The 222,896-nt window shown below is 68.2% G+C and carries 221 protein-coding genes, 10 tRNA genes, 1 other RNA gene and 3 pseudogenes (2 of these 235 only partly in view); 100 read left to right on the top strand and 135 right to left on the bottom strand.

Annotated elements, in window-relative coordinates; all coding sequences use genetic code 11:
- The 6 genes from AC1Q5B_RS10765 to AC1Q5B_RS10740 form a co-directional block, all read right to left on the bottom strand.
- Positions 1-586, bottom strand: the 5' portion of a protein-coding gene (locus AC1Q5B_RS10765) for a murein L,D-transpeptidase catalytic domain family protein (RefSeq protein ID WP_492631656.1). It extends 149 nt beyond the left edge of the window; 586 of the gene's 735 nt are visible here — the first part of the coding sequence; the start codon lies at positions 584-586; the stop codon falls past the left edge of the window.
- Between the two features lie 56 nt (positions 587-642).
- Positions 643-1,683, bottom strand: coding sequence for a L,D-transpeptidase (locus AC1Q5B_RS10760; protein WP_492631655.1), 1,041 nt, complete (start codon positions 1,681-1,683; stop codon positions 643-645).
- Positions 1,684-1,833: 150 nt separating this feature from the next.
- Positions 1,834-3,123: a threonine synthase gene (gene thrC / locus AC1Q5B_RS10755; RefSeq protein ID WP_492631654.1), complete on the bottom strand. Its 1,290-nt coding sequence runs from the start codon at positions 3,121-3,123 to the stop codon at positions 1,834-1,836.
- A gap of 55 nt (positions 3,124-3,178) precedes the next feature.
- A complete protein-coding gene (locus AC1Q5B_RS10750; protein WP_492631653.1) occupies positions 3,179-4,114 on the bottom strand; it encodes a homoserine kinase in 936 nt (311 codons plus the stop codon).
- Between the two features lie 31 nt (positions 4,115-4,145).
- The gene (gene thrA, locus AC1Q5B_RS10745; RefSeq protein ID WP_492631652.1) at positions 4,146-6,638 is read right to left on the bottom strand and encodes a bifunctional aspartate kinase/homoserine dehydrogenase I; all 2,493 of its coding nucleotides are present in this window, start codon (positions 6,636-6,638) and stop codon (positions 4,146-4,148) included.
- 332 nt (positions 6,639-6,970) lie between these two features.
- On the bottom strand, positions 6,971-7,426 hold the full coding sequence (locus AC1Q5B_RS10740; RefSeq protein ID WP_492631651.1) for a GNAT family N-acetyltransferase: 456 nt from the start codon (positions 7,424-7,426) through the stop codon (positions 6,971-6,973).
- A 117-nt stretch (positions 7,427-7,543) separates the two neighbouring features.
- Here AC1Q5B_RS10740 and AC1Q5B_RS10735 point away from each other — a divergent pair.
- From AC1Q5B_RS10735 to AC1Q5B_RS10710, 6 genes are all read left to right on the top strand, one after another.
- Positions 7,544-7,620: transfer RNA gene (locus AC1Q5B_RS10735), tRNA-Arg, on the top strand.
- 246 nt (positions 7,621-7,866) lie between these two features.
- On the top strand, positions 7,867-9,399 hold the full coding sequence (amaB, locus tag AC1Q5B_RS10730; RefSeq protein ID WP_492631650.1) for an L-piperidine-6-carboxylate dehydrogenase: 1,533 nt from the start codon (positions 7,867-7,869) through the stop codon (positions 9,397-9,399).
- Between the two features lie 148 nt (positions 9,400-9,547).
- Positions 9,548-9,826 (top strand): DUF4190 domain-containing protein, encoded by a 279-nt coding sequence (locus AC1Q5B_RS10725; RefSeq protein ID WP_492631649.1) that lies wholly within the window; start codon positions 9,548-9,550, stop codon positions 9,824-9,826.
- Between the two features lie 14 nt (positions 9,827-9,840).
- The gene (locus AC1Q5B_RS10720; protein ID WP_492631648.1) at positions 9,841-10,896 is read left to right on the top strand and encodes a quinone-dependent dihydroorotate dehydrogenase; all 1,056 of its coding nucleotides are present in this window, start codon (positions 9,841-9,843) and stop codon (positions 10,894-10,896) included.
- On the top strand, positions 10,893-11,933 hold the full coding sequence (gene murB / locus AC1Q5B_RS10715; RefSeq protein ID WP_492631647.1) for a UDP-N-acetylmuramate dehydrogenase: 1,041 nt from the start codon (positions 10,893-10,895) through the stop codon (positions 11,931-11,933). The genes AC1Q5B_RS10720 and murB overlap by 4 nt, the downstream gene beginning before the upstream one ends.
- 231 nt (positions 11,934-12,164) lie before the next feature.
- Complete coding sequence (locus AC1Q5B_RS10710; RefSeq protein WP_492631646.1) at positions 12,165-13,073, top strand: DMT family transporter; 909 nt, start codon at positions 12,165-12,167, stop codon at positions 13,071-13,073.
- 13 nt (positions 13,074-13,086) lie between these two features.
- On the opposite strand, the gene AC1Q5B_RS10705 is transcribed toward AC1Q5B_RS10710, so the two are convergent.
- Entirely contained in the window at positions 13,087-15,828 is a 2,742-nt protein-coding gene (locus AC1Q5B_RS10705; protein ID WP_492631645.1) for a tetratricopeptide repeat protein, read from the bottom strand.
- A gap of 95 nt (positions 15,829-15,923) precedes the next feature.
- Here AC1Q5B_RS10705 and AC1Q5B_RS10700 point away from each other — a divergent pair, with 95 nt between their 5' ends.
- Positions 15,924-16,820 (top strand): diguanylate cyclase, encoded by an 897-nt coding sequence (locus AC1Q5B_RS10700; RefSeq protein WP_492631644.1) that lies wholly within the window; start codon positions 15,924-15,926, stop codon positions 16,818-16,820.
- A 15-nt stretch (positions 16,821-16,835) separates the two neighbouring features.
- On the opposite strand, the gene AC1Q5B_RS10695 is transcribed toward AC1Q5B_RS10700, so the two are convergent.
- Positions 16,836-17,777: a DedA family protein/thiosulfate sulfurtransferase GlpE gene (locus AC1Q5B_RS10695; protein ID WP_492632086.1), complete on the bottom strand. Its 942-nt coding sequence runs from the start codon at positions 17,775-17,777 to the stop codon at positions 16,836-16,838.
- A gap of 402 nt (positions 17,778-18,179) precedes the next feature.
- On the opposite strand from AC1Q5B_RS10695, the gene AC1Q5B_RS10690 reads away from it, so the two are divergent.
- Together AC1Q5B_RS10690 and AC1Q5B_RS10685 are read left to right on the top strand one after the other, a co-directional pair.
- Complete coding sequence (locus AC1Q5B_RS10690; protein ID WP_492631643.1) at positions 18,180-19,568, top strand: pectin acetylesterase-family hydrolase; 1,389 nt, start codon at positions 18,180-18,182, stop codon at positions 19,566-19,568.
- Between the two features lie 53 nt (positions 19,569-19,621).
- Positions 19,622-20,236, top strand: a complete 615-nt coding sequence (locus AC1Q5B_RS10685) for a hypothetical protein (RefSeq protein ID WP_492631642.1) — start codon at positions 19,622-19,624, stop codon at positions 20,234-20,236.
- A gap of 163 nt (positions 20,237-20,399) precedes the next feature.
- On the opposite strand, the gene AC1Q5B_RS10680 is transcribed toward AC1Q5B_RS10685, so the two are convergent.
- Positions 20,400-21,071: a phosphatase PAP2 family protein gene (locus tag AC1Q5B_RS10680; protein WP_492631641.1), complete on the bottom strand. Its 672-nt coding sequence runs from the start codon at positions 21,069-21,071 to the stop codon at positions 20,400-20,402.
- A 4-nt stretch (positions 21,072-21,075) separates the two neighbouring features.
- Positions 21,076-22,341 (bottom strand): flavodoxin-dependent (E)-4-hydroxy-3-methylbut-2-enyl-diphosphate synthase, encoded by a 1,266-nt coding sequence (gene ispG / locus AC1Q5B_RS10675; protein ID WP_492631640.1) that lies wholly within the window; start codon positions 22,339-22,341, stop codon positions 21,076-21,078.
- A 97-nt stretch (positions 22,342-22,438) separates the two neighbouring features.
- Here ispG and AC1Q5B_RS10670 point away from each other — a divergent pair, with 97 nt between their 5' ends.
- A complete protein-coding gene (locus tag AC1Q5B_RS10670) occupies positions 22,439-23,674 on the top strand; it encodes an ATP-binding protein (protein ID WP_492631639.1) in 1,236 nt (411 codons plus the stop codon).
- 13 nt (positions 23,675-23,687) lie between these two features.
- Positions 23,688-24,239: a response regulator transcription factor gene (locus AC1Q5B_RS10665; RefSeq protein ID WP_492631638.1), complete on the top strand. Its 552-nt coding sequence runs from the start codon at positions 23,688-23,690 to the stop codon at positions 24,237-24,239.
- Positions 24,240-24,242: 3 nt separating this feature from the next.
- Here the strand turns inward: AC1Q5B_RS10665 and AC1Q5B_RS10660 are convergent, their stop codons facing one another.
- From AC1Q5B_RS10660 to AC1Q5B_RS10645, 4 genes are all read right to left on the bottom strand, one after another.
- Positions 24,243-24,929, bottom strand: coding sequence for a hypothetical protein (locus AC1Q5B_RS10660; RefSeq protein WP_492631637.1), 687 nt, complete (start codon positions 24,927-24,929; stop codon positions 24,243-24,245).
- 68 nt (positions 24,930-24,997) lie between these two features.
- Positions 24,998-27,196 carry a TonB-dependent receptor gene (locus AC1Q5B_RS10655; protein ID WP_492631636.1) on the bottom strand — a complete coding sequence of 733 codons (2,199 nt, stop codon included), beginning with the start codon at positions 27,194-27,196 and terminating at the stop codon, positions 24,998-25,000.
- Positions 27,197-27,258: 62 nt separating this feature from the next.
- Complete coding sequence (locus AC1Q5B_RS10650; protein WP_492631635.1) at positions 27,259-27,660, bottom strand: DUF2946 family protein; 402 nt, start codon at positions 27,658-27,660, stop codon at positions 27,259-27,261.
- Positions 27,661-27,720: 60 nt separating this feature from the next.
- On the bottom strand, positions 27,721-28,977 hold the full coding sequence (locus tag AC1Q5B_RS10645; RefSeq protein WP_492631634.1) for a hypothetical protein: 1,257 nt from the start codon (positions 28,975-28,977) through the stop codon (positions 27,721-27,723).
- Positions 28,978-29,153: 176 nt separating this feature from the next.
- Between AC1Q5B_RS10645 and xseA the strand changes: the two genes are divergently transcribed.
- The 4 genes from xseA to AC1Q5B_RS10625 all read left to right on the top strand — a co-directional run bounded on the left by xseA (position 29,154) and on the right by AC1Q5B_RS10625 (position 33,249).
- The gene (gene xseA / locus AC1Q5B_RS10640) at positions 29,154-30,482 is read left to right on the top strand and encodes an exodeoxyribonuclease VII large subunit (RefSeq protein ID WP_492631633.1); all 1,329 of its coding nucleotides are present in this window, start codon (positions 29,154-29,156) and stop codon (positions 30,480-30,482) included.
- A gap of 84 nt (positions 30,483-30,566) precedes the next feature.
- On the top strand, positions 30,567-30,911 hold the full coding sequence (locus tag AC1Q5B_RS10635) for a ribonuclease E inhibitor RraB (RefSeq protein WP_492631632.1): 345 nt from the start codon (positions 30,567-30,569) through the stop codon (positions 30,909-30,911).
- A gap of 111 nt (positions 30,912-31,022) precedes the next feature.
- On the top strand, positions 31,023-32,798 hold the full coding sequence (locus AC1Q5B_RS10630) for a vWA domain-containing protein (protein ID WP_492631631.1): 1,776 nt from the start codon (positions 31,023-31,025) through the stop codon (positions 32,796-32,798).
- Positions 32,799-32,871: 73 nt separating this feature from the next.
- On the top strand, positions 32,872-33,249 hold the full coding sequence (locus tag AC1Q5B_RS10625; protein WP_492631630.1) for a hypothetical protein: 378 nt from the start codon (positions 32,872-32,874) through the stop codon (positions 33,247-33,249).
- A 21-nt stretch (positions 33,250-33,270) separates the two neighbouring features.
- Here the strand turns inward: AC1Q5B_RS10625 and AC1Q5B_RS10620 are convergent, their stop codons facing one another.
- The gene (locus tag AC1Q5B_RS10620) at positions 33,271-36,177 is read right to left on the bottom strand and encodes a putative bifunctional diguanylate cyclase/phosphodiesterase (protein ID WP_492631629.1); all 2,907 of its coding nucleotides are present in this window, start codon (positions 36,175-36,177) and stop codon (positions 33,271-33,273) included.
- A 262-nt stretch (positions 36,178-36,439) separates the two neighbouring features.
- On the opposite strand from AC1Q5B_RS10620, the gene AC1Q5B_RS10615 reads away from it, so the two are divergent.
- The 5 genes from AC1Q5B_RS10615 (at position 36,440) to AC1Q5B_RS10595 (ending at position 41,057) form a co-directional block, all read left to right on the top strand.
- The gene (locus AC1Q5B_RS10615; RefSeq protein ID WP_492631628.1) at positions 36,440-36,994 is read left to right on the top strand and encodes an RNA polymerase sigma factor; all 555 of its coding nucleotides are present in this window, start codon (positions 36,440-36,442) and stop codon (positions 36,992-36,994) included.
- Positions 36,995-36,996: 2 nt separating this feature from the next.
- Positions 36,997-38,118, top strand: coding sequence for a hypothetical protein (locus AC1Q5B_RS10610; protein WP_492631627.1), 1,122 nt, complete (start codon positions 36,997-36,999; stop codon positions 38,116-38,118).
- Positions 38,115-38,702 (top strand): IMPACT family protein, encoded by a 588-nt coding sequence (locus tag AC1Q5B_RS10605; protein WP_492631626.1) that lies wholly within the window; start codon positions 38,115-38,117, stop codon positions 38,700-38,702. Before AC1Q5B_RS10610 ends, AC1Q5B_RS10605 begins: the two co-directional genes overlap by 4 nt.
- Positions 38,703-38,814: 112 nt before the next feature.
- On the top strand, positions 38,815-40,593 hold the full coding sequence (locus AC1Q5B_RS10600; RefSeq protein WP_492631625.1) for an ABC transporter transmembrane domain-containing protein: 1,779 nt from the start codon (positions 38,815-38,817) through the stop codon (positions 40,591-40,593).
- 83 nt (positions 40,594-40,676) lie between these two features.
- On the top strand, positions 40,677-41,057 hold the full coding sequence (locus AC1Q5B_RS10595; RefSeq protein ID WP_492631624.1) for a hypothetical protein: 381 nt from the start codon (positions 40,677-40,679) through the stop codon (positions 41,055-41,057).
- Positions 41,058-41,061: 4 nt separating this feature from the next.
- Here AC1Q5B_RS10595 and AC1Q5B_RS10590 read toward each other — a convergent pair whose 3' ends face one another.
- The gene (locus AC1Q5B_RS10590) at positions 41,062-42,213 is read right to left on the bottom strand and encodes a fatty acid desaturase family protein (RefSeq protein WP_492631623.1); all 1,152 of its coding nucleotides are present in this window, start codon (positions 42,211-42,213) and stop codon (positions 41,062-41,064) included.
- A complete protein-coding gene (locus AC1Q5B_RS10585; protein WP_492631622.1) occupies positions 42,213-43,316 on the bottom strand; it encodes a ferredoxin reductase in 1,104 nt (367 codons plus the stop codon). The genes AC1Q5B_RS10590 and AC1Q5B_RS10585 overlap by 1 nt, the downstream gene beginning before the upstream one ends.
- A gap of 102 nt (positions 43,317-43,418) precedes the next feature.
- On the opposite strand from AC1Q5B_RS10585, the gene fabR reads away from it, so the two are divergent.
- Positions 43,419-44,072 carry an HTH-type transcriptional repressor FabR gene (gene fabR / locus AC1Q5B_RS10580; RefSeq protein WP_249720267.1) on the top strand — a complete coding sequence of 218 codons (654 nt, stop codon included), beginning with the start codon at positions 43,419-43,421 and terminating at the stop codon, positions 44,070-44,072.
- Between the two features lie 12 nt (positions 44,073-44,084).
- On the opposite strand, the gene AC1Q5B_RS10575 is transcribed toward fabR, so the two are convergent.
- From AC1Q5B_RS10575 to rlmD, 9 genes are all read right to left on the bottom strand, one after another.
- Positions 44,085-44,591, bottom strand: coding sequence for a L,D-transpeptidase family protein (locus AC1Q5B_RS10575; RefSeq protein WP_492631621.1), 507 nt, complete (start codon positions 44,589-44,591; stop codon positions 44,085-44,087).
- Positions 44,588-46,216 (bottom strand): acyl-CoA dehydrogenase family protein, encoded by a 1,629-nt coding sequence (locus tag AC1Q5B_RS10570; protein WP_492631620.1) that lies wholly within the window; start codon positions 46,214-46,216, stop codon positions 44,588-44,590. Before AC1Q5B_RS10570 ends, AC1Q5B_RS10575 begins: the two co-directional genes overlap by 4 nt.
- Before the next feature lie 132 nt (positions 46,217-46,348).
- Positions 46,349-47,626: an FAD-dependent oxidoreductase gene (locus tag AC1Q5B_RS10565; RefSeq protein ID WP_492631619.1), complete on the bottom strand. Its 1,278-nt coding sequence runs from the start codon at positions 47,624-47,626 to the stop codon at positions 46,349-46,351.
- 99 nt (positions 47,627-47,725) lie between these two features.
- Positions 47,726-47,932 carry a cold-shock protein gene (locus AC1Q5B_RS10560; RefSeq protein WP_055942196.1) on the bottom strand — a complete coding sequence of 69 codons (207 nt, stop codon included), beginning with the start codon at positions 47,930-47,932 and terminating at the stop codon, positions 47,726-47,728.
- 90 nt (positions 47,933-48,022) lie between these two features.
- On the bottom strand, positions 48,023-48,769 hold the full coding sequence (locus tag AC1Q5B_RS10555) for an S-methyl-5'-thioinosine phosphorylase (protein WP_492631618.1): 747 nt from the start codon (positions 48,767-48,769) through the stop codon (positions 48,023-48,025).
- Positions 48,770-48,771: 2 nt separating this feature from the next.
- The gene (locus AC1Q5B_RS10550; protein WP_492631617.1) at positions 48,772-49,341 is read right to left on the bottom strand and encodes a hypoxanthine-guanine phosphoribosyltransferase; all 570 of its coding nucleotides are present in this window, start codon (positions 49,339-49,341) and stop codon (positions 48,772-48,774) included.
- On the bottom strand, positions 49,341-50,348 hold the full coding sequence (nagZ, locus tag AC1Q5B_RS10545; protein ID WP_492631616.1) for a beta-N-acetylhexosaminidase: 1,008 nt from the start codon (positions 50,346-50,348) through the stop codon (positions 49,341-49,343). Before nagZ ends, AC1Q5B_RS10550 begins: the two co-directional genes overlap by 1 nt.
- A gap of 12 nt (positions 50,349-50,360) precedes the next feature.
- On the bottom strand, positions 50,361-50,879 hold the full coding sequence (locus AC1Q5B_RS10540) for a CYTH domain-containing protein (RefSeq protein WP_492631615.1): 519 nt from the start codon (positions 50,877-50,879) through the stop codon (positions 50,361-50,363).
- Positions 50,879-52,222, bottom strand: coding sequence for a 23S rRNA (uracil(1939)-C(5))-methyltransferase RlmD (gene rlmD, locus AC1Q5B_RS10535; RefSeq protein WP_492631614.1), 1,344 nt, complete (start codon positions 52,220-52,222; stop codon positions 50,879-50,881). The genes AC1Q5B_RS10540 and rlmD overlap by 1 nt, the downstream gene beginning before the upstream one ends.
- A gap of 320 nt (positions 52,223-52,542) precedes the next feature.
- Here rlmD and AC1Q5B_RS10530 point away from each other — a divergent pair, with 320 nt between their 5' ends.
- A complete protein-coding gene (locus tag AC1Q5B_RS10530) occupies positions 52,543-53,025 on the top strand; it encodes an Hpt domain-containing protein (RefSeq protein ID WP_492631613.1) in 483 nt (160 codons plus the stop codon).
- Between the two features lie 6 nt (positions 53,026-53,031).
- On the opposite strand, the gene recO is transcribed toward AC1Q5B_RS10530, so the two are convergent.
- The 9 genes from recO to rpoE form a co-directional block, all read right to left on the bottom strand.
- Positions 53,032-53,772 (bottom strand): DNA repair protein RecO, encoded by a 741-nt coding sequence (gene recO, locus AC1Q5B_RS10525; protein WP_492631612.1) that lies wholly within the window; start codon positions 53,770-53,772, stop codon positions 53,032-53,034.
- A 21-nt stretch (positions 53,773-53,793) separates the two neighbouring features.
- Positions 53,794-54,732 carry a GTPase Era gene (gene era / locus AC1Q5B_RS10520; protein ID WP_492631611.1) on the bottom strand — a complete coding sequence of 313 codons (939 nt, stop codon included), beginning with the start codon at positions 54,730-54,732 and terminating at the stop codon, positions 53,794-53,796.
- Between the two features lie 9 nt (positions 54,733-54,741).
- Positions 54,742-55,404, bottom strand: a complete 663-nt coding sequence (gene rnc, locus AC1Q5B_RS10515) for a ribonuclease III (protein ID WP_492631610.1) — start codon at positions 55,402-55,404, stop codon at positions 54,742-54,744.
- 4 nt (positions 55,405-55,408) lie between these two features.
- Positions 55,409-55,786: a DUF4845 domain-containing protein gene (locus AC1Q5B_RS10510; protein WP_492632085.1), complete on the bottom strand. Its 378-nt coding sequence runs from the start codon at positions 55,784-55,786 to the stop codon at positions 55,409-55,411.
- A gap of 36 nt (positions 55,787-55,822) precedes the next feature.
- Positions 55,823-56,623, bottom strand: a complete 801-nt coding sequence (gene lepB / locus AC1Q5B_RS10505) for a signal peptidase I (protein ID WP_492631609.1) — start codon at positions 56,621-56,623, stop codon at positions 55,823-55,825.
- Between the two features lie 147 nt (positions 56,624-56,770).
- Positions 56,771-58,564 carry a translation elongation factor 4 gene (lepA, locus tag AC1Q5B_RS10500; protein WP_492631608.1) on the bottom strand — a complete coding sequence of 598 codons (1,794 nt, stop codon included), beginning with the start codon at positions 58,562-58,564 and terminating at the stop codon, positions 56,771-56,773.
- A 160-nt stretch (positions 58,565-58,724) separates the two neighbouring features.
- Positions 58,725-60,233, bottom strand: coding sequence for a DegQ family serine endoprotease (locus AC1Q5B_RS10495; protein WP_492631607.1), 1,509 nt, complete (start codon positions 60,231-60,233; stop codon positions 58,725-58,727).
- Positions 60,234-60,307: 74 nt separating this feature from the next.
- Positions 60,308-61,204 (bottom strand): sigma-E factor negative regulatory protein, encoded by an 897-nt coding sequence (locus AC1Q5B_RS10490; protein ID WP_492631606.1) that lies wholly within the window; start codon positions 61,202-61,204, stop codon positions 60,308-60,310.
- Positions 61,201-61,821 (bottom strand): RNA polymerase sigma factor RpoE, encoded by a 621-nt coding sequence (gene rpoE, locus AC1Q5B_RS10485; protein WP_492631605.1) that lies wholly within the window; start codon positions 61,819-61,821, stop codon positions 61,201-61,203. The genes AC1Q5B_RS10490 and rpoE overlap by 4 nt, the downstream gene beginning before the upstream one ends.
- A gap of 241 nt (positions 61,822-62,062) precedes the next feature.
- On the opposite strand from rpoE, the gene AC1Q5B_RS10480 reads away from it, so the two are divergent.
- Positions 62,063-64,138 carry a 3-hydroxyacyl-CoA dehydrogenase NAD-binding domain-containing protein gene (locus AC1Q5B_RS10480; protein ID WP_492631604.1) on the top strand — a complete coding sequence of 692 codons (2,076 nt, stop codon included), beginning with the start codon at positions 62,063-62,065 and terminating at the stop codon, positions 64,136-64,138.
- Between the two features lie 63 nt (positions 64,139-64,201).
- Here AC1Q5B_RS10480 and AC1Q5B_RS10475 read toward each other — a convergent pair whose 3' ends face one another.
- From AC1Q5B_RS10475 to AC1Q5B_RS10445, 7 genes are all read right to left on the bottom strand, one after another.
- Positions 64,202-64,735: a GNAT family N-acetyltransferase gene (locus tag AC1Q5B_RS10475; RefSeq protein WP_492631603.1), complete on the bottom strand. Its 534-nt coding sequence runs from the start codon at positions 64,733-64,735 to the stop codon at positions 64,202-64,204.
- A 98-nt stretch (positions 64,736-64,833) separates the two neighbouring features.
- Entirely contained in the window at positions 64,834-65,079 is a 246-nt protein-coding gene (locus AC1Q5B_RS10470) for a hypothetical protein (RefSeq protein ID WP_492631602.1), read from the bottom strand.
- 161 nt (positions 65,080-65,240) lie between these two features.
- The gene (locus AC1Q5B_RS10465; RefSeq protein WP_492631601.1) at positions 65,241-66,092 is read right to left on the bottom strand and encodes an alpha/beta hydrolase; all 852 of its coding nucleotides are present in this window, start codon (positions 66,090-66,092) and stop codon (positions 65,241-65,243) included.
- Positions 66,093-66,116: 24 nt separating this feature from the next.
- Entirely contained in the window at positions 66,117-67,262 is a 1,146-nt protein-coding gene (locus AC1Q5B_RS10460; RefSeq protein WP_492632084.1) for a serine hydrolase domain-containing protein, read from the bottom strand.
- A 185-nt stretch (positions 67,263-67,447) separates the two neighbouring features.
- Positions 67,448-68,332 carry a pseudouridine synthase gene (locus tag AC1Q5B_RS10455; RefSeq protein ID WP_492631600.1) on the bottom strand — a complete coding sequence of 295 codons (885 nt, stop codon included), beginning with the start codon at positions 68,330-68,332 and terminating at the stop codon, positions 67,448-67,450.
- Positions 68,333-68,341: 9 nt separating this feature from the next.
- A complete protein-coding gene (locus tag AC1Q5B_RS10450) occupies positions 68,342-68,560 on the bottom strand; it encodes a polyprenyl synthetase (RefSeq protein ID WP_492631599.1) in 219 nt (72 codons plus the stop codon).
- A 330-nt stretch (positions 68,561-68,890) separates the two neighbouring features.
- The gene (locus tag AC1Q5B_RS10445) at positions 68,891-69,292 is read right to left on the bottom strand and encodes a nuclear transport factor 2 family protein (protein ID WP_492631598.1); all 402 of its coding nucleotides are present in this window, start codon (positions 69,290-69,292) and stop codon (positions 68,891-68,893) included.
- A 351-nt stretch (positions 69,293-69,643) separates the two neighbouring features.
- Between AC1Q5B_RS10445 and AC1Q5B_RS10440 the strand changes: the two genes are divergently transcribed.
- Entirely contained in the window at positions 69,644-69,934 is a 291-nt protein-coding gene (locus AC1Q5B_RS10440) for a hypothetical protein (protein WP_492631597.1), read from the top strand.
- Between the two features lie 6 nt (positions 69,935-69,940).
- Positions 69,941-70,942, top strand: a complete 1,002-nt coding sequence (locus AC1Q5B_RS10435; protein WP_492631596.1) for a DNA topoisomerase IB — start codon at positions 69,941-69,943, stop codon at positions 70,940-70,942.
- Positions 70,943-70,988: 46 nt separating this feature from the next.
- On the opposite strand, the gene AC1Q5B_RS10430 is transcribed toward AC1Q5B_RS10435, so the two are convergent.
- From AC1Q5B_RS10430 to AC1Q5B_RS10415, 4 genes are all read right to left on the bottom strand, one after another.
- On the bottom strand, positions 70,989-71,756 hold the full coding sequence (locus AC1Q5B_RS10430) for a PorV/PorQ family protein (RefSeq protein ID WP_492631595.1): 768 nt from the start codon (positions 71,754-71,756) through the stop codon (positions 70,989-70,991).
- Between the two features lie 104 nt (positions 71,757-71,860).
- Positions 71,861-72,463 carry an AprI/Inh family metalloprotease inhibitor gene (locus AC1Q5B_RS10425; RefSeq protein ID WP_492631594.1) on the bottom strand — a complete coding sequence of 201 codons (603 nt, stop codon included), beginning with the start codon at positions 72,461-72,463 and terminating at the stop codon, positions 71,861-71,863.
- Between the two features lie 15 nt (positions 72,464-72,478).
- Entirely contained in the window at positions 72,479-73,120 is a 642-nt protein-coding gene (locus AC1Q5B_RS10420) for a DUF3011 domain-containing protein (protein WP_492631593.1), read from the bottom strand.
- A 311-nt stretch (positions 73,121-73,431) separates the two neighbouring features.
- Complete coding sequence (locus AC1Q5B_RS10415; RefSeq protein WP_492631592.1) at positions 73,432-74,334, bottom strand: AraC family transcriptional regulator; 903 nt, start codon at positions 74,332-74,334, stop codon at positions 73,432-73,434.
- 95 nt (positions 74,335-74,429) lie between these two features.
- On the opposite strand from AC1Q5B_RS10415, the gene AC1Q5B_RS10410 reads away from it, so the two are divergent.
- Positions 74,430-75,173, top strand: a complete 744-nt coding sequence (locus AC1Q5B_RS10410; RefSeq protein ID WP_492631591.1) for an SDR family oxidoreductase — start codon at positions 74,430-74,432, stop codon at positions 75,171-75,173.
- A 3-nt stretch (positions 75,174-75,176) separates the two neighbouring features.
- Here AC1Q5B_RS10410 and AC1Q5B_RS10405 read toward each other — a convergent pair whose 3' ends face one another.
- From AC1Q5B_RS10405 to AC1Q5B_RS10395, 3 genes are read right to left on the bottom strand one after another with little or no spacing between them, the layout of a single operon-like run.
- On the bottom strand, positions 75,177-76,178 hold the full coding sequence (locus AC1Q5B_RS10405) for an ABC transporter ATP-binding protein (protein ID WP_492631590.1): 1,002 nt from the start codon (positions 76,176-76,178) through the stop codon (positions 75,177-75,179).
- Complete coding sequence (locus AC1Q5B_RS10400) at positions 76,175-77,827, bottom strand: ABC transporter permease (protein WP_492631589.1); 1,653 nt, start codon at positions 77,825-77,827, stop codon at positions 76,175-76,177. The genes AC1Q5B_RS10405 and AC1Q5B_RS10400 overlap by 4 nt, the downstream gene beginning before the upstream one ends.
- Positions 77,828-77,843: 16 nt before the next feature.
- Positions 77,844-78,953 (bottom strand): Fe(3+) ABC transporter substrate-binding protein, encoded by a 1,110-nt coding sequence (locus AC1Q5B_RS10395; RefSeq protein ID WP_492631588.1) that lies wholly within the window; start codon positions 78,951-78,953, stop codon positions 77,844-77,846.
- A 259-nt stretch (positions 78,954-79,212) separates the two neighbouring features.
- Here AC1Q5B_RS10395 and AC1Q5B_RS10390 point away from each other — a divergent pair, with 259 nt between their 5' ends.
- The gene (locus tag AC1Q5B_RS10390) at positions 79,213-80,748 is read left to right on the top strand and encodes a TerC family protein (RefSeq protein WP_492631587.1); all 1,536 of its coding nucleotides are present in this window, start codon (positions 79,213-79,215) and stop codon (positions 80,746-80,748) included.
- A 44-nt stretch (positions 80,749-80,792) separates the two neighbouring features.
- Here AC1Q5B_RS10390 and AC1Q5B_RS10385 read toward each other — a convergent pair whose 3' ends face one another.
- Positions 80,793-81,716, bottom strand: a complete 924-nt coding sequence (locus AC1Q5B_RS10385; protein WP_492631586.1) for a LysR family transcriptional regulator — start codon at positions 81,714-81,716, stop codon at positions 80,793-80,795.
- Positions 81,717-81,863: 147 nt separating this feature from the next.
- On the opposite strand from AC1Q5B_RS10385, the gene AC1Q5B_RS10380 reads away from it, so the two are divergent.
- Entirely contained in the window at positions 81,864-82,256 is a 393-nt protein-coding gene (locus tag AC1Q5B_RS10380; protein ID WP_492631585.1) for a RidA family protein, read from the top strand.
- A gap of 67 nt (positions 82,257-82,323) precedes the next feature.
- Here the strand turns inward: AC1Q5B_RS10380 and AC1Q5B_RS10375 are convergent, their stop codons facing one another.
- The 14 genes from AC1Q5B_RS10375 to AC1Q5B_RS10310 form a co-directional block, all read right to left on the bottom strand.
- Positions 82,324-82,695 (bottom strand): YciI family protein, encoded by a 372-nt coding sequence (locus AC1Q5B_RS10375; RefSeq protein ID WP_492631584.1) that lies wholly within the window; start codon positions 82,693-82,695, stop codon positions 82,324-82,326.
- A 92-nt stretch (positions 82,696-82,787) separates the two neighbouring features.
- Positions 82,788-83,039 carry a hypothetical protein gene (locus tag AC1Q5B_RS10370; RefSeq protein ID WP_492631583.1) on the bottom strand — a complete coding sequence of 84 codons (252 nt, stop codon included), beginning with the start codon at positions 83,037-83,039 and terminating at the stop codon, positions 82,788-82,790.
- Positions 83,040-83,100: 61 nt separating this feature from the next.
- Complete coding sequence (locus AC1Q5B_RS10365; protein WP_192271587.1) at positions 83,101-83,454, bottom strand: PilZ domain-containing protein; 354 nt, start codon at positions 83,452-83,454, stop codon at positions 83,101-83,103.
- A gap of 19 nt (positions 83,455-83,473) precedes the next feature.
- Entirely contained in the window at positions 83,474-84,448 is a 975-nt protein-coding gene (locus AC1Q5B_RS10360) for a DNA polymerase III subunit delta' (protein WP_492631582.1), read from the bottom strand.
- Positions 84,445-85,107, bottom strand: coding sequence for a dTMP kinase (tmk, locus tag AC1Q5B_RS10355; protein ID WP_492631581.1), 663 nt, complete (start codon positions 85,105-85,107; stop codon positions 84,445-84,447). Before tmk ends, AC1Q5B_RS10360 begins: the two co-directional genes overlap by 4 nt.
- The gene (mltG, locus tag AC1Q5B_RS10350) at positions 85,104-86,171 is read right to left on the bottom strand and encodes an endolytic transglycosylase MltG (RefSeq protein ID WP_492631580.1); all 1,068 of its coding nucleotides are present in this window, start codon (positions 86,169-86,171) and stop codon (positions 85,104-85,106) included. Before mltG ends, tmk begins: the two co-directional genes overlap by 4 nt.
- Positions 86,172-86,255: 84 nt before the next feature.
- Entirely contained in the window at positions 86,256-87,617 is a 1,362-nt protein-coding gene (locus AC1Q5B_RS10345) for an aminodeoxychorismate synthase component I (RefSeq protein WP_492631579.1), read from the bottom strand.
- A gap of 111 nt (positions 87,618-87,728) precedes the next feature.
- Positions 87,729-88,970, bottom strand: a complete 1,242-nt coding sequence (fabF, locus tag AC1Q5B_RS10340; RefSeq protein WP_492631578.1) for a beta-ketoacyl-ACP synthase II — start codon at positions 88,968-88,970, stop codon at positions 87,729-87,731.
- A gap of 114 nt (positions 88,971-89,084) precedes the next feature.
- On the bottom strand, positions 89,085-89,324 hold the full coding sequence (gene acpP, locus AC1Q5B_RS10335) for an acyl carrier protein (protein WP_014161144.1): 240 nt from the start codon (positions 89,322-89,324) through the stop codon (positions 89,085-89,087).
- 142 nt (positions 89,325-89,466) lie between these two features.
- A complete protein-coding gene (gene fabG / locus AC1Q5B_RS10330; RefSeq protein ID WP_492631577.1) occupies positions 89,467-90,210 on the bottom strand; it encodes a 3-oxoacyl-ACP reductase FabG in 744 nt (247 codons plus the stop codon).
- 69 nt (positions 90,211-90,279) lie between these two features.
- Positions 90,280-91,224: an ACP S-malonyltransferase gene (fabD, locus tag AC1Q5B_RS10325; RefSeq protein WP_492631576.1), complete on the bottom strand. Its 945-nt coding sequence runs from the start codon at positions 91,222-91,224 to the stop codon at positions 90,280-90,282.
- Between the two features lie 189 nt (positions 91,225-91,413).
- Positions 91,414-92,409 (bottom strand): beta-ketoacyl-ACP synthase III, encoded by a 996-nt coding sequence (locus tag AC1Q5B_RS10320; RefSeq protein WP_492631575.1) that lies wholly within the window; start codon positions 92,407-92,409, stop codon positions 91,414-91,416.
- An 88-nt stretch (positions 92,410-92,497) separates the two neighbouring features.
- A complete protein-coding gene (gene rpmF / locus AC1Q5B_RS10315) occupies positions 92,498-92,692 on the bottom strand; it encodes a 50S ribosomal protein L32 (RefSeq protein ID WP_162336389.1) in 195 nt (64 codons plus the stop codon).
- A 67-nt stretch (positions 92,693-92,759) separates the two neighbouring features.
- Positions 92,760-93,266: a YceD family protein gene (locus tag AC1Q5B_RS10310; RefSeq protein ID WP_492631574.1), complete on the bottom strand. Its 507-nt coding sequence runs from the start codon at positions 93,264-93,266 to the stop codon at positions 92,760-92,762.
- 123 nt (positions 93,267-93,389) lie between these two features.
- Between AC1Q5B_RS10310 and AC1Q5B_RS10305 the strand changes: the two genes are divergently transcribed.
- Positions 93,390-93,959 carry a Maf family protein gene (locus AC1Q5B_RS10305; RefSeq protein WP_492631573.1) on the top strand — a complete coding sequence of 190 codons (570 nt, stop codon included), beginning with the start codon at positions 93,390-93,392 and terminating at the stop codon, positions 93,957-93,959.
- Positions 93,960-93,968: 9 nt separating this feature from the next.
- Here AC1Q5B_RS10305 and AC1Q5B_RS10300 read toward each other — a convergent pair whose 3' ends face one another.
- A complete protein-coding gene (locus AC1Q5B_RS10300; protein ID WP_492631572.1) occupies positions 93,969-95,810 on the bottom strand; it encodes an ArnT family glycosyltransferase in 1,842 nt (613 codons plus the stop codon).
- Between the two features lie 44 nt (positions 95,811-95,854).
- Between AC1Q5B_RS10300 and AC1Q5B_RS10295 the strand changes: the two genes are divergently transcribed.
- From AC1Q5B_RS10295 to AC1Q5B_RS10280, 4 genes are read left to right on the top strand one after another with little or no spacing between them, the layout of a single operon-like run.
- On the top strand, positions 95,855-96,808 hold the full coding sequence (locus tag AC1Q5B_RS10295; protein ID WP_492631571.1) for an AAA family ATPase: 954 nt from the start codon (positions 95,855-95,857) through the stop codon (positions 96,806-96,808).
- Positions 96,809-96,810: 2 nt separating this feature from the next.
- Positions 96,811-97,764 (top strand): DUF58 domain-containing protein, encoded by a 954-nt coding sequence (locus tag AC1Q5B_RS10290; RefSeq protein WP_492631570.1) that lies wholly within the window; start codon positions 96,811-96,813, stop codon positions 97,762-97,764.
- Positions 97,751-99,709 (top strand): transglutaminase TgpA family protein, encoded by a 1,959-nt coding sequence (locus tag AC1Q5B_RS10285; protein ID WP_492631569.1) that lies wholly within the window; start codon positions 97,751-97,753, stop codon positions 99,707-99,709. Before AC1Q5B_RS10290 ends, AC1Q5B_RS10285 begins: the two co-directional genes overlap by 14 nt.
- Positions 99,710-99,726: 17 nt before the next feature.
- Positions 99,727-100,239 (top strand): Slp family lipoprotein, encoded by a 513-nt coding sequence (locus AC1Q5B_RS10280; RefSeq protein ID WP_492631568.1) that lies wholly within the window; start codon positions 99,727-99,729, stop codon positions 100,237-100,239.
- Between the two features lie 76 nt (positions 100,240-100,315).
- Here the strand turns inward: AC1Q5B_RS10280 and AC1Q5B_RS10275 are convergent, their stop codons facing one another.
- From AC1Q5B_RS10275 to dnaX, 4 genes are read right to left on the bottom strand one after another with little or no spacing between them, the layout of a single operon-like run.
- Positions 100,316-100,669, bottom strand: a complete 354-nt coding sequence (locus AC1Q5B_RS10275; protein WP_492631567.1) for a histidine triad nucleotide-binding protein — start codon at positions 100,667-100,669, stop codon at positions 100,316-100,318.
- A gap of 26 nt (positions 100,670-100,695) precedes the next feature.
- Positions 100,696-101,292: a recombination mediator RecR gene (recR, locus tag AC1Q5B_RS10270; RefSeq protein ID WP_492631566.1), complete on the bottom strand. Its 597-nt coding sequence runs from the start codon at positions 101,290-101,292 to the stop codon at positions 100,696-100,698.
- Between the two features lie 55 nt (positions 101,293-101,347).
- Complete coding sequence (locus tag AC1Q5B_RS10265; RefSeq protein WP_062358613.1) at positions 101,348-101,668, bottom strand: YbaB/EbfC family nucleoid-associated protein; 321 nt, start codon at positions 101,666-101,668, stop codon at positions 101,348-101,350.
- A 7-nt stretch (positions 101,669-101,675) separates the two neighbouring features.
- Positions 101,676-103,412 (bottom strand): DNA polymerase III subunit gamma/tau, encoded by a 1,737-nt coding sequence (gene dnaX / locus AC1Q5B_RS10260; RefSeq protein ID WP_492631565.1) that lies wholly within the window; start codon positions 103,410-103,412, stop codon positions 101,676-101,678.
- A 130-nt stretch (positions 103,413-103,542) separates the two neighbouring features.
- On the opposite strand from dnaX, the gene AC1Q5B_RS10255 reads away from it, so the two are divergent.
- Positions 103,543-103,635 (top strand) — tRNA-Ser (locus tag AC1Q5B_RS10255).
- Positions 103,636-103,707: 72 nt separating this feature from the next.
- Positions 103,708-103,804: signal recognition particle sRNA small type (gene ffs, locus AC1Q5B_RS10250), an RNA gene on the top strand.
- A gap of 191 nt (positions 103,805-103,995) precedes the next feature.
- On the opposite strand, the gene AC1Q5B_RS10245 is transcribed toward ffs, so the two are convergent.
- The 7 genes from AC1Q5B_RS10245 to AC1Q5B_RS10215 are packed head-to-tail and all read right to left on the bottom strand — an operon-like array spanning position 103,996 to position 108,700.
- Entirely contained in the window at positions 103,996-105,018 is a 1,023-nt protein-coding gene (locus AC1Q5B_RS10245; protein WP_492631564.1) for a YVTN family beta-propeller repeat protein, read from the bottom strand.
- Positions 105,015-105,443, bottom strand: coding sequence for a molybdenum cofactor biosynthesis protein MoaE (locus AC1Q5B_RS10240; protein WP_492631563.1), 429 nt, complete (start codon positions 105,441-105,443; stop codon positions 105,015-105,017). Before AC1Q5B_RS10240 ends, AC1Q5B_RS10245 begins: the two co-directional genes overlap by 4 nt.
- Before the next feature lie 2 nt (positions 105,444-105,445).
- Entirely contained in the window at positions 105,446-105,688 is a 243-nt protein-coding gene (locus tag AC1Q5B_RS10235; protein ID WP_492631562.1) for a MoaD/ThiS family protein, read from the bottom strand.
- The gene (gene moaC / locus AC1Q5B_RS10230; RefSeq protein WP_492631561.1) at positions 105,688-106,170 is read right to left on the bottom strand and encodes a cyclic pyranopterin monophosphate synthase MoaC; all 483 of its coding nucleotides are present in this window, start codon (positions 106,168-106,170) and stop codon (positions 105,688-105,690) included. Before moaC ends, AC1Q5B_RS10235 begins: the two co-directional genes overlap by 1 nt.
- Before the next feature lie 16 nt (positions 106,171-106,186).
- Positions 106,187-107,200 carry a GTP 3',8-cyclase MoaA gene (moaA, locus tag AC1Q5B_RS10225; protein WP_492631560.1) on the bottom strand — a complete coding sequence of 338 codons (1,014 nt, stop codon included), beginning with the start codon at positions 107,198-107,200 and terminating at the stop codon, positions 106,187-106,189.
- A complete protein-coding gene (locus AC1Q5B_RS10220; RefSeq protein ID WP_492631559.1) occupies positions 107,197-107,949 on the bottom strand; it encodes an MBL fold metallo-hydrolase in 753 nt (250 codons plus the stop codon). The genes moaA and AC1Q5B_RS10220 overlap by 4 nt, the downstream gene beginning before the upstream one ends.
- A 1-nt stretch (position 107,950) precedes the next feature.
- A complete protein-coding gene (locus AC1Q5B_RS10215; protein WP_492631558.1) occupies positions 107,951-108,700 on the bottom strand; it encodes a 3-deoxy-D-manno-octulosonic acid kinase in 750 nt (249 codons plus the stop codon).
- Positions 108,701-108,728: 28 nt separating this feature from the next.
- On the opposite strand from AC1Q5B_RS10215, the gene AC1Q5B_RS10210 reads away from it, so the two are divergent.
- Positions 108,729-109,763, top strand: a complete 1,035-nt coding sequence (locus AC1Q5B_RS10210; RefSeq protein WP_492632083.1) for a glycosyltransferase family 9 protein — start codon at positions 108,729-108,731, stop codon at positions 109,761-109,763.
- Positions 109,764-109,773: 10 nt separating this feature from the next.
- Here AC1Q5B_RS10210 and AC1Q5B_RS10205 read toward each other — a convergent pair whose 3' ends face one another.
- Both AC1Q5B_RS10205 and AC1Q5B_RS10200 read right to left on the bottom strand, forming a co-directional pair.
- Complete coding sequence (locus AC1Q5B_RS10205) at positions 109,774-110,181, bottom strand: DUF6165 family protein (protein WP_492631557.1); 408 nt, start codon at positions 110,179-110,181, stop codon at positions 109,774-109,776.
- A 108-nt stretch (positions 110,182-110,289) separates the two neighbouring features.
- Positions 110,290-110,380: transfer RNA gene (locus AC1Q5B_RS10200), tRNA-Ser, on the bottom strand.
- A gap of 218 nt (positions 110,381-110,598) precedes the next feature.
- On the opposite strand from AC1Q5B_RS10200, the gene AC1Q5B_RS10195 reads away from it, so the two are divergent.
- Positions 110,599-111,303, top strand: coding sequence for a PP2C family protein-serine/threonine phosphatase (locus AC1Q5B_RS10195; RefSeq protein ID WP_492631556.1), 705 nt, complete (start codon positions 110,599-110,601; stop codon positions 111,301-111,303).
- A 14-nt stretch (positions 111,304-111,317) separates the two neighbouring features.
- Here AC1Q5B_RS10195 and dnaQ read toward each other — a convergent pair whose 3' ends face one another.
- From dnaQ to AC1Q5B_RS10175, 4 genes are read right to left on the bottom strand one after another with little or no spacing between them, the layout of a single operon-like run.
- Complete coding sequence (gene dnaQ / locus AC1Q5B_RS10190) at positions 111,318-112,046, bottom strand: DNA polymerase III subunit epsilon (protein WP_492631555.1); 729 nt, start codon at positions 112,044-112,046, stop codon at positions 111,318-111,320.
- Complete coding sequence (locus tag AC1Q5B_RS10185) at positions 112,046-112,606, bottom strand: GNAT family N-acetyltransferase (protein ID WP_492631554.1); 561 nt, start codon at positions 112,604-112,606, stop codon at positions 112,046-112,048. Before AC1Q5B_RS10185 ends, dnaQ begins: the two co-directional genes overlap by 1 nt.
- Positions 112,603-113,052, bottom strand: a complete 450-nt coding sequence (gene rnhA, locus AC1Q5B_RS10180) for a ribonuclease HI (protein ID WP_492631553.1) — start codon at positions 113,050-113,052, stop codon at positions 112,603-112,605. The genes AC1Q5B_RS10185 and rnhA overlap by 4 nt, the downstream gene beginning before the upstream one ends.
- A 19-nt stretch (positions 113,053-113,071) precedes the next feature.
- Positions 113,072-113,725, bottom strand: a complete 654-nt coding sequence (locus AC1Q5B_RS10175; RefSeq protein ID WP_492631552.1) for a class I SAM-dependent methyltransferase — start codon at positions 113,723-113,725, stop codon at positions 113,072-113,074.
- Positions 113,726-113,786: 61 nt separating this feature from the next.
- On the opposite strand from AC1Q5B_RS10175, the gene gloB reads away from it, so the two are divergent.
- Both gloB and AC1Q5B_RS10165 read left to right on the top strand, forming a co-directional pair.
- Entirely contained in the window at positions 113,787-114,566 is a 780-nt protein-coding gene (gloB, locus tag AC1Q5B_RS10170) for a hydroxyacylglutathione hydrolase (RefSeq protein WP_492631551.1), read from the top strand.
- Positions 114,563-115,738: a lytic transglycosylase domain-containing protein gene (locus tag AC1Q5B_RS10165; RefSeq protein WP_492631550.1), complete on the top strand. Its 1,176-nt coding sequence runs from the start codon at positions 114,563-114,565 to the stop codon at positions 115,736-115,738. Before gloB ends, AC1Q5B_RS10165 begins: the two co-directional genes overlap by 4 nt.
- A 59-nt stretch (positions 115,739-115,797) precedes the next feature.
- On the opposite strand, the gene AC1Q5B_RS10160 is transcribed toward AC1Q5B_RS10165, so the two are convergent.
- The 13 genes from AC1Q5B_RS10160 to AC1Q5B_RS10100 all read right to left on the bottom strand — a co-directional run bounded on the left by AC1Q5B_RS10160 (position 115,798) and on the right by AC1Q5B_RS10100 (position 125,794).
- Positions 115,798-117,774 carry a SurA N-terminal domain-containing protein gene (locus tag AC1Q5B_RS10160; RefSeq protein WP_492631549.1) on the bottom strand — a complete coding sequence of 659 codons (1,977 nt, stop codon included), beginning with the start codon at positions 117,772-117,774 and terminating at the stop codon, positions 115,798-115,800.
- A gap of 155 nt (positions 117,775-117,929) precedes the next feature.
- Positions 117,930-118,006: transfer RNA gene (locus AC1Q5B_RS10155), tRNA-Asp, on the bottom strand.
- Between the two features lie 84 nt (positions 118,007-118,090).
- A tRNA-Val gene (locus AC1Q5B_RS10150) sits at positions 118,091-118,165 on the bottom strand.
- Positions 118,166-118,199: 34 nt separating this feature from the next.
- Positions 118,200-118,586, bottom strand: a complete 387-nt coding sequence (locus AC1Q5B_RS10145; RefSeq protein WP_492632082.1) for an HU family DNA-binding protein — start codon at positions 118,584-118,586, stop codon at positions 118,200-118,202.
- A gap of 102 nt (positions 118,587-118,688) precedes the next feature.
- Complete coding sequence (gene lon, locus AC1Q5B_RS10140) at positions 118,689-121,139, bottom strand: endopeptidase La (protein ID WP_492631548.1); 2,451 nt, start codon at positions 121,137-121,139, stop codon at positions 118,689-118,691.
- 182 nt (positions 121,140-121,321) lie between these two features.
- Positions 121,322-122,605: an ATP-dependent Clp protease ATP-binding subunit ClpX gene (gene clpX / locus AC1Q5B_RS10135; protein ID WP_492631547.1), complete on the bottom strand. Its 1,284-nt coding sequence runs from the start codon at positions 122,603-122,605 to the stop codon at positions 121,322-121,324.
- A 126-nt stretch (positions 122,606-122,731) separates the two neighbouring features.
- A complete protein-coding gene (gene clpP / locus AC1Q5B_RS10130) occupies positions 122,732-123,358 on the bottom strand; it encodes an ATP-dependent Clp endopeptidase proteolytic subunit ClpP (protein ID WP_162336364.1) in 627 nt (208 codons plus the stop codon).
- Between the two features lie 76 nt (positions 123,359-123,434).
- Positions 123,435-124,727, bottom strand: a complete 1,293-nt coding sequence (gene tig, locus AC1Q5B_RS10125) for a trigger factor (RefSeq protein WP_492631546.1) — start codon at positions 124,725-124,727, stop codon at positions 123,435-123,437.
- A gap of 305 nt (positions 124,728-125,032) precedes the next feature.
- Positions 125,033-125,118, bottom strand: a tRNA-Leu gene (locus AC1Q5B_RS10120).
- 202 nt (positions 125,119-125,320) lie between these two features.
- Positions 125,321-125,396 (bottom strand) — tRNA-Lys (locus tag AC1Q5B_RS10115).
- A 75-nt stretch (positions 125,397-125,471) separates the two neighbouring features.
- Positions 125,472-125,548 (bottom strand) — tRNA-His (locus tag AC1Q5B_RS10110).
- Positions 125,549-125,584: 36 nt separating this feature from the next.
- A tRNA-Arg gene (locus AC1Q5B_RS10105) sits at positions 125,585-125,661 on the bottom strand.
- Between the two features lie 56 nt (positions 125,662-125,717).
- Positions 125,718-125,794: transfer RNA gene (locus tag AC1Q5B_RS10100), tRNA-Pro, on the bottom strand.
- 148 nt (positions 125,795-125,942) lie between these two features.
- Here AC1Q5B_RS10100 and AC1Q5B_RS10095 point away from each other — a divergent pair.
- Positions 125,943-126,701, top strand: a complete 759-nt coding sequence (locus tag AC1Q5B_RS10095) for a Bax inhibitor-1/YccA family protein (RefSeq protein ID WP_492631545.1) — start codon at positions 125,943-125,945, stop codon at positions 126,699-126,701.
- 52 nt (positions 126,702-126,753) lie between these two features.
- On the opposite strand, the gene AC1Q5B_RS10090 is transcribed toward AC1Q5B_RS10095, so the two are convergent.
- From AC1Q5B_RS10090 to grxC, 4 genes are all read right to left on the bottom strand, one after another.
- Positions 126,754-128,079 (bottom strand): Na+/H+ antiporter NhaC family protein, encoded by a 1,326-nt coding sequence (locus tag AC1Q5B_RS10090; RefSeq protein WP_492631544.1) that lies wholly within the window; start codon positions 128,077-128,079, stop codon positions 126,754-126,756.
- Between the two features lie 130 nt (positions 128,080-128,209).
- A complete protein-coding gene (locus AC1Q5B_RS10085) occupies positions 128,210-129,217 on the bottom strand; it encodes an isocitrate dehydrogenase (RefSeq protein WP_492631543.1) in 1,008 nt (335 codons plus the stop codon).
- 148 nt (positions 129,218-129,365) lie between these two features.
- Positions 129,366-129,761 carry a carboxymuconolactone decarboxylase family protein gene (locus AC1Q5B_RS10080; protein ID WP_492631542.1) on the bottom strand — a complete coding sequence of 132 codons (396 nt, stop codon included), beginning with the start codon at positions 129,759-129,761 and terminating at the stop codon, positions 129,366-129,368.
- Entirely contained in the window at positions 129,758-130,048 is a 291-nt protein-coding gene (grxC, locus tag AC1Q5B_RS10075) for a glutaredoxin 3 (protein WP_492631541.1), read from the bottom strand. Before grxC ends, AC1Q5B_RS10080 begins: the two co-directional genes overlap by 4 nt.
- Positions 130,049-130,234: 186 nt before the next feature.
- Between grxC and AC1Q5B_RS10070 the strand changes: the two genes are divergently transcribed.
- From AC1Q5B_RS10070 to AC1Q5B_RS09990, 17 genes are all read left to right on the top strand, one after another.
- Positions 130,235-131,875, top strand: coding sequence for a M48 family metalloprotease (locus tag AC1Q5B_RS10070; protein ID WP_492631540.1), 1,641 nt, complete (start codon positions 130,235-130,237; stop codon positions 131,873-131,875).
- Positions 131,876-131,975: 100 nt separating this feature from the next.
- A complete protein-coding gene (gene phoB, locus AC1Q5B_RS10065; RefSeq protein ID WP_162336355.1) occupies positions 131,976-132,665 on the top strand; it encodes a phosphate regulon transcriptional regulator PhoB in 690 nt (229 codons plus the stop codon).
- Positions 132,666-132,729: 64 nt separating this feature from the next.
- Entirely contained in the window at positions 132,730-134,070 is a 1,341-nt protein-coding gene (gene phoR, locus AC1Q5B_RS10060; protein WP_492631539.1) for a phosphate regulon sensor histidine kinase PhoR, read from the top strand.
- Entirely contained in the window at positions 134,067-136,154 is a 2,088-nt protein-coding gene (gene ppk1, locus AC1Q5B_RS10055) for a polyphosphate kinase 1 (protein WP_492631538.1), read from the top strand. Before phoR ends, ppk1 begins: the two co-directional genes overlap by 4 nt.
- Before the next feature lie 91 nt (positions 136,155-136,245).
- Positions 136,246-137,766, top strand: coding sequence for an exopolyphosphatase (ppx, locus tag AC1Q5B_RS10050; RefSeq protein WP_492632081.1), 1,521 nt, complete (start codon positions 136,246-136,248; stop codon positions 137,764-137,766).
- Positions 137,767-138,065: 299 nt separating this feature from the next.
- The gene (locus AC1Q5B_RS10045) at positions 138,066-138,344 is read left to right on the top strand and encodes a hypothetical protein (protein ID WP_492631537.1); all 279 of its coding nucleotides are present in this window, start codon (positions 138,066-138,068) and stop codon (positions 138,342-138,344) included.
- Positions 138,311-139,321: a sensor domain-containing phosphodiesterase gene (locus AC1Q5B_RS10040; protein ID WP_492631536.1), complete on the top strand. Its 1,011-nt coding sequence runs from the start codon at positions 138,311-138,313 to the stop codon at positions 139,319-139,321. Before AC1Q5B_RS10045 ends, AC1Q5B_RS10040 begins: the two co-directional genes overlap by 34 nt.
- Positions 139,322-139,373: 52 nt before the next feature.
- Positions 139,374-140,342, top strand: coding sequence for an aldo/keto reductase (locus AC1Q5B_RS10035; protein ID WP_492631535.1), 969 nt, complete (start codon positions 139,374-139,376; stop codon positions 140,340-140,342).
- 135 nt (positions 140,343-140,477) lie between these two features.
- Positions 140,478-140,885: a DUF4259 domain-containing protein gene (locus AC1Q5B_RS10030; RefSeq protein ID WP_492631534.1), complete on the top strand. Its 408-nt coding sequence runs from the start codon at positions 140,478-140,480 to the stop codon at positions 140,883-140,885.
- Positions 140,886-140,941: 56 nt separating this feature from the next.
- Complete coding sequence (locus AC1Q5B_RS10025; protein ID WP_492631533.1) at positions 140,942-141,340, top strand: YbjQ family protein; 399 nt, start codon at positions 140,942-140,944, stop codon at positions 141,338-141,340.
- A gap of 23 nt (positions 141,341-141,363) precedes the next feature.
- Complete coding sequence (locus tag AC1Q5B_RS10020) at positions 141,364-141,627, top strand: hypothetical protein (protein WP_492631532.1); 264 nt, start codon at positions 141,364-141,366, stop codon at positions 141,625-141,627.
- 97 nt (positions 141,628-141,724) lie between these two features.
- Positions 141,725-142,147 (top strand): hypothetical protein, encoded by a 423-nt coding sequence (locus AC1Q5B_RS10015; RefSeq protein WP_492631531.1) that lies wholly within the window; start codon positions 141,725-141,727, stop codon positions 142,145-142,147.
- Positions 142,144-142,431 (top strand): hypothetical protein, encoded by a 288-nt coding sequence (locus AC1Q5B_RS10010; RefSeq protein WP_492631530.1) that lies wholly within the window; start codon positions 142,144-142,146, stop codon positions 142,429-142,431. The genes AC1Q5B_RS10015 and AC1Q5B_RS10010 overlap by 4 nt, the downstream gene beginning before the upstream one ends.
- Positions 142,432-142,819: 388 nt before the next feature.
- The gene (locus AC1Q5B_RS10005; protein WP_492631529.1) at positions 142,820-143,965 is read left to right on the top strand and encodes a glycosyltransferase family 4 protein; all 1,146 of its coding nucleotides are present in this window, start codon (positions 142,820-142,822) and stop codon (positions 143,963-143,965) included.
- The gene (locus AC1Q5B_RS10000) at positions 143,943-144,494 is read left to right on the top strand and encodes a phosphatase PAP2 family protein (protein ID WP_492631528.1); all 552 of its coding nucleotides are present in this window, start codon (positions 143,943-143,945) and stop codon (positions 144,492-144,494) included. Before AC1Q5B_RS10005 ends, AC1Q5B_RS10000 begins: the two co-directional genes overlap by 23 nt.
- 126 nt (positions 144,495-144,620) lie before the next feature.
- The gene (locus tag AC1Q5B_RS09995) at positions 144,621-145,052 is read left to right on the top strand and encodes a hypothetical protein (protein WP_492631527.1); all 432 of its coding nucleotides are present in this window, start codon (positions 144,621-144,623) and stop codon (positions 145,050-145,052) included.
- Positions 145,045-145,257 carry a helix-turn-helix transcriptional regulator gene (locus AC1Q5B_RS09990; RefSeq protein ID WP_492631526.1) on the top strand — a complete coding sequence of 71 codons (213 nt, stop codon included), beginning with the start codon at positions 145,045-145,047 and terminating at the stop codon, positions 145,255-145,257. The genes AC1Q5B_RS09995 and AC1Q5B_RS09990 overlap by 8 nt, the downstream gene beginning before the upstream one ends.
- Positions 145,258-145,270: 13 nt before the next feature.
- Here AC1Q5B_RS09990 and AC1Q5B_RS09985 read toward each other — a convergent pair whose 3' ends face one another.
- From AC1Q5B_RS09985 to creB, 7 genes are all read right to left on the bottom strand, one after another.
- Positions 145,271-146,155: a carbon-nitrogen hydrolase family protein gene (locus tag AC1Q5B_RS09985; protein WP_492631525.1), complete on the bottom strand. Its 885-nt coding sequence runs from the start codon at positions 146,153-146,155 to the stop codon at positions 145,271-145,273.
- A complete protein-coding gene (locus AC1Q5B_RS09980) occupies positions 146,152-146,757 on the bottom strand; it encodes a GNAT family N-acetyltransferase (protein ID WP_492631524.1) in 606 nt (201 codons plus the stop codon). Before AC1Q5B_RS09980 ends, AC1Q5B_RS09985 begins: the two co-directional genes overlap by 4 nt.
- A 168-nt stretch (positions 146,758-146,925) precedes the next feature.
- Positions 146,926-147,930, bottom strand: coding sequence for an MBL fold metallo-hydrolase (locus AC1Q5B_RS09975; RefSeq protein ID WP_492631523.1), 1,005 nt, complete (start codon positions 147,928-147,930; stop codon positions 146,926-146,928).
- Between the two features lie 176 nt (positions 147,931-148,106).
- Positions 148,107-148,517 carry a hypothetical protein gene (locus tag AC1Q5B_RS09970; protein ID WP_492631522.1) on the bottom strand — a complete coding sequence of 137 codons (411 nt, stop codon included), beginning with the start codon at positions 148,515-148,517 and terminating at the stop codon, positions 148,107-148,109.
- A 10-nt stretch (positions 148,518-148,527) separates the two neighbouring features.
- Positions 148,528-149,901, bottom strand: coding sequence for a cell envelope integrity protein CreD (gene creD / locus AC1Q5B_RS09965; RefSeq protein ID WP_492631521.1), 1,374 nt, complete (start codon positions 149,899-149,901; stop codon positions 148,528-148,530).
- 189 nt (positions 149,902-150,090) lie between these two features.
- Positions 150,091-151,530 (bottom strand): two-component system sensor histidine kinase CreC, encoded by a 1,440-nt coding sequence (creC, locus tag AC1Q5B_RS09960; RefSeq protein WP_492631520.1) that lies wholly within the window; start codon positions 151,528-151,530, stop codon positions 150,091-150,093.
- A 1-nt stretch (position 151,531) separates the two neighbouring features.
- A complete protein-coding gene (creB, locus tag AC1Q5B_RS09955) occupies positions 151,532-152,215 on the bottom strand; it encodes a two-component system response regulator CreB (protein WP_492631519.1) in 684 nt (227 codons plus the stop codon).
- Between the two features lie 25 nt (positions 152,216-152,240).
- Between creB and AC1Q5B_RS09950 the strand changes: the two genes are divergently transcribed.
- From AC1Q5B_RS09950 to AC1Q5B_RS09930, 5 genes are all read left to right on the top strand, one after another.
- Positions 152,241-153,098, top strand: a complete 858-nt coding sequence (locus AC1Q5B_RS09950) for a 23S rRNA (adenine(2030)-N(6))-methyltransferase RlmJ (protein WP_492632080.1) — start codon at positions 152,241-152,243, stop codon at positions 153,096-153,098.
- Between the two features lie 78 nt (positions 153,099-153,176).
- On the top strand, positions 153,177-154,127 hold the full coding sequence (locus AC1Q5B_RS09945; RefSeq protein ID WP_492631518.1) for a DUF808 domain-containing protein: 951 nt from the start codon (positions 153,177-153,179) through the stop codon (positions 154,125-154,127).
- 55 nt (positions 154,128-154,182) lie between these two features.
- Complete coding sequence (locus AC1Q5B_RS09940) at positions 154,183-154,731, top strand: GNAT family N-acetyltransferase (RefSeq protein WP_492631517.1); 549 nt, start codon at positions 154,183-154,185, stop codon at positions 154,729-154,731.
- A gap of 289 nt (positions 154,732-155,020) precedes the next feature.
- Positions 155,021-158,494, top strand: a complete 3,474-nt coding sequence (gene mfd, locus AC1Q5B_RS09935; RefSeq protein ID WP_492631516.1) for a transcription-repair coupling factor — start codon at positions 155,021-155,023, stop codon at positions 158,492-158,494.
- 50 nt (positions 158,495-158,544) lie between these two features.
- A complete protein-coding gene (locus tag AC1Q5B_RS09930; RefSeq protein ID WP_492631515.1) occupies positions 158,545-159,150 on the top strand; it encodes an HD-GYP domain-containing protein in 606 nt (201 codons plus the stop codon).
- A 1-nt stretch (position 159,151) separates the two neighbouring features.
- Here the strand turns inward: AC1Q5B_RS09930 and AC1Q5B_RS09925 are convergent, their stop codons facing one another.
- Positions 159,152-160,702, bottom strand: coding sequence for a phospholipase D family protein (locus tag AC1Q5B_RS09925; protein WP_492631514.1), 1,551 nt, complete (start codon positions 160,700-160,702; stop codon positions 159,152-159,154).
- Between the two features lie 115 nt (positions 160,703-160,817).
- Between AC1Q5B_RS09925 and AC1Q5B_RS09920 the strand changes: the two genes are divergently transcribed.
- The 5 genes from AC1Q5B_RS09920 (at position 160,818) to AC1Q5B_RS09900 (ending at position 164,551) form a co-directional block, all read left to right on the top strand.
- A complete protein-coding gene (locus AC1Q5B_RS09920) occupies positions 160,818-161,360 on the top strand; it encodes a SixA phosphatase family protein (protein ID WP_492631513.1) in 543 nt (180 codons plus the stop codon).
- Positions 161,357-162,022 (top strand): deoxyribonuclease V, encoded by a 666-nt coding sequence (gene nfi / locus AC1Q5B_RS09915; protein WP_492631512.1) that lies wholly within the window; start codon positions 161,357-161,359, stop codon positions 162,020-162,022. Before AC1Q5B_RS09920 ends, nfi begins: the two co-directional genes overlap by 4 nt.
- An 87-nt stretch (positions 162,023-162,109) precedes the next feature.
- Entirely contained in the window at positions 162,110-162,973 is an 864-nt protein-coding gene (locus AC1Q5B_RS09910) for a pirin family protein (protein ID WP_492631511.1), read from the top strand.
- Between the two features lie 153 nt (positions 162,974-163,126).
- The gene (aqpZ, locus tag AC1Q5B_RS09905) at positions 163,127-163,849 is read left to right on the top strand and encodes an aquaporin Z (RefSeq protein WP_492631510.1); all 723 of its coding nucleotides are present in this window, start codon (positions 163,127-163,129) and stop codon (positions 163,847-163,849) included.
- Positions 163,850-164,089: 240 nt separating this feature from the next.
- Complete coding sequence (locus AC1Q5B_RS09900; protein ID WP_492631509.1) at positions 164,090-164,551, top strand: hypothetical protein; 462 nt, start codon at positions 164,090-164,092, stop codon at positions 164,549-164,551.
- Between the two features lie 42 nt (positions 164,552-164,593).
- Here the strand turns inward: AC1Q5B_RS09900 and AC1Q5B_RS09895 are convergent, their stop codons facing one another.
- The 10 genes from AC1Q5B_RS09895 to AC1Q5B_RS09850 form a co-directional block, all read right to left on the bottom strand.
- Positions 164,594-165,454, bottom strand: a complete 861-nt coding sequence (locus tag AC1Q5B_RS09895; RefSeq protein ID WP_492631508.1) for a pirin family protein — start codon at positions 165,452-165,454, stop codon at positions 164,594-164,596.
- Between the two features lie 218 nt (positions 165,455-165,672).
- Entirely contained in the window at positions 165,673-167,034 is a 1,362-nt protein-coding gene (locus tag AC1Q5B_RS09890) for an NAD-dependent succinate-semialdehyde dehydrogenase (protein WP_492631507.1), read from the bottom strand.
- A 128-nt stretch (positions 167,035-167,162) separates the two neighbouring features.
- Positions 167,163-168,005, bottom strand: a complete 843-nt coding sequence (locus tag AC1Q5B_RS09885) for an ABC transporter permease subunit (protein ID WP_492631506.1) — start codon at positions 168,003-168,005, stop codon at positions 167,163-167,165.
- Positions 168,002-168,886, bottom strand: coding sequence for an ABC transporter permease subunit (locus tag AC1Q5B_RS09880; protein WP_492632079.1), 885 nt, complete (start codon positions 168,884-168,886; stop codon positions 168,002-168,004). The genes AC1Q5B_RS09885 and AC1Q5B_RS09880 overlap by 4 nt, the downstream gene beginning before the upstream one ends.
- Before the next feature lie 26 nt (positions 168,887-168,912).
- Positions 168,913-170,049 carry an ABC transporter ATP-binding protein gene (locus tag AC1Q5B_RS09875; RefSeq protein WP_492631505.1) on the bottom strand — a complete coding sequence of 379 codons (1,137 nt, stop codon included), beginning with the start codon at positions 170,047-170,049 and terminating at the stop codon, positions 168,913-168,915.
- A gap of 103 nt (positions 170,050-170,152) precedes the next feature.
- A complete protein-coding gene (locus AC1Q5B_RS09870) occupies positions 170,153-171,277 on the bottom strand; it encodes a polyamine ABC transporter substrate-binding protein (RefSeq protein ID WP_492631504.1) in 1,125 nt (374 codons plus the stop codon).
- A gap of 198 nt (positions 171,278-171,475) precedes the next feature.
- On the bottom strand, positions 171,476-172,591 hold the full coding sequence (locus AC1Q5B_RS09865; protein ID WP_492631503.1) for a polyamine ABC transporter substrate-binding protein: 1,116 nt from the start codon (positions 172,589-172,591) through the stop codon (positions 171,476-171,478).
- Positions 172,592-172,681: 90 nt separating this feature from the next.
- Positions 172,682-174,046 (bottom strand): aspartate aminotransferase family protein, encoded by a 1,365-nt coding sequence (locus AC1Q5B_RS09860; protein WP_492631502.1) that lies wholly within the window; start codon positions 174,044-174,046, stop codon positions 172,682-172,684.
- A gap of 147 nt (positions 174,047-174,193) precedes the next feature.
- The gene (locus tag AC1Q5B_RS09855; protein WP_492631501.1) at positions 174,194-175,585 is read right to left on the bottom strand and encodes a glutamine synthetase family protein; all 1,392 of its coding nucleotides are present in this window, start codon (positions 175,583-175,585) and stop codon (positions 174,194-174,196) included.
- Between the two features lie 114 nt (positions 175,586-175,699).
- A complete protein-coding gene (locus tag AC1Q5B_RS09850) occupies positions 175,700-176,461 on the bottom strand; it encodes a gamma-glutamyl-gamma-aminobutyrate hydrolase family protein (protein ID WP_492631500.1) in 762 nt (253 codons plus the stop codon).
- A 209-nt stretch (positions 176,462-176,670) separates the two neighbouring features.
- Here AC1Q5B_RS09850 and AC1Q5B_RS09845 point away from each other — a divergent pair, with 209 nt between their 5' ends.
- The 4 genes from AC1Q5B_RS09845 to AC1Q5B_RS09830 all read left to right on the top strand — a co-directional run bounded on the left by AC1Q5B_RS09845 (position 176,671) and on the right by AC1Q5B_RS09830 (position 181,553).
- On the top strand, positions 176,671-178,050 hold the full coding sequence (locus AC1Q5B_RS09845; RefSeq protein ID WP_492631499.1) for a glutamine synthetase family protein: 1,380 nt from the start codon (positions 176,671-176,673) through the stop codon (positions 178,048-178,050).
- Between the two features lie 121 nt (positions 178,051-178,171).
- Complete coding sequence (locus AC1Q5B_RS09840; RefSeq protein ID WP_492631498.1) at positions 178,172-179,461, top strand: NAD(P)/FAD-dependent oxidoreductase; 1,290 nt, start codon at positions 178,172-178,174, stop codon at positions 179,459-179,461.
- A 98-nt stretch (positions 179,462-179,559) separates the two neighbouring features.
- Complete coding sequence (locus tag AC1Q5B_RS09835; RefSeq protein WP_492631497.1) at positions 179,560-180,864, top strand: diguanylate cyclase; 1,305 nt, start codon at positions 179,560-179,562, stop codon at positions 180,862-180,864.
- A 227-nt stretch (positions 180,865-181,091) separates the two neighbouring features.
- Positions 181,092-181,553, top strand: a complete 462-nt coding sequence (locus AC1Q5B_RS09830) for a bacteriohemerythrin (protein ID WP_492631496.1) — start codon at positions 181,092-181,094, stop codon at positions 181,551-181,553.
- Here the strand turns inward: AC1Q5B_RS09830 and AC1Q5B_RS09825 are convergent.
- The 3 genes from AC1Q5B_RS09825 to AC1Q5B_RS09815 form a co-directional block, all read right to left on the bottom strand.
- Positions 181,550-182,836, bottom strand: a complete 1,287-nt coding sequence (locus tag AC1Q5B_RS09825; protein ID WP_492631495.1) for an MFS transporter — start codon at positions 182,834-182,836, stop codon at positions 181,550-181,552. The two genes, AC1Q5B_RS09830 and AC1Q5B_RS09825, sit on opposite strands and share 4 nt — an antisense overlap.
- Positions 182,837-182,971: 135 nt before the next feature.
- Complete coding sequence (locus AC1Q5B_RS09820) at positions 182,972-184,474, bottom strand: aldehyde dehydrogenase (protein WP_492631494.1); 1,503 nt, start codon at positions 184,472-184,474, stop codon at positions 182,972-182,974.
- Between the two features lie 203 nt (positions 184,475-184,677).
- Positions 184,678-185,226: a cupin domain-containing protein gene (locus AC1Q5B_RS09815; protein WP_492631493.1), complete on the bottom strand. Its 549-nt coding sequence runs from the start codon at positions 185,224-185,226 to the stop codon at positions 184,678-184,680.
- A gap of 208 nt (positions 185,227-185,434) precedes the next feature.
- On the opposite strand from AC1Q5B_RS09815, the gene aptA reads away from it, so the two are divergent.
- The 6 genes from aptA (at position 185,435) to AC1Q5B_RS09785 (ending at position 192,302) form a co-directional block, all read left to right on the top strand.
- Complete coding sequence (gene aptA, locus AC1Q5B_RS09810; protein WP_492631492.1) at positions 185,435-186,802, top strand: omega-aminotransferase AptA; 1,368 nt, start codon at positions 185,435-185,437, stop codon at positions 186,800-186,802.
- 66 nt (positions 186,803-186,868) lie between these two features.
- A complete protein-coding gene (gene ald / locus AC1Q5B_RS09805) occupies positions 186,869-187,984 on the top strand; it encodes an alanine dehydrogenase (protein ID WP_492631491.1) in 1,116 nt (371 codons plus the stop codon).
- Between the two features lie 215 nt (positions 187,985-188,199).
- A complete protein-coding gene (locus AC1Q5B_RS09800) occupies positions 188,200-189,690 on the top strand; it encodes a CoA-acylating methylmalonate-semialdehyde dehydrogenase (protein ID WP_492631490.1) in 1,491 nt (496 codons plus the stop codon).
- A 32-nt stretch (positions 189,691-189,722) separates the two neighbouring features.
- On the top strand, positions 189,723-190,943 hold the full coding sequence (locus AC1Q5B_RS09795) for a serine hydrolase domain-containing protein (RefSeq protein WP_492631489.1): 1,221 nt from the start codon (positions 189,723-189,725) through the stop codon (positions 190,941-190,943).
- A 102-nt stretch (positions 190,944-191,045) separates the two neighbouring features.
- Positions 191,046-191,414, top strand: coding sequence for a response regulator (locus AC1Q5B_RS09790; protein ID WP_492631488.1), 369 nt, complete (start codon positions 191,046-191,048; stop codon positions 191,412-191,414).
- Positions 191,415-191,456: 42 nt separating this feature from the next.
- On the top strand, positions 191,457-192,302 hold the full coding sequence (locus AC1Q5B_RS09785; RefSeq protein ID WP_492631487.1) for a cyclic di-GMP-binding domain-containing protein, MshE-related: 846 nt from the start codon (positions 191,457-191,459) through the stop codon (positions 192,300-192,302).
- Between the two features lie 6 nt (positions 192,303-192,308).
- Here the strand turns inward: AC1Q5B_RS09785 and rlmKL are convergent, their stop codons facing one another.
- The 5 genes and pseudogenes from rlmKL to AC1Q5B_RS09760 all read right to left on the bottom strand — a co-directional run bounded on the left by rlmKL (position 192,309) and on the right by AC1Q5B_RS09760 (position 197,351).
- Complete coding sequence (gene rlmKL, locus AC1Q5B_RS09780; RefSeq protein WP_492631486.1) at positions 192,309-194,444, bottom strand: bifunctional 23S rRNA (guanine(2069)-N(7))-methyltransferase RlmK/23S rRNA (guanine(2445)-N(2))-methyltransferase RlmL; 2,136 nt, start codon at positions 194,442-194,444, stop codon at positions 192,309-192,311.
- Positions 194,445-194,543: 99 nt separating this feature from the next.
- Complete coding sequence (locus AC1Q5B_RS09775) at positions 194,544-195,086, bottom strand: ATP-binding cassette domain-containing protein (protein WP_492632078.1); 543 nt, start codon at positions 195,084-195,086, stop codon at positions 194,544-194,546.
- 545 nt (positions 195,087-195,631) lie between these two features.
- Positions 195,632-196,154 (bottom strand): annotated as a pseudogene (locus tag AC1Q5B_RS09770) (ATP-binding cassette domain-containing protein); the annotation flags it as partial.
- Between the two features lie 181 nt (positions 196,155-196,335).
- A complete protein-coding gene (locus tag AC1Q5B_RS09765) occupies positions 196,336-196,863 on the bottom strand; it encodes a hypothetical protein (protein WP_492631485.1) in 528 nt (175 codons plus the stop codon).
- Complete coding sequence (locus AC1Q5B_RS09760; protein ID WP_492631484.1) at positions 196,860-197,351, bottom strand: MOSC domain-containing protein; 492 nt, start codon at positions 197,349-197,351, stop codon at positions 196,860-196,862. Before AC1Q5B_RS09760 ends, AC1Q5B_RS09765 begins: the two co-directional genes overlap by 4 nt.
- A 77-nt stretch (positions 197,352-197,428) precedes the next feature.
- On the opposite strand from AC1Q5B_RS09760, the gene AC1Q5B_RS09755 reads away from it, so the two are divergent.
- The 4 genes from AC1Q5B_RS09755 to AC1Q5B_RS09740 all read left to right on the top strand — a co-directional run bounded on the left by AC1Q5B_RS09755 (position 197,429) and on the right by AC1Q5B_RS09740 (position 200,783).
- Complete coding sequence (locus AC1Q5B_RS09755) at positions 197,429-198,001, top strand: N-acetylmuramoyl-L-alanine amidase (RefSeq protein ID WP_492631483.1); 573 nt, start codon at positions 197,429-197,431, stop codon at positions 197,999-198,001.
- A 58-nt stretch (positions 198,002-198,059) separates the two neighbouring features.
- Entirely contained in the window at positions 198,060-198,974 is a 915-nt protein-coding gene (gene tesB, locus AC1Q5B_RS09750) for an acyl-CoA thioesterase II (RefSeq protein WP_492631482.1), read from the top strand.
- Positions 198,975-198,983: 9 nt separating this feature from the next.
- Positions 198,984-199,484, top strand: coding sequence for a putative signal transducing protein (locus tag AC1Q5B_RS09745; protein WP_492631481.1), 501 nt, complete (start codon positions 198,984-198,986; stop codon positions 199,482-199,484).
- Between the two features lie 84 nt (positions 199,485-199,568).
- The gene (locus AC1Q5B_RS09740) at positions 199,569-200,783 is read left to right on the top strand and encodes an RNA polymerase sigma factor (protein ID WP_492631480.1); all 1,215 of its coding nucleotides are present in this window, start codon (positions 199,569-199,571) and stop codon (positions 200,781-200,783) included.
- Between the two features lie 54 nt (positions 200,784-200,837).
- Here AC1Q5B_RS09740 and AC1Q5B_RS09735 read toward each other — a convergent pair.
- Both AC1Q5B_RS09735 and AC1Q5B_RS09730 read right to left on the bottom strand, forming a co-directional pair.
- A pseudogene (locus AC1Q5B_RS09735) lies at positions 200,838-200,996 on the bottom strand (EF-hand domain-containing protein); the annotation flags it as partial.
- 54 nt (positions 200,997-201,050) lie between these two features.
- A pseudogene (locus AC1Q5B_RS09730) lies at positions 201,051-201,560 on the bottom strand (EF-hand domain-containing protein); the annotation flags it as partial.
- A 144-nt stretch (positions 201,561-201,704) separates the two neighbouring features.
- Here AC1Q5B_RS09730 and AC1Q5B_RS09725 point away from each other — a divergent pair.
- The 4 genes from AC1Q5B_RS09725 to AC1Q5B_RS09710 all read left to right on the top strand — a co-directional run bounded on the left by AC1Q5B_RS09725 (position 201,705) and on the right by AC1Q5B_RS09710 (position 204,797).
- A complete protein-coding gene (locus AC1Q5B_RS09725) occupies positions 201,705-202,289 on the top strand; it encodes a hypothetical protein (protein WP_492631479.1) in 585 nt (194 codons plus the stop codon).
- Position 202,290: 1 nt separating this feature from the next.
- Positions 202,291-203,013 (top strand): arginyltransferase, encoded by a 723-nt coding sequence (locus AC1Q5B_RS09720; protein WP_492631478.1) that lies wholly within the window; start codon positions 202,291-202,293, stop codon positions 203,011-203,013.
- Positions 203,014-203,142: 129 nt separating this feature from the next.
- Positions 203,143-203,502 carry a hypothetical protein gene (locus tag AC1Q5B_RS09715; protein WP_492631477.1) on the top strand — a complete coding sequence of 120 codons (360 nt, stop codon included), beginning with the start codon at positions 203,143-203,145 and terminating at the stop codon, positions 203,500-203,502.
- A 95-nt stretch (positions 203,503-203,597) separates the two neighbouring features.
- Positions 203,598-204,797 (top strand): endonuclease/exonuclease/phosphatase family protein, encoded by a 1,200-nt coding sequence (locus AC1Q5B_RS09710; protein ID WP_492631476.1) that lies wholly within the window; start codon positions 203,598-203,600, stop codon positions 204,795-204,797.
- Positions 204,798-204,872: 75 nt separating this feature from the next.
- Here AC1Q5B_RS09710 and AC1Q5B_RS09705 read toward each other — a convergent pair whose 3' ends face one another.
- Both AC1Q5B_RS09705 and purT read right to left on the bottom strand, forming a co-directional pair.
- Positions 204,873-205,172: a hypothetical protein gene (locus AC1Q5B_RS09705; protein ID WP_492631475.1), complete on the bottom strand. Its 300-nt coding sequence runs from the start codon at positions 205,170-205,172 to the stop codon at positions 204,873-204,875.
- Positions 205,173-205,199: 27 nt separating this feature from the next.
- On the bottom strand, positions 205,200-206,384 hold the full coding sequence (gene purT / locus AC1Q5B_RS09700) for a formate-dependent phosphoribosylglycinamide formyltransferase (RefSeq protein WP_492631474.1): 1,185 nt from the start codon (positions 206,382-206,384) through the stop codon (positions 205,200-205,202).
- 391 nt (positions 206,385-206,775) lie between these two features.
- Here purT and AC1Q5B_RS09695 point away from each other — a divergent pair, with 391 nt between their 5' ends.
- From AC1Q5B_RS09695 to AC1Q5B_RS09665, 7 genes are all read left to right on the top strand, one after another.
- Positions 206,776-207,519: an SPFH domain-containing protein gene (locus AC1Q5B_RS09695; RefSeq protein ID WP_492632077.1), complete on the top strand. Its 744-nt coding sequence runs from the start codon at positions 206,776-206,778 to the stop codon at positions 207,517-207,519.
- A gap of 15 nt (positions 207,520-207,534) precedes the next feature.
- On the top strand, positions 207,535-207,810 hold the full coding sequence (locus tag AC1Q5B_RS09690) for a hypothetical protein (RefSeq protein WP_492631473.1): 276 nt from the start codon (positions 207,535-207,537) through the stop codon (positions 207,808-207,810).
- Positions 207,807-208,004 carry a type II toxin-antitoxin system antitoxin gene (locus tag AC1Q5B_RS09685; protein ID WP_492631472.1) on the top strand — a complete coding sequence of 66 codons (198 nt, stop codon included), beginning with the start codon at positions 207,807-207,809 and terminating at the stop codon, positions 208,002-208,004. Before AC1Q5B_RS09690 ends, AC1Q5B_RS09685 begins: the two co-directional genes overlap by 4 nt.
- Positions 208,001-208,180 carry a DUF4177 domain-containing protein gene (locus tag AC1Q5B_RS09680; protein WP_492631471.1) on the top strand — a complete coding sequence of 60 codons (180 nt, stop codon included), beginning with the start codon at positions 208,001-208,003 and terminating at the stop codon, positions 208,178-208,180. The genes AC1Q5B_RS09685 and AC1Q5B_RS09680 overlap by 4 nt, the downstream gene beginning before the upstream one ends.
- 24 nt (positions 208,181-208,204) lie before the next feature.
- Positions 208,205-208,750 (top strand): PH domain-containing protein, encoded by a 546-nt coding sequence (locus tag AC1Q5B_RS09675; RefSeq protein ID WP_492631470.1) that lies wholly within the window; start codon positions 208,205-208,207, stop codon positions 208,748-208,750.
- 9 nt (positions 208,751-208,759) lie between these two features.
- Entirely contained in the window at positions 208,760-209,575 is an 816-nt protein-coding gene (locus tag AC1Q5B_RS09670; RefSeq protein WP_492631469.1) for a M15 family metallopeptidase, read from the top strand.
- A gap of 82 nt (positions 209,576-209,657) precedes the next feature.
- Positions 209,658-210,344, top strand: a complete 687-nt coding sequence (locus tag AC1Q5B_RS09665; RefSeq protein WP_492631468.1) for a DUF4328 domain-containing protein — start codon at positions 209,658-209,660, stop codon at positions 210,342-210,344.
- A 34-nt stretch (positions 210,345-210,378) separates the two neighbouring features.
- Here the strand turns inward: AC1Q5B_RS09665 and AC1Q5B_RS09660 are convergent, their stop codons facing one another.
- The 5 genes from AC1Q5B_RS09660 to AC1Q5B_RS09640 form a co-directional block, all read right to left on the bottom strand.
- Positions 210,379-211,053 (bottom strand): DNA-3-methyladenine glycosylase family protein, encoded by a 675-nt coding sequence (locus tag AC1Q5B_RS09660; RefSeq protein ID WP_492632076.1) that lies wholly within the window; start codon positions 211,051-211,053, stop codon positions 210,379-210,381.
- Positions 211,054-211,057: 4 nt separating this feature from the next.
- Entirely contained in the window at positions 211,058-211,426 is a 369-nt protein-coding gene (locus tag AC1Q5B_RS09655; protein ID WP_492631467.1) for a DUF423 domain-containing protein, read from the bottom strand.
- 144 nt (positions 211,427-211,570) lie between these two features.
- On the bottom strand, positions 211,571-212,731 hold the full coding sequence (locus AC1Q5B_RS09650) for a polyketide cyclase (RefSeq protein ID WP_492631466.1): 1,161 nt from the start codon (positions 212,729-212,731) through the stop codon (positions 211,571-211,573).
- Positions 212,732-212,998: 267 nt separating this feature from the next.
- The gene (locus AC1Q5B_RS09645) at positions 212,999-213,640 is read right to left on the bottom strand and encodes a response regulator (protein WP_162109974.1); all 642 of its coding nucleotides are present in this window, start codon (positions 213,638-213,640) and stop codon (positions 212,999-213,001) included.
- On the bottom strand, positions 213,637-214,878 hold the full coding sequence (locus AC1Q5B_RS09640) for a sensor histidine kinase (RefSeq protein WP_492631465.1): 1,242 nt from the start codon (positions 214,876-214,878) through the stop codon (positions 213,637-213,639). Before AC1Q5B_RS09640 ends, AC1Q5B_RS09645 begins: the two co-directional genes overlap by 4 nt.
- A 179-nt stretch (positions 214,879-215,057) precedes the next feature.
- Between AC1Q5B_RS09640 and AC1Q5B_RS09635 the strand changes: the two genes are divergently transcribed.
- The 8 genes from AC1Q5B_RS09635 to AC1Q5B_RS09600 all read left to right on the top strand — a co-directional run bounded on the left by AC1Q5B_RS09635 (position 215,058) and on the right by AC1Q5B_RS09600 (position 222,708).
- Positions 215,058-215,654, top strand: coding sequence for a GNAT family N-acetyltransferase (locus tag AC1Q5B_RS09635; RefSeq protein ID WP_492631464.1), 597 nt, complete (start codon positions 215,058-215,060; stop codon positions 215,652-215,654).
- A gap of 17 nt (positions 215,655-215,671) precedes the next feature.
- Positions 215,672-216,418: a septum site-determining protein MinC gene (gene minC / locus AC1Q5B_RS09630; protein WP_492631463.1), complete on the top strand. Its 747-nt coding sequence runs from the start codon at positions 215,672-215,674 to the stop codon at positions 216,416-216,418.
- Positions 216,419-216,462: 44 nt separating this feature from the next.
- Entirely contained in the window at positions 216,463-217,272 is an 810-nt protein-coding gene (gene minD, locus AC1Q5B_RS09625) for a septum site-determining protein MinD (RefSeq protein WP_492631462.1), read from the top strand.
- A 2-nt stretch (positions 217,273-217,274) separates the two neighbouring features.
- Complete coding sequence (gene minE, locus AC1Q5B_RS09620; protein ID WP_192200660.1) at positions 217,275-217,529, top strand: cell division topological specificity factor MinE; 255 nt, start codon at positions 217,275-217,277, stop codon at positions 217,527-217,529.
- A gap of 90 nt (positions 217,530-217,619) precedes the next feature.
- Positions 217,620-218,114 (top strand): hypothetical protein, encoded by a 495-nt coding sequence (locus tag AC1Q5B_RS09615; protein WP_492631461.1) that lies wholly within the window; start codon positions 217,620-217,622, stop codon positions 218,112-218,114.
- 219 nt (positions 218,115-218,333) lie between these two features.
- Positions 218,334-220,319 (top strand): M2 family metallopeptidase, encoded by a 1,986-nt coding sequence (locus AC1Q5B_RS09610; protein ID WP_492631460.1) that lies wholly within the window; start codon positions 218,334-218,336, stop codon positions 220,317-220,319.
- Between the two features lie 86 nt (positions 220,320-220,405).
- Positions 220,406-222,001, top strand: a complete 1,596-nt coding sequence (locus tag AC1Q5B_RS09605; protein WP_492631459.1) for a trypsin-like serine peptidase — start codon at positions 220,406-220,408, stop codon at positions 221,999-222,001.
- A gap of 122 nt (positions 222,002-222,123) precedes the next feature.
- Positions 222,124-222,708 (top strand): metal-dependent hydrolase, encoded by a 585-nt coding sequence (locus AC1Q5B_RS09600; RefSeq protein WP_492631458.1) that lies wholly within the window; start codon positions 222,124-222,126, stop codon positions 222,706-222,708.
- 32 nt (positions 222,709-222,740) lie between these two features.
- Here the strand turns inward: AC1Q5B_RS09600 and AC1Q5B_RS09595 are convergent, their stop codons facing one another.
- On the bottom strand, positions 222,741-222,896 hold the 3' end of the coding sequence (locus tag AC1Q5B_RS09595) for a hypothetical protein (protein WP_492631457.1). Its footprint extends 255 nt past the window's final position; only the last 156 of its 411 coding nucleotides appear in the window; its start codon lies off the right edge, out of view; it ends in the stop codon at positions 222,741-222,743.

Here is a 222,896-nt window from a genome sequence, read left to right as displayed (position 1 = left end):
CCACCGCCGCGCGTACCGCCGGACAGCCCAGACTGCGGCCCAGACGTCCCTGCGCACGCACCAAGGCGTCGCTGACGTAGGGCGCGCCATGGATGACGATCGCACGTTCGCGCGCCTTGTCGTTGAACCCGGGTTCCAGCCCCTGCAGGCGCAGCGAGTAGCCATTGGCGCCGCGGTAGGACTCCTGCGTGACGAACGCCCCCAGGCTGGACATGTAGCTGCCGGTGGCGTTGGAGAAACGCGTCGCGAGGTTCTCGCCAGTGTTGCGTCCGTGTGCGACGCGCTCCTCGAACAGCAGGCGCGCGCGCTCCAGATCGAACACCCACAGGCGCGGTTGCGTCGACGGCATCGAATAATCGATCACGCTGAGGCGGCGCATCGGCACGGGTTCGCCGCGCCGGATCGAACACGTCATCGCGTGCGCTGCCATCGACAGCACCTCGCGATCCAGCGACGGCGCAGCGCGATGCAGACGTTCGACCAGGCGGTCCGGCGACGACGAGGCCGACGCTGCCAACACGATGCCGGATTGCGATCCGGCCACCATGGCAATACACAGCGACAGCAAGCGGCGGGATCGGTTCATCACGGGACTCGGGTATCGGTGGGAAAGCGCCGGCGTCCCGATTCCGTCCGCAAGGCTCAGCGCATGGAGGGTGTGGGGCTGGCTTCGTCGGATTCCAAGACCGGCACGGACGGCTGGTCACCCGGCGTTGCGCGCACGCCCGGCAGGTCGGACAGCAGTACCGTGGTACCGGGTTTCAGCACGCCGTACAGGCGACGCGCGAAATCCTGCGGAATCCAGAACGAATCGCCCAGCGTGCGCAGCGGCGGCATCGGCGCGCCGGCCTCCCCGAGCACGCGGTGCGCGACCCACCGGTGTTCCTTCTGTTGCGGATCGAGCAGGCTGGGGATGTCCTCCATCTCGGTCGTCATCACCAGCAGCACGGTGCCGTTGAGCGCGAAGTCGCGGACCATCTGCAGCGGTGCGGCACCGATCAGCACGCCGTTGCGCAGCACCGACACGCGCTGGTCGTACAGGCTGACCAGGATGCTGACCGGGCCTTCGGGCGACGCCGCCTCGTTCCAGTAGACCTCGTACGCCGACAGGTCCGGATGCGCCGCCTGCCCGCCCGCCGTGACAGGCGCGAGTACCGCGGGATGCACCAGACTGGCCGGCGAGGCCTTCGCGTTCGCCACCACGACCGAATCGCCGAAGCGGGTGATGCCGAACAGCTTCTCCGCGAAGGCCTGCGGCAGCCTGACGCAGCCATGCGAGGCCGGATAGCCCGGCAGGTGGCCGCCGTGCAGCGCGATGCCATCCCAGGTCAGCCGCTGCATGTAAGGCATCGGCGCGTTGTTGTAGAGGTTGGAGCGATGGTCCTTGTTCTTCTGCAGGATGGTGAACACCCCAGTCGGCGTGTCCTTGCCGGCCTTGCCGGAACTGATCGTCGACACGCCGATGGCGATGCCGTTTCGATAGACATAGGCGCGCTGCTCGTCCAGGCTGACCACCAGCACCACCGGTCCTTCCGGCGCGACCTGCGGATACCAGAGGTATTCGCCCGGCTTCAACGCGCGGACATCGGGAGGCGAGACCACGGATTGGGCCTGCGCTGCAGGCGGGGTGATCCCGCACAGCAGCGTGGCCAGCAGGAGGGCGGGCAGGAAATGTCGCGTCATCCGTTGAGCTTAGCGCAGGAGCAACCCCATCGCCCATGCGCCCGGGGAACGCCCAGCGGGCCCGGTGCGTGGAAGCGACCCAGGTCGCGACTGGCCATGCGACAGGCGTTCGCGACTCACGTCGCTCCCACGCAGGACATTGACGTCCCGCTACGCCAGCAGGCGCTCGCGCAAGGCGTCGTAGTCGGCAGGGATCGGAGCAGCACGCGCCGGACGCGACAGCAGGTCGGCCAACGCGGGCGGCACCTCGACCGCGTGACCGACCAGCGGTTCGACCACGCTTTCGAACTTGGCCGGATGCGCCGTCGCCGCCACCGCCCAGTCGCCGCCTTCGCCCTGCGCGCGCAGGTCTTCCAGCACCTTCATGGCCGTTGCCGTGTGCGGGCAATGCAGTTCGCCGTGATCGCGATAACGCCGTGCGATCACCTCGCGGATCGTGGCGTCGTCGACGCTGGCCGCGGTGAACGCTTCGCGCAGCGCCGCGTCATCGCCCTGGTACAGCCAGCGGAGACGTTCGAAGTTGCTCGGCGCACCCACGTCCATCGCGTTGGCCAACGTCGCCACGCTGGCGGCCGGCGCGTAGTCGCCACCGGCGAAGAAGTCGGGCAGCACCCGGTTGGCATTGGTCGCCAGCACGATGCGGCCCAGCGGCACGCCGAGCGCACGCGCCAGGATCGCCGCCATCGCATTGCCCAGATTGCCGGTGGGGATGACGACGTTCAGCGCTCGCCCCGTCGCCGCGCGGTGGGTCAGTGCTGCATGCGCGTAGTAGCTCATCTGTGGCAGCAGGCGCCCGAGGCTGATGCTGTTCGCGGAACTCAACGGCGCCTGCGCCTGCAGTTCCGCGTCATTGAGCGCCCGCTTCACCAGCGCCTGGCAGTCGTCGAACGCGCCGGCCACGCGCAACGCGGTGATGTTGTCGCCGAAGCAACCCAGTTGGTGCGCCTGCCGCGGCGATACGCGGCCATCCGGGTAGAGGACCACGACGCGCAGTCCCGGCTGGCGATGGAAGGCCGCCGCCACCGCCGCGCCGGTATCGCCGGACGTGGCGACGAGGATCGTCAGCGGCGTGGCTTCATCGCGCCGCAGCCGCGCCATGCTCGCGGCGAGGAAACGCGCACCGAAGTCCTTGAACGCGGCCGTCGGTCCGTGGAAAAGCTCCAGCGCGTGATCGCGCGGCGTTCCGAGCGCGCGCAGCGGCGCGGGGAAATCGAAGGCTTCGCGGCAGATCGCGGCCAGTTCGCCCTCCAGGGCATCGCCGACGAAGAACGGGGCGAGCAGCGAGGTCGCGGTCCCTGCGATATCCGCAGCCGGAGCCAGGCCCCGGGATGGCGGCAGTGCGTCGGGGACATACAGCCCGCCATCGGGAGCGAGGCCGGCGGCGATCGCCTGGCTGAGCGTGACGGCGGGCGCGGCGTTGCGGGTCGAGATGAAGTTCATGGTCTGCCGTGGCGATGGCGCCGCGCGCGAAGCGGGCGCCCGAAGAAAGAAAGGATCAATTGGCGGAAAGCAACTCGGCGCCGGTCGCGTTGATCGGCGACACCCACGCCTGGCTGTCGAAACCGGCAGCGGCGAACGCAGCCTGCACGGCCGGTGCGGCGGCCTCCGCCTCACCGCGCGACTCGAACCACGCGAACACGCTGGGGCCGGCACCGGAGATGCTCGCGCCCATCGCACCGGCGTCGAGCGCCGCCCGTTTCGCCGCATCGAAACCGACGATCAGCGGCGCGCGACGCGGCTCGACCAGCACATCCCGAAGGCCATCGCGCACCAGCGTCGCGTCGCCGGCATGGCAGCCGGCGAGCACCAGCGCCAGGTTGGCGCTCTGCGCGACGAACTCCTTCAGCTCGTAGGCGCCCTGCAGGGCGGCACGCGCGCGGCGCGTCTCGAGGATCGCCTCCGGATGCACGAGCACGCTGTGCCAGTGCTCCGGCACCGGCACGCGCACCAGCCGGTCCGCCGTGGACAGCACCAGCCCGCCCAGCAGCATGGGACCCAGGTTGTCGCCGTGCCTGCCGCCACTGGCGACGGCTTCGCCGACCAGCGCGTGCGGATACAGCTGCTCGTGCGTCAGTGGCGCATCCAGCAGCGCATTGGCGGCGACCAGCGCGGCCACGCAGGATGCCGCCGAGCCGCCCATGCCCGAGCCGAGCGGAATGCCCTTCTCGATCTCCACCTCGAATCCGAACGGCAACGCCAGCGCCTCGCGCAACGAGATCAACGCCGCACCCGCGGTGTTGCCCGGCGCGTCCAGCGGCAGGTCGACGGTAGCGCCGCGGATGGCCGCGATGCGCACCTGGCTCGCCTCGGCCTCGATGCGGCGAACGGTGACGGTGTCGCCGACGCCTTCGATCACGTGGCCGAGGATGTCGAATCCCACGCCCACGTTGCCCACCGATGCCGGCGAGAACGCGCTTGCCTGCTGCCTCATGCCCATTCCATGTTCCTCGTCATCGGATGCCTCACAGCTTCGCGCCCTGCCCCGCCGCCACCCGCAGCACATCGGCGAACACGCCGGCCGCGGTGACTTCCGGACCCGCGCCCGGGCCCTGCACGATCAGCGGATTGTCGCAGTAACGGCGGGTGGTGAACTGCACGATGTTGTCGGTCAGGCGCAGGTTGCCGAACGCATGCGAAGCCGGCAATTCGACCAGACCGACGCTGGCGCGACCTTCCGCGTCCAGCCGGGCGACGTACCGCAGTACGTTGCCCGTAGCGCGTGCCGCGGACAGCCGTGCGTCGAAGCCGGCATCGACTTCGGTCAGGCGCGCCATGAAGTCGTCGACGCTGGCCTGGCGCAACGCTTCGGGTACCAGGCTTTCCACCTGCACGTCCTCCAGCGCGAGTTCGCGCCCTGCCTCGCGCGCCAGGATCACCAGCTTGCGGGCGACGTCGGTACCGGACAGGTCGTCGCGCGGATCCGGCTCGGTATAGCCCAAGCCGCGCGCCTCGGTGACCAGCGTCGAGAACGGCACGCTGCCGTCGAACTTGTTGAACAACCACGCGAGCGTGCCGGAAAAGATGCCTTCCACCGAAACGACCGTATCGCCCGTATCCAGCAGGTCGCGCAGCGTGGAGATCACCGGCAGGCCCGCGCCGACGGTCGCCTCGTAACGGAACCGCGCACCGCTGGCGGCCGCGGCCTCGCGGATCGCGTGGTAACGCGCCAGCGGTCCGGCACCGGCCTGCTTGTTCGGCGTGATCACGTGGATGCCGGCGGCCAGCCAGTCGGCATAGCGGTCCGCGACCACCGGACTGGCGCTGCAGTCCACGATCACCGCGTGCGGCATGTGCGCCGACACCAGATGCTGGGTGAAACGGTCCAGGTCGGCAGACTGCGTGCTGGCATCGAAGCGCGCGCGCCAGTCGGCGCCGATGCTGCGCTCATCCAGCAGCATGCGCTTGCTGGACGCGATAGCGCGCAGGCGCAGGTCGAGGTTGGCCTTGCCCAGCAGCTGCGGCTGCGCAGCCCGCAGTTGTTCGATCAACGCACCGCCGACATTGCCCGGCCCGATCACGCCGACCGCGAACGTCTGCGGCGACAGCCAGAAGCCCGCATGCGCCGCACGCAGCGCCTTGGTCGCGTCGGCGCCATCGATGGCCACGGAGATGTTGCGCTCGGACGAGCCCTGCGCGATCGCCAGGATGTTGACCTGTGCACGCGCCAATGCGCCGAACAGGCGTGCCGATACGCCCGGTGTGCCGGCCATGCCGTCGCCGACCGCGGCGAGCACGCTGACCCCATCGCGGCGCTGCACGCGCTGGATCTGCCGCGTATCCAGTTCGTGTGCGAACGCGTCGAGCAGCGCCGCCTGCCCCTTGGCCGCTTCGCTGGCCTTGACCACGCAGCAGATCGAATGCTCCGAAGAACCCTGCGAGATCATCACCACCGACACGTGCGCGTTGCGCAACGCCGCGAACACACGTTCCGCCGTGCCCGGCACGCCGATCAGGCCGGTGCCTTCGAGGTTCAGCAGTGCCAGGTCGGCGCTGAGGGTCAGGCCCTTCACCGGACCCACGGCGTCGCGCTCGGCGGTGATGCGGGTGCCCGGATGCTCCGGATGGAAGGTATTGCGGATGATGATGGGCAGGCCGCGCTCCATCGCCGGCGACATGGTCTGCGGATGCACGACCTTGGCGCCGAAGTAGGCCAGTTCGCAGGCTTCGTCGTAGCTCAGCGCGCCCAGTTGCACCGCTTCCGGGACCACCCGCGGATCGGCCGACAGCACGCCATCGACATCCGTCCAGATATGCAGCTCGGCCGCGTCGTACAGCGCAGCGAAGATCGCCCCGGAGTAGTCGCTGCCGTTGCGGCCCAGGGTGGTGAAGCGGCCCTCGCGGTCGCGGGCGACGAAGCCGGTGGCCACCACGCGGCGCTGCGGATGCGACGCCTGCCACGCGGCCAACCGTTGCGCGCTGACCTCCCAGTCGACCACCACGCCGAGGTCGCCATGGTCCACGCGCAGCACTTCACGCGCGTCCAGCACGGCGCATGCCTCGCCCTGCAGGGTCAGGTATTCGCCCAGCAGGCGCGCCGAACACACTTCGCCCAGTCCCTGCACGCGTTGCAGGACGAGTTCCGGCAGGCCGCCGATGACGATCAGTGCGTTAAGGATGTCCTCCAGCTTCTCGAAACGCTCGTCCACCCATTCGATGACCGGCCCCGCCGCTTCGCCCAGCAGCGCCACCGCAGCGCCACGGTGGCGCGCACGCAGGTCATGCCAGCTTTCATGCCATTCGGGACGATTGGCGGCCGCCAGTTCGCAGAGTTCGATCAGGGCGTCGGTGACGCCTTTCATCGCCGATACGACGGTGACCTGCACGTCCTCGTCGCGCGCGAGCAGCAGCTGCGCGACGTGGCGATAGCGGTCGGCATCGGCGACGGAGGTGCCGCCGAACTTGTGGACGACGGTACGGGGTTTGGGTTGTTCGACTTCGGCGTTGCGGGACGACATGGGTCAGGAACCTCGTTAAGGAGGCCCGGCACGCATCAGGAAGTGGGTTGGCCCTGCATCCTGATCCGGGTGCGGGGCCGTGGTCTGCGAATTACGCGAACACAACCAACCGCACCCGACGAGTCAGGGTGGTAATGGTGGTGGTAATACCCGTGCGCCCGGTGCCTGCACGCGACATCACCGGCTGCGGGGCCGGTGCGGAAAACGTCGCGTGCGGGAGAAGGGGGCGCATGGCGGAAGAAAAGCACGTCACCCCGGGGGGCTGTCAAGCGTTGCGTCGCAACAAAGCCAATGATTTCAGATGGATGCAACTGAAACCAATGGCGTGTGCGCTACAACGTGCGCGTCATGAAGACGCTGTTCGGATCCTCGGCGTAGTCGCCGAAGGGCGCGCAGGGCGTGAACCCCGCACGCGCGTAGAGCGCATGGGCCGGCGCGAAATACGCCATCGATCCGGTTTCCAGGCTCAGCCTCGCGTAGCCGCGGCGACGCGCCTCGTCGATGATGTGGTCGAGCATCTTCGCGGCCACGCCACGACGCAGATGGCTCTGCGCCGTGCGCATCGACTTCACTTCGCCATGGTCGGCATCCAGCCGGCGAAGCGCACCGCAACCGGCGAGCGCTTCACAGTCCCATGCCGTCCAGAAACTGATGTCGTTCGCGCGCAGCGCGTCGAGATCCAGCGCGTGCACGCTTTCGGGCGGCGAGGTGCGATGCATCCAGTCCAGGTGCTCCTGCAGCAGTGCGATGACGGCGGGATGGCGCAGGTCGTCGAGACGGATGTCCATGCGGCGGGACCACGGAAGGGAGGTCGTTCCACAGTGCCATGCGGAAGGCCGGCGGGATACGGTGGATCGACGGACGCGTCGTACCTGACGGCGCTTCATGCGAGAATCGCCGCCGATGGCCCCGTAGCTCAGCTGGATAGAGCGTCCCCCTCCTAAGGGGAAGGTCGCACGTTCGAATCGTGTCGGGGCCGCCATCTTCCATCGCATGCGGCGGCACACGTGGCCATCGGCGAATCGCCGAACGCGATCACGCACGGTCGGCGAAGCGAACAAACCCCGCCAGCGGATCAACGGCCGCGCGCGCAAGCGGTTGTTACACAAGAACCTCTGGAAAAACACGGGGTTACGCGAGGCCGACGTGCGTCGCTCTGGTAGAATCGTGCCCCCTGCGACACCGCCTTCCGGCGATGCCGCCCGCATTCGATCCCCTGGAGCACTTCATGCCCGCAGACCTCCTCAAGGCCCTCGGCCTTGCCAGCACCAACTCCGGCACCTACCTCGGCAGCGGCGAGTGGTCCACCACCACCGACGCCGGCCTGTTGCAGTCGATCAACCCGACCACCAACGAGGTGATCGCCGAAGTCCACGCCAGCAGCCAGGCCGATTACGAGAAGGTCGTCGCCCGCGCCCAGGCCGCGTTCAAGATCTGGCGCACCACCCCGGCCCCGCGCCGTGGCGAGGCCATCCGCCTGTGCGGCGAGGCGCTGCGCAAGCACAAGGACGCGCTGGGCTCGCTGGTCGCGCTGGAGATGGGCAAGAGCAAGCCCGAGGGCGATGGCGAAGTGCAGGAGATGATCGACATCGCCGACTTCGCCGTGGGCCAGAGCCGCATGCTGTACGGCTATACCATGCACTCCGAGCGCCCCGGCCACCGCATGTACGAGCAGTACCAGCCGCTGGGCCTGGTCGGCATCATCAGTGCGTTCAACTTCCCGGTCGCGGTGTGGGCGTGGAACTCGTTCCTGGCCGGCATCTGCGGCGACATCTGCATCTGGAAGCCGTCCAACAAGACGCCGCTGACCGCGATCGCCAGCATGAAGATCTGCAACGACGCGCTGAAGGAAGGCGGCTTCCCGGACATCTTCTTCCTGATCAACGACGCCGGCGTCGAGCTGGCCCAGCAGTTCGTCGACGACAAGCGCATCCCGCTGATCAGCTTTACCGGCTCCACCCAGGTCGGCCGCACGGTCGGCGAGCGCGTCGCGCGCCGCATGGGCCGCAGCCTGCTGGAACTGGGCGGCAACAACGCGATCATCCTGGACGAAACCGCCGACCTGAAGCTGGCCGTGCCCGGCATCGTGTTCGGCGCCGTCGGCACCGCCGGCCAGCGCTGCACCACCACGCGCCGCCTGATCGTGCACGAATCCATCTACGACACCGTGCTGGCCACGCTGATCAAGGCGTACAAGCAGGTCGAAGGCAAGATCGGCGACCCGACCGACCCGGCCAACCTGATGGGGCCGCTCAACAGCCAGGGCGCCGTGCAGCAGTTCCTCGACTCCATCGCCAAGGCCAAGGCCAGCGGCGGCACGGTCGAGACCGGAGGCACCGCGATCGACCGGCCGGGCAACTTCGTGCTGCCGGCCATCGTCACCGGCCTGAAGAACTCCGACGAGGTCGTCCAGCACGAGACCTTCGCGCCGATCCTGTACGTGATGAAGTACACGACCCTCGACGAAGCCATCGACATGCAGAACGCCGTGCCGCAGGGCCTGTCGTCGTCGATCTTCACCCAGAACCTGAAGGCGGCCGAGCAGTTCCTGTCGGCGGCCGGCAGCGACTGCGGCATCGCCAACGTCAACATCGGCACCAGCGGCGCCGAGATCGGCGGCGCGTTCGGCGGCGAGAAGGAAACCGGCGGCGGCCGCGAATCCGGTTCGGATGCGTGGAAGGTCTACATGCGCCGGCAGACCAACACCATCAACTACTCCGACTCGCTGCCGCTGGCCCAAGGCATCAAGTTCGACCTCTGACCTCGGCGGCGCCGGCACGCGCGCGTGCCGGCCGCCCTGAACGCGTCCGCATCTGGGATAATCGCGCCACCTTCACGGGTGGCGCGTTTTTTTTGCTTGTCCGATCCCGCCCCAACCCGTCTCCCTGACCCCTGCATGGAGCCCTCAGATGACCTCAGTCCGCACCACCAGCAGTCTCGCCATCGCCAGCCTCGTGTCGGGCATTCTCGGCTGGACCCTGTTGCCCTTCATCGGCACGATCGTGGCCATCATCACCGGCCACATGGCGCGCGCCGAGATCCGCCGCAGCGCAGGCACGCTGGACGGCGACGGCATGGCCATCGGCGGGTTGATCCTGGGCTGGGTGTCGGCGCTGCTGTGGATCATCGGCATCGCGGTGATCTTCCTGTTCCTGGGCGGCATGGCCTGGCTGGCGACGTTGAACTGACCCCGCGCGCGACCATGTATTCGTTCGCCCGCCCCTTCCTCTTCGGCCTGGATGCCGAGACGGCCCATGGCCTGGGCCTGAAGGCGCTCGACCTGGCCTACCGCACCGGCACCACGCCGCTGGTGGCCCGGCCGATCACGCCGATGCCGACCAAGCTCATGGGCCTGACCTTCCCCAACCCGGTCGGGCTGGCCGCGGGCCTGGACAAGAACGGCGCGCACATCGACGCGCTGTTCGCGCTGGGCTTCGGCTTCGTCGAGATCGGCACGGTCACGCCGAAGCCGCAGCCGGGCAATCCGAAGCCGCGCATGTTCCGCCTGCCGGAACACCAAGCCGTCATCAACCGCCTCGGCTTCAACAACGAAGGCGTCGATGCACTGGTCCGCAACGTCGAAGCCGCGCGTCGCGACAGGGGCCTGCTCGGCATCAACATCGGCAAGAACAAGGACACCTCCAACGAGCGTGCTGCCGCCGATTACCTGTATTGCCTGGAACGCGTCTACCCGCTGGCGGACTACATCACCGTCAACATCTCTTCGCCCAACACGGCCGGCCTGCGCGAACTGCAGGAAGAACAGGCGCTGCGCCAGCTGATCGGCACCTTGCGCGAGGCCCAGGAGGACCTGGCCGCGCAGCACGGCAAGCGCGTGCCGATGCTGGTGAAGATCGCCCCGGACCTGTCCGACAGCGATATCGATGCGGTCGCGCGCGTGCTGGGCGACATGCGGGTGGACGGCGTCATCGCCACCAACACCACCGTCTCCCGCATGAGCGTGCAGGAGCACGCACATGCGCGCGAGACCGGCGGGCTTTCCGGCGCGCCGCTGATGGGCCAGGCCACGCTGGTGCTGCGCCGGCTGCGCACCCGCCTGCCGCACAGCATTCCGCTGATCGGCGTGGGCGGGATCCTGTCCGGCGCCGACGCGGTGGCGAAGATGTCGGCCGGCGCTTCGCTGGTGCAGTGCTACACCGGCCTGGTCTACCGCGGCCCCGAGCTGGTCCGCGAATGCGTGGAAGCCATCCGCCGCCGCCGCGAAGCGCCCAGCGGCGGCCCGGTGGCGCCGGAATGACGGACGGCTACCGCGTCACCGCGAACGCTCCGCTACGCGGGCGCACCACGTTCGGCGTTCCGGCGCGGGCGCCGTGGCTGATCGAGGTCGACGATGCGGCCGCGCTCGACGACGTTCTCGCGCTGCCGCAGGTGGTCGAAAGCGATCCGCTGGTGATCGGCGGCGGCAGCAACCTGCTGTTCGCCGGCGATGCGCCGGGCGCCGTCATCGCGATGGCCACGCACGACCTGCGCATACTCTCCGACGACGGCGACCATGCCCTCGTGCGCGCCGATGCCGGCGTCGCCTGGCATCCGCTGGTGATGTGGACGCTGGAGCGGGGCCTGTGCGGCCTGGAGAACCTGGCGCTGATTCCCGGTACCGCGGGCGCGTCGCCGATCCAGAACATCGGCGCCTATGGCACCGAGGTGGGCGAGTTCATCCATATCGTCGAAGCGCTCGATCGCCGCGACGGCACGCGCGTGCGGCTGGGCCGCGACGCGTGCGCCTTCGCCTACCGCGACAGCGTGTTCAAGCGCGATCCCGCCCGCTATCTGGTGACGGCGGTCGAGTTCCTGCTGTCGCGCACGCCGGCGCTGCGCCTGGACTATGCCGGCATCCGCGAAGAACTGGCGGCGATGGGCATCACCGCACCGACCGCCCGCGACGTCGGCGAAGCCGTCATCCGCCTCCGCCAGCGCAAGCTGCCCGACCCCGCCGTGGTCGGCAACGCCGGCAGCTTTTTCAAGAATCCGATCGTCTCGCAGGCGCAGGCCGACGCCTTGCTGGTCGACTACCCCACCCTGCCCGTGTTCCGCGGCGATGCCGCGCACAACCGCAAGCTGTCGGCGGCCTGGATGATCGAGGCCTGCGGCTGGAAGGGTCGTCGCGACGGCGATGCCGGGGTGTCCGCCGCGCACGCGCTGGTGCTGGTCAATCACGGCGAAGCGACCGGCGCGCAATTGCTGGCGCTGGCGCGGAAGATCGCCGCATCGGTGCAGTCGCGCTTCGGCGTGCCGATCGAGCCGGAACCGAAGATCATCGGAGCGACCTGGTAGTCCCGCGATGATGGGTGTCCTCGCCCCGGGTACTGCTCCCTCCCCCGTTCACGGGGGAGGGCTGGGGTGGGGGCCGACCGGAGTCCGTTGCATCCCGCTTACACAACGGACTCGACCGGCACGCCTCATCCTGACGGCACCGATCAGCCGCACGTTCGACCTCCGCGACGCCGTTCGCCCCCATCCCAGCCTTCCCCCGCTCGCGGGGGAAGGGGCAGATCCAGAACGCTGATGCCAACCCTCCCGACCCACTACCGCGCCGCCGCGCTGATGCTGGGCAGCACGGTGTTCTTCGCGCTGATGGTGGTGGCGATCCGTCTGGCGTCGGCGTCGCTGCATACGTTCGAGATCGCCTTCTTCCGCAATTTCTTCGGCCTGCTCGCAGCGGCACCGCTGATCCTGCGCCATGGTCCTGGCTTCCTGAAGACGACGCAGTTCCCGCGCTACCTCTTCCGCTGCGTCATCGGCATCTGCTCGATGCTGGCCGGCTTCTGGGCCATCGGCCACCTGCCGCTCGCGCAGGCGGTGTCGCTGTCGTACTCCACGCCGCTGTTCGTCACTCTGGCCGCCGCCGCGATGCTCAACGAACGAGTGCGTGCGCGCCGTTGGACAGCGGTGGCGCTGGGCTTCGTCGGCGTGCTGATCATCGTGCGGCCGGGCACCTCGCAGTTCACGGTCGATGCGATGATCGCCGTGCTCGCCGCAGTGATGAGCGCGCTGGTCGCGATCCAGATCAAGCAGCTCTCCAACACCGAGCCGGCCGACCGCATCGTCATCTACACCACGCTGCTGTGGGTGCCGATGTCGCTGGTGCCTGCGCTGGCCGTGTGGGAGTGGCCGCAGGGCATCGCCTGGGTGTGGGTGATCGCGGCCGGCGTACTCGGCACCGGTGGCCACATGCTGTGGACGCGAGCATTGAAGCTCGGCGAAGTGTCGGCATTGACCCCGATCAGCTTCATGCAGCTGCCCGTCGTGGCGGTGTTCGGCTGGCTGCTGTTCGACGAGAGTCTCGACCGCTGGACGCTGCTCGGCGCCGGCATCATCTTCGGCGCGAATGCCTACATCGCCCATCGCGAAGCCGTGCTGTCACGACGGTCGGCGTCGGAAGCCGCGAGTTCGGCCGCCAAGCCCGGCGAATGATCCCCGCGCCGGCTCAACCCCGCTTGGTGGGCTGTTTTCCCGGTCGCTTGCCTTCGCGATAGAGCCGCACGAAGTCCGCGTCGTCGTCACCCAGCGTTTTCGGATCCGCGGCCAGCAGGGGTGCGACGTACTGCCGGTAGAGCGGTTCGGCGTCCGCCTTGCGTCCGAGTTCGGTGTACGTGTCGATCAGGTTCCAGGCCGCGACGCGGGTTTCCCGATGGGTCTCGCCGAATACGCGCCGGCGGAGTTCGAACAGCCGCCGGTATTCCACCAGCGCGTCGGAAACCCGGCCAAGCACCCGCAACGCCTCGGCACGGATGACCAGGGTGATCTGTGCCTGCGGATGTTTCTCGCCCAGCGTCTTCAGCGCCAGCGGCTGCACATCGCCCAGCAGCCGCAGCGCGGCTTCGGCCTGGCCCGCATTGAGCAGCGTGCCGGCATGGTTGACCAGGATGGACAGCGTGTCCGGATGGGCGGGACCGAGCACGCGGCTGCGCGCCGTGATGACCTGCTCCTCCAGCGGCAGCGCGGCCGCGAAGTCCTTCAGCTTCGCGTAGGCCGTGGCCAGGTTCAGGCGCGTGCGGACGGTCTGCGGATGGTCGCGGCCAAGCACGCGCTCGCGGGCGGCCAGTACGTCCCGCAACAGCGGCAGTGCCTTCTCCACCGACGCTTCATCGGCGCCGTCGATCATCATCGTGGCCAGCGTGCTGCGCGCCTGCAGCGTCACCGGATGTTCGCTGCCCAGCTTGCGTACGTAGCGGTCGGTCAGGTCGCGCTGCAGGGAGATCGCGGCCTCCTTTTCGCGGTTCATGATGCGCAGCACCGCCAGGTTGCCCATCGCCGACAGCGTCTCTTCGTGGTCGGGGCCGAGCGTGGCGGTGCGCCGCGCGACCACCGTTTCCATGTTGGCGCGCGCTTCGGGCAGTTCGCCGAGGTTGCGCTGCACGGCGGCGAGATCGTTGGTGGCTTCCAGCGTCGCCGGATCGTCCGGGCCGGCACGGGCCAGCAGGCGCGCCTGCACCGCCTCGACCACGCCCTTCGCGCGCGGCCGGTCGCCGCGGGCCGAGATCACCTGCGCCTGCGCCAGTTCCAGCTTCACCCGCACGCGGTCGTTGTCCGCCAGCGCGAACGCACGCGGCAGTGCCTTCTGCAGCGCGGCCTCGGCCTGGTCGATGTGCGCGCCTTCCAGCAGCGCCTGCACTTGGTCGTTGCGCGCACGCAGGGTCTCCTGCGCGCCTTCGCCGAGCACGCGACTGCGATAGTCGGCCACCTGTGCGAAATGCGCCGCCGCCTTGTCGTAGCGACCGATGGCGGCATACACGTGGCCGACCGACTCGCGCAGGCTGGCGGCGACGTCCGGCTGGTCGGCGAAATCGCGCGCGATGGCATCCTCGGCATTGGCCAGCAACTGCCGGTCGACCAGGTCGCGCGCGAGATCGTTGGGGCTGGTCTTGGCCAGGGTGGCGCCGAAGGCATCCACCGCCGACGGGTCGAGGCTGCCCACCTGGCGCACCAGGCCTTCCGACAGGCCCACGCCCATCGTCTCGATGTCGATGCCTTCGAGCATCGACTGCTGGAACGCGGCGACCTTCTCCAGTTCAGCGCTGCGCGCCTCGGCCACGCTGCGCTGCGTGCGCGCCTGCTGCAGGCCGTACAGCGACAGGCCCAGTCCGCCCAGCAGCGCCAGCAGCGCGAAGCCGGCGGCGACGGCGGCCGCGCGATGGCGGCGCAGGAACTTGCGCCAGACGTAGCCGCGGCCCGGTGGCGCGGCCGTCACCACGCGGCCATCGAGATACCGCTGCAGGTCGTCGGCCAGCGCGGCGACCGAGTCGTAGCGCGCGTCGCGGTCGTGCTGCATGGCCTTCAGCACGATCCAGTCGAGGTCGCTCCTCAGCCGGCCACGCATGCGCGCCAGCGACAGCCCGCGCTCCTGTGCCAGCTGCTGCGCCTGCGCCGCCGGCAGCGCCACCAGCCGCGACGACGGTGCGACGGCGGTCGGCGTCTCCGCGGACCAGGTTTCGCCGGCCGCTTCCGGACGCACGCCGGTGACCAGCTCGCACAGCACCACGCCCAGCGAATAGACGTCGCTGCGCGTGTCGACCTGGCCCGCTTCGCCGTGCGCCTGTTCGGGGCTCATGTACTCGGGCGTGCCGGCGCGCTCCAGCGCGGCGTCGCCGGCCAGCGAGGCGGCCATGGCGATGCCGAAGTCGATGATCTTCGGCGCCGGACGGCCGTCGAGCGTGTCCACCAGCAGGTTGCCGGGCTTGAGGTCGCGATGCACCACGCCCTTGTGATGCGCGTGCTGGACACCCTCGCAGACGCGGACGAACAGCGCCACGCGCGCATCCAGCGACAGCCGCTGCTCGCGGCAGTAGCGCGTGATCGGGCTGCCGTCGGTCAACTCCATCGCGAAGAACGGGTAGCCTTCCTCGGTGGTGCCGGCGTCGTAGATCTGGGCGATGGCGGGGTGCCGCATCTGTGCCAGCACCTGCCGCTCCACTTCGAACCAGGCCAGGTGGCGGGCCTGCAGCCGCTGCACGCGCATCAGCTTCAGCGCCACCTCGCGGCGCACCGGCTCAAGCTGCGCGGCGCGGTAGACCTCGCCCATGCCGCCGCGGCCCAGCAGGGCCTCGATCCGGTAGCGGCCCAGGCGCGCACCGGGCGCCAGCGTGCCGTCCGCGGCCGTGGGCGCGTCTTTCAGGCGCGTCGCCAGGCTCTCGGTCGGTGCGAGGTCGTCGTAAGGTTGCGATGTCATGCCACTGTCCCCGGTGCGCCCGGCCATGGTAGCGGAAGCGTGAGTTGACCGACCGATCCGTTACACTCGGCCCCGCACCTGCCTGTCGCGCTCGCATGTCCCGGGACTTCCTGAATCCACCGACCACGCAACGGACTATCCTGAGCGACGGCCCGCGGCCGGCGTCGCACCGGTCCGCGTGCGTGGTGGTGATCCATGGCGAAGGGCTGGGCCGGCGCGCCGACATCGACACCGCGCGCGTGCGCGTGGGCCGGTCGCAGGAAGCCGACCTGCACATCCCGCACAACAGCGTCTCGCGCCTGCACTGCGAGATCTGGCGTGACGGCGACAGCTACCGCGTGCGCGACCTGGGCGCCACCAACACCACCCGTGTCAACGACGCGCCGGTCTCCGAGACGGTACTGGCCGACGGCGACCACATCACGCTGGGCGAAAGCATCCTCAAGTTCATCAGCCACAGCAGCGTGGAAGCGCGCTACCACGAAGAGATCTACCAGCTCGCCACCCACGATGCGCTGACGGAGATGTACAACCGCCGGCACTTCATCGAGACGGTGGAGAAGGAGATCGCCCGCGCGATGCGCCACCAGCGCGACCTGACCATGTGCATCATCGACGTGGACCTGTTCAAGCCGATCAACGACCGCTACGGCCACATCTCCGGCGACCTCGTGCTGAAGCAGATCGCCGCGCTGGTGCGCCGGCACGTGCGCAACGACGATGCCGCCGCCCGCATCGGCGGCGAGGAATTCGCGGTGCTGCTGCCCGAATGCGGACCGGAGGCCGCCTACGGCTTCGCCGAACGCCTGCGTGAAGCGGTGGAAGCGGTGGTGTTCAGGCCGGGCGGCGAGGCGCAGACGATCACCGTCAGCATCGGCATCGCCGCGCTGACGCCGGAGCGCGACACGGTGAGCCGCATGATGGCGGCCGCCGACGCGGCGCTGTACCGCGCCAAGAGCGAAGGCCGCAACCGGGTCTGCATCGAGCACTGACCCGGCTGCGCGGCATCAGCCGCCGATGCGCTCCACTCCGTAGCCCGCGCCGCGCCAGGCATCGATCCCTCCCCGTAGCGGCAGTACGTCGCGGAAGCCCGCCTTTCGCAGCTTCGCCGCCATCCAGGCGGCCGACACTTCATCCGGGCACGCGCAGTAGATGACCACCTTGCCGTCGCGCGGATACGTCGCGAGGATGCCACCCAGTTCGCGTTCGTCGGCGAACACGGCACCCGGGATCACGTACGGATCCACGTCGCGGAAGCCGGGCGCGCGGATGTCGAACAGCACCGGCGGCTGTCCGGCCTGCCGCAGCGCCTCCAGGTCCACCGGCTCGATCCGCGCCGCCTCCAGCGAGGCCAGCAGCGTGCGCCGGCGCCACCAGCGCCAGCCGATATAGGCCGCCAGCATGACGCCGACCAGCACGCCCGCCCCGGTGCCCAGCTGCGACAGCGTGTCGATGACCGTTTCGACCTGGCGCGAGAACACCACGCCGAGTCCCAGCCCCAGCGCGGCCCACAACGCCGCACCCAGGCCGTCATAGCGCAGGAACAGCGGCAGGCGCGCCTGCATGGCACCGGCCAGCGGCACCGAGACCATCGACAGGCCCGGGATGAACTTCGCCACGGACAGGACGCGGATGCCGAACCGGCCGTAGAAGCGCTCGGTGCGTTTCATGCAGGTGTCGCGCGACAGCGACAGCCGGCACAGCGACTGCAGCGTGCGGTTGCCGTAGCGACGGCCCGCGTAGAACCAGACGCTGTCGCCGACCAGGCTGGCCGCCACCGACACCGCCAGTACGCCGAGCAGCGGCAGCCACATCGCCTCCGGCTGCAGCGCCAGCCCCGCGCCGACCAGAATCAGCGTCGGCATCGCCGGCACCGGCAGGCCCAGCGACAGCGCCAGCACATTGGCGAAGACCAGCAGCACGCCGTACTTGTCCACCACGTCCTGCATCGCGATCCCCGTCGCTTCAGCCGCGCAGCGCGGCGAGCCGGCATGTTCGATCCATGCCCGCGCGGCGGCAAGCCGCAGGCCCGCAACAATCCGTTGCCCGGCCGCGAAGCGCACGTCCGTACCAGAAGCTGGTGCGTGTTGCGACGCGGGATCGCTGCATTTACCTGACCGCCTGCGGCATCCGCGAAGGGGGGCATCGCGGCCAATCCGGGGGCCTGCGCAGCCAAAGCCGACGCCATCACGCCGGCTTAATCCCGACGCCAGGAGGACGCACCACCATCCGCCTTCGTACGGTGGCCGCCCCCACAGGCGCCGCACGCCAAGGCAGTCCATCCCGTTGAACGTCCGCTCTGACTCTCGCCGGAGGATCCGATCATGGTTGCACCCGTACGACCCGTCCGCTTGCCCCTCGTCCTCGCCGCCGCGACGCTGACGCTGGCGGTCGCCGCCCCGCTGAAAGCGGAGGAAGGCGACTACAGCTTCTGGCAGACCCTGGTGAATCTGGTCTCGCCGCCCAAGGCCGACAACAAGGTCACCGCCGCGCAGCGCGCCGGCCACTATCCGTTGCTGTCGAACCCGTCCGGCTTCAACGACGGCTTCCAGCCCGGCCGCTACGACGCTTGGCAGACCATCCAGCTGGCGCCGTCGACCGGCGCGGTCTGCGGCGACGGCTCGCCGTTCAAGTTCTTCGTCAACCGCGTGGCCGACACGCGCAACACCATCATCTACATGGAAGGCGGCGGCGCCTGCTGGGACTACGCCAGTTGCAGCGGCCAGAGCGGCATCCGCGGCGCGCGCAATCCGAACGGCATTCCCGACGACTACATGGGCCTGCTGAATCCCGGCGCCAGCCTGGTCAGTCCGTTCGTCACCCGCGTCAGCCCGTTCGATGCCGTGAAGACGCAGGGATGGAACATGGTCTACGTGCCGTACTGCACGGGCGACATCTACAGCGGCGACCGCGTCGCGGTGTACGACGACCCGAGCGGACAGAACGCGCCCCTGGTGTGGCACCACAACGGCGCACGCAACGTGCGCGCGGTGGTCAGCTGGCTGAAGGACAACCTGCCGCGGCCCACACAGATGCTGTCCACCGGCTGCAGCGCCGGCGGTGCCGGCAGCCTGACCAGCTACCACCCGCTGCGCCGCGACCTGGCGCCAACGCGCAGCTTCCTGATCGACGACTCCGGCCCGATCTTCCCCACCCCGAAGAACGGCAATCCGGTCGACTACCCGTCCCAGCCGCTGATGGCGCTGATCCGCAGCGCGTGGGGCCTGGACCAGCCGAACGGTCCGTTGCCCTACCTCGCCAGCGGCCTGCCGCAGTTCGACCTCAACGAACTCGGCACCCTGTATCCCGCCCTGTCCAGCAAGTACGCGAACGATCGCCTCGGCCACACGCACTTCTGGAAGGATCTCAACTACTCCTCGTACTCGTACGAGCGCTTCTATCCCGACATCGCCAACGCACCGGACCAGGCCACCAAGGAAGCCCGCATCCATGCGCGCTGGAACACCGACACCGCCCGCCTGCGCGACCGCCTGAACACCTTGAGCAACTTCGGCGGCTACTTCCCGCAGTACCGCGCGCTCAACGAAAGCCACTGCACCACCATCGTCGACTTCAAGAACGCCGACGTGCAGGCGCAGAACCTGGAACTGAAGCACTTCATCGACAGCGTGCTCGACGGCCAGGGCAAGGTGCTCGATGCCAGCGAGCAGGACGACAAGGCCGACAAGGCCAAGCCGTTCAACCTGCTGTACTGGCTGGTGGATCAACTGCTGGGTTGACGGCCGTGTCCGGGGCCGTCAGGCAAAGACGGCCCCGGCACAGGGAGTTCCGCATGAAGAAACTGCTGACGCTGCTCGTCCCGCTTCTGGTCCTTGCGGCCGCCGTGCTCTGGTGGAAGAACGACGCGTCCGACACGCCGCCAGCGAACGCCTCCGGCTCCATGGTTCCGGCCAGAGACACCCCATCGTCGACGCTGGCTTCTCTGCAAGCCACGCCGCAAGCGCAGGCGCACCGCGACCGGCAGCGCTTCGAAGCCGATGCGAAGGATTTCTTCGCGCGTGCGCCGTCGCTGCGCGCGGTCGAACGCAGCGAGCGCGCCGATGCGCTGACGCGGCAGATCGACCATTACGAAGCCGAAGGCGGCCTGTCCGCCGGCGAGGCCGTGCTGCTGCGCACGGCCCTTGTCAAGGCGACGGTCGACGATCCCGCGCAACAGGCCGAAGCGGTCGCCGCCATCGCTGACCGCTACCGCGCGCATGCCGACCAGCGCATGGCCGCATTCGCCGCCCAGCAGGCCAGCGACCCCCGGTTCCAGGCCTACAAGACACGCGAAGCAGAGGTGGTGGCCGAGGTGATGGCGATGACCTCGGTGCCCGCCGGCCTGACCCGCGACCAGTACCTGCGCCAGCGCCTGCAGGAAGAGCGCGAGCGGGCGTATGCGCCCTAGCGACAGTTCCACTGCAGGAGCGACGTAAGTCGCGACCGCACGTCATCAGCTCAAACATTGCTGTCGCCAGCCCGACGCTGACAGCGCACCATGGCGCACGCATCCTGGTCATTTCCCTCCCGCGGTCGCGACTTACGTCGCTCCTACAGAAAACGGAATGCGCTCAACCCGCCTGCCACGGCCGACCGCGCATGCGGAACAGCACCAGGTAGACACCCGACACCCAGGCGACGCCGGCGGCGAAACCGCCCAGGATGTCCGACGGGTAATGCACGCCCAGGTAGATGCGCGACGCACCCACCAGCAACGCGAAACTGCCGGCAAGCACGACCGCCAGCCAGCGCCAGCGCGTGTGCCAGCACAACAGGATGACCACCATCGCCAACGTCGCCGAACCCATCGCGTGACCGCTCGGGAAACTGAAGGTGTGCTCGGGCGCGATGGATTCCCACAGCGTCGGCCGGTCGCGCTGGAAGAACCGCTTGGTCGCCATGTTCAGCAGCGCCGAGCCCGCGAACGACACGCCGGCGAACGTGGCTTCGCGCCAGCGCCGTGCGATCAGCAGACTGATCGTCAGCGCGATGTCGACCGGCACCACGCCCCACTGGTAACCGATCGCGGAAACGAAGATGAAGAAACGGTCCAGCGCCGGACCCGCCATGGCGTGCGCGCGCCACAGCAGCGGGTCGTCGAAGTAGAACGCTTCCAGTTCGTGGACTTCGTCCGCCAGTTCGACGAAGACCCACAGCGGCGCCAGCAGGCACAGGAACAACAGGACGAGGCGTCCGCCATGCTCGCGCAGCAGGCTGGCGATGAAGCGCCGGCCCTGGGCCAACCTCTCAGCCGGCGACACGCGCGTACTTGCTCTCGACGTAGTCGTCGATCAGCGCGACGAATTCGTGCGCGATGTTCTCGCCGCGCAGGGTCACCTTCTTCTCGCCATCGACGAATACCGGCGCTGCCGGCGCCTCGCCCGTGCCCGGCAGCGAGATGCCGATGTTGGCGTGACGCGATTCGCCGGGGCCGTTGACCACGCAGCCCATCACCGCGAGCGTCATGTTCTCCGCACCGGGGTGGGTGACCTTCCATTCCGGCATCTTGCCGCGCACGTGTTCCTGCACGACCTTGGCCAGTTCCTGGAAGAACTCCGACGTGGTACGGCCGCAGCCCGGGCACGCGGTGACCATCGGCGTGAACGCGCGCAGGCCGGTGGTCTGCAGCAGCTCTTGCGCGACGATCACTTCCTGCGTGCGCGACTGGCCGGGCTCCGGCGTCAGCGAGATGCGGATGGTGTCGCCGATGCCTTCCTGCAGCAGTACCGACAACGCGGCGGCGGACGCGACGATGCCCTTGCTGCCGATGCCGGCTTCGGTCAAGCCCAGGTGCAACGCGAAATCGCTGCGGCTGGCCATGTCGCGGTAGACCGCGATCAGTTCCTGCACGCCGCTGACCTTGGCCGACAGCACGATGCGGTCGCGCGGCAGGCCCAGCTCGACGGCGCGCTCACCCGAATCCACCGCCGACCGGATCAACGCCTCGCGCAGCACGCGGCCGGCATCCCACGGCACTTCGCGGGCATGGTTCTCGTCCATCAGCTGCGCCGCCAGCGCCTGGTCCAGCGAGCCCCAGTTGGCGCCGATGCGCACCGGCTTGCCGTAGCGGATCGCGAACTCGATCAGCTGGGCGAACTGGGTGTCCTTCTTCTTGCCGAAGCCGACGTTGCCCGGGTTGATTCGGTACTTCGCCAGCGCCTCGGCGCAGGCCGGTTCGCCCGCGAGCAACTGGTGGCCGTTGTAGTGGAAATCGCCGATGAGGGGCACCGAGATGCCCATCATCTCCAGCTTTTCGCGGATGCGCGGGATGGCGGCGGCGGATTCCGGATTGTTGACCGTCAGCCGCACCATTTCCGACCCGGCGCGCCAGAGTTCGGCCACCTGCTTGACGCTGCTGGCGACATCGGCGGTGTCGGTATTGGTCATCGACTGCACCACCACCGGACGGCCTCCGCCGACGGTCGCATTGCCGATCCGGACGGCCTGGGTGATGCGGCGCGGCCAGGGCGCGGCGTCGGTGGGGGGCGTGGGGCGGGTGACGGCGTCGTGCATGCGGGCATTGTAGCGTGGGCGCCCCGCCGGTCTGGTCCAGCGCGCCTGCGACGCCATGCCGCAGGCCCGACAGGCACGCTTGCACTAGCATGTGGACATGCCGAATACCCTGCTGACCCTGTCGCCGTCGTTCCTGCGCACGCTGTGCAACCTGCGCTGGGTGGCGATCGTCGGCCAGGCGGTGACGGTGCTGGTGGCGCTGGGTCCGCTCGGCATCGACCTGCCCCGCTGGCCGCTGTGGGCGGGCATCGGGGCCTTGGCCCTGTTCAACGTCTACGCCACCTGGCGCAGCCGCCGCCCGGGCGAGGAACGGGCCGCCGAGGCCTTCGCCCACATGCTGGTCGACGTGGCGGTGCTGTCCTGGCTGGTGGCCTGGAGCGGCGGCATCGGCAATCCGTTCAGCTCGATGTTCCTGCTGCTGATCGCGGTGTCGTCGCTGGCGCTGCCGCTGCGCTGGGTGATCGCCACCGGCGTGGCCTGCCTGGTGGGTTACGTGCTGACCGCCGTGTTCGGCCGCCCATTGCCGCACCTGCATGGCGACGGCTTCAACGTGCACCTGTGGGGCATGGCGGTGAACTTCGTGCTGTCGGCCGCGGTGGTGCTGTACTTCTCCACCCGCCTGGTCGCCGCGTTGCGCCTGCGCGAACAGGAACTGGCACGCCTGCGCGAGCGCTTCGCCCGCAACGAGGGCATTGTCGCGCTGGCCACCCATGCCGCCGCGGTCGCGCACGAACTGAATACGCCGCTGGCGACGATGACACTGCTGACCGAAGACATCCGCGAGCATGCCGCCGAGCCCGATATCCGCGAGGACGCGGCCACGATGCGCCAGCTGATCGACCTGTGCCGCGACCGCGTGCGCGCGCTCGCTGCATCCGCCGACCTCGGCGTGAACCAGCGCGTGGACCTGGACGACGTGGTGCAGCGCTGGCGGTTGATCCGCCCGACCGTGGAGCTGCAGCGCAGCGGCACGCTGCCGGCGTGGCTGGCGACCGACGCCTCCACCGGCCACCTGCTGCAGGCACTGCTGAACAACGCCGCCGATGCCAGCCGCCAGGCCGGCTCACAGCGCGTGGACCTGGACCTGCGCTGCGAAGGCGATGAGCTCGTCGGCACCGTGCGCGACTACGGCAACGGCTTCCACGAAGCGCTGCCGTTCCAGTCCGAACAGCTGTTCCGCACCAGCAAGCCCGAGGGCATGGGCGTGGGCCTGGCCCTGTCGCACGCCACCATCGAGCGGCTGGGCGGGCGCATGACCATGCGCGCCGTGCCGCCGAAAGGCGTACAGGTGCAATTCCGCCTGCCGGTGGCGCACCACGACGAAACCCCATGACACGAGGCAACCGATGAAAGGCCTGCTGGTCGACGACGACGAACTGTACGCGCGCACGCTGCAGCGCAGCCTGGCGCGCAAGGGCATCCAGACCGAGATCGCACTGGACGCCGCCAGTGCGCTGGCACGGGCGCGGGAGTACCGGCCCGATTTCGCTCTGGTCGACCTGAAACTGGGCGCCGACTCCGGGCTGAGCCTGATCGAGCCGCTGCGTGCGCTGCGCGCCGACATGCAGATCCTGCTGGTCACCGGTTACGCCAGCGTGGCGACCGCGGTGGAATCGATCAAGCGTGGCGCAGACGACTACCTGCCGAAGCCGGCGACCGTCCCGACCATCCTGCGTGCGCTGGGACTGGAAGCCCCGGCCACGGGCGAAGACGCCAGCGCCACGGACGACACCATGACGCCGCTGAGCCGGCTGGAGTGGGAACACATCCAGCAGGCACTGGCCGAGACCGAAGGCAATATCTCCGCCGCCGCGCGCCTGCTCGGCATGCACCGGCGCTCGCTGCAGCGCAAGCTGGCCAAGCGCCCCGGCCCGGAGCGCCGCTGGATCGACGAATAGCCGTCAGCGCGGGGAATCGCGGTCGGGATCCATCGCCATGCCGGCCCCCATGCCGAGACCTGTGCCGGCCCCCATGCCCGCACCCATCCCCCCTGCACCGCCTCCGCGCGCGCCGTCGCCGCGGCCTTCGCCCTTGCCGCCGCCCTCGCCCTTCCCTTTTGCCGCGACCGGCCGTGCCGGACCCTGGCGGGGAATATCGAGTCCTGCGGGGATCGGCTCCAGGTCCAGCACGCTGCGGATGAAATCGCGCAGCGATACCACCAGCGCATGCGTGTGGATGGGACGCCCGGCAGCCAGGTCGGTCGCCGCCTGCGCCGCCAGTTTCACCTGGTCGTCTGTGCCCAGCAGGATGATGTCCGACAACGCGGCTTCGACCGCATCGCGGATGCGCCGCGAACGGTCGCTGCCGTCATCGCCGGTGTCGAGACCGCCCTCGCGCGCCCGTTGGCGCAGTTCGCGCAGATGGGTGGGATCGACGTCGAGATCGCCGGTGAACGAGCCGCCCAGCGTCTTGTAGGCGGCGATCAGCGTGCGCAGGCGCTCGTTGATCTGGCGGTTCTCGCGCGCCCGCCGCTCCTGCACCGTCTGCATCACCAGCAGGCGGATGCCGACGCCGATCAGCGTGATCAGCGCCAGTCCCGCCAACGTGGTCAACAGGCCCTGCCACGAACTGAAGTCGAGACCGCGCATGGCGGGAGTCCTCCGGTTGTCCGGCCGCTACCTTACCGAAATCCGCATCGCCGCCGTGCGCAACCGCATCAGAACGCCTTGCGCAGCACCACCTCCCAGCTGCGTGGATCGCCCAGATAGACCATCGTGCTGCCCAGCGCATAGATCGCGTGGGTCCGGTCGCCCAGATTGCGGCCGCGCAGCGTCAACGTCGTGGCGTCCGTCCAGCGAAGGTCGACATGCGCCCCCCAGGTGGCGTAGCCCGCCGTGGACAGCGTGTTCGCGGCGTCGGCATGGCGCGACGACACGCCGCGCAGGTCGATGCCTGCCGACCAGCGTGGACCGAAGGTGTAATCCACCCACAGATTGCCCACGCGCGACGGCGTGTTGATGGGCCGGTTGCCCGCCCGCGACACCGATACGCCACCGATGCTCTCGTAGAACTCGTCCAGCGTGGCATCGACCCAGGCAAGATTGCCCTGCACGCTCACCGCGGCGAGCGGACGCCAGCCGAAGGCGGCTTCGACACCGCGCGACGATTGCCGGCCGACCGGCAGCGTCTGGCCGGGATGGGCGGGATCGGTGATGGCGAGATGGCGGCGGACGATGCGGTAGGCCGCCAGCGTGGCGAAGCTGCGCCCGTCCTCCGACTGGACCTTCGCGCCGACCTCGCCCTGTCGACCGGTCGTGAGATCGAAATCACGCAGCGTGGCGAAGTTCGCCGTACTGAGGATGCCGGCGGGCGGATCGGCCGCGGTGCTGTACTGCGCGTAGAGACTCGCCTGCGGGGTGATGATCCAGTTCAGCGCGACGCGTCCGGTTATCGGCGTGTAGTCGCGTTCGAACCGGGCAGGATTGGTCGGCGACACCGCGCGATGGTTCACCACGTCCAGCACGATGCGGTCGCGCCGCAGGCCGGTCAGCAGCGACAGCGACGGGGTCAGTTCGGTCAGGTTCTCTACGAACAGCGCCTGCGTGTGCAGGCGGTTGGTGCGGTCCGGCGTGTGGACAAGGGCCGCGCCGGGGACATCCAGGAAACGTCCTGGTGTAATCGCGTCCAGCGGCACGGTGTCGATGGTCGCCGACAGCGACAGCGGAAAGCGTGTCTGGCGGTTGTAGCTGACGTCCAGACCAGTGTTCCATTGCGACGGAAGACCGAATACCGTGCCGGTGCGCGCCCATTCGAGGCGATTGCCGTAGACCTGCTGGTCGTGGCGCTGCAACAGTGCGCCCGAGCGGACGACGCCGTCGTTGCCCGCGGTCAGGCGGTAGCTCTCGACATTGCGGTAGTCGCGCAGCGCGTCGTAGTGGTAGATCGTGTTGCGCACGGTATCGCGCTCGCCCGGCGTCCATTCCAGCAGCGAGCGCGCCCAGCGCACGTCCTGCCCGTAGTAGCCGTCGGCAACGTTGTAGTTGCGGCCGACGGTCTGCGGCAGCACCAAGAGGCGACCGGTCGCCGGCTGCCGCACGGGCGTACCCCAGTACGGGCGATGGCTGTCTTCCTGCTGATGTTCGACGGCTACCGTGTGGCGCAGCGTGGGCGCCACCTGGACCAGCCAGGACGCTGCCAGCGTGGTCGCCTCGCGCCGCTGTCCATCGACCCAGCTGTCGGCATCGCGTGCGCTCGCATCCATGCGAACGGCCTGGCGCGCATCGCCGCCGATGCGCAGGTTGGCGCCCATGGCGAGCGTGCCGTCGCGGAACGAACCCCACGACGCCTGCACAGCGGCTTCGTCGCGTTCCAGCCGCGCGAGCCGGGTCACGTAGTTGATGGTGCCACCGACCGCGCCGGCGCCGTAGAGAAAGCTGGACGGTCCGCCGATGGCCTCAACCCGCTCGTACTGCCACGCATCCACGGGACGTGCCGCGATGCTGGCGTACTGCACATCGATGCCGTTGAACAGCTGGGTGATCTGGCTGCCGGAGAAGCCGCGGTACGTCACTGTGTTGCCGTTGCCCGGCGGCGACGCAACGGTCAGCCCCGGGATGCCGGCCAGCGCTTCCTGAGTGGTGCGCACGCCGCGTGTATCGAGGGTGACACGGTCGATGACGGTGATAGAGGCCGGCGTCTCCATCACACTGAGCGTCAGGCGCGTGCCGGTGCCCGCCGCCTGATCCAGGCCGGCCTTATGGCCTTTGACTTCGATGGTATCGAGCTGAGTGGCGCGGGAACCATCGGGCAGCACGACGGATTCGGCGGCAAGAGCAGGAACGGGGAACGAAAGGACCGCGGCGACAGCCACGGACAGGCGCGACGCAGGCAGCGTCGTCCGGAAAACAGAGAACATGGAAACTCCAAAGCACAAGGACGCGGCGCGCGGGCCGCATGGTCAGTCGGGGGTCTTGTGGTTCAGAGCAGGATCGGCGGTCCTTGTCCGCCGAGGCCACGCAGACGCAGGCGTCTTGCGAGTGGAAGCGGGACGACGCGCGCGACGACGCCACCGGCAACGCGCGGGAACAACAAGGCGATGCTGAGCAACAGCAATGGCAGCGCCGCTGCCAGCACACAGTAGGCGCAGTCCACCCCCATCGGCATGCCTGCGGGCGCCGGCGACTTCTTTTCGACAGGCGATTCGATGCGGGTATCGACCCACTTGATACCATCGTTGGTGCACAACTCGGTCCAGCCCGCCATCACCTGCGTGCCGACACTCGCGACCCAGCGCGTGACCGACGGCGCGAACGCCATCAGCAGCACCGCCAGCAAGGCGAGCTGCAGCATCGGTCGCAGGAAGGCGGACGAACGGATCACACGGCGATTCTAAGCGGTGGAGCCGGGATGATCAGGCGCGACGGAGTGTCGCACCCTACCTCATCGCGGGAACTGCACGCGCGCACCGAGGATGCGCGGCGCTTCGCCGTCCACATCCACCCACGCCAGCCAGGCGGCATCGCCTTGCCACTGCATCCGCGGAATCCCGCTGGCGCGTCCTCGCGACGACAGCGTCGCAACTTCGACGCGCTGCCCTTGTTTCCACGCCGCATCGTAGCGGCCGAGCACCAGCGTCTGGCGCTCGTCCGGTGTCTGTTCCAGCCAACTGGTCAGCAGGCGATCACCGGCCAGCGCCAGCCCCAGGCGACCGAGCACCTGCGCGCCCTTCGCCAGCGTCACCGGCGCGCCGAACGTATCGCCGGCATCATCGGAGCGTGCCGCACGCAGTTCCGGCATGCCGCCCGCTTCCGTGTACCAGGCGACCCAGACGGTGGCGCCATCGGCGACGACCATCGGACCGTTGACCGGGCAACCCGCTATCTGCCAGCCATCGGCATGCACGTCACGCGGCGTCGTCCACCGCTCGCCATCGAAGCGCACAATGCGCGTATCGCGGATCTCGCCCGCACTGCGTCCCCGGTAGACCACCACCACGCCACGATCGGTGACCGCCGACGAGGTAGAGCAGCAGTCGCAGGTGGACACATCCAGCGGCCACTCGCCCGTCTGCTTTGCCTGGGTGTCGTACGCCGCGGCGCGCAGCATCATCGCGGCACCGCCGGCGTGATCGTGCCCGCCCGCGTCATGGCCGGTGTGCCCGGCGGCGGCCTTCTGCCGGCTGTCGAGCCAGGCGATACCCAGTTGATCGCGCGCCTGCGGCCAGAAGGTCACGAAGCCGTGGTCGCCGGGCGTACCGGCGGGATGCACCAGCTGCGGCGATGTCCATGTCGTACCACCGTCATCGGAGCGCACCAGATCGATGCCGTAGTCCATCCGCGACGGCCCGGTGCTGCGCAGCCAGTGCGCCCACCACGACCCGTCCTCCAGCGCGAACACATGCGGCGTGTCCGCCCAGTTGCGGAAGAAGTCAGCGCCCTCGGCGATGGTGGCCGACGGCGTCCACGCAGCGGAGCCGGCGCCGCCCTTCCACTGGCTCATCCGGAACCGCAGTGCATCCTCACCTGCAGGCTGCAGCCAGCTCAGCAGCAACGTACCGTCCGGCGCTGCGACGAGATCCGGCTGCGCCGCACCCGGTGGCGTCGGCAGCGTCCATGCCTCGACGACCGGTGATGCGGCGGCGGGCGCCCCCTGATCCGTCCCGCGCTCCGGCGGCGTGCACGCGCCCAACGATGCCATCGCTAGCAACGCAAGAAGGATTCGGCATGCGGTGGCGCCAGCAGAGGCAACAGGCATTGCGGGATGTCCGTTTACGGGAAGGCGACATTGCACCATGGAATCCGCCCGCCTGGCTGCGACCGGCTGACGCAGGCGCCTTCGCGGCGCCGATCGTCTCCACCGTTTATCCTTGCGCCATGACCGACACCGCCCGCGACATCCTGACGCCTACCCAACTGAACACGCTGGCGCGCGACCTGCTGGAAGGCGCGTTCCCGCTGGTGTGGGTGGAGGGCGAGCTGGGCAATGTCACCCGTCCTGCCTCGGGGCACCTGTATTTCACGCTGAAGGACGCGCGCGCGCAGGTGCGCTGCGCGATGTTCAAGCCCAAGAGCCAATGGCTGAAGTTCGCGCCGCGCGAAGGCCTGCGCGTGCTAGCGCGCGGACGACTGACCCTGTACGAAGCGCGCGGCGATTACCAGTTGGTGATCGACAGCCTGGAGGAAGCTGGCGAAGGCGCACTGCGGCGCGCATTCGAGGAACTGAAGGCCCGGCTTACCGCAGAGGGTCTGTTCGACGACGCGCGCAAGCGCCCCCTGCCCGCCCACGTGCAGCGCCTCGCGGTGCTGACTTCGCCGACCGGTGCGGCAGTGCGCGACGTGCTGAGCGTCCTGCAGCGACGCTTCCCCCTGCTGGAGGTCGATGTACTGCCCGTGCAGGTGCAGGGCGAGGCGGCGGCCGCACAGATCGTCGACATGCTGCAGCGCGCGGCGCGCAGCGGTCGCTACGACGTGCTGCTGGTCGCCCGAGGTGGCGGCTCGCTGGAGGATCTCTGGGCCTTCAACGACGAGCGCCTGGCGCGCGCCATCGCCTCCTCGCCTGTTCCCGTCGTGTCCGCGATCGGCCACGAAACCGACTTCACACTCGCCGACTTCGCCGCCGACCTGCGGGCACCCACGCCCTCCGTCGCCGCCGAACTGCTGGTGCCGGATCGACGCGACCTGCTGACACGATTGCGCGTTCTTCAACGGCGCCTCGCCACCACCCAGGCGCACCGCCTGCGCAACGCCATGCAACGCGCCGACCGCGCCGCTTTGCGCCTGAACGCACTGCGCCCGCAGGCGCGACTGGAACTGTTCCGGCGCCGCCGGGAAGACGCTGCGCGACGCCTGCACGCACTGTGGCGCGACCGGCAGGCGCGCCGCCTGGCCGCACTCCGCCATGCCGACGCCGTTCTGCGCGCGCATGCGCCGCAGCGTCGGCTGGAACAGCTGCGCGCCCGCCTGCTCGCCCTTGCCCCCCGCCCCCAGGCCGCCGTCGCCCGCACCCTGCAACGCGACGCCCTGCGCCTGCGCGCCCTCGCCCGCTCGCTGGAAGCCGTCAGCCCGCTGGCGACCGTCGCCCGAGGCTACGCATTGGTGACGAAAGAAGACGGCACGCTGGTGCGCTCGGTGGCGCAGGTACGACCCGGCGAGTGTATCGATGCGCAGGTCGGCGATGGCCACCTGAAGCTGCGCGCGGAATAGCCGCGGCACATCGGCGGATCCTCGTCAGCGACATCCATTTCAATACGCGGCAGATGCGCCGCCCCCGACATCAGGAGCCCCCCCATGATCACCCGCGAACAACTGGTCGAGATGTTCGACAACATGGCCAGGGAAACGCCGTGGGACTTGAGGAAGCCCCTGGTGTGGGGATACTTCTTCACCCACCGTACGCGCGCGCCGCTGGAGGCGGTGGTCCCCTTGCTGCAGGAACAGGGCTATCGGGTGATCGCGCTGTATCTGGAAGACAAGGACAACCGCAAGGACCCGGACCTGTGGTGGCTGCATGTCGAAAAGACCGAGGTCCATACGCCGGACAGCCTCGACGAGCGCAACCGGGCGCTGTACCGCTTCGCCGATGAGCACGGCCTGGATGCCTATGACGGCATGGATGTCGGCGCCATCGACTGACACTCCCAGGCGCATCGCGGAGACCAGGCGAAAAAACAGCGACCTTCCGTCCAACCCCGTTTTCCGACCCCGCGCGTTCGACTCCCTGTCCCACACACACGGAGTCGCGCCATGTCGCACCGCCTGACCGTCACCCTGCTGACCGCCGCGCTGCTTGCGGCCTGCCAATCCAGTCCCACCGCCCAGTCGTCCCCCGACGCCGACGCGGCCACCGCGGCGGCAGATGCGTATGCCGCCAGCGAAGCCGCACCCGTCGCGCATCGCGAACAGGCGAGGCTCGATCGCGTGACCGTCACCGGCGCCCGGCTGCGCGGCGACCAGGCCAAAGCCGCGATGGCCACGGGCCATGCCTACGCGCCCGCATCGCCGCCGCCACCGCCCGCGCCGGTGATGAGGCAGGAATACCGCATCGCCAGCGTGGCCATGGTCCCGCAGGCGAGTCCGGCGAACACCGAGAAGTACGCCGACCGCGACGACAATCCGATTCGCCGCACGCTGGACGAGCCGGTCTCGACGTTTTCCGTCGACGTGGACACCGGCGGCTACAGCAACGTGCGCCGCATGCTGCGCGAAGGCCAACGGCCGCCGGCCGACGCCGTGCGCGCGGAGGAGTTCATCAACTACTTCCGTCATGGCCACGCCGGACCGGCCGATCGCAGCCGCCCATTCGCGGTGACCACCGAACTCGCGCCTGCGCCATGGAACGCGAAGCGCCAGCTGCTGATGGTCGGCATCAAGGGCTACGACGTACCGAAAGCGACACTGCCGCCGTCCAACCTGGTGTTCCTGCTCGACACCTCCGGCTCGATGGAATCGCCGGACAAGCTGCCGCTGCTGAAGCAGTCCTTCGCCCAGCTGGTTCCGCAACTGCGAGCCCAGGACCGCGTCAGCATCGTCGTCTACGCCGGCTCTGCAGGCCTGGTCCTGCCACCGACGCCCGGCAACCGGCACGACGAGATCCTCGCCGCTCTCGACCGCTTGCAGGCCGGCGGCAGCACCAACGGCGGCGACGGCATCCGCCTGGCCTACGCAATGGCGCAGCAGGCCTTCGTCAAGGACGGCGTGAACCGCGTGATCCTGGCGACCGACGGCGATTTCAATGTCGGCACGGTCAGCCCGGATGCACTGGAGACCCTGGTCGCCGACCAGCGCGCATCGGGCATCGCGCTGACCACGCTCGGCTTCGGCACCGGGAACTACAACGACGCGCTGGCCGAGAAGCTGGCCGATGTCGGTGATGGCAACCATGCCTACATCGACACGCTGCAAGAAGGCCGCAAGGTGCTGGTGGACGAGATGCAGTCCACGCTGTTGACCATCGCCCGCGACGTGAAGATCCAGGTGGAGTTCAATCCGGCCGTGGTGTCCGAATACCGCCTGATCGGCTACGAGAACCGTGTGCTGGCCAACGAGGACTTCGCCAACGACAAGGTCGACGCCGGCGATATCGGCGCAGGCCACGAAGTCACCGCGCTGTACGAGATCACGCCGGTCGGCAGCGGCGCGGATCGCCTGCCCGCGCTGCGCTACGGCGGCAAGCAGGTGGCGGCCGATGCGGCGACAACGGAAGTCGCGCGCGTGCGCCTGCGCTACAAGCTGCCGGGGCAGGACACCAGCCGCCTGATCGAGACGCCGATCGCCCGGACGTCGCTGACCACGCAACCCAGCGATGCCTTCCGTTTCGCCAGTGCGGTGGCGGCGTATGCGGACCTGCTGCGTGGGGGCAAGCGCATCGATGGCTGGACCTGGAACGACGTCGCACACACCGCGCGTGCCGCAACGGGGCGCGATCCGTACGGCCTGAAGGCGGAGTTCGTCGGCATGATCGAACAGGCGCACCGGTTGGTGGCGGTAGACGGCGACGCGCCCGCCATTGCCGGCGAGTGAAGCGGAGGCGGCGGGGTCCAGACATGGGCCCCGCCTCGCTCTCTTTCTTAGCAAGGGCCCTGACACCATGACAATGCGAAAGCTCGTCGTGCTTGTCGCGCTGCTCGTCCCCTCTTCGTCGTTCGCGATGAGCTGCGGGATCCGCATCGTAGTCGTCAATCACCGACCGCACGCCGTCACCGTGCAGCTGAAGAGTTTCGACGCGGGCCGGACGCTTCCGGCGCCACTACCGGAAGACTTCGGCAAGCCTGTCTACGATGGCGCCGCCGCACTGACTCTCTCGTCAGTGGAACAGGTCGATGTTCCCGCTGGCGAAACCATCAGCGTGAAATTCCGACGGATCTGCGGTGGCGACTTCTGGCTCAACTGGCGAACCGTTCCAGGCACCGGTGAGACCACGAGGTCGGGACAGTTGCAGGCTTATGACGGGCAGTCCATCGACATCCGCTAGCGCCACAGGCTGGGCGCACGCTCAAGCGGCGTCGACCACCACCGTTTCCATCTGCGCGGCGGGCCGCCCCAGCAGGTAGCCCTGGCCGAGGTGGCAGCCCAGTTCGATCAGCGCCTGGCGCTGCTCCTCGGTTTCGACGCCCTCGGCGATCGTCTCGATGCCCAGCGTGCTGGCCAGTGCCAGGATGGCGCGCACCAGTGCCAGGCTTTCCGGGCGCGCCTCGTTGCCCAGGCCCGAGACGAAGCTGCGGTCGATCTTCAGTGCCGAGATCGGGAACCGGTGCAGGTAGGACAACGCGGAGAAGCCCGTACCGAAGTCGTCCAGCTGCGCGAGGATGCCGTGCTGGCGCAACGTCCGGAGGATGCGCAGCGTGCGCGGCGCATCGTCGAGCAGCGCGACCTCGGTGATTTCAAGCCGCAGGCGCGACGGATCGGCGCCCTGCGCCTCGAACATCGCCAGCAGGCGATCGCCGAAATCGGGCGAGCGGAAATGCCGCGGCGAGACGTTGACCGAGATGTAGCCCTCGACGCCGCGCGCGATCTGCCGCACCACCTGTTCGTACAGCAGCCAGTCGACCTGTTCGATCAGGCCGCTGTGCTCGCCCAGCCCGATGAACTCCGCCGGCAGCAGCAAGCCACGCCGCTCGTGCTGCCACCGCAGCAGGGCTTCGTGGCCGATCACGCGACCGTCGTCCATGCGCCGGATAGGCTGGTAGAACGGCAGGAAATCGCGGTGGTTGATCGCCCGGCGCAGATCGGCTTCGAGGTCCAGGCTCTGCACGGCGGCTTCGCGCATCGCTTCGTCGAACATGGCGCAGCGGTCGCGCCCCTGCTCCTTGGCGCGGTACATCGCCGCATCGGCATCGCGCAGCAGTTCCTCGCCGTTGCGGTAGCGCGGATGCCACACCGCGATGCCGAGACTGGCGGACGGGAACAGTTCGCGCCCCGCCACCCACATCGGCAGTCCCAGCACGGCCAGCAGACGCTGCGCGAATTCGCGGACGTTCTCCACGCCTTCGGCGTACTCGACCAGCAGCGCGAATTCGTCGCCGCCCAAGCGCGAGACGACATCGTCGTCGCGCACGCTCATGGTGATGCGGCGCGCCACTTCCACCAGCAGTTCGTCGCCGGCGGCGTGGCCCATGCTGTCGTTCACCAGCTTGAACCGGTCCAGGTCGAGGAACAGCACCGCGAACGCCTGGCCGTCGCCATGCCGCGCCCGCTCGATGGCGGCGGACAGGCGATCGAGCAGATGCGGGCGATTCGGCAGACCGGTCAGCGCATCGTGCGTGGCCTGATGGGTCAGCTGCTGTTCGACGCGGAGGCGCTCGCCGATCTGCGAGCGCAACTGGTGGTTCGCCTCGGCAAGTTCACGCGTGCGCTCGTCGACGCGGCGTTCCAGTTCGGCATGCGCGCTGCGCAGGCGCTCCTGCGCCCGCTGGCGGTCCAGGCCGTTGCCGATGTGGTGGGCGACAAAGGTCAGCAGGTTCTGGTCGTGCGCGGTGAACTTCACCTCCTCGGAGTAGCTCTGCACGACCACGGCGCCGACCACGTCTTCGCCGCGGAACAGCGGCACGCCCAGCCAGCTGAAGGCCGGCGGCCCGTGCTGCAGCACCTTGCCGGCGCCTGCCAGCTGGCCGATCACCTCGCGGTCGGCGAGCAACGGACGCCCGGTATCGATGACGTATTCCGTCAGGCCGTTGGTCATTCGTCGCGTCTTCCGCATCGGATCGCGCTCGTCGATGGTGTACGGGAAGTTGAGGTCCTTGCCGTCGTCCGACACCAGCGCGATATAGAAATTGCGCGCATTGATCAGTTCGTCGACCACGGTGTGCACGTCGGCGTAGAACCGCTCCAGGCTCTCCGAGGTGATGGCCAGGTCGGTGATGCGGAACAGCGCGCGCTGCAGCTTCTCGGCGCGCTTGCGCTCCATGATCTCGGCCTGCAGCTCGCGGTTGGCGCGCTGCAGCTCGTGGGTACGCACCGCCACGCGGTGCTCGAGCTCGACATGGGCATGCTTGCGGTCGAGCGCGGTGAGGATGTGCTGCGCCACGTAGCCCAGCAGCGCACGGTCTTCGTCGGCATAGCTCGCGGGTGCGTCGTAGCTCTGCACCACGATCGCGCCGCAGACATGGTCGTCCCGGCGCATCGGCACGCCCAGCCAGTCCAGGCTGTCCGGACCGTGCGAGGGATCGCGCACCACGCCGAGCTTCTGCCGGATCACCGCCGACGGTCCGCGCAGCGGCTGCCCGTGGCGAAGCAGCGCGAAGGTCATGCTGTTGACCATCTCCTCTTCGCCGAACTCGCGCTCGGGCTCGGCGATGTAGGGGTCGCGCTGGTCCGCGAAGTAGAGGAAACGGACGCTGCGGCGCTGGTCGTCGTACAGCACGATGTAGCAGTTCTCCGCGTACATCAGCGAGTTCACGACCGCATGGATGCGGCGGAGCATCTCCGGCATCTCGAGGTCGGCGCCGGCCAGGTCGGCGATTTCGTACAGGGCCTGCTGCAGGCGCTTGGACTTCTCCAGCGACACCACGCGCGCCTGCGCCCGCGAGGCGTCCAGCGAGGTCACCAGCAGCGTGCGCGCCAGCACGACCCAGGACGCCTCCTCGGCCTCCGCCAGCGGCGCCGGCAGCGCCAGCGCCAGCGCGACCCGCGCATTGCCGTCGGCGTTGTCCCACGCATAGGCGCGCGATTCGGGACCGTCGTGTTCGACCACGGCTTCGGCAAGGGCATGCTCGGCGCGCCGCCGCAACGCGCCGGAGGCGCCCGGCGTGGCACCGCTGGCGTTGCCCAGCGCCCAGTCGCGCCAGCAGACGGCCAGTTCCGCGCCCTCGGGCAGCAGCCCACGCAGGACACCCGCGATCCGTTCCGCCGGGGAGGCGTCCGCGCTGGCCGGGTTGTCGGCGCTGATCGATGGCGTAGGCATGGCCTTGGTCCGACCGAGTCGGCGTGTGGTATCCGGAAGTCCCCCGCGGCGAGCATACCGCCTGCCGCCCCCTGAACGGAAACAGCCACGACAACCCCGACGCGGGCCCTCGGCCGTTTGCCGTGCAGTGCACACCTCCCACGCTCCCACCGTTTTCGTCGCCTTTGGCCCTGCTCCTCGCGACCCGTGCCGGATGAACACGGCGGGCCCGAGGCCCTGCACCAGCTTCACGAGCGCGCAGGGACCGCTTACGCTGGCGGCAGTGAACGACCTGGCTGAACCCGCCGACGAGACCCTGATGCTGGCCTACGCCGCGGGCGACGCGTCGGCGTTCGAACACCTCTACGCGCGCCACCGCGGGCCGCTGTACCGGTTCCTGCTGCGGCATCTGCGCGATGCCGCCTTGGCCGACGAGTTCTTCCAGGACACCTGGCAGCGCGTGATCGCCGCGCGCGAGGGCTGGAAACCGGAAGCGGCGTTCGGGACCTGGCTGTACCGGATCGCGCACAATCGCCTCAACGACCATTGGCGTGCGTCGAAACACCGGCCCGCGGCGCCGGTCGATGCCGACGAGCGCACGGCACGCGTGCCCGACCCGGATACGCCGGAGCGGCAACTGTCCGAGTTCGAGCAGCGCCGGCGGTTGCAACTGGCCATGGACGAGTTGCCGCCGGAGCAGCGCGAAGTACTGCTGCTGCGGCTGGAGCAGGAACTGACCCTGGAGGAGATCGGCGAGATCACCGGCGTGGGCCGGGAAACCGTGAAGTCGCGCCTGCGGTATGCGATGGACCGGTTGCGGACGAGATTGAACGAATGAGCATGCCCCACGAGCCCCTGACCCCCGAAGAGCGCGCCCTCGCGCAATCGCTGTCCCGGCTGGGACCGCACGGCGGTCCGTCGCCCGAGCTGGATGCGCGCATCCTGGGTGCGGCGCGCGTGGCCGTGCAGGGCACCCTCGCCACGGGCGGGCAGGCGCCTCCTTCGCGCCGCCGTTGGCCTATCGGCATGGGTGTGGCGGCGTCGGTGCTGCTCGCCGCCGGCGTTGCCTGGCAACTTCGTCCGATGCACGAGGTGCCGGTGGCCAGTGAGGCTCCGATGGCGTCCGAGCAGTCGCTCCCCGCCGTCATCGAAGCACCCGACAACGCCGCTGCGGACGCTGCCGCACCGGTCGCCGACATGCCGTCACCCGCACCGGCAATGCAGGAGGCTCCTGCTCCAATGGCAGCGAAAGTGCGGCCACCGTCGCCCGTCGAGCGTGCCACCACCGCATCCGGGCCCGCGCGCCAGAATGCGGAAGCCGCCGCCCGCCAGGAGCCCGTGCTGAAGCGCAGCCCGCTGTCGCTGATCCCGGTGCCGGTGCCGACCCCGCCCGCGCCCCCGGCCCCCGAAGCGCCGCAAGCCTTCCCTGCGGACGCGGATGCCTATTCGTATTCTGCGCCTGCCGCGGCGGCCGTCGCGGCGGACGTATCGGAAACGGCCATGCGCGAACAGGCGGTGCGACGCGACGCCCAGCAGGATCAGGAGCAGCAGGCCCGCTATCGCGCCGAAAGGCAGGAGGCGGCCAAGGCCGAGGACGAGCGTACGCTCGACGCCATCGCGGTGACCGGCAGTCGGGTGAAGTCGCAGGACCGCCGGGTCAGGACGCGCGAGGCCGTATCGGCGCCTGTGCCTGCCGCCGCGCCTCCTCCTCCCCCGCCTCCGGCCGCCAGCGCAGGCAGCATCCAGCCCAGCGCCGCGCGCAATGCCTTGCGTCGCACCGACCTGCAGGTGCCGGTGGATGCGGATATGCGGCTGCCGCCCGAGGAATGGCTGGACCGTATCCGCCTGCGCCGCGACCTCGGCGACGACGCCAACGCGCTGCGCAGCCTGCAGTTGTTCGTGCAGGAGCATCCGTTCCAGCGTGTGCCGGACGACCTGCGCCCGCTGCTCGGCAATCCGTGAGCGATACCCTTGCCGCGCGCACCTCGCATTCGCTGGAGGTGAAGCACAGCCGTTTCCTCACGCAGGCCGCGCCGGTCGCCAGCGCCGAGGACGCACTCGCCTTCCTGCGCGAGATCGGCGATCCGGCCGCGACCCACAACTGCTGGGCCTACCGGATCGGTCAGGAATACCGCTCCAGCGACGACGGTGAGCCTGCGGGTACCGCAGGCCGGCCGATCCTGGCCGCGATCGATGGCCAGGGCTTCGATCGGGTGATGGTGGTGGTGACCCGCTGGTATGGCGGCATCAAACTGGGGGCCGGCGGCCTGGTCCGCGCGTATGGCGCCGCCGCCGCGGAGTGCCTGCGACAGGCGCCACGGGAGCCGCTCGTCGCTTTGGCGATCGTCGAACTGACCTGCCCGTTCGACGATCTGGGCCATGTACACGCGGCGCTGGCGCTCCACAAGGCGGTGAAACAGGATGAGGGCTTCGACGAACACGGTGCCCGTTTGCGCGTGCAAGTGCCGGCGGATCGCGTCGATGCCTTGAAATCGCACCTGCGCGACGCCACCCGTAACCGGGTGCGCGTTTTGGAACCCACCTGAGCCCGACGGTGGACGGCAGGTGTTTGTGGAAGGGGCTTCCGGTATGGCGGAGGCATGGCGGCCTGGTCGGGGCTGAAGCCTCTTCCACAACCGCTTCGAAGACGGATCCCCGATGAGCACCCCAAGCGAGACCCCCGACGGCGCCGCCGCCAAACCGAAGGCCAAGCTGGGCACCCTGCGCGCCCTGTGGCCGTTCGTGCGCCAGCATGCCGGCCTGTTCACTGCCTGGCTGCTGGCGCTCGCACTGGCATCGGCGGCGACGCTGAGCCTGCCGGTCGCATTCCGCCAGATGATCGACAACGGGTTCACGGATGGCGCCAACATCAATCGCGCCTTCCTGTTCCTGTTCGTGGTGGCGGTCGTGCTGGCGCTGGCGAGCGCCGCGCGCTTCTACTTCGTGTCGTTGCTGGGCGAGAAGGTCGTCGCCGACCTGCGCGGCCAGCTCTACGGCCATCTGATCGGCCTGGACGCGGAATTCCACGACCGCACCCGCAGCGGCGAACTGGTGTCGCGCCTGTCCGCCGACAGCGAGCTGCTGCGCACGGTCGTCGCCACCAGCATGTCGGTCGCGTTGCGCAGCAGCGTCACCGTGATCGGCAGCCTGGCGATGCTCTTCGTCACCAGTCCGCGGCTGGCGGCATTCGCGTTGATCGGCATCCCGCTGGCCGTGCTGCCCATCGTGCTGGGTGCGCGCCGCCTGGAAAAGGCGTCACGCGCCAGCCAGGACCGCGTGGCCGACGCCAATACGCTGGCCAGCGAGACCCTCGGCGCCGTGCGCACGGTGCAGGCGCACGCACGCGAGCCCTACGAGCGTGGCCGCTTCGGTGCCGCCATCGCCACCGCCGTGGACACGGCACGCCGCCGCATCCGCGCGCAGGCGTGGGTCACGGCGGCGGCGATCACGTTGATCTTCGGCGCGATCACGCTGGTGTTGTGGTCGGGCGCGCACGACGTCATCGACGGCACGATGAGCGCGGGCACGCTGGGCCAGTTCGTGCTGTACGCCCTGATCGGCGGCGGCTCGGTCGGCGCACTCGCCGAAGTCTGGAACGAACTGCAGCGCGCAGCCGGCGGCATGGGCCGCATCGCCGAACTGCTGGGCGAAACGCCGGCGATCCGCGCTCCCGCGAACGCGCGCACGCTGCCTGTCCCGGTGCGGGGCGAGATCCGTTTCGACAAGGTCTCGTTCCACTACCCCTCGCGGCCCGACCTGCCCGCGCTCGACGATTTCGACCTGACCATCCATCCGGGCGAAACGGTCGCGCTGGTCGGCCCGTCCGGCGCCGGCAAGAGCACGGTGTTCTCGATGCTGCTGCGCTTCCACGATGCGCAGACCGGCAGCGTCCGCGTCGACGGCGTCGATCTGCGGGAACTGGATCCGGCCGACCTGCGCGAACACATCGCCCTGGTACCGCAGCAGCCGACGATCTTCGCCGCCAGCGCCGCCGAGAACATCCGCTACGGCAAACTCGACGCGACCGATGCCGAACTGCAGGCCGCCGCCGAAGCCGCCGAAGCCGATGACTTCATCCGCGAGCTGCCGGGCGGCTTCGGCAGCCCGCTGGGCGAGCGCGGCGCGCGCCTGTCCGGCGGCCAGCAGCAGCGCATCGCCATCGCACGCGCCCTGCTGAAGGACGCGCCGATCCTGCTGCTCGACGAAGCGACCAGCGCCCTCGACGCACAGAGCGAGCGCGCCGTACAGCAGGCACTGGAGCGCCTGATGGACGGGCGCACCACGCTGGTCATCGCGCATCGCCTGGCGACCGTGCTGAAGGCCGACCGCATCGTGGTCATGGACCGTGGCCGCATCGTCGCCCAGGGCACGCATGCGGAACTGCTGGCACAGGATGGCCTGTATGCGGAACTGGCGCGCCTGCAGTTCCTCGACTGAAGGTAATGACGGCAGGCCCGACGCGGTGACGGCCGCGCGCCGCGTGGTCTAGGATGCGGCCGTCTCCCGGCCGGAAGCCGCGCATGATCCCCGAGTCGTTGCCGCCGTTGCTGCGCGGGCTGGGCACCGCCCTGATTCTGGTGACCAGTGCGCTGGTGGTGGTGGTGGAACGCACGCCGGACGACGATGCCGTGTCACGGGCCGCGATGGCACAGCTGACGATCAAGGCGCAGGAAGCCCTGCATCACGGCGAGCGTGGCACGGATGCGCTCGCCACCGAGGTACGCCTGCTGCGCCTGCAACTGCAGGGCAACGACCTGGCCGACGACGTCTTCGAGAATCCGTGGTTCCAGTGGCTGGGCCTGCTCGGCACCGCCCTGATCTCGGCCTCGTTCTTCGCCGAGTGGCGTCTGAAGCGCGATGTGGCGCGCGCGGCCAAGGCCGCGGCGCCTGAGAGCCCCTGAGGACTTACGCCACCGCGTCGGCCTGCACCAGCGACGGCAGACGGCGCGGCCGGCTCGGGAACGCATGCCGCACGATCCGCCAGCACACCTGCCCGAACTGGGTCAGCAGCGTGCCCGTGTTGTAGTGCTGGCCGTAGCGCGCGCAGATGGCGCGCACTTCCTTCGCCATCTCGGCGTAGCGATTGGCCGGCACGTCGGGGAAGAAGTGGTGTTCGATCTGGTGGCTCAGGTTGCCCGACATGACGTTCATCAGGAACCCGCCGCGCAGGTTGGACGAGCCGCGCAGCTGGCGCAGGTACCAGTGGCCGCGCGATTCGTTCTTGATGCATTCCTTCGGGAACGTCTCCGCATTCGCGGTGAAGTGGCCGCAGAAGATGATCACGTAGGTCCACACGTTGCGCAGGCCGTTGGCGACCATGTTGCCCAGCAGCACCGGCAGGAAGAACGGACCGGCCAGCGCCGGATAGATCACGTAGTCCTTCGCCAGCTGCTTGCCCATCTTGCGCACGACCGGCGCGGACTTGCGGCGCAGCTGCTTGTTGGTCATCTTGCCGCTCCACCAGCGGCCCAGCTTCAGGTCCTGGATGGCGATGCCCCACTGGAACAGCAGCGCGAACACCACCGCGACGAACGGCTGCACCAGGTAGAACGGCCGCCATTTCTGCTCGGGGAAGATGCGCAGCAGACCGTAGCCGATGTCGTCGTCCAGCCCGCGCACGTTGGTGTAGGTGTGGTGGCGGAAATTGTGCGTGTGCCGCCAGTTGTCGCTGGTCGCGACGATGTCCCAGTCGTAGGTCTTGCCGTTGAGCTGCGGGTCGCCCATCCAGTCGTATTGGCCGTGGATGACGTTGTGGCCCAGCTCCATGTTGTCCAGGATCTTGCCCAGGCCCAGCGAGAACGCGCCCAGTGCCCACAGCACCCAGAACAACCAGCCCACGGCGCTGTCGGCCAGCCACAGGCCACCGGCCACGGCCGCGGCGAACAGCAACACGCGCCCGGTCAGGTTGGCGTAGCGCACCGCCTTCACCACGTTTCGGATGTAACGCGCGTCGCGGGCGCCCAGCGTCGCCACGGTGCGCGCACGCAGCGCGTCCAGTTCTTCGCCGAAACGGTCGAGTTCGGCGGCGGTGAGCTTGCGGTTGCGGGAGGAGGCCATCAGAGATCCAGCTCGAGGTCGGTGGCGGCGCTGTGGATGCACAGCTTCAGCGCCTGGGTGGGTTCGTGCGCAAGCTCACCACTGGGCAGGTGGCGGGTGCTGCCGGCGGACTTGCCGCAGGCGCAGGTATTGCAAATGCCCATCCGGCAGCCGGAGGGCGGCTTCAGGCCCTGCGCTTCCAGCGCGTCCAGCAGTGAAGTACCCCGCGCCACGCGCAGCGTGCGTCCGCTGCGTTGCAGGCGGATGTCGACCTCGCCCTCGTCCACTACCGTCACCGGCGGCGCGGTGAAGGCTTCGGCCCGGAAGGCGGCGACGCGCGAAGCCAGCAGGCCGCGCGCGGTTTCGACGAATCCGCCCGGACCGCAGGCCATCACCTGTTGCGCGGCCAGGTCGCCGGCATGCGCGGCCAGCAACGAGTCGTCGAGGCGGCCTTCGGCCTCGTCGGCGGCCGATGCGGCATCACGCGTCAACAACAGGCGCAGGCGGAAGCGGGGATGTTCGGCGGCCAGTGCGCGCAACTCGTCGAGGAAGCAGGCTTCTTCGCGGCGACGCACCCAGTACAGCAGGGTCAGGTCGGCGTGCATGCCCTGCCCGGCCAGCTCGCGCACCAGCGCCATCAGCGGAGTGATGCCGCTGCCGGCGGCCAGCAGAAGGAAGGCGTCGTTGGACAACGCAGGTAGCGTCATCTCGCCGAAGGCCTGGCCCAGCTCGACGATGTCGCCGATGCGGGCATCCTGGCACAGGTGGCGGCTTACCTTGCCGCCCTCGATCGCCTTGACCGTGATCGGCAGCAGGCCGTCCGCACGCGGCGGCTCGGTCAGGCTGTAGCTGCGGGTGATGCGGACGCCGTCGACATCCACGCCGAGGTTGACGTGCTGGCCGGCGCGGTGGCCGTGCCAGTGGCGATTGGGCTTGAACAGCAAGGTCACGGCATCGGCCGAGGCGACTTCGCGCCCGACGAGCCGTGCCAGCGGCCGTTCCCAGGTCCAGGTGCGGTGGAAACGGGTGGCCCAGAAATCGAAGATGTCCGGCTTCACCAACGGCCGGATCAGGCGTTTCAGGGGACCGGGCCGGCGGGAGGTCGGACGGATCTGGGCGTTCATGGCCTCACTATACCGTCGTGAAGACGCCTGTGTATACACTTGTATATTAATTTACAAGGCTATGATGCCCCTACCACTCCGTATGCCCGGCCCCTTCGCGTGATTCCGAACCCGCAACCGCAGCTCCAGGACGACCACGGCCCCGGCCGCAAGGCGTCCATTTCGCGCGAAGACCTGATGGCGGCCGCGCTGAAGCTGGTCGGTCCCCACCGCAGCGTCTCCACCTTGAGCCTGCGCGAGGTGGCCCGCGAGGCCGGGATCGCGCCCAACAGCTTCTACCGCCAGTTCCGCGACATGGACGAACTGGCGGTGGCGCTGATCGATCTGGCGGGCCGCTCGCTGCGCAAGATCATCGGCGAGGCGAGGCACCGCGCGACCAGCAGCGACCGCAGCGTGGTGCGCGGGTCGGTGGAGGCGTTCATGGAGCAGCTGCGCGCCGACGACAAGCTGCTGCACGTACTGCTGCGCGAGGGCAACGTCGGCTCGGACGCCTTCAAGCATGCGGTGGAGCGCGAACTGCAGTTCTTCGAGGAAGAACTCTGCATCGACCTGATCCGGCTGGCCGCGCGCGACAACGCGCCGCTGTACGAACCCGCGCTGGTCTCCAAGGCGATCACCCGCCTGGTCTTCGCGATGGGCGCCACGGCGATGGACCTGCCACCGGAGAAGGACCCGGAACTGATCGAACAGCTTTCGGAAATGGTCCGCCTGATCATCACCGGTTCGCGCGCCCTCTCGCGCGGCGGGGCCCGCTGAGCGGCGACGCCCTCAGGGCGTGATACGGATCGGTGTGCCGACCGGCGCGCGCTGCCAAATGGCCTCCATCTCCGTGTTCGTCACCGCAATGCAGCCCTCCGTCCAGTCTGCCTGCGAACCGGGTGGCGTCGCGCCATGGATCATGATGTCGCCGCCGGGATCGACGCCGCGTGCGACCGCCTGCCGGCGATCCGCCTCGTTCGGATAGGACACGCGCAGCGACAGATGGAAGCGGCTGCGCGCGTTGCGGTAGGTGATGCGGTAGTCGCCTTCGGGCGTGCGCTGGTCGCCCTGCTGCCGTTTGTGCCCGACCGGCGCGCCTCCCAGGGCGATGCGGTACGTCGCGATGACGCGTCCGTCGCGCAGCAGCTCCATCCTCCGCTGCGCCTTGTAGACGTGGATCGCGTCCGCCTGCTGCGGGGTCGGCAGCAACGGCGGCGGCCACGGGTCTCGTTCACGCGCCTGCGATGACAGGCCAAGGGCTGCGAGCAGCATGACCGGCCAGCGCCAGGCCCTCATGCCGGCAGCGCCCGGGACAACAGCGGCTCAGCATCCGCGTCGTCGGGCAACGTGCCGAACGCGAGTCCGTGCGCGCCGCCGAGCCGGCTACGCACGAACAGCGTCGCCGCCGGACTGCCGGCACGCAGCAGCACGGCCGCCTGCAGCGCCAACGCCAGTCGTTCGACGAGCATGCGGGCGCCGGCCTCGCTTGCCACTGCCAGGTCGGTCCGAAGGCGGTCGACGAACGCGTCGTAGACCGCGTCGCTGCCCGAAGCGGACGCGAGTTCCGCAGCGATCGCTTCGCGCGTGCCGGCCTCGCGCGACAACGCCCGCAGCACATCCAGGCACTGGATGTTGCCGCTGCCTTCCCAGATCGAATTCAGCGGTGCCTGCCGGTACAGGCGCGGCAGGATCGATTCCTCCACATAGCCCGCGCCACCCAGGCATTCCTGCGCTTCGTTGACGAACGCGGGCGCACGCTTGCAGATCCAGTACTTGCCCACTGCGGTAGCGACGCGTGCCAGTGCCGCCTCGTGCGGAGCCTGGGGCGCCGTATCGACCGCCCGTGCCACGCGCAGTGCGAAGGCGGTGGCGGCCTCGGATTCCAGCGCAAGGTCGACCAGCACGTTGCGCATCAACGCGTGCTCGACCAGGGGCTTTCCGAACGTGGCGCGGTGGCGTGCGTGGTGCAGCGCCTGCGCCAATGCCATCCGCATCTCGGCCGCGGCGCCCAGCATGCAGTCCAGCCGCGTCAGCATCACCATCTCGATGATGGTCGCCACGCCCCGCCCTTCCTCACCGACACGCCAGGCGCGCGCGCCGGCGAACTCGACTTCGCTGGATGCGTTCGCCCAGTCGCCCAGCTTGTCCTTCAGCCGCATCAGGCGGAACGCGTTCTTGCCACCATCGTCCAGCCGACGCGGCATCAGGAAGCAGGTCAGGCCGCCTTCGGCCTGCGCCAGCACCAGGAAACCGTCGCACATCGGCGCAGAGAAAAACCACTTGTGCCCGACCAGTGCGTACATGCCATCGCCCGCCGGTGTCGCCGTGGTCGCATTCGCGCGCACGTCGGAGCCGCCCTGCTTCTCGGTCATGCCCATGCCCAGCGTGATGCCGGCCTTGCCTGCGATGGGCACGTCGCGCGGATCGTAGTGCGGCGCGACCGCCTTGGCCGCCCACGTACGCAGTCCGGGTTCGCGCTGCAGGACCGGCACCGCGGCATGCGTCATCGTCAGCGGGCAGCTGGTGCCCGCCTCGGCCTGGTGATGCAGGTAGCTGAGCGCCGCGCGCGCGACATGCGCGCCGGGGACGGGCTCGTGCCACGACAGGCCGGCGACGCCATGCGTCTTCGCCACCTCCATCATCCGGTGATAGGCGGGATGGAACTCGACCAGGTCGATGCGCTGCCCGGTGCGGTCATGCGTCCGCAGGCGCGGACGATCACGGTTGGCGTCGAAGCCAAGGCGATAGAGCTCATCGCCGGCCAACGTGCCGTAGGCTGCAAGCCTTGCAGCAAACGCCGCTGCGCCTTCACGCACCGAGCCTTCGCGCAGGACTACGTCGTCCGCCCACAGATCGCGCGGCTCGAACGGCGGCGGCTGGTTCTCCACGCGATGCGTTTCGAACGGAGGAAGGTCATCCATCACCGGCTCCCACGGCGGGTTGTCGCCGTCGATTGTGCCCGATGATGCAGGGAGAGCCCGATACCGGGATTGCCCTGAACAATGCGCCGTGGCTTGTCGTTCCCGCGAAGGCGGAACCACCGCCTCGGTGTTTCAACGACCGGAGGTCGCTGGATCCCTGCCTGCGCCGGGATGACGGCCATGGGCCGGATCGTTCTGCAATGCCGCAAGGAAGCCGGGTTTCAGCTTCAATGTCCCGAAGAAACCATGTTGAGTGCCGCTCAGCACCCGCAGCATGTGTCCCCGCCCACCCGGCAGGCGGCCCGCCGGCAGGAACGCGACATCGCGCGCATGGGCGATCCAATCGAGATCGGACTGGAAGATCGGCGTCAGCCAGCGGCTCCAGAACTGGTAGACGCCGACATGGGCCTGCCGCTCGCGCTGGTAGGCGTACAACGCCGCGGAGATGTCCTGTTGCGTACGCAAGGCGTCGCGCAGGGCCAGCGCATCCATCAGCGCCATGTTGACGCCCTGGCCCAGCTGCGGACTCATGCCGTGCGCCGCATCGCCCAGCACGACCAGGCGATCGCGGTGCCACTGTCGAAGGGTGACGTCGCGGTAGCTGGCGCGCGCCAGTTGGTCCGCATCGAGCGTATCTGCCAAGCAGGCCTCGGCATCGGGCCACAGGTCGGCGACGTCCTTGCGCCATGCCGGTAGGCCACGTGTCCGCCACGCATCGAAGTCGGCGATCGGCAGGCTCCAGAAGAAACTCAGCCGCGGCGTGTCGTCGCCCGGCCGCGTGCCCACCGGCAGCAGCCCGATCATCTTGCGCGCGGCCACATAGCGCTGGCGCAGTTCGTCGCCCCATGCCCAGTCGCCCTGCGGTACCAGCCGCCATAGCGCGCCCCAGGGATAGACGGTCTCGCGCTTCACCGCCCCGGTGGCGCCGCGCAGCTTCGATGCCGATCCATCCGCCGCGATCACCAGGTCGAACGGGCCATGCCAGCGGCCGTGCCGGTCGCGGATGCGGCGGGTGTCGTCGCTGACTTCTTCGATCGCATGGCCGCGATGCACTTCGCCGTGCTCGGCCCACGCTTCCGCCAGCAGCCAGAACAGCGCGCCGCGCTGCATGCCCAGGCCGAACAGCCGTGCATCGAGCCCCGCATAACGCATGTCCATCACTGCGCGGCCGCATGGCGTCTCGCCGTACAGGCGATTCACGCGCCGGCCGTGCGCCATCGCGTCCTTCAGCAGCCCCAGTTCCCACAGCACCTGCAACCCGGTCGGCTGCAGCAGGAAGCCGGCGCCCACGGGTCCGAGTTCCGGCGCGCGCTCGAACACCTCCACCCGGTGTCCGTCGCGCGCCAGCAGCAACGCGGCTGCCTGGCCGGCGGTGCCGTAGCCGATGATCGCGATGTGCTGGGCATCCATGGCGCGCGGCCATCCTTCGTCGTGCGGTAAACCGGTGCAGCGGAAACGGCAGGCGTTAAAAAACCCCGCCGAAGCGGGGTTCAAGAAAATCGTCTTGGATCAGGCTGCCGGCGTGATGTTGGACGCCTGTGCACCCTTCGGGCCCTGGGTCAGCTCGTAACTGACGCGCTGGCCTTCCTGCAGGCTGCGGAAGCCCTTGCTGTTGATGGCGGTGTGGTGCGCAAAGACATCGGCGCTGCCATCTTCTGGCGCGATGAATCCGAAGCCCTTGGCATCGTTGAACCATTTCACGGTACCGTACGGCATAGCGCTTGTATTTCCTTTTCTGGATGCGGGTGGAATGTGTGGCGTGACGTCACACCCGCCGAGTATGCAAAGCTCTGCGCGTGTTGACAATCACCCTCGCGCCAGCGCGGCCACCAGGGCGGGGATCCCGGCGGACGCGGCGGCCACGTTGGCCAGGACCTCGTCCATGGTGATCTCCTCATCCGTGCCGCAGCCTGCTGCCCAGTTCGCGACGATGGCGAGGCAGGCGTATTCCAGGCCCATTTCCCGCGCCAGCCCCGCTTCCGGCATGCCGGTCATGCCGACCAGATCGCAGCCGTCCCGGCGCATCCGGCGGATCTCCGCGCGCGTCTCCAGGCGCGGCCCCTGCGTGGCGCCGTAGCAGCCACCGTCGAGCACGTCGACGTTCGCCTCGCGGGCCGCCGCGAGGATCCGTTGACGAAGTAAATGCGTGTACGGATCGCCGAAGTCGACATGCAGCACCTCGCTGCCCGGCTCTTCGCAGATCGTGGCGATGCGGCCCCACGTGTAATCGATCAACTGGTCCGGGCAGGCCAGCACGCGCGGGCCGCAAGCCTCGGTGATGCCGCCCACCGTGTTGAGCGCCAGCACGCGGGTCGCGCCGAGGTCCTTCAACGCCTGCAGGTTGGCGCGGTAGTTGACCAGGTGCGGTGGTACCGAATGGCCTTCGCCATGGCGCGCGAGGAAGGCCACGCGCCGTCCACCCAGCGTGCCGATGCGGACCGGACCCGACGGCGCACCGAAGCGCGTGTCCAGTTCGCGGGTCTCGACATCCTGCAGGTCGGCGAGCTTGTAGACGCCGGTACCGCCGATGACGGCGAGCGCGAGGTCGGCCATGCTCATTCCTTCAATGCGTAGATACCCGGCAGGTTGCGACCCTGCTCGTGGTAGTCCATGCCGAAGCCGAACACGTAGCGGTCCGCGACTTCCAGGCCCACGTAGTCCGCGCAGATGCCCTCCACGCAGCGGTCGTGCTGCTTGGTGGTCAGCGCGGCGATGCGCACGTCGGTGGCGCCCTGCTCCAGGCACCATTGCTTGACCGCCAGCAGCGTGTGGCCTTCGTCGAGGATGTCGTCCACCAGCAGCACGCGGCGGCCGTACAGCGCGGTCGCGGGCCGGTGCTTCCACACCAGTTCGCCGCCCGTGGTCTCGCCGCGATAGCGGGTGGCGTGCAGGTAGTCGAATTCCAGGTCCAGCCCCAGCGCGCCCAGTTCGAGCGACAGCTGTCCGGCGAACGGCAGCGCGCCGTGCATGATGGTCAGGTAGACCGGCACTTCACCGGCATAATCGCGCGCGATGGGCGCGGCCATCTGCACGATGGCACGATCGATCGTCGCACGGTCGACCAGCAGGTCGGCATTGGCCAGTGCATCGGCCAGCTTCGGTCGCGGATTGCCCAGCGATTCCATCACACCACTCCCTTCAGGTTTTCGATCACGTCGGCCTGGGCGCTGCCGTAGCGGGCGTCGGCGATCAGGCCGTCCCATCCCAGCGCACCGCGACCCAGTACGCCGAGCACGGCGGCGGTATTCAGCGCACGGCCTTCGACCGCCTTCAACGACTCGTCCACCAGCTTCGGCGAGCACACCAGCACCACGTCGCAGCCGGCATCCAGGTGGTCGTGGATGCGCTGCTTCACGCCGCCGGCGGAAAACGCCGCGGCCATGCCGATGTCGTCGGAGAACACCACGCCCCGGAAGCCCATCTCGTCGCGCAGGATCTTCTGGATCCAGAACGGGGAGTAGCCCGCCGGCTCCGGTGCGACGGCCGGGTACTTCACGTGCCCCATCATCACCGCATCGGCCTTGGCCTCGATGCCGGCGACGAACGGGACCAGATCCTCGGCGCGCAATACGTCGAGCGGTCGCGGATCGACGGCGTCGTCGAAATGCGTATCCTCCAGCACGGTGCCGTGGCCGGGGAAATGCTTCAGCGTGGCGGCCATGCCGGCGCCGTGCATGCCCCGCACATAGGCGCGTGTGAACTCGGCGACGATCTGCGGGTCAGCGTCGAACGCACGGTTGCCGATGGCGCGGTTGCCGCGCGCCAGATCCACGACCGGCGCGAAGCTCAGGTCCACGCCGCTGGCGATGATCTCGCTGGCCATCAGCCAGGCATGCTCCTCGGCGCGCTGCAGTGCGGCCTGCGGATCCTGTGCGTACAGCTTGCCGAACACGTCCAGCGCCGGCAGGTCGCTGTAGCCGTCGCGGAAGCGCTGCACACGACCGCCTTCCTGGTCCACGCAGACCAGCTGCGGGCGCGGCGCCGCGGCGCGGATGGCCTGCGACAGTTCCGCCACCTGCGCGCGCGAGGCGAAGTTGCGGGTGAACAGGATGACGCCGGCGACGGCGTCGTGCTGCAGCCAGTCGCGCTCCTGCGCGGTGAGTTCGGTGCCGGCGATGCCGATGACGAGCATTTCGGAAAGTCCTCAGGGAATGTCGGTGGCGGCGCGTTCGTCGTCCGACCACTGCGTGTACGGCCGCGACGCCAGGGCCAGATTGTAATAGCGGGCGGCGTCGGTGACCTGCTTGCCGGCCCAGGCCGGTTTCACGAAGTCTTCATCGGCACGGTCCAGTTCGATTTCCGCCACCACCAGGCCGGCGTTGTCGCCCAGGAACTCGTCCACCTCCCACAGATGGCCTTCGTGTCGTACGTAATGGCGTCGCTTGTCGATCACGCCCCCCACGCACAGCGCCAGCAGCGCACGCGCATCGGCGACCGGGATCGCATAGTCGAATTCCTGCCGGGTGGCCCCCAACTCGCGCGACTTCAGGTTGAGGAAGGCCGTGTCGCCCTGGATGCGCACGCGCACCGACGCCTTCTGTTCGCCACGATCCATCGCGCCCATGTCGTTGATGTAACCCTGCGCCATCGCCACGACCTCGTGCGCGGTTTCGCGCCAGGCATCGCCGTGGACCAGGAATTTGCGTTCGATCTCGATGCCCATCAGCGTTTCTCGAACAGCGCGATGGACTCGACGTGCGCCGTGTGCGGGAACATGTCCATGGCGCCCGCCGACACCAGCGTGTAACCCTGCTCGTTGACCAGGTAGCCTGCATCGCGTGCCAGCGAACCGGGATGGCAGCTCACGTAGACGATGCGATCGAACTGTTTCAGCGGCAGCTGCTGCAGCACCTCGATGGCGCCGGAGCGCGGCGGGTCCAGCAGCAGCTTGTCGAAGCCCTGCCGCATCCATGTCGTGCCACGCTGGTCCTGGGTCAGGTCGGCGGCGTGGAACTGCGCATTCGACAGGGCGTTCCGCTCCACGTTCTCGCGCGCACGCGCCACCAGCCCGGCATCGCCTTCCACGCCGACCACTTCGCCCACCAGGCGCGCCAACGGCAGGGTGAAATTGCCCAGGCCGCAGAACAGGTCCAGCACGCGATCCTGCGGTTGCGGAGCCAGCAGCTCGAAGGTACGCGCGATCATCTTCTCGTTGAGCGCGGCGTTGACCTGGATGAAGTCCAGCGGACGGAACGTCAGCGACACGTCCCACGGCACCAGCGCGAACGCCAGGTGCGGCGCCTCCGGCCACAGCGGATGCACGCTTTCCAGCCCGCCAGGCTGCAGGAACACGGCAAAACGGCTGACCTGACCGAACGCGACCAGCTTTTCGCGATCACCCTCGCTCAATGGCTGAAGGTGGCGGAACACCAGCGCGATGCCGTTGAAGTCGGCGCTCGCATCACCCGCAATGAATTCGATCTGCGGGATGTGTTCGCGCGCGTCCAGGCTTTCGACCAGGGCGGCGAGATCGGAAACCCTGTTTCCGATGTCGGGGATGACGGTATGGCACTCGGACAGGTCAGCGACGAAGCGCGGATCCTGTTCGCGGAAACCGACCAGCGTCCTGTCCTTCTTGTTGACCCGTCGCACCGAAAAGCGACCCTTGCGACGGTAGCCCCAGCTGGCCCCGGTCAGCGGCGGCAGCACGGCCTTCGGCGTCACGTGGCCGATGCGCTCCAGGTTCTCCAGCAGCACGCGCTGCTTGGCTTCGATCTGCCGGGTTTCGTCCAGGTGCTGCAACACGCAGCCGCCACAGGTGCCGAAGTGCGGGCAGCGCGGCGTGACGCGGTCGGGCGAGGCCTCCAGCAGGTCCAGCGTCCTGGCTTCGTCGAAATGGCGGTTCTTGGCCGTCTGTTCGGCCATCACGCGCTCGCCCGGCAGCGCGCCGGACACGAACACCGCCTTCCCGTCGCGGCGGGCGACGCCGCGGCCGTCGTGGGTCAGATCGGTGATGGTGGCTTCGAAGGGGGTCTTGTCGATGCGGGGGGAGCGGGTACGTGCCACGTGGCGTCAGGCTGCGTGTGTTCGGCGGGGGCGGCATTGTCGCATGGCCGCCCGCCACGCCCGCCGGGGCTAAGATGAGGCCAGTCCGCACGAAGCCCGAGCATGCCCCTCGCCCCCGGCACGACGCCCTCGATATTGCTGGTGGAAGACGATCCCGTCAGTGCGCTGTTCCTGTCGACCGCCCTGGAGACGCTGCCCGCGCGCGTGGAGATCGCGGAAGACTGTGCGCAAGCGCTGGCCGCGAAGGGCCCCTTCCACGCCTGGCTGATCGACGCCAACCTGCCCGACGGCCCGGTACGGTCCTGTTGCAGCACCTGCGCATGGCCGATGCCGCCGCGGTTGCCCTGGCGCATACGGCGGATGCGACCGCCGCGATGCGCGAACGCCTGCTGCAGGCGGGGTTCTCCGATGTGCTGGTGAAGCCGCTGTCGGCACGGGCGCTGCAGGACGCGATGTACGCCGCATTGGGAAACACAGGGTGCGATGTTCCCTCGGTGCGCCCCGACTGGGACGAGGCGGCCGCCCTCGCCGCCCTCGCCGGCAACCGCGACCATGTCGCGACGCTGCGGCAGCTGTTCCTGTCGGAACTCCCCGCCACGCGAGCGGCCTGCCTCGACGCCTTCGCTCACGCCGACGATGGAGCGCTGCGCGCGCAGCTCCATCGATTGCAGGCCAGTTGCGGCTTCGCCGGCGCCGCGGCACTGGCGGAGGTCGCCTCGCGCTGGCATGCGGCGCCTGCGGATACCGCGTTGCGCGATGCGTTCGTGGCGACGAGCGGACGCCTGTTGCCCGGCCCGGACTGAGGGCCGTCAGTCGGCCGCGCCGCCGGCGCGCTTCAGCCGCCCGAGTTCGCCGATCATGTCCCACGATTTCAGTCCGCGCGGGCCCAGGTGATGCGCCAGCACGGATCGCATCGGCAATCGCAGGCTCGCCAGATCGTCGGGCGATGGCGGCACGTCCTCGGCCAGGGCAAGCAACGCACGCCCGGTGGCGGCCTGGCTGCGTTCGCCGTGCCCGCGATCGCTGTGCAGGCGCCGCGGCCCGTGTTCCGGATCCAGCCGGTAGCGGGCGGCCGGATCGATGGCCTCGCCATCGCCATCGCAATCGAGCGCGAAGCCGAAACCCAATGCTTCGATCAGGTCGCGCTCGAACCGGCGCAGCGACCACGCCAGTCCTTCACGCTGGCGGAGCTGCTCGCGCGTGCGCGCATACGCGTCGAACAGGTCCGGCAACGGATCGTGGCGCGGCGCCAGCCGCAGCACCAGTTCGTTGAGGTAGAACGCAGCTAGCATCGCGCCGCCGGCCGGTTGCGGCGCGGCGTCGAGCGCTTCCACGCTCACCATGCGCGCCAGTTCGCCCCGCAGGTCTGCGTCCACGCGGATCCGTTGCAGCGGTTGTAGCGCGGCGCGCAGGACATGCTTCTTCGGTCCCTGCACACCGCGCGCGATCAGGCCGAGGCGGCCCTGTTCGCGGCTCAGCACCTCGACCAGCAGGCTGGTTTCGCGCCAGGGACGCGTGTGCAGGACGAAGGCGGTATCGCTCAGGCGCATGGAGCCGGACGTCGCCGGGGCTCACTCGTAGCCGAAGGCCTTCAGCGCGGTTTCGTCGTCGGACCAGCCTTCGCGCACGCGGACCCAGGTTTCCAGGAACACCTTGCGGCCGAACAGGTGCTCCATCTGCTGGCGTGCCTTGCTGCCGATGTCCTTCAGCCGTGCCCCGCCCTTGCCGATCACGATGGCCTTCTGGCTCTCGCGCTCCACCCAGATCACCGCACCGATGCGGGCCAGTTCGCCTTTCGGTGAATCTTCGGTGGTGAAGTTCTCGATCTCGACGGTGGTCGCATAGGGCAGTTCGGCGCCGAGCTGACGCATCAGCTGTTCGCGCACCAGCTCGGCGGCAAGGAAACGCTCGCTGCGGTCGGTGATCTCGTCTTCGCCGAACATCGGCGGTTGCTCCGGCAGCAACGCCAGCACGTCCTTCACCAGCGCGTCCAGGCCATTTCGCTTCAGGGCGGACACCGGATGGACGGCCGCGAACTGGCGGTCCTGACCGACCTCGGCCAGGAACGGCAGCATCGCCGCTTTCTCCTTGATCCGGTCGACCTTGTTGACCACCAGCACCACCGGAATGCCGGCGTCGCGCAACACGTTGTAGGCCAGCGTGTCTTCTTCGTCCCAGCGGCCGGCTTCCACGACCATCAGGGCGGCATCGACCTCCTCCAGCGCGCCGCGGGCGGCACGGTTCATCACCCGGCTCATCGCCGAGGCCGAGAACTTGCCTTGCTGCTTGTGCAGGCCGGGCGTGTCGACCAGCACGATCTGCCCCGCGGGCCTGTCCTTGCCGGCCGCGAAGGTCGCGATGCCGAGCAGGCGGTGCCGCGTGGTCTGCGGGCGGTTGGACGTGATGCTGACCTTGGCGCCGACGAGGGCGTTGGTCAGGGTGGATTTGCCCACATTGGGGCGACCGATGACGGCGACGCTGCCGCTGCGGTGGGAGGGGGTTTTACTCACCGGGAGTACTCACTTCGAAATATCGAGCTTGTCGAGCAGTGCCGCCGCGGCGACCTGCTCGGCGTTGCGGCGCGAGGTGCCCTCGCCGTCCGCCGTCAGCGGCGGATCCAGCGTCGTGCAGCGCGCAAGGAAGAGCTTGGCGTGGTCATCGCCGCTTTCGGAGACCAGTTCGTACACCGGTAGGGGACGCTGGCGGCCCTGCAGCCACTCCTGCAGGCGGGTCTTGGCATCCTTCTCGGGGCGCCCGACCGGCAGCGCGGACAGCGACGCCTCGAACCACGGCAGCACCACGGCGCGACAGGTCTCGAAACTGCTGTCCAGATAGATCGCGGCGACGACGGCTTCCAGCGCATCGGCCAGGATGGAGTCGCGGCGGTGGCCGCCCGACTTCATCTCGCCCGGCCCCATCGTCAGGCGCTCGCCGAGTTGCAGGTGGCGCGCAATGGTCGCCAGCGCGGCTTCACGCACCAGCTCGGCACGGGCGCGCGTCAGCGCACCCTCGTCGGCCTTGGGCCAGCGCTGGAACAGCGTCTCGGCCACGAGAAAATTGACCACGCTGTCGCCCAGGAATTCCAGGCGTTCGTTGTGCGGAGCGCCCGCACTGCGATGCGTCAGGGCCTGTGCGAGCAGGCCCTGGTCGGCGAACGCATGACCGATGCGGTCAACCGCCAAACCCTTAGTCCGCGCCGCGCCGCGTCATCGCCTGTTCGGCGCTGAAGTTGCCGACCACGTCCAGGTTGCCCACCAGCGGGCGACGCACTTCGTAGCTGACGGACATGTTCCAGCCGCCTTCCATGCGCTCGATCTTCACGTCCGCCGGCTTGATGCTGTTCGAGTAGTTCATGTTGAGCCGCCGGAAGAACAGTTCCTTCATGCGGCCCGGATCCATGTCCGCGACGCCCTGCTCGTTGGCCAACCCCTTCATCGAGGACTTGACCGCGTAGTACTCCTGGTACATCGGGAACAGGCGCATGGCGACGTAGGCGGTGAAGCCCACCACGCCCAGCACCACCACAAAGCTCAACAACGTCATGCCACTCTGCTTGCGCTTCATCGTCATTCCCCCATCGTCCCCGTTAGCGTTGGTTGATCACTCGATGCCGTTGCCGATGCGCGAGGCATCGAAGCCATTCTTGCAGACCCAGCCCTCGCAGTTCAGCCAGACCAGGAACGCCTTGCCCCGCAGGTTCTGCTCCGGCAGGAAATGCGTCTGGGTCCAGAACCGGCTGTCCTCGCTATTATCACGATTGTCGCCCATGACGAAATACTGGCCCTGCGGGACCACCCAGTCGCCCTGGCCCTCCGGGCGGCTGCGGTCCAGCCATTCGAGCACGGTGTGCGGACGCCCCGGCAGGTTCTCGCGCAGCAGGGCGGCCCCGGTCTCGCCGGCGCCGCTGCCATGTCCGACGTAGTCGCCCATCTTTTCGTAGGTCAGCGGCTGGCCGTTGATGTACACGGTGTCGCCGTGGAAGCCCACGCGGTCGCCGGGCAGGCCGATCACGCGCTTGATCCAGTTGTTCTCCGGGTCGTGCGGCGGCTTGAACACCACCACGTCGCCGCGCTTGGGCTCGCCGATGGCCAGGAACTTCTGGTTGGTGATCGGCAGGCGCAGGCCGTAGGCGAACTTGTTGACCAGGATGAAGTCGCCGATCAGCAGGTTCGGCATCATCGAGCTGGACGGGATCTTGTATGGCTCGGCGATGAAGCTGCGCAGCACCAGCACCACGGCCAGCACCGGGAAGAAGGCGCGCGAGTAGTCGACCAGCACCGGCTCCTCATCCAGCAGCCCGCCCTTCGCCTGGCGGCGCTTGGCGAGGAACAGCCTGTCGGCCAGCCACACCACGCCGGTCAGCAGCGTGAGCACCACGAGGATTGTTTCAAACCAGACCATACACGCTCCGTTGAATGTCCCCTCTCCCACCGGGAGAGGGGTTGGGGCGAGGGTACGGCAAAGTCCACGCACCGCCGGCTCGATGGACTTCGCCGTACCCTCATCCGGCGCTACGCGCCCCCTTCTCCCACGGGGAGAAGGGACTACCTACTTGCTATCCACCTGCAGTACCGCGAGGAAGGCTTCCTGCGGAATCTCCACGCGGCCCACCTGCTTCATCCGCTTCTTGCCCTCTTTCTGCTTCTCGAGGAGCTTCTTCTTGCGGGTGATGTCGCCACCATAGCACTTGGCCAGCACGTTCTTGCGCATCGCCTTGACCGTGCTGCGCGCGATGATCTGCGAGCCGACCGCGGCCTGGATCGCCACGTCGAACATCTGCCGCGGGATCAGTTCGCGCATCTTCTCGGTGAGCTCGCGACCGCGCCGGTCGGCATGGCTGCGGTGCACGATCAGGCTCAGCGCATCGACCTTGTCGCCGTTGATCAGGGTGTCCAGCCGCACGAACGGGCCCGGCTGGAAGCGCAGGAACGAATAGTCCAGCGAGGCGTAGCCACGGCTGACCGACTTCAGCTTGTCGAAGAAGTCGAGCACCACTTCGGCCATCGGCAGTTCGTAGCTGATCTGCACCTGGCTGGCCAGGTACTGGATGCCGATCTGCACGCCGCGCTTTTCCTCGCACAGCTTGATGATGGAACCGATATAGGCTTCCGGCGTGAGGATGTTGGCCCGGATGATGGGCTCGCGCACCTCTTCGATCAGGTTGGACTGCGGCAGTTTGGCCGGGTTGTCCAGCGAAATGACCGTGCCATCGGTCTTGAGGACTTCATACACGACGGTCGGCGCCGTGGTGATCAGGTCCAGGTCGTATTCGCGCTCCAGGCGCTCCTGCACGATCTCCATGTGCAGCATGCCGAGGAAGCCGCAGCGGAAGCCGAAGCCCATGGCTTCCGAGCTTTCCGGCTCGAAGCGCAACGCGGCGTCGTTCAGGCGCAGCTTCTCCAGCGCCTCGCGCAGGGCCGGGTAGTCCTCGGCGTTGACCGGGAACAGGCCGGCGAACACGCGCGGCTGCATCTCCTGGAAGCCCGGCAGCGGGCCCGGCGCGGGATCGCCGGCCAGCGTCAGGGTGTCGCCGACCGGGGCGCCATGGACATCCTTGATCGACGCAGTGATCCAGCCCACCTCGCCCGCGCCGAGTTTCTTCAGTTCCTTGCGCTTGGGGGTGAACACACCGACCTTGTCCACTTCGTGGGTGCGGCCGGTCGACATGACCAGGATCTTGCTCTTCGGGCCGATCTCGCCCTGCATCACGCGCACCAGCGAGACCACGCCCAGGTAGTTGTCGAACCACGAGTCGATGATCAGCGCCTGCAGCTTGTCGGTGTCGCGCGGCTGCGGCGGCGGGATGCGCTGGACGATCGCCTCCAGCACCAGGTCGACATTGAGTCCGGTCTTGGCGCTGACCGCGACGGCGTCGTCGGCATCGATGCCGATGACGGCCTCGATCTCGGCCTTCGCGCGCTCGATGTCGGCGGTCGGCAGGTCGATCTTGTTCAGCACCGGCACCACTTCCAGGCCCTGCTCCACCGCCGTGTAGCAGTTGGCGACGGACTGGGCTTCCACGCCCTGGGCGGCGTCGACCACCAGCAGCGCGCCTTCGCAGGCGGCCAGCGAACGGCTGACTTCATAGGAGAAGTCGACATGGCCGGGGGTGTCGATGAAGTTGAGCTGGTAGACCTGCCCGTCCTTGGCCTTGTACGGCAGGGACACGGACTGGGCCTTGATGGTGATGCCGCGCTCGCGCTCGATGGGATTGGAGTCGAGCACCTGCGCTTCCATCTCGCGGGCCTCGAGGCCGCCGCAGAGCTGGATGATGCGGTCGGCCAACGTCGATTTGCCGTGGTCGACGTGCGCGATGATGGAGAAATTGCGGATATTCCGCATGGAATCGGAGGACATGGGGAGGGGCGGCGGCCTGTGCCGTCGTCAGGAATAACGGGCGATTATCGCACGGACGGCGGTACGGCTTGCCGATCCGGGTCCAGGCCGACACGAAGCGAGGACGCCCCGCCATGCGGCGGGGCGGGGTGCAATGCGCAGGAACTCAGCGCTTGTCGAGCGTGATGGCCAGGAAGCGCGTCCCGTAGCTGGGGTGCTGGACCAGCAACATGACGGTATCGCCCGCCTTTGCCCGGGCGAGTTCACGGTCCAGCGCGGCGGGCGTTTCCACCTTCGTGCGGCCCACCTGCAGGATCGCCATGCCGGGCGACAGGCCCGCCTCGCGCGCGGCGGCGCCATCGACCCGGCTGACCATGACGCCTCCCTGCCCCTCCAGCCCCATGCGCTTGCGGGTCGCCGCGTCCAGGGGCTGGGTCTGGATACCCAGGGCATTGCTGCCCGACGGCGCCACCGGCTGGTCCGGAGCGGTCCGCGGCGCTCCCGCCGTTTCCGTCGATTCCTGCAGTGCACTGAGAACCACATCGATGTCCCGCGACTTCCCATCCCGGAACACGGTGACGACCGCCTTGCTGCCCGCGCCGAGCGGACCCACCAGCGGCGGGAGCTCCTCGCGCGTGCCGATCTTGCGCCCGTTGAACGCGGTGATCACGTCACCGGGCACGATGCCCGCCTTCGCGGCGCCGCTCGTCGGCTCCACGGTGACCACGAGCGCGCCGTTGGCATCGGGCAGGCCGAACGCCTTCACCTCGTCGGCACCGATGTTCTGCATGCTGACGCCCAGCATCGCGCGGCTGACCTTGCCCGTGGACTTGAGCTGCTCCACCGCGCTCATCGCCAGGTCGATCGGGATGGCGAAGCTGATGCCCATGTAGCCACCGGACACCGAGAAGATCTGCGAATTGATGCCGACCACTTCGCCACGCGTATTGAGCAGCGGACCGCCGGAATTGCCCTGGTTGATCGCCACGTCGGTCTGGATGAACGGCACGTAGCGCTGCTCGGCCGACGCACTGCGGCCGACCGCGCTGACGATACCGGCGGTGACCGAATGGTCCAGCCCCAGCGGCGAGCCGATCGCCACCACCCACTGGCCCGGCTTCAGCGCGGCCGAGTTGCCGATGCGCACGGTCGGCAGGCCCTTGGCCTCGACCTTCAGCAGCGCCACGTCGTATTGCTGGTCGCTGCCGACCACCTTGGCCGTCAGCTCGCGGCGGTCAGGCAGGGTCACCTTGACCTCGTCGGCACCGTCCACGACGTGATGGTTGGTCAGCACGTAACCATCGGCCGAAATGATGAAGCCCGACCCCATCGAGGTACCGCGACGCTGCGGCCCCTGCTGCCCGGGACCGGGCATCTGGAAGCCCGGCGGCAACATCCGACGGAAGATCTCGGGGATGTCCGCTTCCTCGCTTGCCTGCGCGCTGCGGCGCGAGCCGACGGTGGCCTCGACGTTCACCACGCCCGGCCCCGCCTGCTCGACCAGCTGGGTGAAGTCCGGCAGTCCGGTGACCAGTTGGGGTGCGGCCGACTGCGCAACGGCAGGCGCCGCTGCCGCAACGGGAGCGGCCGGCGCATCGGCCTGTTGCGCACAGGCCGCCAGCGGAGCGGTGAGCATCAGCAGGGCCAGCAGGTTATGACGGGCGTGTGGGGTCATCGAATGCATGCCTCGATAAGGAAAGTGAAGCGGGATGTCGCGTACGTCCGGCGTCGGGCCGGATGCGCGGAATGTCAGTCGCGGGGCACGTCGACGGGAGCCGCCATCGGCGCGCTGGACGGCAGACGGGGCTCGAACGGGTAGAACGTCCGGGTCGCCGAATCCGAGCTGTAGCCCGTGGTGAGGCTACCGCTGGCGGACGGATAAGCCGACAGTGCGGAGCGTGGCCACGGGCGGGATACCGCGGGCTCCTGCGCACCGTGCGAGAACGGGTTGGACGCATGCGTGGGCGCTGACGCCGGGAGGCTGGCGACCGCCTCCAGCGGCGCGCCCTGCATCGCACCGCTCGCACGGACGGGAGCCTCCGCCCTCGCCACGCGTTGCGCGCTGCGGGCGGCCTGCTGGCTGCGCGTCGCACTGCGGCGCGCGCTGTCCTGCCGCCGCGGTACGCTCGCCGCCACGGCGACGGCCGCTGCTGCGTACGCTTCGGCATCCGGCGCCGGTGCCGACGGGGATTCCGGGACCACGGCAGGCGACGTCGCCTGGGCCGACGCCACGCGTGTGCCCTCGCTCACCGGCACGTCCTGCGGCGATTGCTGGCGCGCCATGAACAACGCCACCAGCGCCACGGAGGCCGCCAGCGCGCCACCACCCCAACGCGCGAGCAGATTGCGCGGACGCGCCTGCGTCGTCGCCTGGGCAGCGGCAGGGGATGCGGATTCGGTTGCGATCGCCTGCGCCACGCGTTCGGCGAAACCCGCGGGGGCCGGTGCGCGACCCTGGCCGCGCAGCACGTCGCCGCACAGCTGCCAGCGTTCCCAGCGACCGGCCAGCTCGTGATCGTGCTGCAGGCGGCGCAGCAGGAAACGGGCCTCGTCGGCCGGCAGGTCGCCGTCCATCAGGGCGGAGAGCTGCTGGCGATGGTGGATGTCGAGCTTGTCGATGATCGGTGTCTCGTTGCGGGGGGTCATGAGCGGGCACGCTCCCGGGTTGTGCTGTCCACGTCCAGCAGGGGACGCAGTTGTTCGTCGATCGCCTCGCGCGCCCGGAAGATGCGGGAACGCACGGTGCCGATCGGGCAGTCCATCTTCTGCGCGATCTCCTCGTAGCTGAGACCTTCGACCTCGCGCAGGGTGATCGCGGTCCGCAGTTCCTCCGGCAGACCGTCCACCGCCTTCATCACCGTCGCCTCCATCTCCTGACGCATCAATTCGCGCTCAGGGGTGTCGGTGTCGCGCAACCGCGCGCCGATGTCGTACTGCTCGGCGTCGGCGGCATCGACGTCCGCGGTAGGCGGACGCCGGTTGTGCGCGACCAGGTGGTTCTTGGCGGTATTCACGGCGATGCGGTGCAGCCATGTATAGAACTGGGAATCGCCCCGGAAATTCCCCAGCGCGCGATACGCACGCAGGAAGGTCTCCTGGGCCACGTCCTGGCACTCGCTCCAGTCATGGATGTAACGCCCGATCAGCGCCACCACGCGATGCTGGTACTTGCGCACCAGCAGGTCGAAGGCCGCGCTGTCGCCGCGTTGCACGCGCCTGACCAGCTCGAGGTCCAGCTCCTGGGTTGGATCAACTTCGGCCATGCCGGGCCGCACTCCTGTCGGCTCGGCGGTGGCCGGGCCCTGTGACCGCGCTAGCGGGGGAAAGTTCAACGCCTTGTCCAAACCGTTGCCCTATCAAGAATTTAACCTGCGCAACGGGATCCTCTCCCTTGCTGCGGCCACGCCCGTGACGGCGTTCCCTTTCCATATGTGGATTTGACGGGGACGAAACAACCTCGGGATGATAGCGGCCTTATCCATACGTGAACGGATGGTCCCCTGCATGGCCACGAACTTCGATGGGCTGCGATTCAGTCATTGGCAGACCGAACTGCGCGACGACGGCATCGTCGTGCTCGCCTTCGACCGTCAGGGCGCCAGCGTCAACGCGTTCTCGCAGGATGTGCTGATCGAACTGGCCGACATCATCGAACGCCTGGCCATCGATCCGCCGAAGGGCGTGGTGCTGCGCTCGGCGAAGGCATCGGGCTTCATCGCCGGAGCGGACCTGAAGGAATTCCAGGCGTTCGACCGCAAGGGCACCGTCAACGATGCGATCCGCCGCGGCCAGGCCGTCTTTCAGAAGCTGGCCGAACTGCCCTGCCCGACCGTCGCCGCGATCCATGGGTTCTGCATGGGGGGCGGCACCGAGATCTCGCTGGCCTGCGACTACCGCGTGGCCAGCAGCGATCCGTCCACCCGCATCGGCCTGCCCGAAGTGAAGCTGGGCATCTTCCCCGGCTGGGGCGGCAGCGCGCGCCTGCCGCGCCTGGTCGGGTCGCCGAAGGCGATGGACATGATGCTGACCGGCCGTACGCTGTCGGCCAGTTCGGCGAAGGCGATGGGCCTGGTGGACAAGATCGCCGAGCCCGCCGTGCTGGTCGACGCTGCGGTGGCGCTGATCGCCTCGCGCCCGAAACGTGCGTTCAAGCAGCGCTTCACCGGCTGGATCAGCAACAGCTGGCTGGCACGGCAGCTTCTCGCGCCGCAGATGACCAAGCAGGTCGCGCGCAAGGCGCCAAAGGCGCATTACCCCGCGCCGTACGCACTGATCAACGTGTGGAAGACCGCCGGCGGCAAGGGCATCCAGGGGCGCCTGGACGCCGAGCGCAAGGCGGTGGTGAAGCTGGCCGGCACGCCGACGGCGCGCAACCTGATCCGCATCTTCTTCCTGACAGAGCGCCTGAAGGGCCTGGGCGGCAAGGATCATGGCATCGCGAACGTGCACGTCGTCGGCGCGGGCGTGATGGGTGGCGACATCGCGGCATGGTCCGCCTACAAGGGCTTCAACGTCACCCTGCAGGACCGCGAGCAGCGCTTCATCGACGGTGCGCTGTCGCGTGCCCAGGATTTGTTCGCCAAGCGAGTGAAGGACGAGAGCAAGCGTCCTGCGGTGGCCGCACGCCTGAAGGGCGACCTGACCGGTGAAGGTGTGCCGCAGGCCGACCTGGTGATCGAAGCGATCATCGAAAACCCGGAAGCCAAGCGCGAGCTCTACCAGACCGTCGAGCCGCGCCTGAAGCCCGACGCGCTGCTGACCACCAACACGTCGTCGATTCCGCTGACCGAACTGCGCGAGCATATCCAGCGTCCGGCGCAATTCGCCGGCCTGCACTACTTCAATCCGGTCGCGCTGATGCCGTTGGTGGAAATCGTGCAGCACGACGCGCTGGACGAAGCCAACGTCAAGCGCCTGGCCGCGTTCTGCAAGGCGCTGGACAAGTTCCCGGTGCCGGTCGCCGGCACGCCCGGCTTCCTGGTCAACCGCGTGCTGTTTCCGTACATGCTGGAAGCCGCTACCGCTTACGCCGAAGGTATCCCCGGTGCGGTCATCGACAAGGCCGCGGTGAAGTTCGGCATGCCGATGGGACCGATCGAACTGATCGACACAGTCGGCCTGGACGTCGCGCAGGGCGTCGGCGCCGAACTCTCGCCGTTCCTCGGCCTGACCCTGCCCGCGGCACTGGCGACGGTGGAGCCCGGCAAGCGCGGCAAGAAGGACGGCCAGGGCCTGTACAAGTGGGAACAAACCGACAAAGGCAGCAAGCCGGTGAAACCGCAGGTGCCATCCGACTACAAGGCGCCGGACGATCTGGAGGACCGCCTGATCCTGCCGTTGCTCAACGAAGCCGTCGCCTGCCTGCACGATGGCGTGGTCGCCGACAGCGACCTGCTCGATGCCGGCGTGATCTTCGGCACCGGCTTCGCGCCGTTCCGCGGCGGCCCGATCGAACACGTCAAGGCCGTCGGCCCCGACGCGTTGCTGGAAAAGCTCAAGGCCCTGCAGGCGCGCCACGGCGACCGCTTCGCCCCGCGTCCGGGCTGGGACAACCCAGTGTTGCGCCAGCCCACGGCGTAAGCATCGCGGACACGAAAAAGCCGTTCATTCGAACGGCTTTTTCTTTGCGCGCAGATCGAGGCGTCAGTCGACGGGCAGGTTCTGCGTCATCACCCAGTCTTCCTTGGGATCGTCGCCCACCTGGAAGATGGAACGCCCGACGATCTGGAAGCCATGCTTGCGGTAGAAGCGGATCGCCTGCTCCGATTCCTGCCAGACGTTGAGCCACACCGATCGCGAATGGCGCAACCGCGCCGCCGCCAGCAGGTGCGTCACCAGCAGCGCCGCGATGCCCTTGCCGTGGAACGCGGCGTCCAGGTAGATGCGGCCCAGTTCCACCGCCGGCCGCAGCGTCACTTCGGGCGGCGGCACCGTACCCCAGCGCAGCTGCGCGAAGCCGGCCCAGGCGCCGTCCTGCTCGACGATCAGCGTCAGCGTGTCGGGATCGCGGATCTCCCGCGCCTGCCGCTCCGGCGTGTAGGCCTGGGCGAGGAAGGCGCCCACGTTCTCCGGCGTGCTGCAGTGGCCGTTGGCTGCCACGAAGGTGCGACGCATCAGGTCGGACAGGGCGGGCGCCTCGGACAGGCGGGCGGGACGGATCGTGGTGCCGGAGCTCATGCGGTGACGGGATGTTCTGTGTTCCTGATCGACACAACGCAGCCCGCACCGGGCGCAGGTCATGTCGGGCATCAATGTGAGACGAAGGAGACGTCTCCTCAGCGGCGCGCGTAGACATCCGGCGGCGCGCACACCGGGCTTCGCTCAGACGCCATGTCGCCCATGACACCCAGTTGCACCGAGAAATCGGTCAATCTGGCCCAGACATAAGGCTGCAGGTCGTCAGGCGCGGGATCGTAGACGTGCCGCCACAACGTATCCATGAACACACGCGGGTCCTCGCGCAGCGCACCGAGTTCGATGCGCTGCTCCGCGGCGGCCAGGACGGCCCGGATGTCGGCCAAGGAGTCCATGCCTCAAGACTAAGCGGCCTGCACGCCGCGCGTGTGACATCGCGTGCCGATTTCCGACAACCGGTCGCGATCTGTGAACCCCGTTACGGATCGCCTCGCACCTACACGCGTGAATGTCGCGCTGCGCCAGTGCCTGCGCCTGTTCATCCGCGTCAGCGCGGTGGCGAGGTCGTCCGTTCGCGGAAGAGCCACCCCATCGCCCGTCGATAGCTTTCGCCGATCGTCGCCGCGTGGGTGCCGTCCTGCAGCGTCAGCAGCGTGACCTGCCACGGTGCCCGCGACGAAGGCGCGCCCCAGTGCGTCGTCCATGCCCGCGCGATGCGCCGGCGCTCCACCGTGTCGCGCGTGCCACTGGCGACCACCACGCGCAGGTCCGTGCGCGCGTGCGGCCGCGGTTCGACGAACAGTTGCTCGCGCGCCGGGCCCGGCGAGGGATTGCTCGCGATGCGCCCCCAGAATAGGTCCGGATCCTGCAGTGCCGACCACAGCACGAAGTAACCCGCCCGCGACTGCCCCAGCAGCACGCGCCGCGTCGGATCGGCCGCATAGCGGCGCTCGACCTCCGGCATCAGTCGTCCGCGCAGGAAGGCGAGGAAGCCCGGCGCCCCGCCCTGCTCCGCCGTGGTGTCGCCGCCCGGCGCCGTGAAATCGACGTGCCGCTTGTTGATGGCCGGATCGAAACTGCCATAGGCGATGCCGACAACGATCGCCTCCGGCAGCTGCTCGTCGTAATGCAGGAACAGGTGCGTCGGCGCGAGCAGCGGAAACAGGCTGTCGCCATCCAGCACGTACACCACCGGATAGCGCGTGGCCGCTGCGGGATCGTATCCCTCGGGATAACGCACGTGGATGTGGTGCACGCGACCGGAGCCCGGATCGGTCAGCGGAAAGTAGTCGCCCGCCAGCGCCGGCAGATACGCCGGCGGCGGCATGCGTGCTTCCACGCCGTCCGCTGCGGCGGCCGGCGACAGCCACTGCGCCGCCAGCCCCATCAGAACCGCCATTCCGTACCGGACCATGCGCAAGCGCTAGTTCCTCGAAGACTTGAACGTCAGCGCATGTTGCCAGAGTGCGTCGAACACCTGCACGTAGACCTTGCTGTCGCGATCGTCCACCGACGTGTTGACGAACAGGACCACGGCGACATCGCCGGCGGGATTGGCCAGCATCGCGGTGTGCACGCCCGGGTCGGAACCGCCATGGCCGACGTAGGCGGTATCGAACTTGGTGGCCCAGAACAGGCCCGAGTTCTTCTCCGCAGGCACCACGTTGTCCGGCGTGTGGCCGGGCGTGTACTGGAAGCGCCGCAGTTCGGCGACCGATGCCGGCGACAGGATGCGCGCGCCATCGTGGCTGCCGTCGCCGAGGACCGCGATGAAGAACCGCGACAGGTCCGCCACCGAACTGCGCAGTCCTCCGTCCGGATACGTCGCCAGGCCGTATTCCGGCATCGGAATGCCGAACCCGCCCTGCGAGACGTACAGCGTGGACCGCTCGGTCGCCGGCCGCTGCGACAGGAACCAGTGGCTGCGCGTCATCTTCAGCGGCGCCAGGATCGTACGTTGCGTGTAGGCATCGAAGGGTTCGCCCATCACCCGCTCGACGATGTAGCCCACCAGCCCTGCGCCGATATTGGAATAGGCGCGATGCGTGCCCGGCCGGTGCGGCACGAAGTTGTCCGCCGCGTAGTCCTTGCCGCCGGCGACCAGGTATCCGCGCAGGAAATCGCCCAGCGCTTCCGGCGAGTCTCCTCCCCAGTGATACAGGCGCTGGTACACCGCCCAGCGATCGTCGATGCCCGACGTATGCGTGGCGAGCTGGCGCAGCGTAATGCGCGCCTCGGGGAACTGCGGGTGCACCACCTTGAACGGCAGATAGGTATTGATGTCCTCGTCCAGCGACAGCTTTCCCGCCTGCACCGCCTGCATCATCGCCACGCCGGTCACCGTCTTGGTGATCGAGGCGATGTTCATCGACGTGTCGGGCGTGAACGGCACACCACGCTGGCGATCGGCGAACCCGTAGCCTTTCGACCACACCACACGGCGATCGACGATCACCGCGGCGCCCACGCCGACCAGTCCCGCCTCGGCCATCGACCTCTCGATCCGCGCATCAATGCCCTCGCCCGCCACCGGCGCTTCCACCGCGCCGGCGTGACCGGACACCAACATCCCCGCCAGTACGATCCGCCGCCACACGCTTCCTGTCCGCATCCTGCCTCCCCGGCCATCCGGCCCGATAGGGGGGCGCCCGCCTGGCGCCCCTCCCACTGCGGAGCATGGACGCACGCCGGATGGGCCGCCACCGTGCGGCGACGAAGCGCGTCCTGCGCCGACGGAACCCTGCCCACCGGCGATCAGCCACCCAGCGCGAAGCCGCTCGTGAAGCATCGTCCTTCGCCACTGAGCGGATCACTGAACGCAAGCCGCTTCGCCAGCAACTGCAGGGGCGCCGCATAGTCGCCGGCAACACGGTGGCGGACCACGGGATACAGCGGATCGCCCGTGATCGGTGCGCCCAGCGCCGCCATGTGCACGCGCAGCTGGTGCTTGCGGCCGGTGACCGGCACCAGCGCGTAGCGCCAGCGGGCATCGCCGCGTGCGATGACGTCGATCCGGGTCGCGCTGTTCGGCGCGCCCTCGATTTCCTGCATGCGGAAGAACGGGTCACCGGCGACGATCCGGCTGGAATGCGTGTGGGGAAACATCACGGTGGGCAGCGCCGGCGCGATCGCCTCGTAGCCCTTCTCGATCCGCCGCTCGCGGAACAGCGCCTGGTAGCGCGCGCGACTGCCGGGATTCGTGGAGAACAGCACCAGTCCGGCGGTCTCGCGATCGATCCGGTGCAGCGGCGCCAGCCCGGTGTTGCCGGTACGGCGGATAAGGCGCCCCAGCAGCGTTTCGTGCACGTGCACTCCCGCCGGTGCGACCGGGAGGAACGGCGGCTTGTCGGCGACCAGCACGTCCGCGTCCTCGTGCAGGATGACCTCGCCGAAGGGGATCGCAGGCTCATCCTCCACTTCGCGGTAGTAGTGGATGTCGAGCCCGACGCGATGCGGTGTCTCCGCCGTGACCACGCGCCCCGTGCCGTCCACGATGCGCCCGCGCACCATCCGCAGGAGCCATTGTGCCCGCGGGACAGAAGGAAACCGTTCGCACAGACAATCGAGCACTGTCGCCCATGGGCCGGGCGGCAACTGCAGCGTGCTGGCCGCCAATCCGTCGATAGCCGGCGGACGCATGGCCTTCGCCTACTTCTGCAGCCCCGCGACCACCTCGCGCACGCTCAGCCCCAGTTCGAGCTGGAGACGCACGTACTCACGCTCCTTGCGCGACAGCGCACGCCCCAGCTCGATCCGTACGTCCTCGGCTTCCAGGATGCGCAGGATCCTCGGCATGGCCGAGCCGATGGCGTCCTGTCCGTAACCGGCCTCCCGCAACGCGGCCGTCAGCAGGTTCTCGATGTCCATGGTGCATCCCGATCTGTTCGATGCGCGGCATTGTGCACCAGCGACAGACGATGCCCGCAGAACTTCGTCCGCCCTGGCACCGGCGCAGCGCCGTCCTCTGCGTCCGCCGTCGGGAAATCGCGGCCCGCGACGTGTCATGCCAGGCATGCTGCCGCCGCAGCGCCTGCAGTGCTATCTCGCCGTCTACCGGGCAGACACGGCAGGTCGCATGTTTTCGGGACCCGCACCCCGCTGACGCGTGCCTGGGGTCCGCATCCCGCCGGAAGCAGACCTTGCGCTACCGCGCCTGCGCCATGCCCATGGCCCGACAGGCCGCAAGAAGATCGCCGTCTATCCGGCCTGCGTCTGGACCTCGCCCGCATCGCCTGGAGATGCCAGCGCGACCACCGAACCACCCTGCACCTTCCAGCCATCGGCATGCCTTACCCAGAAGCGGCAGTACCTGAAGCGACCTCGGAACGCGGCTCCGTCGAATGATCCCGCCAGGTCTGCGGTAACCAGCGCGACCGCCGCCTGTCCCTGCATGACGATCTCCACGGATCGCCACTCGGCCATGTTCAACGTCTGCCGGCCGGACCGGTGCAGTGCCAGGTCGTCCTGCTTGCGGAACACATCGCCGGAAGGGCCCACGAAGATCAGGTCGTCCGCGATCAAGACGTCCAGGGCGGCCACGTCGCTGGTGAGCATCGCGATGCGCAGCGCTTCTTCCTGTTGCCGGATCTCTGTTTCCATGTCGCCTCCTTGCCGGATGGTCGCGTCGCCGAGAGAACCATGGGACGTGGACGCCATCATGGACCGGCACTGGAACGTTGAAAACCTTCGCCAGGATCCCGCTGCCGCGCGGCCGGACATCCTTCGCCGCGCATACGCTCGGGCAAAGGATGCACGGTGTTCCCGATCCGGATCTGACGCATCGGTCACCGACACCTGCCGTGGAGATGACGCCAGACGATGCATGGACGCGCACGCCACGCGCCCGTTGCTGAATGTCGTATCGCGCTTGCCTGCCGGCTTCACAAGGGCGTGACTCGCGCAGACCTAACGTCCGGCCAACAAGAAGCGCGCGCGGCGCGGAGGAAGGGCATGACGACGATCAGACTGCGGGCGACCGGCCCGGCCACCGGCTTCGATGCCCTGATGGCGGCGCTGGAGGGTGTCGAGGGCGTGGAACGGCTGGAGGAACTGGCGGACCTGATGCCGCACATGGACGACGACGATTCCAGTTCCGCCGGGTTGCCCGACGATATCGGCGCCAGCGATGTGCATGCGGTGGAGGTGGAAGTCGCGTCGCCCTACGCCGATACCGTGCGCGCCACCGCCGAACAGATCGGCGAGCGTTACGGGCTGGTACTCGAGTACGTCGACGAGTTCTGAGGCGCCTTGGCCGGCCTGCATTACACCACCGATGCGATGCCGGGCCTGCGCCGCCGGCGGCAGGGACGCGGCTTCACCTATGTGGACGCACGCGGACGCGCCGTGCGCGATGCGGCGACCCTGGCGCGCATCCGCCAACTGGCCATCCCGCCGGCCTACACGGACGTGTGGATCTGCGCCGATGCGCGCGGGCACCTGCAGGCGACGGGCCGTGATGCCCGCGGCCGCAAGCAGTACCGCTACCACACCGCCTGGCAGGCCGAACGCGGCGCGCGCAAGTACGACCGCCTGATCGCCTTCGCGGAAGCGCTGCCGCGGCTGCGTCGCCAGGTGCGCGCCGACCTCGCCCTGCCGGGCTTCCCGCGCGACAAGGTCGTCGCGCTGGTCGTCGCCCTGCTCGGACACACCCTGCTGCGCGTCGGCAACGAGAGCTACCAGAAGGAAAACGGCTCGTACGGACTCACCACCCTGCGCAACGTGCATGCGCGTTTCATCGCCGGCAGCCAGGTGCACTTCGTTTTCCGCGGCAAGGGCGGCAAGCCGCTCGCATCCAGCGTGTCCGATGCCCGGCTGGTGAAGCTGGTGCGCCAGTGCCGGCAGCTTCCGGGACAGGCGCTGTTCCAGTACCGCGAGGACGGGCGCGTACAGCGCATCACTTCCGGCGACGTCAACGCGTACCTGCAGGCCCAGTTGCAGGGTCCGTATACGGCCAAGGACTTCCGCACGCTGGGCGCCACGCTGCTCGCCTTCCGCACGCTGGCGGGCGTGGCGTCTCCCGACGCGGGCGACGACGCGCAGCGCGCGCGCATCCGGCAGGCGGTACTGCGGGGCACCGCCGACCTGCTGGGCAACACGCCGCGCATCTGCGAAAAGAACTACGTGGATCCGCGCGTCTTCCGCGGCTGGGAGGCCGGCGAACTGCAGCGCGCGGCGCGCGGCGCCAGCGGGCCGCGCCAGTGGGAGAACGCCGCGATCCGTTTCCTGCGGCGTGCGAAGCGGCCTGCCTGAGCCACGCGGCCCGTGGACACCCGTCCCGCGCCGTCCGACGCGATGCTCAGAACCTCAGGATGGCCGCGACCTGGGGCCCGCGATTCTTGAGGTTCAGTCCACCGGTGAAGCGGCGGCGATCGAAATCCAGGTCGATGTCGTTGTAGTTGTAGCGAAGGCCGAATCCCACGTGTTGCCAGGGGAAATACTCGAGATGGACATTCGCGTCCATCGCGTGGCCCGAGGTATCGCCGCCCGGCTTCCTGACATAGGAAACCTGTCCGCCCATCCGCCATCGCTCCCCCAGCGAGCGATGGTATTCAACGCGCAGCATGGGTGCCCATGCGCGCTCGTCGAAGCGCTCTTCTGCGGTGACCAGTCCTTCGCCGGTCGCCAGCGCAGCGGCCAGGTCGGCGCTGACGTCGTAGCGGACGGCACCGATGCCGACACCGGCCGCACTCCGATCGTTTCGATGGAACAGCCACGTATAGGCCGCGCCCGCGATGCTCACGTCCATGTCGCCCGAGAAGGCCGCATCCACAGGGAATCGCGAATCGTCGATCATGAGGTCCCGGTCGAGCACACGCTGACCGCCACTGTCGTAGCCGTATCCGAACGCGGACAGCTTGTGGCGTCCGCCGACCACGCCGTCGACCGACCAGAAGAGATCGGACCGGGAATCATCGAAGCCCAGATCGCGATGGAAGTTGACGTTGCTGCCCGTTCCGGCATCGGGCGAGTCCCAGCGCAGATCCACATCGTGGTCGATCACGTAGGAACCGGCAGAAATCTTGATGCGATCCACGGGCTCGACGGCCAGCGCGACGTCCGGCATGCCCCAGGCCACGCCCGCGGCGGCCAGAACGAGTATCGGAGATTTCATGGCGCGTCCTCTATGCGATTGGCTTACCCAACGAGGTGACCGTCAGCGCGCCGTGCTCAGCGGCTGAGCGACAGACGCTGCCCGGATGCCGTCGACTGGCCGACCCACAGATCCCGTGCGCGCGGCCAGAAGGATGCATAGACATCGCCCGACGAATTCGTCAGCACGATGGAAGGACCCTGGAAATCCCACCGCGAGACCTTCCACAGGTCCGGACATCCCGTCGACGTCACCGCCCAGTATCCATCGAAGAACGGACTGGCCTTCAGAGTGACGTTGCAGAGAAACTGCCCCGTGCTGGCGGTGACCTTGTAGGTCCCTTCGATCTGCTCGGGCGAGGGACGGGACGGTCGATGCTTGGACCACGCAGGCCGGTCGTCTTCATGCTCATCGTTGTCGCGCCCGAAACCGATACCGAACCCGCTGGTGCTGCTGGACGACGTGCTGCTCTCGTTGCTCTTCTCCCAGGCCCTCATTTCCGCTGAGCCCGCATTGTCGAACGGATCGTTCGATGTCGAATCCGAGCCCGCGGTCGTGGTAGTCGTGGTGGAACTGGACGATGCGCTCTGCGTCTGCTGGTCTATCGCGCCGGTATTGTCCTGCGCGTGCGCTGTCGCGCCGAGCATCATGGCGGCCGCAAAGAGGAATGTTCTCTGCATGTCGGCGGCTCCGGGTCAGTCGTTGGTGTCGGAGGGAGGATCGACATCGCACCCCACGCCATGGCATCCGATCCAGTTGCCCTGCGTGTCGAAGTTCGGGTTGCCCTGCTTGTCGAACGAGGGCCGGGTATCGATGGCGTCGGCACCGCTGCCGTCCTTCGGTGGATCGACCATGCAGCCGATGCCGTGGCAGCCGTCGTAGCCGCCGTGCGCGTAGGAATGCGTGTCCGACCGGTAGTTCGAGTAGTGTTCGTGGCGGTCGGAAGACGACAGCGCGGCGCCCGCGAGCGTCCCGAGCACGAGCAGGCCCACGTCGCGACCGCGGTCGTCATAGCGTCGGCTTCCCGGATCGAATGTCCCGCTGCTGCCGTGGTGGTAACCGCCCACGTCGGCGAACACACCCGAACACCCCTGATCGACCCAGAGACGCTGGCTGCGACGGTCGAATCCCCACGTGCGATTCAGGATGCAGGCACTGCCCGAAATCTGGTGGATCAGCTGCGGCGCACGCAAGGGAGCGCGACACTCGCTGTACTGGTAACTGACCGAATGGCACTCGACGGTGACCGTGCCGCTTTGCGCCAGCGCGGCCGTTGAAGGAAAGTAGATCAGCGCCAGACAGGCCGCCCCCAAGACACTACGCCCAAGACCTGTCATCCCAATCACTCCTTGTTGGTTAACGCGAAGACAATTCGGCTGGTGCGGGTATTTCCTGTCACATTTCCCAGTGCATCCTGCCTCCACCTTCAGTCCCCGTGCAATGCCTCGCAAGGCATAAAACACGCCTTCGCCAAGTCAGGTTCGTGATTACCGTTTAACGTATTCCCGCACCGATGCCTGGGCACGTCGATTCCGCTCCGTCGCGATCCCTGCCTCACTTGGCGTCCGGGACAAAGACGCGCGCATGCGGAACACGTGCGCGCGTAGAGGCGGTTCTACCCGCGAGGGCTCGCGCCCGATGTCCGTACTTAGGGCGCACCACTCCTCGCATAGCGACGGGGCGGCTCGCCGACACAGCGGCTGAAGGCCACGCTGAAGGTACTGGTCGAGCCATAGCCCACGCGCTCGGCGACTTCGGCCACCGTCAGACCCCCTCCCTTCAGCAGGCTCTTGGCGATCTCCATGCGCCAGGCAATCAGGTACTCCATCGGCGCCACGCCGACGGCGCGGGTGAAGCGCTCGAAAAAGGTGGAACGCGACAGCGCGGCGGCCTTCGCCAGTTCCGTCACCGTCCAGGGATGCGCGACATCGGCGTGTATCCGTGCCAGCGCTTTCGCCAATCGTTCGTCTCCCAGGCCACGCAGCAGGCCGGGAGGCGCATCGACGGCCGTGGTCCAGCGCATCGCCTCGACCAGCAGCATCTCGACCAGGCGCGACAGCAGGTAGTCGCTGCCCGGCTTCTGCTCCTCGTATTCCTCGCCCACCATCTGCACGAGCTGCATCAGCCGCTGCGATCCCCGCACATGGACGATCGTCGGCAGCAGCGAGGCCAGCAGTCCCGCCTGCCGGGTGTCGAACAGGAACGCACCGCCGAGCGAGCGCATGTCCGGCGGCCCCTCCTGCTCTCCATGGCGCCGCTCGCCCCGCTCACGCGGTTCGACGCGCGGATCGATGAAGACCGGGGGTGCCGGCGCGAAGCTGGAGAGCGTGAACGGAGGCGTGGTGGGCAACAGCACGAAATCGCCCGCGCGGAGGGTGATGGCCGCGTGCCCGTCCACCGCCAGCGATGCGCTGCCCTCCAGCACGATGCAGAAGCCCGGCAGCCCGTAGTCGGCGTAGCGCACCGCCCATTGGCCCTTGCCGCTGATGACATTGGCGAAGACCGATCGCGGGTGCAGCAGCTGGACGACGTCGGAAAGCGGATCCGCCATTTCGGACTCTGGCTAAAAAGATACGGATGATCTGTTATCGATCATCCGGAAAGGCTGGCCTATCGTGCCTCCCTCGTCAACCCACGGAGAACGACATGAAGACCATCCTGATCACCGGCTGCTCCTCCGGCTACGGCCTGGAAACCGCCCGCCACTTCCTCGCCCAGGGCTGGAACGTCATCGCCACGCAGCGCCAGCCTCGCGAAGACCTGCTCCCCGCCTCACCGCGACTACGCCTCCTGGCCCTCGACGTCACCCGGCCCGACAGCATCGCCGCCGCCATCGATGAGGCCGGTCCGATCGATGCGCTGGTCAACAACGCGGGGATCGGCCTGTTCGGTGCGTTCGAGGCCACGCCGATGTCCACCGTGCGGGAGGTATTCGAGACCAACACCTTCGGCACGATGGCGATGTGCCAGGCGGTGATTCCGCAGTTCCGCGAGCGTCGCGCCGGGGTTATCGTCAACGTCACTTCCAGCGCCACGTTGGCGCCCTTCCCGCTGGTCGCCGCCTACACCGCGAGCAAGACGGCGGTGGAAGGCTTCACGGCGTCGCTCCGCCATGAACTCGAAGCCTTCGATGTGCGCGTGGCGCTGGTGGAGCCCGGTTATGGACCTTCCACCCGGTTCACCGCCAACGGACAGCAGCGCATGCAGGGCCTGATTCCCGAGGCGTACCAGCCGTTCGCGCACAGCGTGTTCGCCGGACTCGGCCGCAGTACCGCCGTGACGATGGAACGCGATGTGGCCGAGGGCGTCTGGCGCGCGGTCCACGATGCGCACGGCCAACTGCATTTTCCCGCCGGCGCGGACGCGGTCGCGCTGGCGGCGAAACGCTGAGCCTCAGGCCGGAAAGCGGATCGGTGACGCGTCGTGCCACGCCAGCGTCAGGGCGCTGCCGATGGCTGGCGGCTCCGCGACGCCGAGATCGACCTCGACGACACTGCCCTCCGGCAACTGCACGCGTCCTTCGAAGTGGGGGCCACGGAACGTCATCGCGATCAGCACGCCCGACAAGCGCCCCCCCGGATCCTGGCGCAGGCCACCGGGACGCAGCAGCACGTCGCCGTCGCCGCCCGCCTGCAGGGCGGAGGCCGGCACCAGCGTGCCGCGGCCGATGAAGGCGGCGACGGCGCGATGCGCGGGCCGCCGGTAGAGGCGTTCGGGACGGTCCCATTGCAGCAGCCGGCCTTCCGCCATCACGCCGACGCGGTCGGCCATGGCGAAGGCCTCGGCCTGGTCGTGGGTGACGAACAGCGACGTCGTCTCCGCCGCCTTCAACAGGGTGCGCAGGTCGCCGGCCAACCGCGCGCGGGTCAGCACGTCGAGGCTGGACAACGGCTCATCCAGCAACAGCAACGATGGGCGCGGCGCCAGTGCGCGCGCCAGTGCGACGCGCTGCTGCTGTCCGCCCGAAAGCTCGTGAGGATAGCTGCGCATGGCGTTTTCCAGCCCGACGAGTTCCAGCAACTCGCGGATCCGGGCCTCGCGCGCCTTCGATGCCAGCGCACGGATGCCGAAGCCGATGTTGCCGGCGACATCGAGATGCGGGAACAGCGCGAAGTCCTGGAACATCATGCCCACGCGCCGCTGTTCGGGCGCCAATGCAGTGCCCCGCCCCGCAAGCGCGATGCCGTGGAGCACGATGCGCCCTGCGGCGACCGGCTCGAAACCGGCGATGGCGCGCAACGCCGTGGTCTTGCCGCAACCGGAGGCGCCCAGCAGCGCACCGACTTCGCCACGCGGCAGCGCCAGCGACAGGTCCTGCACGACCGCCCGCCACCCATCCGGCGTGGGATATCCGACCCGCACGCCTTCCAGTACGAGCCATGCGTCCTGCGTCATGCCGGGTGCCTCCCCATGCGATGGCCGGCACGCGCCAGCAGCACGACCGGCAGCAGGCCGGCCACCACGATCAGCAGCGCCGCGATGGCGCCTTCTTCATAGGCGCCGCGCGCCGCGTCCGCGTACAGCCAGGTCGCCAGCGTGTCGACGCCCAGCGGCCGCAGCAGCAGCGTCGCGGGCAGTTCTTTCATCACGTCGACGAACACCAGCAACGCGGCGGCGGCCAACGCCGGCCGCAGCAGCGGAAGATGCACACCGCGCAGCGTCGCGGCCGGCGTCCTGCCCAGGCTGCGCGCGGCCTCGTCCAGCGAAGGCGCGATCCGCTCCATGCCCGCCTCCAGATTGCCGATGGCGATGGTCAGGAACCGCAGCGTGTAGGCGATGACCAGCGCCGCCATCGATCCCATCAGCCACAGTTGCGGCGGAACGCCGGAGAACGCCAGCAGCGCCGACAGACCGGCATCGAAGGCACCCAGCGGCGCCAGCAGGCCCAGCGCCAGCACCGTACCGGGAATCGCATAGCCGAGGTTGGCGCTGCGCAGGCTGACAGTTTCCACGAGCGACCGACGCCGCGCGCGCGCAAGCCGCAACGCCCACACCACCCCCAGCGCCGCGGCCAGAGTGAGCACGGTGGCGGTCACGGCCACCGTCAACGTGTTCCACAGGCTGTCCAGCAGTTGCGGCGACAGGCCCGACTGTCGCCAGCGCTGCCAACCGCTCACGACCAGGTGCGCGAACGGCAGCACAAACCCGATCGTCACCGGCAGCAGCGTCGCCATTAGCGCGGCGAAAGCCATGACGCCATGCAGCCGCGCAGGCTGCATCGGCTGCGGACGACGCGCCGTCGCGTAGCGCTGTCGCCGCCGTCCGTGGCGCTCCAGCGCGATCAGCGCGAGCACCAATACCAGCATGCCGAGCGCGATCTGCGCCGCGCCGGCGAGATCACCGCGCGAGATCCAAGTGGTGTAGACGGACACCGTCAGCGTCTGCACCCCCAGGAATTCGGACGCGCCGATGTCGTTGAGCGTCTCCAGCAGCGCCAGCACCACGCCGACGGCGATCGCGGGGCGTGCCAGCGGCAGCGCCACCCGGCGGAACAGCGCCGATGCCGGCGTGCCCAGCGAACGCGCGGCATCCAGCAGTCCGCTCGCCTGCGTCATGAACATCGCGCGCGTGGTGAGATAGACATACGGATACAGCACGAAGCCGAGCAGCACGATGCAGCCCGCCAGCGAGCGCGCGTCGGGCAGGCGCAGATCGCGCGGATCGTCGATCCCGAGCACCGTCCGCAAGCCGCCATGCAGCGGCCCCAGCGGATGCAGCAGGTCGAGATAGACGTAGGCCACGATGTAGGTGGGCACGGCCAGCGGCAGCAACAGCGCCCACGCCATCGTGCTGCGCCCGGGAAACTCGAAGGCGGTGACCAGCCACGCCGTGCCGGTTCCGACGACGCCGACGATGGCGCCGACACCCGCCAGCAGCACCAGCGTATTCACGCCCGCTTGCGGCAGTACGTGGCGCGCGAGGTGCGCCCAGGTACCACCGCTGCCTTGCGCGGCTTCCGCCACCAGCGCGATCAGCGGCATGATGGCGACCAGTCCGATGCCGGCCGCAGCGATGCGCCATCCTCCCGGCAGGCGACGGACCATCCTCATCGCCGGGCTGTCAGTGGTCGAAGCCCACGCGGTCGACCAGTTCGCTGGCCTTCTTGCGCTGCGCCACGATCTGCCGCAACGGCAGGGGGTCGCTGGTCAGCTCGCCGAAGCTGGCGACGACCGGATCGAGTTCCACGCCCGCCTTCACCGGATACTCGTAGTTGGCCTTTGCGTACAGGCTCTGCGCATCATCCGACACTAGGTACTCCAGCAGCTTCACCGCGTTGTCGCGGTTCGGCGAGAACTTCGCCACCGACGCGCCGCTGATGTTGACATGGGTGCCGCTGGGCTGCGCCGACGCGAACACCGGACGCACCACCTGGATCGCATCGCCCCACTGGCGCTGCTCGGAGCCCTCTTCGCTGTTCTTCATGCGGCCGACGTAGTAGGCGTTGGCGATACCGATGTCGCAGATGCCGCCGAGGATGTCGCGGGCGACTTCGCGATCGCCCCCGGCGGCCTTGCGCGCCAGATTGTCCTTCACACCACGCAGCCATTGCTCGGTGGCGGGCTCGCCGGCATGCGCGATCATCGCCGCGATCAGGCTGACGTTGTAGGGATGCTGGCCGGACCGGATGCAGACCCTGCCCTTCCACTCGGGCCTGGCCAGGTCTTCGTAGGCGAAGCCGGCCAACGACAGGTCCTTGCGCGCATACAGCACGCGGTCGCGCAGCGACAGCGCGAACCACTGGCCATCCGCCGCGCGCAGGTGCGCGGGGATCGCGGCGTCGAGCACTCCGGACGCGACGGGTTGCGTCAGTCCGCCATCGACGAGTTCCAGCAGGTTGCCGCTGTCGACCGTCATCAGCACGTCGGCCGGCGAACGTGCGCCCTCGGCGCGCAGCCGTTCCGGCAGGCCGTCGCGGACGAACACCGTGTTGACCTTCGTGCCGGTCTGAGCGGTGAACGCATCGAGCAGCGGCTGCACCAGCGCGGGCTCGCGCGTGGTGTAGAGGTTCACTTCGCCACCGCCCGCCTTCGCAGGCGTTCCTGCGGCAGGATCCGCGGCGGTCGTTTGCGGCTTGCACGCGGCGAGTGCGAGCAACAGGCTGCCGGTGACGGCGAATTTGCAGACAAGCGCCTTCAAGGACGCAGGAACGTAGTGCGCAACAGGACGCATGGATGACTCCTCGTGAGTGGCTGGAGGGCTCTGGCGTGGCCGTGCGCCGGCTGGAGCAGCGACAGCGATACTAAGCGCTGGACAGGAACGAATGCCACCGCGCGACGCCCTGCTTCGGTGCAAGACATCGCGGAAGTCGACGACGCGTGCGCCGGCCGCGCATCAACATGAACAACGGATTCAGCTAAACGCATCGAGAGGAAAAGCAGGTCGCAATGCGCATGCGATGATCCAGGCCCCTCCGCTTCATCCGACCTGCATGGAATGGTTATCCGACCCGACGATCTGGATGGGTCTGGCAACACTGGTGGTGCTCGAGATCATCCTCGGCATCGACAACCTCGTCTTCATCGCCATCCTGGCGGACAAGCTTCCTCCCCATCAGCGCGACAAGGCGCGCCTGATCGGCCTGAGCCTGGCGCTGCTGATGCGGCTCGGCCTGCTGGCGACGCTCTCGTGGATCATGCGGCTCACCGCGCCGCTCTTCTCCGTTTTCGACCATGCCTTTTCCGGACGCGACCTCATCCTGCTGGTCGGCGGCCTGTTCCTGTTGTTCAAGGCCACCATGGAGCTGCACGAGCGCCTTGAAGGCCGTGCTCACGAGGCCGGCGGCAGCAAGGTCTACGCCAGTTTCGGCGTGGTCGTGACGCAGATCGTCATCCTCGACGCGGTGTTTTCGCTGGACTCGGTCATCACCGCGGTCGGCATGGTCGACCAGCTCGGCGTGATGTTCGCCGCCGTGATCATCGCGATGGCCGTGATGATGCTGGCCAGCAAGCCGCTCACGGCGTTTGTCAACCGCCACCCGACCGTGGTCGTGCTGTGCCTGGGCTTCCTGCTGATGATCGGCTTCAGCCTGGTGGCCGAGGGCCTGGGCTTCAAGATTCCGAAGGGCTATCTGTACGCGGCCATCGTGTTCTCGATCCTGATCGAGGCGTTCAACCAGTGGTCGCGCTTCAATCGCGAGAAGCATGCGCAACGGCTGCCGTTCCGGCAGCGCACCGCCAATGCGGTGATGAGCCTGCTGGGCTCGCGCCCGTCCACCGACGCCAGCGACGGCACGCCGGACACGGAGGCGCAGCAGGAACCCGGGCTGGAGGCGGTCGAGCACGACATGATCCGCAGCGTACTGACGCTGGCGGACCGCTCGGTGGCCAGCGTGATGACCGTGCGCACCGACATCCAGTGGATCGACCTCAGGAAAGGGACCGATCACGTCGCGCAGCAACTGACGCAGTCGCCGCACACCCGCCTGCTGGTGGGCGACGGCGAACTGGACAACCTGCAGGGCGTCGTGCAGAGCCGCGACCTGCTGGCCGGCGTGCTGGCCGGCAAGCCGCTCGTCCTGACGGACTACCTGCGCGAACCACTGACGCTGCCCGAAGGCACGACGGCATTGCGCGCCCTCGAACGCATCAAGCAGCACGCCATCCCGCTGGCCGTCGTCGTGGATGAGTACGGCAGCGTCGAGGGCGTCGTCACTCCCAACGACCTGCTCGCCGCGATCGCCGGCGACCTGGCGGATACGCGCGATGCGGACTACGGCGCGGAGCAGACCGATGCCGGCTGGATCGTCGACGCCTCGATGTCGATGGAAGACGTGGAGCGCGCCACCGGCATCGCGCTCGAGCGCAATCCGGCCTACGTCAGCCTGTCCGGCCTGTTCCTGCATGCGCTGGAACGCCTGCCCGACGTCGGCGATACCGTCCGCTCCGGCGACTGGCGCATCGACGCGCTGACGCTGGAGCGCCGCCGCGTCGGCAAGGCGCGGATCACACCGGCGGACGACGACTGACGCGAGGGCGGCAGGCGCGCCAAGGCGAAACGTGTGGACGGAGGCTAGCCAGGCGGCTGGATCGCCGGTGCATGCCGCGCCAGCAGTTCCACGATCCAGTCGATGAACACCCGCAATTTGCGGCTGACGTGCCGACTCGGAGGGAAGGCGAGGTACATCGGCATGGGAGCGATCTGCCAGTCGTCGAACAGGCGCACCAGTTCGCCCCGCGCCAGCGGTCCGCGCGCCATGTACATCGGCAGCCACATCGCGCCCAGACCCGCCAATCCCGCGGCGAGATAGGCATTTCCGTCATCGACCGACAGCACATGGCGCCCCTGCACGCGCACGTCCTCGTCGCCGCGTCGCATCGACGACATCAGCGGATTGCCGGTGCGGGAACTGCGATAACCCACGATCCGATGACCTGCATCCTCCAGCGCCGACGGATGCGCCGGCACGCCCGCGCGCGCCAGATAGGCGGGCGCCGCATACACGCCCAAGGGCAGGTCGGCCACATGGCGCGCGCGCAGGGAAACATCGGTGAGCTCGCCCCCGCGCAGCACGCAGTCCACGTTCTCGTCGATCAGGTCGACCTTGCGATCACTGGCACCCAGATCGAGCTGGATGTCCGGATAGCGGGCATGGAATTCCGGCAACGCCGGTACCAGCACCAGGCTCGCCAGCGGCGCGGGCACGTCCACGCGCAACCGGCCTCGCGGCGACGCCGATGCGGCCGACAGGCTGGTTTCGGCATCGTCCAGGTCGGCGAGCAGGCGCACGACGCGCTCGTAGTAGGCCGCGCCATCGGCGGTGACGTTGACCTTGCGCGTCGTGCGGTGGAGCAGCTTCACCCGCAGATGCGCCTCGAGGTGCTGCACCAGCTGCGTCACCCGCGTCCGGCTGGCCTGCATCGTATCGGCCGCCTTGGTGAAGCTGCCGGTCTCGACTACGCGGACGAAGGCCTGCATCGCGTCGATACGGTCCATGCGGACTCCAGCAACAGGCGGAATTGTTTCGATTCTACAAACAGTGTTCCCGGGATAGGCCGGTTTTTCCCGCCTGCCGCGCTGCCTAGAGTGATCGCCATGCCGCGGACCGCCGGTCCGCACACCCCCCATGACAGGAGCACTCCCATGACATCCCGCGATGCCATTTTCCCCGCCGGCCGGCAGGATCTCTACGCCATGCACGCCTACTCCGCGGCGATCCGCTCGGGCGACCTGCTGTTCGTTTCCGGACAGGTCGGCAGCCGCCAGGACGGTTCGCCCGAGCCGGACTTCGAAACGCAGGTACGCCTCGCCTTCGACAACCTCCAGACGACCCTGAAGGCCGGCGGCTGCGGACTGGACGACATCGTCGACGTGACCACGTTCCATACCGATCCCGAGCGCCAGTTCGACACGATCATGAAGGTCAAGGGCGACGTCTTCCCGACCGCGCCCTACCCCAACTGGACCGCGGTCGGGGTGACCTGGCTTGCGGGCTTCGATTTCGAGATCAAGGTGATCGCGCGTATTCCGGCGTGAACGCGTGGCAGGTGCGGGGACCCGTCGACAGGCGACGATCCGTCCGGGGCGCGGCACGCCCGTCCCTTCATCGGGCCTGGTAGAAGTCCATGGGAACGAGCTCGACGGCCCAGCCGCCTTCTTCCCCCAGCGTGGCAGCCGGATGCAGGGACGCGATGCGCAGCGCCTCGTCGTGGCTGTCCGCCTCGATGATGAACAGCCCGCCCACCACCTCCTTCGACTCGGTGTAAGGGCCATCGCTGATCTGCGTCTTGCCGTGGTGCGGGCGGAGCGTTCGCCAACCGTCCAGGTCGCCGAGCGACGCGGAGACCAGGACCTTGCCGGTGGCACGCATCTTTTCGTCCAGCGCAGGGCACTGGCTCACCAGTGCCTCGACATCCTCCGGACTCATCGCGGCGAACTTCTCGGGGGTGAAGTAGGCGAGGCCAAGGTATTTCATTGGAATTCCTTCAGACGGTGATGAACCGACGACGAAGCAGGCGACCGGGAATCGACATGCGCCGGCATGGAGCCGCAACCCGAGGTGGCTCGCTACTCGCGAGGGGTATACAGCGAGACGGCGGCGATACCGATGCCGAATGCCAGCAGCGCAACGCCGTACCCTTGCACGGTCCGCTTGCCGGCTTCCTCGACATGCATGCGCCGCGGGAAAAGCCCGGCGCGGCTGGGCGAGTTCGGGTGCACCATCACGCGCGGTTCGGCGGTGACGAACACCAGCGTGCCGGCGCTGGCGAACACCACGGCCAGGAACAGACCCAGTGCGCTCGGTTTGAGCCGCCTCATGAAAACCGCCATCCGCAGGATCGCCGGACGCGGGGACGGCGCGATGCGGCCGTCATCCGCCTCACATCGTATGCGTCGGCTTCTCGCCGTTGAGGCTACCGGCCAGCATCGTCTCGATGCGGTTCTTGATGGCTTCGCCCTCGCCGTTCTCGGCGAACTGCACGCCGATGCCGGCCGCGCGATTGCCCTGTGCACCGACCGGCGTCACCCATACGACCTTGCCGGCCACCGGCAGGCGGTCGCTGGATTCGGGCAAGGTCAGCAGCAGGAACACCTCGTCGCCCAGGAAGTAGCGCTTGGGCGTGGGCACGAAGATGCCGCCGCCCTTCACGAACGGCATGTAGGCGTTGTACAGCGCGGCCTTGTCCTTCACTGCCAGCGACAGGATGCCCTGCCGTCCACCTGCTGCATTCATCGACGTCTCCGTGTTTCGGTCAGCGTCGCGCCCCGACAGCGCGCCCGCGATCGCCACCGGCCCAGGCCAGCAGCAGTTCCACCATGGCCAGGTCGCCGCGCACCGTGGTCCTCAACAGGTCTCGGGTGCGGTTGGCGGCGTCGAACCAGGCGGCCAGCTTGTTCAATCGGGCCGGATCGGTCAAGCCGACGGTGCCCGCCTGTGCCAGCGCGAGGTCGGCCGCGTGCCGCAGCCGCGCATCGGCCAGTTCGTCGTTGGCCCAGCGCTGCGCGGTCTCGACCACGCCGACCTCGCCTTTCTCCAGTCGCTGCAGGTCGCGTGCGACGGCCTCGCGCAGTGCCAGGCCGTCGTTGCGCAGCCAGTCGTCGGCCAGGCCCGGATGGCCGCGCGCAGCGTCCAGCGCGCGCGTCGCGTCGGCCGCGGCATGGCCCTGTGTATGCAGCCAGGCCAGCGCTTCGTCGCGCGGCGGCAGGCGGAACTCGATGCGCTGGCAGCGGCTGCGAATGGTGGCCGGCAGGCGCGCGGGCTGCGCGCTGACCAGCCACAGGTAACGGTTCGGCGCAGGTTCTTCCAGCGTCTTCAGCAACGCATTGCAGGCCGACCGGTTGATGGCATCGGCCGGATCGATCAGCGCCACCTGCGCACCGCCGTACTGCGGCGTGAGCGCCAGCTTCTGCGACACCTCGCGGATCTGGTCGATGACGATCTCGGTGCGCAGCTTGCTGCCGTCCTTGGTCGCGACGAACGAGACGACCTGCAGGTCCGGATGCGTGCCCGCATCGATCAGCCGCGCGCTGCGGTCGTCCGGCGTGGGTTCGCCCTGCGCATCGCGCTGCTGCGCCAGCACGCGGCGCGCCAGCCTGTCGAGCACCGCGCGCTTGCCGAGACCGGCGGGACCGCACACCAGCAGGCCGTGGCCGAGGCGACCCGAGTCCAGTGCCGCGACGGCCTGGTCGTAGGCGCGCTGCTGCCAGGGCAAGAACACGGTCGTCATGCCAGGTCGCTGTCGGTCAGCGTACGCAGGTAGGCGCCGATGGCCGCATCGACGTCGGCACCGACGCCCGCTGGCGGCTGGGCGGCATCGATCACGCGGAAGCGCTTTGGCTCGGCGGCGGCACGCGCGCGGAAGCCGGCACGCACGCGCTCGAAGAAATCGTCCTGTTCGCTCTCGATGCGATCGGGCCACAGGTCGCGACCGGCGGTACGCGCGCGGCCTTCGCGCACGTCCAGATCGAGCAGCAGGGTCAGGCCGGGCTTCAGCCCGACCGCGCGGCATTCCAGCGCGGCGATCCACTCCGGATCGAGTCCGCGGCCGGCGCCCTGGTAGGCGTAGCTCGAATCGGTGAAGCGGTCGCTGATGACGAAGGCGCCGCGCCGCAGCGCCGGACGCACCACTTCGCGCACGTGCTGCGCACGCGACGCGAACATCAGCAGCAGTTCGGCCTCGGCGGCAAGCGGCTCGTCCTGCGCACCGAGCAGCAGTTCGCGGATGCGCTCGGCCAGCGGGGTACCGCCGGGTTCGCGCGTCAGCACCACGTCATGGCCGGCGGCCTGCAGGCGGTCGCGGATGGCCGCGATGGCGCTGGTCTTGCCGGCGCCCTCGCCGCCTTCCAGCGTGATCAGCCGCGGCTGCGACAGCAGGGCCGCGCTCATGGCGCTTCCGCCTTGCGCAGCGTCTCGCGGCGCGTGACCAGATAGCGGGCGACCGCGGCGTTGTGCTCGGCCAGCGTGGCCGAGAAGATGTGGCGCCCACTGCCGTCGCCGACCGCGACGAAAAACAGCGTGTCACCCTGCGCCGGATTCACCGCGGCCTTCAGCGCATCCGCGCCGGGCATCGCGATGGGGGTCGGGGTCAGGCCCCGGCGCGTATAGGTGTTGTACGGCGTGTCGGTCAGCAGGTCGCGCTTGCGGATGTTGCCGTCGTAGCTGCTGCCGATGCCGTAGATGACGGTGGGATCGGTCTGCAGCGGCATGCCGAGCTTCAGCCGGCGCGCGAATACGCCCGCGATGGCCGGTCGCTCCTCGGCGATGCCGGTCTCCTTCTCGATGATCGACGCAAGGATCAACGCTTCTTCCGCCGACTGCAGCGGGACATCCTGCGCACGCGCCCGCCATACGCCGTCGAGCGTCTTCTCCATCGCGGCGTACGCGCGCTTGAGCACGTCCAGGTCGGTTTCGCTGCGCGTGTAGACGTAGGTCTCGGGCAGGAAGCGGCCCTCGGGATGCTGCCCGGCGTGGCCGAGCGCCGCCATCAGCTCGACATCGCTCAGGTCCGCGGTCTTCTGCTGCAGCGGCGTGGCGTTGCGCAGCGCGGCGCGCAGCTGGCGGATGTTCCAGCCTTCGACGATGGTGAAACGGTACTGCAGCGTGCGGCCCTCGCGCATGCGCTTGAGCAGTTCGCGGGGCGTGAGGGTCGGTTCCAGCGCGTACTCGCCGACCTTGAGCTGGCTGGCGGTATCGGTCTCGCGGGCGAGCAGCCGCCATTGCAGATCGGTCCCCGAGGACACCCCTTCCGCGCGCAACTTGCGCAACACGGTGGGGAACGCATCGCCGGACGCGACCTCGACCGTCGCATCGGCCGATACGCCGCCGATGGGCGCGTCCGCGAACCCGCGGTGGCCCTGCCACAGCCAGAACGCCGCTCCCGCCGCCAGGACCAACAGCAGGACGAAGGTGATGACGATGAAGCGGCAACCGCGCTTGAGTGCTGACGCCACGCGATCCTCGGTGTCTGAAGCAGGCCGTGCAGGATACCCGGTCGCCGTCTCAGGCTGTAGGCGCAGGAGACGGAAGCCCCGGCATCAGCCTTCCAGGGCGCGCAGCACGCCGCGAGCCTTGGCCCGGGTCTCGTCCAGTTCCCTGTCCGGGATCGAGTCGGCGACGATACCTGCACCGGTGCGGAACCGGGCCACGCTGCCCGTGCCGTCGGCGACGATTTCGGCACTGCGGATCAGGATGTTCAGGTCGAGATCGCCGTCGCGGTTCAGCCAGCCGAAGGCGCCGGTGTAGGCGCCGCGCGGCACCTGTTCAAGCTCGGCGATGATCTGCATGCAGCGCACCTTGGGGCAGCCGGTGATGGTGCCGCCGGGGAACGTGGCGCGGATGACCTCACCCGGTGTCGCGTCGCTGCGCAGGTGCCCGCGCACGTTGCTGACGATGTGGTGCACGTGCGCGTAACTCTCGACGGTCATCAGTTCGTCGACCTGCACGCTGCCGGGCGTGCAGACGCGGCCCAGGTCGTTGCGTTCCAGGTCGATCAGCATGACGTGCTCGGCGCGCTCCTTCGGATGGCCGACCAGCTCGCGGATGCGCGCCGCATCGTCGTCGCCTTCGAAGCGCGGGCGCGTGCCGGCGATGGGCCGGGTCTCCACGACCTCGCCACGCACCGACACCAGGCGTTCCGGCGAAGAGCTGACCACCGTCCAGTCCGGCGTGGCGAACAGGCCTGCGAACGGCGCGGGGTTGGCGGTGCGCAGGCGCGCGTACAACGCAGCGGGATCCAGCGGTGCGTCGAAATGCGCACGCCACGCCCGCGACAGATTCACCTGGAAGATGTCGCCTGCATGCAGGTAGTCGAGGATTCGATTGACGCCGTCGGTGAAGCGCTGCGGGTCGTCCTCGTCGATGCGGGCCGGTGGTTGCCAGGCCGGCAACGGCGGCAACGGCGCCGCCCGCGCGACATCGTCCAGGATGCGCGCGATCAGATCGCCCTGCCCCGCCTCCGCCACGATCACGCGATCGCCGGTGCTGCGATCGCGCAGCACGGTAGCGGGACAGCGCAGCGCAAGCGCGACGGGTGGTGCCGCCGGCGCCTGCGGCAGCCGCAGCACCGGTTCCACCTGTTGCGCCAGTTCGTACGCCAGCAGCAACGCCCAGCCACCGCGGAATGGCCAGCGCGGCTCTTCGCGCGGGATGCGCTGCGCCTGCCAGTGGCGGTCGAGCACGGCGAGGAAATCGCCGGCTTCCACGCCCCCTTGCAGATCCCGCGTGATGCCGTCGGCCTCGAGCCGCAGGCCGGTGCCGTCGGCCACCAGCAGGAAGTCCCAGCGTCCCTGCGCGGTGCCGGACGCGACCGACTCCAGCAGCACCGGATAGCGTTGCGGATCCAGGCGGTGCAGGGACAGCAGGTCGGTGTCGGACGGGAGCGCGCGGGTTTCGATCATGGACTCGTCATCCCGGCGTTGGCCGGGACCCGGTGACGTGCTGTGCAGATGAAGCGTAAGACGCTGGGCCCCGGCCTGCGCCGGGGCGACGTCGGTGCTGACCTCGGCCGATCAGATCCGCTTGAACACCAGCGTGCCGTTGGTGCCGCCGAAGCCGAAACCGTTGGAAACGGCGACGTCGATCTTCTTCTCGCGCGCCGTGTTCGGCACGTAGTCGAGGTCGCAGCCTTCGCCGGGCTCGTCCAGGTTGATGGTCGGCGGGATGATGCCGTGATGGATGGCCAGCACGGAGAAGATCGCTTCCGCACCACCCGCCGCCCCCAGCAGATGCCCGGTCATCGACTTGGTGGAGCTGACCATGATCTTGTATGCGTGGTCGCCCAGCGCGCGTTTCATCGCCAGCGTCTCGGCCAGGTCGCCCAGCGGCGTCGACGTGCCGTGGGCGTTGAGGTACTCGACCTGGTCCGGATTCAGGCCGGCGTCCTTCAAGGCCGACAGCATGCAACGCGCCGGGCCTTCGCCGTTCTCGCTCGGCGCGGTCATGTGGAACGCGTCCTGCGAGGCGCCGAAACCGGCCAGTTCGCAATAGATGCGCGCGCCACGTGCCTTGGCGTGCCCGTACTCCTCCAGCACCAGGATGCCGGCGCCGTCGCCCAGCACGAAACCGTCGCGGTCCTTGTCCCACGGACGCGAGGCGCGCGCGGGATCGTCGTTGCGGGTGGACATCGCCTTCATCGCGCAGAAGCCACCGACCGACGTCGGCGACGAGCCGCGCTCGGCGCCGCCGGCGATCATCACGTCGGCGTCGCCGTACTGGATGGTGCGCATGGCGATGCCGATCGAATGGTTGGACGTGGCGCAGGCCGAGACCGCCGAATAACCGGGACCCTTCAGCCCCTTCATGATGCTCAGGTGACCCGGCAGCATGTTGATGATGGTGCTGGGGATGTAGAACGGGGAAATCTTGCGCGGGCCGCCTTCGTGCAGCTTCACCGCAGTCTCCTCGATGCCGAGGATGCCGCCGATGCCGGCACCGATGATCGCGCCGATGCGCTCGGCATTGGCCTCGGTCACGTCCAGACTGGCGTCGTCCATCGCCATCAGCGATGCGGCCAGCCCGTAGTGGATGAACGAGTCCATCTTCTTCACGTCCTTCGGCGACACGAAGGCCGTGGGATCGAAGCCGCGGATCTCGCCCGCGATCTTCGTGCTGTAGCCCTCGGTATCGAAGGTGGTGATCGGGCCCAGGCCCGAACGCCCGTTGACGATGCCGTCCCAACTGGTGGCCATGTCATTGCCCAGGGGGGACACCAGGCCCATGCCGGTGATGACGACGCGACGACGCTGGCTCATATCGGATTCCTCTTGGATCTTGACGGCCGTATCCCGCACTTCGCGGGCGGATGGGGCCGGATACGCGCGGGGCCGCATGCGCGGCCCCGACACGGTTTGCTGCAACGGCCGGACTTACGCCTTGACGTGCGCCTTGACGTAGTCGATGGCCTGCTGCACCGAAGTGATCTTCTCGGCTTCCTCGTCCGGAATCTCGCACTCGAACTCTTCTTCCAGCGCCATCACCAGTTCAACGGTGTCCAGCGAGTCGGCGCCCAGGTCATCGACGAACGATGCGCTGGTGGTGACTTCCTCTTCCTTAACGCCGAGTTGTTCGACGACGATTTTCTTGACGCGTTCTTCGATGCTGCTCATGGATTCGCTCCAGACGGAGATGGGTGACGTGTTGGATTCTGCCGACGCGGGGCGAGGGCAAACCGGGGATAGTGTAGTGGAAACCGGCGGCGGGGGGCAGGTATCGCCAAACGCCACCGAATCAACCACTTACAGCTAATTCTTACGGCATGTACATGCCGCCGTTGACGTGCAGGGTCTCACCGGTGATGTAGCCGGCCGCAGGACCCGCGAGGAACACGACCGCGTTCGCGATGTCGGCCGGTTCGCCCAGGCGACCCAATGCGATCTGGCCGGCGAGCGCTGTCTTGGTTTCTTCCGGCAAGTCCTTGGTCATGTCGGTGGCGATGAAACCGGGCGCGACCACGTTGACAGTCACGCCGCGGCTGCCGATCTCCTTCGCCAGCGACTTGGAGAACGCGATGATGCCGGCCTTGGCCGCGGCATAGTTGGCCTGCCCGGCGTTGCCGGTCACGCCGATCACCGACGCGATGTTGATGATGCGGCCCTTGCGCGCCTTCATCATGCCGCGCATCACTGCCTTGGACGTGCGATAGACGCTGGTGAGGTTGGTGTCGAGGATCGCCTGCCAGTCCTCGTCCTTCATCCGCATCAGCAGGTTGTCGCGGGTGATGCCGGCGTTGTTGACGAGGATCGAGATGCCGCCGAACTCCTTGGCGATGCCGTCGATCAGCGCATCAACCGCACCGGCGTCGGTGACGTTCAGCTCACGACCATGACCGCCCGCCTCGGCGAGTCGCTCGCCGATGGCCTGCGCGCCCGACGCGCTGGTCGCGGTGCCGATGACGGTCGCGCCCTGCGCGGCCAGCGCGTCCGCGATGGCCGCGCCGATGCCACGGCTGGCGCCGGTGACCAGTGCGATTTCACCCTGCAGGGGCTTGCTCATGATGGAGATCCTCGGGGAGGGTCCGCGCGATCGCGACGGACAGGATAAGGGAACGCGTGCGAGCGCGTATCAGGACGGCCAGTCGGCGAGCGCGCCCTGGAAATCGCCGACCCCGCCGATGGCGCGCGCATCCAGGCCCTTGTCGATGCGCTTCACCAGACCGGCCAGTACCTTGCCGGGGCCGCACTCGGCGATGCGCACGGCGCCATTCGATGCCAGCAGTTGCACGCACTCGGTCCAGCGCACCGGCAGATACAGCTGGCGCACCAACGCATCCCGGATCGCATCGATGCCGGCGTGCACGTTCGCATCGACGTTCTGCACGACCGGCAGCGACGGCGCATGCCAGTGCAGGCCCGCCATCACCTCGGCGAGACGGTTGGCCGCTTCGCGCATCAGCGGCGTGTGCGATGGCACGCTGACCGCCAGTTTGACCACCTTGCGGATGCCACGCTCGGTAAGCATCGCGATCGCGCGATCGACGGCTTCGGTATCGCCACCGATCACGATCTGCCCGGGAGAGTTGTAGTTGGCCGGCACGACGACCTTGCTGTCGGACGCCTGCGTGCAGACCTCGGCCACCAGCGCATCTTCGGCGCCGAGCACCGCCGCCATCGCGCCGACACCCGCGGGCGCGGCGTCCTGCATCAGCTGGCCGCGCAGGCGGACCAGGTGCGCGCCGTCCTTCAACGACAATGCGCCGGCAGCGACCAGCGCCGTGTACTCGCCCAGACTGTGGCCGGCCAGCTGCGACGGCTGCGCACCGCCCTGCTGCTGCCACGCCCGCCACACGGCGATGCCGGCCGCGAGCAGCGCCGGCTGCGTGTATTCGGTCCGGTTGAGCATTTCCTCGGGACCACCCTGCGACAGCGCCCACAGGTCGACGCCGGCACCGTCGGAGGCTTCGGCGAACGTCTCGCGCACGACCGGATGCAGGTCGGACAGTTCGGCCAGCATGCCGACCGACTGCGAGCCCTGTCCCGGGAAGACGAAAGCGAGTTGCGTGGAAGTCACTGCGGCACCCTGCGTGAAATCAGGCGGCGATGATACGGGCGAACCCTTCGGATTGTCTGTACCGGGGCGTATGCGCAGCCGTGCATGCGTACGTGCATTGCATCGTCGCCGTCGCAGACGAGCGCTGGCGGAAACGAAGAAGGCGATGCTTCACAGCATCGCCTTCCGGAGATGGTGCGCGCGTGCGGATCAGTAGCGCAGCAACACGGAGCCCCACGTGAAACCACCGCCGAACGCTTCGAGCAGCAGCAGTTGGCCACGTTCAACGCGACCGGAACGCACTGCCGTATCCAGCGCCAGCGGCACCGAGCCGGACGAGGTGTTGCCGTGCTTGTCGACGGTGACGATGACCTGGTCCATCGACATGTCCAGACGCTTGGCGGTGGCTTCGATGATGCGCAGGTTGGCCTGGTGCGGAATCAGCCAGTCCAGGTCGTGCTTGTCGAGGCCATTGGCATCGAGCGTTTCGTCGACGACGCTGTCCAGCGCCTTGACGGCGTACTTGAAGACGTCGTTGCCCTTCATCTCGATGCGGATGCCGTTGTTGGGCTCGTCCGCCTTGAACCCGGCCGACACGCCGACCGGGTTCCACAGCAGTTCCTTCTTGCTGCCGTCGGCATGCAGATGGGTGCTGAGGATGCCGGTCTCGCTGTCGGCCTTCAGGACCGCCGCACCCGCGCCATCGCCGAACAGCACGCAGGTGGTGCGCTCGGTCCAGTCGACGATGCGGCTGAGCGTCTCGGTGCCGATGACGAGGGCCGTCCTGGCGTCGCCGCAGCGGATGAACTTCTCCGCCACGCTCAACGCATAGATGAAGCCCGAGCACGCGGCATTGACGTCCAGCGCCGCGCAGCCGGCCGCGCCGAGGCGCGCCTGGATCAGGCAGGCCGTGGACGGAAAGATCAGGTCGGGCGTGGTGGTGCCGACGACGATGAGGTCGATCTCGGACGCATCGACGCCGGCAGCCTCGAGCGCGCGCAACGCGGCCTGGTAGCCCAGGTCGCCGGCGGTTTCGCCTTCGGCGGCGATGTGGCGTTCGCGGATGCCGGTGCGGGACTGGATCCACTCGTCGCTGGTATCGACCAGCTTCGAAAGGTCCTCGTTGGTCAGCACCTTTTCCGGCAGATAGCTGCCCGTCCCGGCGATGCGCGCGTAAATGCGCCCCTTGTTACCCGGCTCGCTCATGCACGCTCCCATTGCCGGCCCGACGACGGGCCCTGGTTGTCATCGATCATGCGGAAAGCGCGCCCGTTGCGAGGGCGCGCCGCACGGATCAATCTTCCTCGACCGCCGAGGTCTTGGTGGCGATGACCTTCTTGCCGCGGTAGTAACCGTCGGCGGTCACGTGGTGGCGCAGGTGGATCTCGCCCGTGGTCGGGTCGGTCGACAGCTGCTTGGCGGTCAGCGCGTCGTGCGAACGACGCTGGCCACGACGGGACGGGGTGACGCGGGATTTCTGCACAGCCATGGGATTGCTCCAGCTCTTGTATCTGTTGGTGAACCTTGCGGTTCGTGTTGCCAGACCGCGGTAGCGGCTAGTTCTTCTTCAGCGAGGCCAGCGCCGCGAACGGACTGGTCTTCGCCACTTCTTCTTCGTCCGCGGCCCACTCGCTTTCGATGGCCTCGGACGCGGGATCCACCGGCACCACCGGCACGGCGAGGACCAGTTCGTCCTCCACCAGGTCGGCGGGGCGCAGCATGCCGTCTTCCGGCACCAGCAGGGCTTCGTAGCCGGGCGGCAGCGCGGACTCCTCGTCCTCGCTGCGCACCAGCCCCAGCCGCTGCTCCACCGTCACCGGCAACACGAACCGCTGCAGGCTGCGCTGGCATACCAGCGGCAGTCCGGCCTCGATCCGCAGCGCGATGTAAGGCACCCGCAGCGCGTCGTGATCGAACTCGATCGCGTAACGCACGTCGCCTTCGGTATCGACAAGAAGGCCCTGCAAACGCGTCATCGAGGACAACGGCAGCCGGCCTTCAAAACTGCGCCGGGTCGCGACCATGCGCCAAGCATCCAACATCTCGGGCGTATTCGCGGACATAAGCCGCTGAATGCTAAGGATCAAATGCCGACCTGTCAAACCACCCCGGGCGGCAAGGATGGCTTGCCGCCGGCCCTGCCGGCGGGCAGACTCCCCCGCCCCGTCCTGCCGGTGCCGTCCCCCATGCCATTGATGCTCGCCTCCACGTCCCGCTACCGGCGAGAACTGCTGGAGCGACTGCGCCTGCCGCTCCATATCGCGCGTCCCGAGGTGGACGAGACGCCCCAGGAGGGGGAATCCGTGCCGGCCATGGCGGTCCGGCTGGCCCGCGCCAAGGCCGGGGCCATCGCCCGCCAGCACCCGGGGGCCTGGGTCATCGGCTCGGACCAGGCCGCCGAGCTGGACGGACAGCCCTTGGGCAAGCCCGGCCATCGCGAGGCCGCCATCGCCCAGCTGACGGCCATGTCGGGCCGTCAGGTGCGCTTCCATACGGCCGTCTGCCTGGTCCGCGACGAGGAAACCCTGCAGGCCCAGGATGTCACCACCGTCAGCTTCCGCGCGCTTTCCACCGCCGAGATCGAGCGCTATGTGGACGCCGAGCAGCCTTTCGACTGCGCCGGCAGCTTCAAATCGGAAGGGCTGGGGATCGCCCTGTTCGACGCGATCGAATCGTCGGACCCCACCGCGCTGGTCGGCCTGCCGTTGATCGCGGTGTCCCGGATGCTGCGCGAGGCCGGCTTCGACCTGCCCTGAGCCGTAGCGTCACCGAATCTCGACCGGCTGCTCGGCCCAGGTTTCGACGCTGCCGTCGCCGCCGGTCACCCGCAGGCCCAGCCAGTGCCGTCCCGCAGGCACAGCGCCGACGTCGACCTCGGCCGTGAACTGGACACGCGGCATGCGCGGATCACGTGAAGCCCCCTTCAGGAAGCCCCTCAGCCATTCGTTGGCGCCGGCCTCCTTGGCGATGGCAACGACACGGCCATCGAGCAGCACCTCCACTTTCTCCACGCCCACGACATCCTTCACCGCCCAGCCGCCGACGTCGAAACGGCGCTCCACGCGGGCGCCCGCTTCGGGCACGTCGATGTTGGCGATGGCCGGCGTGACGCATTCGCCCTGCACGCGCGCTGCAGGCAAGGCGAACAACAGGAACCTGCGCGCACCGTGATCGATGTTCACCACGCGCGCCGGCGGCAACGGGCCGACGACCCGGCACAACTGCTGATAGTGGGCGAGCAGCGCGCTGAACTTCACGTCGGTCGCACCGACGACGAGCAGCACGGGCCCATCGCGTGGACCGTCGTGCTGCAACCCCCACAACTGGAGCTGCGGCGCGCGCCCATGTTTGCGGTTCAGCGGATGGTCGAGCACCGGAATGTCCGCGTCGCCGAGGGCGAAACCCAGCGCTGCACCCGTCTTGAAATTGTCCGCCACCAGCGCGGTTCCTTCCGGCAAGGTCGCGCGCATCGCCCGCACTTCCCGGGCCAATACGTCCCAGCCCGCGAAATTCTCCGGGTAGTACTTGCCGCCGGCGACCTGCGCCCGCGTTCCCGGCAGCGAGACCGCGACGTAGTACCCCAGCATCAGGATCGCGCCGAGCGCGGCGACGCCCCACGTTGCGCGTCGGCGTGTCGATGACCATTCCCGCAGGAGCAGTGGCACCACGACGAGCAGGGCCAGATAGCCCGGCAACGGCCAGTGGAAGCTGACGCGCTCGTTGTCGGCGAAGAAACCAAGGACGAAGAAGCCCAACGTCGACACGGCTCCCAGCAGCGCGAAATAACGCCACGCCGTGACGGGCTGTCCCGTGCCCCGGATGCCGCGCACGCAGACCACCAGCATGGCCCAGAACAGCAGCGGTGTCGCCATCGCCGCCTGCACCAGCACGAAGCGGAACCCATCGCCATGGAAGCGCCAGGGATGCCGGTCCAGCAACTGGAAGCGCAGGCCGGCATCGGCATATTCCAGATTCCACGCCAGCAACGGCGCCCACGCCAGGATGCCCACGGCCAATGCGACCCACACGCGTGCGTCGCGCAGCACCTTGCGGCCTTCGGGCAACCAGAGCATCGCCAGCAAGCCGACGCCGATCACGCCGATGAAACGGTAGTGACTGAGCGCACCGAGCATCAAGCCCAGCGCCAGTTCGGTCGCGGACATGGCATCGACCTCGCGCAGCAGGCGCGCACCGGCATCCGCGCACAGCACGGTGGCCAGCGCCATCGGCACGTCCGGCAACGCGAGCAGGCCCAGCGTGCCCGACAGCGGCATCAACACGACCAGCAGCGCCGCTTGCCAGCCCACCGTCGCGCCGAACCAGTGCGCCGCGCTCCGCGCGACCAGCCAGGGCAGCAGCGCCGCCATCAGCAGGAACGGCGCCCGCACCGCGAGCACATGGTGTCCTCCCAGCTCGGTGCCCAGCCGCGTCAGCCATGCGGTCAGTCCCGGCAGGTCGGAATAGGCGGCGGCGAGATGCCGCCCTTCCTGCCAATAAAAGGCTTCGTCCACGAACAATGGAAGGCGTGCGGCGACCGCGATCTTGACCACCGTCACGATTGCCCATACGGCAAGGAACCATCGTCGCGCGCGTCGTTCTTCGTCCATCTCGCTACACTGCCCTCAACCCACGATCGGAAACCGAGAGCGCGATGTCCGCCATCCCCAGCACCCGCCCTATGCTATCCGAAGGCCTGGCCGACGCCCTCACCCGCGCGCAGGCGCAAGTGAATTCGCTGGTGCTCGGCAAGTCGCGCGAAGTGCAGCTCGCCTTCGTCGCCCTGCTCTCCGACGGACACCTGCTAATCGAGGATCTGCCGGGCCTGGGCAAGACAACCCTGGCGCATGCGCTGGCCGCCACGCTCGGACTGGGGTTCCAGCGCGTGCAGTTCACGTCCGATCTGCTGCCCGCCGACGTGCTGGGCGTGTCGGTCTACGATGCGCAGGCACGGGCCTTCACCTTCCATCCCGGACCGGTCTTCACCAACGTGCTGCTCGCGGATGAGATCAACCGTGCGCCGCCGCGCACGCAGAGCGCGCTGCTGGAAGCGATGGCCGAGCACCAGGTCACGCTGGACGGCGTCACCCACGCGCTGCCGCAACCGTTCTTCGTGATCGCCACGCAGAACCCCGTCGATCTTTCCGGCACGTATCCGCTACCCGACTCGCAACTGGACCGCTTCCTGCTGCGCCTGGCGCTGGGCTACCCCAGTGCCGAATCCGAACGGGAACTGCTGGCCGGCAGTGATCGCCGCATGATGATCGCGCAGGCGATGCCCCTGCTGTCGACCGACGATGTACTCGCGCTGCGCGAGGCGGTGAACGGCATCCATGCCAGCGATGCGTTGATCGACTACGTGCAGGCACTGCTCACGCGCAGCCGCCAGCATCCCGGCGTGCGCGTCGGGCTGTCGCCGCGCGCAGGCATCGCCCTGCTGCGCGCGGCGCGCGCTTACGCGCTGCTGCTGGGCCGTCGGCATGTGCTGCCGGAAGACGTGCAGGCCCTGTTCGCCGCCGTCGCCGCGCACCGCCTGGTGCCGGAAGCGGAGGCCGCGTCGGCGCCTGCGCTGGCCAACGCGATCCTGCGTGCGGTACCGGTGGATTGAGCGTGGCGCCCACGCTGGCCCGCCGCTTCGCACGACTCGCACGGCCCCGCCGCCCCGAATCGCTGCCGGTGTTCCTCGACCGCAGGCGCATCTACGTGCTGCCCACCGGGTTCGGCCTGTTCTTCGCCGCGCTGGTGTTCGCGATGATGCTCGGCGCGTTGAACTACAACAACAATCCGGCCCTGCTGCTGGCGCTGCTGCTCGGTGCCACCGCGCTGGCCAGCCTGATCTTCGCGCACCTGCAACTGGCCGGCCTGCGCATCGAGGCGATGTCGGCCGAGCCCGTGCCCGTCGGTGCGCCGCTGCTGCTGCACGTCGCGCTGGCCTCGCGCGATGCACGCACGCGCCACGGCCTGCGTCTGGAGGCCGCCGGCGAACACACCTACGCCGCGCTGCCGCCGTCGGAGGGCCAGGTGATCGCACTGGCGCTGCCGACCGTGCGGCGCGGCTGGTACGACCTGGACCGCGTGCGCCTCTCGACGACGCAACCGCTCGGCCTCGCGAGGGCCTGGGCCTGGATATGGCCGGAAACACCGCTGCTCGTCTATCCCGCCGCCGAAGTGCAGGGGCCGCCACTGCCGCACGCCGGCGATGCCGGCATCCGGGCGCGGCTGGATCCTGCCGGCGAGGACGTCCATCAGTTGCGCAACTATCGTGCCGGCGATGCACGACGTGCAATCGCGTGGAAGCCGTCGGCACGCCGCGACCAGTTGCTGGTGCGCGACTACGAGCAGCCGCTGGGCCGCGATGTGGATCTGGAATGGAGCACACTGGCGTCGCTTCCGCACGAATGTCGCATCCAGCGCCTGGCCCATTGGGTGGAAGCGGCCGAACGCGAGGGCCTGCGCTACCGGCTGACCCTGCCGGATCAGCCCCCACTGGGGCCCGCCAACGGCTCGTCCCATCGCCACCTCTGCCTGCGCGCGCTTGCCCTGCTTCCGCATGAAGAACGCTGACGCGCCCACGCTGGATGCCCGCAGCCGGCGCTGGACGTTGGCCGCGACCGGCGCCTGCCTGCTGGCGCTGCTGGTCCAGTTGCCGCCCGTGCTGGCGGTGGGCATCGGCGCGACCGCCGTGCTGATGGCGTTCGCCTCGTGGCGCCGGCCCTTGCCCGGCGTACTGCGCCTGCTGCTGGCGCTGGCCCTGGTGGCGGCGGTGATGTCCATCACCGGCATGCAGTTTGGCCGCGATACGGGATGCGCCCTGCTGGCCGGCATGCTGGCGATCAAGCCAGCCGAAACGCGCACACTGCGCGACAACCGCAGCCTGCTCGGCTTTGCGTTGTTCGCGCCCTTCGCTGCGTTCCTGCTCGACCAGGGGCCACTGAGCATGGCGCTCGGCCTCGGCAGCGTGCTGGGTGCCCTGGTCGCCCTGCACCGGCTCGCCGATGCGGAAGCCGCCGCGTTGGCCGGCACGATGCGTCCGCTGCAGCAGGTACGCGAGATCGGCAAGCTGGTCGCGCTGGGCGTACCGCTGATGCTCGCGGCGTTCTGGCTGTTTCCGCGCTTCCCGTCGCCCCTGTGGGGCGTGCCGGAGCGGGCGCTGGCCAGGCCGGGACTCAGCGACGACATGACACCGGGCAGCTACCTGGACCTGATCGCCGACGAAGCCCCTGCGCTGCGGGTGCAGTTCTTCGGCGCCACCCCACCCACCAGCCAGATGTACTGGCGCGGTCCCGTGCTGTCGGATTTCGACGGGCGCACCTGGACGCGCGGCAACGGGCGGGAGGACGCGGCGCCATCCACGCCGGCCACCGAACGGGCTCAGGTGGTATGGGACTACCAGATGGATGTGGAGCCGACCGAGCGTCGCGACCTGGTCGCGCTGGATCTGCCCACGACCACGCCCGAAGGCACGTGGATGCGCCGCGACTACAGCGTCAGGCTGCCCACGCCGCTGACTGCGTTGACGCGCTGGCGGCTGCAGTCTTCCGCACCCACGCGGTTCGAGCCGGAGCTCGCCGCGCCGCTGCGCCAGCAGGCGCTGCGCCTGCCGGCCGGCTTCAACCCGCGCACGCGTGCACTGGGGGCGCAGTGGCGCAACGAAGCCGGCGGCAACGACGCCGCCATCGTCGCGCGCGCGCTGCAGTGGATCCGCGCGGAGTTCGGCTACACCCTGGATACGCCCTTTCCCGGTCGCGACACCGTCGACGAATTCCTGTTCGACCAGCAGCAGGGATTCTGCGAACACTTCAGCTCGTCCTTCGTTTTCCTGATGCGCTCGGCGGGAGTACCGGCACGCGTGGTCACCGGCTACGTCGGCGGCGTCTACAACCCGCTGGGCCGCTACTGGATCGTGCGCAACATGGATGCGCACGCCTGGGCCGAAGTGTGGCTGCCGCAGCGCGGCTGGGTGCGCGTGGATCCCACGGCGGCGGTGGCGCCGGAGCGCATCTACGACACGCTCGAGGATCGACTGCGCTCGCGTGGCGCGATGGGCGCCATGGGCGAGCTGATCGGGGTTGGCGATCTGGGCCAGGTGGGCGACTGGCTGCGCCGCGGCTGGAACGACCTGGTGCTCGGCTTCGATGCCACGCGGCAGTCGCGCATGTTCGAACGCTTCGGCGCGAAGCGGCTCGGCAGCGGCGCGTTGACCGCGCTGTTCGGCCTGTTCGCCCTTGCCGCACTCGCATGGATGGCCTGGCTGCTGGCACGCGGCGAACGCGAACGCGATCCGCTGTTGCGCGCCTGGCACCGGCTGGGCGCGCGCTACGCCCGACTCGGACTCGGGCGGGCGCCGCACGAGAGCCCGGACGCATGGGCGCAGCGGGTGGCGGGCTCGCGGCAGCAGGCCGCCCAGCCCCTGCTCTCGCTCAGCCGGCGTTTCGCCGATGCGCGCTACGCTCCGGGTCAGGGAGCGCACCGGGCATTGATCGAAGACCTGCACCGGCACCGCCCATAACCCGCTGGAGACTGGCCATGAACCTTCGCTTCGCCGTCGTCGCCGCAGCCACCGTGCTGCTTTCCGCCTGCGCCACGGCTCCCCAGCCGCTGCAGGGCAGTTTCACCCAGGTCAATCCACGCGACTCCGTCGGCGCGCCGCAGGTCGGTGCACCGGTACGCTGGGGCGGCCGCATCATCAGCACCACGCCAGGACAGAACTCCACCTGCTTCCAGCTCGTGTCGCGACCGCTCAACGCCACCGGCCGCCCGATGTCGACGGCACCCGACGCCACCGACGGCCGCTTCATCGCCTGCCGTGCCGGCTTCTACGATCCCGCCGTCTTCGCCGAAGGCCGCGAAGTGACCTTCGTCGGCAAGATCGAGGGCTATGAAAGCACCCGCATCGGCGACTACGACTACCAGCTGCCGCGCGTGGCCGCCGACGTCGTCTACCTGTGGCCCGAAGTGCGGGAGGTCGAAGTCGTCCGCCCCTATCCGTACTACGACCCCTTCTGGGGTCCGCGCTGGGGCCGCTGGGGCTGGTGGTAAGTCGCCACGCTGCAACGGACGAAAAAGCCGCTCATCGAGCGGCTTTTTCTTGTCCGGCGACCGCGTGGATGGGCGCTCAGCCCGGCGTGCCGAAGCGGCCGAGCGGCGCCCCGGCGAGCAGGTGCAGATGGATATGGAACACAGTCTGCCCGGCGTTCTCGCGGCAGTTCATCACGATACGGTAGCCGTCCTGCTCGAAGCCTTCCCGGCGCGCGTACTCCGCCGCCGCCATCGCCAGCTTGCCGATCAGGTGCGCTTGCTCCGGACGCATGTCGTCGAGCGTCGGGATCGCCTCGTTCTTGGGAATGAAGAGCACGTGCACCGGCGCCTGCGGGGCGATGTCCTTGAAGCCGAGGACGTCGTCGTCCTCGTAGACGATGGTGGCGGGGATCTCGCGGCGGATGATCCTGGCGAAGATGGTGTCGGCCATGGAGTCGCGTCCTCGTGCTCGTTCGGTCAGGTCATTTCGCTGCGGCCACCGAAGGCGTGCGCCAACGTGCCGCGGTCCACGTACTCCAGCTCGCCGCCCAGCGGCACGCCGTGCGCCAGGCGACTGGGACGGACGCCTTGCTGACGCGCCAGTTGCGCGAGGTAGTGCGCGGTCGCTTCGCCCTCGACCGTCGGGTTGGTGGCGATAATCAATTCGGTCACTTCGCCCTGCGCCAGACGGGCCGACAACGCGTCCAGTCCCAGTTCGCGCGGGCCGATGCCGTCCAGCGGCGACAGCCGGCCATGCAGGACGAAGTAGACGCCCCGGTAGCCGGTGGCCTGCTCGATCGCCAGGCGATCCGACGGCGATTCCACGATGCACAACTGGTGGCGGTCGCGGCTGCCGCTCGCGCAGAGCGCGCAGATCGCGCCCTCGGTGAAATCGCGGCAGTGTTCGCAGTGGCCGATGCGGTCCAGCGCCTCGTCCAGCACGCCGGCCAGTCGCTTGCCGCCGTCCCGTTCGCGGTCGAGCAGGTGGTAAGCCATGCGCTGCGCGGTCTTCTGCCCGACGCCGGGCAGCACGCGCAACGCTTCGATGAGCTGTTCGAGCAGCGGACTGGACATGATCGTTCCCGGGACCGGCGGCGGATGCGCCGCCGTCATCCGGTCCCGGCCGGAATCAGAACGGCATCTTCATGCCCGGCGGCAGCGGCATGCCGGCCGTGGCCGCGCCCATGCGCGACTTCGATTCCGCATCGACCTTGTTGGACGCGTCGTTGAACGCCGCCGCGATCAGGTCTTCCAGCATCTCGGCATCCGACAGCAGCGACGGATCGATGCGGACCTTGCGGCACTCCTTGGCGCCGGTCAGCGTGACGCTGACCATGCCGCCACCGGCGTTGCCGGTGACTTCCAGCTTGGCGAGTTCTTCCTGGGCGCGCTGCAGGTTCTCCTGCATCTTCTGCGCCTGCTGCATCAGTTGGGCGATGTTTCCACGCATGTCGTGATCACTCTTCGTAAGGTCGGATGGAGTCCGGGACGAGCCTGGCGCCATGCTGCTGCATCAGCTGCCGCACATCCGGATGGTTCATGAAGGTTTCTTCGGCGATGCTCTGGCGCTCGTCGCGCTGCCGGTGGCTGCGCTCCTTCAGCGTTTCGCCGTCCGAGGTGGTCGTGGCGAACGCGAGGCGAGGCGCCACGCCATAACGGCTGGCGATGGCGTCGCCGAGTTCGTTGAGCGTGCGTTCCGAACGCAGGTAGTCGAAGCCGCTGTCCAGCGCCAGCGTCAGCGTGCCGTTCGCGTAGCCGGCGAAGGCGACGTTGTCGACCAGTTGCTTGCCTACGCCCTTGAGGCCGCAGTTGCCGGCGAAGTGCAGCCAGGTCTCGGCGTCGGTGATGCCGATGTCGACCGGCATCGCCGGCGCCGCGACTGCCATGACGGGCGCCGCTTCAGCCGGTTGCCATGGTGGCAAATCCTCGGCCTTCGGCACGGGAGGACGCGGCGGCACAGGCGCTTCTTCGCGCGCCATCTGCTGCGGCGGCATCGCCGGTACCGGCGTGGCAGCCGCATGCGCCACCGGAGCCGGCATGGCGGATGCCTGTTGCGTGGCCGGCACGGCGGTCGACACCGCCGGCGCACGCGCCTCGCCACGCATCTCGCCGGCCTGCGCCGGACGGAACGCCAGCATGCGCAGCACGCTCATCTCGAAGCCCGCTCGCCCGCTGGGCGCCAGGTGCAGGTCGCGGCGTCCGTTGATCGCCATCTGGTACCAGAGCTGGACCACTTCGGGCCGCAGCTGTCCGGCGAAGGCGTCGACATCGACGCCTTCCGCCTCGACATCCGCCGAGGGCACCAGCTGCCGCACCTGGATGCGGTGCAGCGCTTCGGCCACCGCATCGAGCACGCCGGCCCAGTCCGGCGAGAACTCCGCCAGCCGCGCGACCACCCGTAACAGTTCCTCGCCATCGCCCTGGGCCAGGGCGGCGAGCATGGCGCTGACCTGGGTGCGGTCCACGGTGCCCAGCATGGTGCGTACGCCGTCCTCGCGCAGGGCGCCGCCGGCGTAGGCGATGGCCTGATCGAGCAGCGACAGGCCGTCGCGCAGCGAGCCATCCGCCGCGCGCGCGAGTTGCGCAATGGCAGCCGTGTCGGCTTCGATCGCCTCGGCGCCGAGGATCTTGGTCATCTGGCCGCGGATCTGTTCCTCGTCCAGCCGCTTGAGGTTGAACTGCAGACAGCGCGACAGCACGGTGACCGGCAGCTTCTGCGGGTCGGTGGTCGCCAGCAGGAACTTCACGTGCTCCGGCGGCTCTTCCAGCGTCTTCAGCAGCGCGTTGAACGCGGCCTTGGACAGCATGTGGACTTCGTCGATCAGGTAGACCTTGAACTTGCCGCGCGACGGCATGTACTGCGCGTTTTCGATCACCTCGCGCACGTCGTCCACGCCGGTGTTCGACGCAGCGTCGATCTCCAGCAGGTCGATGTAGCGGCCCGCATCGATGTCGAGGCAGGCCGGGCACTGGCCGCACGGATCGGCGCTGGTGCCCTTCTCGCAGTTCAGCGACTTGGCGAAGATGCGGGCGATCGTGGTCTTGCCCACGCCGCGCGTGCCGGTGAACAGGAAGGCATGGTGGACCCGGCCGCTGTCCAGCGCGTTGGTCAGCGCGCGGACCACGTGTTCCTGGCCCACCAGCTCGGCGAAACGCTTGGGACGCCACTTGCGGGCGAGGACGAGGTAGGACATGCCGACATTGTGCCACGCCCCGCCCGCCGTCCCTCCGCTCCGCCGCCACGGAACGGCTTCGCTTGTGGCCTTCCCCTGCGAAGGCTAGAATTCACGCCCCTGAAAGCGGCCCCGGTCGCGTTCAGGTCCCGGAGAGGTGTCCGAGTGGTTGAAGGAGCACGCCTGGAAAGTGTGTAAGCGTCTAAACCGCGCTTCGGGGGTTCGAATCCCCCTCTCTCCGCCAGTTTCATCGCGTTCCGCCCCGGTGGAACGACGACGAACCGCGCTCCGGCGCGGTTTCGTGTCTATGGTGGCCCCGTCGGCCCCTCGCGACGCTAGGTCGAAAATCCCGCCAGGGCCGGAAGGCAGCAACGGTATCGATCAACGCGGGCGCCGAGGTCAGCCGGCGGGGCTACCGCCTTTTCAAGCGTCGGCCTTTCAATGTCACTTGCCGTTGCGACGGACGTATCGCGGGGCGCGGTCAGCCGGCGGGGCTACCGCCTTTCCAGGCTCGGGCTATTCGCTGATCCAGGCCGTTGCGACGGGATCACACTCCCAAGGTCACGGACATGCCGCGAGGCGGAAGCTGCCGCCCTTGCAGCCTTCACTGCGCGACGATGCCCAGCGCATCCGGCTCGCGACCGGTGACCCAGTAGTCGATCACCTGCCATCGCTGCGTATCGATCACCGCGATGCGGTCGCCACCGCTGATGGCCACGTAGGCGCGCGGCCGGTCGGCCGCCACCACCACGCCGATCGGCAGTGCCGCATTGCCCAGCATCGTGGGCTGGTAGGTCACGTCGTCGCGCGACAGCGGCACGGTCGCGACCGGCACCTTGGTGCGCGCATTGAACACGGCCAGCGTCGCCGCGCGCGCGTTGGTGACGAACGCCAGCGTGCCATCGTCCGAGAACACGACGCGGATCGGAAACCCCTTGCTGCTCATCCTGCGTTTCACCGCGAGCGTGCGCGGATCGTGCACGGTCAGCGTACCGTCCTCGCGGTTGGTCACCCAGACCTCGGCGCCGTCCGGCCGGACCGCGACGCCCTCCGCGCCCTTGCCCGCTGGCCGCTCGACGGTCTTCGTGCCGGTCTGCAGGTCGATCCGGCTCAATGTACCGGCCTGTATCTTGGTGACGTAGGCGGCCTTGCCGTCAGGCGATACCGCGATCATGTGGCCGGTGCCCGCCCCGACATCGATTTCACGTTCGATCTCGCCCGTCCCGACATCGACCATCAGCACGCTGGCCGACGCTTCCGTCGTCACCAGCACGCGCCGGCCATCCGGCAGGAAGCGTAGACCATGCGGCGCACCGTGTTGGCCCAGGTCGATCGACCGCGTCGGCGTACCGCCGACCAGATCCAGCACCGACAACGTGCTGCCGGTCTTCGCTCCACCGTAGTTCGTCACCACCGCCAAGCGCCCATCCGGCGCGACCGCGATCTCGTGCGGCGCGTCGCCGGTGCGGAATTCGCCCGTCCTGCGACCGTCCCGCAACGACAGGCGCCACACCGTATCGGCGGACTTGTTGCCGACCAGCAATTCCGCCGCACGCGCCGCGGGCGACGGCACACCGGTCATGCCTGCCAGCGCGAGGGAGAACAGCAACGTCCGCATCGCGCTCATGCCTCCTCCGCCATCGGGTGCAGCCAGTCCGCATCGCCTTCGCGGTAGTGCTCGCGCTTCCAGATCGGCACGCGCCGCTTCGTCTCATCGATGATGTAGCGGCAGGCATCGAACGCCGCGCCGCGATGCGCCGCGCTCACGCCGACCCAGACCGCGAGGTCGCCGATGGCCAGCGTGCCCACGCGATGCGCACAACAGGCGTCGATCACGTCGAAGCGCGCCTTGGCTTCGGCGATGATGCGTTCGCCCTCGCGTTCCGCCAGCACGGCATAGGCTTCGTAGTCGAGCCCGTCCACCGCGCGCCCAGCTTGATGGTCGCGCACCCAGCCTTCGAAACTGGCGTAGCCACCCGCGCGCGGATCGAGTACGCCGGCACGCAAGGGGGCGATGTCGAGCGGGGTTTCGGACAACTGGAAGCCCGGCATGCTCAGCCCCCGCTCACGGGAGGGATGAAGGCGATCTCGCTGTCCGCCAGTGGCGCATCGCCCCAGCGCGCGAACTCGCCGTTCACCGCCACGCGCAGGTGTTCGCGCGGCCAGGTGAACCCGTGCCGCGCCTGCACTTCGTCGTACAGGCCGGCCAAGTCCGGCGCGTCGGTGGCGACCGCTTCGCCGGCGACGCCGGCACGCTCGCGCAGGCTGGCGAAATAGAGCAGCGTCACTGTCGTCATCACACCTGCCCCACGTCGCGCTTTCCACCCCGCTTGCCCACCAGCTTCGCCGGCCCCAGCACGATCGCATGCGACAGCGCCTTGCACATGTCGTAGACCGTCAGGGCGGCCACCGTCGCGCCGGTCAGCGCCTCCATCTCCACACCGGTGCGATGCACGGTGCGGACGTGGCAGTCGATGCGCAGCGTGGCATCGCCGTCCCAGTCGACGGCCAGTCGACAGCCGTCGATCGGCAGCGGATGGCAGAACGGGATCAGTTCGTGCGTGCGCTTCACCGCCATGGTGCCGGCGATGATGGCCGTGTCCACGATGCCGCCCTTCGAACTGCGCAGCCCGGTGCGTCGAAGTTCGCGCGCCACCTCGCCGGGGAAGCGGACGCGGCACGTGGCGAGCGCCTCTCGCGCGCTGGATGCCTTGCCCGATACGTCCACCATGGCGGGACGGCCAGCGGCATCCAGATGGGTCAGGGTCTTGCGTGGCATGCGGATCCTGCGTGGTTCAACCGCCGATAAGATACATCTCGACACGCCGGCGGTCCCGTACTTCCGGGCTGCCGCGCAGTTCGCTGTAGCGGTCGCCGCGCATGCGCCATCGCTCGGCCACATGCGCCGCCAGTGCCTCCTCGCCCTGCGCGACAACGGAGCGCAGGTCGGCACCGTCCGCGGCGAACAGGCAGGTGAACAGCCGCCCGTCCGCGGAAACGCGCGCACGGTGGCAGTCGCCGCAGAACGGCGTGCTCACCGAACTGACGAAGCCGACTTCGCCGCTGCCGTCGTCGAAGCCATAGCGCTCCGCGACTTCACCGCGGTAGTCCGCCTGCAGCGGATGCAGCGGCCAGCGGGCGGCGATGCGGTCGCGCAGTACCGACGACGGCACCATCCGGTCCCTGCGCCAGCCGTTGCTGTCGCCGACGTCCATGAACTCGATGAAGCGCACCACATGGCCGGTACCGCGGAAGCGCTCGACCAGCGGCAGCACCTGGTGTTCGTTGACGCCGCCCTGCACGACGGTATTGATCTTGAGTCGCCGGAATCCGGCCGCGATGGCCGCGTCGATGCCCGCCAACACCTCTTCGACCCGACCGCGCCGCCCCGACATGTCGGCGAATGTCTCGGGATCCAGCGCATCCAGGCTCACGGTGATGCGCCGCAGCCCGGCGTCATGCAATGCCTTCGCCTGGCGCGCGAGCAGCATGCCGTTGGTGGTCAGGGCGATGTCTTCGAGCCCGGGGATCGCCGCCAGTCGACCGACCAGTTCGGGCAACCCCTTGCGCAGCAGCGGCTCGCCGCCGGTCAGCCGCAGCTTGCGCGTACCGAGCCGCACGAAGGCACGGACCAGCGTCTCGATCTCGTCGAAGGACAACCGCTGCGATGCGTCGGTGCCGTAGTCCTCGGGTACGCGGTCGGCCGGCATGCAATAGCCGCAGCGGAAATTGCAGGCGTCGATGACCGACAGGCGCAGGTCGTGCAGCGGACGCCCCAGCAGATCGCGTGGCAGCGAGTCGGTGGTCACGGCAGTGCGATCGGCAACGGGTCGGCAAGGGCGAGGCCCTCCCCGGCTACCGCGACGCGATGGCCGCGCGCGCGCAGTGCCCCGGCGTCTGCCTCGCTGGCGTAGTGGTACAGCACGCAGCGGGCCAGCAACGCCGCCGGGTACTCGCGTTCCAGATCGTCGATGCCGCTGTGCGAGGGATTGCCGTGCAGTGCGCAGTCGTGCGCGATCGCCTCGCCGGCATCGGCATGGCGGGCCAGCATCTCGGGGATCGGGCGCGTGTCGCCGGTCCACACCACGCTGCCGCGCAGGCGCAGGCCGAACGCCGTATCTGGCCAGTGGTGGCGCACCGGGAACACCTCCAGCCGCTGCCCGTCATGCCAGAACGCATCGCCGACCGGAATGAGCTGGAACGCATCCCAGAAGTTCGCGCCTCCCTCGGCCAGCACGTTCGGATAGCTGGCGATGCGCTGGTGCAGCACCGGCACCAGCGGCGCCGGCACGTACAGCCGCACCTTGCCGCGACGCGTCGCGTCGAAGTAGCTCGCCACGAACAGCCGTTCCATGCCGGCGACATGGTCCAGATGCACATGGGTGACGAAAACCGCATCGGGCATGCCGCCGTAACGGGCCTGGTAGGCGGTCAGTCCTTCTCCGCCGCAATCGATCGTCAGCCACGCCGCACCGTCGCGCTCCAGTGTCGCCATCGCCGAGCCCAGCTCGACCGCGCCGGCGTTGCCCACGCCCAGGAAGCGCAACGTCCAGCCCATGTCAGTAGCCCCGCGACCAGGCGTGGTCGTAGGCACGGCGAAGGTGGGCGAAGTCGTGCCCCACGTCGTCCTCGCTGCGGGAGCCGCGCAGCTTGAGCAGCGAGCGCCGCAGCCGTGCAAGGTTCTGCTCGCGCCAGGCCGTGGCGGGAATGCGCAGCCGGCCGCGATCGAAGTCGATCAGCCAGCCATGTCCGCTGGTGTCGAAGAGGATGTTCTGGGCGTTGAGGTCCGCGTGGTCCAGACCGGCCCGATGGAAGCGCGCCACCAGCCGGCCCGTGCTTTCCCACGGCGCGTGCCCCTCGGCCTGCCCGGCGATGTCGGCCAGCGTGCGCACCTCCATCAGCCGCTCCACCAGGATCGATGCCCGATAGAACATGCCATCGCGCACATAGCTGGCCGCCACCGGCCGAGGCACCGGCAGGCCACGCGCCAGCAGCGCGCGGGTCAGACGGAACTCGGCGAAGCTGCGGGTCCTGTCGGGCCCATGCCACAGATAGCGGTCCTGGCTGAAACGCGCCGCCAGTCCGCCACGCCGGTAGTGGCGCAGCACGCATTGACTGGAGGGCGCATCGATGAACCAGGCGCTGCCCCGGCCGCCACTATCGACCGGCCGGGCGCGTTCGCCCCACTTCTCCGGGACGAACCAGTCCGGATCCGCTTGCCGCAGGTGTTTGCGGTCGAACAGAATCGCACCGTATCCGCTGCCTTCGCGGAACGGCGTCAGGGATTCCGAAGCGTCAAAACCGACCATCCAGCGAGTCTAACAACACTTGTCCACGATTCCCCACTCACTGTGCCTGCTGCGCCTGTCCGCCCTGGGCGACGTGACCCATGTCGTGCCGCTGGTGCGCACGCTGCAACGGCACTGGCCGCAGTTGCACCTGCACTGGGTGATCGACAAGGGCGGTTTCAGGCTGCTCGAAGGGCTGCAAGGCGTGACCTTCCACACCTACGACAAGAAGACGGGGCTGGCCGGCATGCGTGCGCTGCGTCGGGAACTGCCGGGGCGCTTCGACGCGCTGCTGCAGATGCAGGTGGCCCTGCGCGCGAACCTGCTGTCGGCCTTCATCCCGGCCCGGCGACGGATCGGCTACGACCGCAGCCGCTCGAAAGACCTCCACGGACTGGTCGTCAGCGAACGCATCCCCGACCGCCCGGGGATCCATGTACTGGACGCGATGGGCAGCTTCTGCGAGCCGCTCGGACTGACGCAGACCGAGGTGGTGTGGGACCTGCCGGTACCCGCCGACGCACATGCGTGGGCCGCCGCGCAGTGGCCGGCGGACGAACGGCGGACGCTGGTGATCTCGCCCTGTTCCAGCCATGTGCGCCGCAACTGGTTCGCCGATCGCTACGCCGCCGTCGCCGACCACGCCGTCGCGCAGGGCTGGCGCGTGGTGTTGTGCGGCGGACGCAGCGACCTGGAACGGCAGACCGCCGACGCCATCATCGCCACCATGCAGGCACCGGTGCTCGACCTGGTGGGCAAGGACACGCTGAAGCAGCTACCGGCCCTGCTGGCGCGCGCCGACCTGGTCATGACGCCCGATTCCGGCCCCATGCATATCGCCAACGCCATGGGCGCCGCCGTGCTCGGCCTGCATGCCGCCAGCAATCCGCACCGCAGCGGTCCCTACTCCACGGTGCGCTACTGCGTGGACCGTTACGACGACGCGGCGCGGCGCTACAAGGGCAAGCCGGCCGCCGAGCTGAAATGGGGCACCAAGATCGAACATGACGGCGTGATGGAACTCGTCACCGTCGACGACGGCATCGCGGCGTTCGAACGGCGCCGGAGCGATCTTCAAACCTGAGCCTCCGGCGTCAGGGCGTGCCGGCCGTACGGTAGTCCTGGTACGACTTCTCTTCCACGTAGGCGGAACCCAGCGCGAGATTGATGGCCTTCTTGATGCGGGCGCGCTCGTCGTTCTCGAAGTAGACGCTGCGAGCCAGGCGGACGAAATCATCGTCGAACGCCTGCGCCTTCTCCTTCAGCCGCACGTCGTCCTCGATCACCCACAAGCGCTCGTTGACGGCCTTCAGCTGGGCCCGCAGCTCGACGATGTCGGTTCCCGCCACCGGGTGGCCCATCCAGGTCTTCTCCAGCGCGGCCAGTTCGTCGCGCACATGAGCCAGCTTGGCCGGGTCGCTCATGCGCTCGGACTTGATCTGCAGGATGGCGATCTTGTCCAGCAGTTCCCCGAAGGACACGGGGACGAGAATCTCGGACATGGGGGTCTCCGGCGAAAGAAGGCCATTCTAGCTCCGCCATCGCGCAGGCCTTGCGCATCACGGGTCGCCGGAAACGCAAAAGCCCCCTTGCGGGGGCTTGCTTGAAACTGGCGGAGAGGGAGGGATTCGAACCCTCGATACGCTATTAACGTATGCCTGATTTCGAGTCAGGTACATTCAACCACTCTGCCACCTCTCCGGTGGCCCCGGGCTCCCCCGGGGCCGTGAATCATACGTGGCGGACCGCATCCGGACAAGCGGACCGGCACGTGCGCCGTGCCGACGCATCACTTTTTCTCTACGTCGATGAACCCTTGCAAGTCCCGGAAGGCGCGTCGACCTTGCCCGATGTCCTGTCCGACCGGATCATTGCGTAACAGCGGATAGGAAAAAGCCGTCCGCACCAGACAGGGCACCATGATCGAATTCGGCCACATCTCCCACGTCGGCCTCAGGCGCGAGCTGAACGAGGACACCTACTACGGCGACAGCGAGCTGGGGCTGTGGCTGGTGGCCGATGGCATGGGGGGACACGCCTGCGGCGAAGTGGCCAGCGCGCTGGCGCGCGAGACCATCGTCCGCGAGATCCGGGACGGCACGCCCTTGGCGCAGGCGATCCGGATCGCCGACGAGGAGATCATCCGCACCTCCCGTCGCCGCAACGACACGTTGCCGATGGGCACGACGGTGGTGGCCGCACGCATCCAGGGCAACCGCTTCGAGGTAGCCTGGGTCGGCGACAGCCGCGCCTACCTCTGGCGCGAGGGCCAGCTGGCCCAGCTGAGCCAGGACCACAGCTACGTGCAGGAACTGATCGCCCAGGGCGCCCTGACCAGCGAGCAGGCCCGCACCCATCCGCACCGCAACGTCGTCACCCAGGCGCTCGGCGTCACCGACCCCACCCATCTCAACGTGGAAACCATGACCGGCGAACTGCGTCCGGGCATGCAACTGCTGCTGTGCAGCGACGGCCTGACCGAGGAAGTGGACGACCCCAGCATCGCCGCCACGCTGAAGCACGACGACTGCAGCGCGCAGGAATGCGTCGACACGCTGATCGCGGCGGCGCTGGACGGCGGCGGCTCGGACAACGTCACCGCCATCCTGGTGCGCTGTCACTGAGCCGTGACAGGCCGTCAACCGGCCTCGAGTACCGGTGGGTCCCACAGGCAACGGCCACCCGCCTTCTTGCGCAACGTCGCCAGCCGCGCGTCGTGTGCCGCCAGTTCTTCGACGGAGGCCACGACGCGGGGCCGCGCGCCCGCGACCGCAGGATCGAACTGATGGACGACGACCGTCGATGAGCCCGGCGTGGCCTCCTCCGCGCCACCGAAGCCGATTTCGCGCTGGCCTGCGGTCAGATTGAGGTAGACATCGCACAGCAGTTGGGCATCGAGCAATGCGCCGTGCAGCTGGCGGTGCGTGTTGTCCACGCCCAGACGCTTGCACAGCGCATCCAGCGAATTGCGCTGGCCGGGGAAACGCTGCCGCGCCAGCAGCAGCGAATCCTCCACCGTGACCCGGTCGGCCAGCCGGCCGTACTGCTCGCCCAGTCGGGACAGTTCGTAATCGAGGAAGCCGACGTCGAACGCCGCGTTGTGGATGATCAGTTCCGCACCGTCGATGAAGGCCAGGAATTCGTCGGCGATCGCAGCGAACAGCGGCTTGTCGGACAGGAACTCCAGGCTGAGGCCGGTCACTTCGGCCGCGCCCTGCTCGAACTCGCGCTGCGGGTTGATGTACTGGTGGTAGGTACGCCCGGTGGGCCGGCGCTCCAGCAGTTCGACGCAGCCGATTTCGACGACGCGGTTGCCCTTCTTCCATTCCAGGCCGGTGGTTTCGGTGTCGAGGATGATCTGGCGCATCAGACGGCGGCTTCCTTGGAGAGGTGCAGGTGGAACAGGTCCACCGGATGTTCGATGGCGGGGAGCGCGATCATTCTGTCGAATTCGAATCCCAGTTTCTGCAACAGCCCGATCGAGGCCACGTTGTCGGGATTGACGATGGCATGCAGGCGGGCGATGCCGAGCCGGTCGCGGGCGTCGGCGATGACGGCCCGCGCCGCCTCGTACGCGAATCCCTGCCCCGCGTGCGCAGGCAGCAGGGCGTATCCCAGGTCCGGCCCATCCAGGCCGTCGCGGCTGACCAGCCCGCAATTGCCGATCAGGATGCCGGTGTCCCTGCGCCGGATCGCGTACATGCCGAAGCCGTGCTGAGCGTAGCTGCGCAGCGCGCCGTTGCGCAGGTAGTCGCGCGCCTGCTCCAGCGTCCGCACGCCGCGGTCGGCGATATGGCGGATGAAGCCGGGGTCGTTGAGCAGCGCGAGCATCAGCGCCGCGTCGGCGTCGTCGTGATCGACCATCGCGTGCAGCCGGAGACGGGGTGTCTCGGCGACGAGCTGGGCCGGCGACAGCGCTGCGGTCACGCCACCGCTCCGTTGCGGAAACGCATGGCCGCGTTGCGCGCCAGCACATCGACGCGCTCGTTGTCGGGATCGCCGTTATGGCCCTTGACCCACTTCCAGTCGATCCGGTGGCGACCGGTAGCCGCATGCAGCCGTTCCCACAGGTCGCGGTTCTTCACCGGATCGCCGCCTGCGGTCTTCCAGCCGCGCCGCACCCAGCCCGGCATCCACTCGGTGATGCCCTGCCGGACGTACTGCGAGTCGATGTGAAGGGTGACCTCGCAGCCTTCGGTCAATACCTCCAGCGCGGCAATGGCCGCCATCAGCTCCATGCGGTTGTTGGTGGTCTGGGCTTCGCCGCCGACGACTTCGCGCTCTTTTTCGCCATAACGCAGGAGCGCCGCCCAGCCACCGGGACCGGGATTGCCCAGGCAGGAGCCGTCGGTATGGATGCTGACGTGTTTCATGTGTCCTCGTGATCGGGATTCAGGCGGCCGGCGCGGCGCGCCAGGCGCGCGCCACCGGTGCGGGGGGAATAAGGCCGGCCACGCGTTTCTCCGCTTCCAGCAGGCGGGCGGCGCGGAACGGCGCCGGTCCGTGACCGGGGGCGTCCGCAACCCCCTTCCATACGGGGCCGTAATGCAGGACGTGCTCGGAGACGACCAGACCGGCGGCGGCCAGTTGCAGGCGCCACTGGTCCAGCGTCCGCGGCACCAGTCCGGCGCCGCGCCAGCGCAGCCGGTAGGGGCTCCAGGGATTCAATACGAACAGCCACAGACGTCCGCCGGGCTCGAGTACCCGGGAGCACTCCTGCAGCAGGGGCTGCGGGTCGCCCACGTCCAGTACGTGCTGCAGCACGATCGCGCCCATGGCTTCGGTGGGCAGCGGCAGCGGCAATCCGCATGCGACGTGTCCCGTCAGGCGGCGGGAACCGGCGGTTGCATGCAGCCGGACGCCGCGGGTCGCCGGGGCCTGGGCAGGATCCGCTCCCGCCGGCGATATCCACAACCAGGGCTGCGGGGTACGGCTGGTGAGCGCCTGGCTGATCCGGGCCTGTTCCGACGCCAGCAGCGGTCCGCCGTGGCCCGACCCGAACCACGCCAGGGGATCGGGTTGACGGGTAAACGCGAACGCAGGCATGTTCGGATTGTAGAGGACGCCGCCACCGGGCGTCCGTCCCCCTGCCGGAGCCCCTTCCCCGATGCGCCTGCTCGCCTTGCCTGCCTTCGAGGACAACTACATCTGGGCGCTGGTCGACGACGAGGGCGACGCGCTGGTGATCGATCCCGGCGATGCGGCGCCGGTACTGGCCGCCACCGGCAACGGCCTGTGGCCGGCGGCGGTGCTGGTCACCCATCACCATCCGGATCATGCCGGCGGCATCGCCGCCTTGCGCGCGCGCTGGCCGACATTGCCGGTCTTCGCCCCCGAAGACGAACGCATTCCCGACGCGACGCAGTGCGTCGGCGAGGGCGATACCGTCGACGTGAAGCACTGGCGGCTTTCGGTGCTCGCCGTACCGGGACATACACGCAGCCACATCGCCTTCCATGGCGGCGGCAACGACGGCCCGCCGCATCTGTTCTGCGGAGACACCTTGTTCAGCCTCGGCTGCGGGCGCCTGTTCGAAGGCACCCCGGGGCAGATGCTGGCGTCCCTGGAACGCCTCGCGGCGCTTCCGCCATCGTCGCTGGTCTGCTGCGGCCACGAATACACGCTGGCCAATGCCGCATTCGCCAGCGCCGTGGATCCGCACAACCCGGCCCTGCGCCGACGCGTCGAGGAAACCCGCAGCATGCGCCAGGCGGGCCGGCCCAGCCTGCCCGTCACGCTCGCCAGCGAACTTGCGACCAACCCTTTCCTGCGCGTGGACGCCGAGGCCGTGCGCGCCGCCGTGGCCCACCGTCTGGGTCGCCCGCCGGTCGACCGGGTGGAGACGTTCGCCACCCTGCGGCAATGGAAGAACGATTTCCGCGCATGAGGCCGCGCGATCGACTGCATCTTGCCCTGCTCGCAGCGGGCCTGGCCCTGATGCCGCATGCCGCACCTGCCGCCGACCCAGCCGGCGAAGCACTGCCTGCGACGTCCGCGCCGCCGCTGGATCCGGCCACGCTTCCCGCCAGCCACCAGCGCAGCGGGCTGGAGATCTACCAGCGCTTCCGCGATGGCCTTGCCGACCCGGAGTGCGACGCCGAGGCGACCAACGGACGATGGAAGAAGCACTTCAGCCACGCGCCCGGTCAGCTGGCGCGCGCCGAAGACGATGTGCTGCCACTGTTCGGCTACGTGGTCGATGCGTTGCGGGAAGCGCACCTGCCCACCGAATTCGCGCTGATTCCATTCGTCGAGAGCGGCTACAAGCCCGGCGCCCGCAATCCGCAAGGGCCGGCAGGGCTGTGGCAATTCATCGGCATCACCGCTCGCAACCACGGCGTGCCGATGCGCGACGGCTACGACGGCCGGCTGTCGCCGGTGGATTCCACCCAGGCCGCCGTCCGTTACCTGAAGACGCTGCACGGCATGTTCGGCGGCGACTGGCGACTGGCGGTGATGGCCTACAACGCGGGCGAGTACCGCCTGCTGCAGTCGATGCGACGTGCCGGGATGAATGCCCGCAACGCGAGGCCGGCGGAACTGCCGGGCTTGTCCGGCGTCACCTACGCCTATGTGGAGAAACTGCACGCGCTCGCCTGCATCTTCCAGCAGGCCGATGACCGCGACGCCTGGCTCAAGCAGATGGAGCGCCCGGTGCCGCGCCTCGCAGCGCACCTCCTGCCCGGCGATGCAACCCTGGAAACCTGGGCCAGGCAGCAACAGCAGCCGCCGGCGCTGCTCAAGCGGCTCAATCCTGCCCTCGCCGGCCGCTTCAGCCAGGGCGGCAAGCCGATCCGGCTGCTGGCGCCGACCAGCGCGAGCACGGACGACGCTCCGGCATCGCCGTCGCTGTCCACTGCCGCGGCAACCACCGGGACCAGGAGCGAGGACGGAGCGTCCGCCGCACGCACGCACACCGTAAAGAGCGGCGAATCCGCGTGGACCATCGCGCGCCGCTACGGCACGACATCCGCACGATTGCTGCAGATCAATGGCCTCAAGGCGGACGCCGTCCTCCGCCCCGGCATGGTGCTGAAACTGGACGCAGCTACCGACTGATCGCCGGAAAAAGAATCCCGCCTGACGGCGGGATTCCTGTAGTCCACGAGGCGAGAGGATCAGAGGCGCTCTTCGAACACCTTCACCTTGAAGCGCTTGCGCAGTGCATCCACGTAGGCCTGCGTGGCAATGCCGCCGTTGAGCTGCACCAGCTGCTGCTGCATGGTCGCGCGCTCTTCCGCCGGCATGTCCGCGATGGCGCCGTCGGTCACCTTGTTGACGGTGAAGACCGCGAAGGCGCCATCGCCCAGCGCGATCTTGCCCGCCACGACCTTACCCTCCGCCGGACGGCCCGCCGCGAAGATCGCCTCGTTGGCCTCGGCGGTCGGCATCGGCATGCCGCGGCGCAGCCCTGGCAATTCGTTGAATCGCAACCCCTCTGCCGTCGCGACCGTCGCCAGCGACTCGCCCTTCTGCACACGGGCAACCAGCGCATCCGCCGCGGCCAGCGCGGCCTTTTCCTGGCGGTCCGCGCGGATGGCCAGCACCACGGCATCGCGTGCCTTGTCCAGCGGCAGCGCCTGCTCCGGCGTGTGCTGGGATACACGGATCACGACACTGTGGCTGGGCGTGATTTCGATCGGCTCGCTGATCAAACCATCCTGCACCAGCGTGTCGGAAAACGCCGCACGCAGCACCGCCGGCACCATCGCGATGCCCTCGGGCGCATTGCGCGAGAACGGACCGATTTTCTGCAGCGGCAGGCCGGTAGCCTCTGCGGTCGGCGCCAGCGACGTCGGGTTCTTCAGGGTCTCGTTGACCACCTTGCCCGCCAGATCGTTGTAGGCACGGTCGCGTTCGCCACTGGCCTCTTCCGCCGCCAGTTCGCCGCGGACGTCCTCGAAGCTGCGACCGGTACCGGGATTGATCTGCTTCAACTGCAGCACGTGGTAACCGAAGTCGCTCTTGACGGGACCGCGGATCTCGCCGGCCTGCATGGCGAACGCCGCGTCCTCGAACGGCTTGACCATCGAGCCGTCCTTCGCGAACGGCGGCAGTTCACCGCCCGCGTCCTTCGAACCCGGATCTTCCGAGTTGGCGCGCGCGAGCGCGGCGAAGTCGGCACCTTCGCGCGCCTGCTTGGCCAGTGCAGCCGCCTTCTCTTCGGCCTTCTTCTGCGTGGCGGCATCGGCGCTCGCGTCGGCCGCGATCAGGATGTGCGCCACCACGCGCTGCTCCGGCGACATGAAACGCGACTTCTCGGCCTCGTAGCGCTTGCGCAGCGCGGCTTCATCGGGCGCAGCCGCAGCCGGCAGCGTTGCGCCGTTGATCTCCAGATACTCCAGCGACACCTGTTCGGGCTGTTTGAAATCGCTCCTGTGCCCGTCGTACCAGGCCTTGATCTGCGCGTCGGTGACGGGCGCGGTGTCCTCCGCCACCGGCGGCAGCAGCGCGATACCGATGTCGCGCGTCTCGCCAAGCAGTTTCCACATGCGCGCCTGCTCGCCTTCGGTAACGAAGTCGGACTCGCCGATCGCCTGGGGTACCAGCATCATGCGCAGGCGATCGCGCTGCTGTTGCTCGAACTGCAGCGGCGAGATCGCCGGCACCTGCGACGACAGCAGCAACTGGTACTGCTGCGGGCTGAACTTGCCGTCGATCTGGAAGGCCGGTTCGCTGGCGATCATCTTCTGCACGGCCGCGTCGCCGACGACGATACCCGCGCGCTTCGCGCCCAGCGCCAGCACCTTCTGGTCGATCAACTGTTCCAGCACCTTGCGCTTGTTGTCGGCGCTTTCGAACTCGCGTGGATCGAAGGCATCCCCGAGCGCCTGGCGCTGCTGCTGGCGCGCCTGTTCGAACGCGGTGCGGAATTCGTCCTGGGTGATTTCTTCACGCTGCCAGAGCGTCGACACCGGCCACCATTGCGGCGCGGATTCCCACCATGCCGGCGGCGCCTCGACCAGCGCCACGTCACCGGCGGTGCCGCCGGTGACGTACTCGTTCACGCCCACGAAGGCGAACGGGATGATCAGCAGACCCAGGATCAGGCTGGCGATCCAGCCGGAGGTTTTGTCGCGGAGTTTCTGCAGCATGTGCGCACGGACCCGAATTCGTTCAGCCGCGCAGTTTAGCGCGCCCGGGCATCGGCGTCTCGCCGCCCGGCGGATCGGAGCGCGCGGAAGGACAACGTCCCCCTTGCGCGGCGCGGACAGCAAAAAGCCCGCTTTCGCGGGCTTTCTGGGTGAAATGGCGGAGTGGACGGGACTCGAACCCGCGACCTCCGGCGTGACAGGCCAGCATTCTAACCGACTGAACTACCACTCCGCGCTGAGACGAACATTGTAAGACGATTTCAGCGCTTTCCGCTAGACCATCCAACAATTTTTTTGACTTCGCATCGCCCCGATGTGGTGGGTGCTGAGGGTTTCGAACCCCCGACCCTCTCCGTGTAAGGGAGACGCTCTACCGCTGAGCTAAGCACCCGGGTGATCGCACCCTGCCATCGGCAGCGAGTCGATTAGTTTACGGCATCCTTCAGGGCTTTGCCAGCCTTGAACGCGGGGTTCTTGGACGCCTTGATCTTGATGGTGTCGCCGGTCTTCGGGTTGCGACCCGTACGAGCGGCGCGCTTGCGGACCTGGAAGGTGCCGAAGCCGACCAGCGTCACGCTGTCGCCCTTCTTGAGGGCCTTGGTGATGCTGGAGATGACGGCGTCGACGGCGCGGCCGGCTTCGGCCTTGGACACTTCGGCTTCGTCGGCGACGGCATCGATCAATTCGGTTTTGTTCATTGAGTAACTCCCTGTGCGGCACAACCGCGGAATGAGTGACCGGAACCTCTGGCTTCGTTCGCCAGCCGGAACCGGTCGTGATGTCCACGCGCTACGAAGCACTGCTTCGTGCATGCGGGTGACGCCGTTATACCAGTGCGAAAAATGCCGCGCAAGCCGAAAACCCTGTAACGGCGCGGGTTTCAGGGCGATGACATGCACCGCCCGTCATCACGTTCAATGCTTCACGCCGGGTTGCTGCGACCCCTTGCCGCGTTCTTTCTTGGTAGCCGGCACGACCCGCTCGCCGCCTTCTCCACCTGCGGCAGGGACGGGCGCGAGCGGTCGTTCGAGCGCGAGATCGAGGACTTCGTCGATCCACTTCACCGGCACGATCTTCATGCCCTGGGTGACGTTGGCCGGGATGTCGGCCAGGTCTTTCTTGTTCTCGTCGGGAATGATGACGGTGGTGATGCCGCCACGCAGCGCCGCCAGCAGCTTTTCCTTCAAGCCGCCGATCGCGGTGACGCGACCACGCAGCGTGATTTCACCCGTCATCGCCACGTCCGCACGTACGGGGTTCTTGGTCAGCGCGGACACCAGTGCGGTCACCATCGCGATACCCGCGCTCGGCCCGTCCTTCGGCGTCGCGCCATCCGGTACATGGAGGTGCACGTCGTGCTTCTGCAGGAACTCCGCGTCCACGCCCAGGCTCACGGCGCGACCGCGCACCACCGACATCGCCGCGGAGCCGGACTCCTTCATCACGTCGCCGAGCTGGCCGGTCAGCAGCATGCCGCCCTTGCCGGGCACCAGCGCGACCTCGATCTGCAGGAGGTCGCCACCGACCTCCGTCCAGGCCAGTCCCGTGACCAGACCGATCTCGTTCTGCTCCTCGGCGCGGCCGAAATCGAAGCGACGCACGCCTGCGTACTTCTCCAGGTTCTTCGAAGTGACCTGCATGGCGGTCGCTTTCTTCTTGGCCGGCTTGGGACCCGCCAATGCGATCTCTTTCACCACCTTGCGGCAGATCTTGGCGACTTCACGCTCAAGATTGCGCACGCCGGACTCGCGCGTGTAATAGCGAACCAGGTCGCGGATCGCGCTTTCCGCGATCTTCAGCTCGTCGAGCTTCAGACCATTGGCCTTCAGCTGCTTAGGCACCAGGTAGCGCTCTGCGATGTTGACCTTCTCGTCCTCGGTGTAGCCCGGGATGCGGATGACTTCCATGCGGTCCAGCAGCGGACCCGGGATATTCAGCGAGTTCGATGTCGCCACGAACATCACTTCGGACAGGTCGAGATCCACTTCGAGGTAGTGGTCGTTGAACGCGTTGTTCTGCTCGGGATCCAGCACTTCCAGCAACGCGGAAGACGGATCGCCCCGGAAGTCCATCGACATCTTGTCGATCTCGTCCAACACGAACAGCGGATTCTTGCTGCCGGTCTTGTTGAGGTTCTGCACGATGCGGCCCGGCATCGAACCGACATAGGTCCTGCGATGCCCGCGGATTTCTGCTTCGTCGCGCACGCCGCCCAGCGACATGCGCACGAACTTGCGGTTGGTCGCCTTGGCGATGCTCTGGCCCAGCGAGGTCTTGCCGACGCCCGGGGGACCGACCAGGCACAGAATCGGGCCGCGCAGCTTCTTCACGCGCGACTGCACCGCGAGGTATTCGAGGATGCGTTCCTTGACCTTCTCGAGCCCGTAGTGGTCGGCGTCGAGCGTGTCCTGCGCGACCTTGAGGTCCTTACGGACCTTGGTGCGCTTGTTCCATGGCACGCCCAGCAGCCAATCGAGGTAGTTGCGGACGACCGCCGCCTCCGCCGACATCGGCGACATCTGCTTGAGCTTGTTGAGCTCGTTGCGCGCCTTGGTCTCGACGGGCTTGGGCATGCCGGCCTGGGCGATCTTGCGCGCCAGTTCCTCCAGTTCGTTGGGCGCCTCGTCGAGCTCGCCCAGTTCCTTCTGGATGGCCTTCATCTGCTCGTTGAGGTAGTACTCGCGCTGGCTCTTCTCCATCTGCGACTTGACGCGGCCACGGATGCGCTTTTCCAGCTGCTGCACATCGATCTCGCCGTCGACGAAGCCGACCAGCAGCTCCAGCCGCTCGCCGACCTCCACCGTCTCCAGCAGGCGCTGCTTGTCGCTCAGGCGCACGCCGAGGTGCGCCGCAATGGTGTCGGCCAGGCGGCTGGGCTCGTCGATGCCGGCCAGCGTCTGCAGCAGTTCGGGCGGCAGCTTGCGGTTGGTCTTCACGTACTGCTCGAACAGGCCCATCAGCGAACGGGCCACCGCTTCGATCTCGCGCGGTTCGCGCGCATCGGTGGAATCGATCTCCTCGCCCTGTCCGTACAACGAGCCATCGCGCTCGACGACGTTCGACACGCTCACCCGTGTCGTGCCCTCGACCAGCACCTTGATCGTGCCGTCGGGCAGCTTCAGCAGTTGCAGCACCTGTGCGAGCGTACCGACCGTGTACAGATCCGCGGCCGCGGGATCGTCCGTCTCGGCGGACCTCTGCGCCAACAGGATGATGCGCTTGTCGGCCTCCATCGCCTGCTCCAGCGCGCGCATGGACTTGTCGCGGCCGACGAACAGCGGGATCACCATGTGCGGGAAGACCACCACGTCGCGTAGCGGCAGGACCGGCAGGTCGAGGATTTCAGTCTGGGGACGGCGGGGCATGGGGGCTCCAGCGAGTGCGGAATGCGGGGGTGCGTAGGCACCAATGGGCCCGTTATGGGGCCATCGCCGGAGGGATGCAAGAGCGTCGCCAAAACCCCGATGGCACCGGCGACCTGTCGGCGGGCGTGCAAAACTGAACAGGCGCCACACGGGCGCCTGTCAGACAGAACCTGCAGGCCGGATCACTCGGCCGAGGCGACCTTCGGTGCCGGCGGATTCTGGTAGATCAGGTAGGGCTCGGACTTGTGCTCGATCACGGACTCGTCGACGACTACCTTGCTGACGTTCTCCAGCGACGGCAGTTCGTACATCGTATCCAGCAGCACCGACTCGACGATGGTACGCAGGCCGCGCGCGCCGGTCTTGCGCTTCAGTGCCTTGCGGGCGATCGCCGACAGCGCGTCGGGACGGAATTCGATCTCCACCCCTTCCATCTCGAACAGCTTCTTGAACTGCTTGGTGATGGCGTTCTTCGGCTCGGTGAGGATCTTGACCAGCGCGGTCTCGTCCAGCTCTTCCAGCGTGGCGACGACCGGCAGACGGCCGACGAATTCGGGGATCAGGCCGAACTTGATCAGGTCCTCGGGCTCGACCTCCGACAGCACCTTGCCCACTTCCGACTTCTTCTCGGAGCTCTTCACCTTGGCGCCGAAACCGATGCCGCCCGCTTCGGTGCTGCGCTGCTGGATGATCTTGTCCAGTCCGGCGAACGCACCGCCGCAGATGAACAGGATGTTCTTGGTGTCGACCTGCAGGAATTCCTGCTGCGGGTGCTTGCGGCCACCCTGCGGCGGCACGCTGGCGACGGTCCCCTCGATCAGCTTCAGCAACGCCTGCTGCACGCCTTCGCCGGACACGTCGCGGGTGATCGACGGGTTTTCGCTCTTGCGCGAGATCTTGTCGATCTCGTCGATATAGACGATGCCCTGCTGCGCCTTGTCGACGTCGTAGTCGCACTTCTGCAGCAGCTTCTGGATGATGTTCTCCACGTCCTCGCCCACGTAACCGGCTTCGGTCAGCGTGGTGGCGTCGGCGATGGTGAACGGCACGTTGAGCAGGCGCGCCAGCGTTTCGGCCAGCAGCGTCTTGCCCGAACCGGTCGGGCCGGCGAGCAGGATGTTCGACTTGGCCAGTTCGACCTCGTCGTTCTTGCTGCGGCTCTCGATGCGCTTGTAATGGTTGTAGACCGCCACCGCCAGCGTACGCTTGGCGCGGTTCTGGCCGATCACGTACTGGTCGAGGACCTCGAGGATCTCGCGCGGCTTGGGCAGGTGGCTGCGTGCGGACTGCGCCTTCTCCTCTAGCTCTTCGCGGATGATGTCGTTGCACAGCTCGACGCATTCATCGCAGATGAACACGCTGGGACCCGCAATCAGCTTGCGGACCTCGTGCTGGCTCTTGCCGCAGAACGAGCAGTACAGGATTTTGGTGCTGTCGCCGGAACGGCCCTGACGATCTTCGCTCATGCTGGTATTACTCGGTCGCTCAACCCGCCCGGAAGGGCTTTCGGTCGGAGAATAGCACACGGTCCCGGCTTGTCTGCCGGGACCGTGAACAGGGGGATTTGTGCCTGAAAAGCGGCAATCCGGAGGTCAGGCCGACTGGATGGAATCTTCCGGACGACGCTCGAGCACCTGGTCGACCAGGCCATAGGCCTGCGAGTCCGCCGCACTCTTGAAGTTGTCGCGCTCGGTGTCGCGCTCGATGGTCTCCAGCGACTGCCCGGTGTGATGGGACAGAATCGCGTTCAGCTTCGCGCGCAGCGTCAGGATCTCACGGGCGTGGATGTCGATGTCCGTCGCCTGGCCCTGGAAGCCGCCCAGCGGCTGGTGGATCATCACGCGCGAATTCGGCAGGGCGTAGCGCTTGCCCTTCGCGCCCGCCGCCAGCAGCAGCGCGCCCATGCTGGCCGCCTGGCCGACGCAGATCGTGCTGACGTCCGGCTTGATGTACTGCATGGTGTCGTAGATGGCCATGCCCGCCGTCACCACGCCGCCGGGCGAGTTGATGTACAGGCTGATGTCCTTCTCGGGGTTTTCCGCCTCGAGGAACAGCATCTGCGCCACGATGACGTTGGCCACGTGGTCGTCCACGCCGCCGACCAGGAAGATCACGCGCTCCTTCAGCAGGCGGGAATAGATGTCGTAGGCGCGCTCGCCGCGGCTGGTCTGTTCGACCACCATCGGCACCAGGTTGAGGGCTTGGGTTTGAATGCTCATCGGTTCTCGCGCCTGTCGTTCAAGGGAAGGTCCGGCCTAGGATAGCCGGACCTCCTGCCCGGGCGGGGCGCCCGGATCAGTTGCGGATGGCTTCCTGGAAGGAAAGCGCCTGCTCGGTGTGCTGGGCGCGCTCGGCGATCCAGTCGATCACCTGCTCTTCCATCACACGACCCTGCAGACTGTTCATCAGTTGGGGATCGTTGCGGTACAACTCAATGACCTGTTCCGGCTCTTCGTAGGTCGAGGCGATCAGGCGCAGCGTCTCGTTCAGGCGCTTCGGGTCCAGGCGGAGCTGGTTCTTGCGGGCCACTTCGCCCACCAGCAGGCCGACCAGCACGCGCTTGCGGGCGGCATCGACGAAACCTTCATGGGCGTTGTCCGGAATCTGCACCTGCTGGCCCTGGCGGCGCGCCTGCTCGGCGGCCTGCTGGACCATCACGCGGGCCTCGTTTTCGACCAGGCGCGGCGGCATCTCGACGTGGGCGTAGGCGGCGATCAGCTGCTCGCCGACTTCCCGGCGCAGGCGGGTCATCAGCGCACCCTTCAGTTCGCGCTCCAGGTTGCTGCGGATGTCCGCGCGGAACTGCTCGGCGTCGCCGCTCTTCACGCCGAAGCTGCGGATGAACTCGCGATCGACGTCCGGCAGCACCGACTCCGCCACGTCCGTGACCTTCACGTGCACGTCGACCTGCCTGCCCGCCAGCTGCGGCACGCGCCAGTCGGCCGGGAACGTCACCGACACGGTCTTCTCGTCGCCCTTCGCCAGGCCGATCAGCGCCTGCTCGATCTCGCCGAACATCACGCCCGAACCGATCAGCGTGGCGCCCTTCTCGGCGCCTTCGGCGGGCATGCGCTCATCGCCCGCCTGCGACCAGGTCTCCAGCGTCACGCGGTCGCCGTCTTTCGCGCCGCGCTCGACGGCCTGGAACGTACGACGCTGCATGCGCAGGTTGTCGATCATCTGGTCGATGTCCGCATCGGTGACATCGGCCGTATTGCGGACCACGTTCAGCTTGGCGACGTCGACATCGCCGAAGTCCGGCACCACCTCGAAGGTGGCGACGAAGTCCAGTTCGCCCTCGCCCTGCTTTTCGATGCGCGGGTTGCCGGCCAGCTGCAGTTCCTGCTCCCGCACCGCATTGTTGAAGGTTTCGCGCAGCAGGCCGTCGAGGGCTTCGGCGCGCACCTGGTCGCCGAACCGCTGCTCGATGACCTTTGCCGGCACCTTGCCCGGACGGAAGCCCTTGATGCGCGCGGTGCGCGACAGCTCGCGCAGACGACCGCCGATATGGGTGTCCAGACGCTCCGCCGGCAGGCTGAAGCTCATGCGGCGCTCGAGGTTGCCGACCGATTCGACCGAAACTTGCATACTCACTGACTCCTGCGGCCACGGCTCAGCCGGGGCGATGTTGATAATCCGGGACGCCTGGGACGCAGGCGCAATGCCCCTCCCGGCGGAACTTGCTAGTTTCGCCGATTCCGTAGCGGGCTGCCAGCGGTGATCGGACCCCAGCCATCGGCGTTGAGGCCCTTGGCCGAAATGAGGACGCCAAAGGCGGCAAGCCGCTTGCCGGGCCAGGGCGGACCTTCGACGGCGCAGCCCGGCAGCGGCCGGGGGCTTGCCATCCGGGCACCACGACGATGTCCGTGTCGTGCAGGGGGTTAAGCCAGGCGTGGTGCGAAAGGAGGGACTCGAACCCTCACGGGGGTTACCCGCTGGAACCTAAATCCAGTGCGTCTACCAATTCCGCCACTTTCGCAGGTGCCGCATTGTAGCCGGCGACCTGCCGGAACCGGCAAGAAAAAGCGCCCGGTGACGGGGGCTTTCGGGATTGACGGGCAGTCGAGGATTCGAACCGCGCCCCCACCCTCGATTCGCCACGAACCCCGAACGCGCCGTGACCCGCCCGGCGTATGACGCCGCAAAAGAAAACGCCCGGCGTGAGCCGGGCGATTCGGGATTGGTGGGCCGTCAAGGATTCGAACCTTGGACCTATTGATTAAGAGTCAACTGCTCTACCAACTGAGCTAACGGCCCCGAAACATCAGACGCGTAGTGTAACCGCATCGCTTTTTTCTGTGAACCCCCGCACCGCGGACGTCCTGCAAACAGTGGGGTGGCTGAGGGGACTCGAACCCCCGACATCTGGAATCACAATCCAGTACTCTAACCAGCTGAGCTACAGCCACCACTGAAACCTGCATCCTCCCGGACCGCACCGGCGTTGGCGCGCCCGACAGGACTCGAACCTGTAACCGCCGGCTTAGAAGGCCGGTGCTCTATCCGGTTGAGCTACGGGCGCCCGGTCCGGATTGTCGCATCCCCGTTGTGCCGGAACACGCGGGCCGTGCATCGTGCTGGTCGGGGTAGAGGGATTCGAACCCCCGACCCTCTGGTCCCAAACCAGATGCGCTACCAGACTGCGCTATACCCCGACGAGGGTCCCGACATGGCGTCTGGACGCCAACGAGGCCGCGTATTGTCGGAACCTGCGGCCCTGCTGTCAAACAGAACGTGGCGGACCACGGCTTGCGATATGCTCAGGCACTGGGGACAGACGTCCGGCAACCACATGAGGGAACCATGGTACGCAGCGGCAATCCGGCATTGAAGGAATCCACCTTCCTCGACCTCGGCAGCGGGGCCGTCGTGGCGCGCGATGGCGAGGCGATGACGCTCAATGGTACGGTCAACAAGACCGGGATCCTGTTGCTGCTGGCGGTCCTGACGGGCGCATTCTCCTGGTCGCAGATCGAAGTCACGCAGGAAGGCGCGACCGGCATGGGCTATCTGTGGGGCGGCCTGATCGGTGGTTTCGTGCTGGCCCTGGTGACGATCTTCAAGAAGGAATGGGCGCCGGTCACCGCACCGCTCTACGCGCTGGTCGAGGGCCTGTTCCTCGGTGCGATCTCCGCGCTCTACAACCACATGTACGAAGGCATCGTCACCCAGGCGGTGATGCTGACCTTCGGCACGCTGTTCGCGCTGCTGATGGCTTACCGCAGCGGCCTGATCAAGGCGAACGAGAACTTCAAGCTGGGCGTGGTGGCCGCGACCGGCGGCATCGCGCTGGTCTACCTGCTGTCGATGGTACTGCGCATGTTCGGCAAGGACGTGCCGCTGATCCACGAGAGCGGCATCGTCGGCATCGGCTTCAGCCTGTTCGTGATCGTGATCGCGGCGCTGAACCTGGTGCTGGATTTCGACTTCATCGAGTCGGGTGTCGAAGCCGGCGCGCCGAAGTACATGGAGTGGTACGCGGGCTTCGGCCTGATGGTCACGCTCGTGTGGCTGTACCTGGAGTTCCTGCGCCTGCTGGCCAAGCTGCAGTCGCGCGACTGACGCATCGAAACGCTTTCAACGAAAGGGCGCCCTCGGGCGCCCTTTTTGGTTCTCAGCCCCCGGCGGTCGCGGCGTGCCGGCGGCGGCGCGACGGCCAGACCATGAACAGGATGGTCACGCCGGCCAGCAGCCAGCAGTAGTGCACCTTGCCCATCAGCGCCAGCGGCGACAGTCCCGCCAGCGAAGCCGCCAGCAGGATCTGCGCGCCGTACGGCAGCAGACTCTGGACGATACAGACGAAGATATCGAGCACACTGGCCGCGCGTGCCGGCGGCACGTCGTGGCGCTCGGCGATGTCGCGGGCCACTCCACCGCTGATCAGGATGGCGACGGTGTTGTTGGCGGTGAACACGTCCGTCAGCGAAGCCAGCGCCGCGATACACCATTCCCCCGTGCGACGCCCGGTATTGCCGCGCGCGAGCCGGGAGATCTGCCCTGCCAGCCAGTGCAGGCCACCGCTGGCCTTCATCAACGCGCCCAGGCCGCCGATGAACAGCGCCAGCAGAGTGATTTCCACCACGCTCTCGAAGCCGGCGTAGATATCGTCGGTGAAGGCTGGCAACCCATAGTCCTGCGGACCGAAAAACACGCCGAACAGGCCGGCGACCACCAGACCGATGGTCAGCACGACCAGTACGTCCAGCCCGCTGACGGCGAGGGCCAGCACCAGTACATAGGGCAGCACCAGCCAGGCCGACGTCGGTTCGGCGGCCTCCACCGGCGAGGCATCGCCCACCACCGCCAGCAACGCCAGCGTCAGCACCGCGGCCGGCAGTGCGATCTTGATGTTCTCGCGGAACTTCTCGCGCACGGTGCAGCCCTGCGTGCGCGCGGCGGCGATCGCCGTGTCCGAGATCACCGACAGGTTGTCGCCGAAGGTTGCCCCGCCGATGACCGCGCCCACCATCAGCGCGCGGTCGATGCCGGCCGCATCGGACACGCCGAGGGCGATCGGCGTGACCGCCGCGATCGTACCCATCGACGTCCCCACCGCCAGCGACAGGAAGCCCGCGACCAGGAACAGGCCCGGCAGGATCAAGGCCGGCGGCAATGCCCCGACGCCCAGCGCGACCACGGCGTCCACCGCGCCGATCTGCTTCGTCACCATCGCGAAGGCGCCTGCCAGCAGGAAGATCAGGCACATCAGCACGATGTTGCTGTCGCCGATACCCTGCAGCAACGTATCCATCGCCCTGACGCGCGCGCGATGCGCAATCCACAGGCCCAGCGCGATGGCCGGCAGGATCGCCACGGGTGCATGCAACCGGTAGAAGCCCATCGCATCGCCCTGTCCGGTGTAGTACAGGCCAGCGCCGAAGAACAGGGCGAGGAACAGCAGCAACGGGGTCAGCGCCAGGGCGCTGGGACGGACGGACATGAACAGGGCCTTCTGCGTGGGCCGCGGATTGTGCGTGCCCTTCGCCTCGCATCCAACCTCATGGATGGGACATACGCAAACAAAAACGGGACGCTGCGCGTCCCGTTTCCGTCCTGCCTTGACGCCGGCCTCAGACGCGGCTGGCGATGGCCTTCGCGAACGACATCGTGGTGCCGTCGCCGCCCAGATCCGGGGTCAGCGAATCCTTGGCTTCCAGCGTGGCGATGATCGCCGCGCGCAGGCGCTCGGCCTTCTCCGGCTGGCCCAGGTGGTCGAGCATCTGCGCCGCACCCAGCAGCAGCGCGCAGGGATTGGCGACCCCCTTGCCGGCGATGTCCGGCGCCGAGCCGTGCACGGCCTCGAAGATCGCCGCGTCGGCACCGATGTTGGCGCCCGGCGCCAGGCCCAGGCCGCCGACCAGACCGGCGCACAGGTCGGAAATGATGTCGCCGAACAGGTTGGTGGTGACGATGATGTCGAACTGCTCCGGACGCATCACCAGCTGCATGCAGGTGTTGTCCACGATCATCTCGTTGGTCTGGATCTCGGGGTACTGCGCGGCCACTTCGCGCGCCACCTTCAGGAACAGGCCCGAGGTGGTCTTGAGGATGTTCGCCTTGTGGACGATGGTGACCTTCTTGCGGCCGGTCTTGCGGGCCAGGTCGTAGGCGTAGCGGACGATGCGCTCGGAGCCCTTGCGGGTGATCTTCTGCGTCAGCAGCGCGGTTTCGCCGTCTTCCGAAATCGACTGGCCTTCACCGATATAGGCGCCTTCGGTGTTCTCGCGCACGGTGATCAGGTCGACGCCGTCGGCGAAGCGCGACTTGGTGTTGGGGAACGACTTGGCGGGACGCACGTTGGCGTACAGGTCGAAATGGCGGCGCAGCGCGACGTTGATCGAGCTGAAGCCCTCGCCGACCGGCGTCGTCAGCGGGCTCTTCAGCGCCACGCCGTTCCTGCGGATCGAGTCCAGCGTGGCCTGCGGCAGCAGGTCGCCGTGCTTCTCCAGCGCCACCAGGCCGGCGTCGGCATCTTCATAGGTCAGGCCGACCTTGAGTGCGTCCAGCACGTACAGGGTGGCATCCATGATCTCCGGGCCGATACCGTCGCCGCGGATGACCGTAATCGTCTGGGTCATTGAGTGGGGTTTCCGAACAGGGGCGCGCACCGGACAGGGCCACGGCGGGCGCGAAAAGAAAGATTTGTCCGCCAATTATGCCCGAACGGCCGGCAAGTCCCCTAATCGACCATGGTCTGAGCCCTTCCCCCGCGGGCAGGGCGGTGCATCAACCGTGGTCGTGCGCGGCCGGCGCGTCGGCCTGCCCACCTTCCAACTGGTCGAGGAAATCCACGGCGCGGCGCAGGTGCGGAATGACGATGGAGCCACCGACCACCAGACCCACCGAGAAGGTTTCGAAGAACTCCTCGCGCGTGACCCCGGCCTCCTTGCACTGGGCGACGTGGTAACTGATGCAGTCGTCGCAGCGCAGGACCATCGAGGCGACCAGGCCCAGCAGTTCCTTGGTCTTCACGTCCAGCGCGCCGGCCTGGTAGGTCTGCGTATCCAGCGCGAAGAAGCGGCGGACGACCTGGTTCGGTTCGTCCAGGATGCGCTTGTTCATCCGCTGGCGGAACTCGGTGAAGGCCTTCACCCGGTCCTGGCTGTCGTCGACCCCGCTCACGCGGCATCTCCGGCCAGCAGCGGCTCCAGCTTGCCGGCGCGATGCAGGGCGATCATGTCGTCATAGCCGCCCACGTGCACCTCGCCCACGAAGATCTGCGGCACGCTGGTGCGCTTGGCCTTGGCGATCATCTTCTCGCGCTCGGCCGGGTCCAGATCGATCCGCACCTCGGTCCAGGTCTGGCCCTTGCTCTTGAGGAAGTTCTTCGCCGCCACGCAATAGGGACAGATGGCGGTGCTGTAGAGGGTGATCTGCGGCGCACTGGCGCCTTGCGGGGTGTCGCTCAAGGGAGTCTCCGGAACGAAAGGGAGGGAAATCGGTCCCAGCCAATATCGGGCAGGTCGCGCCGTCTTCCAGTGAACGCAGTGGAACAGTGCGAACCGGAACCTGTCCGGTTAACCACGTATTCACTCGCCCGGATCGACGACCGGTCATCCTGATCGAGACGCCCATTATCCGCCACGGAGCCACGTTTGCGTCCCTTGCTGCTCGCTACCGTCCTGACCCTGACCCTCGCGGCGCCCTTGGCCTCCTCGCAGGAAAGCCGCTTGCCGGACATCGGCTCCTCCGCCGGCGAACTGCTGACCCCGGCCCGCCAGGCGCAGTACGGCGGGATGATGCTGCGCGAACTGCGCAACTACGGCTACCTGCTCGAGGACCCCCTGGTGACCGACTGGCTGCAGGGGGTCGGAGGACGGCTCGGTGCGGATAGCGACAATCCGCAGCAGTCCTACACCTTCTTCATGATGCGCGACCGGCAGATCAACGCCTTCGCCACGCTGGGCGGCTACATCGGCATGAACGCCGGCCTGGTGCTGACGGCCGATCGCGAGGATGAGGTCGCGGCCGTGCTGTCGCACGAAATCGCCCACGTCACCCAACAGCACGTCCTGCGTGGCGTGGAGCGCGCGCAGCGCGACCAGGTGCCGATCCTGCTCGGCATGCTGGGCGCCATCGTGCTGGCGCAGGCCGCCGGCGGCAGCTCCAGCGGCGACGCCTCCCAGGCCGCCATCGCCTCGGCGATGGGCCTGATGCAGCAGCGCCAGATCGACTACACCCGCTCCAACGAATCCGAAGCCGACCGTGTCGGCATCCGCACGCTGTCCCGCGCCGGCTACGACATCGACGCGATGGCCGGCTTCTTCGCCAAGCTGCAGCAGGCGACCCGCGTGGCGCGCGGCAGCGGGCGCGAAACGATCCCCGACTACCTGCAGACCCACCCCGTTACCACGACCCGCATCAGCGAGGCCCGCCAGCGCGCCGACCAGATGCGGGGCAACCAGGTCACCGCCGTGACGACGGTCCCCGGCGGCGAGCGCGTGGAGCGCTTCGACCGGACCGGCATTACCCTGCCGGAAACCCGCAGCGACAATCCCCTGCTGCCGATCCCCGTCACCCTCCCCTCGCTGGCGTTCCGGCAGGGCGACAGCGGCCAGTTCGACTGGGCCCGCGAGCGCCTGCGGGCGCTCAGCGCCAGCACGCCGTCGGCTGCCGTCCGGGAATACGAGACCCTGCGCCGGCAGGCGGGCAAGCCGCTGACCGGGCCGCAGCGTTACGGGCTGTCGGTGGCCCACCTGCAGGGCGGCGACATCCGCACCGCATTGACCGAACTGCAGCGGCTGGCCGACGAGAACCCCGACAACCTCTGGGTGGCGCTGTCGCTGGGCGAGGCCGAATCGCGCACGGGCAACGCCGCTGCCGCCAACCGGCGTTTCGACGCGCTGGTGCAGCGCTTCCCGCAGAACCGGCCGGTCGCGCTGACCTACGCGAAGGTACTGAACGAGCAAGGCGGCCGCGAGGCCGGCCAGCGCGCACAGGCCGTCCTGCGCCCGTTGATGGCCCGCGCGGGCGACGACCCGGTGTTCCAGCAGCAGTTCGCCCGCGCCAACGAACTGGCCGGGGACACCGCCCGCGCCGGCGAGGCCTATGCCGAAGCCGCCTACCTGAATGGCCGGCCGGAGCAGGCGCTGATCCAGCTGCAGAATCTCAAGAAGCAGAGCGACCTGGACTTCTACGCACGGGCCAGGGTCGATGCCCGTATCGCCGTCATCACTCCGGAAGTGCTTGAGCTTCGCCGCCAGGGCGTCCGCGACCCCGACGTCGAACGCCGCTGACCCCCTGCCGCGGCACGGTCATGACAGTCCCGCGGCATGTCATGTAAACGTCACAAAATTGTCGTCTACTGGCACGGTCCCCCTCGCACCCGGATCCTGCGTGCAGAAGCACATCCTGATCGTCGACGACGAACCCGCCATCCGCGACATGGTGGCGTTCGCCCTGCGCAAGGGCGACTACGAGCCGATCCACGCCGGCGACGCACGTGAAGCCCAGAACGCCATCGCCGACCGCGTCCCCGATCTGATCCTGCTCGACTGGATGCTGCCCGGCACCAGCGGCCTGGAACTGGCCCGCCGCTGGCGCAAGGACGCCATGACCCGCGACGTCCCGATCATCATGCTCACCGCCCGCGGCGAGGAGAACGACCGGGTCGGCGGCCTGGAGGCCGGTGTCGACGACTACGTGGTCAAGCCGTTCTCCGCACGCGAACTGCTGGCGCGCATCCGCGCCGTCATGCGCCGCTCGCGCGACGACGACGAGGACGGCAGCGTGGCGGTCGGCAACCTGCGCATCGACGGCGCCGCCCATCGCGTGTTCGCCGGCGACACGCCGGTCGCCATCGGCCCCACCGAGTACCGCCTGCTGCACTTCTTCATGACGCACCCGGAGCGCGTCTACTCGCGCACGCAACTGCTCGACCACGTCTGGGGCGGCAGCGTCTACGTGGAAGAACGGACCGTCGACGTGCACATCCGCCGCCTGCGCAAGACGCTGGAGCCGCACGCCCTGGAGAACATGGTGCAGACCGTGCGCGGCTCGGGCTATCGCTTCTCCGCGGCGATGTGACCTGTCGGGCGGCGCGATCCCGCCGCCTGCGCGGGCTGTCATAGACATCTGACACAATCGGTCCATGCCCCACGACATCCGTTCCGCCTGGTTCAAGACGCTCGGCCAGCTGGCGCTGATCCTGGCGCTGGCGGTCGTGGCCGGGCTGTTGCTGGGTCAGGTCTGGCCGGTCGTCACCGTCGCCGCGCTCGGTGTGGTGGCGTGGCACTACTGGCGCCTGCGCAAGGTGCTGCTGCGGCTGACCGCACGCCAGCGGCTGGAACCGGCCCAGGGAAGAGGCGTCTGGAACGAACTCGACCGCCTGCTGTTCCGCGGCCAGGCCGAAATGCGCACGCGCAAGCGTCGCCTGCTCGACATGCTGCGCGCCTACCGCGCCGCCGCCGCCGCCCTGCCCGACGGCGTGGTGGTGGTGGAACGCAACAGCCAGCGCGTGCAGTGGTTCAACAAGGCCGCTGGCACGCTGCTGGGCCTGCAGTATCCCGCCGACATCGGCGCCCCGGTCGGCGACCGCCTGCAGCCGCTGCCGATGTCGCACTGGCTGGCCGGCGGGCGCAACGCCGAGCCGATGCTCGATGCCGCCTCGCCGGTGGATCCGCACCTGCGCCTCAACCTGCGGCTGATCCCCTACTCCGACGAATACTGGCTGCTGGTCGCGCGCGACGTCAGCAAGCTGCTGCGGCTGGAACAGATGCGCCGCGATTTCGTCGCCAACGTCTCGCACGAACTGCGCACGCCGCTGACCGTCGTGCACGGCTACCTCGACATGCTGGAGCCCACCGAGTATCCGGACTGGGCGCCGATGCTGGCCGAGATGCAGAAGCAGTCGCAGCGCATGACCCAACTGGTGGAAGACCTGCTGACGCTGTCGCGGCTGGAAGCGCAGGACAGCCTGCCCGACGAGAACGTGGCGATGGCGCCGATGCTGGCCACCCTGCGCCGCGAGGCCGAGGCGCTGAGCCAGCGCCGCCACACCATCGTGGTCCAGGACGAGGCGAATGTGGACCTGTCCGGTTCAAACAAGGAACTGCACAGCGCCTTCTCCAACCTGGTCAGCAACGCGGTGCGCTATACGCCCGCCGGCGGCACTATCACCGTCCGTTTCGTGCTTGAGGGCGAGGGCGCCGTGCTCAGCGTGCGCGATACCGGCTATGGCATCCCGACCGCGCACCTGCCTCGCATCACCGAACGTTTCTACCGCGTGTCCACCAGCCGTTCGCGCGAGAGCGGCGGCACCGGCCTGGGACTGTCGATCGTCAAGCACGTGCTGAACCTGCACCAGGCGCGCCTCGAGATCGAAAGCGAGGTCGGCCAGGGCAGCGTGTTCTCCATCCACTTCGGTGCCGATCGCGTCGAACCGCGCCTCGACGCCCCCGCCTCTCTCACTACGGACAGCCAGCCCGCATGAACGCCGCCTTGGATACGACGCCCGCCACCGCGACCGGCGAAGATGCGCTGCGCGACCCGGCGCTCTACCTCAACCGCGAACTGTCCCAGCTGGATTTCAACTTCCGCGTGCTGGCGCAGGCGCAGGACCCGTCGGTGCCGCTGCTGGAGCGCCTGCGCTTCCTGTGCATCTCCTGCACCAACCTCGACGAGTTCTTCGAGATCCGCGCGGCCACCGTGCGGCACGCGCTCGATTTCGGTCTGCCGCCCGGCGCGGACGGCATGAGTCCGGCCACCGTGCTCAACAAGATCCACGACCGTGCCGCCGAACTGGTCGATGCGCAGTACAAGTGCTGGAACGAGGTGCTGCGTCCGGGCCTGGCCGAGGCCGGCGTGCGCGTGTTCGGCCGCGACAGCTGGAATGCGCGGCAGACCCGCTGGCTGCGCGCCTACTTCCGCAACGAGATCATGCCTGTCCTGTCGCCGCTCGGCCTGGACCCGGCGCATCCGTTCCCGAAGATCCTCAACAAGTCGCTCAACATCGTGGTGGTGCTGAAGGGCAAGGACGCATTCGGCCGCGCCGGCCACCTGGCCATCGTGCGTGCGCCACGCTCGCTGCCGCGCATCATCCACCTGCCGCAGCGCGTGTCCGGGGGCGAGAACGACTTCGTGCTGCTGTCGTCGGTGCTGTCGGTGTTCGTGGACGAACTGTTCCCGGGCATGGAGGTGAAGGGCTCCTACCAGTTCCGCGTGACCCGCAACTCCGAAGTGGTGGTCGACGAAGAGGAAGTCGAGAACCTGGCGCTGGCACTGCGCGACGAACTGGTCGGCCGCGGCTACCGTCCCGCGGTGCGGCTGGAGATCGCGCACGACTGCCCCAAGCCCATCGTGCGCCAGCTGCTGCAGAACTTCGCGCTGCCCGACAATGCGGTGTATCCGATCAACGGACCGGTCAACCTCAATCGCGTGATCCAGGTCTACGACCTGGTGCAGCGGCCCGAACTGAAGTACCCCGCCTTCACTCCGCGCACGCTGCGCGACAGCGAAGCGATCTTCGAGAAGGTCGCCGACGACGACGTGCTGCTGCACCACCCGTTCGACTCGTTCGCCGCCGTCCTGGAGCTGATCAAGCAGGCCGCGGTGGACCCCGAGGTGCTGGCGATCAAGCAGACGCTGTACCGCACCGGCAAGGATTCGGCCATCGTCGAGGCGCTGGTGCAGGCCGCGCGCAACGGCAAGGACGTGACCGTGGTGGTCGAACTGCGTGCGCGCTTCGACGAGGACGCCAACCTCGGCGTGGCCGACCGGCTGCAGGAAGCCGGCGCGCAGGTCGTGTACGGCGTCGTCGGTTACAAGACACACGCCAAGATGCTGCTGATCGTGCGCCGCGAAGGCCGCAAGCTGCGCCGCTACGTGCACCTGGGCACCGGCAACTACCACAGCGGCACGGCGCGCGCGTACACCGACATCGGCCTGATCACCGCCGACCAGGACATCGGCAACGACGTGCACCTGCTGTTCCAGCAATTGTCCGGCCTGGCGCCCACGACCAAGCTCAAGCGCCTGCTGCAATCGCCTTTCACCCTGCATCCGGGCCTCATCAAGAAGATCGAGCGCGAAGCCAGGCTCGCCCGGGCCGGCAAGCCGGCGCGCATCATCGCCAAGATTAATGCGATCAACGAACCGCGCATCATCCGCGCGCTTTATGCGGCGTCGCAGGCCGGCGTGCGGATCGACCTGATCGTGCGCGGTGCCTGTGCGCTGCGGCCGGGCGTGCCCGGTATCTCCGACAACATCCGCGTGCGCTCCATCGTCGGGCGCTTTCTCGAACACAGCCGCCTCTACTGGTTCGGCAATGACGGGGCGCCGGAACTTTACTGCGCCAGCGCCGACTGGCTGGAGCGCAATCTGTTGCATCGCGTGGAGACCTGCTTCCCGATCCTCGACAAGGACCTCGCCGTGCGCGTCTTCAAGGAAGGCCTGCAGAATTACCTCGACGACAACTGCAATGCCTGGGAGCTGCAGGCCGATGGCAGCTACATCAAGCTGACGCCCGGCGACGACACGCCGCATTCGGCACAGGGCACGTTGCTGGCGAAGGTGTGATGCGACCCAAGGACGCATGGACGATGGCATCCCGTGCCATCGCTTTGCAGCAATGCGCGGCGCCATTGGCTAAACTGGCCGCATGGCGCCCCTGACCTCCCCCACTTCTCCGCCGCTCCAGGACGGAGACCTGTTGGCCGCGATCGACCTGGGCTCCAACAGTTTCCACATGATCGTGGCGCGCTCGCTGCTCGGCCAGCTGCGCGTGGTCGACCGCCTGCGCGAAACCGTGCGCATGGCCGATGGTCTGGATGGCAAGGGCGGCCTGTCGGCCGCAGCAAGGCAGCGCGCCCTCGACTGCCTGTCGCGCTTCGGCCAGCGCATCCGCGACATTCCCGGCGCGCGCGTGCGTGCCCTGGCCACCAACACCGTGCGCCAGTTGCGCGATCCACAGGATTTCCTGGCCGCCGCGGAGGCCGCGCTCGGCAAGCCGATCGAGGTGGTCTCCGGCCGCGAGGAGGCGCGCCTGATCTACCTGGGGGTGGCGCACGCGCAACCGCCGAAACCCGGCCAGCGCCGCCTGGTGATCGACATCGGCGGCGGCTCGACGGAATTCATCATCGGCCGCGGCTTCGAGACGCTGGAGCGCGAAAGCCTGCAGGCCGGCTGCATCGCCAGCACGCGCCGCTTCTTCCCCGGCGGCAAGCTGTCGCGCAAGCGCTGGAAGGAAGCCCTGACCGAGATCGGCGCCGAGTTCCAGCAGTTCGCTGGCCTGTACCGCAACCTCGGCTGGCAGGAAGCCATCGGATCGTCCGGCACCAACAAGGCCATCGGCGAGATCTGCGCGGCGATGAAGCTGACCAAGGGCGCGGTGACGGCGGACGCGCTGCCGCAGGTCCGCGACAAGCTGCTGCAGGCCGACCGCATCGAGGACATCGAGCTGCCCGGCCTGTCGAACGACCGCCGCCCCATCATCGCCGGCGGCGTGCTGGTGCTGGAGGCCGCGTTCGAAGCGCTGGGCCTGCAGCGCCTGATGGTCAGCAAGGCGGCGATGCGCGAAGGCATCCTGTACGACATGCTAGGCCGCGGCAGTGACAACGATCCGCGCGACCTGTCCACGGCGGCGCTGATGCAGCGCTACGGCATCGATGAGTTCCAGGCCGCGCGCGTGGAAGCCACCGCGATGCGCCTGTTCGAACAGGTCGAGCACAGCTGGGGACTGGACGACGACGATGCCCGCATGCTCGGCTGGGCCGCGCGCCTGCACGAGATCGGCCTGGTCATCGCGCACAGCCAGTACCACGTGCATGGCGCCTACCTGCTCGAGCATTCGGACATCGAAGGCTTCTCGCGTCAGGAGCAGCAGGTGCTGTCCGCGCTGGTGCGCACGCACCGCCGTGGCGTGCCGAAGAACGCGTTCGATGCCCTGCCCGACCGCCTGCTGCTGAGCGCCAAGCGCAAGGCCGCGCTGCTGCGCCTGGCCGTGCTGCTTCACCGCTCGCACGACGCCGATGCCATTCCGCGTCTCGATGCCACCGCCAGCGGCGACCGCCTGGACCTGGTGGTCAGCAAGAAATGGATCGATTCGCGTCCCCTGCTGCGCTCCGACCTGGTCGGCGAGCCCGAGGACATGCAGGGACTGGGCGTGGCGTTCAAACCGTTCGTGGCGTAACACCCTCGACGGCGTCAGCGCTGCTAACGCGGGCGGTGAGGACGTGCGGCGTCGCATCGTGCTTGCCGCGTTCGGTGACGGCCGCTTCACGCATCGAATACCGCAACAGCGGCATGGTCGGAACATGCCGTTCGCACCCCGTTACCCAAACTGTGACTTGAAGGTAAACTCCGGCCAGCCACGGGCCTCCGGCGTGATCCACCCCCATCGCCCCACGCCATCCTCCCCGACCGTCTTTGCGGCGGGAGCAGGCCCCGTCGCCGACTATCCATCGCGTACCTGCCTTCAGGAGGAAGCCCGTGATCGACAGTAGGAAACCGCAGGATGCGTTGACCGACGCCTGGCTGGACGGTGGCCCGGGCGCCGTGGCCATCGCGCGCAACGTGGACCGTCTGCTCGATGCGGTGCGCCGGCACCTCGACATGGATGTGGCCTTCGTCAGCGATTCCATGGCAGCCACCGGGTCTTCCGCCATGTCGTCACCCGGCTCGACCGTGCGCCCATCCGGCCAGGCGACTGCAGTCCGCTCGACGAGGGTTACTGCATGCGTGTCGTCGAGGGCAGCATCCCGCAGCTGATTCCCGACACGGCTGCCGTCCCCGCCGTCGAGCGCATTCCCGAAACGCAGCTCGTGCCGATCGGCTCTCACCTCAGCGTGCCCATCCAACTGCGCGACGGCCGTGTCTACGGCACGTTCTGCTGCTTCAGCCTGGCCGCCAACCTGTCGCTGGGCCAACGCGACCTGCACATGATGCGGGCCTTCGCCGACCTGCTGGCCTACCAGATCGATGGCGACCTGGATGCCGTGCAGGCGCATGAAGAGAAGGTCGCCCGCATCACGTCTGTGCTGGAAATGGGCCAGCCGCACATGGTGTACCAACCCATCTACCGCAGCAGCGAACGCCGCATCGTCGGCGTGGAATGCCTGTCGCGCTTCGAGCTGGAACCGCGCCGCACGCCGGACGTCTGGTTCGCCGAAGCGCGCGAGATCGGGCTGGGCGTGCGGCTGGAACTCAACGCCATCCTGTCCGCGCTGGATGGGTTGCGCCAGGTCGGCGGCGATTTCTATGTCGCACTGAACGTCTCGCCGCAGACCATCATCAGCGGCGGCATCGATGGCTACATCGACGATCTGGATCCGCATCGCGTGGTGCTCGAAATCACCGAGCATTCGCTGGTCGACGACTACGGCCTGCTCAACGAACGGCTGGTGCCGCTGCGCGAAGCGGGCGTCCGCATCGCGGTGGACGACGCCGGCGCCGGCTACGCCAGCATGCGGCACGTGCTGGCGATCCATCCCGACATCATCAAGCTGGACCTCAGCCTCACCCGCGACATCGACAGCGATTCGCCGCGTCGCGCCCTGGCGGCGGCGCTGATCGAGTTCGCCCGCCAGACCCAGTCGCACGTAGTGGCCGAGGGTGTGGAAACGTCATCGGAACTGGCCGCACTGCAGGCGCTCGGCGTGGACGACGTGCAGGGCTATCACCTTGCTCGCCCCTTGGAAGTCGCGGCGCTGGCGCAGAAGCTGCGTGACGAGCGTCAGCGCAACTGAGGCGGGCCGACCGCTCTGGCATGATGCGGCTCTCTCCTTTCGCGATGCCACGATGAAGACCTACCTCCTCGCCGACGGCCTCGCCGTGTCCCGCATCGCCTACGGTTGCATGCAGCTGAGCCGCGCCTGGGACGCCACGCCGGTCACCGCCGACGAGCGCCGTCATGCGCAGCGCCTGGCCGAGACCGCGCTCGCCAACGGCATCACCCTGTTCGACCATGCCGACCTCTATGCGCGCGGCAAGTCCGAGCAGGTGTTCGGCGACGTGCTGCGCGCATCGCCCGGCCTGCGCGAGCGCATGGTGCTGCAGTCCAAGTGCGGCATCCGGTTCGCCGACGATCCGCCCGGCACGCCCGGCCGGTACGACTTCAGCCATGCGCACATCGTCGCATCGGTTGACGGCAGTCTGTCGAGGCTGGGCGTGGATCATCTGGACGTACTGCTTTTGCATCGTCCGGATGCGCTGGTGGAGCCGGAAGGCGTCGCCCGCGCGTTCGACGAGCTGCACGCGGCCGGCAAGGTCCGCCACTTCGGTGTCAGCAACCACACCGCCGGCCAGATCGAACTGCTGCGTCGTCATGTGCGGCAGCCGCTGATCGCCAACCAGGTGGAAGTCAGCCTGCTGCATCATCACCTGATCGACGACGGCGTGGTCGCCAACACCACGGGGCACGCGTACGCCTCGGCGTCCGGCACGCTGGACTATTGCCGTCTCCACGACATCCGGGTGCAGGCCTGGTCGCCGCTGGCCGGCGGCAGGCTGGCCACCACGTCCGAGTTCGCCGACCCGGTGATCCGCACCACGTCCTCGCTGCTGCGCCAACTGGCGGAAGAGAAAGGCGTGACGCCGGAAGCGATCCAACTCGCCTGGTTGCTGCGCCATCCCGCCGGTATCCAGCCCATCGTCGGCACGACCGATCCGGTCAGGCTCGCCGCGTGCTGCGCGGCGGATGGCATAACGCTGAGCCGGGAGGAGTGGTATGCGTTGTTCACGGCAGCGCGCGGGGGACGGGTGCCTTGAGCCTGACGTTCTGACTGCATCCATGACATCGTCCGAGGTGATCATGCGCGTTCGCAACCGCCTCATCGACTGTATACCCGCACGCTGCAGGCCGTTCCGCGGACGCGGCATCCATGACCTGACAACGAGGAACATATGGGCACCTGGGGCATCGGTTCTTTCGAAAACGACGACGCGGCGGATTTCATGATCGACCTGCTGGACAGTGGCGACCTGTCGCTGGTCCGCGAGGTACTGGACAACGTGCTCACCTCGACCGAGTACGTGGAAGCGCCCGACGCCACGCTGGCGATCGTCGCTGCCGAGATCGTGGCGGCGGCACGTGGACGCCCCACGCTGGCCGCGCAGCAGGAGGAAGGACTGGCAGACTGGATCGCACGCCTCCGGCCGACGATCGATGCCCACCTCACCACGCAGGCGCGGGAAGCGCTCACCCGCATCCTCGCCGACAATTCCGAACTGCGGGAGCTGTGGGAGGAGACCGACGACATCCACGACTGGCGGGCCGTCGTCACCGAACTCCGCAGCCACCTCGAAGCCTGAGCTACCGCGTCGCGCGCCTTCCTGTCACGCGACCCAACACCCCATTCGGAAACAGCATGACCGATCCCTACAACTCGTCCTCCGCGTACTCGCTCACCGCGCTACGCGCCGCCCTACCGCCGCTCAACGACGCCATGGTGACGACGGCACTGGAACTTCCGGGCTACCGCATCGCGCGCAACCTGGGCATGGTCCGCGGCATCACCGTACGATCGCGATCGATCGTGGGCAATTTCCTGGGCGGACTGCAGTCGTTGTTCGGCGGCAACATCACCATCTACACCGAACTGTGCGAACAGGCCCGCGACGAGACCTACCGCGACATGTTCCAGCACGCACGGCAACTGGGCGCCAACGCCATCATCGCCGTCCGCTACGACGCCACCGATGTAATGGCCGGTCTGACGGAGGTGCTGTGCTATGGCACCGCGGTGATCGTCGAGCCCCTTGACTAGCCGCCGATGCGCTCCGGAGCACCATGATTCTCCCTCTACGCGTGATCCGGTACGTCCTGGCAGCACTGACCGCGCTCGTGAGCTTCATTGCCGGGTGGTATCTGACGCTGCTCGGACTGATGTGGGCGATGAAGTCCGGGACGGTTTGCGAGTCGCCCTGCGATGGACCTGCCTATGCGGCGACAGCACTGTCGCTCGTGCTGGGTCCGATGATCGGCGTGCTCGCGGGCGGGGCCGGTGCGCTGCTGACAGCCCGGTTGTTCCGGGGCAGCGCACTTCGACCCTGAAGCAGCCCCAAACCCGGAATGGCTCCGCTATAGTCGCCCCACGTCATGGCCGGCCCCACCGACGGACAGTCCCTCGCATCCTTTGCAGGAGGTTGTCATGAAGCGCGTGTTCCGTTTGATCCTGGCGGTCATCGTCGGGGTGGTTGTCGGCAGCGTCGCCAACATGGCGCTGATCATGCTCGGCGGCCACGTCATCGCCCCGCCCGCCGGCGTCGACACCACGACCGCCGAAGGCCTCGAGGCGGCCATGCCGCTGTTCGGACCGAAGCACTTCGTGTTCCCGTTCCTGGCTCATGCGGTCGGCACGCTCGTGGGCGCCTTCGTCGCCACCCTGCTCACGCCTGGCCGGACTCGTGGCCCGGCGTGGGGGGTGGGCGCATGCTTCCTGATCGGCGGCATAGCCGCGATCGCCATGCTGCCCTCACCCGTGTGGTTCACCGTGGTGGACCTGGCGCTGGCCTACCTGCCGATGGCGTGGCTGGGCCACCGTCTGGCCCCGCGCGGAGGACACCCGGCATGAGCCATCCCGGCGTCCGCTCGCCGATGTCCGGATCCGGGCCGGTACCCGCATGGGTCCGCCTCGGCGCGACGGCCTGCGCGGTCGTGTGCATCGTGATCGGGGCGCCATGGCGCGCCTGGCATCCGCTGGAGCTGGCGATGGATGTGCTCGTGCCGCTGATGCTGCTGGCGCTGTCGTTCGCGCGCCGCTGGGACGGCACGATGCTGCGCGTGTCCCTGGCACTGGGAGTGGCGTCGTGGGCCGCCATGCTGGCCGCGTGGCGCTGGCTGACGCTCAACGCCTAGCGGGAGCCCGACGAGGATGTTCGCCGTCATCCGTGCGCACGCGCTATCACTGGCGGCCGTCGCCGAAGCGCCGTACCCCGGACTCCTTGTTCCGGGTACGCGGCAATATCTTCGTGCCCATCCCGCCGGAACGAGCCCATCCGCATGGTCCGTCGATGAGTAAGACAACGCATGGGCGCTGGCCATGCATCCGCCTTCCTCGAAAAGCTGTTCTGGGGCAGCAACGTGCTGGGCTTGTGCGTGGACCTGAGCAGGGACACGCCTGCGGTGGCCAGAGTGCTGGTCGGCTGACGAAACGGGCCCGGCACGCATCGTCATCCCACGGTCACCGAACCGAAACACCGGCGACACCTCCCAGCCCCAGCATGCGCAAAACGTGGAGCCGCGCATGCGCTTTGCCATCGTCACCGAGACCTACCCGCCGGAAGTGAACGGCGTGGCGCTCACCGTGCAAGGGCTGGAAACCGGCCTTCGCCAGCGCGGGCATGAGGTGTCCGTCGTCCGCCCCCGCCAGCCGGCCGATGGGGCCGACGCCGGCGACACCCTGCTGGTGCGCGGCGCCCGCCTGCCACGGTATCCCGGCCTGAAATTCGGCCTGCCGGCGACGCGGCGCCTGCTGGCGCAGTGGAAGGATTCACCGCCGGACGCCCTTTACGTGGCCACGGAAGGCCCCCTCGGATGGTCGGCGCTGCGTGCGGCGCGGCGACTGGGCATTCCGGCGGCCACCGGCTTCCACACCCGCTTCGACGAGTACATGCGCGACTACGGCGCGCCCTTCCTGCAGCACACCGCGCTGCGCTGGATGCGCCGCTTCCACAACGGCGCCGACGCCACCCTCGTACCCACGCGCGAACTGGCGCAGTTCCTGCAGACGCAGGGCTTCGATCGCGTGGTGCGGCTGGCGCGCGCGGTGGATGCGCGGCATTTCAGCCCGTCGCAGCGCGACGATGCCTTGCGCGCGACGTGGGGCCTGGGCACGGACGATCTGGCGGTGATCTACGTGGGTCGCATCGCCGCCGAAAAGAACCTGGAGCTGTCGATCCGCGCGTTCCGCGCGATCCAGCAACAACAGCCGACCGCGAAGTTCGTCTGGATCGGCGATGGTCCGGTGCGCGAGCGGCTGGCGCAGGAGCATCCGGACTTCCTGTTCTGTGGCGTCCAACGCGGCGAAGCGCTCGCGCGGCATTTCGCCAGTGGCGACCTGTTCCTGTTCTCCAGCCACAGCGAAACCTTCGGCAACGTCACCCTGGAAGCGATGGCCAGCGGCGTGCCGACGGTGGCGTTCAACTACGGTGCGGCGCGCGAACATCTGGTCGACGGCGTGCACGGCGCAGCGGTGGAGAGCGACGACGCCTTCCTGGCCGCCGCCCTGCGCCTGGCCGCGGATGCGTCGCTGCGCCGCACGCAGGGCCAGGCCGCGAGTCTGGCGATGCGCGACCTGCATCCGGACCAGGTGGCGGCGGATTTCGATGCCCTGTTGACCGAGCTCGCCCTGACACGGAGAAGCCACCATGCGTCCGCTGCCGCTGCGTAACGTCTTCCTGGGCCGGGACACCGGCTGGTGCCTGCGGGCCAACCGCTGGGGCGAATGGAGCGGTGTGCGCCGCTTCTTCGCCATCGTGAGCCGGTTGGGCGACGGCGTGTTCTGGTACCTGTTGATGGCGGCGCTGATCGTCGCCGACGGCGTGGACGGTCTGGCGGCTTCCGCACACCTGGCGGCGACCGGCGTGATCGCGCTGACCCTCTACAAGGCGCTGAAGCGCTGGACGCGCCGTCCGCGCCCGTTCGCTTCCGACGTGCGCATCCGCGCATGGATCGCGCCCCTGGACGAGTTCAGTTTCCCGTCCGGCCACACGCTGCATGCCGTCGCGTTCACCCTGGTGGCGCTGGCCCATTACCCGGCGCTGGCCCCCTTGCTGATCCCGTTCGCCGCCTGCGTGGCGGCCTCGCGCGTGGTCCTGGGCCTGCATTACCCCAGCGACGTGCTGGCCGCCACGGCCATCGGGACCAGCCTCGCCACGCTGTCGATCTGGCTGGTGCCGGGGGTCAGCCTCCTGGGTTGACTCTGCGCCAGGCAAATCCTGGCGAACTTGGAGTTACGTTTCAATAACTCCATGTTATAAATTATTGACATTGAGTCAAGCCATGATTACCTTCTCTCCCGTCCATCCACCAACGGGGAGAGCACCATGCTGTCGAGGGAACGTTTCGCCTGGGTCTGGGTGACGGCGCTGGCCGTCGTCTTCGCGCTGTACTTCACCTATATCTCGGTCAATGCCGAGGCGGTCGCTTCCCTGCACATGGGGCAGCGGATCGGCCTGCTGGCCATGGCGCTGGGGTCGCTGGGCATCGTCGCGGCGGTCGCCTGGATGGTCACGCGCGAGCGCGACGAAGAGGGGCGCCTGGTCCCCAGCGACGAACGCGACCGACGCATCGAGGCGCGGGCGTCGTTCTACGCCTACTACGTGCTGATGGCCGGCATCATCCTGGTCGGCTGCGTGATGCCGTTCACCACCGGCGGCTGGGCGATCGTGCACACCACCCTGCTGGCGATCGCGGCGTCGGAGTTCGTCCACTCTGGCCTGATCATCCACGGCTATCGCCGAGGCCTGCGTGTCTGAGGGGCGGGTCACCAACCAGATCCGCACGCTGCGCTTCCTGGCGGGCGAGATGACGCAGGCCGACCTGGGCAAGCGCGTCGGCGTGACGCGGCAGACCATCGCCGCGATCGAGGCCGGCAAATACTCGCCCACGCTGGAATGCGCCTTCCGCATCGCGGACGTGTTCGGCAAGCCGCTGGTCGAGGTTTTCGGCTGGGAACGCTGAGCGGTGCCGCCGCTCAGTCCAGGCGTTCCACCCGCGCGCGCCGCAGGGCGGGCTGCAATTGGCCTGTCCAGTCGCGGTCGTTCGCCACCTGCGCATCGGCGCGGCTGCGGTCGAGCGCATCGACATCGAGATCGGCGATGGCCCAGACCTGCTCGCCCGAGGTCTGCACCACCACGCCATCGGCCGGCAGGCCGCGGTCCATCGGTGCGAAGATCGCGGCCTCGCCCGTGTTGATGTCCAGCGCCGGGCTCCATGCCGCCTCGCCCGCGGTCACCGACTGCGCGACGAAGATCCGGTTCTCCAGCGCACGCGCCAGGCAACCGACGCGCACGCGCATCGCCCCCGCGCCGGTATCCGTGCAACTCGGCACCAGCAACAGGCGCCCCCCGGCGTCGGCCTGCGCGCGCACCGGCAGCGGAAACTCGCTGTCGTAGCAGATCGACACGCCCGCGCGGACCCCGTCGAGCTCGAACACCTTCAGCGCATCGCCGCCGTCGATCACGCCCAGCGCCTTCTCGAAGCCGGTCAGCTGCAGCTTGTCCTGCCACGCATGGACGCCCTGCGGCGTGAACACGTCGCAGCGGTTGCGGTAGCGACCCTCTCCATGCGCCAGCAGGAAGGTGCCCGCGACGATGTGCACGTCCAGTTCCTTCGCCAGCCGCGCATACAACGCCAGCCAGTCGCTGCGGTAGCACTGGATGGCCGCCAGCGAGGCGTGCAGGTCGGTCTGCGTGGCGGCATCGAACGTCGCCGCAAGCTCCAGCGACAGATATTCGGGCAGTACGGCGACGCGTGCGCCCTGCGCGGCGGCTCCAGCAAGCACGTCCGCCTGCCGTGCCGCGAACGCGGCGAAATCCGCCGGTGCCTGGATGACGTACTTGGCGACGGCGACCTTCATCGCATCGGCTCCAGCCCGCGCAACCAGAACGTCAGCGCATGATCGATCTCGCCGTGGCCGATCTCGCGCCAGGCCAACCGCATCGTCATGCCCGGCTGACGGGTATAGCCCCGCTTGTCCCAGAACGCCTCGTTGCCGCGGTGACCGGATGGCTGCCTCGGATCGTCGCGCTCGCGGTCCACGGCACAGAAGGCAGTCCACGAGAACCGGCCCAGCGCGCGGGCGTGCGCTTCGCGGTGGTCGAAAAACGCATGGCCGATGCCGTTGCCGCGGTACGCGGGGAGCAGCACGGATTCGCCGAAGTAGAAGACGTCTTCCGGATCCATCCCGGCGTCGAGGAACGGTTGCTGGAAGGCCGCGGTGTCGTCGGCCAGTGGCAGGCCGGTGGAAGCGCCGACCACCTGCCCCGCATCCATCGCCAGCACGAACAGGCTTTCGGCCGAACGCGCGTAGGCATCTAGATAGCCGCGCTCGTAGTCGAGGTCGCCTTCGTACAGATAGGGCCAGTCGCGGAACACCGCCACGCGCAGGCGCGCGACGTCGTCCAGCCAAGGCGTGATCTCGGGCCCGCGGTACAGGCCGATGGTGTAGGCAGGCGTCATGCCGTCAGTGTAGCGGCATGCTGGCAGACCCGGCCTTGGAGCAGGCCGGAACAGCAGCCGCCATCCCCCGCACAGGCGGGGATCCGGTGACTTCACATGTTCAACCGGCAAGGCGCCGGGTTCCCGCCTAAGTGGGAACGACGGGCAAGAGAGTTGTCGAGGCCTTCCTCAGTGCACGTGCGCCACGTGCCGGTGCGCGTGCTCGCCGTCCTGGGCCAGCAGGCGGTAGTGCACGGTATCGGCGTCTCCCAGACCGACGCCGCGCGGACGCGACGCGATGCCGTCCTTGCCGAAGTCCAGCACGGCGCCGACGCCGGCGTACAGGTAGCGGTCGCCGAAGGCCTTCAGCAGGGCGGCGAACGTGGGCTCTCCCGTGCAGTGACCCGGTGCGATGTACTGGATGTCGTGCGCCTTCAGCGCGCCGACCAGGCCTGCGATGGCGGTGTCGTCGGCGTTGACGAAGTGGAAGCCGCCGATCACCAGATGGATCTGCGGATCGATCTTCGCCGCCGCGTCCACGATGCTCGCGATACCCGGATGCGAGCATCCCACCACCAGCACCAGGCCCTGGTCGGTGCGGATGGCGAGCGAGAGTTCGCGCAGTTCGCGCGTACCCGGCGCGTCGGAGACCGCCGCGATCGTCCAGACGCCCGGCGCGATCTCGGTGGTCTCGGCCAGCGGCTTGAAGTTGCCGGCCGGCCAGGCACGGCCGAACTGCAGCCGTTCCGCCGGCTCGCCATCGTAGTAACGCATGCGCGCCGGCAACGTGGCGTCCTTGCGATAGAAGCTCGACGGCAGCGACGAACCGTAGATGCCAAAGCCCTCCTGCGGCGCGTAGACCGGCACCTGCGGATTGACCTTCAGCACTTCGACGAGTCCGGCCATATGGTCGGCATGGCGGTGCGACATCACCACCGCATCCAGTCGGGACAGGTCCACGTTCTTGGCCTTGACGTTGCGCGCGAAGATCGCCGCGTCGTTGCCGGTATCGAACAGGATGCGCTTGCCACCGGCTTCAACCAGGGCGGCAAACCCCCAGTCCTTCTCCAGCGCGGGATCGTCGCCGAAGGCGTCGTAGATCACGGTGATGCGCGGGGCCGCCGTACCCGCAGCAAGCGCCGGCAAGGCCAGCAAGGACAGGCCGAGTACGGCGAGGCGGGAAAGAAGACGCATGCACGGGCTCCGCTGAGTGTTGCCGCGAGCTTACGCGCCGCATGTCGTCGTGCCGCGCGGCTTATACCTTTTGACAGATAACCAGCGCTCATGTGCTTATGCCACGCACACAAGAAGGCGGTGGCGTGCCCGGCTCCGTCCGTGGAGATCGGGGCGCGCCACCGGCCGGGGCGAACTCAGTGCAGGGGCGCGATGGACGCCGCGTCGTCCCACGCGTAGATCGCAAGGCCTCCGCGGAGGTCGAGCCGCAGGCAGGCGTGTCGGTCGCGACTCGTCGTGATGAATCCGCTTGCCGGATGCGCGGCCATCGGCCGCCAGGCGTCGTAGGCCAGGGGTGCGCTGCGACGCCCGAGGCCTTCCCTGGCCGTCCGCGCGTCCTGCAGGAATGCCAGCGACCGCGCCCTGAGCACCGATACGGTGTCACGGGACAACTCGAACACGATGCTGCCGCAATGCCGGTGCCGCAGCGGCAGCAGGAGGGCCGCCAGTCCCGCCTCGCCTGCCGCGTCGAGGACGACGCGGCACGTATCGATCTGGAGCGGCAGCACGCGACGGGCGCGCCGGTGCAAGGTGGCAAGATCGAGCATCGCGATGGCCTCAGCGCAGTTCCGTGCCCAGGGCGTACCAGTCCACCTTGCGGGTGACCCACATGATGACCGCCAGGATGCCGAACAGCAGCAGCGAGCCCATCAGCAGCGCGTTGTTCTCCGACTTCAGCAGGATGTACAGCACGCCGTACAAGGCGGTGAGCATCGTGGCGAAGCCCGCGGCCCGCAGCCAACTCTGCAGCACACCGGACAGGTAGAAGAACTGCAGGCCGATGCACGCCGCGGCCGATACGAGGTAGGCCTGCCAGAAGGCGATGTGCTCCGAGAGGCTGAGCAGCAACAGGAAGAAGATCGCCAGCGCCAAGCCGACCAGCAGGTACTGCAACGGATGGATCGGCAGGCGCTTGATCAGCTCGAACAGCGCGAAACCGACGAAGGTCAGCACCACGAACAGGAGGCCGTACTTGCTGGCGCGATCGACCTGCGTATAGACGTCGACCGTGTCCACCAGACTGACCACGGCGCTGTCGATGGCGGTTTCGCTGCCGCCGTCGGCACCGTACTCCGAGCTCGCCTCGCGCAGCGAGGGCGGCTGGGTCAGCTTGCCTGATGCAGACGCCAACTGGCTCTGCGCCGCACTGGCCAGCGAAGACACCTGCCAGCGCGCGGTGAATCCCGTCTCGTCCAGCGTCTTGCTGTTGGGCAGGAAGCGGCCACCGAACAAGGGCTGCCGCCACGGCGAGCTCATCGCGATGTCGTTGCTGTCGGCGACGGGTGCGATACCCAGCGATTGCGTACCGGCCAACGAGATATCCAGATGCATGCTGCTGGCGGGAAGCGCATTGCCCGACGCTTCCAGCAACGCATGGATCCCCTCTATCCGGCCCGACAGGGCGCCCGTGCCGGCCGCCAGCGTGCGAGGTACACCGTCGACCTTCAGCGACGGCGTCCCGACCAGGCCGCGCACGTCCGCCATGCCCACGACCACATAGGGCTGGCCATAGATGCGGCCGTCGGCCGCCGGCACCTGCAGCGGCGCGAAGCTCGCCTTCAGCGCCGCTTTCCATTCGTAGACGTTCACCGTGTACAGCCCGATGCGGCGTTCACCGGGCTGCAGGCGGCCGTCCACGGACAGGCTCGTCGGCGTCTGCAGCAGGTAGCCTTCCTTGATGTCCCGCCGCGTTTCCGGCTTGCCGTTCTCGTTCACGGCATTGACCAGGCGCTCCTCGCGCCATGGGATCACCCGCAGCGGACCGACCACCTGCTGGGGTCCGGCCATGCTCTGGGAAACGCGATTCTCGGCCAGCATGCGGTATCGCTCGCGATCCTGGATGACGCCGCGGATCATCATCAGCGGAATGAGCAGCAGCAGGACCAGCCCGCCGACGGTGAGGAAACGCAACAGCAGCTTCAATGACTTCATGTCGATGCCCCTGTGGGATACGGGACGCATCGTCAGGGGACTCCGTGCAACCGGCAGGGAGCGTGTTTGAAGGCTGTGTGAAGTGGCGGACCCTTCATCGGGACGAAAGCCGGCAGCCAGGGTCTCTGCTTCTCGTGCAAGGAAGTCGCTGGGTCCCGGCTTTCGCCGGGATGACGAGGGGAGATTGCGCTACATCATGGGCAGCGACAGCACCGCTTCCGCGCCGCCCTCGGGGCGGTTGCCCAGCGCGGCTTCGCCGCCGTGCAGGCGCATCACCTCGCGCACGAACGGCAGGCCCAGGCCGGAACTGCGCGTACCGCCGTCGGGGCGAGGCAGCGAATAGAAACGCTCGAACACGCGCTCCTTCGCGTAGTCGGGCACGCCGGGACCACGATCGCGCACGACGAAACGCACCTGCCCGTTCCGCTCGTCGACCGCCAGTTCCACTTTGCCCCCCGGCGGCGAGAATGCGATGGCGTTGTCGAGCAGGTTGGTCAGCGCGCGGCGCAGCAGGAACGCATCGCCTTCCACCGCCCACGCGCCGGCCTGCGGCAGGCGTTCGACCTCCACCCCCTGCGGCGTCAGTTTCGCATCGAGGTCCCGCACCACCTCGTCTGCAAGCGCGGCGGTGTCGATGCGTTCGCGCCGCTGCAACCAGCCATGCTGTTCGACCTCGGCCAGCGCCAACAGCTTGTCGATGGTTTCGGTCAGCCGGTGCTCCTGGGTCTGGATGTTGCGCGCGAACCGCTGGCGCTCGGCTTCCGGCAACGGCTCCTGCAACAGCTCCGCCGCGCCGCGGATGGCGGCGAGCGGACTCTTCATCTCGTGCGTCAGCGACTGCACGTACTGCTCGACGTAGGCCTTGCCCTCCAGCTTGCGGCGCATCGTTTCCAGCGCGCGCCCGAGGTCGCCGATCTCGTCGGTACGCGGGCGCGGCGGCGGCACGGGCTCGCCGGCGCTGACGGCCTGCGCATAGCGGTTCAACCCGCCGATGCCCCGCATCAGCCACCAGGTCATCAGCACGCCGATCAGCGCGGAGATGCCGATCAGCCACGCGCCGCGCAGCAGGATGCTGCGCTGGCTGGCGACGATGAAGGGCTCGATGCTGCGGTTCGGCTGCGACAGCGTCAGCACGCCGATCAGCCGTGAACGATCGGCGGGGTCGTAGACCGGCGCCGCCACGTGCATCACGGTATTGGTCTTGTCGCCGGGCCTCTCGGCGCTGGAGCGGGCGCCGTACTCGCCGCGCAGCGTGCGGTACACGTCGTTCCAGCGCGAGTTGTCGCGGCCGACGTCGCGGCCCTGCGAATCGAATACCACGGTGCCTTTCGCGTCGGTCACGGTGACGCGGTAGTCGACGCTGCGCTTCTGGAACCGCCACACCCACGCCTTGGGATCCCGCTGCTGCGCCTCGGCCACGTTGCCGGCGAATACGCCGTCGGCGATGCGACCCGCCTTCAGGTCGTCGGCCGCCATCTCCGCGAGCATGTTGGCGGCATCGACCAGCGTGGCTTCCATCGCCTGGCGCACGCCGGGCTTCACTTCGTTGACGAACACGCGCATCACGAAGAACGCGGCGATGCCGACGATCAGGAAGAAGCCGAGGACGAGCTTCAGCCCGAGCCGCATCTCAGGCCTCGATGGCGTAGCCCAGTCCGCGGTGCGTGCGGATCGGGTCGGGGTCGGCACCCGCGGCCCGCAGCTTGGCGCGCAGGGTCTTCACGTGGGTATCGACGGTGCGGTCTGCGCTGTCGGCATCGCTGTCCCAGCCACGGTCCATCAGCTGGGCGCGGCTGAGGATGGCGCCGGGCCGCTGCAGCAGCGCATCAAGCAGCGCGTACTCGTAGCGGGTCAGGTCGAGCAGCTGGTCGCGGAAGCGGATGCGATGGCCATCGCGGTCGACCGCGAAGGCGCCGCGCTCCAGCCACGCGCCCGCCTCCGCCTTGGGGGGCGCACCCGCGCGGCGCAGGCGGGCCCGGACCCGGGCGACCAGTTCGCGCGGCGAGAACGGCTTGGTGACGTAGTCGTCGGCGCCCAGTTCCAGGCCCAGCACGCGGTCGATCTCGTCGTTGCGCGCGGTGAGGAAGATCACGGGCACGTCGCTGAAACCGCGCAGTTCGCGGCAGACATCGAAACCGCTGGCATCGGGCAGGCCCACGTCGAGCACCACCACATCGACGCCGCCGCTCCGCACGCGCGGCACCACCTCGCGCGCCAGCAGGCAGTGGTCGGCCTCGATGCCTTCGCTGCGCAGCGCGTACAGCACGGCGTCGGCGATGGCGGTTTCGTCTTCGGCAATCAGTACGCGGGGCATGGCGCAAGCATATATGCTGCGCGGCATGAATTACCGCCACGCCTTCCATGCCGGCAACCATGCCGACGTCCTCAAGCACATCGCCGTGCTGGCCAGCATCGACGCGCTGAAGCGCAAGGACACGCCGTTCTTCGTGCTGGATACGCATGCCGGACGCGGGCGCTACATGCTCGGCGGCGCAGAGAGCCGCAAGACCTCGGAAGCCGACAGCGGCGTGTTCAAGCTGATGGGGGCCGCGCGCCTGCCCGATCCCGCCGAGCGCTACCTGCGCGCCGTGGTCGCCAACAACCCGGTCGGCGCGCTGATCACCTACCCCGGCTCGCCACTGCTGGTCGCGCAGGCATTGCGCCCGCAGGACCGGCTGGCTGTCTGCGAGTTGCAGCCCGACGAGGCCAAGGCGCTGCGCGAGGTGTTCGCGGACGACGCGCGCGTCGCCGTGCATGGACGCGATGGCTACCTGGCGATGAAGGCGCTGCTGCCGCCGCGCGTAGGCGAACAACGTATCGCCCGCGGACTGGTGCTGATCGACCCGCCGTACGAGGTGCAGGACGCCGAGTACCCGCAGATCATCGCCTCGCTGAAGGACGCGCTGGAGCGCTGGCCCGCCGCGACGTACGCGGTCTGGTATCCCATCAAGCAGCGGCGCAGCCTGCTGCCGTTTTTCCGCAAGGCCGCGGCACTGCCGTCGAAGGGGGCGTTCGTCGCCGAACTGCAGGTGCGCCCCGACGATTCCCCGTTGCGCCTCAACGGCAGCGGCATGCTGATCGTCAATCCGCCGTGGCAGCTCGACCAGGCGTTGGCCCCGGTCCTGCCGGTACTCGCGTCCACCCTGGGCGAACCCGGCGCGAGCCATCGGCTCGAGTGGCTGCGCCAGCCCGCCTGACCACCGCTTCCGCTCACGCGGCACGGTCGGGAGGCTGTGCGAGAATCGCCCCTCCTTTCCCTGCACGACACCTCTTCCATGGCCGGATCCAGTCTGTTCGCCCTGATCGACGACATCGCCACCCTGCTGGACGACGTGTCGGTGATGACGAAGGTGGCGGCCAAGAAGACGGCCGGCGTGCTGGGCGATGACCTGGCGCTCAATGCACAGCAGGTCACCGGGGTGAAGGCCGACCGCGAACTGCCGGTGGTGTGGGCGGTGGCGAAAGGCTCGATCGTCAACAAGGCCATCCTGGTGCCCGCGGCGCTGGCCATCAGTGCGCTGGAAACCTGGCTGCACGGCCGCGGCTACAACGTGCCGCTGGTGACGCCGCTGATGATGATCGGCGGCGCGTTCCTCTGCTTCGAGGGCGTGGAGAAGCTGGCGCACAAGTTCCTGCACAAGGAAGAAGGCGGCGACCGCCATGCCGAGCGCGTGGCCGCGATGCGGGACGAGAACGTGGACATGGTCGCGTTCGAGAAGGACAAGGTGCGGGGCGCGATCCGTACCGACTTCATCCTGTCGGCGGAGATCATCGTCATCTCGCTGGGCACGCTGGCCGGCCGCGCGTTCCTGGAACAGGTGCTCACGCTGGTGGCGATCTCGGCCATCATGACGGTGGGCGTGTACGGCCTGGTCGGCGGGATCGTCAAGCTCGACGATGCCGGCCTGGCGCTGGCGGCGGACCAGCGCGACACCGGCTGGGCGCGGTTCAAGCGCGCCTTCGGCCGCGGCATCCTGTACAGCGCGCCTTACCTGATGAAGTTCCTCTCCATCGCCGGCACTGCGGCGATGTTCCTGGTCGGCGGCGGCATCCTCGTGCACAGCATCCCGGCCCTGCACCATGTCATCCAGCCGTATGCGGAAGGCGAGCTCGGCTGGCTGTGGGGAAGCCTGTTCAACGCCGCCGTCGGCGTGCTGACCGGCGCGGTGATCGTGGCCGCCGTCACCGCGGTCTCGCGGCTGCGCGGCAAACGCCACGCCGCCTGAACCGGCCGCCCCCCGGCCCTCGCCGCCCCTGCGGATTTCATGCGAGCATCCCGCCATGACTGCGCCCAAACGCCTTCCGCCCTGGCATGAACACTTCCGCCTGCCCAGCGGGCGCGAGCTGCTGATCCGGCCGATCCGGCCCGAGGACGCCGGCCCGATCCAGGGGGCCTTCGGCCTGCTGGGGCCGGAAGAGATCCGCCATCGCTTCATGTACGCGCTGAAGGAACTGACGCCGGAAATGGCGCAGCGCCTGACCCACCCCGACCCCACTACCGAGTTCGCGCTGGTCGCCGCCGAAGCGCTGCCGCCGGGCGAGGCGCTGGTGGGTGCAGTGGCGCGTGCGGCGCTGGTGTCGCGCACGCGCGACGCGGAGTTCGCGATCCTGGTCAGCCATTTCATCGCCGGCCAGGGCCTCGGGCGCCACCTGATGCGCAAGCTGGCCAAATGGGCGCGTTCGAAGAAGCTCGACCGCCTGTACGGCGACGTGCTCGACACCAACCTGCCGATGCTGGCGCTGGCGGAATCGCTGGGCTTCAAGCGCGTCCGCGAGAACGATGGCTCCGGCCTGGTCCGCGTGGTGCTGGATCTGAACGACGGTCCCTGAGACCCGCCGAACCGAAGGCGGTCCCGCACCTCGTGCCGCGCGCTCGGCGAACCCGGCCAGCGGACACGACGGAAGCACAGCGACCCACCGGCGCGGGCGCTACTGCGTATGCCGCGCGCCGAGCCAGGATCTCGTCCCGGAGCACGCCCGCCATGACGCGATCAATCCGCTGACGGCGGAATGATCCGTCCCGGCAGGTGACGGGCCCGCGGGAGCCCAGTTGGTAAACTGCACGTCCTTCGCGCTGGGCACCCCATGGTGTCCGGCGCTGTCGTTGTTTTGTGCGCCCATGACCGATACCCAGAAAACCCACCTGCCTGTCCCCCCGCTGCCCCGTGGCGGCCAGTCCCGCGCCTGGTGGCGCGCACCTGCCTCGCCGACCGCGCTGGCGTGGTCCATCGCCGCTGCCGCGCATGCCCACGACGGGCCGCTGCTGGTTGTAGCGCGCGACAACCACGAAGCGCACCAGATGGAAGCCGACCTGCACACGCTGCTCGGCGTTGGCGCCGACCTGCCGGTGGTGCCCTTCCCCGACTGGGAAACCCTGCCCTACGACCAGTTCAGTCCGCATCCGGACATCGTCTCGCAGCGCCTGGCCGCGCTGCACCGCCTGCCCACGCTGGCGCGCGGGATCGTGATCGTGCCGGTGCAGACGCTGATGCAACGGCTGTCGCCGCTGCGCCACATCGTCGGCGGCAGCTTCGACTACCGGGTAGGTCAGCGGCTGGACTTCGACGCCGAGAAGCGCCGGCTGGAAGCGGCCAGCTACCGGCACGTGCCGCAGGTGCTGGACCCGGGCGACTTCGCCGTGCGCGGCGGGCTGCTGGACGTCTATCCCATGGGGGCGGATGCGCCGCTGCGCATCGAACTGCTGGACGACACCATCGACTCGATCCGCCACTTCGATCCCGACAGCCAGCGCTCGCTCGACAGGACCGATGCCGTGCAGCTGCTGCCCGGTCGCGAGGTGCCGCTGGACGAACGTTCGGTCGAGCGCGCGATGACGCTGCTGCGGGACCGCTTCGACGTCGACACGCGCCGCAGCGCGCTGTACCAGGACTTGAAGTCCGGTCTGGCGCCGGCGGGCGTGGAGTACTACCTGCCGCTGTTCTTCGAGCAGACCTCGACGCTGTTCGATTACCTGCGGAACAACGCGCTGCCGCTGCTGACCGATGGCTTCGGTGAGGCGGCCGAAGCGTTCTGGGCGCAGACGCGCAACCGCTACGAGCAGCGCCGCCACGACATCGAACGTCCGCTGCTGCCGCCGGACGAGTTGTACCTGCCGCCTGACGGGCTGCGCGAGCAACTCAACCAGCGCGCGCGCATCGAGGTCTGCGGCGCGCAGCACAGCCGTATCGCCGAGGCGCTGCCGCTGGGCGAGCAGCCGTTGCCGCCGCTACCGGTGGCGGCGAAGGACGCGCCCGCCGGCGAGGCGCTGAAGTCGTTCCTCGGCCATTACCCGGGCCGCGTGCTGATCGCGGCGGATTCGCCCGGTCGTCGCGAGGCGCTGCTGGAAGTGCTGCAGGCGGCGGAGTTGAAGCCGGACGTGGTCGCCGACTTCGGCGCCTTCCGCGCGGGCAAGGATCGCTTCGCCATCGCCGTGGCACCCCTGGCCGACGGCTTCGCGCTGGACGATCCGCGCATCGCGGTACTGACCGAGCGCCAGCTGTTCCCCGAACGCGCCACGCAGGCGCACCGGCGCAAGCGCACCGGCCGCGAGCCGGAAGCGATCATCCGCGACCTCGGCGAACTGACCGAAGGCGCGCCCATTGTCCATGAGGACCATGGCGTCGGCCGCTACCGTGGCCTGATCGCGATGGACGTGGGCGGCATGCCCGGCGAGTTCCTCGAGATCGAGTACGCCAAGGGCGACCGCCTGTACGTGCCGGTCGCGCAGCTGCACCTGATCAGCCGCTACTCGGGCGCGTCGGTGGAAACCGCGCCGCTGCATTCGCTCGGTGGCGAAGCCTGGGCCAAGGCGAAGAAGAAGGCCGCAGAGAAGGTCCGCGACGTCGCCGCCGAACTGCTGGAAATCCAGGCGCGCCGGCAGGCGCGTGCCGGCCTGGCGCTGCACCTGGACCGTGCGATGTACGAACCGTTTGCGGCCGGCTTCCCGTTCGAGGAGACGCCCGACCAGCATCATGCGATCGAATCGGTGATCCGCGACCTCGGCAGCAGCCAGCCGATGGACCGCGTGGTCTGCGGCGACGTCGGCTTCGGCAAGACTGAAGTCGCCGTGCGCGCCGCATTCGCCGCCGCCAGCGCCGGCAAGCAGGTGGCCGTACTGGTGCCCACCACGCTGCTGGCCGAGCAGCACTACCGCAACTTCCGCGACCGCTTCGCCGACTGGCCGTTGAAGGTCGAAGTGCTGTCGCGCTTCAAGACCGCCAAGGAGATCAAGGCCGAGCTGGAGAAGCTGGCCGAGGGCAAGCTGGACGTCATCGTCGGCACGCATCGCCTGTTGCAACCCGACGTGAAGTTCAAGGACCTGGGCCTGGTGATCGTCGACGAGGAGCAGCGCTTCGGCGTGCGCCAGAAGGAGGCGCTGAAGGCGCTGCGCGCCAACGTGCACCTGCTGACGCTGACCGCCACGCCGATTCCGCGCACGCTCAACATGGCGATGGCCGGCCTGCGCGACCTGTCCATCATCGCCACACCGCCGGCCAACCGCATGGCGGTGCAGACCTTCGTCACGCCGTGGGACGCGGCGCTGCTGAAGGAGGCCTTCCAGCGCGAGCTGTCGCGCGGCGGCCAGGTGTACTTCCTGCACAATGATGTCGAGAGCATCGGCCGCATGCAGCGCGAGCTGCAGGAGCTGGTGCCGGAGGCGCGCATCGGCGTGGCGCACGGGCAGATGCCCGAGCGCGAACTGGAACAGGTGATGCTGGATTTCCAGAAGCAGCGTTTCAACGTACTGCTGTGCACGACGATCATCGAATCCGGCATCGACATCCCCAACGCCAACACCATCATCATGAACCGCGCCGACAAGTTCGGCCTGGCGCAGCTGCACCAGCTGCGCGGCCGCGTCGGCCGTTCGCACCACCGCAGTTATGCCTACCTGGTGGTGCCGGACAAGCGCAGCATCACCGCCGACGCGCAGCGCCGGCTGGAAGCGATCGCGTCGATGGACGAACTGGGCGCCGGCTTCACCCTCGCCACCCACGATCTTGAAATCCGCGGCGCCGGCGAACTGCTGGGCGAGGACCAGAGCGGCCAGATGGCCGAGGTCGGCTTCAGCCTGTACACCGAACTGCTGGAACGCGCGGTGCGCTCGATCAAGGCCGGCCACCTGCCCGACGTCGACCTGGGCCAGGAGCGTCGTGGCGCCGAGGTCGAGTTGAACGTGCCCTCGCTGATCCCCGACGACTATCTGCCCGACGTGCACACGCGCCTGACGCTGTACAAGCGCATCAGCAGCGCGCGCGACAAGGAGGAACTGCGCGACCTGCAGGTCGAGATGATCGACCGCTTCGGCCTGCTGCCGGATCCGGCCAAGTACCTGTTCGCCACGGCGGAACTGAAACTGGCCGCGAACGACATGGGCATCCGCAAGCTGGAGCTGGGCGAGCACGGGGGCCGCATCGTGTTCGAGGCCAAGCCGAAGATCGACCCGATGGCGGTGATCCAGCTGATCCAGAAACAGCCCAAGCTCTACACCATGGACGGGCCCGACAAACTGCGCATCAAGGTGCCGCTGCCCGACGCGCCGGACCGCTTCAACGCGGCCAAGGCGTTGCTGATGACGCTGGCGCCGGGCTGATCCGATGCGTTCCGCGTCCCTTTCCTCGCATCCGCTGCCGGAGAACGTCCATGACCTTCGATCCCGCCCCCGACTTCGGTGACATCGCCTGCTCGCTGGAGTCCCTGGCCTTGGCGATCGAGGTGCGCGATGCCTACACGCGCGGCCATTGCGACCGCACCGGACGCATCGCGCGTGCGCTGGGCCAATGCTTCGACCTGGATGCCGACGAACTGGAGCAGCTGGAGCTGGCCGCGCACTTCCACGACGTCGGCAAGATTGGCGTGCCCGACCGCGTACTGCTGCACAGCGGCCCGGTCGCCGACGAGGACTGGCCCTCGATCCGGGCGCACAGCGAGCTGGGTGAACGCATCTTCCTCGCCAGCGGCCACCGGCACGCCGCCGCCGTGTCCGCGCTGATCCGCCACCACCACGAAGCGATCGACGGCAGCGGCTATCCCGACGGGCTGGCCAGCGACGCCATCCCGCTGGGCGCGCGCATCCTGCGGGTGGCCGACAGCTATGACGCGATGACCACGCGGCGCCCCTACGCCGAAGGGCGGGTGCACGAGGCGGCGATGCGCATCCTGTACGAGGAACAGGACGCCAAGATCGACGCGGACGTGTTCCGCGTGTTCGAACGGCTGATGCGCGACATGTCGTTGCGCCAGCCCTGAGCTACAGCTGCGACTCGATCGGCAGCCAACCGACGGCGCGCGCCGTCCAGCGGCGCCAGACGCTGGCTTCCGGCTCGCGGTCCCAGACACGCGGCGGCTTCGCCGCAGCGTCCTCCCAGCGCAGCGCGCCGTCCTGCAGGCGCACGCGGTAGCTCATGTCGGGGGCGATCTTCGCCTCGTAGCTGCGCCGCAGCGCCGCCGCGGCGCTGCGGTCGCGGAACAGCACGCCCATCTCGGTATTGAGGTTGACCGAGCGCGGATCCAGGTTGAACGATCCGATGAAGCCGCCTTCGCCGTCCACGGCGAACGCCTTGGTGTGCAGGCTGGCACCGCTGGAGCCGAACAGGCTGCTGTCGTGCTTGCCGTGCGGCATCAGTTCGAAGAGTTCGACACCGCCCTCCAGCAGCGGAATGCGGTAAGGCGCGTAGCCCCCGTGGACCGCCATCACGTCGTTGGCCGCCAGCGAATTGGTCAGCACGCCGACGTTGACGCCCTGCGCACGCTTGCCGACCAGCCAGCGCGTGCCCTCCGTACCCGGCACGAAGTACGGCGAGATCACGCGCAGCTCGCGCTTCGCCTCTCCCATCGCCCTGCCCAGCCGGTGCACCAGCCACTGGCCCTGTCCCTCGCCCTGCCCCTTGGAGGCCGGATCCGAGTACACCCCCACCTCGTCCAGCCAGTGCAGCATGTTGCCACCCACCAGTGCGCGCATGCCGGGCGAGCTGCGCAGCCGCGCCACGTAGTCGGCCGCCTGCGGCGAACGGTAGCCGGCATCGCCGTTCTCGCGCAGTCGCTCCAGGGCGCCGTCCTCGGCCTTGGTCAGCGCGGCGAGCGGAATCACCGAAGCGCTGTTCCAGAAATCGTCGAAGATCGCTTCCGTCTGCGCGACCGCCGGCCCGACCAGCACGGCATCGAGATCGAGGAAGTTGGTCTGCGATGCGGCGTCGAAATACTCGTCGCCCACGTTGCGTCCACCCACCACCGCCGCGCGTCCGTCGGCGATCCATGCCTTGTTGTGCATGCGACGGTTCATCGCCATCGGACGCAACAGCATTTCCGTGGCCCGGCCGAGTACGCCGGCGCGACTGCGCGAGGGATTGAACAGGCGGACCTCGATGTCCGGATGCGCATCCAGCGCCGCCAGGTGCGAGTCCTTGCCGTGCGCGGTCATGTCGTCCAGCAGCAGGCGCACGCGTACGCCACGGTCGGCGGCACGCAGTACTTCGTAGCTCAGCAGGTTGCCGGTGAAGTCGTGGTTCCAGATGTAGTACTGCAGGTCCAGGCTGCGCCCTGCGGCGCGCGCGGTGGCGGCGCGCACGGTGAACGCATCCAGGTTGTCCGACAGCAGCGCCATGCCGCTCCGGCCGCCGCGCTCGCGCAACAGCGGTGCGATGGCGCGATCGAGCGCGGTGGCGTCGGCCGCGGTCGGCAGCACATGCGACGCGGGCCCGCGCGCGCCTTCGGCGAAGCGCCCATAGCTGTACAGCGCAACGCCGGACGCCACGACCAGCACCAGCAGTGCGACGCCCAATCGCCACAGCCATCTGCGCATGGTTTCCCCTTCTTCACGGCCCGGACCCTATCGTAGCGACAGCCCCGTGAGGATGTCGCTTGCACCCGGCCTCCCGCCGGTGCACGCTCGGCCACGTCTCCCGTCCAGGATCACCATGCGCCTGCCGCACCCGTTACGCCTCGCCCTCGCACTGCTGCTGGCCTCGCTGGCCGCATGCGGCACCATGCCGCCGGGCGATGCGTCGGCGCCGCTGACCTTCGTCGTCGTGCGCCATGCGGAAAAGGCGACCGACGACCCCGGGAATCCCGGCCTGTCCGCCGCCGGACAGGCACGTGCCGTGGCGTTGGCGCACCGGCTGCGCGATGCGCCGCTGGTGGCGGCCTATGCCACCGAATTCCGCCGTACGCAGCAGACGGCGCAGCCCACCGCCGATGCCCATGCAGTGCCGGTGAAGGCGTACTACGCGCGTGGTCCGGCCCGCGAGATCGCCGCACAATGGAAGCTGGCGCATCATGGCGGCAGCGTGCTCGTCGTCGGTCACAGCAACACCGTGCCGGACCTGGTGGCGGCCTTGTGCGGGTGCGAAACGGCACCGATGGACGACAGCGAATACGACCGGCTTTCCCTCGTCCGCATCGGCAGCGATGGCCGCGCCACGCTGGAGGTCGGGCGCTACGGCGCCTCCCCGTCGCCGTGAGCACGGTCTTCGGCGACTGGAATGGCAGCGTCGCGGACGCGCGCCGGGTGCAGGAACACCTGGCGACCGAGGTCGTGCTGCGCGACGACGTACCGGATGCACCGCGCTGGCTGGCGGGCTTCGATGTCGGCTTCGAGGACGAGGGCGCCACGACCCGTGCCGCCGCCGTCCTTTTGGCCGCGGACACCCTGCAACCGGTCGCGTCGGACGTGGTGCGGATGCCGACATCCATGCCTTACGTCCCCGGCCTGCTGAGTTTCCGCGAATTGCCCGCCCTGGTCGCCGCGCTCGAACGCCTGCCGCACACGCCCGACCTGGCCTTCATCGATGGCCAGGGCATCGCCCATCCGCGGCGGCTCGGCATCGCCGCGCATTTCGGCGTGGCCACCGGCCTGCCCAGCATCGGCGTGGCCAAGAACGTGTTGTGCGGCAAGCATGAAACGCCCGGCCCGTTCGCGGGCGAACGCACGCCGCTGATCCATCGCGGTGATCACATCGGCTGTGTGCTGCGCAGCAAGCCGCGCTGCAATCCGCTGATCGTCTCGCCCGGCCATCGCGTGTCCATGCAGGGCGCGCTGGACTGGGTGCTGCGCACGCTGCGCGGCTACCGCCTACCGGAGCCGACCCGGCTCGCCGACCGGCTGGCCTCGCGTCGCGACTGATCCCGCGCGCAACGATCCGTTTCCGCGCCGTCGCAGGCACGGCCCGCGTCCCGTGCGATGCTTCGCCCCTCTCCCGGAGGACAGCCCATGACCACGATCATCGCCCCCCGCGTGCACGACCTCGGCGGTGGCTTTAATGTGCGCCGCGCCGTTCCGACGCTGCAGGCCCGCAGCGTCGGCCCGTTCGTCTTCGTCGACCACATGGGCCCGGCGGTGTTCGAACCCGGCCTGGGCATCGACGTACGTCCGCATCCCCACATCGGCTTGGCCACGGTGACCTTCCTCTGGGCCGGCGCGATCCACCACCGCGACACGCTGGGCTCCGAACAGGTGATTACGCCGGGTGACGTCAACTGGATGACCGCCGGCCGCGGCATCGCGCACTCCGAGCGCACACCCGGCGACGTACGCGCCGGTCGCCACGACGTGCATGGCATGCAGACCTGGGTGGCCTTGCCGAAGTCCGCCGAGGAGGTCGCTCCCGAATTCCATCACCACACGGCGGCGACATTGCCGCTGATCGAACGTGCGGGTGCGCGACTGCGCGTCATCGCTGGTCGCGCCTATGGCGAGGAGTCGCCGGTGAAAGTGTTCAGTGGCACCTTCAATGTCGCGGTCGACCTGCAGCCGGATGCAGAACTGGAGATCGACAACGGCCACGCCGAACGCGCGCTCTATGTCCTGGAAGGCGAGGCGCAGGTGGACGGCGCCGACATTCCGGAAAAGCATCTGGTGGTCTTCGACCGCGGTAGCCGTTCCGTGCTGCGTGCGAAGACGGCGGTGAAGGCGATGCTGCTGGGCGGCGAGCCGCTGGATGCGCCGCGCCACCTGTGGTGGAACTTCGTCTCCAGTTCCAAGGAGCGCATCGAGCAGGCCAAGCAGGACTGGCAGGAAGGCCGCTTCGGCCATGTGCCCGGCGAAACGGAATTCATCCCGCTGCCGGAGCGTTGAATCCGTCGCCTGTCGGCGTGCAAATGTGAGACGTACTTCATTGGCGTTTGAATGCGCCCGACATAACGCAAAGCAAACATCTGCTGCGTGCCGCTTCCGCTATCGTGCGCGCACCGTCATGTGACGGGGCGCACACGGGCAATGGGGGCTGGCATGAGTATGGTGAAGCGGCTCGCGGCAGAGTTTCTGGGGACCTTCTGGTTGGTGCTGGGCGGCTGCGGCAGCGCGGTGCTGGCGGCCAACTTCGGTGGCGACGGCAATCCGCTGGGCATCGGCCTGCTGGGTGTGTCGCTGGCGTTCGGCCTGACCGTACTGACGGGCGCGTATGCGTTCGGTCACATCTCGGGTGGTCATTTCAATCCCGCGGTCAGCATTGGCCTGTGGGCCGGCGGCCGCTTCCAGGCCAGGGAAGTGGTGCCGTACGTGGTGGCGCAGGTGGTCGGCGGCCTGGCGGCCGGCTTCATCCTGTGGCAGATCGCCAGCGGCCATCCCGGCTTCGCGGTCGATCCCAACGCGGCCGGCGCGTTCGCCAGCAACGGCTACGGCGCGATGTCGCCTGGAGGTTTTTCGGTTGCCGCCGCCTTCCTCACCGAAGTGGTGCTGACGGCGTTCTTCCTGATCGTCATCATGGGCTCGACCCATGGCCGCGCGCCGACCGGCTTCGCGCCGATCGCCATCGGCCTGGCACTGACCCTGATCCACCTGATCAGCATTCCGGTCACCAACACCTCGGTGAACCCGGCGCGCTCCACCGCCGTGGCGATGTTCGCCGGCCCGGCGGCCGTCGGGCAGCTGTGGCTGTTCTGGCTGGCGCCGATCCTCGGCGGCCTGATCGGCGGTATGCTCTACGGTTGGCTGGGCCGCGACCGCGACTGAGCCCGACGACCTTGCCCGGCCACGCCGGGCAAGGTGCGACGGCCGGTGTGACTCGGGTCGCCGTTCGCGCCCGTACCGCGTTGTTTTGCGCCGCAGCATGAGCTAAGGTCGGAACGACTGCCGGGGGAAAACGGCAGCCGGCACCGTGGCATGCAAGGGGATGCTGGGCCAGCGCGGCCCGCTGCGGTGCGCGGACGACGCGGTACCGCCCACGCCCGGGCGTTCGATCCAGGGGATGACATGAAGACCGTGATTGCCGTTGGCCTCAGCCTCTTTTCCGCTGCCGCGTGGGCGCAGACCGCTCCGGCATGCCCGACGCTGCCGGCCAATGCTGGCCTGACCTGGGAACAGCGCGTCGATGCGAGCTTCATCACCTGCAAGGCGGTCACCGACGATGGCCGGCAGGTGCTCAACGTGATGCTGACCGCCCGCGATCCCAAGATCAGCCTGGAGCGGCGCCTGCGTCAGGAAGAAAGCACGTTCTCCGGCGAACAGATGTACTGGTACCGGCCCAACCTGGGTGGGCAGGAGACCTTGCCGGCGGCGGCATCGCGGCGCATCGCCGTGATCGAGTACGACGACGACCGCTACGCACAGGTGTGGATCAATGCCGCATCGCCCGAAGAACTCGGCTCGCTGATCTCGCTGGCACGGCAACTCGACGTGCGCAGCGCCGGCGCACAGCTTTCCGCCGGCAACTGACGACCGCACGCTGCGGCGGGAGGGTCCCCCGCCGCCTCTGCTTCAGAACCGGCCTTCCTGGAAATCGACGAAGGCCTGCATCAGTTCCTGCCGCGTGTTCATGACGAACGGGCCATGCCGCATCACCGGCTCGCGCAACGGACGCCCCGCCACCAGGATCAGCCGTGCAGGCCGGCTGCCCGCACGCACCTGCAGCGTGTCGCCACCGCCCAGTACGCCCATCTCGTGGGTGTCCAGCGGACGCGCTTCATCGCCCTCGCCCACCGTCACCGCGCCTTCGAACACGTAGGCGAACGCGTTATGGCCGACCGGCAGCGTGTAGTCCCACGCATGTCCCGGTTGCAGCGCGATGTCCAGGTACACCGGATCGGTGGCCGGCTGCGAGATCGGGCCCTGCGTGTCGCCGACGGTGCCGGCGATGACCTTCACGTCGATCCCCTTCGCCGGATGCGCGACCGGAATCTTTTCCGGCGCGAATTCCTGGTACTTCGGTGCGGTCATCTTCTCGCGCGCCGGCAGGTTCACCCACAACTGGAAGCCGCGCATGCGGCCGGACTCCTGCTCGGGCATCTCCGAATGCACCAGGCCGCGGCCGGCGGTCATCCACTGCACCGCGCCCGGTGTCAGCAAGCCTTCGTTGCCGTGGTTGTCGCGATGGCGCATGCGGCCGTCGAGCATGTAGGTCACGGTCTCGAAGCCGCGATGCGGGTGCTCCGGGAAACCGGCCAGATAGTCCTCGGCCTTGTCGGTGCCGAACTCGTCCAGCAGCAGGAACGGATCCAGGTCCGGCAGGTCGGGGCCACCGATCACGCGCGTCAGCTTGACGCCGGCGCCATCGGACGTGGGTCGGCCGCGGATCGTGCGGATCACGCGGGCAGGCGTGCTATCGGTCAGGGTGCTCATGGTGCCTCCAGTTCAACTGCCGACAAGATGGCATCGCCGTGGCTGCTTCGGAACGGCGCCCCACGTAACCCTCCGTTCCACCCATGGACACCGTAGAGCGGAGCTTGCTCCGCTGCTTCAGGAGCGGCATCGCCGCCGTAGAGCGGAGCTTGCTCCGCTGCGGTTGGACACGACACCCGACCAGGAGCAGCGGAGCAAGCTCCGCTCTACGGGGCAGCTCAGGCGATATAGACCGACTTGATGTTCATGAACTCATGGATGCCGTGTTCGGCCAGTTCGCGACCGAAGCCGGAGCGCTTGGTGCCGCCGAACGGCAGTCGCACATCGCTGCGCACGATCGCATTGACGAACGCGGCGCCGACCTGCAGCTGGCGCGCGATGCGGTTGCCGCGTTCGACATCCTTGGTCCACACGCTGCCGCCCAGGCCGAACGTGGTGTCGTTGGCCACGCGCACGGCCTCGGCGTCGTCCTTCACCCGCAGGATGCTGGCCACCGGGCCGAACAGTTCCTCTTCGTACGCCGGCATGCCCGGCGACACGTCATCGAGGATCGTCGCCGGATAACCGGCGTGCGACGCATCGGGTTCTCCCCCCAGCAGCACCTTGGCGCCTTTCGACACGCTGGCCTGCACTTGCTTGTGCAACTCGTCGCGCAGGTCCTGACGCGCCATCGGCGCCAGCGTCGTCGCATCGTCCTGCGGATCGCCCAGTCGCAACTTCGCCGCGGCGTCGGCGAAGCGCTTGACGAAGGCGTCGGCGATGCCGTCCTGCACGATGAAGCGCTTGGCCGCGATGCAGGTCTGCCCGGCGTTGCCGAAGCGCGAGGCGATCGCGCCCGCGACGGTCTTTTCCAGGTCGGCATCGTCCAGCACGATGAAGGCGTCGCTGCCCCCCAGTTCCATGACGCTCTTCTTCAACTGGCTGCCGGCGTTGGACGCGACGGACCGTCCCGCCCGCTCGCTGCCGGTCAGCGTCACCGCGGCCACCCGCGGATCACGGATGACCTCGGCCGCCTGGTCGTTGTCGATGTGCAGCACGCCGAACACGCCCTTCGGCAGGCCCGCCGCCGCGAGTACCTCGCCGATCGTGTCGGCGCAGCGCGGCACGTTGCTGGCGTGCTTGAGCACCGCCACGTTGCCGGCCATCAACGCCGGCGCGAGAAAGCGGAACACCTGCCAGATCGGGAAGTTCCAGGGCATCACGGCCAGCACGCAGCCGATCGGTTCGTAGCGCACATAGCTGCGCTGTCCGTCGGTGGCAACCGGCTGGTCCTGCAGATAGTCGGCCGCATGGTCGGCGTAGTAGTCGCAGGCGCCGGCGCACTTGTCCACTTCGGCCAGGGCTTCCTTGCGCAGCTTGCCCATCTCCGCCGTCATGATGCGCTGGAGGTCGTCGCGACGGCGACGCAGCTCGGCGCCTATCGCACGCAGGACCTTGCCGCGCTCGACCAGGGACAGTGCGGACCACGCCGGGAATGCCTGCTGCGATGCCGCCAGCACGACCTCCACCTGCGCGGAGGTCATCAGCTCATGGCGGTAGTCGACCTTGCCGGTCGCGGGGTTGATGGTTTCGACGGTCATGGGAGGTTCTCTTGCCTGGCCGACATCTTCGGACGGCACGTGTTAGCGGATCGTCGTCACGCTGCACGAGCGCCCGAGGGCGCTCCTGCGGGGGATCGGGAGGCGACAGACGCTCGGCTGCCGCCGCATCACCCGTTGTCCTGCAACGCCAGCTGCATGTCGCGCTGGCGACGCTTCTCCTCGCGGGACATGAACCACCAGCCGAGGAATGCGGCGACACTGACGACTAGGATCATCAGTGTGGCGAGCGCATTGATCTTCGGGCTCAGGCCCATGCGGACGGACGAGAACACCTTCATCGGCAGCGTGGTCGAGCTGGGGCCGGCGACGAAGCTGGCGATCACCACATCGTCCAGCGACAGCGTGAAGGCGAGCAGCCAGCCCGACACCAGCGCGGGCGCGATGATCGGCAGCGTGATCAGGAAGAACACCTTGATCCGGTTCGCGCCCAGGTCCATCGCGGCTTCCTCCAGGGACTTGTCCAGTTCGGACAGCCGCGAGGACACCACGACCGTGACGAAGGCCAGGGTGAAGGTCACGTGCGCGATCCAGATCGACAGGATGCCGCGCGGCTGCAGCCCGACCACCTGCCCCAGCGAAACGAACATCAGCAGGATCGACAGGCCGATGATCACCTCCGGCATCACCAGCGGTGCGGTGATCAGTGCGCCGAACAGCGTCTTGCCCGGGAAACGGCGCATGCGCGTCATCACCAGCGCCGCCATCGTGCCGAGCACCACGGCGGCGGTCGCGGTCCAGAACGCCACCTTGATGCTGATCCACGCGGCCTGCAGCATCTGCTTGTCGCGGAACAGCTCGACGTACCACTTGAACGAGAAGCCGGACCAGACCGTGGCCAGGCGCGACTCGTTGAAGGAATACACCATCAGGATGATGACCGGGATGTAGAGGAAGGCGAATCCCAGCCCCAGCACCGTCCAGTTGACGGCGCGCTGTCCGGCGCGGCTCATGTCAGCCTCCCTTCCATCTCGCGCTGCTGCACCCGGTTGAAGATCAGGATCGGGATCAGCAGCAGGATCAGCATGACGATGGCCACCGCCGAGGCCGCCGGCCAGTCGCGGTTGTTGAAGAACTCGCCCCACAGCACCCGGCCGATCATCAGCGTGTCCGGCCCGCCCAGCAGTTCGGGAATGACGAACTCGCCCACCGCCGGGATCATCACCAGCATGCAGCCGGCGATGATGCCGGCCTTGGACAGTGGCAGCGTGATGGTGAAGAAGGCCTTCCACGGCTTCGCACCGAGATCGTAGGCCGCTTCCAGCAACCGGTGATCGTGCTTCACCAGATTCGTGTACAGCGGCAGCACCATGAACGGCAGGTAGCAGTACACGATGCCGATGTATGCCGCCAGCGGCGTGTACAGGATCTGCAGCGGCTCGTCGATCAGGCCGATCTTCATCAGCAGGTTGTTGAGCAGCCCGTTGTTCTTGAGGATGCCGATCCAGGCATAGACGCGGATCAGGAACGAGGTCCACGACGGCAGCACCACAAGCATCATCGCGATGTTGCGCGAAGAGGGCGGCAGGCGTGCGATGACGTAGGCGATAGGGTACGCCACCAGCAACGCGAGGAAGGTGGAGATAGCCGCGATCTTGATCGAACTGAGGTAGGCGGCCACATACTGCGAGTCGGTGAACAGCGCCGCGTAGTTGCCCAGGTTGAGCTTGAGTGTCAGCGCCTCGTCGATGTACTCGAGGATGGGCGTGTACGGCGGCATCGCGATCGCCAGCTTGGCGAACGAGATCTTCAGCACGATCAGGAACGGAATGGCGAAGAACAGCAGCAGCCAGACGTAGGGCACCGAGATCACGCCCCAGCGCGGCCCCGGCATGCGCTTCTGCAGCGAGCGGAGGAGGTTCATGAGGTCAGCACCACGCCGTCGTTGTCGCCCCACCAGACCCAGACTTCGTCGTTCCAGGTGAGCCCCTCGCTGGCCCAGCGCTGCACGTTGGCGAAGTTGGCCATGAACTTGTAACCGCTCGGCAGGCGTACGTGGTAGACCGAATGGCTGCCGAAGTAGGCGATGTCCTCGATGACGCCCTTGGCCTTGTTGTGCGGCTGCGGCGGCTCGTCCTTGCCGATGCCCAGCTTCTCCGGCCGCACGGCGAAACCCACTTCCTGCCCTTCGAACCCCGAAATGCCGTGGCCGATGTAGATCGGGTCCGGCAGCTGCGGCGAGCGGATGGTCACGTAGTTCGCCTCGTCCTCCTCCACCGCGCCTTCGATCAGGTTGACCGAGCCGATGAACTCGGCGGCGAAGCGGCTGGTGGGCTGCTCGTAGATCTCGTCCGGCGTGCCGACCTGGCGGATCCAGCCCTGGTCCATCAGCGCGATGCGGGTGGCCATGGTCATGGCCTCTTCCTGGTCGTGGGTGACCATCACGCAGGTCACGCCCGACTTCTCGATGATGCTGACCAGCTCCAGCTGCATCTGCGAACGCAGCTTCTTGTCCAGCGCGCCCATCGGCTCGTCGAGCAGCAGCAGCTTCGGTCCCTTGGCCAGCGACCGCGCCAGCGCCACGCGCTGCTGCTGGCCGCCGGAGAGCTGGTGCGGCTTGCGCTTGGCCAGCTTGCCCAGCTGCACCAATGCCAGCATCTCCTCGACCCGCTTCCTGATGGCGTCCTTGGACAGGCCATCCTGCTTCAGGCCGAAGGCGATGTTCTGCTCCACCGTCATGTGCGGAAACAGCGCGTACGACTGGAACATCATGTTGAGCGGACGCTCGTACGGCGGCAGGTCGTTGAGCAGTTGCCCGTCCAGGTAGATCTTGCCCGACGACGGCTTCTCGAAGCCCGCCAGGCAGCGCAGCAGCGTGGATTTGCCACTGCCCGAGCCGCCCAGCAGCGCGAAGATCTCGCCCTTGCGGATGGTCAGGTTGGTGTCGTCGACCGCCACGAACCCGTCGAACTCCTTGCGCACGTCGACGATGCGCAGGTACTCCTGCGCATTCGCCTTGCCGTTCGATGCCGCGCCATTGCCCTGTTCTGCCGCCATGGAGGTCCCCTGGTCGCCGGCCCGCGTGGGCGCCGGCGTGGATGTGGATGTCTGCGATCCGCCCGTGCCGGGAGGGACGGCGTCCGTCCCGGCACCGCAGCGCTTACTTGCCGGTCTTCAGCTCGGTCCAGATGCGCGTGTACTGGCGATCGACCTCGGGCGTGATGATGGCGAAGGTGAACAGCTTGGCTTCCACTTCCGGCGTCGGATAGATCGTCGGATCCTCGGTGATGGACTTGTCCATCAGCGCCTTCGCTTTCGGCACGGCGTTCGGGTAGCTGATGAAGTTGGAGTTGTTGGCCATCACCTGCGGGTCGAGCAGGTTGTTGATGAAGGCATAGGCCTCGTCCAGGTGCTTGGCGTCCTTGGGGATGGCCAGCATGTCGAACCACTGCGGCGCGCCTTCCTTCGGGATGGCGTAGGCGATGTTGACGCCGTTCTTGGCTTCGACCGCGCGATCGCGGGCCTGGATGATGTCGCCCGACCAGCCGACGACCAGGCAGGTGTCGCCGTTGGCCATCGCATCGATGTACTGCGAGGAATGGAAGTTGGTGATGTAGGGACGGATGGTCTTCAGCAGCGCGGCCGCCTTGTCGATCACCGCCGGATCCTGGCTGTTCGGGTCCTCGCCCAGGTAGTTCAGCGCGATCGGGATGATCTCGGACGGCGTGTCGAGGAAGGTCACGCCGCAGTCCTTCAGCTTGCTGATGTTCTCCGGCTTGAACACGATGTCCAGGCTGTTGGCGATGTCGGTGTTGCCGAACGCGGCCTTGACCTTGTCGACGTTGTAGCCGATGCCGGTGGTGCCCCACATGTAGGGGACGGCGTACCGGTTGCCCGGGTCCTGGTTTTCCAGCCGTTTCATGATGGCCGGGTCCAGGTTGGCGTAGTTCGGGATCTTGGACTTGTCCAGCGGCAGGAACACGCCCGCCTGGATCTGCCGGCCGAGGAAGTTCATCGTCGGCACGACCACGTCGTAGCCGCTGCTGCCGGCCAGCAGTTTCGTCTCCAGTACCTCGTTGCTGTCGAACACGTCGTAGGTCACCTTGATGCCGGTGGCCTTCTCGAAGTTCGGTATGGTGTCCTCGGCGATGTAGTCGGACCAGTTGTAGACATTGACCTGCTTGCCGCCACTCCCCGCATCGGCGCCGCCTCCGCCGCCGGATGTTCCGCCACAGGCGGCAAGGGTACAGAGGGCTAGGGTCGTTGCCAGTACGCGCAGTTTCATCAAACTCTCTCCGTTCGGCCCGCGAGGGCGGCGTGATGTGGTCCCTTGTCGGCCATCGGCCGCCGCAGGCGTGCTGTCATTGCTGTGGCCGGTTCCGTGCCGTACTGCTCCCCTGCCCCTCCCCGGTGGCGCCTCCGCTCGCGCGGGCGGCGCCACGATGACGAAGGGCGCGTCCGTCATGGCACGCGCCCCTGTGTTTCAGCGTCCGGTCTTCAGATCCGTCCAGATGCGCGTGTATTGGCGATCCACCTCCGGCGGAAGGACCGCGAAGGTGAAGAGCTTCGCGTCCACGTCCTCCGGCGGATAGATCGTCGGATCGTCCGCGATGGCCTTGTCGACCAGCGGCTTCGACGCCGGCACCGGATTCGGATAGGTCACGTAGTTGGTGTTCGCCGCGGCGACCTTCGGATCCAGCAGGTAATTGATGAACGCGTAGGCGTTGTCGACGTTCTTCGCATCCTTCGGGATGGCGAGCATGTCGAACCACTGCGGCGCCCCCTCCTTGGGGATGGAGTACGCCACCTTCACGCCGTTGCCCGACTCGGCCGCGCGATCGCGCGCCTGGATGATGTCGCCCGACCAGCCGACGACCAGGCAGACATCGCCGTTGGCCAGATCGTTGATGTACGAGGAGGAATGGAAGTTGCGGATGTAGGGACGGATGGTCTTCAGCAGCGCCGCCGCCTTGTCGATCACCGCCGGATCGAAGCTGTGCGGGTCTTCGCCGAGGTAGTTCAGCGCGATCGGGATCAGTTCCGACGGCGTGTCCAGCACGGTGATGCCGCAGTCCTTCAGCTTGGCCGCGTTCTCCGGCTTGAACACCACGTCCCAGCTGCCGGTCACGGCGGTGTCGCCGAAGATGGCCTTGACCTTGTCGACGTTGTAACCGATGCCGCTGGTGCCCCACAGGTAGGGCACGGCGTACTGGTTGCCCGGATCCTGCAGCGCGATGCGCTCCAGCATCTTCGGGTCGACGTTCTTCAGGTTCGGGATCTTGCTCTTGTCCAGCGGCAGGAACACGCCCGCCTGGATCTGCCGGCCCAGGAAGCTCAGCGACGGCACCACGACGTCGTAGCCGCTGCTGCCGGCCAGCAGCTTGGTCTCGACCATCTCGTCGCTGTCGAACACGTCGTAGGTCACCTTGACGCCCGACTGCTGCTCGAAGTCCGGGATCGTGTCCTCGGCGATGTAGTCGGACCAGTTGTAGACGTTCAATGCCTTGGACGACGGGCCATCGGCGGCCGTTCCATCCTTGCCGCCACAGGCAGCCAGCGCGGCGGCGGCCAGCATGACGGTGAGGGTCTTGAGCTTCATCGGGGTCTCCATGCAACGGGATCGGGGGAGGGAACCATCATACGCCCGGGCTGCGACGCTGTGACGCAGCGCACGGACCGTTCGATGGCCTCACATGCCCAGGTCCGTCGCGGTGTCGTTGAGTGCCTTCCACGTCTTCTCGAACAGTTCGTCGACCTGCGCGCGGGTGATCACCAGCGGCGGCGACAGCAGCATCGCGTCCCAGGTCGCACGCAGGATCAGGCCGTGTTTCAGCGCATGGTCGCGGCAGCGCGGGCCGACCGTACCGCGCTCGGGGAAGAACGCGCGCTTGCGCTTGTCGGGCACCAGCTCCAGCGCGCCGACCATGCCGGCGATGCGGGCCTGGCCGACCAGCCGGTGTTCGCCCAGCTCTGCCCAGCGCTGCGCCAGATAGGGGGCGATCTCGGTCTTCGCATGCTCGACGATCTTCTCGTCCTGCAGGATGCGGATGTTCTCCAGCGCCACCGCCGCGCACACCGGATGGCCCGAATAGGTGGCGCCATGCGCCAGCTCACCGCCCTGCTCCTTCAGCACCTTCGAGATGCGGTCGTTGAACATCGCCGCGCCCAGCGGGATGTAGCCGGAGGTGATGCCCTTGGCGATCGGCATGATGTCCGGCTGGAAACCGAAATACTGCGAGCCGAACCATTCGCCGGTGCGCCCGAAACCGCAGATGACCTCGTCGGCGACCAGCAGCACGTCGTACCGCCGGCAGATGCGCTCGATCTCGGGCCAGTAGGTTTTCGGCGGGATGTAGACGCCGATGGCGCCCATGATGGGCTCGCCGATGAAGGCGGCCACGCGGTCGGGGCCGAGTTCGAGGATCTTCTGTTCCAGCCGGCGCGCCGCGACCAGGCCGTACTCGTCCTCCGACAGGTCGCCGCCATCGGCGAACCAGAACGGCGGATCGATGTGGTGGATGTCCGGGATCGGCAGGCCGCCCTGCTTGTGCATGCCCTTCATGCCGCCCAGGCTGGCGCCCGCCATGGTGGTGCCGTGATAGCCGTCATGGCGGCCGATGAAAATGGTCTTCTGCGGCTGGTCCTGCACCGCCCAGAAGTGGCGGACCAGGCGCAGGATGGTGTCGTTGGCTTCCGAGCCGGAATTGACGAAGAACGAATGGTTGAGGTCGCCCGGGGCGAGCTCCGCCAGCTTGGCGGCCAGTGCGATTGTCGGCTCGGTCGTGCACTGGAAGAAGCTGTTGTAGTACGCGAGCTGCGTCATCTGCTTCGATGCGACTTCGCCCAGCTCCTTGCGCCCGTAGCCGACATTGACGCACCACAGGCCGGCGAACGCGTCGAGCAGCTGGTTGCCGTCGGCATCCCAGACGTAGCAGCCCTCGCCCCGCGTCAGGATGCGCGTGCCCCTCTTCGCCAGTGCGGCGTTGTCGTTGAACGGATGCAGGTGGTGCTCGGCATCGAGCTTCTGCAGGGTGCGGGTATCGAGTCGGGTCATGTGAGCTCCAGAATTGAGTCCCTCCCACCGGGAGAGGGGTTGGGGTAAGGGTCCGGCGGCACTATCGGCGGTGAACCATCCCGATGCCGCCGCACCCTCATCCGGCGCTTCGCGCCACCTTCTCCCGGCGGGAGAAGGGAACAACCATCAGACGTTCAACAGCAGGAATTCCCGCTCCCACGAACTGATCACGCGGAAGAAGGTCTCGTACTCCTTTCGCTTGACCGAAACGTACGCACGCACGAAGCGCGCGCCCATCAGCTCCTGCAGCGGCTTGCAGCCTTCCAGTTCGTCCAGCGCCTCGCCCAGCGAGCGCGGCAGCTCGAAGCCGATGTCCTGCGCACTGCTGGCCAGCGGCTCGGTCGGCTTGAGCTGTTCGCGGATGCCGAGCAGGCCGCAGGCCAGCGTGGCCGCCATGGCGAGATAGGGGTTGGCGTCGGAACCGGCGAAGCGGCTTTCCACGCGCATGTTCTCCGGCGTGTCCATCGGCACGCGCAGGCCGCAGGTACGGTTGTCGTATCCCCACTGTACGTTGATCGGCGCGACCTGCCCCAGCGCCAGCCGGCGATAGGAATTGACGTTGGGTCCGAAGAACGCCATCGCCATCGGCACGTACTTCTGCAGGCCGGCCAGGTAATGGCCGAACAGCTTGCTGCCCTTGCCCTCGCTCTTGCCGGTGAAGACATTGCGGCCGGTCTTCACGTCCAGCAGGCTCTGATGGATGTGCATGGCGCTGCCGGGCTCGTTCTCCATCGGCTTGGCCAGGAAGGTGGCGTACACGCCGTGGCGCATCGCCGCCTCGCGCATCGTGCGCTTGAACAGGAACACCTGGTCCGCGCGCGACAGCGCGTCGTCGTGGGTGAAGTTGACCTCCAGCTGCGCGGCGCCGGATTCGTGGATCAGCGTGTCCACGTCCAGCTCCATCGCGTCGCAGTAGTCGTACATCAGGTCGAGGATCGGGTCGAACTCGTTCACCGCATCGATGGAATACGACTGTCGCGCCGTTTCCGGTCGGCCCGAACGGCCTGCGGGCGGCAGCAGCGGGAAGTCCGGGTCGGTGTTCTTCTGCACCAGGAAGAACTCCAGCTCCGGTGCCACCACCGGGCGCAGACCTTCCTTCTCGTAGGCCGCCAGCACGCGCCGCAGCACGTTGCGCGGCGCGAGGTCGTGCGGCTTGCCGTCCTTGGTATGGCAGTCGTGGATCACCTGCGCGGTGGGGTCGGTCGCCCATGGCACCATGCGCACGGTGTCGGGATCGGGACGCAGGAACATGTCCGAATCCGACGGCGAGGTCAGATCGTAGTAGTCGTCCGGATAATCGCCGGTGACGGTGGTGGCGAAGATGCCCTCGGGCAGGCGCGTACCGTAGTCGTGGCTGAACTTGTCGGCCGGGATGATCTTGCCGCGCGCGATGCCGGTGATGTCGGGCACCAGGCATTCGACCTCGGTGATGCTGCGCTCCCTCAGCCAGCGGCGCAGCGAGCTGTCGGCCGGCTCGACGGCCGCGGTCTTCTTTCGTTGTGTGGGTTTCTGGCTCATGGTGTCCGCGCGGTCAGGGAAGGAGGAAAGGACTGCCGCGTGTCGCGGCCAAGCTCCACGGCGCCACCACGTCGTGGCCAGCGCCTCCTCCCCGGGGCGGGGGATGCCGCCGCTTCATGCCGCCACTCCGAGCCGCTGCGCGCGCACCCGGCACGCATCGCCGAAGGCGCGGAAGATCGACAGGTAGAACGGGTTCTCCGCCACCTTCCATTCCGGATGCCACTGCACGGCCAGCATGAACGCCGTTCCATCGTGGCGGAATGCCTCGATCAGCCCGTCCGGCGCCTGCGCCTCGACGACCAGGCCGTCGCCGAGCCCGCGCACGCCCTGGCCGTGCAGCGAATTGACGGTGGCGCGCGTGTCGCCGGCCAGCGTGGCGAGCAGGCCGCCCGGCACCAGCGCGATGTCGTGCGCCGGCCCGTACTGCACGTCCAGCGGATCGTCCTTGTTCTCGCGATGGTCCATGAAACCGGGGTGCTCGTGCACTTTCTGGTACAGCGTGCCGCCGAAGGCGACGTTGACTTCCTGGAAGCCGCGGCAGATCGCCAGCACCGGCACACCCATCTCGATCGCGAGCGGAATAAGCGGCAGGTTGGTGGCGTCGCGACGCGGATCCAGCAGGTTGCCTTCATAACTGGATTCGTCGCTGTAATGGTGCGGTTCGATGTTGCTCACGGCGCCGGTCAGCAGCAGGCCGTCGAGGCCGTCGAGCACCTGGCGCAGCGGCAGCACGGGGTCCAGCGTGGGGATGAGCAGAGGCAGGCAGCCTGCCCCGTCGACCACCGCGCGGACGTATTTCTCGCCGACGGCAAGGAAGGGATGCGCACCGATTTGCTTGTGGTCGGTCGGCAGACCGACCCGCGGCAGCGGGGTCATGCAGGAAGCCCGGAATGGCTTGCAGGCACGTTAACCCGGCCGTTTTATTTTTACAACACGAGAGCCCCAAGAGGCGTTCTCGGCGCTGATATGGTGCGCCGCGGCACCAATTTCGGGCATTTCCGCGGCTTACGGGAATTCTTCCGTTGAGTATTCTTGACGCGCCGATCGCTCTGCTAAGCTGCGCCGCAGCCTCCTGGATGACCACCATGCGCCCCGATTCCGTTGCGCTTTCCCTGCCCGACGACGATGCCGCCACGCTGGCGGCGATGCCCGACTGCGAGCAGATCGACCTGCTGCTGCCGGACATGAACGGATTGCTGCGCGGTAAGCGCGTCACCCGCGATGCGCTGGAGAAGGTCTACCGCGACGGCGTCTGCCTGCCGATGTCGCTGATCGCCACCGATATCACCGGCAACACGGTCGAGGAGACCGGCCTGGGTTACGACATCGGCGACGAGGACCGCATCTGCCGCCCCGTGCCGGGCTCGCTGCGGCCCGTGCCCTGGTCGCCGCGTCCGGCCGCACAGGTGCTGCTGAGCATGGAGGACGCACAGGGCGGCATGTTCGAGGCCAATCCGCGCGAAGTGCTGAAGCGCGTGCTCGCGCGTTACGCCGCACGAGGCTTGAAACCGGTGGTTGCGGTGGAACTGGAGTTCTACCTGTTCGACCAGCGCCTGGACGATGCCGGTCGACCGCGTACGTCGTTCAATCCGGCGACGGGCCAGCGCAACACCAGCACGCAGGTCTACTACATGGAAGACCTCAACGACTACCGCGGCTTCACCGACGCTGTCGCCGCCGCATGCCGCGCGCAGCGCATCCCGGCCGACACCGCCGTGGCGGAGTACGCACCCGGGCAGTTCGAGATCAACCTCAAGCACCGCGACGATGCCCTGCTCGCCTGCGACGACGCGATCTACCTCAAGCGCGCGATCAAGGCGGTGGCGCAACAGCAGGGACTGATGGCCAGCTTCATGGCCAAACCGTTCGCCGAACAGGCCGGCAGCGGCATGCACATCCACGCCAGCGTGCTGGATGCGGACGGCCGCAACCTCTTCGCCTCGCCGCCCTCCGCGCCGGCCGACGCGCTGAAGCACGCCATCGGCGGCCTGCAACGCAGCGACCAGGACGCCCTGCTGCTGTTCGCCCCGCACGCCAACAGCTACCGGCGCTTCGTGCTGAACGCGTTCGTGCCGCTCAACGACGTGTGGGGCTACAACAACCGCACGGTCGCCATGCGCATTCCGCACAGCGACGAGGCCAACACCCGCATCGAGCACCGCATCGCCGGCGCCGACGCCAATATCTACCTGGTCACCGCCGCCGTGCTGGCTGGCATGCTGCATGGCATCGAGCACGGCTTCGATCCGGGCCCGCCGATCACCGGCAACGCCTACGAACAGACCGAGATCCGCACGCCGTTCTGGCGCGAGGCCATCGCGTCCTTCATGGGCAGCGAGTTCATCCGCGAGCAGTTCGGCACGTCGTTCCAGCACATCTACGGCCAGCAGAAGCTCAAGGAGATGCACAGCTTCTATACCGAGGTGACGGACCTGGAGTACGCGTGGTATCTGCGGTCGGTGTGATGGGGAGCGTGTCTTCCCGGACATCGTCATTCCCGCGAAAGCGGGAACCCGGCGACCTCCGCACCGCGAAGACAAAGACATGGGAGCCCCGCCTTCGCGGGGATGACGGCGAGGAGACATCGTGAACCCTCTTCCCACCTCCGCCTACCCTGAGAGCTGGTACGCCGCCAGCATCACGCCGTTACCGGCGCAACCTGCCTTGCTAGGCCGCATCGATGCCGACGTCTGCATCCTCGGCGCCGGCTACACCGGCCTGGCGGCGGCGCTGGAACTGGCCGAAGCGGGCTACAACGTCGTCGTGCTGGAAGCCGAGCGCATCGGCTGGGGCGCGTCGGGGCGCAACGGCGGGCAAGCCATCGCCGGCTTCGGCTGTGGCGAGGCGAAACTGGAGGCGCTGGTCGGCTTCGACGACGCGAAGAAGATGTTCGACCTGTCGGTGGACGGCCTGCGCTGGCTGCGTGGCCGGATCGACCGGCACGGCATCGACTGCGACTGGCGCGACGGCCATGCCACCGTGCCGATCAAGCCGCGCCAGCAGCGCGAGGTCGAACAAGCCGTCGAAGACTTCAACACGCGCTATCGCCATCCGGTGCAATGGTGGAACCGCGAACGCCTGCGCGGCGAACTGGCCAGCGACCGTTACCTGGGTGCGATGTACGACCCGGTCAGCGGCCATCTGCACCCGTTGGCCTACGCGCTCGGCCTGGGGCGCGCGGCGCTCGCGGCGGGCGTGCGCATCTTCGAAGGCTCCCGCGTGACGCAGCTCGTGCGTGGCGCACGCCCCGTGCTGAAGACCGCACAGGGCGAAGCGGTGTGCGACACCGCGATCCTGGCCGGCAATGCGCTGCTGCGCGGGATCGCGCCCGAACTGGAGTCGCGGATGATGCCGGTCGGCACGTACATCGCGGCCACGCCACCGCTCGGCGAGGCCCGCGCGCGCGACCTGATCCGGAACGACATGGCGGTGGCGGACACCAACTGGGCGCTGGACTACTTCCGCCTCGGCCGCGACCACCGGCTGCTGTTCGGCGGCCGTGCCAGCTATTCGACGATGACGCCGCCCAACCTGCGCGGCGTGATGACGCGGCGCATGCACCGCGTTTTTCCGCAGTTGCGGGACGTCGGCATCGAGTACCTCTGGGGCGGGATGATCGACATCTCGCTCAATCGCGCCCCGCACTGGGGGCGGCTGTCGCCCAACCTGTACTTCGCCCAGGGCTTTTCCGGCCACGGCCTGATCGCTGCCGGCCTGGCCGGCACCGTGATGGCCGAGGCGGTCCGCGGCCAGTCCGAACGGCTGGACCTGTTCGCGAAGATCCACCACCTCCCCTTTCCCGGCGGACGTGCCTTGCGGACGCCGCTGCTGGTGGCTGCCATGGGCTGGTACAAGCTGCGCGATGCCCTCTGGTAAGGCAGGCGGCAGCCCCACGCGTTCCGTGACGCCGCTCTCAAGTTCCACCCGCGTGCGCCGATAGACGTGACAGGAAACCTTCCTCGGCCTCCCCGAGCATGTCCAGTCCGCAACGCGTCGCTCCCGCCATCGCCAACGCCCCGCCCCTCCCCCAGCGCATCCTGGTGGTGGAGAACTCGCGTACGCATGCGCGCCTGATCGGCGAGGCCATCGAGCAGAAGCTCAGCCTGCCGGTGGTCTACGCGTCCACGCTGGCGGAAGCGCGGACGACGTTGGAGAAGCATCCGGACTGGTTCATGGTGGTCACCAGCCTGGTGCTGGCCGACGGCAGCCACGACGAGGTGGTCGAGTTCTTCCTGTCGCGCCAGTTGCCGACCGTCGTGGTCAGCGGCGTCTACGACGACGCGGTGCGCGACCAGGTCCTGCGCCGGCAGGTCGTGGACTACGTGCTGAAGAACACGCCAGGCAGCATCGACTATCTGGTCTGGCTGGTGCAGCGCCTGGAGCGCAACCGCCGCATCGCCGCGCTGGTCGTCGATGACTCCCGTTCCGCCCGCCAGCATGCGGCGGCACTGCTGTCGATGTACGGCTTCCGCGTGGTGGAAGCGGCCGACGGCGAAGCCGGCCTGGCCATGCTCGACGCCAATCCCGACATCCGCCTGGCCATCGTCGACCAGGAAATGCCGGGCATGAAGGGCCACGAATTCACCCGCCGCCTGCGCGCGCGGCATGCGCGCGACCACCTGGCGATCATCGGCATCTCGGGCACCAGCGACGGCAGCCTGGTGCCGCGCTTCCTGAAGAGCGGCGCCAACGACTTCCTGCATAAACCTTTTTCGCGCGAGGAGTTCTTCTGCCGCGTCTCGCAGAACATCGACCAGTTGGAGCTGATCGGCACGCTGCAGGACCTCGCCACCCGCGATTTCCTGACCGGCCTGCCGAACCGGCGCCACTTCCTGGCCGAATGCCACGCCCTGCTGCCGAACACGCTGGGACGGCAGCAGTCGGTCACCGCCGCGATCATCGACATCGACCACTTCAAGCATATCAACGACAGCTACGGCCATGAGGCCGGCGACGTCGCGCTGAAGGCGGTCGCGCAGGCCATCGCGCGCCATGCCGGCTCGCAGGACCTGGTCGCCCGCTTCGGCGGCGAGGAGTTCTGCGCGCTGGTGCCGTACCTGGGCGAAAGCGAGTCGGTGGAGTACTTCGAGTCGCTGCGCACCGCGATCGAGTCGATGGACGTCGACGTCGGCAGCCACACGCTGCGCATGACCGTCAGCATCGGCGTGTTCCGTACCCGCTTCCCCGGCCAGACGCTCAACCACCTGATCAGCGAAGCGGATCGTCGGCTGTACCTGGCCAAGGCCGGCGGGCGGAACCGGGTCGTGTCGAGCGGCTGAGCCACTTCTGAACCCCACTGTGGGAGCGACGTAAGTCGCGAGCTTTTTGCTGTCAGTGAGGCCGATCGCGACTTACGTCGCTCCCACACCTGCCATTGCTCCCACCCCGGTCATCACGTCAGCTCCCTGCGACCCTCTGCCGCAGCATTGATCCCGATCAATGCCGCGACGCTTGCGCGCACCTAGATTTCCCCTGCATTCCGGCATCCGCCGGCAGGGGAAGAGACATGACACTGCTGATCTGGCAGGACGACATGGACACGGGCATCGACATCATCGATGGCCAGCACCGCCGCATCGTGGAGATGATCAACCATCTGCACATCACCCAGAAATCGATGGAGCGCTTCGCCGTCGGCGAAGTGATCGACGAACTGGTCGACTACACACTGTCGCACTTCGCCTTCGAGGAAGAGCTGATGGAAGAAGCCGGCTATCCGTTCAGCGCCGCGCACAAGCGCGTGCACGAAGTGTTCACCAAGCGCGTGTCCGAGTATCGCCTGCGCTTCGAGGCCGGCGAGGACATCGTGGACGAACTGCGCAGCATGCTGTCGCGCTGGCTGTTCAACCACATCCGCAACGACGACAAGGCCTATGCGGATTCGGTGAAACGGCACCTCAACCAGTTCGTCCGCGACCACCAGCAAGGCGGCTGGCTCAGCCGCACGGTGAAGCGGCTGTTCGGTTAACGCGCCGCTCCGCGGCGTGGCATCACCAGCAGGGCCACCAGTGTCAGCCCGGCCATCGCCGCCAGGTACCAGCCGACCGACGCAAGCCCGTAACGCTCACCCAGCCGCGTGGCGATGTAGGGCGCCGGCGATGCGCCGAGGATGCCGGCCAGGTTGAACGCCAGCGACGCCCCGGTGTAGCGCACGGCGGTGGGGAACATCTCCGCGAGGATCGTGCCGCAAGGCCCGTAGGTCAGCCCCATCGCGCCCAGTCCCAATGCCAGAAACGCCAGCACGCCCAGGTCGGTGCCGGATTGCAGCAGCGGGGCGAACACGAAACCGAAGCCGATGATCAGCAGCGTGGCGACGATCATCGCGTTGCGCCGCCCGAAGCGGTCCGCGTACAGCGCCGACACCGGGATGGTCAGGGCGAAGAACAGCACGCCAACCATCTGCAGCATCAGGAAATGCTCTCGCGTGTAGCCCAGCTTCGACGTACCCCAGCTCAGCGCGAACACGGTCATCAGGTAGAACAGCACGAACGTGGCGACCAGCGCGAAGGTACCGGTCACCAGCGCGAACGGATGCTCGCGCACGGCGGTCAGCATCGGCACCTTGACGCGCTCGCCCTGGTCCAGCGTCTTCTGGAAGTCCGGCGTCTCGGTGATGCTCAACCGCACCCACAGGCCGACGAACACCAGCACCGCGCTGGCGACGAACGGAATGCGCCAGCCCCAGGCGAGGAACTGCGCGTCGCTCATCAGTTCCGTCAGCAGCAGGAAGATGCCGGTGGAGCACAGGAAGCCGAGCGGCGCGCCCAGCTGCGGGAACATGCCGTACCACGCGCGCTTGCCGGGCGGCGCGTTCTCGGTCGCGAGCAGCACTGCCCCGCCCCACTCCCCGCCCAGACCGATGCCCTGCCCCAGGCGGCACAGCGCGAGCAGCAGCGGCGCCACGATGCCGACCTGCGCGTAGGTCGGCAGCAGGCCGATCAGCACGGTGGAGATACCCATCGTCAACAGCGCCGCCACCAGCGTCGCCTTGCGCCCGATGCGGTCCCCGAAGTGGCCGAACAGCGCCGAACCCACCGGTCGCGCGATGAAGGCCAGCGCGAAGGTGGCGAACGACTGCAGCGTAGCCGTGGTCGGATCGCCCTGCGGGAAGAACAGGTGCGGGAACACCAGCACTGCCGCCGTGGCGTAGATGTAGAAATCGAAGAACTCGATGGTGGTGCCGATCAGGCTGGCGAACAGCACGCGCCGGGGCGAGTTGACGGGCGTGGAGGCAACGGCGGTGGCGGTCATGGACGGGCCGGTCGGTGGGACGGGGCGATTCTGGCAGAACCGGCGGGATACTGTGGGAGCGACATCGGTCGCGACCTCCGTCCTGACTGGCGGACAGCGGCATCGCGACTGACGTCGCTCCCACGGGAAGCATCGTCAACTTCCCAGGTTGATCCAGGTCGCCTTGATCTCGGTGTACTTGTCGAAAGCATGCAGCGACTTGTCGCGGCCGTTGCCGGACTGCTTGTAGCCGCCGAACGGCGCGGTCATGTCGCCGCCGTCCCAGTAGTTCACCCACACGCTGCCGGCGCGCAGCTTGCGCGCGACGCGATGGGCGCGGCTGATGTCGCGCGTCCACACGCCGGCCGCCAGGCCGTACTCGCTGTCGTTGGCCATGCGCAGTGCTTCCTCTTCGCTGTCGAAGGCGATCACCGACAGCACCGGCCCGAAGATCTCCTCCCGGCTGATGGTGTGCTCGTGCGCGACGTCGTCGAACACGGTGGGCTCGAGGTAGCAGCCACCCGCTTCCACATCCGCACGTTGTCCACCCAGCGCAAGGCGCGCGCCTTCGGCCTTGCCCTTCTCGATGTAGTCGAGCACGCGCTGTGTCTGCCCTTCGTCGACCATCGCACCCATCGGCGCGCCGGGGTCGAGCGGATGGCGCGGCCGCATCGCCTTGCCGGCCTCCACCACGCGGGCGACGAACTCGTCCTTGATCGACCGCTCCACCAGCAGGCGCGACGCCGCCGTGCACACCTCGCCCTGGTTGTAGAAGATGCCGCCGGCCGCCGCCTTCGCGGCGACCTCCAGGTCGTGCGCATCGGCAAAGACGATGTTCGGACTCTTGCCACCGCATTCCATGTACGCGCGCTTCATGTTCGACAGGCCCGCGCACTGCAGCAGCCGCTTGCCGACCGCGGTGGACCCGGTGAACACCAGCCCGTCCACGTCCATGTGCAGCGCCAGCGGCTCCCCGGCGGTCTTGCCGAAACCGGGGACCACGTTGAGTACGCCGGCCGGGATGCCGGCCTCGATGGCGATTTCCGCCAGACGGATCGCCGTCAGCGGCGACTTCTCCGAGGGTTTCAGCACGATGGAGTTGCCCATCGCCAGCGCCGGCGCCAGCTTCCACGTCGCCATCAGCAGCGGGAAATTCCACGGCACGATCGCACCGATCACGCCCAGCGGCTCGCGCGTGACCAGCCCCAGCTCGTCCTGGCCGGTGGCGGCGACTTCGCCGTACACCTTGTCCAGCGCTTCGGCGGTCCAGCCCATGCAGCGGATCGTCGCGGCAAGGTCCACGCTGCGCGCATCGCTGACCGGCTTGCCCATGTCCAGCGATTCGAGCAGCGCCAGTTCGTCGGCATGCTCTTCGATCAGCCGGGTGAATTTCAGCAGCACCTTCTTGCGGTGCGTCGGGCGTGCGTTCGACCACGAACCAGCCTCGAAGCTGCGGCGCGCCGCGGCGACGGCACGGTTGATGTCCTCTTCCTGCCCGTCGGCGACTTGGCCCAGCACGCGCCCGTCGATCGGGCTGACGCAGTCGAACGTCTTGCCCGCAGCGGCATCCACGTATTTGCCGTCGATGAAGGCCTGCGTGCGGATCGACAATGCGCTGGCCATGGCCTGCCAGTCCTGTCGCGTGCGGGGATTGCTCATGGGAACTCCTGATTCTGCCCCCTCCCCTGTTGACGGGGGAGGGTTGGGGTGGGGGCAAGCCGGCGCAAAGATCGCTCGCCCTTCGTGATATTTCCGAGTGTGGTTACTCGAACTCCACACTCGAAACATCGAGTCTTTGTCGGGAATGCGGCGCCGTCGCCTCCATCCCAACCTTCCCCGCAGGCGGGGGGAAGGAGCCTTCTCTAGAACGTCGCCGGTGTGTTGGCGCTGACGATCACCGCATCCACCTCACCGACATTACGGAAACGGTGTGGGACGCGGCTTTCGAAGTAGTAGCCTTCGCCGGCCTTCAGCGTACGGACCTGGTCGCCGACGGTGACTTCCACCTCGCCCACGATCACCACGCCGCCCTCCTCGCCATCGTGCGCCAGCATGCTGTCGCCGGTATCGCTGCCGGGCGGCATCACCTCCCGCAGGATGCACATCTGACGCTGCGGCCGGTGCTGGCCCACGAGGAAATAGTGGATGCCGTTGCTGCCCACGTCGGGCAGGTCGCCGGCACCGTAGAACGGACTGTCGGGCAGGCCCTTGTCCAGATCGAGGGTGAAGAAGTCGGCCAGCGAGATCGGGATGCCGTCCAGCACCTTCTTCAGCGAGCTGACCGAAGGGCTGACCTTGTTCTGTTCGATCAGCGAGATGGTGCTGTTGGTGACGCCCACGCGCTTGGCCAGCTCGCGCTGGCTGAGGCCTTTGGATTTGCGGACCAGCTGCAGGCGTGCGCCGATATCCATCACCACCCTTCGGTCGGACCAGATGTCACGGGATACTTTACACCCCGGGGCGTGCGGGTCAATCCACGATTCGGGCCGCCAAGACCCGCCCGTGCTGCGGCTTTCCACCAACCAGGCGATTGCCTTGGAAACCGCGCTACGCCACGGTTGTAAAGTTTTTTCAACGCGCTAAGCTGCGCCCATTCCCACCTCCTGCCCTGGAGCCGCGATGAGCGCCGACGACCCCTCCGCCCTGGCCGACCACTACGCGCGCCAGAACCTGGAAGCGCCCGGTTCGCTGGACAACTTCTGGATGCCGTTCACGGCCAACAAGCAGTTCAAGGCCAAGCCGCGCCTGCTCGCCAGTGCCTCGGGCATGTATTACCGGGATGTCGACGGCAACGAGGTGCTGGATGCCACCGCCGGCCTGTGGTGCTGCAACGCCGGCCATGCGCATCCGCGCATCGTCGAAGCGGTGAAGCAGCAGATCGGCACGCTCGACTTCGCGCCCAACTTCTCGATGAGCTCGCCGCTGCCGTTCAAGCTGGCCGAGCGCCTGGCCGCACTGGCGCCGGGCGACCTCAACAAGGTGTTCTTCAGCAACTCCGGCTCCGAGGCCGTGGACAGCGCGCTGAAGATCGCCCTGGCCTACCACCGTGTGCGCGGCGAAGGCCAGCGCACGCGCTTCATCGGGCGCGAGAAGGGCTACCACGGTGTCGGCTTCGGCGGCATGTCGGTGGGTGGCCTGCCGAACAACCGCAAGTGGTTCGGTCCGGGATTGCCGGCCGTCTCGCATATCCGCCATACGCTGGACGTGTCGCGCAACGCGTTCTCGAAAGGGCTGCCGCCGCACGGCCTCGAACTGGCCGAGGACCTCGGGCGCCAGATCGCGCTGTATGACGCGTCCACCATCGCCGCGGTGATCGTCGAACCGATCTCCGGCTCGGCCGGCGTCGTCATTCCACCAGAGGGTTACCTGCAGCGCCTGCGCGAGATCTGCGACAAGCACGGCATCCTGCTGATCTTCGACGAAGTGATCACCGGTTTCGGCCGTGTCGGCCATGCTTTCGGCGCGCAGCGCTTCGGCGTGACGCCCGACATGATCACCGCCGCCAAGGGCATCACCAACGGCTGCGTGCCGATGGGGGCGACGTTCATCTCCGAGCGGCTGTTCGACGCCTTCATGAGTGGCCCGGACAACGCCATCGACATGTTCCATGGCTACACCTATTCCGGCCACCCGCTGGCCTGCGCCGCCGCGCTGGCCACGCTGGACACGTACGAAGAGGAACACCTGTTCGACAAGGCACTGCAGCTTGGCGATTACTGGCAGGACGCGCTGCACTCGCTGCAGGGCCTGCCGAACGTGGTCGACATCCGCAACTTCGGCCTGGTCGGCGCCATCGAACTGGCACCGCGACCCGGCGCCCCCGGCACCCGCGCCTATGACGCGTTCGCCCGCGCCTTCCACGAGCACCATCTGCTGACCCGGGTGACCGGGGACGTCATCGCCCTGTCGCCGCCGCTGATCGTGGAAAAACACCACATCGACCGGATCGTGTCTGTCCTGGCGGACACCATACGGGCAACCGCGTAAAATTACGGACCAACGGCACCAGCGCTCCCCCTCGCGCGAAGCCCCTTCCCGCTACTGGAGAGCAACATGCTGATCGGCGTTCCCAAGGAAATAAAGAACCACGAATACCGCATCGGACTTACCCCGTCCGGCGCACGCGAGCTGGTCTCGCATGGCCACCAGGTCATCGTCCAGCGCGACGGCGGCAAGGCCATCGGCCTGACCGACGAGCAGTACATCAAGGCCGGCGCGCAGATCGTCGATACGGCCGCGGAAATCTTTGCCCGCGCCGACATGATCATCAAGGTCAAGGAGCCGCAGCCGAACGAGTGCGCCATGTTGCGCCCCGGCCAGGTGCTCTACACCTACCTGCATCTCGCGCCCGATCCCGAGCAGACCAAGGCGCTCGTCGCCTCCGGCGCCACCTGCATCGCCTATGAGACCGTCACCGACCGCAAGGGCGGCCTGCCGCTGCTGGCGCCGATGTCCGAAGTGGCCGGCCGCATGTCGATCCAGGCCGGTGCGCACGCGCTGGAGAAGGCGCAGGGCGGCTCCGGCGTGCTGCTCGGTGGCGTGCCCGGCGTGAAGCCGGCGGAAGTGCTGGTGATCGGCGGCGGCGTGGTCGGCATCAACGCCGCGCGCATGGCGATGGGCATGAACGCGCACGTCACCATCCTCGATCGTTCGCTCGACCGCCTGAAGTACCTCGACGAGTTGTACGGCCACCAGCTGACCACCATCTATTCGACCCGCGACGCCATCGAAGAGCGCCTGCCCGACACCGACCTGGTGATCGGCGCGGTGCTGATCCCCGGCGCCGCCGCGCCCAAGCTGGTCTCGCGCGACCAGTTGAAGCTGATGCGTCCCGGCTCGGTGCTGGTGGACGTGGCGATCGACCAGGGCGGCTGCTTCGAAACCTCGAAGGCGACCACGCACCAGAACCCGACCTATGAAGTGGACGGCATCATCCACTACTGCGTGGCCAACATGCCGGGCGGCGTCGCCCGTACGTCCACCTTCGCGCTGACCAACGCCACCCTGCCCTTCGCCGTCCAGCTGGCGAACAAGGGTGCGAAGCAGGCGCTGCTCGACGACGAGCACCTGCTCAACGGCCTGAACGTGCACGCCGGCAAGATCACCTACAAGGCGGTCGCCGACGACCTCGGTTACGCCTACGTGCCGGCGCGCGAGGCGCTGGCCTGATCCTGCTGTTCCCTTCTCCCCGCTCGCGGGGAGAAGGTGCCGAAGGCGGATGAGGGGCGCGCCGGAGCCGACCCGCTTTACGTCGCACCGGAATACTCGAACAACCGGACACTCGATACACCGCATCACTTTCCACGGGCGCCGTCGCCCCTCACCCGCCCTCCGGGCACTCTCTTCCCGCACGCGGGGCGAGGGATTCCACCAGGTAGTCCGTCATGGCCGAAGCGATTTCCCACTTCATCAACGGACACACGGCCGCCGGCACCGGCGACCGCTTCGGTGATGTCTACGACCCCGCTACCGGCCGCGTCACCGCACGCGTGCCGCTGGCCTCGACCGATGACGTGAAACGAGCGGTGGACGCCGCGTCCGCCGCCTTCCCGGCCTGGGCCGCGACCACGCCATTGAACCGTGCAAGGGTGATGTTCCGCTTCAAGGAACTGCTGGAGAAGCACGCCGGCGACCTGGCGAAGATCATCACCTCCGAACACGGCAAGGTGCTGTCCGACGCGCGCGGCGAAGTGACGCGCGGGCTGGAAGTGGTCGAATTCGCGTGCGGCATTCCGCACCTGCTCAAGGGCGAGCATTCGATGAACGTCGGGCGCGATGTCGATTCATGGACCGAGTACGCGCCGCTGGGCGTGGTCGCCGGCATCACGCCGTTCAACTTCCCCGCGATGGTGCCGCTGTGGATGTTCCCGGTGGCCTTGGCCTGCGGCAACACCTTCGTGCTGAAGCCGTCCGAACGCGACCCGTTGGCGGCGCTGTTCATGGCCGACCTGCTGAAGCAGGCGGGCCTGCCGGACGGCGTGTTCAACGTCGTCCACGGCGACAAGGTGGCCGTGGACGCGCTGCTCGACGAGCCGCGCGTACAGGCGCTGAGTTTCGTCGGCTCCACGCCGATCGCCGAGTACCTCTATGCGCGCGGCAGCGCCAATGGCAAACGCGTGCAGGCGCTGGGCGGCGCGAAGAACCACATGGTCGTGCTGCCGGACGCTGATCTGGACGGCGCGGTCTCCGCATTGCTGGGCGCCGGCTATGGTTCCGCCGGCGAGCGCTGCATGGCGATCTCGGTCGCTGTCTGCGTGGGCGATGCCACCGCCGAGGCGCTAGTGGCCGCGCTGGCACCGAAGGTCGCCGCACTGAAGATCGGCCCGGGTTGCCTCGATCCCGAGATGGGCCCGCTGGTCACCGGTGCGCACCGCGACAAGGTGCGTGCCTACGTCGATACCGGTGTGGCCGAGGGCGCGGCACTCGTCGTCGACGGCCGCGGGCTTGTGGTCGACGGACACGCGGACGGCTTCTTCCTCGGCGGCTGCCTGTTCGATCGCGTCACGGCCGACATGACGATCTACCGTGAGGAGATCTTCGGCCCGGTGCTGTGCGTGATGCGTGTGCCGGACCTCGAGGCCGCGCTCCGCCTGGTCAACGAGCACGAATACGGCAACGGCACCGCCGTGTTCACCCGCGATGGTGGCGCAGCGCGCGAGTTCGCCCATCGCGTGCAGGCCGGCATGGTCGGCATCAACGTACCGATCCCGGTGCCAATGGCGTTCCACAGCTTCGGTGGCTGGAAGCGCTCGATCTTCGGCCCGCTGCACGTGCACGGCCCGGACGGCGTGCGCTTCTACACCCGGCTGAAGACCGTCACCGCCCGCTGGCCGGAGACGCACGCGGCCGAGTTCGTGATGCCGACGATGAAGTAAAGTCGGTGCCGTTCCCCGTGAGGCACTGGCACATGCCCTTCCGTCGCATCCGCATCCTGGCCCTGCTGCCCTGCCTCGCCGTCGCGGCGATCGCGTCGGCAGGCGAACCCGTCGCGCAGGTGCGCGTCGCTTTCGACCGCAACGGCATCACCAGCACACGTGCGGAAGGCATGGCGGACCTCGCCACCGGCCGCACCGTCACCGCGGACGATCCGGTGCGCGTTGCCTCGATTTCCAAACTGGTGACGTCGATCGGTGTGATGCGGCTGGTCGAAGCCGGGACGCTCGACCTCGATGCCGACGTCTCGCGCTACCTCGGCTGGACGCTGCGCCATCCGCAGTTCCCTGACACGCCGATCACCCTGCGCCTGCTGCTGTCCCACCGCTCCAGCCTGACCGACGCGGCCGGCTACTACGCCACGCCGCTGGGCCAGCCGCTCAAAGGCATCCTCGACGATCCCAAGGCCTGGGACGACGCGCACGCACCCGGCACGCACTTCCGCTACACCAACCTCAACTTCCCGCTGGTCGCGATGGCGATGGAGCGCACCAACGGCGAACGCTTCGACCTGCTGATGCGCCGCCTGGTGCTGGCGCCATTGAAGCTCGATGCCTGCTTCAACTGGGAAAGCTGCGACGCCGCCACCGCCGCGCGGGCGGTGGTGTTGTACCGCAACCGCGCGCCGGTACGCGACGAGAATCGCGCCGGCAAACCGGCCTGCGCGGTGGTGGTCGAAGAGGGCGCCGACTGCGACCTCGCCCGCTGGCAAGCCGGCGAGAACGGCGCGCTGTTCTCGCCGCAGGGCGGCCTGCGCATTTCGGCGAACGGCCTGGCGAAGATCGGCCGCCTGCTGCTCGGCGGCGGCGAAGTCGACGGCGTGCGGCTGCTGTCGCCGGCCAGCGTCGACGCGATGGTGGCGCCGCAATGGACCTTCGACGGCCGCAATGGCGTGACGCACGAGGAGGACACCGGCGGCGGCCAGGCCCGCGCCTTCTTCTGCCGCTACGGTCTCGCCGTACAGACGCTGGCGACGCCGGCGGACGGCTGCGGCGACGATCCGTTCGGCGACGGCGTCGCGCGCGTCGGCCATTCCGGCGATGCCTACGGGCTGCGCTCGGGCCTGTGGATCGACCGGAAGACCGGCACCGGCGTGGCGTACTTCGCCACCGATGCAGCAGGCTCGCGCGGCGGCGAACATTCCGCGTTCAGCCGCATCGAGGAAACGCTCGCGACGGGGCAGCCGTCGCCCTGAGGGACCGCTCAAGATCTCGCCGCTTCAGCCGATAGTGCCTACATGTCGGCCCGCGTCGATCGACGATGCGGGAGTCTCACGATCCACAGGGGGATCCATCACATGACGTCACGTCCTACCGTCCTGCTTTGCGACGATTCGCGCGCCTTGCGCATGCTGGCGGCACGCCAGCTGGAAGATTGCGGCTTCAGCGTCGTCGGCGAAGCCGGCAACGGCAACGAGGCCGTCAGCCAGTACCAGGCCCTCAAGCCCGACGTGGTGCTGATGGACCTGGTGATGCCCGAATGCGACGGCAAGCAGGCGCTCGGCAAGATCCTGTCGCTGGACCCGGCGGCCCGTGTGGTGATCCTCAGCTCGCTGGGCGGGCAGTCGGACATCGAGGAATGCCTTAAGCTCGGTGCCACGTCGTACCTCCAGAAACCCATCGATCCGGAGGTGATGGATCGCGTGCTGCACGAAGCGGTCGCCTGACCTCGCGCACGTTCTCCTTCCTCTTCAGTACGAGACCACACCATGGCAGCGAAATTCCTGGGCCAGTTCCTGCTGGAACGCGGCACCATCACCTCGGCGCAACTGCTGGCCGCGCTCGACGCGCAGCGCGCCTCCAATCCCCTGCTCGGTGAGCTCGCCGTGCACCACCGGATGCTGGAGGCCGCCCAGGCCCGCCGCATCAACGAGCGCCAGCGCGCGGAAGACCGTCGGTTCGGCGATATCGCCCTGGAAATGGGCCTGCTGGACGCCGGCCAGCTCGACGTGTTGCTGGCGGCGCAGAAGAAGGGTCGCAAGCTGTTCGGGCAGATCCTCGTCGAGCAGGGCACGCTGACGGCCGACCAGCTGGAATCCGAACTGGTCGCGCATCGTCGCGACCTGGACGAAGCCAACCACGCCCTCGCCTTGGGGATCGCCGGCCACGCGCTGGCCGACATGGCCACCAGTGCGATCCGGGTGTGCAACCGGCTGTTCCCGCGCCTGGTCGGCAGCCAGTGCCAGGCCTCGGGCATCGCCGATGCCGCCACGCTGGAGGCCTGCGACGTCACCGCGCACGTGCGCATCGAGGCCGGCAGCCAGTCCATGCTGATCGGGATCGGCTGCGGGCGCGCGGCGCTGCAGGCGATCGCCTGTTCGCTGCTGTCCATCACGCCCGAACAGTGCGACGACGAGCTGGCCGTGGACGCACTGGGCGAACTGGTCAACGTGCTGATGGGCTATGTGGTGCGCGACACCCTGCCCGACGACGCCAGCTACCGCGCCCATCCGCCGAGCATCGCGCTGTCCGCCGCCGACCTGGCCGCGCGCGACAGCGCGCTGGCGCTGTCGATGGCCTCGCAGCGCGGCGACTTCGTCCTGATCGTCGGCTGACGGCGCCTACGCCCGCATCAGCCGCCACGCGCGGTGGATGCGGGCATTGCGTTCGAAATCGGGCGGAATCGTCCCCGCACTGATCTCCTCGCAGCGCGCGAACGCCGCGACGGCGTTCTCGTCCAGGCGGAAGCGCCGGAAGTTGTTGCTGAAGTACAGCACGCCGCCCGGCGCCAGTCGGGCCACGGCGGCGCGCAGCAGGCGCACATGCTCCTTCTGCACGTCGAAATCGTCGGCGCGCGCGGAATTGGAGAACGTCGGCGGATCGCAGAACACCAGGTCGTACTCGGCCTGCTCGGCTTCCAGCCAGCGCACGGCGTCGGCCTGCACCAGGCGGTGCCTCGCCCCCCCCAGGCCGTTCTCGGCCAGGTTGTCGGCGCACCACTGCAGGTAGGTCGCGGACAGGTCCACGCTGGTCGTCGCCGCCGCGCCGGCGACCGCCGCCTGCACGCTGGCGACGCCGGTGTAGCAGAACAGGTTGAGGAAGCGCTTGCCGCGCGCTTCCTGCGCCATGCGACGGCGCAGCGGACGGTGATCGAGGAACAGGCCGGTGTCGAGGTAGTCGAACAGGTTGACCCGTAGCAGCGCGCCCGATTCGCGCACGACGATGAACTCGTCGCGCTGCTGCATGCGGCCGTACTTCGAACCGCCCTTGCCGCGCTCGCGCGACTTCACCGCGATCTGCTCCTGCGGCACGCCGAACACCTCGCGCGTGGCCGCGAGCAGTTCGCTGAAACGGCGGCGCACATCGTGCTCCGGGATGGCCGCCGGCGCGGCGTATTCCTGCACGTGCAGGAAGATGCGTGCCTGTCCGCCCTCCTCCTGGTAAACATCGATCGCGGCCGCGTACTCGGGCAGGTCGGCGTCGTAGGCGCGATAGCAGGTGACGCCGTCCCGCGTGCGCCAGCTCTTGAACTTCTTCAGGTTCTTGCGGATGCGGTTGGCGACCATCTGCGCGCCGTCCGACAGCGGCTTCGCTTCGCGCGGCTCGCGCGCCGGCATGGCGATGGGATCGCAGACGATCAGCGCGCATTCGATCGCGCCGTTGAACAGCTGGTACTTCTTCGCGGCGCGCAGGCCGGTGGCATAGCCGAGGTCGGCGTTGCCGCACAGCAGGCTGGCGCGCCATTGCGGCACGGCACGCTGCAGTGCATCGCCCAAGGCACGGTAGAGATCGGCGTCGGCCGCCAGGCGCTCGTCGTAAGGCGGATTGCAGACCACCAGTCCACGCGGTTCTTCGCGTGCGGGCAGCTGCGCGATGTCGCGGGTTTCGAACTGCACCTGGCCCGCGAGACCCGCCAGCACGGCATTGTCGCGCGCGGCACGGATCGCGCCCAGGTCGATGTCGCTACCGAAGAAGGCCGGTCGCAGCGCCTTCCGTCCTTCGGTTTCGCGCTCCACCGCGGCGGCGAACAGCGCGCGCCAGGCCTCGACGTCGAAGCCCAGCCAGCGCGACGGCAGCACGTTGCCGTGCCGCTGCAGGCCCGGCGCGACATCTGCGGCCATCAGCGCGCCTTCGATCAGCAGCGTGCCGCTGCCGCACATCGGGTCGAGCAGCGCCCCGCCTTCGCGATACAGCGCCGGCCAGCCACCGCGCATCAGCACGGCGGCCGCCAGGTTCTCCTTCAACGGGGCATCGTTCTGTGCCTGCCGCCAGCCTCGGCGATGCATCGGCCCGCCGCCCAGATCGATGGAGATCGTCGCGCGTCCCTTGCGCAGCGACAGGTTGATGCGTACGTCGGGTTGCTCGACGTCCACCGACGGACGCTCCAGTCCCTGCTGGCGCAGGCGGTCGACGACGGCATCCTTCACGCGCTGCGCGGCGAAACGCGCATGGGTGATCGCGTCCCCGGACACGTGCGCATCCACCGACAGCGTCAGCTCGGGACGCGTATGCGTTTCCCATGCGATCGCCATCACGCCGTCGTACAGCGCCTGCTCGTCGAGGCATTCGAATTCGGCGATCGGCCACAGCACGCGACTGGCCAGCCGCGACCACAGCACGGCGCGCTGCGCATCCGTCAACTCGCCATCGGCGTTGACGCCGGCGACGGTGGCGGTGGCCTTGGGCACGCCCAATGCGACCAGTTCGTCGGCGAGCAGGTATTCCAGGCCTTTCGCGCAGGAAACAAAGAACTTCAAGGGAAACTCCGGAATTCGGTTCGGGACGACGGCGCGCGGACGGGCGCAATTTTGCAGGATCGGGGCGTCGAACACACGGAAAACCGCGTTCATATGCCGTCAACACAACGACAGCCGCGCGCTTTCTGGCGACAGTTCCAGCCGATGGGTCAGGTCGAGGCGTTCGAGCAGGGCCTCGTCGTGGGAAACGATGACCAGGGCGCCCGAGTACTGACGCAGCATGCTCTCCAGCGCCGCGAGACCCTCCAGGTCGAGATGGTTGCCGGGTTCGTCCAGCAACAGCAGGCCGGCCGGCGTGGCGGCATACAGGACGCACGCCAACGCCGCCTTCAACCGCTCCCCCCCGCTGAGGCGGCCACTGGGACCCTCGATGTGGCCGGGACCCAATCCGATCAGGGCCAGCCGTGTCCGCAGCGCGGCTTCGTCCGCATCGGGATTGGCGGCGCGAAGCTGCGCCAGCACGCTGGCATCCGGGTCCAGGCCGGCCTGGCGCTGGTCCAGCCAGGCCACCGGCACGTGGGCGGACATGCGTCCGGCCAGCGGCGGCACCTGCCCTGCCATCGCGCGCAACAGCGTGGATTTCCCAATGCCATTGGGGCCGGTCACGCCGAGGCGCTGGCGGCCGGTGACGACCAGGTCCATCCCGTCGGCCGTGGCCGGCACGAACGGCAACACGATGCACTCCATCCGCAGCGCGACACGATCCTGCGCCACGGTCGCCGGTGCGAACATCGCGAGCTCGACAGCCGGCTCCTGCCTGCTTGCGGCCTCGCGCAGCTGCACCGCGAGTTGGTCGCGTTCCGCTTGCTGGCGAACGACGAACCGGCCCGCACTCTCTTCGCTGCGCGACTTGCGCAGGCCGAGCAGGATCGGCGGCAGGTTGGCGTCGCGCGCATCGCGATTCCCGCGCGCCTGCTTGCGTTGCTGGCGTTCGTGCTGGTCCCGCAGTACCCGCTCCTGGCGCTGCACCGCCGCTTTGGCATGCGCGAGCTCGCGCTGCGCCTGCATCCGCTCCTCCGCCTTGGATTGCGCGTAGAAGCGGTAGCCACCGCCATACGAACGCAGGCCCCGCGGCGACAGTTCCTGGATACGTTCCATCGCATCGAGCAGGCGGCGATCGTGGCTGATCACGAACAGGCCTTTCTCCCATTGCGCGAGTTGCGCCTGCAGGCGTTGCCGCTGCGGCGCATCAAGATGGTTGCTGGGTTCGTCGAGGATCAGGAAATCGACCTCCGACAGGAAGGCGCCTGCCAATGCGACCCGCATGGCTTCGCCACCGCTGAGCGTGGCGACGGCACGCGATGGCGCCAGATCGGGCAAGCCCTGCGCGTCCAGCGCCTCCGCGAATCGCTGGCGGATGTCCCAGCGGTCGCCGAGCGTGTCGAAGTCGCCGACGTCATGGCTGCCGGCTTCGATGCGGTCAAGCGCATCGAGCCATCCCTGCACGCCCGCGAGCGCAGCGACGGTGGCATCGGCAGCGATGTGGACCTGCTGCGGCAGGTAGTGGACGCGGCCGCTCGCGCTGCGCCTGCCGGACGCGGGTTCGATCTCACCGGCCAGCAGGCGGGCGAGCACGCTCTTGCCCACGCCGTTGCGTCCGACCAGGCCGGTGGGGCGGTCGTCCAGGTGCAGATCGAGATCGGAGAACAGCACCCTGCCGTCGGGCAGGGAAAACGACGCGCGGTCGAGCGTCAGGAACGGAGTCGTCATGCGGATGCCATGTGATGCCACGGGAGCGCCTCCGGCACGGAGCCGGCAGGGACCTGGGCCGTCGAGCGACGGCGGCATCAATGACGCATCGGCGTGACACCTGGAGAAAGACAGGGCGCGATTCTAGCGGGATCCACGTCGGCGGGCCCGCACGCGGCCTGAATGCCGCGCCGGAACCGCGCTACAGCGACACGAGCAACTGGCCGAACGCGTCGGCGGATGCGACCACGTGATCGGACAGTCGATGGGAATCATTCACCAGCAGCAGGCGCGCGCGGCGCGGGAAGGCCCATTCCACGACGGCCTGCGCGGGAATCAGTTCGTCGTCCCAGCCATGGATGATCGAGACCGGTACGGCGGCCGCATCCAGTTCCGGCAGCGGGCCCATCGTGATCGGCGGCGCCATCAGGAACAGGCCGCGCGCCGGCACCTCCAGCGAGATGCGGCCGGCGATGTAGGCGCCGAGACTGGAACCGGCCAGCACCACCGGCCCGCGCGCCGCCGCGGCCCGCGCCAGCGTGCGGAGACGCGCCAGCCGCGCGACCACGTCGCCCAGCGAACTGACGTCGCGACGTGCATCGAGGTCGGTGTAGTCGGGGCGCTCATGGCTCCAGCCCAGCCGCTCGGCAACATCCGCCAACGCAGTGACCTTGGTCGCGTCAGGCCCGCTTTCGAACCCGTGCGACAGGATGCAGTGACCGCGCATCACAGCGCTTCGACCGCGTCGCCGAGGCGGAACGTGCCGCCTTCGACGATGCGCGCACACAGGCCGCCGTGGCCGCGCATCGCGTTGTAGCCGCCGGGGCCCAGCGCGTCCTCCATGCGCGAGCAGGGATCGCAATCCTCGGTGCCTTCGAACACCGCGTCGCCGATGCGGAAACGGCGTCCTTTCAGCGCGACCAGCGGAATGCCCGAGACCACGACGTTCCGGCGCAGCAGCGAAGGCGCAAGATCCGGTCGCTGCGCCAGCGCCGCGATGACGGGCAGATGTTCGGCCTGGATCAGGGTGATGCCGCGCTTGCCGCTGCCCCCCTTGTAACGGTCGCCGGCCAGGCCACCGCCCGTCGTGGCATCGACGCTGTCCGTCTGGACCATCACCTCGTCGCGCGCGGGCCGCAGGCCGATCCATTCCACCTTGCCGGCACGCGGCAGGGTCGCCATCAGCTTGGCCAGCGGAGATTCGGGATTGAGCGGCATGGGACATCCCCGCGACATGGAAGGCCGCCAGTTTACCGAAGCCGCCGGTCGCCCGCCGCGCCTGCTAGCATCGAAGCATGAGCGCCCCCACCTCCACGTTCGCCCGCATCGACGATCCGCTGCCCTACGAGGACAAACTCGAGGCACGCCCGCTGGATCAGATCGACCTGGTCGTCATCCACTGCACGGAGTTGCCCGATCTTGCCACCGCGCGCCAGTACGGCGAACGCATCCTGCATGCGTCAGGCACCGGCAACTGCGGCCACTACTACGTCGATCGCGATGGCAGCGTGCATGTCTACGTGCGACCTGAGCGCATCGCCCACCACGTCCGCGGTTACAACCCGCGCTCGGTCGGCATCGAGCTGGTCAACAGCGGACGCTATCCCGACTGGCTGGCCACGGGCAGCCAGCGGATGGAGGAGCCATACACCGAGGCGCAGATCATCTCGCTGGCGCGACTGCTCGAACGCCTGCGCGAGGAGCTTCCCGCGCTGCGCTACATCGCCGGGCACGAGGATCTCGATACCGCGCGCGAACCGGCCAGCGACGATCCCGAGGTCCTGGTACCGCGCAAGATGGACCCCGGCCCGCTGTTCCCGTGGGACGACGTGCTGCGCGCCACCCCGCTGCAACGCCTGCAGCCCTGACGGGGCCGCGTGCGGGCCGCCGGTATAATCGCGGCTCGCCAACCCGCCAGGCCTGCCCGTGCCCGCACCCGAACCCGTCGTCTCCGAGCTGATCGAACTGCTGTCGCTGGAGCGGCTGGAAGACAATCTGTTCCGTGGCCAGAGCCGTGACATCGGCACCAAGTACGTGTTCGGCGGCCAGGTGCTGGGCCAGGCGCTGTCGGCCGCGCAGGCCACGGTGGAAGGCGGCTCCGGCAGCCGGCGCGCGCACTCGCTGCACGCGTACTTCCTGCGTGCCGGCAACATCGAGGCGCCGATCGTCTACGAAGTGGACCGCACGCGCGACGGGGGCAGCTTCTCCGTGCGCCGCGTCACCGCGATCCAGCACGGCCGCGTGGTCTTCTTCTGCGCCGCCTCGTTCCAGGCCGGGGAGGAAGGCGCGGAGCACCAGTTGTCGATGCCGGAAGTGCCGCAACCGGAGGACATCGCCCCCGCACCGCCGGTGCCGGCCGACGTGATGGTATCGCTGCCGCCGAAGGTGCAGCGCTGGATGTCGCGCCGTGGTCCGTTCGAGTTCCGCCACGTGTATCCGCGCGACGAACTGAATCCGCCCAAGCGTCCGCCGTTCCAGCAGGTGTGGTTCCGGCTGAGCGAGCCGGTCGGCGATTCGCCGGAACTGCACCGCGCCCTGCTCGCCTACGCCTCCGATTTCCAGTTGCTGGGCACGGCCACCTACCCGCACGGCATCAGCTACTACCAGCCCAACGTGCAGATGGCGTCGCTGGACCACGCGCTGTGGTTCCATCGCCCGTTCCGTGCCGACGACTGGCTGCTGTATTCGATCGACAGCCCGAGCGCGAGCGGCTCGCGCGGACTGGCGCGCGGACAGATCTTCGACCGCCAGGGCCGACTGGTCGCGAGCACCGCGCAGGAAGGCCTGATCCGCGTCGTGCCCGATGCCGAAGCGGCGTCCGCCGTGCCGGCCAAGGATTGAGGAGACCGCATGCGGCAGGTGTTTTCCAGTCAGCGGATCGAGACCGTCGAAGGCGTGGCCAAGCTGCTGACCGACGCCGGCATCCCCGTGCATATCAGCAATGGCCGTTCGTACCACAGCAAGCGCGGCGGTCAGTTCAGCTATACCGAGCCGGTGAAGGCGCAGCTGCAGCCGGCGGTCTGGGTGCGGCACGCCGACGACCAGCCGCGCGCGCGCGAACTGCTGCGCGAAGCGGGCCTGCTGGAAAGCACGCGTCCCGGCTATGCGCCGACGCTGACGTTCAACAGCCCGCAGGACGAGGCGACGCCGCAGCGTTCGTGGGCCTGGCGCATCCGCCTGATCCTGCTGGCGCTGATCGCGCTGGCCGCCGTGGTGATGTGGATGCGACGCCCTGCGCCACCGCCGGCCGCCACGCCGCAGCCGCAGCTCGATCAGGCATCGCCCGCCGAGCAGGCGCCGGCGGAGGACGAGGAAGAGCGCATCCGCATTCAGCCCGTCACCGGCGGCTGAGCCGGAGATCCGGGTGGTCCAATCCGGTCACATCCGTCGCCCCGCTCCGTCCGGGTCATCAACCCACCCGTTGATGCCGCTGCCATGAATGCGATCGCCCTGGACCTGATGCTGCAGACCGAACTGCCCGCCGCCACACGCGGCAGCCAGGAGGCCTACGGCCGCATCGTCCACGCCTGCCAGAACACGGTAACCGCCATCGCGCTGGCGATCACGCGCGATGTGCAGGCCAGCGAAGACATCGCGCAGGAAGCGTTCCTCAAGGCTTGGCAACAGCTCGACCGGCTGAAGAACAGCGCCAGCTTCCTGCCGTGGCTGCGGCAGATCACCCGCAACCTGGCGCGCGACTGGCTGCGTGCGCAGCATGGCCGCCCGATGTCGGGCGACGTGGCCGAGATCGCGATCGGCATGGCCGCCGATCCGGGCCCCACGCCGGCCGAACGCCTGCTGCAGACGGAAGAGGAAATCGTCGCCACCGAGATCATTTCCTCCTTGCCGGAAGACAGCCGCGAGACGCTGCTGCTGTTCTATCGGGAAGGCCAGAGTTCGCAGCAGGTCGCCGATCTGCTCGGCCTGAGCGACGCGGCCGTGCGCAAGCGCCTGTCACGGGCGCGTGCGATGGTCCGCGACGAGTTGCTGCAGCGGTTCGGCGAGTTCGCGCGCTCCACCGCGCCGACAGCGGCCTTCACGATGATCGTGCTGGGCGGCCTGGTCGGCGCGATGCCGGCCGCCAGTGCAGCCACGGTGATCGGTTCCGGCGTGCTGGGCAGTGGTCTCGTCGGGAAGCTCGGCACCAGTGGGCTGGCCACCGGCGGCGTCACCGGCGGCGTGGCAGGGGGTTCGCTGGGCGTGATCTTCGAACAGGTCACGCAGCATCCCGCCGCGCTGGGAGGCGCTGTGGGCGGCGTGCTCGGCGGCCTGATCGGTTATGCCTTCACCTGGTGGTACCTCGCGCGCTTTTGCCAGACGGCGCAGGAGCGGCAGCAGGTGCGCCGCTTCATGGCGCTCAACACCGTCACCGGTTCGACCTGGCTGTTCTGCCTGATGCTGGCGACAGTGCTGGCGACCGGCTGGCACGCCATCGCGATCACCACGGTCGTGGGCCTGGCCGCGGTCAACTACCAGTACCTCGCCATCCTGCCGCGGATCATGGATCCGATCCTCGCCCATCCCGCCAACCAGCGGCGGCGACGCGGTTACGACTATCTGCTCGGCAAGCAGGCGATCGTGCTGACCAGCGTGTTCACCGTCGGCGCCATCGCCTTCGTGCTCGTCCGCACGGGACGGCTGGCGTTCTAGCCGCACGGTGCGGGCGCACCGATCCCACAGGACCGGTGCGCGATGACGCACCGCTCAGCGTCGAGTCGGACGACCCGCCGCCAGTTCTTCCTTCGACAGGAACCCGTCCTTGTTGGTATCGAGCGCATCGAAGCGCTCGGCGAAACGGCCCTTGTCCTTCACCTCGTCGCGCGACAGGCGACCGTCCTTGTTCGCATCCAGCGTGGCGAAACGCTCGTCCGTGCGCGCCTGCATGCGCTGCTGGAACTCGGCGCGGCGCGCGACATCGGCCTGGTCGATCTCGGCACGCGTCAGCTTGCCGTCCTTGTCCGTGTCGGCCTTCGCGAACCACGCGTCGCGACGCTGCTTGCTGCGCAGTTCGCGGTCGGCGCGGTCGATCACGCCATCCTTGTTGACGTCCATCGCATCGAAACGGGCAGCGAAGCGCGGATCGGCGGCGGCTTCCGCCTTGCTGATGCGGCCATCGCCATCGGTATCGAGCTTCTTGAAACCGTCGCCGTGGCGCGGACCGCCATGGCGGCCGTGACCACGCATGCCCTTGCGCTCTGGACGCTCGTCGGCCATCAGCCTGCCGTCGCCATTCTTGTCGAGTGCGGCGAAACGCTCCGCCAGGCGCGGATGCGCGGCGGCCTCGGCCTTGTCGATCGCGCCGTCGTTGTTCTTGTCGAGGCTGGCACGCGCCGGCTTCTGCGCGTCGCCGGCATGCGTGGCGGCGAACGCGGATCCGGCGCCGAGGGCGGCCAGCACGGCCACGAAAAGCAGGGTCTTGCGGTTCATCGTGTTCTCCTGAAGACGCGGCGCCAGATGCGCCACTGGCAGAGAAAACGCCCCTGCCCACGACCGGTTGACGCACGGACGGCCGCGTTCAGGCGGCGGACGGTCGCGATGTCCGAGACCGGGGCGTCGCAGTATGCTGCCCGCATGTCGCTTCCACTCGCCCGCGCCGTGTCGATCGTCGGCCACCCGATGCTGGTGCTGCCGATGGCCGTGCTGGCCCTCGTGCTGGCGCAAGGCGACGCGCGCACGGCGATGCGGTCGGCGGCCGGCTTCGGCGCATTCGCCGCGCTGGTGATGGGTTATTCGTGGTGGCAGGTACGCCGCGGCCGCTGGGCGCACGTGGATGCCAGCGCGACGCACGAACGCAGCACATTGAACCGCTTCCTCCTGGTCGCCCTCGGCGGCGGCGCACTCCTGGTCGGCTGGCGCGGCGGGCAACCGCCGTTCGCACTGGGGCTCGCGCTGTCCGCCGCCATGATCCTGGCTGCGATGCTGACGGCACGCTGGTGCAAGCTGTCGCTGCACCTGGCGTTCGTCGTCTTCGCAGCGTGCCTGCTGCGCGAACTCGGCACGGCGTGGGCGCTCGCGGCGTTGCTGTTCGCCGCCGCGGTCGCCTGGTCGCGTCTCGCGCTGCAGCGCCATACGCATCGCGACCTGGTCGCCGGTGCCGTAGCCGGTGCGCTGGCGGGACTCGCGTTCTGGCCGCTGGCCACGCGCTGGACGGGGTGACATGGGCGAGAACACGCAATCGCTCGATGACCTGCGCCTGTTCCACACCGGCGAGCATCCCTGCGGCTACTGGCCCGACCGCGTTGCGCGCGACCTGGTGCTGGATCCGCGCGATCCGCGCCTGCCGCAGCTGTATCCCGATGCCTTGGGCTGGGGCTTTCGCCGCTCGGGCGATATCGTCTACCGCCCCCATTGCAGGCAGTGCCGCGCGTGCGTCGCCGTGCGCATTCCGGTAGCCGACTTCCGGCCGGATCGCAGCCAGCGCCGCTGCGCATCGCGCAACGCCCGCGTGGAGACAAGGATCGTCGCCGCCCTGCGCGACGACGAGCACCTGGCGCTCTATCAGCGTTATCTCGCGGCGCGCCACCCGCTCGGCGGCATGGACGATCACGGCGCCACCGAATTCGACCAGTTCCTCGTCGGCAGCTGGTCGCGCGGACGCTTCGTGGAACTGCGCGAGGACGGGCAGCTGCTGGCGGTGGCGGTGACGGACGTCATTCCCGGCGCGCTCTCTGCCGTCTACACCTTCTACGATCCCGCGCTGGAAGCGCGCAGCCTCGGCACGCTGGCGATCCTGCGCCAGATCGAATGGGCACGCCGCGACGGGTATGCACACCTGTACCTCGGCTACTGGATCGATGGCCACCGCAAGATGGACTACAAGCGCCGCTTCGCACCGCTCGAATGCTTCGATGGCCGCGGCTGGGTGTGCGCGAATCCGTGAATCGAAACGCGCCGCTGCCCGCGTAGTGGGCGTAAATGTGAATAGCAACTCCGTGATCGGATGCACACAATGTGCCGCCGGCGTACCCCGGTCGGCACTGGAACATCCACTCGATCGCCGGGAGCTCGCTTGAAGTTCGACATCCTCGCCCTCGTGGCAATGACCACCCTGGCGCTGGTCGCCTGCACGCCCGGCGACGACGCGGCCCCTGTCGCAGATGCGCCGGCAATCGAAGCACCGGGCGCTGCCACGACGGATACCGTGGAGGCAGGCGCCGGCGTCGCCGAGTGCGACCAGTACCTGGAAAAGGTCTACGCCTGCGTCAGCGACAAGGTGCCGGAAGCCCAGCGCGACCTGATGAAGCGGGGCATCGAGCAGTCGAAGGCGAACTGGGCCGCCGTCACCGACAAGACGGCGCTCGCCGCGCAGTGCAAGACCGCGATGGACCAGGCCAGGACCGCCTATGCGGGGATGGACTGCTCGTTCTGACGGTACGCCGGGCCGACGCGTCGTCGGCCTGCGGCGCCCCGGTTTTCCGGGGCGCTTTTTTTACGGCTGTCACGGTGACATGACAGAATCCGCGCATGCGCACCCTCGCCCTCCTGCTCACGATGACCCTCGCCGCTTGCAGCTCGCCCGCGAAGATGGATGAGCCCGCCGGCCGGCAGACCCTGCCGCTCCGCGTGGCGACCTACAACACCTCGCTGTTCTCCGACGACGTGGGTGGCGTGATCCGGCAACTCGAAGGCGACGACGCGCATGCGCGCAAGATCGCCGCGGTGCTGCAGAAGGTGCGACCGGACCTGGTACTGCTCAACGAATTCGACTACGACGACGCGCATCGCGCCGCCGACCTGTTCCAGCAACGCTATCTCGACGTGGCCCAGCCCGGCGGCGGCGAACCGCTGCGATACCCGTACCGCTATCTCGCGCCGGTGAACACCGGCGTCCCCAGCGGCCTGGACCTGGATCGCAATGGCTCGGTCGGCACGAGCGGCCGTGATCTCGGCAACGATGCCTGGGGCTACGGCCTGCACCCTGGCCAGTACGGCATGCTGGTGCTGTCGCGCTTCCCGATCGACGAGGCGCAGGTACGGACCTTCCGCTTGCTACGCTGGAGCACGTTGCCCGGCGCCACCAATCCGGTCGATCCGGACACGCGTGAAGCGTTCTATCCCGACGCGATCTGGACGCAGCTGCGACTGTCGTCCAAGTCGCACTGGGACGTGCCGGTGCGCACGCCGGGCGGCGTGGTGCACTTCCTCGTCTCGCATCCGACGCCACCGGTGTTCGACGGTCCGGAAAACCGCAACGGCTTGCGCAATGCGGACGAGATCCGCCTATGGCGCGAATACCTGACGCCAGGCGATGCGTCCTGGCTCTGCGACGATCATGGACGGTGTGGCGGACTGCCAGCCGATGCGCGCTTCGTCATCGCCGGCGACCTCAACAACGACCCGGCCGATGGCGACGGGGAGCACGAAGCGATCATCGAGCTGCTGGAGCATCCGCGCGTGATGCGCATGGCCACCCCGCGCAGCGAAGGCGGCGAAGAGACCGTGCTCGCTTACGCTGCCAAGGGACTGCAGCGCCGCGGTGCGCCTGCGCATGTCACCGGCGACTTCGGCCGCCGCAACGGCGCGCTGCGACTGGACTACGTCCTGCCGTCCACCGGCTTCACCCCGGTCGGCAGCGGCGTGTTCTGGCCGAAGAAGGCGCACCCGGACGCCGCCATCGCCGACGGCAGCGACCATCATCTGGTGTGGGTGGATATTTCCTTCTAACGCAGCCTTCCTGCATGCAGGGGGCGACGTCCGTCGCGAGACTCGCCTGCTTTGTCCGGGACCGGCCGTCGCGACTTACGTCGCTCCCACGGCGGGGTTGGCGACACGCGGCCCGAAGCCGAACAGCGATTCGTTCTGTGCCGACACGATCATGCGGATCATGCTGCCCGGGACCATCAGTTCCACTTGCACGTCGTGGCCCTCGGCATCCTTGCCGACCAGGGTCATCTCGGTGAAGGCACCGCCGGTGTCGATCTCCTTGCAGAACAGGTGCGGGCCGTCGGGCTGGTCGGTCAGGTAGGGTTTGATCGCTTCGCCCAGCGCTTCCAGGGCCTGCGGGAAGAAGAACACGGCATAGCCGGTGTTTCCGTTCATGGTTTCGCTCCGTTCATGGCGAGCGCCTCAGGCCAGATCGATGGTGATGGCGGCGGCCGCATCGCGCGCCACCGCGCGTGCGGCATCGGTATCCCCGCCGTGTGCGAGCGTCACGCCGACGCGACGATGGCCTTCCACGCGCGGCTTGCCGAACAGGCGCAGGCCGGTATCGGGCGCCGCCAGCGCGCCCTCGACGTTACCGAACACCGGCACGCCATGACCGTGCGCCAGCATTGCGCACGACGCGGACGGGCCGTTCTGGCGGATCACCGGGATCGGCAGGCCGAGGATGGCGCGCGCATGCAGAGCGAACTCCGACAGTTCCTGCGAGACCAGCGTGACCAGCCCGGTGTCGTGCGGGCGCGGCGAGACTTCGCTGAACCACACCTCGTCGCCTTTGACGAACAGCTCCACGCCGAACAGGCCCCAGCCGCCCAGGTCGTCGGTGACCGCGCGCGCGATCTCCTGCGCGCGTTCCAGCGCGCGCGGCGACATCGGCTGCGGCTGCCAGCTTTCACGGTAGTCGCCGTCCTTCTGCCAGTGGCCGATGGGATCGCAGAACGCGGTGCCGCCGGCATGGCGCACGGTCAGCAGGGTGATCTCGTACTCGAAGTCGATGAAGCCTTCGACGATGCAGCGGCCCGCACCGGCGCGGCCCCCGGTCTGCGCGTAGTCCCACGCGGCGTCGATGTCGGCCACGCTGCGCAGCGTGCTCTGGCCCTTGCCGGACGACGACATCACCGGCTTCACCACGCACGGCAGACCGATCGCGTCCACCGCCGCACGGTACTCCTCGCGCGTGTCGACGAACCGGTACGGCGACGTCGGCAGGCCCAGCGTTTCGGCGGCCAGGCGACGGATGCCTTCGCGATCCATCGTCAGCCTTGCGGCGCGTGCGGTGGGAATGACGCGCGCGGCGCCTTCGGCTTCCAGCGCGACGAGGGTCTCGGTGTGGATCGCCTCGATCTCCGGCACCACCAGGTGGGGCTGCTCCTGCGCGATCAGCGCACGGATCGCGGCCGGGTCCAGCATGTCCAGCACGTGCGAACGGTGCGCCACCTGCATGGCTGGCGCGTCCGCATAGCGATCGGCGGCGATGACTTCCACCCCCAGGCGCTGCAGTTCGATGGCCACTTCCTTGCCCAGTTCGCCCGACCCCAGCAACAGGACGCGGGTGGCATGGGGAGACAGCGGAGTTCCAAGGGTGGTCATGCGTACGGGTCCGGCAGAGGGGGCGTCAGTTTAACGGGCAGGCCGACGGACGGCGGCACGCAATCGTTGACATCTGATATCAAATTGATATCTTTTAATTCATCGACGATGCTCAGGGGGACCGACCATGCTCCATGTGATCCATCAGATCCAGCGCCGCTGACCCTCCCATGCGCACCGGGTCGTCCCCGCCGTGCTCCTCCTCTCCGTTGCCCTGCTCGTCGCGGGTGCCGGCCTGTCGCTGCTGTGATCCCGCCCTGAGACCAAGACCATGAAAGAGAATGCCACGTCGTCACTGCCCGGAATCCCGACCCTGCTCGGCCTGCTGGTGCTGGGCCTGGGCGTCATCGCCGTCTTCATCGCGGGCGCCGCAGACAAGCAGCCCGGCTACATGGGGCTGGCCGCCCTGCTCGGCTTCGTGCTGATGTTCCTGATGGCGGGGCTGTACAAGCTGGAACCCAACCAGTCCGCCGTGCTCAGCCTGTTCGGCAAATACGTCGGCACGGTGAAGGACAACGGCCTGCGCTGGAACAACCCCTTCCTCAGCAAGCGCAAGGTCTCGCTGCGCATCCGCAACTTCGAGAGTAGCCGACTGAAGGTCAACGAGCTGGACGGCAGCCCGATCGAGATCGCCGCGGTGATCGTGTGGCAGGTCGTCGATTCGGCCGAAGCCGTGTTCAACGTCGACGACTACGAGAGCTTCGTGCACATCCAGTCCGAGGCCGCGCTGCGCGCGATGGCGTCCAGCTACCCGTACGACCAGCACGAAGAGGGCCAGATCGCCCTGCGCAGCCATCCGCAGGAGATCTCGCAGCATCTTCAGGAACAGATCGCCGAGCGGCTGGGCAAGGCCGGCGTGGACGTGATCGAAGCGCGCATCAGCCACCTCGCCTACGCGCCGGAAATCGCCCAGGCGATGCTGCAGCGCCAGCAGGCCAATGCGGTGATCGCGGCGCGCACGCGTATCGTGGCCGGTGCGGTTGGCATGGTGGAAATGGCGCTGGCCGAACTGCAGAAGAACGACGTGGTGAAGCTGGACGAGGAGCGCAAGGCGCAGATGGTCAGCAATCTGCTGGTCGTGCTGTGCGGCGAACGCGGCACCCAGCCCATCGTCAATACCGGCTCCATCTACTGACGCGTGCACGCCGGCATGCACGCCCTCGTCCCGCTGGTCCTCGCCGTCTCCGGCCTGCCCGCGCTGCTGATCGGTGCATGGATGAGTCGCGAGGCCGGCGCCCGTTCGCGCGGCCTTGCGCTGCACTGGGTGCTGGTGGGCCTGGCGATCCAGGCCGGCGCCGTCGGCGTCTACTGGGCAGGCGATGACGACCGGCTGGCGCAGGGCGTCGTGATCGCCATGGTGGTGCTGGTGAATGCGCTGATCGTGTCCATGGTGCTGCAGCTGCGCCGCAACAGGAAGCAGCCGTGAGCGAGAAGCCGGACAAGAAGGCCTATCCGCTGCGCATCAACGCCGAGGTACTGGCGGCGGCGCAGCGGTGGGCGGACGACGAACTGCGCTCGCTCAATGCCCAGATCGAATACGTGCTGCGCGACGCGCTGCGCAAGGCCGGGCGGTTGCCGAAGGGCGGCGCCCCCGACACCGACGAAAAGGAATCGCCATGAATCCCCGCTGGAGCCACAAGGTCGTCGAAGTCCCCTACAGGATGTTCGCCGGCAAGCTCACCGACCGCATCCAGCAGGAGTTGGACAAGATGAGTGCGCAGGGATGGGAACTGGTCAGCACGCTCTTTATCGAACACGAAGTGTCGGTGCGGCTGTTCTTCAAGAAGCCCAACTGACGTCCCGACAGAAGGAGCCGAACCATGCAGCATCCGCAGGAGTTTCCCGTCGCTCCGCTGTCTTCGCTCGCTGTCTGGTGGCTGTGGTTGCCGACGGGGATGGCGGTGATTGCCATTGTCGCGGCGATGACGATGGAGTCGCGCACACCTCCGCCCACCGCGTTGTGGCTTGCCTTGCCGTTCGTGGTGCTGGTAGGTGTGGTGCTGACCCTGGCGCTGCATCGTCGCAGGATCGTGCTCGACAACCGCACGCTGCGGGTGCGTGCCACGTTCTACACGAAACAGCTGCCGGTCGAGACGATCGACCTGGACAAGGCGCGCGTGCTGAGCCTGGAAGAACACACCGACCTGGCGCCGATGCTGAAGACCAACGGCTTCGGCCTGCCGGGGTTCAAGGCGGGCCACTTCCGACTGCGCAATCTGACCAAGGCGTTTTGCCTGGTCACTGACCGCACGCGCGTCCTCACCCTGCCGTTGCGTGGGGGCGGCATGGTGCTGTTGAGCCCCGCGCGGCCGGCGGACCTGCTCGCGCGACTGCGCGAACTGGCGACGCCCGCGCCGCATCGCTAAGCTGCGGGCATGCGACGCCTGCCTACCCGACCGCTGAAAACGCCGCTGCTCAATACCGCGCAGATCGAGCTGTGGCCCGCGGACCTGCTGCGCGCGCGCGGCAACGCCGATGCGCGTGCGCTGGCCGGCGCGCATACCGTGCTGCGTCGCAAGCAGGATGGCCGTTACCTGGCCGCGGTGTCGGCGCACGCCGTCCATCCGCTGGTGGCCGGCTTGGCTCGCGAACCGGGACTCGACGACGCCTGGGATGCGCTGGACCGGCTTGAAGGCGCCACGCGCGGCTTCGATACGGATGCACAGGGCACGCTGCCATTGCACGCGCTGCAGGAACGGTTGCGCGAATTGGGCCTGGACGAGACCTATGGCGAACACAGTGGGCTTGCGCTGGTGGCGGAGCCTGTCGCCCTGGTGTTCGCCGGACGCGACCGCTATCGCAGGCCGCTGTGGCTGACCGCCGCCGCCGCACGCGCCTGGCGGGTCATGCAGCGCGCCGCGCACCGGGAGGGCATCGTCCTCGAGGCGATCTCCGGCTATCGCAGCCACGACTACCAGCTCGGCATCTTCGCGCGGAAACTGGCGCGCGGGCAGACCGTGGACCAGATCCTCACCGTCAACGCGGCCCCCGGCTACAGCGAACACCACGGTGGCCGGGCGCTCGACATCGGCACGCCTGGCGAACCACCTGCCGAGGAATCGTTCGAGACCACACCGGCCTTCGGCTGGCTGACCCGCCATGCCGGCGACTTCGGCTTCGCGATGAGCTATCCCCGCGACAATCCGCACGGCATCGTGTACGAGCCGTGGCATTGGTACCATCGCTCCTGATCCGCAGCGGCCGACAGCGAGCCGAGTGTCGCGGATTACAGGGGAAAACATGGACAACCCGTACCAGACGCCGGCGGCGGAAGTGGCCGTCGCGCCGGCGGCAACGCAGTGGCATTTCAAGGATCCGACCTGGCTCACCTGGGCAAGCCGCATTTGCCTGATGGCGGGCATGTTGGCCTCGCTGCTGATGATCGGCGTCATGGCCCACCAGTACCAGTTGCTCGGTGATGCCGATGCCCGCGGCTGGACCCTGGACGATGTCTACGCGGAATCGGCGCTCCTGCTGCTCGGCGCCGGCCTGCTGCAATTCCTCTCGATGATTCTTTCGTTCGTGTTCGTCGGCATGTGGATCTACCGCGCCGCGTGGAATGTCCGCTCCCTGGCCGGCGCACGCAGGCTCGACTTCACCCCTGGGTGGTCGGTGGGCTGGTACTTCATCCCCTTCGCCAATCTGTGGAAGCCCTACCAGGCGATGAAGGAGATCTGGCGCGCCAGCGCACGTCCCGACAATCCCGATGCGGCACCGACCAGCGTCTGGCTGCCGCTCTGGTGGCTCCTATGGCTCGCCTTCAACATCGTGAGCAACTTCGCGAGCCGCGCGACGTGGAGAGCGCAGACGATCGACGCCGAGATGGACAGCGCACTGGCATCGATCACGTGCGATGCGATCAACATCCCCTTGTGCCTCGTGCTCGCCCGGATCATCACGCGGGTCCATCGCCTGCAATGGCAGCAGCAGGCGGAACGACTGCAGGCCCAGGGCGGCTGACGCGCCGACGTTTCGGTCGCCGTCGGCCAACCTGTCAGTCCTGCGAGCGCTTCGTCGGCGCCTTCGCCTCACTGCCGGCATCGGCGATGCGCCACAGGTACTGCGCCGCATACGTGCGATAGGGTCCCCACCTCTCGCCACGCGACGCCAGCTCCTTCGGCGTGGGCATGACGTCGAGCCTGTCGACGAGTTGGGCCCCCTTTCGCACGCCCAGATCGTCGGTCGGCAGCACGTCCGGGCGGCCAAGGCGGAACATCAGCATCATTTCCACGGTCCAGCGGCCGATGCCGCGCACCGGCACCAGCGCCGCGACGATCTCGTCTTCGTGCATCGTCGACATCTGCCGCAGCGTGGGAATCTCGCCCCGCTGTTCGCGCGCCGCCAGGTCCCGCAGCGCCAGCGTCTTGTTGCCGGAGACGCCGCAGGCGCGCAGCGCCGCGTCGTCGATGCGACCCAGCGTGTCGAAGTGCAGGCGCGTGCTGGCGATGGCCGCTTCGACGCGGCCGACGATGGTGGCTGCGGCCTTGCCGCTCAACTGCTGGTACAGGATCGCGCGTGCCAGCGCATCGACCGGATCGAAGGTCTTCTTCCAGGTCGGCTGCGACGCGATGTAGCCGATCCGCTTCATCCACGTCCCCAGCTTGCGGTCGCGCCGGGTCAGATGGTCCCAAGCCTGCTCGGTGTCGAAGCCGCGCGCGTGCCGTGGCATGGCGTCAGCGGCGGATGGCATCGACGGCCCACACCACCCAGCCGAGCATCAGCGCGATGCCGCCCGCAGGCGCCAGCCGGGTCGGCAGCCCGAGCAACGCCCCCCCCACCAGGCTGCCGGCGAATAGCAGCGTGCCCAGCAGCAACAGGCCGAGCGCGGCCTTTCCCATGCGTCGCGTCGTGCTGGGCGCCAGCGCCGCGAGCGCCAGCCCGTGGCCGAAGGCGAACAGTGCGGCGGTCTGCACGTGCGACTGTGCCTGTGCCGCCGCGATCCCGTGCGACGCATAGGCGGACAGGGCCACAGCCGCCGCAGCGAGCAGTCCGCCGCTGAGGGCCAGCCACGAAGGTTTGCGTTGGCGTCGATCGTAGTTCATCGGCTCAGCAGCCCAGGAATCGGACGGGCATCCTGCCAGCGGAGGACGCGGCGCCGCGGATCCGCCACTCCACAAACGCAACGCGCCGCATGAAGCGGCGCGTTGGCATGAAGCGGATCATCCGGGACAGGCGTCCGGGAAGCTTTACTGCTTGACGGCCCAGTAGATGTCGAACTTGCCGGTGGCCTCGAACGAGCCATCGACACCCGACTTCCACGACTCGTACGGACGGTCGACGACTTCGTGGCCGGCGGTGACCGCCCAGGCGCGCAGCGCATTGCGCTGGTTGTCGAGTTCGGCCATGTAGCCGGTGTAGCTGGCGAACGCCGACTTGTGGGCTTCGGTACGCACGTATTCGACCGGGGCGCCCGACGGGATGGTGACCTTCAGTTCACCCGTCGACGCGACCGGCGTCGCCGGCGGCGTGACCGGAGCGGCCGCGGCGGCGGCTTCTTCCGACTTCGTGGCGGCGCTGGCCTTGCGGACCGGCTGGGCGATGTCGAAGGCGTACTTCTCGGCGCCAAAGTCGGTGGTGATGATGCGCAGCGGGCCGGCGGCGGCCAGGCCGTTGGCGTCCATCACGCGCTTGATCCATTCCTGGTTCTGCTTGATGGAGCCCTTGATGGCATCGTTGGTACGGTCGATGTTGCCGGCGGTGACGACCAGCAGGTCCTCGGACGGCACGTCGACGATCTTCAGGCCGGTCAGCGGACTGCCTTCGGTGCGGTAGTCGAAGTTCGGCACGGTGGCCAGCATGTTGGTCAGCTTGCCCAGGCCGGCCTTGACGGCATCGCCGACGTGGCGGCTGACATACATGCCGGCGTAACGGCCGAGCAGGTTGAAGCCGTACTTGACCTGGTAGCTCTGGGTGATCTTGACGTTGCGGTTGTCCTTGCCGGTCGGCTGCAGGTCGAAGGTGGACTGCTTGTCCGTACCCATGCGCTTGTCGACGATCGAATAGACGATCTTGCCGGCCCCGCCGGTCGAGGCGGGACGCTCGCTGGTGGTGATTTCCCAGCTGCCCTGGCCCCAGGCCGCATTGGCGGAGTTGAAGTCCACCTTGGCGCCGACACCCGTGTTGTCTTCGCCGCCGGAGTAGCTCAGTTCGTTGGCCGCGCTCGGGATCAGGGGGTTCCAGTCCTTGAGGCGACGCACGTTGTTCAGTGTGTCGAACACGATGGTCATGCGGCGGTTGGTCTCGACGCTCTCCTGCAGCGAACGCGAGGACGGCAGGACCAGGCCGATCACCAGAAACAGCGCCAGAACCAGCGCCAACGCAATCACGAACTCGATCAAACGGGTCATTCAGGAGTCTCCGGGGGCCGGTGCCTCGGCCGTGAAAAAAATGCACCGCGCATCCTAGCAGGGTTGCAGGGCTTCGCGCAGCCCATCTGACACCGGTTGGCCGTCCGCTTTCGGGACGTACGCGGGCGCATGCCGGGGTCGCCCGCGATGCCCTGCTGCGCTGCAACGGCGGGCGTTCCGGCGGCCCAGCGGGACCGGGTGTCCGATGGTTTTCCGGGCGGCGCGGCCGCCCGGCGCGAGGAGCCGGGACCCGCCGCGCGCCCTCGCTCAGACGAGCTGCAGCTCGAAGGCCTTGAGCACGGCCCGGGTGCGGTCGCGTACGCCCAGTTTGCTCAGGATGTTGGAGACATGATTCTTGATGGTGCCCTCGGCCACCCCCAGCGAGTTGGCAATCTCCTTGTTGGAGAAGCCGCTGGCCATGAGGCGGAGGATCTCGGTCTCGCGGTCGGTCAGCGGATCGGGGCGATCCAGGCTGACGAACTCGTTGCGCATGTGCTCCAGCCCCGACAGCAGGCGCTGGGTCACGGCCGGCTGCACCAGCGAACCGCCGTCGGCGACCGTACGGATCGCGCCCACCAGTTGCTCCAGCGACACATCCTTCAGCAGATAGCCCTTGGCCCCGGCCTTCAATCCCGCCAGGACCAGCTGGTCGTCGTCGAAGGTGGTCAGGATGATGGTGGGCGGCAGCTGTCCTGCGCGGGCCAGCGCCTGCAGGGCTTCCAGGCCGGACATCACCGGCATGCGCATGTCCATCAGCACCACGTCGGGCTTGACCTGGGGGACCAGGTCCACCGCCTGCTTGCCGTCCGCGGCTTCGGCCACGACCTCGATGCCATCGTCCAGCGCCAGCAGGGAGCGGATGCCCTGGCGCACCAGGGTTTGATCGTCGACCAGACAGACACGGATCACGGGGTTCCTCCGGAGCTGAGCTCGGGTGTGGGTTCGGGTTGGGGAACGGAAAGGGGGACGAGCGCCGGCACGGCCTCGCTGACGGGCAAGGCGATATGCAGGCGGAAACCCTTCCCCGCCTGCGTCTCGATACGCAGCTCGCCACCGTACTGGGCCAGGCGCTCGCGCATGCCGGTCAGGCCATTGCCCGCCACGACGTGCGGACTGCCGGCACCGTCGTCGCGTGCGTCGATCAGGATCTTCGTCCCGTCCCGCCGGCAATGCAGCCACAGGTGGCGGGCGCCGGCATGGCGCACCGCATTGGTGATGATTTCCTGCGTGCAGCGAAGCAATACGTGGGCGCGGTGCGGATCCTCGAGGGTCAGCGGCTCCTCGATGTCCATATGCATCGTCAGCGACGGCACCTTCTCGGCCAGCGGCATCAGGGCGGCCCCCAGGTCGATCGAACCGCTGTCGCGCAGCTGGCTGACGGCCTCGCGGACGTCCGTCAGCAACAGGCGCGCCAGCGTATGCGCCTGCCGAACGTGCTCCTGCGCCCGCCCTTCGGTCATGTGGCCGGCCACTTCCAGGTTCAGGCTGAGCGCCGTCAGGTGATGGCCCAGCAGGTCGTGCAGCTCGCGCGAGATGCGGGTGCGCTCGTTGACGCGGGCGCTTTCGGCCAGCAGTACGCGGGTGGCGCGCAGCTCGGCGTTGAGGCGGCGCTGCTCCTCGCGCGCCTGGGCCTGCTGGCGCGCCACGTAGGTGGTGATCAGCACGAAGGCCGAGAAGCCCACGTAGAACATCGACTGGAAGAGGGCTTCCCAGAAGTTGAAGTCGTCGCGCGCCATGAACGACGGCACCAGCAGCACGTGCGCGGCGAGCAGCCACGCCACGGCGAAGCGCAGCTCCAGCAGCCACGGCAGCACGCCGGCCATGATCAGCAGCAGTACCGCGCCCAGGCCGGTCTGGGTATAGAAGCCCACGCCGATCGCGGTCGCCGTCAGCACCATGGCCAACGGCACGTTCCAGCCCAGCGGCAAGCCTTCGCGCCGACCGTCCAGCGCCCGCGTGGCGAGCCAGTACACGCCGCCGAAGCTGAAGTAGCACAGGGCGGTCAGCGGCAGGTTCACGCCGTGTCCGTCGGTTCCGCTGGACGGCGGCAGCACCCACACATTCAGGATGATGGGAATCCCCACCAGCGCCCACGTGTAGAGGCCTGCGGCACGCAGCAGGCGGGTATGGCTCAGTCGTCCCAGCATCCGGGCATCTTAGGCGGAATCGCCTTCGGCCATGTCCCAACTAAAGTCATGCTGCCGTTGGAACGTGAGGTGGCCGGGTTCATCCCCGGCTCACCCCCGCCTCGCCGGTGGCCGCGGCCCCATGCGATAATCCGGCCTCGGCCGCGTGCCGCCCTGCAAGACCCGTTCGGAGTCAGGTAATGTCGATTGTCATCCGCGACGTGCGCGAGCACGAGCTGGATTCCGTCCTAGCCCTCAACAACAACGCCGGACTGGCGATCCTGCCACTGGACTCGGGCAAGGTCCGCCGCTTCTACGAAACGGCCGAATACTTCCGCGTCGCCGAGCGCGACGGCAACCTCGCCGGTTTCCTCGTCGGATTCGGCTCCGGCGCCGCGCACGACAGCAGCAACTTCGCCTGGTTCGGCGAGCGCTATCCGCAGTTCTTCTACATCGACCGCATCGTCGTGGCCAGCCGCCGCCGCGGCGGCGGCGTCGGCCGCGCGTTCTATGCCGACGTGCAGAGCTTCGCCGAGCTGCGCTACCCGCAACTGGCGTGCGAAGTCTTCCTCGACCATGGCGCCGATCCTGCCCTGCTGTTCCATGGCAGCTTCGGGTTCAAGGAAGTGGGCCAGAACGTCATGGCCGAGGCGGAGGTGCGCGCCAGCATGCTGATGAAGGAGCTCTGCAGCTATCCGTGGGTGCGCGACACCTACGGCGACGCCCTGCCCGACCTCCCTTGGGCGCGGACCCGCCTGCTGGCCGACGCCAGCGCCCAGCGGCCGACCGGTACATGAGCGTGACGCGAGCCTCCATGGACTATGAACAGGCCGGCGAACTGAAGATCGGCCAGGTCGGCATCGCCAACCTCCGCATCCGCACCCTCGACGTCGACCAGTTGATCCGCGAAATGCGCGAACGCGTCGAGCGCGCGCCCAAGCTGTTCGGTCGCGCCGCCGTGATCGTCGATTTCGGCGGCCTGACGCGACTGCCCGATGCCGACACCGCGCGCGCCCTGATCGACGGCCTGCGCGGCGCGGGCGTCATCCCGGTGGCGCTGGCGTACGGCACGCGAGAAACCGAAACCCTGGCCGAACAACTTGGCCTGCCGCTGCTGGCCAAGTTCCGTGCGCAGTACGAGCCGGTCGCACAGACCGCGCCGGCGCCGGCACGCGCCGAACCTGCGCCGGCCCAGCCCGCTCCGGCACCCGCCGCGAAAGCCGCCGACGTCAGGCCGGGGCTGGTCCAGAAGACCCCCGTGCGTTCCGGCCAGCAGCTGTACGCCGAGAACCGCGACCTGACCGTGCTGAGCACCGTCGGCGCCGGTGCCGAGGTGATTTCCGACGGTTCCATCCACATCTACGGCGCCTTGCGCGGCCGCGCCCTCGCCGGCGCGCGCGGCAACGCCGATGCCCGCATCTTCTGCCGTGAATTCCATGCCGAACTGGTCGCCGTCGCCGGCCACTACAAGGTGATGGAGGAAGTACCCAAGGAACTGCGCGGCAAGGCCGTGCAGATCTGGCTGGACCAGGACCAACTCAAGATCGCCGCGCAGGACTGACGCGCGGCCTCACCCGAACATAAGAACGACCAAGGAGAACACCGTTGGCTGAAATCATCGTAGTCACGTCCGGCAAGGGCGGCGTGGGCAAGACCACCACCAGCGCCAGCATCGCGTGCGGCCTGGCGCGCCGCGGCAAGAAGGTCGCGGTCATCGACTTCGACGTCGGCCTGCGCAACCTCGACCTCATCATGGGCTGCGAGCGCCGCGTCGTGTACGACTTCGTCAACGTCACCCAGGGCGAGGCCACGCTGAAGCAGGCCCTGATCAAGGACAAGCGGTTCGAGACGCTGTACGTGCTCGCCGCCTCGCAGACGCGCGACAAGGATGCGCTGACCAAGGAAGGCGTCGAGAAGGTGCTGAAGGACCTCTCCGACGACGGCTTCGACTACGTCGTCTGCGATTCGCCGGCCGGCATCGAGAAGGGCGCGTTCCTCGCCATGTATTTCGCCGACCAGGCCATCGTGGTGGTCAACCCGGAAGTGTCCTCGGTGCGCGACTCCGACCGCATCCTGGGCCTCCTGGATTCCAAGACCCGCCGTGCCGAGAACGGCGAGCCGCTGAAGGCCAACCTGCTGCTGACGCGCTACAACCCGGCGCGCGTGGAAGGCGGCGAGATGCTGAGCATCAAGGACGTGGAAGACGTGCTGGGCCTGAAGACCCTGGGCGTGATCCCCGAGTCGGGCGACGTGCTCAATGCGTCCAACAAGGGCGAACCGGTCATCCTCGACCTGGAATCGCCGGCCGGCCAGGCCTACGACGACACCGTCGGCCGCCTGCTGGGTGAAGACCGCCCGATGCGCTTCACCACCCTGGAGAAGAAGGGTTTCTTCAGCAAGCTGTTTGGAGGTTGAGCATGGGCCTGTTCGATTTCCTCAAGGCGAAGAAGAACACCGCCGAGACCGCGAAGAACCGCCTGCAGATCATCATCGCGCAGGAACGCAATTCGCGTGGCGCCCCCGACTACCTGCCGCTGCTGCGCCGCGAACTGCTGGAAGTCATCAAGAAGTACGTCAACGTCGATGTCGACGCGGTGAAGGTCGACCTGATCAAGGACGGCGACCACGACGTGCTGGATATCTCGGTCGCGCTGCCGGAAGGCAATTCCTGACGCGGGAGGTGTCGTAGGGCGGAGCCTGCTCCGCTCGAACGACCGGACCGTTGCCGAACGACAGCGGAGCAAGCTCCGCTATCCCCTGCCATGACGCCTGCCACCGCACCTGCCCCCATCGAGGATGTCGACGTACTCCGGGTCCGCGACCTGCGGCCCGGCGTCGCCGATGCGCTGCTTGCGTCGCATGGCCTGCAGCTGCATCGCGTCGTCGATGATGCCGCCATTCCCGGCAGCTATTGGGGCGAACCCGAAGCCGGCGTCATCGCGCACTCCGTCTACGTGCGCGGCGACACGCCCGTGCACTCGATGCTGCACGAAGCCTGCCACCTGATCGTGCTGCCGCCGGAACGGCGTGCGCAGGTGCACACCGACGCCACCGATTCGGTGATCGAGGAAGACGCCACTTGCTGCCTGCAGATCATCCTGGCCGACGAACTGCCCGGTGTAGGGCGCGCGCGCCTGATGGCCGACATGGATGCCTGGGGATACACCTACCGGCTGGGCTCCACGCAGGCGTGGTTCGAGCAGGATGCGGACGACGCTCGTGTCTTCCTGCGGGAACGGGGACTGCCGTACCGCTGAGGGCGCGCATCTGCCTGTGGGAGCGACGTCAGTCGCGAACGCATGCCATGGCCGCCACGGCGAGCTTGGCGTCTTACCCAGGCATGCCGCGAGCGACCAGCTGGTATTCCGCTTCGCGACTGACGTCGCTCCCACACCGGGCATCGCCGCACTTGCACCCCCTCCCCCGCTCTCACTACCCTTCCGGTTCCTGCGCCCGCGCACCCTGAAGGACGTCCCGTGAAGCATCGCCACCTCCTGCTCGCCCTCGCCGTCGGTGCGGGCATCGCCACGCTCGCCGCCTGCAAGAAGGACGAGCCGGCCGCCGATACGGCCGCAGCGCCCACCGCACCGAAGGGCGAAACCGCCGACCAGTTCATCGCGCGCGTCAACGACGAACTCAAGAAGATGTATCCGGAGCTGACCGCCGCGCAGTGGCTGTCCAGCACCTACATCAACGACGACAGCCAACTGCTGGCCGCCAAGGGCAACGAGCGTTACCTGACCCAGCTCAACAGTTGGATCGAGCAGGCGAAGAAGTTCGAAGGCCAGCCGATGTCGCCGGAGACCGCGCGCGCCATCCAACTGCTCAAGCTGGGCACCGCGATGCCGGCGCCGAAGGATCCGGCCAAGCTCGCCGAGCTGACCCAGATCGCCACCCGGATGGAAGGCACCTACGGCGCGGGCACTTACTGCACCGGCGAAGGCGATGCGAAGAAATGCCGCCAGCTGGGCGAACTGGAAGACGTGCTGCGCAGCAGCCGCGATTACGACGCGCAACTCGACGCGTGGCAGGGCTGGCATACGATCGCCCAGCCCATGCGCAAGGACTACACGCGCTTCGTCGAGCTGGTGAACGAGGGTTCCAAGGAAATGGGCTTCGCCGACGCCGGCGAGATCTGGCGCAGCGGCTACGACATGACGCCGGCCGAGATCGCCGCCGAGACCGACCGCCTGTGGGGCCAGGTCAAGCCGCTGTACGAGCAGCTGCACTGCTACACCCGCACCAAGCTGCAGGCCACCTACGGCGTCGAGAAGGGCCAGGTCAACGGCCTGCTGCCCGCGCACCTGATGGGCAACATGTGGCAGCAGGACTGGGGCAACCTGTGGGACGTGCTGGAACCCTACAAGGGAGCCGGCAGCCTCGACATCACCGGCGCGCTCGAGAAGCAGTACCAGGCCGACTACCGGGCCGCGCTGGCCAAGGCCGGTCCGGGCCCCGGCACGGACGCGCTGTTCAAGGCCGAACGCGACGCGCAGCTGCAGGTCGCCAAGCAGATGACCGAGCGCGCGCAGGAGTTCTACACCAGCCTCGGCATGCCCAAGCTGCCGGAGAGCTACTGGTCCAAGACGCAGTTCATCAAGCCGATGGACCGCGATGTGGTCTGCCACGCCAGCGCCTGGGACATGAACATGAGCGGCGACGTGCGCACCAAGATGTGCATCAAGCCGAACGAGGAAGACTTCACCACGATCTACCACGAGCTCGGCCACGTCTATTACTACCTGGCCTACAACAAGCTGCCGCCGCTGTTCCAGACCGGCGCCCACGATGGCTTCCATGAAGCCATCGGCGACACCATGGTGCTGGCGATGACGCCGGACTACCTGAAGTCGATCGGCATGGTCGATGCCACCACGCAGAGCAACGAAGCGCTGATCAACGCGCAGATGCGCATGGCGCTGGCCAAGGTGTCGTTCATGCCGTTCGGCCTGATGATCGACCGCTGGCGCTGGGGCGTGTTCGACGGCAGCATCAAGCCGGCCGACTACAACAAGGCGTGGTGGGAACTGAAGGCCAAGTACCAGGGCGTGGCGCCGGCCACCGCGCGCAGCGAGGAGTTCTTCGATCCGGGCGCGAAGTACCACGTGCCCGGCAACACGCCGTACACGCGCTATTTCCTCTCGCACGTGCTGCAGTTCCAGTTCTATAAGGGCCTGTGCGATGCGGCCGGCTACCAGGGCCCGCTGTACAACTGCAGCTTCTACGGCAACAAGGCGGCGGGCCAGAAGTTCTGGGCGATGCTGGAGAAGGGCGCCAGCCAGCCGTGGCAGTCGACGCTGAAGGAACTCACCGGCGGCGAGAAGATGGATGCCGGCGCGGTGCTGGAGTACTTCGCCCCGCTGCAGGACTGGCTGAAGCAGCAGAACGAAGGCCAGACCTGCGGCTGGCAGACGCCGGCGGCGACGCACGCCGCGCCGTCGACCGCGCCAGCGAAGTCGTAAGCGCTTCATCATGCACGGGCCGGCGACGGCCCGTTCTTTTTCACCGCGTACATCGTCGCAAGGACGTTCGAACAATGAAGCACTCCATGGCGCTCCGCCTTCTGGCCCTCCTGTTGACGACCTTGCCGCTCGCTGCGACTGCGGGCGTCGACCAGGTCGCCGGCGAGGCCAGCCGCACGCCCGTGCAGGCCGCGCCCACCTGGAAGCTCGCCCGGTTCCCCGCGCTCAGCGCGGCACACCAGCGGTACCGGGAGATGCCGCTGGAGCGTCTGGTGGACCTGGAACGGAGGAATGCGAGCCCACGCATCAAGGCCACGCAGATCGGCATTGCGCGCACGCTGTCGCGCGACGGCATCGCGCGCACGACGCCGGCGCTGCGGTGGATCCCCCTGGCATCGGGCGGCTGGGTCGCGAGACTGCAGGTCGGATCGCCGGATGCGATGGGCTTGCGCGTCGGCCTGCAAGTGAAGGGTTTGCATCCGCATCTGGAATTCCGTTTCGCCGGCACCGATGACCCGGGCCGCGTCATCGCCATGGTCACGGCGGGCGACGCGCAGCGGATCGCCGACACCCGGGGCCAGTACTGGACACCCGCCACCGATGGCGCCTCGCAGATCATCGAGATCTACCGGCCGGCCCATGTCGGCGCCTCCCAGGCGCGACTGCAGGCGCCCGAGGTGTCCCACCTGCTGGCGAGCAGCGCCAGTGGCTTCAAGATCCTCAAGTCGCTGGGCGACGCCGGCGCCTGCAACATCGACGTCGCCTGCAAGGTCGACAGCCTGGGGGCTGCGTTCGTGCAGGCCAAGAATGCGGTCGCGCACATGGTGTTCAACGCCTACAAGACCGATGGCTCCCTGCATGGCACCTACATCTGCACAGGAACGCTGTTGAACGACACCTCGCCGGCGACCCAGGTTCCGTGGTTCTACACCGCAGACCATTGCTTCCGCGGTGGCGCGGACGGAATACCGGCGCAGGACCGCAGCAAGGTCGCAAACAGCCTCACCACCTATTGGGCGTACGAGAATTCCAGCTGCGGCACCGTCAACGGCAGCAAGACGAACGCGCTGCCGGGAGGCGCGGACGTGATGTTCTACGATGCGAACGTCGACGCGCTGCTGCTGCGCCTGAAGAATCCCCCACCCGCGAATGCGACGTTCGCGGGCTGGGATGCCAGCACGCTGGCACCCAATGCCGAGGTCGTCGCCATCCATCATCCGTCCGGCGATGCGAAAAAGTATTCGCGCGGACAGCACCTCACCGACCGCTACCCGCAACAGTTCACCGTGGGCTGGCTGGAAGGCACCACCGAAGGGGGCAGCAGCGGCTCCGGCCTGTTCACTCGCTATGTGGACAACAGCTACCGGCTGCGCGGCGGTCTGTACGGTGGCGATGCGCTGTGCTCCAACAGCGGCAGTCTCTCCAACGCCCTCAATCGCGACCACTACTCCCGCCTCGACCTGGTGTTCCCCCAGATCAAGCAATGGATCGCCGCCGACCCGGTCCGCGAGAATGGCTCGCAGCCGCTGGTCCGTACTGCCGGCGCCGTCGCGCAGGGCCAGGGCGCGAGGACATCGCCCTCCACGCTACCGCCCGCAGTCTCCCCGGACGCGACAACCCCCGCCCCTCGGCAGCGTTCGCAACAGGCGACGCCCTTGCGTACAGGCACGCGCGAACGCTGAGCCGGACGCCGCAGGAGAAGAAGGCCGGCCCATTGCCGGCCTTTTTCCTGTGCGCACCTCCGCTTCACCGTCAACACACGGATGGAAGCGAGTCTGCGCGCAACGCCCCGTTCGTCCAGCCCATGCCGACCATCCTGACCCACGCGCTGATTCCCCTGGCTGCCGGTGCGGCACTCGGACGCGGACGCGTTCCCCCGCGCCTGATCGTCGCCGGCATGATCGCCGCCGTGCTGCCCGATGCCGACGTCATCGCGTTCAAACTGGGCATCGACTACGCCCATGCGCTCGGCCATCGCGGCGCCAGCCATTCGCTGGTCTTCGCCCTCGCGTGCGGCGTCGTGGCCGCATGCGGCTCGCGCAGACTCAGGACGTCCGCCATCGCGGCGTTCCTGTTCATCACCCTGTCCGCCGCGCCGCATCCGCTGCTGGACATGCTGACCGACGGCGGCCTGGGCGTCGCGCTGTTCTGGCCGTGGTCGGACGCGCGCCACTTCGCGCCGTGGCGCGTCATCGATGTGTCGCCGTTCGCGAACCGCTTCTTCAGCGCGCGCGGGGTCGAGGTGCTGCTGTCGGAACTGCGCTGGGTGTGGTTACCGGCGCTGGCGCTGGCGGGATTCGTCGCGTGGCTACGCCACAGGATGAAAGCTGTCTGTGGGAGCGACGTAAGTCGCGATGGGAAACATCCGGTCCCGGATGATCGCGACTGACGTCGCTCCCACACCCCGGTTCAACGCGAGCCTCAGTTCACGTCCGGCGACGGCTCCGGCTTGCGCGCCTTCATCTGTTCGGCCAGTTGCGCCTCGAACTGCTCGAGCGTCAGCCCCTGCGCTGCCGCTTCGATCACCGCGGTATCGCGCAGTTCGTCGGAATACACCAGACGCGCGGCGTTGCCCTG

The sequence above is a fragment of the Pseudoxanthomonas sp. GW835-FHT14C01 genome, from assembly GCF_058793715.1.
The sequence above is the reverse complement of the archived record's forward strand: the minus strand, read 5'-3'. Positions and strand labels throughout refer to the sequence as shown.

Excerpts from the sequence above, each read along its gene's own strand:
- AC1Q5B_RS10760 (WP_492631655.1), bottom strand. The coding sequence starts at position 1,683 with ATGACGCGACATTTCCTGCCCGCCCTCCTGCTGGCCACGCTGCTGTGC.
- thrC (WP_492631654.1), bottom strand. The coding sequence starts at position 3,123 with ATGAACTTCATCTCGACCCGCAACGCCGCGCCCGCCGTCACGCTCAGC.
- AC1Q5B_RS10750 (WP_492631653.1), bottom strand. The coding sequence starts at position 4,114 with ATGAGGCAGCAGGCAAGCGCGTTCTCGCCGGCATCGGTGGGCAACGTG.
- thrA (WP_492631652.1), bottom strand. The coding sequence starts at position 6,638 with ATGTCGTCCCGCAACGCCGAAGTCGAACAACCCAAACCCCGTACCGTC.
- AC1Q5B_RS10740 (WP_492631651.1), bottom strand. The coding sequence starts at position 7,426 with ATGGACATCCGTCTCGACGACCTGCGCCATCCCGCCGTCATCGCACTG.
- amaB (WP_492631650.1), top strand. The coding sequence starts at position 7,867 with ATGCCCGCAGACCTCCTCAAGGCCCTCGGCCTTGCCAGCACCAACTCC.
- AC1Q5B_RS10725 (WP_492631649.1), top strand. The coding sequence starts at position 9,548 with ATGACCTCAGTCCGCACCACCAGCAGTCTCGCCATCGCCAGCCTCGTG.
- AC1Q5B_RS10720 (WP_492631648.1), top strand. The coding sequence starts at position 9,841 with ATGTATTCGTTCGCCCGCCCCTTCCTCTTCGGCCTGGATGCCGAGACG.
- murB (WP_492631647.1), top strand. The coding sequence starts at position 10,893 with ATGACGGACGGCTACCGCGTCACCGCGAACGCTCCGCTACGCGGGCGC.
- AC1Q5B_RS10710 (WP_492631646.1), top strand. The coding sequence starts at position 12,165 with ATGCCAACCCTCCCGACCCACTACCGCGCCGCCGCGCTGATGCTGGGC.
- AC1Q5B_RS10705 (WP_492631645.1), bottom strand. The coding sequence starts at position 15,828 with ATGACATCGCAACCTTACGACGACCTCGCACCGACCGAGAGCCTGGCG.
- AC1Q5B_RS10700 (WP_492631644.1), top strand. The coding sequence starts at position 15,924 with ATGTCCCGGGACTTCCTGAATCCACCGACCACGCAACGGACTATCCTG.
- AC1Q5B_RS10695 (WP_492632086.1), bottom strand. The coding sequence starts at position 17,777 with ATGCAGGACGTGGTGGACAAGTACGGCGTGCTGCTGGTCTTCGCCAAT.
- AC1Q5B_RS10685 (WP_492631642.1), top strand. The coding sequence starts at position 19,622 with ATGAAGAAACTGCTGACGCTGCTCGTCCCGCTTCTGGTCCTTGCGGCC.
- ispG (WP_492631640.1), bottom strand. The coding sequence starts at position 22,341 with ATGCACGACGCCGTCACCCGCCCCACGCCCCCCACCGACGCCGCGCCC.
- AC1Q5B_RS10670 (WP_492631639.1), top strand. The coding sequence starts at position 22,439 with ATGCCGAATACCCTGCTGACCCTGTCGCCGTCGTTCCTGCGCACGCTG.
- AC1Q5B_RS10665 (WP_492631638.1), top strand. The coding sequence starts at position 23,688 with ATGAAAGGCCTGCTGGTCGACGACGACGAACTGTACGCGCGCACGCTG.
- AC1Q5B_RS10660 (WP_492631637.1), bottom strand. The coding sequence starts at position 24,929 with ATGCGCGGTCTCGACTTCAGTTCGTGGCAGGGCCTGTTGACCACGTTG.
- AC1Q5B_RS10655 (WP_492631636.1), bottom strand. The coding sequence starts at position 27,196 with ATGTTCTCTGTTTTCCGGACGACGCTGCCTGCGTCGCGCCTGTCCGTG.
- AC1Q5B_RS10645 (WP_492631634.1), bottom strand. The coding sequence starts at position 28,977 with ATGGCATCGTTGGGCGCGTGCACGCCGCCGGAGCGCGGGACGGATCAG.
- xseA (WP_492631633.1), top strand. The coding sequence starts at position 29,154 with ATGACCGACACCGCCCGCGACATCCTGACGCCTACCCAACTGAACACG.
- AC1Q5B_RS10635 (WP_492631632.1), top strand. The coding sequence starts at position 30,567 with ATGATCACCCGCGAACAACTGGTCGAGATGTTCGACAACATGGCCAGG.
- AC1Q5B_RS10630 (WP_492631631.1), top strand. The coding sequence starts at position 31,023 with ATGTCGCACCGCCTGACCGTCACCCTGCTGACCGCCGCGCTGCTTGCG.
- AC1Q5B_RS10625 (WP_492631630.1), top strand. The coding sequence starts at position 32,872 with ATGCGAAAGCTCGTCGTGCTTGTCGCGCTGCTCGTCCCCTCTTCGTCG.
- AC1Q5B_RS10620 (WP_492631629.1), bottom strand. The coding sequence starts at position 36,177 with ATGCCTACGCCATCGATCAGCGCCGACAACCCGGCCAGCGCGGACGCC.
- AC1Q5B_RS10610 (WP_492631627.1), top strand. The coding sequence starts at position 36,997 with ATGCCCCACGAGCCCCTGACCCCCGAAGAGCGCGCCCTCGCGCAATCG.
- AC1Q5B_RS10600 (WP_492631625.1), top strand. The coding sequence starts at position 38,815 with ATGAGCACCCCAAGCGAGACCCCCGACGGCGCCGCCGCCAAACCGAAG.
- AC1Q5B_RS10595 (WP_492631624.1), top strand. The coding sequence starts at position 40,677 with ATGATCCCCGAGTCGTTGCCGCCGTTGCTGCGCGGGCTGGGCACCGCC.
- AC1Q5B_RS10590 (WP_492631623.1), bottom strand. The coding sequence starts at position 42,213 with ATGGCCTCCTCCCGCAACCGCAAGCTCACCGCCGCCGAACTCGACCGT.
- AC1Q5B_RS10585 (WP_492631622.1), bottom strand. The coding sequence starts at position 43,316 with ATGAACGCCCAGATCCGTCCGACCTCCCGCCGGCCCGGTCCCCTGAAA.
- AC1Q5B_RS10575 (WP_492631621.1), bottom strand. The coding sequence starts at position 44,591 with ATGAGGGCCTGGCGCTGGCCGGTCATGCTGCTCGCAGCCCTTGGCCTG.
- AC1Q5B_RS10570 (WP_492631620.1), bottom strand. The coding sequence starts at position 46,216 with ATGGATGACCTTCCTCCGTTCGAAACGCATCGCGTGGAGAACCAGCCG.
- AC1Q5B_RS10565 (WP_492631619.1), bottom strand. The coding sequence starts at position 47,626 with ATGGATGCCCAGCACATCGCGATCATCGGCTACGGCACCGCCGGCCAG.
- AC1Q5B_RS10560 (WP_055942196.1), bottom strand. The coding sequence starts at position 47,932 with ATGCCGTACGGTACCGTGAAATGGTTCAACGATGCCAAGGGCTTCGGA.
- AC1Q5B_RS10555 (WP_492631618.1), bottom strand. The coding sequence starts at position 48,769 with ATGGCCGACCTCGCGCTCGCCGTCATCGGCGGTACCGGCGTCTACAAG.
- AC1Q5B_RS10550 (WP_492631617.1), bottom strand. The coding sequence starts at position 49,341 with ATGGAATCGCTGGGCAATCCGCGACCGAAGCTGGCCGATGCACTGGCC.
- nagZ (WP_492631616.1), bottom strand. The coding sequence starts at position 50,348 with ATGCTCGTCATCGGCATCGCCGGCACCGAACTCACCGCGCAGGAGCGC.
- AC1Q5B_RS10540 (WP_492631615.1), bottom strand. The coding sequence starts at position 50,879 with ATGGGCATCGAGATCGAACGCAAATTCCTGGTCCACGGCGATGCCTGG.
- AC1Q5B_RS10530 (WP_492631613.1), top strand. The coding sequence starts at position 52,543 with ATGGCCGATGCCGCCGCGGTTGCCCTGGCGCATACGGCGGATGCGACC.
- recO (WP_492631612.1), bottom strand. The coding sequence starts at position 53,772 with ATGCGCCTGAGCGATACCGCCTTCGTCCTGCACACGCGTCCCTGGCGC.
- AC1Q5B_RS10510 (WP_492632085.1), bottom strand. The coding sequence starts at position 55,786 with ATGAAGCGCAAGCAGAGTGGCATGACGTTGTTGAGCTTTGTGGTGGTG.
- lepB (WP_492631609.1), bottom strand. The coding sequence starts at position 56,623 with ATGGTCTGGTTTGAAACAATCCTCGTGGTGCTCACGCTGCTGACCGGC.
- lepA (WP_492631608.1), bottom strand. The coding sequence starts at position 58,564 with ATGCGGAATATCCGCAATTTCTCCATCATCGCGCACGTCGACCACGGC.
- AC1Q5B_RS10495 (WP_492631607.1), bottom strand. The coding sequence starts at position 60,233 with ATGACCCCACACGCCCGTCATAACCTGCTGGCCCTGCTGATGCTCACC.
- AC1Q5B_RS10490 (WP_492631606.1), bottom strand. The coding sequence starts at position 61,204 with ATGACCCCCCGCAACGAGACACCGATCATCGACAAGCTCGACATCCAC.
- rpoE (WP_492631605.1), bottom strand. The coding sequence starts at position 61,821 with ATGGCCGAAGTTGATCCAACCCAGGAGCTGGACCTCGAGCTGGTCAGG.
- AC1Q5B_RS10480 (WP_492631604.1), top strand. The coding sequence starts at position 62,063 with ATGGCCACGAACTTCGATGGGCTGCGATTCAGTCATTGGCAGACCGAA.
- AC1Q5B_RS10475 (WP_492631603.1), bottom strand. The coding sequence starts at position 64,735 with ATGAGCTCCGGCACCACGATCCGTCCCGCCCGCCTGTCCGAGGCGCCC.
- AC1Q5B_RS10465 (WP_492631601.1), bottom strand. The coding sequence starts at position 66,092 with ATGGCGGTTCTGATGGGGCTGGCGGCGCAGTGGCTGTCGCCGGCCGCC.
- AC1Q5B_RS10460 (WP_492632084.1), bottom strand. The coding sequence starts at position 67,262 with ATGTTGGTGTCCGGTCACGCCGGCGCGGTGGAAGCGCCGGTGGCGGGC.
- AC1Q5B_RS10455 (WP_492631600.1), bottom strand. The coding sequence starts at position 68,332 with ATGCGTCCGCCGGCTATCGACGGATTGGCGGCCAGCACGCTGCAGTTG.
- AC1Q5B_RS10450 (WP_492631599.1), bottom strand. The coding sequence starts at position 68,560 with ATGGACATCGAGAACCTGCTGACGGCCGCGTTGCGGGAGGCCGGTTAC.
- AC1Q5B_RS10445 (WP_492631598.1), bottom strand. The coding sequence starts at position 69,292 with ATGGAAACAGAGATCCGGCAACAGGAAGAAGCGCTGCGCATCGCGATG.
- AC1Q5B_RS10440 (WP_492631597.1), top strand. The coding sequence starts at position 69,644 with ATGACGACGATCAGACTGCGGGCGACCGGCCCGGCCACCGGCTTCGAT.
- AC1Q5B_RS10430 (WP_492631595.1), bottom strand. The coding sequence starts at position 71,756 with ATGCCGGACGTCGCGCTGGCCGTCGAGCCCGTGGATCGCATCAAGATT.
- AC1Q5B_RS10425 (WP_492631594.1), bottom strand. The coding sequence starts at position 72,463 with ATGCAGAGAACATTCCTCTTTGCGGCCGCCATGATGCTCGGCGCGACA.
- AC1Q5B_RS10420 (WP_492631593.1), bottom strand. The coding sequence starts at position 73,120 with ATGACAGGTCTTGGGCGTAGTGTCTTGGGGGCGGCCTGTCTGGCGCTG.
- AC1Q5B_RS10415 (WP_492631592.1), bottom strand. The coding sequence starts at position 74,334 with ATGGCGGATCCGCTTTCCGACGTCGTCCAGCTGCTGCACCCGCGATCG.
- AC1Q5B_RS10410 (WP_492631591.1), top strand. The coding sequence starts at position 74,430 with ATGAAGACCATCCTGATCACCGGCTGCTCCTCCGGCTACGGCCTGGAA.
- AC1Q5B_RS10405 (WP_492631590.1), bottom strand. The coding sequence starts at position 76,178 with ATGACGCAGGACGCATGGCTCGTACTGGAAGGCGTGCGGGTCGGATAT.
- AC1Q5B_RS10400 (WP_492631589.1), bottom strand. The coding sequence starts at position 77,827 with ATGGTCCGTCGCCTGCCGGGAGGATGGCGCATCGCTGCGGCCGGCATC.
- AC1Q5B_RS10395 (WP_492631588.1), bottom strand. The coding sequence starts at position 78,953 with ATGCGTCCTGTTGCGCACTACGTTCCTGCGTCCTTGAAGGCGCTTGTC.
- AC1Q5B_RS10390 (WP_492631587.1), top strand. The coding sequence starts at position 79,213 with ATGGAATGGTTATCCGACCCGACGATCTGGATGGGTCTGGCAACACTG.
- AC1Q5B_RS10385 (WP_492631586.1), bottom strand. The coding sequence starts at position 81,716 with ATGGACCGTATCGACGCGATGCAGGCCTTCGTCCGCGTAGTCGAGACC.
- AC1Q5B_RS10380 (WP_492631585.1), top strand. The coding sequence starts at position 81,864 with ATGACATCCCGCGATGCCATTTTCCCCGCCGGCCGGCAGGATCTCTAC.
- AC1Q5B_RS10375 (WP_492631584.1), bottom strand. The coding sequence starts at position 82,695 with ATGAAATACCTTGGCCTCGCCTACTTCACCCCCGAGAAGTTCGCCGCG.
- AC1Q5B_RS10370 (WP_492631583.1), bottom strand. The coding sequence starts at position 83,039 with ATGAGGCGGCTCAAACCGAGCGCACTGGGTCTGTTCCTGGCCGTGGTG.
- AC1Q5B_RS10365 (WP_192271587.1), bottom strand. The coding sequence starts at position 83,454 with ATGAATGCAGCAGGTGGACGGCAGGGCATCCTGTCGCTGGCAGTGAAG.
- AC1Q5B_RS10360 (WP_492631582.1), bottom strand. The coding sequence starts at position 84,448 with ATGACGACCGTGTTCTTGCCCTGGCAGCAGCGCGCCTACGACCAGGCC.
- tmk (WP_492631581.1), bottom strand. The coding sequence starts at position 85,107 with ATGAGCGCGGCCCTGCTGTCGCAGCCGCGGCTGATCACGCTGGAAGGC.
- AC1Q5B_RS10345 (WP_492631579.1), bottom strand. The coding sequence starts at position 87,617 with ATGATCGAAACCCGCGCGCTCCCGTCCGACACCGACCTGCTGTCCCTG.
- fabF (WP_492631578.1), bottom strand. The coding sequence starts at position 88,970 with ATGAGCCAGCGTCGTCGCGTCGTCATCACCGGCATGGGCCTGGTGTCC.
- acpP (WP_014161144.1), bottom strand. The coding sequence starts at position 89,324 with ATGAGCAGCATCGAAGAACGCGTCAAGAAAATCGTCGTCGAACAACTC.
- fabG (WP_492631577.1), bottom strand. The coding sequence starts at position 90,210 with ATGAGCAAGCCCCTGCAGGGTGAAATCGCACTGGTCACCGGCGCCAGC.
- AC1Q5B_RS10320 (WP_492631575.1), bottom strand. The coding sequence starts at position 92,409 with ATGAGCGAGCCGGGTAACAAGGGGCGCATTTACGCGCGCATCGCCGGG.
- rpmF (WP_162336389.1), bottom strand. The coding sequence starts at position 92,692 with ATGGCTGTGCAGAAATCCCGCGTCACCCCGTCCCGTCGTGGCCAGCGT.
- AC1Q5B_RS10310 (WP_492631574.1), bottom strand. The coding sequence starts at position 93,266 with ATGTCCGCGAATACGCCCGAGATGTTGGATGCTTGGCGCATGGTCGCG.
- AC1Q5B_RS10305 (WP_492631573.1), top strand. The coding sequence starts at position 93,390 with ATGCCATTGATGCTCGCCTCCACGTCCCGCTACCGGCGAGAACTGCTG.
- AC1Q5B_RS10300 (WP_492631572.1), bottom strand. The coding sequence starts at position 95,810 with ATGGACGAAGAACGACGCGCGCGACGATGGTTCCTTGCCGTATGGGCA.
- AC1Q5B_RS10295 (WP_492631571.1), top strand. The coding sequence starts at position 95,855 with ATGTCCGCCATCCCCAGCACCCGCCCTATGCTATCCGAAGGCCTGGCC.
- AC1Q5B_RS10285 (WP_492631569.1), top strand. The coding sequence starts at position 97,751 with ATGAAGAACGCTGACGCGCCCACGCTGGATGCCCGCAGCCGGCGCTGG.
- AC1Q5B_RS10280 (WP_492631568.1), top strand. The coding sequence starts at position 99,727 with ATGAACCTTCGCTTCGCCGTCGTCGCCGCAGCCACCGTGCTGCTTTCC.
- AC1Q5B_RS10275 (WP_492631567.1), bottom strand. The coding sequence starts at position 100,669 with ATGGCCGACACCATCTTCGCCAGGATCATCCGCCGCGAGATCCCCGCC.
- recR (WP_492631566.1), bottom strand. The coding sequence starts at position 101,292 with ATGTCCAGTCCGCTGCTCGAACAGCTCATCGAAGCGTTGCGCGTGCTG.
- AC1Q5B_RS10265 (WP_062358613.1), bottom strand. The coding sequence starts at position 101,668 with ATGCGTGGAAACATCGCCCAACTGATGCAGCAGGCGCAGAAGATGCAG.
- dnaX (WP_492631565.1), bottom strand. The coding sequence starts at position 103,412 with ATGTCCTACCTCGTCCTCGCCCGCAAGTGGCGTCCCAAGCGTTTCGCC.
- AC1Q5B_RS10245 (WP_492631564.1), bottom strand. The coding sequence starts at position 105,018 with ATGAGCGCGATGCGGACGTTGCTGTTCTCCCTCGCGCTGGCAGGCATG.
- AC1Q5B_RS10240 (WP_492631563.1), bottom strand. The coding sequence starts at position 105,443 with ATGCCGGGCTTCCAGTTGTCCGAAACCCCGCTCGACATCGCCCCCTTG.
- AC1Q5B_RS10235 (WP_492631562.1), bottom strand. The coding sequence starts at position 105,688 with ATGACGACAGTGACGCTGCTCTATTTCGCCAGCCTGCGCGAGCGTGCC.
- moaC (WP_492631561.1), bottom strand. The coding sequence starts at position 106,170 with ATGCCACGCAAGACCCTGACCCATCTGGATGCCGCTGGCCGTCCCGCC.
- AC1Q5B_RS10220 (WP_492631559.1), bottom strand. The coding sequence starts at position 107,949 with ATGGGCTGGACGTTGCGCTTCCTGGGCGTGGGCAACGCCGGCGCGGTC.
- AC1Q5B_RS10215 (WP_492631558.1), bottom strand. The coding sequence starts at position 108,700 with ATGGTCGGTTTTGACGCTTCGGAATCCCTGACGCCGTTCCGCGAAGGC.
- AC1Q5B_RS10205 (WP_492631557.1), bottom strand. The coding sequence starts at position 110,181 with ATGTCCGAGATTCTCGTCCCCGTGTCCTTCGGGGAACTGCTGGACAAG.
- AC1Q5B_RS10195 (WP_492631556.1), top strand. The coding sequence starts at position 110,599 with ATGATCGAATTCGGCCACATCTCCCACGTCGGCCTCAGGCGCGAGCTG.
- dnaQ (WP_492631555.1), bottom strand. The coding sequence starts at position 112,046 with ATGCGCCAGATCATCCTCGACACCGAAACCACCGGCCTGGAATGGAAG.
- rnhA (WP_492631553.1), bottom strand. The coding sequence starts at position 113,052 with ATGAAACACGTCAGCATCCATACCGACGGCTCCTGCCTGGGCAATCCC.
- AC1Q5B_RS10175 (WP_492631552.1), bottom strand. The coding sequence starts at position 113,725 with ATGCCTGCGTTCGCGTTTACCCGTCAACCCGATCCCCTGGCGTGGTTC.
- gloB (WP_492631551.1), top strand. The coding sequence starts at position 113,787 with ATGCGCCTGCTCGCCTTGCCTGCCTTCGAGGACAACTACATCTGGGCG.
- AC1Q5B_RS10165 (WP_492631550.1), top strand. The coding sequence starts at position 114,563 with ATGAGGCCGCGCGATCGACTGCATCTTGCCCTGCTCGCAGCGGGCCTG.
- AC1Q5B_RS10160 (WP_492631549.1), bottom strand. The coding sequence starts at position 117,774 with ATGCTGCAGAAACTCCGCGACAAAACCTCCGGCTGGATCGCCAGCCTG.
- AC1Q5B_RS10145 (WP_492632082.1), bottom strand. The coding sequence starts at position 118,586 with ATGCACGAAGCAGTGCTTCGTAGCGCGTGGACATCACGACCGGTTCCG.
- lon (WP_492631548.1), bottom strand. The coding sequence starts at position 121,139 with ATGCCCCGCCGTCCCCAGACTGAAATCCTCGACCTGCCGGTCCTGCCG.
- clpX (WP_492631547.1), bottom strand. The coding sequence starts at position 122,605 with ATGAGCGAAGATCGTCAGGGCCGTTCCGGCGACAGCACCAAAATCCTG.
- clpP (WP_162336364.1), bottom strand. The coding sequence starts at position 123,358 with ATGAGCATTCAAACCCAAGCCCTCAACCTGGTGCCGATGGTGGTCGAA.
- tig (WP_492631546.1), bottom strand. The coding sequence starts at position 124,727 with ATGCAAGTTTCGGTCGAATCGGTCGGCAACCTCGAGCGCCGCATGAGC.
- AC1Q5B_RS10095 (WP_492631545.1), top strand. The coding sequence starts at position 125,943 with ATGGTACGCAGCGGCAATCCGGCATTGAAGGAATCCACCTTCCTCGAC.
- AC1Q5B_RS10090 (WP_492631544.1), bottom strand. The coding sequence starts at position 128,079 with ATGTCCGTCCGTCCCAGCGCCCTGGCGCTGACCCCGTTGCTGCTGTTC.
- AC1Q5B_RS10085 (WP_492631543.1), bottom strand. The coding sequence starts at position 129,217 with ATGACCCAGACGATTACGGTCATCCGCGGCGACGGTATCGGCCCGGAG.
- phoR (WP_492631539.1), top strand. The coding sequence starts at position 132,730 with ATGCCCCACGACATCCGTTCCGCCTGGTTCAAGACGCTCGGCCAGCTG.
- ppk1 (WP_492631538.1), top strand. The coding sequence starts at position 134,067 with ATGAACGCCGCCTTGGATACGACGCCCGCCACCGCGACCGGCGAAGAT.
- AC1Q5B_RS10040 (WP_492631536.1), top strand. The coding sequence starts at position 138,311 with ATGCGTGTCGTCGAGGGCAGCATCCCGCAGCTGATTCCCGACACGGCT.
- AC1Q5B_RS10035 (WP_492631535.1), top strand. The coding sequence starts at position 139,374 with ATGAAGACCTACCTCCTCGCCGACGGCCTCGCCGTGTCCCGCATCGCC.
- AC1Q5B_RS10030 (WP_492631534.1), top strand. The coding sequence starts at position 140,478 with ATGGGCACCTGGGGCATCGGTTCTTTCGAAAACGACGACGCGGCGGAT.
- AC1Q5B_RS10025 (WP_492631533.1), top strand. The coding sequence starts at position 140,942 with ATGACCGATCCCTACAACTCGTCCTCCGCGTACTCGCTCACCGCGCTA.
- AC1Q5B_RS10020 (WP_492631532.1), top strand. The coding sequence starts at position 141,364 with ATGATTCTCCCTCTACGCGTGATCCGGTACGTCCTGGCAGCACTGACC.
- AC1Q5B_RS10015 (WP_492631531.1), top strand. The coding sequence starts at position 141,725 with ATGAAGCGCGTGTTCCGTTTGATCCTGGCGGTCATCGTCGGGGTGGTT.
- AC1Q5B_RS10010 (WP_492631530.1), top strand. The coding sequence starts at position 142,144 with ATGAGCCATCCCGGCGTCCGCTCGCCGATGTCCGGATCCGGGCCGGTA.
- AC1Q5B_RS10005 (WP_492631529.1), top strand. The coding sequence starts at position 142,820 with ATGCGCTTTGCCATCGTCACCGAGACCTACCCGCCGGAAGTGAACGGC.
- AC1Q5B_RS10000 (WP_492631528.1), top strand. The coding sequence starts at position 143,943 with ATGCGTCCGCTGCCGCTGCGTAACGTCTTCCTGGGCCGGGACACCGGC.
- AC1Q5B_RS09995 (WP_492631527.1), top strand. The coding sequence starts at position 144,621 with ATGCTGTCGAGGGAACGTTTCGCCTGGGTCTGGGTGACGGCGCTGGCC.
- AC1Q5B_RS09985 (WP_492631525.1), bottom strand. The coding sequence starts at position 146,155 with ATGAAGGTCGCCGTCGCCAAGTACGTCATCCAGGCACCGGCGGATTTC.
- AC1Q5B_RS09980 (WP_492631524.1), bottom strand. The coding sequence starts at position 146,757 with ATGACGCCTGCCTACACCATCGGCCTGTACCGCGGGCCCGAGATCACG.
- AC1Q5B_RS09975 (WP_492631523.1), bottom strand. The coding sequence starts at position 147,930 with ATGCGTCTTCTTTCCCGCCTCGCCGTACTCGGCCTGTCCTTGCTGGCC.
- AC1Q5B_RS09970 (WP_492631522.1), bottom strand. The coding sequence starts at position 148,517 with ATGCTCGATCTTGCCACCTTGCACCGGCGCGCCCGTCGCGTGCTGCCG.
- creD (WP_492631521.1), bottom strand. The coding sequence starts at position 149,901 with ATGAAGTCATTGAAGCTGCTGTTGCGTTTCCTCACCGTCGGCGGGCTG.
- creC (WP_492631520.1), bottom strand. The coding sequence starts at position 151,530 with ATGCGGCTCGGGCTGAAGCTCGTCCTCGGCTTCTTCCTGATCGTCGGC.
- creB (WP_492631519.1), bottom strand. The coding sequence starts at position 152,215 with ATGCCCCGCGTACTGATTGCCGAAGACGAAACCGCCATCGCCGACGCC.
- AC1Q5B_RS09950 (WP_492632080.1), top strand. The coding sequence starts at position 152,241 with ATGAATTACCGCCACGCCTTCCATGCCGGCAACCATGCCGACGTCCTC.
- AC1Q5B_RS09945 (WP_492631518.1), top strand. The coding sequence starts at position 153,177 with ATGGCCGGATCCAGTCTGTTCGCCCTGATCGACGACATCGCCACCCTG.
- AC1Q5B_RS09940 (WP_492631517.1), top strand. The coding sequence starts at position 154,183 with ATGACTGCGCCCAAACGCCTTCCGCCCTGGCATGAACACTTCCGCCTG.
- mfd (WP_492631516.1), top strand. The coding sequence starts at position 155,021 with ATGACCGATACCCAGAAAACCCACCTGCCTGTCCCCCCGCTGCCCCGT.
- AC1Q5B_RS09930 (WP_492631515.1), top strand. The coding sequence starts at position 158,545 with ATGACCTTCGATCCCGCCCCCGACTTCGGTGACATCGCCTGCTCGCTG.
- AC1Q5B_RS09925 (WP_492631514.1), bottom strand. The coding sequence starts at position 160,702 with ATGCGCAGATGGCTGTGGCGATTGGGCGTCGCACTGCTGGTGCTGGTC.
- AC1Q5B_RS09920 (WP_492631513.1), top strand. The coding sequence starts at position 160,818 with ATGCGCCTGCCGCACCCGTTACGCCTCGCCCTCGCACTGCTGCTGGCC.
- AC1Q5B_RS09910 (WP_492631511.1), top strand. The coding sequence starts at position 162,110 with ATGACCACGATCATCGCCCCCCGCGTGCACGACCTCGGCGGTGGCTTT.
- aqpZ (WP_492631510.1), top strand. The coding sequence starts at position 163,127 with ATGAGTATGGTGAAGCGGCTCGCGGCAGAGTTTCTGGGGACCTTCTGG.
- AC1Q5B_RS09900 (WP_492631509.1), top strand. The coding sequence starts at position 164,090 with ATGAAGACCGTGATTGCCGTTGGCCTCAGCCTCTTTTCCGCTGCCGCG.
- AC1Q5B_RS09895 (WP_492631508.1), bottom strand. The coding sequence starts at position 165,454 with ATGAGCACCCTGACCGATAGCACGCCTGCCCGCGTGATCCGCACGATC.
- AC1Q5B_RS09890 (WP_492631507.1), bottom strand. The coding sequence starts at position 167,034 with ATGACCGTCGAAACCATCAACCCCGCGACCGGCAAGGTCGACTACCGC.
- AC1Q5B_RS09885 (WP_492631506.1), bottom strand. The coding sequence starts at position 168,005 with ATGAGCCGCGCCGGACAGCGCGCCGTCAACTGGACGGTGCTGGGGCTG.
- AC1Q5B_RS09880 (WP_492632079.1), bottom strand. The coding sequence starts at position 168,886 with ATGCCGGGGCCGCGCTGGGGCGTGATCTCGGTGCCCTACGTCTGGCTG.
- AC1Q5B_RS09875 (WP_492631505.1), bottom strand. The coding sequence starts at position 170,049 with ATGGCGGCAGAACAGGGCAATGGCGCGGCATCGAACGGCAAGGCGAAT.
- AC1Q5B_RS09870 (WP_492631504.1), bottom strand. The coding sequence starts at position 171,277 with ATGAAACTGCGCGTACTGGCAACGACCCTAGCCCTCTGTACCCTTGCC.
- AC1Q5B_RS09865 (WP_492631503.1), bottom strand. The coding sequence starts at position 172,591 with ATGAAGCTCAAGACCCTCACCGTCATGCTGGCCGCCGCCGCGCTGGCT.
- AC1Q5B_RS09860 (WP_492631502.1), bottom strand. The coding sequence starts at position 174,046 with ATGACCCGACTCGATACCCGCACCCTGCAGAAGCTCGATGCCGAGCAC.
- AC1Q5B_RS09855 (WP_492631501.1), bottom strand. The coding sequence starts at position 175,585 with ATGAGCCAGAAACCCACACAACGAAAGAAGACCGCGGCCGTCGAGCCG.
- AC1Q5B_RS09850 (WP_492631500.1), bottom strand. The coding sequence starts at position 176,461 with ATGACCCCGCTGCCGCGGGTCGGTCTGCCGACCGACCACAAGCAAATC.
- AC1Q5B_RS09845 (WP_492631499.1), top strand. The coding sequence starts at position 176,671 with ATGCGCCCCGATTCCGTTGCGCTTTCCCTGCCCGACGACGATGCCGCC.
- AC1Q5B_RS09835 (WP_492631497.1), top strand. The coding sequence starts at position 179,560 with ATGTCCAGTCCGCAACGCGTCGCTCCCGCCATCGCCAACGCCCCGCCC.
- AC1Q5B_RS09830 (WP_492631496.1), top strand. The coding sequence starts at position 181,092 with ATGACACTGCTGATCTGGCAGGACGACATGGACACGGGCATCGACATC.
- AC1Q5B_RS09825 (WP_492631495.1), bottom strand. The coding sequence starts at position 182,836 with ATGACCGCCACCGCCGTTGCCTCCACGCCCGTCAACTCGCCCCGGCGC.
- AC1Q5B_RS09820 (WP_492631494.1), bottom strand. The coding sequence starts at position 184,474 with ATGAGCAATCCCCGCACGCGACAGGACTGGCAGGCCATGGCCAGCGCA.
- AC1Q5B_RS09815 (WP_492631493.1), bottom strand. The coding sequence starts at position 185,226 with ATGGATATCGGCGCACGCCTGCAGCTGGTCCGCAAATCCAAAGGCCTC.
- aptA (WP_492631492.1), top strand. The coding sequence starts at position 185,435 with ATGAGCGCCGACGACCCCTCCGCCCTGGCCGACCACTACGCGCGCCAG.
- ald (WP_492631491.1), top strand. The coding sequence starts at position 186,869 with ATGCTGATCGGCGTTCCCAAGGAAATAAAGAACCACGAATACCGCATC.
- AC1Q5B_RS09800 (WP_492631490.1), top strand. The coding sequence starts at position 188,200 with ATGGCCGAAGCGATTTCCCACTTCATCAACGGACACACGGCCGCCGGC.
- AC1Q5B_RS09795 (WP_492631489.1), top strand. The coding sequence starts at position 189,723 with ATGCCCTTCCGTCGCATCCGCATCCTGGCCCTGCTGCCCTGCCTCGCC.
- AC1Q5B_RS09790 (WP_492631488.1), top strand. The coding sequence starts at position 191,046 with ATGACGTCACGTCCTACCGTCCTGCTTTGCGACGATTCGCGCGCCTTG.
- AC1Q5B_RS09785 (WP_492631487.1), top strand. The coding sequence starts at position 191,457 with ATGGCAGCGAAATTCCTGGGCCAGTTCCTGCTGGAACGCGGCACCATC.
- AC1Q5B_RS09775 (WP_492632078.1), bottom strand. The coding sequence starts at position 195,086 with ATGGACCTGGTCGTCACCGGCCGCCAGCGCCTCGGCGTGACCGGCCCC.
- AC1Q5B_RS09760 (WP_492631484.1), bottom strand. The coding sequence starts at position 197,351 with ATGCCGCTCAATCCCGAATCTCCGCTGGCCAAGCTGATGGCGACCCTG.
- AC1Q5B_RS09755 (WP_492631483.1), top strand. The coding sequence starts at position 197,429 with ATGAGCGCCCCCACCTCCACGTTCGCCCGCATCGACGATCCGCTGCCC.
- AC1Q5B_RS09745 (WP_492631481.1), top strand. The coding sequence starts at position 198,984 with ATGCGGCAGGTGTTTTCCAGTCAGCGGATCGAGACCGTCGAAGGCGTG.
- AC1Q5B_RS09740 (WP_492631480.1), top strand. The coding sequence starts at position 199,569 with ATGAATGCGATCGCCCTGGACCTGATGCTGCAGACCGAACTGCCCGCC.
- AC1Q5B_RS09725 (WP_492631479.1), top strand. The coding sequence starts at position 201,705 with ATGTCGCTTCCACTCGCCCGCGCCGTGTCGATCGTCGGCCACCCGATG.
- AC1Q5B_RS09720 (WP_492631478.1), top strand. The coding sequence starts at position 202,291 with ATGGGCGAGAACACGCAATCGCTCGATGACCTGCGCCTGTTCCACACC.
- AC1Q5B_RS09710 (WP_492631476.1), top strand. The coding sequence starts at position 203,598 with ATGCGCACCCTCGCCCTCCTGCTCACGATGACCCTCGCCGCTTGCAGC.
- AC1Q5B_RS09705 (WP_492631475.1), bottom strand. The coding sequence starts at position 205,172 with ATGAACGGAAACACCGGCTATGCCGTGTTCTTCTTCCCGCAGGCCCTG.
- purT (WP_492631474.1), bottom strand. The coding sequence starts at position 206,384 with ATGACCACCCTTGGAACTCCGCTGTCTCCCCATGCCACCCGCGTCCTG.
- AC1Q5B_RS09695 (WP_492632077.1), top strand. The coding sequence starts at position 206,776 with ATGGGGCTGGCCGCCCTGCTCGGCTTCGTGCTGATGTTCCTGATGGCG.
- AC1Q5B_RS09690 (WP_492631473.1), top strand. The coding sequence starts at position 207,535 with ATGCACGCCCTCGTCCCGCTGGTCCTCGCCGTCTCCGGCCTGCCCGCG.
- AC1Q5B_RS09680 (WP_492631471.1), top strand. The coding sequence starts at position 208,001 with ATGAATCCCCGCTGGAGCCACAAGGTCGTCGAAGTCCCCTACAGGATG.
- AC1Q5B_RS09675 (WP_492631470.1), top strand. The coding sequence starts at position 208,205 with ATGCAGCATCCGCAGGAGTTTCCCGTCGCTCCGCTGTCTTCGCTCGCT.
- AC1Q5B_RS09670 (WP_492631469.1), top strand. The coding sequence starts at position 208,760 with ATGCGACGCCTGCCTACCCGACCGCTGAAAACGCCGCTGCTCAATACC.
- AC1Q5B_RS09660 (WP_492632076.1), bottom strand. The coding sequence starts at position 211,053 with ATGCCACGGCACGCGCGCGGCTTCGACACCGAGCAGGCTTGGGACCAT.
- AC1Q5B_RS09655 (WP_492631467.1), bottom strand. The coding sequence starts at position 211,426 with ATGAACTACGATCGACGCCAACGCAAACCTTCGTGGCTGGCCCTCAGC.
- AC1Q5B_RS09650 (WP_492631466.1), bottom strand. The coding sequence starts at position 212,731 with ATGACCCGTTTGATCGAGTTCGTGATTGCGTTGGCGCTGGTTCTGGCG.
- AC1Q5B_RS09640 (WP_492631465.1), bottom strand. The coding sequence starts at position 214,878 with ATGCTGGGACGACTGAGCCATACCCGCCTGCTGCGTGCCGCAGGCCTC.
- AC1Q5B_RS09635 (WP_492631464.1), top strand. The coding sequence starts at position 215,058 with ATGTCGATTGTCATCCGCGACGTGCGCGAGCACGAGCTGGATTCCGTC.
- minC (WP_492631463.1), top strand. The coding sequence starts at position 215,672 with ATGGACTATGAACAGGCCGGCGAACTGAAGATCGGCCAGGTCGGCATC.
- minE (WP_192200660.1), top strand. The coding sequence starts at position 217,275 with ATGGGCCTGTTCGATTTCCTCAAGGCGAAGAAGAACACCGCCGAGACC.
- AC1Q5B_RS09615 (WP_492631461.1), top strand. The coding sequence starts at position 217,620 with ATGACGCCTGCCACCGCACCTGCCCCCATCGAGGATGTCGACGTACTC.
- AC1Q5B_RS09605 (WP_492631459.1), top strand. The coding sequence starts at position 220,406 with ATGGCGCTCCGCCTTCTGGCCCTCCTGTTGACGACCTTGCCGCTCGCT.
- AC1Q5B_RS09600 (WP_492631458.1), top strand. The coding sequence starts at position 222,124 with ATGCCGACCATCCTGACCCACGCGCTGATTCCCCTGGCTGCCGGTGCG.